Origin of the sequence: Ensifer sp. LC163, assembly GCF_001695855.1 — a bacterium.
Taxonomy (GTDB): Bacteria; Pseudomonadota; Alphaproteobacteria; order Rhizobiales; family Rhizobiaceae; genus Ensifer.
The window spans coordinates 1-230,686 of record NZ_MBSS01000023.1 but is presented as its reverse complement, the minus strand read 5'-3'; the positions used below and the strand labels follow the sequence as shown (position 1 = coordinate 230,686).

The 230,686-nt window shown below is 62.3% G+C and carries 191 protein-coding genes, 8 pseudogenes and 1 riboswitch (1 of these 200 cut by a window edge); of the genes and pseudogenes, 91 read left to right on the top strand and 108 right to left on the bottom strand.

What is annotated here, in order from left to right:
- Together BC360_RS19240 and tauA are read right to left on the bottom strand one after the other, a co-directional pair.
- Positions 1–470, bottom strand: partial view of a taurine ABC transporter ATP-binding protein gene (locus tag BC360_RS19240; RefSeq protein WP_065796527.1) — the 5' portion only. The gene continues 343 nt to the left of window position 1, outside the view; the window shows 470 of its 813 coding nt (coding positions 1–470); it begins with the start codon at positions 468–470; its stop codon lies beyond the left edge, outside the window.
- Positions 471–550: 80 nt separating this feature from the next.
- Complete coding sequence (gene tauA / locus BC360_RS19235) at positions 551–1,570, bottom strand: taurine ABC transporter substrate-binding protein (protein ID WP_065786187.1); 1,020 nt, start codon at positions 1,568–1,570, stop codon at positions 551–553.
- A 153-nt stretch (positions 1,571–1,723) separates the two neighbouring features.
- On the opposite strand from tauA, the gene BC360_RS19230 reads away from it, so the two are divergent.
- The gene (locus BC360_RS19230; protein WP_065796526.1) at positions 1,724–3,196 is read left to right on the top strand and encodes a PLP-dependent aminotransferase family protein; all 1,473 of its coding nucleotides are present in this window, start codon (positions 1,724–1,726) and stop codon (positions 3,194–3,196) included.
- Between the two features lie 67 nt (positions 3,197–3,263).
- On the opposite strand, the gene BC360_RS19225 is transcribed toward BC360_RS19230, so the two are convergent.
- Positions 3,264–3,455, bottom strand: a complete 192-nt coding sequence (locus tag BC360_RS19225) for a hypothetical protein (RefSeq protein WP_065796525.1) — start codon at positions 3,453–3,455, stop codon at positions 3,264–3,266.
- Positions 3,456–3,662: 207 nt separating this feature from the next.
- Complete coding sequence (locus BC360_RS19220) at positions 3,663–4,340, bottom strand: GntR family transcriptional regulator (protein ID WP_065796742.1); 678 nt, start codon at positions 4,338–4,340, stop codon at positions 3,663–3,665.
- A gap of 180 nt (positions 4,341–4,520) precedes the next feature.
- On the opposite strand from BC360_RS19220, the gene BC360_RS19215 reads away from it, so the two are divergent.
- From BC360_RS19215 to BC360_RS19190, 6 genes are all read left to right on the top strand, one after another.
- On the top strand, positions 4,521–5,972 hold the full coding sequence (locus BC360_RS19215; RefSeq protein ID WP_065796524.1) for a M20 family metallopeptidase: 1,452 nt from the start codon (positions 4,521–4,523) through the stop codon (positions 5,970–5,972).
- A complete protein-coding gene (locus BC360_RS19210; RefSeq protein WP_065796523.1) occupies positions 5,969–6,688 on the top strand; it encodes an ABC transporter permease in 720 nt (239 codons plus the stop codon). Before BC360_RS19215 ends, BC360_RS19210 begins: the two co-directional genes overlap by 4 nt.
- Positions 6,688–7,413 carry an ABC transporter permease gene (locus BC360_RS19205; RefSeq protein ID WP_065796522.1) on the top strand — a complete coding sequence of 242 codons (726 nt, stop codon included), beginning with the start codon at positions 6,688–6,690 and terminating at the stop codon, positions 7,411–7,413. The genes BC360_RS19210 and BC360_RS19205 overlap by 1 nt, the downstream gene beginning before the upstream one ends.
- Complete coding sequence (locus BC360_RS19200; RefSeq protein WP_065786182.1) at positions 7,410–8,192, top strand: ABC transporter ATP-binding protein; 783 nt, start codon at positions 7,410–7,412, stop codon at positions 8,190–8,192. The genes BC360_RS19205 and BC360_RS19200 overlap by 4 nt, the downstream gene beginning before the upstream one ends.
- A 38-nt stretch (positions 8,193–8,230) precedes the next feature.
- A complete protein-coding gene (locus tag BC360_RS19195) occupies positions 8,231–9,088 on the top strand; it encodes a transporter substrate-binding domain-containing protein (RefSeq protein WP_065786181.1) in 858 nt (285 codons plus the stop codon).
- 762 nt (positions 9,089–9,850) lie between these two features.
- Positions 9,851–10,216 carry a hypothetical protein gene (locus BC360_RS19190; RefSeq protein WP_065796521.1) on the top strand — a complete coding sequence of 122 codons (366 nt, stop codon included), beginning with the start codon at positions 9,851–9,853 and terminating at the stop codon, positions 10,214–10,216.
- A 112-nt stretch (positions 10,217–10,328) separates the two neighbouring features.
- Here the strand turns inward: BC360_RS19190 and BC360_RS19185 are convergent, their stop codons facing one another.
- The 8 genes from BC360_RS19185 to BC360_RS19150 form a co-directional block, all read right to left on the bottom strand.
- Positions 10,329–12,038, bottom strand: a complete 1,710-nt coding sequence (locus BC360_RS19185; protein WP_065796520.1) for an aconitase X — start codon at positions 12,036–12,038, stop codon at positions 10,329–10,331.
- Positions 12,035–13,036 carry a 4-hydroxyproline epimerase gene (locus tag BC360_RS19180; protein ID WP_065786178.1) on the bottom strand — a complete coding sequence of 334 codons (1,002 nt, stop codon included), beginning with the start codon at positions 13,034–13,036 and terminating at the stop codon, positions 12,035–12,037. Before BC360_RS19180 ends, BC360_RS19185 begins: the two co-directional genes overlap by 4 nt.
- A gap of 14 nt (positions 13,037–13,050) precedes the next feature.
- Positions 13,051–14,301: an NAD(P)/FAD-dependent oxidoreductase gene (locus tag BC360_RS19175; RefSeq protein WP_065786177.1), complete on the bottom strand. Its 1,251-nt coding sequence runs from the start codon at positions 14,299–14,301 to the stop codon at positions 13,051–13,053.
- A 7-nt stretch (positions 14,302–14,308) separates the two neighbouring features.
- On the bottom strand, positions 14,309–15,031 hold the full coding sequence (locus tag BC360_RS19170) for an amino acid ABC transporter ATP-binding protein (RefSeq protein ID WP_065786176.1): 723 nt from the start codon (positions 15,029–15,031) through the stop codon (positions 14,309–14,311).
- Positions 15,024–15,677, bottom strand: coding sequence for an amino acid ABC transporter permease (locus BC360_RS19165; RefSeq protein ID WP_065796519.1), 654 nt, complete (start codon positions 15,675–15,677; stop codon positions 15,024–15,026). The genes BC360_RS19170 and BC360_RS19165 overlap by 8 nt, the downstream gene beginning before the upstream one ends.
- A gap of 12 nt (positions 15,678–15,689) precedes the next feature.
- A complete protein-coding gene (locus tag BC360_RS19160) occupies positions 15,690–16,355 on the bottom strand; it encodes an amino acid ABC transporter permease (RefSeq protein ID WP_065786174.1) in 666 nt (221 codons plus the stop codon).
- A gap of 72 nt (positions 16,356–16,427) precedes the next feature.
- A complete protein-coding gene (locus BC360_RS19155; protein ID WP_065786173.1) occupies positions 16,428–17,234 on the bottom strand; it encodes a transporter substrate-binding domain-containing protein in 807 nt (268 codons plus the stop codon).
- A 181-nt stretch (positions 17,235–17,415) separates the two neighbouring features.
- A complete protein-coding gene (locus tag BC360_RS19150; RefSeq protein WP_065786172.1) occupies positions 17,416–18,933 on the bottom strand; it encodes an aldehyde dehydrogenase (NADP(+)) in 1,518 nt (505 codons plus the stop codon).
- A 156-nt stretch (positions 18,934–19,089) separates the two neighbouring features.
- On the opposite strand from BC360_RS19150, the gene BC360_RS19145 reads away from it, so the two are divergent.
- Positions 19,090–20,127, top strand: coding sequence for an Ldh family oxidoreductase (locus tag BC360_RS19145; RefSeq protein WP_065786171.1), 1,038 nt, complete (start codon positions 19,090–19,092; stop codon positions 20,125–20,127).
- A 224-nt stretch (positions 20,128–20,351) separates the two neighbouring features.
- Here the strand turns inward: BC360_RS19145 and BC360_RS19140 are convergent, their stop codons facing one another.
- Positions 20,352–21,125 (bottom strand): NIPSNAP family protein, encoded by a 774-nt coding sequence (locus BC360_RS19140; protein ID WP_244512780.1) that lies wholly within the window; start codon positions 21,123–21,125, stop codon positions 20,352–20,354.
- Positions 21,126–21,225: 100 nt separating this feature from the next.
- Between BC360_RS19140 and BC360_RS19135 the strand changes: the two genes are divergently transcribed.
- A complete protein-coding gene (locus tag BC360_RS19135) occupies positions 21,226–21,864 on the top strand; it encodes a TetR/AcrR family transcriptional regulator (RefSeq protein WP_065796517.1) in 639 nt (212 codons plus the stop codon).
- 168 nt (positions 21,865–22,032) lie between these two features.
- On the opposite strand, the gene BC360_RS19130 is transcribed toward BC360_RS19135, so the two are convergent.
- The 3 genes from BC360_RS19130 to BC360_RS19120 form a co-directional block, all read right to left on the bottom strand.
- Entirely contained in the window at positions 22,033–22,995 is a 963-nt protein-coding gene (locus BC360_RS19130; protein ID WP_065796516.1) for a dihydrodipicolinate synthase family protein, read from the bottom strand.
- A 130-nt stretch (positions 22,996–23,125) separates the two neighbouring features.
- Positions 23,126–23,830 carry a GntR family transcriptional regulator gene (locus tag BC360_RS19125; RefSeq protein WP_065796741.1) on the bottom strand — a complete coding sequence of 235 codons (705 nt, stop codon included), beginning with the start codon at positions 23,828–23,830 and terminating at the stop codon, positions 23,126–23,128.
- 393 nt (positions 23,831–24,223) lie between these two features.
- Complete coding sequence (locus BC360_RS19120; RefSeq protein WP_065796515.1) at positions 24,224–25,375, bottom strand: hypothetical protein; 1,152 nt, start codon at positions 25,373–25,375, stop codon at positions 24,224–24,226.
- A 448-nt stretch (positions 25,376–25,823) separates the two neighbouring features.
- Between BC360_RS19120 and BC360_RS19115 the strand changes: the two genes are divergently transcribed.
- Positions 25,824–26,474, top strand: a complete 651-nt coding sequence (locus BC360_RS19115) for a YceH family protein (protein ID WP_065786165.1) — start codon at positions 25,824–25,826, stop codon at positions 26,472–26,474.
- Positions 26,475–26,606: 132 nt separating this feature from the next.
- On the opposite strand, the gene BC360_RS32400 is transcribed toward BC360_RS19115, so the two are convergent.
- The 7 genes from BC360_RS32400 to BC360_RS19085 form a co-directional block, all read right to left on the bottom strand.
- Positions 26,607–26,768 carry a hypothetical protein gene (locus BC360_RS32400; protein ID WP_167590844.1) on the bottom strand — a complete coding sequence of 54 codons (162 nt, stop codon included), beginning with the start codon at positions 26,766–26,768 and terminating at the stop codon, positions 26,607–26,609.
- Positions 26,769–26,844: 76 nt separating this feature from the next.
- On the bottom strand, positions 26,845–27,945 hold the full coding sequence (locus BC360_RS19110; protein ID WP_083222634.1) for a PQQ-binding-like beta-propeller repeat protein: 1,101 nt from the start codon (positions 27,943–27,945) through the stop codon (positions 26,845–26,847).
- A gap of 379 nt (positions 27,946–28,324) precedes the next feature.
- Positions 28,325–29,170: a sugar phosphate isomerase/epimerase family protein gene (locus BC360_RS19105; RefSeq protein WP_065786162.1), complete on the bottom strand. Its 846-nt coding sequence runs from the start codon at positions 29,168–29,170 to the stop codon at positions 28,325–28,327.
- Positions 29,167–30,489, bottom strand: coding sequence for a DUF6005 family protein (locus BC360_RS19100; RefSeq protein WP_065796513.1), 1,323 nt, complete (start codon positions 30,487–30,489; stop codon positions 29,167–29,169). The genes BC360_RS19105 and BC360_RS19100 overlap by 4 nt, the downstream gene beginning before the upstream one ends.
- Positions 30,486–31,766 carry an AMP-binding protein gene (locus BC360_RS19095; RefSeq protein ID WP_065796512.1) on the bottom strand — a complete coding sequence of 427 codons (1,281 nt, stop codon included), beginning with the start codon at positions 31,764–31,766 and terminating at the stop codon, positions 30,486–30,488. The genes BC360_RS19100 and BC360_RS19095 overlap by 4 nt, the downstream gene beginning before the upstream one ends.
- Positions 31,763–33,499, bottom strand: a complete 1,737-nt coding sequence (locus BC360_RS19090) for an IucA/IucC family protein (protein WP_065796511.1) — start codon at positions 33,497–33,499, stop codon at positions 31,763–31,765. The genes BC360_RS19095 and BC360_RS19090 overlap by 4 nt, the downstream gene beginning before the upstream one ends.
- Positions 33,483–35,177, bottom strand: a complete 1,695-nt coding sequence (locus BC360_RS19085) for an IucA/IucC family protein (RefSeq protein WP_320416830.1) — start codon at positions 35,175–35,177, stop codon at positions 33,483–33,485. The genes BC360_RS19090 and BC360_RS19085 overlap by 17 nt, the downstream gene beginning before the upstream one ends.
- A gap of 516 nt (positions 35,178–35,693) precedes the next feature.
- Here BC360_RS19085 and BC360_RS31715 point away from each other — a divergent pair.
- Entirely contained in the window at positions 35,694–35,882 is a 189-nt protein-coding gene (locus BC360_RS31715; RefSeq protein ID WP_065786157.1) for a hypothetical protein, read from the top strand.
- On the opposite strand, the gene BC360_RS19080 is transcribed toward BC360_RS31715, so the two are convergent.
- A complete protein-coding gene (locus BC360_RS19080) occupies positions 35,879–36,709 on the bottom strand; it encodes a helix-turn-helix transcriptional regulator (RefSeq protein WP_065786156.1) in 831 nt (276 codons plus the stop codon). The genes BC360_RS31715 and BC360_RS19080 overlap by 4 nt on opposite strands.
- Positions 36,710–36,716: 7 nt before the next feature.
- A complete protein-coding gene (locus BC360_RS19075; protein WP_065786155.1) occupies positions 36,717–36,971 on the bottom strand; it encodes a DUF1127 domain-containing protein in 255 nt (84 codons plus the stop codon).
- Positions 36,972–37,246: 275 nt separating this feature from the next.
- Here BC360_RS19075 and BC360_RS19070 point away from each other — a divergent pair, with 275 nt between their 5' ends.
- On the top strand, positions 37,247–37,492 hold the full coding sequence (locus BC360_RS19070) for a hypothetical protein (RefSeq protein WP_065786154.1): 246 nt from the start codon (positions 37,247–37,249) through the stop codon (positions 37,490–37,492).
- Between the two features lie 122 nt (positions 37,493–37,614).
- On the opposite strand, the gene BC360_RS19065 is transcribed toward BC360_RS19070, so the two are convergent.
- Positions 37,615–38,058: a hypothetical protein gene (locus tag BC360_RS19065; RefSeq protein ID WP_065786153.1), complete on the bottom strand. Its 444-nt coding sequence runs from the start codon at positions 38,056–38,058 to the stop codon at positions 37,615–37,617.
- A 570-nt stretch (positions 38,059–38,628) separates the two neighbouring features.
- Between BC360_RS19065 and BC360_RS30940 the strand changes: the two genes are divergently transcribed.
- Positions 38,629–39,471 (top strand): hypothetical protein, encoded by an 843-nt coding sequence (locus BC360_RS30940; protein WP_139110108.1) that lies wholly within the window; start codon positions 38,629–38,631, stop codon positions 39,469–39,471.
- Between the two features lie 27 nt (positions 39,472–39,498).
- Positions 39,499–40,281 (top strand): hypothetical protein, encoded by a 783-nt coding sequence (locus BC360_RS30935; RefSeq protein ID WP_083222631.1) that lies wholly within the window; start codon positions 39,499–39,501, stop codon positions 40,279–40,281.
- A gap of 21 nt (positions 40,282–40,302) precedes the next feature.
- On the opposite strand, the gene BC360_RS19055 is transcribed toward BC360_RS30935, so the two are convergent.
- The gene (locus BC360_RS19055) at positions 40,303–41,760 is read right to left on the bottom strand and encodes an MFS transporter (protein ID WP_065796509.1); all 1,458 of its coding nucleotides are present in this window, start codon (positions 41,758–41,760) and stop codon (positions 40,303–40,305) included.
- A gap of 141 nt (positions 41,761–41,901) precedes the next feature.
- Between BC360_RS19055 and BC360_RS19050 the strand changes: the two genes are divergently transcribed.
- The gene (locus BC360_RS19050) at positions 41,902–42,849 is read left to right on the top strand and encodes a LysR family transcriptional regulator (protein ID WP_065796740.1); all 948 of its coding nucleotides are present in this window, start codon (positions 41,902–41,904) and stop codon (positions 42,847–42,849) included.
- A 153-nt stretch (positions 42,850–43,002) separates the two neighbouring features.
- Positions 43,003–45,072, top strand: a complete 2,070-nt coding sequence (locus BC360_RS19045; RefSeq protein WP_065796508.1) for a prolyl oligopeptidase family serine peptidase — start codon at positions 43,003–43,005, stop codon at positions 45,070–45,072.
- Between the two features lie 127 nt (positions 45,073–45,199).
- On the opposite strand, the gene BC360_RS19040 is transcribed toward BC360_RS19045, so the two are convergent.
- Positions 45,200–45,877: a hypothetical protein gene (locus BC360_RS19040; protein WP_065796507.1), complete on the bottom strand. Its 678-nt coding sequence runs from the start codon at positions 45,875–45,877 to the stop codon at positions 45,200–45,202.
- A 152-nt stretch (positions 45,878–46,029) separates the two neighbouring features.
- Positions 46,030–46,935 (bottom strand): LysR family transcriptional regulator, encoded by a 906-nt coding sequence (locus BC360_RS19035; RefSeq protein WP_065786149.1) that lies wholly within the window; start codon positions 46,933–46,935, stop codon positions 46,030–46,032.
- A 118-nt stretch (positions 46,936–47,053) separates the two neighbouring features.
- On the opposite strand from BC360_RS19035, the gene BC360_RS19030 reads away from it, so the two are divergent.
- Together BC360_RS19030 and BC360_RS19025 are read left to right on the top strand one after the other, a co-directional pair.
- Positions 47,054–47,905, top strand: a complete 852-nt coding sequence (locus BC360_RS19030) for a type 1 glutamine amidotransferase domain-containing protein (RefSeq protein WP_065796506.1) — start codon at positions 47,054–47,056, stop codon at positions 47,903–47,905.
- Positions 47,906–48,137: 232 nt separating this feature from the next.
- A complete protein-coding gene (locus BC360_RS19025) occupies positions 48,138–49,001 on the top strand; it encodes an alpha/beta fold hydrolase (RefSeq protein WP_065796505.1) in 864 nt (287 codons plus the stop codon).
- 89 nt (positions 49,002–49,090) lie between these two features.
- Here BC360_RS19025 and BC360_RS19020 read toward each other — a convergent pair whose 3' ends face one another.
- Positions 49,091–50,773, bottom strand: coding sequence for a GMC family oxidoreductase (locus BC360_RS19020; RefSeq protein WP_065796739.1), 1,683 nt, complete (start codon positions 50,771–50,773; stop codon positions 49,091–49,093).
- A 190-nt stretch (positions 50,774–50,963) separates the two neighbouring features.
- Between BC360_RS19020 and BC360_RS19015 the strand changes: the two genes are divergently transcribed.
- On the top strand, positions 50,964–51,911 hold the full coding sequence (locus BC360_RS19015) for a LysR family transcriptional regulator (RefSeq protein ID WP_065786146.1): 948 nt from the start codon (positions 50,964–50,966) through the stop codon (positions 51,909–51,911).
- 152 nt (positions 51,912–52,063) lie between these two features.
- Here the strand turns inward: BC360_RS19015 and BC360_RS19010 are convergent, their stop codons facing one another.
- The 4 genes from BC360_RS19010 to BC360_RS18995 all read right to left on the bottom strand — a co-directional run bounded on the left by BC360_RS19010 (position 52,064) and on the right by BC360_RS18995 (position 55,805).
- Positions 52,064–52,426, bottom strand: a complete 363-nt coding sequence (locus BC360_RS19010) for a hypothetical protein (protein WP_065786145.1) — start codon at positions 52,424–52,426, stop codon at positions 52,064–52,066.
- Positions 52,427–52,592: 166 nt separating this feature from the next.
- Positions 52,593–53,621, bottom strand: a complete 1,029-nt coding sequence (locus BC360_RS19005; protein ID WP_065786144.1) for a Gfo/Idh/MocA family protein — start codon at positions 53,619–53,621, stop codon at positions 52,593–52,595.
- Between the two features lie 12 nt (positions 53,622–53,633).
- Positions 53,634–54,797 carry an adenosylhomocysteinase gene (locus BC360_RS19000; RefSeq protein WP_065796504.1) on the bottom strand — a complete coding sequence of 388 codons (1,164 nt, stop codon included), beginning with the start codon at positions 54,795–54,797 and terminating at the stop codon, positions 53,634–53,636.
- A 72-nt stretch (positions 54,798–54,869) separates the two neighbouring features.
- Entirely contained in the window at positions 54,870–55,805 is a 936-nt protein-coding gene (locus tag BC360_RS18995) for a LysR substrate-binding domain-containing protein (RefSeq protein WP_139110107.1), read from the bottom strand.
- A 59-nt stretch (positions 55,806–55,864) separates the two neighbouring features.
- Here BC360_RS18995 and BC360_RS18990 point away from each other — a divergent pair, with 59 nt between their 5' ends.
- From BC360_RS18990 to BC360_RS18970, 5 genes are all read left to right on the top strand, one after another.
- Positions 55,865–56,917 carry a GGDEF domain-containing protein gene (locus tag BC360_RS18990; protein ID WP_208858198.1) on the top strand — a complete coding sequence of 351 codons (1,053 nt, stop codon included), beginning with the start codon at positions 55,865–55,867 and terminating at the stop codon, positions 56,915–56,917.
- Between the two features lie 358 nt (positions 56,918–57,275).
- The gene (locus tag BC360_RS18985; RefSeq protein ID WP_139110106.1) at positions 57,276–57,593 is read left to right on the top strand and encodes a hypothetical protein; all 318 of its coding nucleotides are present in this window, start codon (positions 57,276–57,278) and stop codon (positions 57,591–57,593) included.
- 565 nt (positions 57,594–58,158) lie between these two features.
- Positions 58,159–58,680, top strand: a complete 522-nt coding sequence (locus BC360_RS18980; RefSeq protein WP_065796502.1) for an RNA polymerase sigma factor — start codon at positions 58,159–58,161, stop codon at positions 58,678–58,680.
- Positions 58,681–58,831: 151 nt separating this feature from the next.
- Positions 58,832–59,770, top strand: a complete 939-nt coding sequence (locus BC360_RS18975) for a FecR family protein (protein WP_065796501.1) — start codon at positions 58,832–58,834, stop codon at positions 59,768–59,770.
- 184 nt (positions 59,771–59,954) lie between these two features.
- On the top strand, positions 59,955–62,198 hold the full coding sequence (locus tag BC360_RS18970; protein WP_083222630.1) for a TonB-dependent receptor: 2,244 nt from the start codon (positions 59,955–59,957) through the stop codon (positions 62,196–62,198).
- Between the two features lie 203 nt (positions 62,199–62,401).
- On the opposite strand, the gene BC360_RS18965 is transcribed toward BC360_RS18970, so the two are convergent.
- Positions 62,402–62,686 carry a DUF6894 family protein gene (locus BC360_RS18965; RefSeq protein ID WP_065796499.1) on the bottom strand — a complete coding sequence of 95 codons (285 nt, stop codon included), beginning with the start codon at positions 62,684–62,686 and terminating at the stop codon, positions 62,402–62,404.
- 337 nt (positions 62,687–63,023) lie between these two features.
- Positions 63,024–64,037: a zinc-binding alcohol dehydrogenase family protein gene (locus tag BC360_RS18960; RefSeq protein WP_065796498.1), complete on the bottom strand. Its 1,014-nt coding sequence runs from the start codon at positions 64,035–64,037 to the stop codon at positions 63,024–63,026.
- Positions 64,038–64,137: 100 nt separating this feature from the next.
- On the opposite strand from BC360_RS18960, the gene BC360_RS18955 reads away from it, so the two are divergent.
- Positions 64,138–64,491, top strand: a complete 354-nt coding sequence (locus tag BC360_RS18955) for a winged helix-turn-helix transcriptional regulator (protein WP_065796497.1) — start codon at positions 64,138–64,140, stop codon at positions 64,489–64,491.
- Positions 64,492–64,526: 35 nt separating this feature from the next.
- On the opposite strand, the gene chrA is transcribed toward BC360_RS18955, so the two are convergent.
- From chrA to BC360_RS18930, 5 genes are all read right to left on the bottom strand, one after another.
- Positions 64,527–65,933 (bottom strand): chromate efflux transporter, encoded by a 1,407-nt coding sequence (gene chrA / locus BC360_RS18950; RefSeq protein ID WP_065796496.1) that lies wholly within the window; start codon positions 65,931–65,933, stop codon positions 64,527–64,529.
- Position 65,934: 1 nt separating this feature from the next.
- Complete coding sequence (locus BC360_RS18945; RefSeq protein WP_065796495.1) at positions 65,935–66,756, bottom strand: chromate resistance protein ChrB domain-containing protein; 822 nt, start codon at positions 66,754–66,756, stop codon at positions 65,935–65,937.
- A 202-nt stretch (positions 66,757–66,958) separates the two neighbouring features.
- Entirely contained in the window at positions 66,959–70,174 is a 3,216-nt protein-coding gene (locus BC360_RS18940) for an efflux RND transporter permease subunit (protein ID WP_065796494.1), read from the bottom strand.
- Between the two features lie 2 nt (positions 70,175–70,176).
- On the bottom strand, positions 70,177–71,283 hold the full coding sequence (locus BC360_RS18935; RefSeq protein ID WP_065796493.1) for an efflux RND transporter periplasmic adaptor subunit: 1,107 nt from the start codon (positions 71,281–71,283) through the stop codon (positions 70,177–70,179).
- A gap of 220 nt (positions 71,284–71,503) precedes the next feature.
- The gene (locus BC360_RS18930; protein WP_065786130.1) at positions 71,504–72,436 is read right to left on the bottom strand and encodes a LysR family transcriptional regulator; all 933 of its coding nucleotides are present in this window, start codon (positions 72,434–72,436) and stop codon (positions 71,504–71,506) included.
- 91 nt (positions 72,437–72,527) lie between these two features.
- Here BC360_RS18930 and BC360_RS18925 point away from each other — a divergent pair, with 91 nt between their 5' ends.
- A complete protein-coding gene (locus BC360_RS18925; protein ID WP_065796738.1) occupies positions 72,528–73,331 on the top strand; it encodes an isocitrate lyase/PEP mutase family protein in 804 nt (267 codons plus the stop codon).
- Positions 73,332–73,363: 32 nt separating this feature from the next.
- On the opposite strand, the gene BC360_RS18920 is transcribed toward BC360_RS18925, so the two are convergent.
- The 5 genes from BC360_RS18920 to BC360_RS18900 form a co-directional block, all read right to left on the bottom strand.
- On the bottom strand, positions 73,364–75,247 hold the full coding sequence (locus BC360_RS18920; RefSeq protein ID WP_065796492.1) for a bifunctional sugar phosphate isomerase/epimerase/4-hydroxyphenylpyruvate dioxygenase family protein: 1,884 nt from the start codon (positions 75,245–75,247) through the stop codon (positions 73,364–73,366).
- Positions 75,248–75,264: 17 nt separating this feature from the next.
- A complete protein-coding gene (locus BC360_RS18915; protein ID WP_065796491.1) occupies positions 75,265–76,125 on the bottom strand; it encodes a shikimate dehydrogenase in 861 nt (286 codons plus the stop codon).
- Positions 76,126–76,185: 60 nt separating this feature from the next.
- Positions 76,186–77,202: a TRAP transporter substrate-binding protein gene (locus tag BC360_RS18910; RefSeq protein WP_065796490.1), complete on the bottom strand. Its 1,017-nt coding sequence runs from the start codon at positions 77,200–77,202 to the stop codon at positions 76,186–76,188.
- 66 nt (positions 77,203–77,268) lie between these two features.
- Positions 77,269–78,549 carry a TRAP transporter large permease subunit gene (locus BC360_RS18905; protein WP_065786127.1) on the bottom strand — a complete coding sequence of 427 codons (1,281 nt, stop codon included), beginning with the start codon at positions 78,547–78,549 and terminating at the stop codon, positions 77,269–77,271.
- A gap of 10 nt (positions 78,550–78,559) precedes the next feature.
- Positions 78,560–79,123: a TRAP transporter small permease gene (locus BC360_RS18900; protein ID WP_065796489.1), complete on the bottom strand. Its 564-nt coding sequence runs from the start codon at positions 79,121–79,123 to the stop codon at positions 78,560–78,562.
- A 279-nt stretch (positions 79,124–79,402) separates the two neighbouring features.
- Between BC360_RS18900 and BC360_RS18895 the strand changes: the two genes are divergently transcribed.
- Complete coding sequence (locus BC360_RS18895; protein WP_065796488.1) at positions 79,403–80,041, top strand: TetR/AcrR family transcriptional regulator; 639 nt, start codon at positions 79,403–79,405, stop codon at positions 80,039–80,041.
- A 22-nt stretch (positions 80,042–80,063) separates the two neighbouring features.
- On the opposite strand, the gene BC360_RS18890 is transcribed toward BC360_RS18895, so the two are convergent.
- The gene (locus BC360_RS18890; RefSeq protein ID WP_065786124.1) at positions 80,064–80,555 is read right to left on the bottom strand and encodes an Lrp/AsnC family transcriptional regulator; all 492 of its coding nucleotides are present in this window, start codon (positions 80,553–80,555) and stop codon (positions 80,064–80,066) included.
- A gap of 123 nt (positions 80,556–80,678) precedes the next feature.
- On the opposite strand from BC360_RS18890, the gene BC360_RS18885 reads away from it, so the two are divergent.
- Positions 80,679–83,078 carry a transketolase-like TK C-terminal-containing protein gene (locus BC360_RS18885; protein ID WP_065786123.1) on the top strand — a complete coding sequence of 800 codons (2,400 nt, stop codon included), beginning with the start codon at positions 80,679–80,681 and terminating at the stop codon, positions 83,076–83,078.
- Positions 83,079–83,260: 182 nt separating this feature from the next.
- Here the strand turns inward: BC360_RS18885 and BC360_RS18880 are convergent, their stop codons facing one another.
- Genes BC360_RS18880 through BC360_RS18865 form a run of 4 tightly spaced genes read right to left on the bottom strand, consistent with a single transcriptional unit; the run spans position 83,261 to position 87,219 of the window.
- Positions 83,261–84,385: a P1 family peptidase gene (locus BC360_RS18880; protein WP_065786122.1), complete on the bottom strand. Its 1,125-nt coding sequence runs from the start codon at positions 84,383–84,385 to the stop codon at positions 83,261–83,263.
- A gap of 2 nt (positions 84,386–84,387) precedes the next feature.
- Entirely contained in the window at positions 84,388–85,218 is an 831-nt protein-coding gene (locus BC360_RS18875) for an ABC transporter permease (protein ID WP_065796487.1), read from the bottom strand.
- A gap of 8 nt (positions 85,219–85,226) precedes the next feature.
- Positions 85,227–86,126 carry an ABC transporter permease gene (locus BC360_RS18870; RefSeq protein WP_065796486.1) on the bottom strand — a complete coding sequence of 300 codons (900 nt, stop codon included), beginning with the start codon at positions 86,124–86,126 and terminating at the stop codon, positions 85,227–85,229.
- Position 86,127: 1 nt separating this feature from the next.
- The gene (locus tag BC360_RS18865; protein ID WP_065796485.1) at positions 86,128–87,219 is read right to left on the bottom strand and encodes an ABC transporter ATP-binding protein; all 1,092 of its coding nucleotides are present in this window, start codon (positions 87,217–87,219) and stop codon (positions 86,128–86,130) included.
- 166 nt (positions 87,220–87,385) lie between these two features.
- On the opposite strand from BC360_RS18865, the gene BC360_RS18860 reads away from it, so the two are divergent.
- The gene (locus BC360_RS18860; protein WP_083222629.1) at positions 87,386–88,465 is read left to right on the top strand and encodes a spermidine/putrescine ABC transporter substrate-binding protein; all 1,080 of its coding nucleotides are present in this window, start codon (positions 87,386–87,388) and stop codon (positions 88,463–88,465) included.
- A gap of 166 nt (positions 88,466–88,631) precedes the next feature.
- Entirely contained in the window at positions 88,632–89,486 is an 855-nt protein-coding gene (locus BC360_RS18855; RefSeq protein WP_065796484.1) for a MurR/RpiR family transcriptional regulator, read from the top strand.
- A gap of 128 nt (positions 89,487–89,614) precedes the next feature.
- Here BC360_RS18855 and BC360_RS18850 read toward each other — a convergent pair whose 3' ends face one another.
- The 3 genes from BC360_RS18850 to BC360_RS18840 form a co-directional block, all read right to left on the bottom strand.
- A complete protein-coding gene (locus BC360_RS18850; protein ID WP_065796483.1) occupies positions 89,615–91,138 on the bottom strand; it encodes a tripartite tricarboxylate transporter permease in 1,524 nt (507 codons plus the stop codon).
- Positions 91,139–91,162: 24 nt separating this feature from the next.
- On the bottom strand, positions 91,163–91,621 hold the full coding sequence (locus BC360_RS18845; protein ID WP_065796482.1) for a tripartite tricarboxylate transporter TctB family protein: 459 nt from the start codon (positions 91,619–91,621) through the stop codon (positions 91,163–91,165).
- A 134-nt stretch (positions 91,622–91,755) separates the two neighbouring features.
- Positions 91,756–92,727: a Bug family tripartite tricarboxylate transporter substrate binding protein gene (locus tag BC360_RS18840; protein WP_065796481.1), complete on the bottom strand. Its 972-nt coding sequence runs from the start codon at positions 92,725–92,727 to the stop codon at positions 91,756–91,758.
- A gap of 255 nt (positions 92,728–92,982) precedes the next feature.
- Between BC360_RS18840 and BC360_RS18835 the strand changes: the two genes are divergently transcribed.
- The 9 genes from BC360_RS18835 to BC360_RS18795 all read left to right on the top strand — a co-directional run bounded on the left by BC360_RS18835 (position 92,983) and on the right by BC360_RS18795 (position 103,635).
- On the top strand, positions 92,983–93,657 hold the full coding sequence (locus tag BC360_RS18835) for a response regulator transcription factor (RefSeq protein WP_065786114.1): 675 nt from the start codon (positions 92,983–92,985) through the stop codon (positions 93,655–93,657).
- Entirely contained in the window at positions 93,647–95,032 is a 1,386-nt protein-coding gene (locus BC360_RS18830; protein ID WP_065796480.1) for a sensor histidine kinase, read from the top strand. The genes BC360_RS18835 and BC360_RS18830 overlap by 11 nt, the downstream gene beginning before the upstream one ends.
- Positions 95,029–96,129 (top strand): ABC transporter substrate-binding protein, encoded by a 1,101-nt coding sequence (locus BC360_RS18825; RefSeq protein WP_065796479.1) that lies wholly within the window; start codon positions 95,029–95,031, stop codon positions 96,127–96,129. Before BC360_RS18830 ends, BC360_RS18825 begins: the two co-directional genes overlap by 4 nt.
- A 306-nt stretch (positions 96,130–96,435) precedes the next feature.
- Positions 96,436–97,272: a MurR/RpiR family transcriptional regulator gene (locus BC360_RS18820; RefSeq protein WP_083222628.1), complete on the top strand. Its 837-nt coding sequence runs from the start codon at positions 96,436–96,438 to the stop codon at positions 97,270–97,272.
- 27 nt (positions 97,273–97,299) lie between these two features.
- On the top strand, positions 97,300–98,418 hold the full coding sequence (locus BC360_RS18815; RefSeq protein WP_065796735.1) for an ABC transporter substrate-binding protein: 1,119 nt from the start codon (positions 97,300–97,302) through the stop codon (positions 98,416–98,418).
- 54 nt (positions 98,419–98,472) lie between these two features.
- The gene (locus BC360_RS18810; RefSeq protein ID WP_065796478.1) at positions 98,473–100,221 is read left to right on the top strand and encodes an ABC transporter permease; all 1,749 of its coding nucleotides are present in this window, start codon (positions 98,473–98,475) and stop codon (positions 100,219–100,221) included.
- Positions 100,218–101,318 (top strand): ABC transporter ATP-binding protein, encoded by a 1,101-nt coding sequence (locus BC360_RS18805; RefSeq protein WP_065796477.1) that lies wholly within the window; start codon positions 100,218–100,220, stop codon positions 101,316–101,318. Before BC360_RS18810 ends, BC360_RS18805 begins: the two co-directional genes overlap by 4 nt.
- Positions 101,315–101,920 carry a histidine phosphatase family protein gene (locus BC360_RS18800; protein WP_065786109.1) on the top strand — a complete coding sequence of 202 codons (606 nt, stop codon included), beginning with the start codon at positions 101,315–101,317 and terminating at the stop codon, positions 101,918–101,920. The genes BC360_RS18805 and BC360_RS18800 overlap by 4 nt, the downstream gene beginning before the upstream one ends.
- A 29-nt stretch (positions 101,921–101,949) precedes the next feature.
- The gene (locus BC360_RS18795) at positions 101,950–103,635 is read left to right on the top strand and encodes a Na/Pi cotransporter family protein (protein WP_065796476.1); all 1,686 of its coding nucleotides are present in this window, start codon (positions 101,950–101,952) and stop codon (positions 103,633–103,635) included.
- A 55-nt stretch (positions 103,636–103,690) separates the two neighbouring features.
- Here BC360_RS18795 and BC360_RS18790 read toward each other — a convergent pair whose 3' ends face one another.
- A complete protein-coding gene (locus tag BC360_RS18790; RefSeq protein ID WP_065796475.1) occupies positions 103,691–103,942 on the bottom strand; it encodes a hypothetical protein in 252 nt (83 codons plus the stop codon).
- A 310-nt stretch (positions 103,943–104,252) separates the two neighbouring features.
- Between BC360_RS18790 and BC360_RS18785 the strand changes: the two genes are divergently transcribed.
- Positions 104,253–104,675: a RidA family protein gene (locus BC360_RS18785; RefSeq protein ID WP_065786225.1), complete on the top strand. Its 423-nt coding sequence runs from the start codon at positions 104,253–104,255 to the stop codon at positions 104,673–104,675.
- Between the two features lie 439 nt (positions 104,676–105,114).
- A complete protein-coding gene (locus tag BC360_RS18780; protein ID WP_413813755.1) occupies positions 105,115–106,089 on the top strand; it encodes a 3'-5' exonuclease in 975 nt (324 codons plus the stop codon).
- Positions 106,090–106,347: 258 nt separating this feature from the next.
- Here the strand turns inward: BC360_RS18780 and dinB are convergent.
- Positions 106,348–107,387 (bottom strand): annotated as a pseudogene (gene dinB / locus BC360_RS18775) (DNA polymerase IV).
- Positions 107,388–107,588: 201 nt separating this feature from the next.
- Positions 107,589–109,655 (bottom strand): ATP-dependent helicase, encoded by a 2,067-nt coding sequence (locus tag BC360_RS18770; protein WP_065796473.1) that lies wholly within the window; start codon positions 109,653–109,655, stop codon positions 107,589–107,591.
- 336 nt (positions 109,656–109,991) lie between these two features.
- On the opposite strand from BC360_RS18770, the gene recX reads away from it, so the two are divergent.
- Together recX and BC360_RS18760 are read left to right on the top strand one after the other, a co-directional pair.
- Positions 109,992–110,591 carry a recombination regulator RecX gene (gene recX / locus BC360_RS18765; RefSeq protein WP_274533934.1) on the top strand — a complete coding sequence of 200 codons (600 nt, stop codon included), beginning with the start codon at positions 109,992–109,994 and terminating at the stop codon, positions 110,589–110,591.
- 323 nt (positions 110,592–110,914) lie between these two features.
- Positions 110,915–111,649 carry a L,D-transpeptidase gene (locus BC360_RS18760; RefSeq protein ID WP_065786105.1) on the top strand — a complete coding sequence of 245 codons (735 nt, stop codon included), beginning with the start codon at positions 110,915–110,917 and terminating at the stop codon, positions 111,647–111,649.
- A gap of 54 nt (positions 111,650–111,703) precedes the next feature.
- Here BC360_RS18760 and BC360_RS18755 read toward each other — a convergent pair whose 3' ends face one another.
- The 10 genes from BC360_RS18755 to BC360_RS18710 all read right to left on the bottom strand — a co-directional run bounded on the left by BC360_RS18755 (position 111,704) and on the right by BC360_RS18710 (position 123,150).
- The gene (locus tag BC360_RS18755; protein WP_065796472.1) at positions 111,704–112,486 is read right to left on the bottom strand and encodes a L,D-transpeptidase; all 783 of its coding nucleotides are present in this window, start codon (positions 112,484–112,486) and stop codon (positions 111,704–111,706) included.
- A gap of 78 nt (positions 112,487–112,564) precedes the next feature.
- Positions 112,565–113,626, bottom strand: coding sequence for a L,D-transpeptidase family protein (locus BC360_RS18750; protein WP_244512779.1), 1,062 nt, complete (start codon positions 113,624–113,626; stop codon positions 112,565–112,567).
- A gap of 222 nt (positions 113,627–113,848) precedes the next feature.
- Positions 113,849–114,496: a dihydroxyacetone kinase subunit DhaL gene (dhaL, locus tag BC360_RS18745; protein WP_065786103.1), complete on the bottom strand. Its 648-nt coding sequence runs from the start codon at positions 114,494–114,496 to the stop codon at positions 113,849–113,851.
- A gap of 55 nt (positions 114,497–114,551) precedes the next feature.
- Positions 114,552–116,639 (bottom strand): bifunctional sugar-binding transcriptional regulator/dihydroxyacetone kinase subunit DhaK, encoded by a 2,088-nt coding sequence (locus BC360_RS30930; protein ID WP_083222625.1) that lies wholly within the window; start codon positions 116,637–116,639, stop codon positions 114,552–114,554.
- Between the two features lie 385 nt (positions 116,640–117,024).
- On the bottom strand, positions 117,025–117,666 hold the full coding sequence (gene dhaL, locus BC360_RS18735; protein ID WP_065786102.1) for a dihydroxyacetone kinase subunit DhaL: 642 nt from the start codon (positions 117,664–117,666) through the stop codon (positions 117,025–117,027).
- Positions 117,667–117,681: 15 nt separating this feature from the next.
- Positions 117,682–118,674, bottom strand: a complete 993-nt coding sequence (locus BC360_RS18730; RefSeq protein ID WP_065786101.1) for a dihydroxyacetone kinase subunit DhaK — start codon at positions 118,672–118,674, stop codon at positions 117,682–117,684.
- A gap of 29 nt (positions 118,675–118,703) precedes the next feature.
- Entirely contained in the window at positions 118,704–119,477 is a 774-nt protein-coding gene (locus BC360_RS18725) for an SDR family oxidoreductase (RefSeq protein ID WP_065786100.1), read from the bottom strand.
- Positions 119,478–119,537: 60 nt separating this feature from the next.
- Complete coding sequence (locus BC360_RS18720; RefSeq protein ID WP_065796471.1) at positions 119,538–120,524, bottom strand: substrate-binding domain-containing protein; 987 nt, start codon at positions 120,522–120,524, stop codon at positions 119,538–119,540.
- 84 nt (positions 120,525–120,608) lie between these two features.
- Positions 120,609–121,613, bottom strand: coding sequence for an ABC transporter permease (locus BC360_RS18715; RefSeq protein ID WP_065796470.1), 1,005 nt, complete (start codon positions 121,611–121,613; stop codon positions 120,609–120,611).
- Positions 121,614–121,671: 58 nt separating this feature from the next.
- On the bottom strand, positions 121,672–123,150 hold the full coding sequence (locus tag BC360_RS18710) for a sugar ABC transporter ATP-binding protein (protein WP_065796469.1): 1,479 nt from the start codon (positions 123,148–123,150) through the stop codon (positions 121,672–121,674).
- A 301-nt stretch (positions 123,151–123,451) separates the two neighbouring features.
- On the opposite strand from BC360_RS18710, the gene BC360_RS18705 reads away from it, so the two are divergent.
- The 6 genes from BC360_RS18705 to BC360_RS18685 all read left to right on the top strand — a co-directional run bounded on the left by BC360_RS18705 (position 123,452) and on the right by BC360_RS18685 (position 131,834).
- The gene (locus BC360_RS18705; RefSeq protein ID WP_065796468.1) at positions 123,452–124,516 is read left to right on the top strand and encodes an HlyD family secretion protein; all 1,065 of its coding nucleotides are present in this window, start codon (positions 123,452–123,454) and stop codon (positions 124,514–124,516) included.
- Positions 124,516–127,302 (top strand): ribosome-associated ATPase/putative transporter RbbA, encoded by a 2,787-nt coding sequence (gene rbbA, locus BC360_RS18700; RefSeq protein ID WP_065796467.1) that lies wholly within the window; start codon positions 124,516–124,518, stop codon positions 127,300–127,302. Before BC360_RS18705 ends, rbbA begins: the two co-directional genes overlap by 1 nt.
- A gap of 2 nt (positions 127,303–127,304) precedes the next feature.
- The gene (locus tag BC360_RS18695; protein ID WP_065796466.1) at positions 127,305–128,417 is read left to right on the top strand and encodes an ABC transporter permease; all 1,113 of its coding nucleotides are present in this window, start codon (positions 127,305–127,307) and stop codon (positions 128,415–128,417) included.
- A 28-nt stretch (positions 128,418–128,445) separates the two neighbouring features.
- Complete coding sequence (locus BC360_RS31705; RefSeq protein WP_139110104.1) at positions 128,446–128,601, top strand: hypothetical protein; 156 nt, start codon at positions 128,446–128,448, stop codon at positions 128,599–128,601.
- Positions 128,602–128,670: 69 nt separating this feature from the next.
- Positions 128,671–131,070 (top strand): phosphoketolase, encoded by a 2,400-nt coding sequence (locus BC360_RS18690; protein ID WP_065796465.1) that lies wholly within the window; start codon positions 128,671–128,673, stop codon positions 131,068–131,070.
- Between the two features lie 143 nt (positions 131,071–131,213).
- On the top strand, positions 131,214–131,834 hold the full coding sequence (locus BC360_RS18685; RefSeq protein WP_065796464.1) for a pentapeptide repeat-containing protein: 621 nt from the start codon (positions 131,214–131,216) through the stop codon (positions 131,832–131,834).
- A 145-nt stretch (positions 131,835–131,979) separates the two neighbouring features.
- Here the strand turns inward: BC360_RS18685 and BC360_RS32790 are convergent, their stop codons facing one another.
- Together BC360_RS32790 and BC360_RS18675 are read right to left on the bottom strand one after the other, a co-directional pair.
- Positions 131,980–132,234: a hypothetical protein gene (locus BC360_RS32790; RefSeq protein ID WP_053251358.1), complete on the bottom strand. Its 255-nt coding sequence runs from the start codon at positions 132,232–132,234 to the stop codon at positions 131,980–131,982.
- A gap of 115 nt (positions 132,235–132,349) precedes the next feature.
- Positions 132,350–136,378 (bottom strand): AAA and adenylate/guanylate cyclase domain-containing protein, encoded by a 4,029-nt coding sequence (locus tag BC360_RS18675; RefSeq protein WP_065796463.1) that lies wholly within the window; start codon positions 136,376–136,378, stop codon positions 132,350–132,352.
- A 473-nt stretch (positions 136,379–136,851) separates the two neighbouring features.
- On the opposite strand from BC360_RS18675, the gene BC360_RS18670 reads away from it, so the two are divergent.
- Positions 136,852–142,668, top strand: a complete 5,817-nt coding sequence (locus tag BC360_RS18670) for an alkaline phosphatase D family protein (RefSeq protein ID WP_065796462.1) — start codon at positions 136,852–136,854, stop codon at positions 142,666–142,668.
- A 35-nt stretch (positions 142,669–142,703) separates the two neighbouring features.
- On the opposite strand, the gene BC360_RS18665 is transcribed toward BC360_RS18670, so the two are convergent.
- Entirely contained in the window at positions 142,704–143,612 is a 909-nt protein-coding gene (locus BC360_RS18665; RefSeq protein WP_065786089.1) for an SDR family oxidoreductase, read from the bottom strand.
- An 89-nt stretch (positions 143,613–143,701) separates the two neighbouring features.
- On the opposite strand from BC360_RS18665, the gene BC360_RS18660 reads away from it, so the two are divergent.
- From BC360_RS18660 to BC360_RS18645, 4 genes are all read left to right on the top strand, one after another.
- Positions 143,702–144,283: a TetR/AcrR family transcriptional regulator gene (locus BC360_RS18660; RefSeq protein WP_065786088.1), complete on the top strand. Its 582-nt coding sequence runs from the start codon at positions 143,702–143,704 to the stop codon at positions 144,281–144,283.
- Positions 144,284–144,395: 112 nt separating this feature from the next.
- Positions 144,396–145,418 carry a serine hydrolase domain-containing protein gene (locus BC360_RS18655; protein WP_065796461.1) on the top strand — a complete coding sequence of 341 codons (1,023 nt, stop codon included), beginning with the start codon at positions 144,396–144,398 and terminating at the stop codon, positions 145,416–145,418.
- Positions 145,419–145,454: 36 nt separating this feature from the next.
- Positions 145,455–146,096 (top strand): TonB-dependent receptor domain-containing protein, encoded by a 642-nt coding sequence (locus BC360_RS18650; RefSeq protein ID WP_065796460.1) that lies wholly within the window; start codon positions 145,455–145,457, stop codon positions 146,094–146,096.
- Positions 146,096–147,337, top strand: a complete 1,242-nt coding sequence (locus tag BC360_RS18645) for an MFS transporter (RefSeq protein WP_065796459.1) — start codon at positions 146,096–146,098, stop codon at positions 147,335–147,337. Before BC360_RS18650 ends, BC360_RS18645 begins: the two co-directional genes overlap by 1 nt.
- A 37-nt stretch (positions 147,338–147,374) precedes the next feature.
- Here the strand turns inward: BC360_RS18645 and BC360_RS18640 are convergent, their stop codons facing one another.
- From BC360_RS18640 to BC360_RS18615, 6 genes are all read right to left on the bottom strand, one after another.
- On the bottom strand, positions 147,375–148,391 hold the full coding sequence (locus BC360_RS18640) for a LacI family DNA-binding transcriptional regulator (RefSeq protein ID WP_065796458.1): 1,017 nt from the start codon (positions 148,389–148,391) through the stop codon (positions 147,375–147,377).
- A gap of 123 nt (positions 148,392–148,514) precedes the next feature.
- Positions 148,515–149,795 carry a D-tagatose-bisphosphate aldolase, class II, non-catalytic subunit gene (locus BC360_RS18635; RefSeq protein ID WP_065796457.1) on the bottom strand — a complete coding sequence of 427 codons (1,281 nt, stop codon included), beginning with the start codon at positions 149,793–149,795 and terminating at the stop codon, positions 148,515–148,517.
- Between the two features lie 5 nt (positions 149,796–149,800).
- Entirely contained in the window at positions 149,801–150,742 is a 942-nt protein-coding gene (locus tag BC360_RS18630) for a sugar kinase (RefSeq protein ID WP_065796456.1), read from the bottom strand.
- A 21-nt stretch (positions 150,743–150,763) separates the two neighbouring features.
- Complete coding sequence (locus tag BC360_RS18625; RefSeq protein WP_065786081.1) at positions 150,764–151,726, bottom strand: ABC transporter permease; 963 nt, start codon at positions 151,724–151,726, stop codon at positions 150,764–150,766.
- Positions 151,723–153,246, bottom strand: a complete 1,524-nt coding sequence (locus BC360_RS18620) for a sugar ABC transporter ATP-binding protein (protein WP_065796455.1) — start codon at positions 153,244–153,246, stop codon at positions 151,723–151,725. Before BC360_RS18620 ends, BC360_RS18625 begins: the two co-directional genes overlap by 4 nt.
- Positions 153,247–153,421: 175 nt before the next feature.
- Positions 153,422–154,312: a substrate-binding domain-containing protein gene (locus tag BC360_RS18615; protein ID WP_065796454.1), complete on the bottom strand. Its 891-nt coding sequence runs from the start codon at positions 154,310–154,312 to the stop codon at positions 153,422–153,424.
- Between the two features lie 348 nt (positions 154,313–154,660).
- Between BC360_RS18615 and BC360_RS18610 the strand changes: the two genes are divergently transcribed.
- The 5 genes and pseudogenes from BC360_RS18610 to BC360_RS18590 form a co-directional block, all read left to right on the top strand.
- Positions 154,661–155,356 (top strand): RNA polymerase sigma factor, encoded by a 696-nt coding sequence (locus tag BC360_RS18610; RefSeq protein WP_065796453.1) that lies wholly within the window; start codon positions 154,661–154,663, stop codon positions 155,354–155,356.
- Between the two features lie 91 nt (positions 155,357–155,447).
- Positions 155,448–155,972 (top strand): DUF4142 domain-containing protein, encoded by a 525-nt coding sequence (locus BC360_RS18605; RefSeq protein ID WP_065786077.1) that lies wholly within the window; start codon positions 155,448–155,450, stop codon positions 155,970–155,972.
- A 9-nt stretch (positions 155,973–155,981) separates the two neighbouring features.
- Complete coding sequence (locus BC360_RS18600; protein WP_065786076.1) at positions 155,982–156,302, top strand: cupredoxin family copper-binding protein; 321 nt, start codon at positions 155,982–155,984, stop codon at positions 156,300–156,302.
- A 188-nt stretch (positions 156,303–156,490) separates the two neighbouring features.
- Positions 156,491–156,775 carry an acylphosphatase gene (locus tag BC360_RS18595; RefSeq protein ID WP_065786075.1) on the top strand — a complete coding sequence of 95 codons (285 nt, stop codon included), beginning with the start codon at positions 156,491–156,493 and terminating at the stop codon, positions 156,773–156,775.
- A 110-nt stretch (positions 156,776–156,885) separates the two neighbouring features.
- A pseudogene (locus tag BC360_RS18590) lies at positions 156,886–157,233 on the top strand (Bcr/CflA family drug resistance efflux transporter); the annotation flags it as partial.
- A gap of 81 nt (positions 157,234–157,314) precedes the next feature.
- On the opposite strand, the gene BC360_RS18585 reads toward BC360_RS18590, so the two are convergent.
- The 6 genes from BC360_RS18585 to BC360_RS18560 form a co-directional block, all read right to left on the bottom strand.
- Positions 157,315–158,757 (bottom strand): RtcB family protein, encoded by a 1,443-nt coding sequence (locus BC360_RS18585; protein WP_065786073.1) that lies wholly within the window; start codon positions 158,755–158,757, stop codon positions 157,315–157,317.
- 144 nt (positions 158,758–158,901) lie between these two features.
- Positions 158,902–159,891, bottom strand: a complete 990-nt coding sequence (gene nrdF, locus BC360_RS18580) for a class 1b ribonucleoside-diphosphate reductase subunit beta (protein WP_065786072.1) — start codon at positions 159,889–159,891, stop codon at positions 158,902–158,904.
- Positions 159,892–159,908: 17 nt separating this feature from the next.
- Positions 159,909–162,062 (bottom strand): class 1b ribonucleoside-diphosphate reductase subunit alpha, encoded by a 2,154-nt coding sequence (nrdE, locus tag BC360_RS18575; protein ID WP_065796451.1) that lies wholly within the window; start codon positions 162,060–162,062, stop codon positions 159,909–159,911.
- Entirely contained in the window at positions 162,032–162,448 is a 417-nt protein-coding gene (nrdI, locus tag BC360_RS18570; RefSeq protein ID WP_065796450.1) for a class Ib ribonucleoside-diphosphate reductase assembly flavoprotein NrdI, read from the bottom strand. The genes nrdE and nrdI overlap by 31 nt, the downstream gene beginning before the upstream one ends.
- A 16-nt stretch (positions 162,449–162,464) precedes the next feature.
- Positions 162,465–162,686: a glutaredoxin-like protein NrdH gene (gene nrdH, locus BC360_RS18565; protein WP_065786069.1), complete on the bottom strand. Its 222-nt coding sequence runs from the start codon at positions 162,684–162,686 to the stop codon at positions 162,465–162,467.
- Between the two features lie 299 nt (positions 162,687–162,985).
- Positions 162,986–163,211: riboswitch (cobalamin riboswitch) on the bottom strand.
- 222 nt (positions 163,212–163,433) lie between these two features.
- Entirely contained in the window at positions 163,434–163,748 is a 315-nt protein-coding gene (locus BC360_RS18560; RefSeq protein WP_065796449.1) for a hypothetical protein, read from the bottom strand.
- 112 nt (positions 163,749–163,860) lie between these two features.
- Between BC360_RS18560 and BC360_RS18555 the strand changes: the two genes are divergently transcribed.
- Positions 163,861–164,823: a LysR substrate-binding domain-containing protein gene (locus BC360_RS18555; RefSeq protein ID WP_083222622.1), complete on the top strand. Its 963-nt coding sequence runs from the start codon at positions 163,861–163,863 to the stop codon at positions 164,821–164,823.
- Here BC360_RS18555 and BC360_RS18550 read toward each other — a convergent pair.
- The 5 genes and pseudogenes from BC360_RS18550 to BC360_RS18530 all read right to left on the bottom strand — a co-directional run bounded on the left by BC360_RS18550 (position 164,781) and on the right by BC360_RS18530 (position 169,770).
- The gene (locus tag BC360_RS18550) at positions 164,781–165,518 is read right to left on the bottom strand and encodes an aspartate/glutamate racemase family protein (protein WP_065796447.1); all 738 of its coding nucleotides are present in this window, start codon (positions 165,516–165,518) and stop codon (positions 164,781–164,783) included. The genes BC360_RS18555 and BC360_RS18550 overlap by 43 nt on opposite strands.
- A gap of 6 nt (positions 165,519–165,524) precedes the next feature.
- On the bottom strand, positions 165,525–166,346 hold the full coding sequence (locus BC360_RS18545) for an ABC transporter permease (protein WP_065796446.1): 822 nt from the start codon (positions 166,344–166,346) through the stop codon (positions 165,525–165,527).
- A gap of 1 nt (position 166,347) precedes the next feature.
- Positions 166,348–167,181: pseudogene (locus tag BC360_RS18540) on the bottom strand (ABC transporter permease); the annotation flags it as partial.
- Positions 167,182–167,351: 170 nt separating this feature from the next.
- Positions 167,352–168,650, bottom strand: coding sequence for an ABC transporter substrate-binding protein (locus BC360_RS18535; protein WP_065786063.1), 1,299 nt, complete (start codon positions 168,648–168,650; stop codon positions 167,352–167,354).
- A 31-nt stretch (positions 168,651–168,681) separates the two neighbouring features.
- The gene (locus BC360_RS18530) at positions 168,682–169,770 is read right to left on the bottom strand and encodes an ABC transporter ATP-binding protein (RefSeq protein ID WP_065796444.1); all 1,089 of its coding nucleotides are present in this window, start codon (positions 169,768–169,770) and stop codon (positions 168,682–168,684) included.
- Positions 169,771–170,203: 433 nt separating this feature from the next.
- Here BC360_RS18530 and BC360_RS18525 point away from each other — a divergent pair, with 433 nt between their 5' ends.
- The 5 genes from BC360_RS18525 to BC360_RS18505 are packed head-to-tail and all read left to right on the top strand — an operon-like array spanning position 170,204 to position 175,231.
- Entirely contained in the window at positions 170,204–171,040 is an 837-nt protein-coding gene (locus BC360_RS18525; RefSeq protein ID WP_065796733.1) for a metallophosphoesterase family protein, read from the top strand.
- Positions 171,037–172,203: an ABC transporter ATP-binding protein gene (locus BC360_RS18520; protein WP_065796443.1), complete on the top strand. Its 1,167-nt coding sequence runs from the start codon at positions 171,037–171,039 to the stop codon at positions 172,201–172,203. Before BC360_RS18525 ends, BC360_RS18520 begins: the two co-directional genes overlap by 4 nt.
- On the top strand, positions 172,196–173,110 hold the full coding sequence (locus BC360_RS18515; RefSeq protein ID WP_065796442.1) for a carbohydrate ABC transporter permease: 915 nt from the start codon (positions 172,196–172,198) through the stop codon (positions 173,108–173,110). Before BC360_RS18520 ends, BC360_RS18515 begins: the two co-directional genes overlap by 8 nt.
- The gene (locus BC360_RS18510) at positions 173,107–173,943 is read left to right on the top strand and encodes a carbohydrate ABC transporter permease (protein ID WP_065796441.1); all 837 of its coding nucleotides are present in this window, start codon (positions 173,107–173,109) and stop codon (positions 173,941–173,943) included. Before BC360_RS18515 ends, BC360_RS18510 begins: the two co-directional genes overlap by 4 nt.
- 22 nt (positions 173,944–173,965) lie before the next feature.
- Positions 173,966–175,231 (top strand): ABC transporter substrate-binding protein, encoded by a 1,266-nt coding sequence (locus BC360_RS18505; RefSeq protein ID WP_065796440.1) that lies wholly within the window; start codon positions 173,966–173,968, stop codon positions 175,229–175,231.
- A gap of 162 nt (positions 175,232–175,393) precedes the next feature.
- Here the strand turns inward: BC360_RS18505 and BC360_RS18500 are convergent, their stop codons facing one another.
- A complete protein-coding gene (locus tag BC360_RS18500) occupies positions 175,394–176,401 on the bottom strand; it encodes a substrate-binding domain-containing protein (protein ID WP_065796439.1) in 1,008 nt (335 codons plus the stop codon).
- Positions 176,402–176,633: 232 nt separating this feature from the next.
- Between BC360_RS18500 and BC360_RS18495 the strand changes: the two genes are divergently transcribed.
- The 8 genes from BC360_RS18495 (at position 176,634) to BC360_RS18460 (ending at position 186,476) form a co-directional block, all read left to right on the top strand.
- Complete coding sequence (locus BC360_RS18495) at positions 176,634–177,662, top strand: substrate-binding domain-containing protein (protein ID WP_065796438.1); 1,029 nt, start codon at positions 176,634–176,636, stop codon at positions 177,660–177,662.
- Positions 177,663–177,726: 64 nt separating this feature from the next.
- Positions 177,727–179,274, top strand: a complete 1,548-nt coding sequence (locus BC360_RS18490; protein WP_065796437.1) for a sugar ABC transporter ATP-binding protein — start codon at positions 177,727–177,729, stop codon at positions 179,272–179,274.
- Positions 179,275–179,302: 28 nt separating this feature from the next.
- The gene (locus tag BC360_RS18485) at positions 179,303–180,292 is read left to right on the top strand and encodes an ABC transporter permease (protein WP_065796436.1); all 990 of its coding nucleotides are present in this window, start codon (positions 179,303–179,305) and stop codon (positions 180,290–180,292) included.
- Positions 180,293–180,294: 2 nt separating this feature from the next.
- Positions 180,295–181,305, top strand: a complete 1,011-nt coding sequence (locus tag BC360_RS18480; RefSeq protein WP_065796435.1) for a sugar-binding transcriptional regulator — start codon at positions 180,295–180,297, stop codon at positions 181,303–181,305.
- Entirely contained in the window at positions 181,302–182,297 is a 996-nt protein-coding gene (locus BC360_RS18475) for an aldo/keto reductase (RefSeq protein ID WP_065796434.1), read from the top strand. Before BC360_RS18480 ends, BC360_RS18475 begins: the two co-directional genes overlap by 4 nt.
- A gap of 12 nt (positions 182,298–182,309) precedes the next feature.
- Positions 182,310–184,073, top strand: a complete 1,764-nt coding sequence (locus tag BC360_RS18470; protein WP_065796433.1) for a glycerol-3-phosphate dehydrogenase/oxidase — start codon at positions 182,310–182,312, stop codon at positions 184,071–184,073.
- Complete coding sequence (locus BC360_RS18465) at positions 184,070–184,888, top strand: class I fructose-bisphosphate aldolase (protein ID WP_244512777.1); 819 nt, start codon at positions 184,070–184,072, stop codon at positions 184,886–184,888. Before BC360_RS18470 ends, BC360_RS18465 begins: the two co-directional genes overlap by 4 nt.
- Positions 184,889–184,943: 55 nt before the next feature.
- Positions 184,944–186,476, top strand: coding sequence for an FGGY-family carbohydrate kinase (locus BC360_RS18460; protein ID WP_065796431.1), 1,533 nt, complete (start codon positions 184,944–184,946; stop codon positions 186,474–186,476).
- A gap of 254 nt (positions 186,477–186,730) precedes the next feature.
- On the opposite strand, the gene BC360_RS18455 is transcribed toward BC360_RS18460, so the two are convergent.
- The 8 genes and pseudogenes from BC360_RS18455 to BC360_RS18420 form a co-directional block, all read right to left on the bottom strand.
- On the bottom strand, positions 186,731–188,068 hold the full coding sequence (locus BC360_RS18455) for a sensor histidine kinase (RefSeq protein ID WP_065796430.1): 1,338 nt from the start codon (positions 188,066–188,068) through the stop codon (positions 186,731–186,733).
- Positions 188,069–188,120: 52 nt separating this feature from the next.
- Positions 188,121–188,453: pseudogene (locus tag BC360_RS18450) on the bottom strand (response regulator transcription factor); the annotation flags it as partial.
- A 623-nt stretch (positions 188,454–189,076) separates the two neighbouring features.
- The gene (locus BC360_RS18445; RefSeq protein ID WP_065796429.1) at positions 189,077–190,816 is read right to left on the bottom strand and encodes a peptidase M14; all 1,740 of its coding nucleotides are present in this window, start codon (positions 190,814–190,816) and stop codon (positions 189,077–189,079) included.
- Positions 190,813–191,667, bottom strand: coding sequence for an ABC transporter permease (locus tag BC360_RS18440; protein WP_065796428.1), 855 nt, complete (start codon positions 191,665–191,667; stop codon positions 190,813–190,815). The genes BC360_RS18445 and BC360_RS18440 overlap by 4 nt, the downstream gene beginning before the upstream one ends.
- Positions 191,668–191,671: 4 nt before the next feature.
- Positions 191,672–192,595 carry an ABC transporter permease gene (locus BC360_RS18435; RefSeq protein WP_065796427.1) on the bottom strand — a complete coding sequence of 308 codons (924 nt, stop codon included), beginning with the start codon at positions 192,593–192,595 and terminating at the stop codon, positions 191,672–191,674.
- 60 nt (positions 192,596–192,655) lie between these two features.
- Entirely contained in the window at positions 192,656–194,188 is a 1,533-nt protein-coding gene (locus tag BC360_RS18430) for an ABC transporter substrate-binding protein (RefSeq protein ID WP_065796426.1), read from the bottom strand.
- A gap of 51 nt (positions 194,189–194,239) precedes the next feature.
- Positions 194,240–196,072 (bottom strand): ABC transporter ATP-binding protein, encoded by a 1,833-nt coding sequence (locus BC360_RS18425; protein ID WP_065796425.1) that lies wholly within the window; start codon positions 196,070–196,072, stop codon positions 194,240–194,242.
- A gap of 13 nt (positions 196,073–196,085) precedes the next feature.
- Positions 196,086–196,670 carry a winged helix DNA-binding protein gene (locus tag BC360_RS18420; protein ID WP_065786042.1) on the bottom strand — a complete coding sequence of 195 codons (585 nt, stop codon included), beginning with the start codon at positions 196,668–196,670 and terminating at the stop codon, positions 196,086–196,088.
- Between the two features lie 120 nt (positions 196,671–196,790).
- Between BC360_RS18420 and BC360_RS18415 the strand changes: the two genes are divergently transcribed.
- Together BC360_RS18415 and BC360_RS18410 are read left to right on the top strand one after the other, a co-directional pair.
- Positions 196,791–200,411, top strand: a complete 3,621-nt coding sequence (locus BC360_RS18415) for a hydantoinase B/oxoprolinase family protein (protein ID WP_065796424.1) — start codon at positions 196,791–196,793, stop codon at positions 200,409–200,411.
- 282 nt (positions 200,412–200,693) lie between these two features.
- Positions 200,694–202,595 carry a methyl-accepting chemotaxis protein gene (locus BC360_RS18410; RefSeq protein WP_065796423.1) on the top strand — a complete coding sequence of 634 codons (1,902 nt, stop codon included), beginning with the start codon at positions 200,694–200,696 and terminating at the stop codon, positions 202,593–202,595.
- A gap of 239 nt (positions 202,596–202,834) precedes the next feature.
- Here the strand turns inward: BC360_RS18410 and BC360_RS32785 are convergent.
- Positions 202,835–202,990 (bottom strand): annotated as a pseudogene (locus BC360_RS32785) (DUF4172 domain-containing protein); the annotation flags it as partial.
- A gap of 61 nt (positions 202,991–203,051) precedes the next feature.
- Here BC360_RS32785 and BC360_RS30915 point away from each other — a divergent pair.
- The 3 genes from BC360_RS30915 (at position 203,052) to BC360_RS18390 (ending at position 205,128) form a co-directional block, all read left to right on the top strand.
- Positions 203,052–203,806, top strand: a protein-coding gene (locus BC360_RS30915; protein WP_139110102.1) for an IS5 family transposase whose coding sequence is annotated in 2 segments (ribosomal slippage) — positions 203,052–203,385 and positions 203,385–203,806 — 756 coding nt in all. Because the reading frame shifts where the segments join, the coding sequence is not laid out codon by codon here.
- 478 nt (positions 203,807–204,284) lie between these two features.
- On the top strand, positions 204,285–204,641 hold the full coding sequence (locus BC360_RS18395) for an ArsR/SmtB family transcription factor (RefSeq protein ID WP_065796420.1): 357 nt from the start codon (positions 204,285–204,287) through the stop codon (positions 204,639–204,641).
- Positions 204,625–205,128 (top strand): SRPBCC family protein, encoded by a 504-nt coding sequence (locus BC360_RS18390; RefSeq protein WP_065796419.1) that lies wholly within the window; start codon positions 204,625–204,627, stop codon positions 205,126–205,128. Before BC360_RS18395 ends, BC360_RS18390 begins: the two co-directional genes overlap by 17 nt.
- A 504-nt stretch (positions 205,129–205,632) precedes the next feature.
- On the opposite strand, the gene BC360_RS18385 is transcribed toward BC360_RS18390, so the two are convergent.
- Positions 205,633–206,742, bottom strand: coding sequence for a mandelate racemase/muconate lactonizing enzyme family protein (locus tag BC360_RS18385; RefSeq protein ID WP_065796418.1), 1,110 nt, complete (start codon positions 206,740–206,742; stop codon positions 205,633–205,635).
- 167 nt (positions 206,743–206,909) lie between these two features.
- On the opposite strand from BC360_RS18385, the gene BC360_RS18380 reads away from it, so the two are divergent.
- Positions 206,910–207,605 (top strand): GntR family transcriptional regulator, encoded by a 696-nt coding sequence (locus tag BC360_RS18380; protein WP_065796417.1) that lies wholly within the window; start codon positions 206,910–206,912, stop codon positions 207,603–207,605.
- A 403-nt stretch (positions 207,606–208,008) separates the two neighbouring features.
- On the opposite strand, the pseudogene BC360_RS18370 reads toward BC360_RS18380, so the two are convergent.
- Positions 208,009–208,668, bottom strand: a pseudogene (locus BC360_RS18370) (L,D-transpeptidase); the annotation flags it as partial.
- Between the two features lie 546 nt (positions 208,669–209,214).
- Between BC360_RS18370 and BC360_RS18365 the strand changes: the two are divergent.
- Complete coding sequence (locus BC360_RS18365) at positions 209,215–210,915, top strand: peptide ABC transporter substrate-binding protein (RefSeq protein WP_065793330.1); 1,701 nt, start codon at positions 209,215–209,217, stop codon at positions 210,913–210,915.
- A 22-nt stretch (positions 210,916–210,937) separates the two neighbouring features.
- Positions 210,938–213,634, top strand: a complete 2,697-nt coding sequence (locus tag BC360_RS18360) for an adenylate/guanylate cyclase domain-containing protein (RefSeq protein WP_065796732.1) — start codon at positions 210,938–210,940, stop codon at positions 213,632–213,634.
- Positions 213,635–214,073: 439 nt separating this feature from the next.
- Here BC360_RS18360 and BC360_RS18355 read toward each other — a convergent pair whose 3' ends face one another.
- From BC360_RS18355 to BC360_RS18325, 8 genes and pseudogenes are all read right to left on the bottom strand, one after another.
- Positions 214,074–214,553 carry a hypothetical protein gene (locus BC360_RS18355; protein ID WP_083222618.1) on the bottom strand — a complete coding sequence of 160 codons (480 nt, stop codon included), beginning with the start codon at positions 214,551–214,553 and terminating at the stop codon, positions 214,074–214,076.
- A 212-nt stretch (positions 214,554–214,765) separates the two neighbouring features.
- Complete coding sequence (locus BC360_RS18350) at positions 214,766–215,557, bottom strand: hypothetical protein (protein ID WP_065796414.1); 792 nt, start codon at positions 215,555–215,557, stop codon at positions 214,766–214,768.
- An 11-nt stretch (positions 215,558–215,568) separates the two neighbouring features.
- Positions 215,569–216,834, bottom strand: coding sequence for an alpha/beta hydrolase (locus BC360_RS18345; protein ID WP_139110125.1), 1,266 nt, complete (start codon positions 216,832–216,834; stop codon positions 215,569–215,571).
- Between the two features lie 90 nt (positions 216,835–216,924).
- Positions 216,925–217,137, bottom strand: coding sequence for a hypothetical protein (locus BC360_RS18340; RefSeq protein WP_065796412.1), 213 nt, complete (start codon positions 217,135–217,137; stop codon positions 216,925–216,927).
- Complete coding sequence (locus BC360_RS18335) at positions 217,134–217,925, bottom strand: DUF2092 domain-containing protein (RefSeq protein ID WP_065796411.1); 792 nt, start codon at positions 217,923–217,925, stop codon at positions 217,134–217,136. The genes BC360_RS18340 and BC360_RS18335 overlap by 4 nt, the downstream gene beginning before the upstream one ends.
- A gap of 136 nt (positions 217,926–218,061) precedes the next feature.
- Positions 218,062–219,888 (bottom strand): adenylate cyclase, encoded by a 1,827-nt coding sequence (locus BC360_RS18330; protein ID WP_065796410.1) that lies wholly within the window; start codon positions 219,886–219,888, stop codon positions 218,062–218,064.
- Positions 219,889–220,408: 520 nt separating this feature from the next.
- Positions 220,409–220,599: pseudogene (locus tag BC360_RS32780) on the bottom strand (hypothetical protein); the annotation flags it as partial.
- A gap of 171 nt (positions 220,600–220,770) precedes the next feature.
- A complete protein-coding gene (locus tag BC360_RS18325) occupies positions 220,771–221,109 on the bottom strand; it encodes a DUF2147 domain-containing protein (RefSeq protein WP_065796409.1) in 339 nt (112 codons plus the stop codon).
- A 254-nt stretch (positions 221,110–221,363) separates the two neighbouring features.
- Here BC360_RS18325 and BC360_RS18320 point away from each other — a divergent pair, with 254 nt between their 5' ends.
- From BC360_RS18320 to BC360_RS18305, 4 genes are all read left to right on the top strand, one after another.
- A complete protein-coding gene (locus BC360_RS18320; protein ID WP_065785353.1) occupies positions 221,364–221,633 on the top strand; it encodes a hypothetical protein in 270 nt (89 codons plus the stop codon).
- A 142-nt stretch (positions 221,634–221,775) separates the two neighbouring features.
- Positions 221,776–222,201 (top strand): cysteine rich repeat-containing protein, encoded by a 426-nt coding sequence (locus tag BC360_RS18315; RefSeq protein WP_065796408.1) that lies wholly within the window; start codon positions 221,776–221,778, stop codon positions 222,199–222,201.
- Between the two features lie 27 nt (positions 222,202–222,228).
- On the top strand, positions 222,229–222,798 hold the full coding sequence (locus BC360_RS18310; protein WP_065785351.1) for an OmpA family protein: 570 nt from the start codon (positions 222,229–222,231) through the stop codon (positions 222,796–222,798).
- 197 nt (positions 222,799–222,995) lie between these two features.
- A complete protein-coding gene (locus BC360_RS18305) occupies positions 222,996–224,438 on the top strand; it encodes a DUF1254 domain-containing protein (protein WP_065785350.1) in 1,443 nt (480 codons plus the stop codon).
- Between the two features lie 91 nt (positions 224,439–224,529).
- On the opposite strand, the gene BC360_RS18300 is transcribed toward BC360_RS18305, so the two are convergent.
- Positions 224,530–225,138, bottom strand: coding sequence for a TetR/AcrR family transcriptional regulator (locus tag BC360_RS18300; protein ID WP_065796407.1), 609 nt, complete (start codon positions 225,136–225,138; stop codon positions 224,530–224,532).
- A 304-nt stretch (positions 225,139–225,442) separates the two neighbouring features.
- Between BC360_RS18300 and BC360_RS18295 the strand changes: the two genes are divergently transcribed.
- The 6 genes and pseudogenes from BC360_RS18295 to BC360_RS31685 form a co-directional block, all read left to right on the top strand.
- Positions 225,443–226,306, top strand: coding sequence for an alpha/beta fold hydrolase (locus tag BC360_RS18295; RefSeq protein WP_065785348.1), 864 nt, complete (start codon positions 225,443–225,445; stop codon positions 226,304–226,306).
- 34 nt (positions 226,307–226,340) lie between these two features.
- Positions 226,341–227,345 (top strand): NADP-dependent oxidoreductase, encoded by a 1,005-nt coding sequence (locus BC360_RS18290; protein WP_065796406.1) that lies wholly within the window; start codon positions 226,341–226,343, stop codon positions 227,343–227,345.
- 392 nt (positions 227,346–227,737) lie between these two features.
- Positions 227,738–228,109 carry a cupin domain-containing protein gene (locus tag BC360_RS18285; RefSeq protein WP_065785346.1) on the top strand — a complete coding sequence of 124 codons (372 nt, stop codon included), beginning with the start codon at positions 227,738–227,740 and terminating at the stop codon, positions 228,107–228,109.
- Positions 228,110–229,534, top strand: coding sequence for an aspartate ammonia-lyase (locus tag BC360_RS18280; RefSeq protein ID WP_208858202.1), 1,425 nt, complete (start codon positions 228,110–228,112; stop codon positions 229,532–229,534).
- Positions 229,535–229,677: 143 nt separating this feature from the next.
- Positions 229,678–230,427: an electron transfer flavoprotein subunit beta/FixA family protein gene (locus BC360_RS18275; protein ID WP_065796404.1), complete on the top strand. Its 750-nt coding sequence runs from the start codon at positions 229,678–229,680 to the stop codon at positions 230,425–230,427.
- Between the two features lie 148 nt (positions 230,428–230,575).
- Positions 230,576–230,686, top strand: a pseudogene (locus BC360_RS31685) (electron transfer flavoprotein subunit alpha/FixB family protein); the annotation flags it as partial.

Genomic DNA, 230,686 nt, shown 5'->3' with positions numbered 1-230,686 from the left:
ATCGACGGATCGCAGCTCAGGGCCCGGGCGATGCCGACACGTTGCTGCATGCCACCGGACAGGTGGTAGATCATGTGCCGGTGAAAATCCTGCAGGCCGACGAGGGCGAGGTTCCTGGCGGCGACCTCGTGGCGTTTCGCCTTGTCGACACCACGCAGTTTCAGTCCGAACTCGGTGTTGTCGATGACATTGAGCCAGGGCAGCAGGGCATGCTTCTGGAACACGACCCCACGATCGGCGCCGGGGCCTGAGACACGACGGCTTCCCAGCGTGATTTCACCGGCGCTCGGGGCCATGAAGCCCGCCATCAGATTGAGCAGCGTGGTCTTGCCACAGCCCGAGGCGCCGAGCGCGACGACGAAATCGCCGCTCTTGATCTCGAGATTGACGCCCTTGAGCGCGATGACCGCCTCGTCCGAATAGAGACCAGGATAGGTCAGGCTCACATTGCTGACATTCAGAGTTTCCATTGTGCAGGCCTTTCGAAAAATGGCTGTTGAGTTGCGTTGGCGGCGCTCCTGACCGACCGGCGGTCAGGAGCGGGCGTCGGCTACTTCGAAGCCTCTTTCGCGTAGGCGCTGTTGACGTAAGGCGCGTAGTCGTCGAGCGCCTTGTCGATCTGCTTCTGGTCGGCAAGGAATTTTGCGCTTTCCGACAGCGCGCGCACTGCGCCGCCGCCGAGCCAGGTTTCGGAGGCCTGCTCCTCAGCCGTCGGGAAGGACAAGAGGTTCAGGGCCTCGACGGTGCCGGCACCATCGCCGCCGATGAGCTTGACGATGTTCTGGACCGGTGCGGAGTCCGCCGTCCAGCTCGCGCCGTTTGCCTTGTAGTCGGCGTAGGCTTCGGCCAGCACCTTGGTGAAGGCGGCCATGAACTTCGGATTTTCGACCGCCCATTTCTTGTCGACGACCAGTCCGTCGAAGGTCGGGACGCTCGCCGCGCCGATCGCCTCGGAATCGGAGATCACCTTGCCGGTCTTTAAGAGTTCCGACAGGGCCGGTGGCCAGACATAGGCGGCATCGATATCGCCGCGCTGCCAGGCTGCGACGATCTGCGGCGGCTTCATGTTCAGAATGTTGACTTCGCGCGGATCGACCTTCCAGACCTGCTCAAGACCGACGAGCAGATGGAAATGCGAGGTCGACACGAAGGGGACGCCGACGGAGCGGCCGACCAGATCTTCCGGCTTCTCGATGCCCGAGCCTTCGCGGGCGACAAGCGCTTCCGACTTGCCGATGTTGTCGAGGATCCAGAACAATTCGAGGTCGACGCCGCGCGTCGCCGCCGCCGTTGTGCCGGTCGAGCCGATGACGCCGATCGGGACGTTGCCCGATGCAAGTGCCGTCGAGATGTCGCCGCCGGAGCTGAACTGCCGCCAGTCGACGAGGTAGCCCGCCTCTTTTGCGGCCGCGTCGAAACGGCCGTCGGCGATGGCGGCAATGAACGGACCGACGATCTGCTGATAGCCGATGATCACATTGGTCTCGGCGCGGGCGAGGCTGGAGGTCAGGAGGCCGGCCGCAATCGTGGCTGCCCCCGCCATGGTTTTCAAGGCGTTGGAATAGAACATTTGTTTCCCTCTGGTTCCGACCCCGTTTTTCGGGGTCTGTCGACTGTTATGCCGATCTCATTTTCGACCATTAGGGATAAAGCAGCTTTCCCGTTTGCTTTATAGCCAGATTGAAAGTTAGATAAGTCCAGTTTTGATCGTGGGGGATCGGATTTGGCACGCATCTCTGTTCCGGAAACCGTGTTCTTCGTCGACCGGTCGAGCCGCACGAGCCTGCAGGCGCAGATCCGGGAGACGGTCGTCTCCGCCGTGCTGTCAGGGCGGTTGCCGCCCGGCGCCCAGCTTCCGTCGACCCGCAAGCTTGCAGTCTATCTCAACATCTCGCGCCTCACCGTCACGCTGGCCTATCAGGAGCTGGCGACCCAGGGCTATCTCGACGCGGCCGACCGCAGCAGCTACCGCGTCGCCGACAAGCCGCCGTTCAACGTGCTCGACACGGATGTGGCGTTGCCGGATGCTGAAGCCGTGGACTGGTCGGCGAAGCTGCGCTCGACCTTTCGCGTCGCCAAGCAGATGCACAAACCGCTTGATTGGCGGCGTTATCCCTATCCTTTCCTCTATGGCCAGATGGATCCGTCGCTCTTCGATCTCACCGCCTGGCGAGACTGCGCCCGGCGGGCGCTGGCGCGCGAAGATTTTGAGCTGATGGCCGGCGATTTCGCTGCGTCGGATGACGTGCAGCTGGTGAACTACATCTGTTCACGCACGCTGCCGGGGCGCGGTATCCGCGCCAATCCCGACGAGATCCTGGTGACAGTGGGGGCGCAAAATGCGCTCTGGATCGTCATTCAATTGTTGCTGCGGCGTGGCTCCCATGCCGTCTGCGAAAATCCCTGCCATCCGGATATGAGCGCCTCGCTGCGGCTGAGCGGCGCAAAGGTCACGGTGCTCGATGTCGACGACGGCGGGCTGCCGCCGGCCAGCCTGCCCGAGCAGGTCGATGCCGTGTTCGTGACGCCGAGCCATCATTCCCCTACGGGCGCGACGATGCCCATGGATCGCCGCGTCGCGCTGCTCGAAGCCGCGTCAAGCAGGGACTTCGTCATCATCGAGGACGATTACGAGTTCGAAATGAGCTTCCTCGCGCCGCCGTCACCGGCGCTGAAGGCCTTCGACAGAAACGGGCGGGTGTTTTACATCGGCAGCTTTTCGAAGTCGCTTTTCCCCGGTCTGCGGCTCGGCTATCTCGTCGCGCCGGCGCCGGTCATCCGGGAGGCGCGGGCACTGCGCGCCCTGATGCTGCGCCACCCACCCGGGCACCTGCAGCGGACGGCAGCTTATTTCCTGGCGCTCGGCCACTACGACGCCGTGCTTCACCGGATGCGCGAAGAGTACCATTTGCGCCATCGGGTGATGGCAGACGCGCTCAACGCCAATGGATTGAAGATTGCCGGATCGGCGGCGTTCGGCGGAACCTCGTTCTGGATCGAGGGCCCCGACGGTCTCGATGCCGACAAGCTGATGACCGATCTGCGGGAAGACGGAGTTCTGATCGAGTCCGGATCGCCGTTCTTCCCGACCGATGAGGAAAGCTGCCGCTTCTTCCGCATGGGATACTCGTCGATCGGCAGAGACCGCATAGCCGAAGGCGTCAAGCTGACGGCAAGCAGGATGGCGCAGTCCTGAAAGGCTCTCGCTTATGTGGACGATCGGCGGCTGCGGCTGGGCAGGAAGGCGACGGTTTGAACGCGTGCTAGCCGTTCGACAGGAGGGCCAGGATCTCGGCGCGATTGAGCTTCTTCCCGCTCGCGACGTCGAAAATCCGAAGCGCGATCCTGTTGGCGGGGGGATCCGATTGGGTGCAGTTGTTCTGGGTGCACCACTCCGTCAGTGCCTCACGCATCTCTACGATATCGGTTACAGGCGGATTGCGTGTGTCTGTCATGGCCGAACCTCAGTTTCGGCTCAAGCTTAGGTCCTGCAAGACTCCGTCACAACTCTGAGAAATCAGGGGAATTCGGCAGTTTTTCCCCTGCTGCATAATTCCTTAAATCAGAATCGATTTAAGGACAGAATTATGCAGCAACTCAAAGTGTTACAGCGACCTTTGCGCGTCTAAATAGGCGCGCGGCGCTGTAGAAGGAACTGGGTGTCATGCCTGGCGGGCAGCACTTTCAGCGGGCGCGACATCGCCGGTCTGACGGATGTGCGCCTCGATCAGGCGTTTGAGGCGGGCGATATCGCGGGCTTCGAGCGCATCGACCATCATATGGTGTTCGCGTGCGGACCGCTCGACGCGGGCTCTTGTGCGCCATTGCGAGACCGGTGCCGATGAGGTGCGTTGGCGGATTTCGGAAACGAGGTCCACAAGCTCGTTGTTACCGGACAGGAGCAGCAACTCGCGATGGAAGGCGAGGTTCGCCTCGTAATGCTCCAGCACGGTGCCGACCATGGTCATCTCATCGAAATGGTTGGCGAGTGCGCGCAGCCTGGCGATGCTTTCGGGCGTGGCGCGTTCCACCATCAGGTCGGCCACCGCGGTTTCGAGGATGACGCGGATATCGCTGACTTCCTGCGCGCGCCGGCCGTCCGGCAGATAGACGTGATAGCCGCGGTTGGGCACGTGTTCGACCAGCCGCTTTTGCGACAGCCGGTCGAGAGCCCGGCGAACCTCCGGGCGGGTGCAATCGTACCGCTTTTCGAGATCGATTTGCTTGAGCCAGGTACCGGCCGGCAGCACCCCGGTCAGGATATCCTCGAGAACGAGATCAGTAACATCCCGCTCCTTGGCCGCAGTCTCGGTCACGCTTTGCATTTCGGTCATGGACATTCCTGTTTGCTCGATTTCCGGCAGGTCTTGCGGGCCTGCTTCGTTCGCATCCGCGATCGTCTGTTTTTCAGCCTGTGACGGATACCGAAAATATCCATCGCCGCCCATTGCGCAATTTATTTTTGTATCCTAAATTGGCGCCAATTTTGGTAACTATCGCACATGGGACGCTAAACGCCAATGAAGAATACGGAACGCGTATGGTCGATCGTCGAGGAAAAGAGCCCGGCATTCTTCGAACTCAGCGACCGCGTTTGGGACAGTCCCGAGACCAATTACGAGGAGTTTCGATCCTCCAGCGAACATGCCCGCCTGCTCGAGGCGGAGGGATTTCGCATCGAGCGCAATGTTGCCGGCTTGCCGACGGCCCTGATGGGTGAGGCAGGCGAAGGCGGCCCGGTGATCGCCATCCTCGGCGAATTCGATGCGCTGCCGGGCTTGAGCCAGGTCGCCGGCCTTGCCGAAGAGCGGCCGGTCGTTCCCGGCGGCAACGGCCACGGTTGCGGCCACAATCTGCTCGGCTCCGGCTCGATGCTCGCCGCTGCCGCCGTCAAGGATTACCTCAAGGCGAACGGCCTGAAAGGGCGGGTGCGCTACTATGGCTGCCCGGCCGAAGAGGGCGGCTCCTCGAAGGGCTTCATGGTGCGGGCCGGCGCCTTCGACGATGTCGACATCGCCATTTCCTGGCATCCGGCCGCCTTTTCCGGCGTCAACAATCCGATCTCGCTTGCCTGCAACGAGATCAACTTCCACTTCTCCGGTCGCGCCTCTCACGCCTCGGCGACGCCGCATCTCGGCCGCAGCGCGCTCGATGCCGTCGAGCTGATGAACGTCGGCGTCAACTACATGCGCGAACACATGCCATCGAGCGCCCGCGTCCACTATGCGATCACCGATGCCGGTGGCGATGCGCCGAATGTCGTGCAGGCCCGTGCAACGGTGCGCTATCTCATCCGTGCCCGCACATTGCCGGAGTTGCTCGACCTGATCGGGCGCGTCAGGAAGATCGCCGAGGGTGCGGCACTGATGACGGAGACCAGCGTGCGCCATGAGGTGATCAGCGGCGATGCCAATCTCGTCGGCAATGGCCCGCTGGAGGCACGGCTCCACACCTGCCTCGAACATCTTGGGCCGGCCGCCTTCGATGCCGCCGACCTGGAGAAGGCGCGAAAATTTCAGGCAACCTACTCGCCCGACGATATCGCCGCGTCCTATGCGCGTTTCGGTCTCTCTCAGCGCAAGGGACAGCCGCTGTGCGACATGATCTACCCGCTCTATGGCGGTGACGGCAGCATCGTCGGCTCCACCGATGTCGGGACGGTGAGCTGGGTCGTTCCGACGGTGCAGATGCGTGGTGCGACCTATGCGATCGGCACGCCGGGCCATTCCTGGCAACTGGTCGCGCAAGGGAAACTGCCGGCCGCACACAAGGGCATGGCGCATGCGGCCAAGGCCATGGCGAGCCTTGCCATCGATCTGATGTCGGATCCGGAGCTGGTGGCGGCCGCCAAGGCGGATCATCGCAGTCGCCTCGACGGAACGCCCTTCGTCAACCCCATTCCTGATGGTGTGAACCCGCCTCTTCCTTCGCGCGCGGCCGGGTCCGCCGAACAGGGAGTTCAGGCGTTGTGACCCAACCCGGTATCTTCGAACTCTTAAGTTTCGGCCCCGGCGGCTGGGGAAATATCCTCCTTGCCGGCGCCACGATGACGATCCTGATCGCGCTGTCGGGCTACGCGACCGGTGCCGTCATCGGCGTGCTCGGCGTCTGGGCCAAGGTCCGGGGCGGGGCAGGAACGCGCCTCGTTGCCGACGTCTACACGACGGTGCTGCGCGGCATTCCCGATCTGCTGGTGATCTATCTGCTCTATTTCGGCGGCTCCGCCGCAATCACGGCCATCGGGCACCTGTTCGGCGCCGAAGGCTTCATCGGCTTTCCCGGCTTCCTTGCCGGTACGCTGGCGGTCGGGATCACCTCCGGCGCGCAGCATACCGAGGTCTTCCGTGGCGCGTTCAGGGCAGTGCATCCCGGAGAGATAGAGGCCGCGATCGCCTGCGGCATGCCGCGGTGGCTCCGCTTCAGGCGCATCGTCGCGCCCTTGACCCTTCGGCACGCATTGCCGGGCCTCGGCAACGTCTGGCAGGTCGTGCTCAAGGAGAGTGCGCTTGTCTCGATCACCGGTGTGGCCGAATTGCTGCGCCAGGCGCAGATTGCTGCCGGCTCCACCGGCCTGCCCTTCGATTTCTACCTGATTGCCGGCGGCATCTATCTCGCGATCTCGACGGTTTCGAGCGCTGTCCTGCATCGGGCCGAGCGTCATTTCAGCCGCGGCGTGAGGAGAAGCTGATGGACTGGACCTTCCTTCAGGAGACCTTCGTCAGTCTCGTTTCGGCTGTTCCCCTGACGCTGTTGCTGGCGGCAAACTCGATCGCCCTTGGCGCGATCCTGGCGGTTGGCATCGCCGTCGCCCGATTTTCGGCCATCGCTCCGCTGCGCTGGCTGGCGCAGGCCTATGTCTTCGTCTTCCGCGGCACGCCACTGCTCGTCCAGATCTTCATCATCTATTATGGCCTCAGCCAGTTTCCGGCCATCCGCCACAGCCTGCTCTGGCCCGTGCTCCGGGAGCCATATTGGTGTGCGGTGCTGGCGCTTGCGCTGAACACGGCCGCCTATGCCAGCGAGATCATCCGCGGCGGCCTGCTTTCGGTGCCCTTCGGCCAGGTCGAAGCGGCAAGGGCATGCGGCATGTCGCGCTTCATGATCTTCCGGCGCATCACGTTGCCGCTCGGCGTCAGGCAGGCACTGCCCGGTTACGGCAACGAGATGATCTCGATGGTCAAGGCAACGTCATTGGCGTCGATCATCACCCTGATGGAAGTGACCGGCGTTGCGGCGCGCATCATCTCCGAGAGCTATCGCGCGATCGAAGTGTTCGTCGTCGCCGGTGCCATCTACCTCACCATCAACTTTCTGCTCACCCGCCTGGTGCAGTTCGTCGAGTTCCGGCTGAGCCCGCATCTCAGGCAGCCGGTCGCGGTGTTGCCCGCCATCATCCAAGGAGAAGCGCATTGAGTTCGCCCGCGTCGTCCATTGCGCCCGTCGCCATCAGCGTTCGGGACATCCACAAGAGCTTCGGCCCGATCGAGGTCCTGAAGGGCATCTCGCTCGATGCGCGCGAAGGCGAGGTCGTTTCCATTCTCGGCTCGTCCGGCTCGGGCAAGTCGACGCTGCTTCGCTGCATCAACATGCTCGAAACGCCGGATCGCGGCGAAGTTACGGTTGCCGGCGAAACCATCGAGATGCTTGCGGCCGCAAACGGCAAGAGCCGTCCCAGAGATCGCGCCCAGGTGGATCGCATCCGCTCGCGCCTCGGCATGGTGTTCCAGAGCTTCAACCTCTGGTCTCACAAGACGGTGCTGGAAAACGTCATCGAGGCGCCGATCCACGTGCAGAAGCGCCCTCGCACCGAGTGCATCGAGGAAGCCGAAGCGCTTCTTGCCAAGGTCGGGATCGCGGCCAAGCGCAATCATTATCCGGCGCACCTCTCCGGCGGCCAGCAACAGCGCGCGGCAATCGCCCGGGCGCTGGCGATGCGTCCGGCCGTGATGCTGTTTGACGAGCCGACTTCCGCGCTTGATCCGGAACTCGTCGGCGAGGTGCTGCGCGTCATGCGCGCGCTCGCCGAAGAGGGGCGCACGATGCTGGTCGTGACCCATGAGATGGGTTTCGCCCGCGATGTCTCGAACCGGGTCATTTTTCTTCACCAGGGTCAGATCGAGGAAGACGGTCGACCGGACGAAGTCTTCGGCAACGCCAAATCCGAACGCTTCCGGCGGTTCATCAAAGCGTGAACCGCCGGCTCTAACCACTCAAAAAAGGGGAACTACGCATGAACTATACGAAATCGGCAATGAAGGCTTTGTGCCTGGCGACGGTGCTGTTCGCCGCCAGCGGCGCGCAGGCGGAAAACAAGGCATGGACGCATGTGACGATTGCCACCGAAGGCGGCTTCAAGCCTTACAATTTCACCAAGCCCGACGGCACGCTTGACGGCTATGAGATCGAGCTCAGCAAATATCTCTGCGCCCACATGAAGGTCGAATGCGAGATCAACGTCCAGAATTTTGATGGCATGATCCCGGCGCTGAACGCCGGCAAGTTCGATGCGATCATTTCCGGCATGTCGGCAACGGCCAAGCGCGAACAGGTCATCGACTTCAGCGACTCCTACGGCTCGACAGGCCAGGCCTTCGCAACCTCGAAGTCGGGTCCGCTCGCAGCACTGCCTGAAAAGGGCGTGGTGTTTTCGCTCGCTTCGAACGAGGCAGGCGCTATCGCCGAGATCGAGAAGCTGAAGCCGCTGCTCGAAGGCAAGACGATCGGCGTCCAGATCGCCTCGACTGGTGCCGCCTTCGTCGACAAATATCTGAAGGGCGTGGTCGAAGTGCGCGAATACAAGACCACCGAGGAACACGATCTCGATCTTGCCGCCGGCCGCGTCGACCTGGTGATGGCCTCGATGGCCTATCTGACGACGGCTGCCGAAAAGCCGGGCAATGAGGACATGACCACCACCGGACCGCGGTTCCAGGGCGGCTTTCTCGGTCGCGGCAGTTCCGTCGGCCTGCGCAAGACCGATCCGGAGCTGAAGGCCCTGTTCAACGAAGCGATCGCCGCCGCCAAGGCGGACGGCACGATCAAGACGCTTTCGGAAAAGTGGTTCGGCTTCGACGTCACGCCGCGATAGACCATCCGGCTTCTCGCCTTCTCACTGGACGTCGCCGCGCAAAAACGCGGCGGCGTCCAGCTTGCGTTACAGGGGGAAAGCCCGCACCCCCGACCCCGATCGACCCGACGGAAAACGCTCGGCTGGGACTTGCGCCAATCAAGCCTGCAGTTTCGCAGCGGTATTTGTCGCCAGTCCGATCAGCGACGCGGGGCCGCCAAAGGGCCAGCTTGGCAGACCGATGGGAACGACGCCGCCTGACGCGACCACAGGAAGCATCGGCCACAACGCGCCATCATCAGTTGCGGAATATGCCCTTGTAATAGGCTCCGTTCCTCGGAGGAGGGTGGTTGACGACAGCGGTGGAGCGCTTGTTTCTTGCGGGTGCAACTGCGGTTTTCCCCGACGTATCGGCATTGCGCGTTGACCGTTCTTGGGCCGTGTTTCCCGCTGCGGCGGGATCCATGGCGCCGATGCCGATCGTAAATCCCAAGAATGCAATGACTGAAAGTCCGCTGAGCAATCTGCGCATTGTTCCAACCTCATGTTGCTGGGGCACGGTAAACAATCGCATAGGCCCGCATCGGCCTTGTGACGCTTGTCGCATACTCTACTGCCCGCAGCAGCCGGAGCAGGGTCGGCACTATCCCGATCCTGACTCTGAACTGGTACGCCTTGCAACCCAGCATGTCGCAGTGTCCGGCCTCATTCTATTTTGGGTCGGCTGAACTCGCACTGATCAAGTGTTAAGCTTGCGACCCCGAGGGAACGAAGGCGAGTGAGATGCTGAGCGCAGATCAAGGCGACCAGGGGCCGTTCTGGACACGGCCTATTCCGGTGGGGCAGGAGGAACTCTGCCCGTCCGTTCTCGATGAGATCGACTTCAACGGTGGCAGAGCCGGATTCCGCGGGTACGTCCTGCAGATTTTCGATGCGCCGGGTGCGCGGCCTTCGGGCATTCTCGAAATCGCGCTCAATCGCAAGCAGCGCCGTGCCTGCGGCGTCTACGAGTGCGAGGCATCCGGAACCGCCTCCAGAAGGGAGCATGCCATCCTGATGACCGATCCGGTCTGGTTTGCGGCTTCGACGCCCCAAGAGGCTGCAAACGTGTTGTTCCAAACCCTTGTTGATCGCGCCGCTGATCTGTAGGCGCGTGTTCGCGGCTGCCGCTACAGCGCTGCGCGTCTGTTTAGACGCGCAGCGCTGTAACACTTTGAGTTGCTGCATAATTTTGCCCTGAAATCGATTCCGATTTAAGGAATTATGTGGGGCGCCCTGCCGGGGAGAGCCAGTCCGGCAGCCGCGCAGGTACGCGACCGGCCAGCGCCGCCGTCACGCAATCCGCAAGGTTTCCAAAGCGCACCACACGCCCGGAGAGGCCGGGGCCGTAATGGGCATATTTGCCGGAATTGGTCATCAGCGCGCGGGTTCGCGTCGGGAAAACCGGTTCCGAGATCGAGCACCAACAGAGGTCGGGCAAGACCTGAATGCCACTTGCCTCCAGCTCGGCAAGTACGCCTTCGGTGCGGGCAGCGGCAATCACCTCACGGCCCGCCGTGACGATGACAGCGACGTCCTTGTGCCGTGTGCGACCCGCAAACGCGGCGGCCAAGGCTCGACACTCGTTGAGCGACGCATGGGGGCTGCCGATGGCAACCAGGTCCACGCCCTCCGGTCCCTCGTTCAAGACCGTCCAGGCGGCGGCCATCTCCGCGCGGGTGATTGATACGGTGTCAGTCTCGGTTGTCGCCGCACCTTCGGCCTCCGAGGTCACGCCTTCGATATGCAGCATAGGCGCCGCCGATGTGGTGCCGAAGGCGGCGCAGAGCGCCTTCAGGTCATCGGACGTGGGCTTTGCAGCGGCAAGGCCACGCAACAGAGGAATGCGATCGGGCGCGGCACGTCCGGCGAGATAGCCGATCAGCGGCCAGAAAGCGTCGTCCACCCCATCAGGCAGATCCACGTCGATGATGCGGCGGGCCTTGCGGTGTTCGTCGAGATAGACACCGGATAAAGGGGCGCGACCGGTCAGCGCGATGCAGAGGTCAAGGAAATCCGGGTGCTTCGCGGTGCGGGCGCCGAGCACCGTATTGGCATAGATGACGGCGTTGGATTCCGCCCATGCGACCGCCTCACCGGCCTGCGGCGCGCTGTCGAGCAGATAGGGCGAACAGGTGAAGGTCGGGCGGCAGCCCATGCGGACATAGGCGTCGGCGAGCCGCGCCGCCGGGTCGCCGAAAGCAGCCGGCACACGCTGCGCCTGCCAGTTGGCGCGGTCGACGGAAATGGCATTCATCGTCGTCGGCAGCCGGACCCGCGCACCCATGTCAGCCATTTTCTCGGCGAAGGTCAGGTTGGCGGGGCTTGCGTAGATGCAGCCGTCGATGTGGCCCTGGGTCACGCTGATGAGGCGCGTCGCGCCCTGCTGCGCTGCCATGGCGCAGATGATGCGCATGGCGACCTCGACCGCAACGCCGTCGCGGCCATTCAGCATGGCGAGGTCCGCTTCATCAAGATCGAGCGCCGCGGTGGCGAACGGCGCGATCGGGATCGTCAGGCCATCGGCCTCGATCGCCGTATCGGTTATGCGCGCAGTCTTCGCCTTGGCGAGTGCTGCGAAGGCATCCGGCGAGAGGCGCAGGATGGGCAGCGGTCTGCCGAACATCTCGGCTGCAATCAGCGCGCCGAGGGTCAGCACGTCCTCGGCCTCGGAAAAGACAAGCGCCGCCGGTGCGCGGCCGGTCAGCGCCAGATCGAGCAGCACGCCCGAGCCGGTGCAGGAGCCCCGGCTCGACGGTATCATCAGGATGCTGCCTGTCAGGCAGGTCCCGTGTAGCGGGTGATGGACATCAATCACCGCTCCGGTAGCCGGATCGACGCCACCCCAGAAGCTCAGCGCTTCCGGTGCTGCAACGATCGGCCCCTCGGCCGTGCCGCCAAGGATGCTGCGAGCGGAGATCGGATTTTTCATTTTACGACGAAGCCATGGGCAAAGGGATCGCGATCGTCGATGAAGATCGTGTTGATGCCGGTCATCCGCGCCCATCCGGCGATGGAGGGGATGATGGCATCGCGGTCGGCGACCTTGGTCGCGGCCTCGACCCGGCCCTTGAACAGCGAGCCGATGATCGATTCATGGACGAATTCGTCGCCGACCTTCAGCTTGCCCTTGGCGGCGAGCTGCGCCATGCGCGCCGAAGTGCCGGTGCCGCAGGGCGAGCGGTCGATCGCCTTTTCGCCGTAGAATACGGCGTTGCGGGCATGCGCCTCTGCCTGCGTCGGCTTGCCGGTCCACTGGATGTGGCTCAGCCCCTTGATCTCCGGATGCTCGGGATGGACGAACTCGTACTTCGCATTCAGGGCGGCGCGCAGTTTCGGGCTCCAGCCGATCAGCTCGCCGGCCGTGTGGTCGGCCATGTCGCGGAAGTTCTTCTGCGGCTCGACGATGGCGTAGAAGTTGCCGCCATAGGCGACGTCGACGACGATCTCGCCGAGGCCCTCGACTTCGGCGCTCAGGCCTTCGGCATAGAGGAAGCCGGGAACGTTGGTCAGGCGCACTTCCTCGACGAAGCGGCCCTCCTGGCGATAGCTGATGTCGACCTTGCCGGCCGGCGCGTCGATCGACAGCTTGCCGGGCTCGCGCGGCGTGATCAGGCCGTTCTCGATCGCCATGGTGATCGTGCCGATCGTACCGTGGCCGCACATCGGCAGGCAGCCGGAGGTCTCGATGAACAGCACGGCGACATCGCAGTCGGGCCGCGTCGGGGGATAGAGGATCGAGCCGGACATCATGTCATGCCCGCGCGGCTCGAACATCAGGCCAGTGCGGATCCAATCGAATTCCCTGAGGAAATGGGCGCGTTTTTCCAGCATGTTGGCGCCCTCCAGACGAGGACCGCCGCCGGAAACGAGGCGGACGGGATTGCCGCAGGTGTGCCCGTCAATGCAGGAGAAGGTGTAGGTGGCCATGGTCGAAACCTCTGTCAGAACCGTTGAGGCGAGAAGGGGGCGATGTCAATCGTTGGCGCCTGGCTGGTCAGCAGATCCGCGACAAGCCTGGCGGTGCCCGCCGATTGGGTCAGGCCGAGATGGCCGTGACCGAATGCGTAGATCACCCGCGGTGTGGCGCGGGCCTGGCCGATTGCCGGAAGGCTGTCGGGCAGCGACGGGCGGAAGCCCATCCACTGCACTCCGCCCTCGGGCTTGAGCCCCGGCAGGAAGGCGCGCGCCTTCTGCAGCATGGCCTCGGACCGGCGGTAGTTCGGCGGCAGCGTCAACCCGCCGAGCTCCACCGCGCCGCCGACACGGATGCCGGTCGACAGGCGCGTGACGACGAAGCCATGGCCGCCGAAGGTAACCTGCGTGCGCAGGTCGAAGGCGTCTGCCGGCAGGGTGGTATTGTAGCCGCGCTCGGTTTCGAGCGGGATGCTTTCGCCGAGAGACTTGGCAATCCGGTGGGAGAAGGCACCGGCCGCGAGCACGACCTGGGCCGCCCGCCGGGTGTTGCCGCTTGTCGTTCGGATCTCGACGCCGCCATCGACGGGCGCAAGAGCAGTTACCTCGGCGCGCTCGATCACGCCGCCTCTGGCGCGGAAATGCTCGGCGAGTGCGAGGGTGTATAACTTTGGGTCGGCGATCGAGTACCAACCCGGCGTAAACGTGCCATGGGTGAAGCGCGGCGCGAGACCCGGCTGGATTTCGGCCATCGCGGCGGCATCGAGATGCTGGAAGGCGATGCCGTGTTCCGCGCGTGCCTTCCATCCGGGCAGCGAAGCCTTGAGCTCGGCGTTGCTTTCATAAACCTGAAGATTGCCCTCCTTGCGCAGCATCGGCAGGGTGCCTGTTGCGGCAAGGAACGGCTCCAGCTCGACCTTGGAGAGGTCCATCATCGCAGTCTGAGCGGCCGTCGAATGCGCCACCCGCTTCGGCGAGCAGGCGCGCCAGAAGCGGAACATCCACGGCGCGATCTGCAGCGCGTAGGCGGGCGGGACGCTCAGCGGCCCGAGCGGATCGAGCAACCATTTCGGCGCCTTCTTCAGGATGCCGGGCGAAGCGAGCGGCAGGATGTCGGTGAAGGCGAAGGCCCCGGCATTTCCCGCCGAGGCTCCGGCCGCCGGGCCTTCGCGGTCGAGCACGGTGACCGAAAACCCCCGTGCCTGAGCCGCAATCGCGGCGGAAAGGCCGACAACGCCGGCGCCGATGACGATGACATCAGGCTGAGCTGCTTCCTTCATGGTCGGCTCAATGCGTCGCTGCCAGGAACTTCTGCAGTTCCGGATCCTTCGGTGCACCGAATAGCGCCTCCGGCGGGGCGATCTCGGCCATCACGCCCTTGTGGAAGAAGGCCACACGGTCGGATACCTCGCGGGCGAACTTCATCTCGTGCGTGACGCAGATCATCGTCATGCCTTCGGAGGCGAGCATGCGCAGCGTGTCGAGCACTTCGCCGACGAGCTGCGGGTCGAGCGCCGAGGTCACTTCGTCGAACAGCATGTATTCCGGCGACATGGCGAGTGCGCGGGCAATCGCCATGCGCTGCTGCTGGCCGCCCGACATCCGGTTGGGATAGACCGACAGCTTTTCGCCGAGACCCACATGGGTCAACTGCTTGACGGCGACCTCCTCGGCAGCCTGCTTGGACAGGCCAAGCACCTTGCGCGGAGCGAGCATGACGTTTTCAAGCACGGTCAGGTGCGGGAAGGCGTTCCACTGCTGGAACACGATACCGACCTTGCTACGCAGCTTGTTGAGGTCCGTGCTCTTGGCATGGACTTCTGTGCCGTCGATCTTGATCCGACCGGAATCGATCGGCTCAAGTCCGTTGATGCAGGTGAGCAGGGTCGATTTTCCGGAACCGGAACCGCCGATGACGGTGACGACTTCACCCTTCTTCACGGTGAGGTCGATGCCTTTCAGAACTTCCAGCGTACCGAAGGATTTGCGGACGTTTTCAATCTCAATCATTGGGGGACCACCGTTTTTCGAGATACCCACCAAGCCGGGCGATGGGGAAGCTGATGAGGAAATAGATTGCACCGCAGATCAGAAGAATGAAAAGCGGTTCCTGCAGGCGGGTGACGAGGATCTGCGAGGCGCGCAGAAGCTCGATCAGGCCGAGCCAGAGCACGAGCGCGGAATCCTTCATGACGCCGAGCGTGAGGCCGATCCAGGACGGAAGCGAAACGCGGGTGGCGAGCGGCGCCACGATGTAACGCATGTCCTGCCACCAGGTCATGCCGAGCGACCGCGACGCGCGGCGTGTGGTTGCCGGCACGGACGAGATGCCGCCGCGCACGATCTCGGTGCAATAGGCGGCCGTGTAGAGCGACAGCACCACGCAGGAGGTCGTAAACGGACCCCAGCCCAGTTTGGCGATGGACTGGAAGGCATTGGCCAGCACGAGCTGGATCAGGAGCGGAACGGAGCGAAACACGTCGAGCACGAAGGTCAGCGGCACGGACCAATAGGTGCTGGCCTGAACGCGGATCACCCCAAAGAGGATGCCGAGCAACGTACCGGCGGTAACGGAGACGGCGGTGACGGCGAGCGTCATCGCCGCACCCTGTGCCAGGAAGGCGAGATCACTCCAGGTGAGGGCGGTATTGAACATCTCTCACCTCTCTCAGTAGCGGAACATGCGCGAGGCGATTGCTCGGGCAGCTAGGGTCACGGCCTTGGCGATCACGTAGTAGATCACGGCGGCCAGGGCGAAGAATTCGAAGGTGCGGAACGACCGGGCGTTCAGTTCCTGGGTGACGCCGGCAAGGTCGGTGTTCATGCCCACGGTGACGCCGAGCGAGGTCATTAGGATTGCCCAGACCATCTGGTTGGTCGTCGGCAGGAAGGCGACACGCAGCATCTGCGGCAGAACGATGAACCGGAAGGCCTGCAGCGCCGTCATGCCGAGCGAACGGCCGGCACGGGTCTGCGTATCCGGTATCGCTTTCAGGGCGCCGCGGAAGTTTTCGGCCAGATAACCCGCATTGTTGAAGGCAATGCCGACGAGCAGCGCCGTGTAGGGGCTCAGATGGATGCCGAAATTGCCGAGGCCGAAATGGGCCATGTAGATCTGGAACAGCGCGGGCGTGTTACGCGCGATCTCGATCCAGGTGGTGGCAAAGCCGCTGAGGACGCGGTTGCCGGACAGGCGAAACCCCGTCAGGGCGAGCGCGCAAGCCACGCCGATGAGCATCGACAGCAGCGCGATCTGCAGCGTGATCAGCGCGCCGTCAAGCATTTGCGGCAATGCTTTCAGCGCCTGGTTCCAGTGGAAGGTGTAATTGAACATTGCCGTCTCACCTTTACGAAAATGAGTAACGGCGCGAGGCGTTTGCCTCGCGCCGTCAGAGAAACGGACAGTTTAGCGGTAGACGCCGTTCACCGCCAGCGAAGGCAGCTCGCCGCCGACCCACTTTTCGTAGAGTTCGGCATAGCGGCCGGTGCGGACCTGCTGGTTGATGAAGAGGTTGAGATAGTTGATGAGGCCGTACTCTTCGCGGTTGGTGAAGAGAGCCACGTAGTCGGTGTCGAACGGCGCCTTGCCAACGACCGAGATGCCGGCGAACTTGCCGGTCTTGACATTGGCCTGCGCCACGGTCGAGGTCGATACGGTTGCGTCGATCTGGCCCTGGCTGAGGGCGAGGAACACGTCAGCCTGCGTCTGGTAAGGACGGAATTCGCCCGCACCCCATTCCTTGACCTGCTTTTCCAGAGCGATGGCTTCAAAGGTGCCGGCGGTGGCGCCGACAACCTTGCCCTTCATGTCCTCGAAGGACTTGATGCCGGTCTTGTCATTGGCGGTAACGGCCATTTCGAAGGCGAAGTAAGGAACGGTCATGCCGACGGTCTTGGCGCGCTCCAGCGTGTCGGAGGTCGAAGCGACGCCGACGTCGACGCGTCCGGACATCAGCGCGGGAATGCGCTCGGGGAAGGGGGTCTCGACGATCTCGGCCGTGACGCCAAGCGCCTTTGCCAGGTCGTTGCAGTAGTCGACGTCGAAGCCGACCGGATTGTTGTTCTCGTCGCGAGAACCCATCGGCGGGAAGTCGAGAACCACTGCGCAACGCAGCGTACCCGAGCCGATGATATCATCCAGCTTGTCGGCATGGGCCGGGCTGGTCAGAGCGGTGGCGGCAACGAGGCCGAGCGCGAGCATCGAGGTTTTCATTATCTCTCTCCCTGAAGTGATGTGCCGTTTGACGGCTGACACACTATTCCGCGTTGGAGAGCGTAAATCAACAGAAAAATACAATTAGTATACAAAAAGTATATCATCCGAACGCGAAACGCCCGCAGGGTTCCCATTTGTTTCGCCAAACGGGTCCCCTGCGAAGCGATCTGTCGCGTCCTTAGCCCTGGAAATCCTCGGGCAGCAGGGCTTCCGGCATGTTCTGGTAGGCGACCGGACGCAGGAAGCGCCGGATGGACAGGGTCCCGACGCTGGTTGCGCCAAAGTTGGTCGAGGCCGGATAGGGTCCGCCATGAACCATCGAATCCACCACTTCGACGCCAGTCGGGAAGCCGTTGACGAGCACGCGGCCGGCCTTGCGCTCGAGGATCGGGCGCAGACCGCGGGCCGTTTCGAGATCGCCCTCATCCATGTGGATGGTGGTGGTCAGCTGGCCTTCGAAGCCGCGGGCAAGCTGCTCCATTTCGCTCGTCGAGCCGACGCGGACGACAAGGCCGAGCGGTCCGAAGACCTCTTCGCCAAGCGCGTGATCGGCGAGGAACTGCTCACCCGTTGTCTCGAACAGGTTCGGGGAGACGGCGCGGCCGGAGGATTGGGTGGTGAGCAGCGGCTTGACGGCGTTGCGGCTTTCGAAGCGCGCCTGTCCGTCGTGATAGGCCTTGGCGATGCCGTCGGTCAGCATCGTCTGCGGCGCGACTTTACCCAAAGCTTCGACGGCAGCCGCCGTGAAGCGGTCGGCGGCAGCGCCATCGATGACAACGGCGATGCCGGGATTGGTGCAGAACTGGCCGGCGCCCATGGTCAGCGATCCGGCCCAGCCCTGGCCCAGTGTTTCAGCGCGGGCGCCGAGCGCTTCAGGCAGCAGAAACATCGGGTTGACCGAACCGAGTTCGCCGAAGAACGGGATCGGTTCGGGACGGGCGGCGCACAGATCGAAGAGCGCCCGTCCGCCGGCCAGCGAGCCGGTGAAGCCGACGGCCTTGATCAGCGGGTGCTTGACCAGTGCGTGGCCGACGTCACGGCTGCCGCCCTGGATCAGCGAAAAGACGCCCGGGTGAACGCCGGTCTTGCGAATGGCGGCTTCGATCGCCTCAGCGACGATCTCACCGGTGCCGGGATGCGCCGAATGGCCCTTGACCACTACCGGGCAGCCGGCGGCGAGCGCCGCTGCCGTGTCGCCGCCGGCCGTCGAGAAGGCGAGCGGGAAGTTCGAAGCGCCGAAGACGGCGACCGGGCCGATCGGCCGCTGGATCAGCCTGATCTCCGGACGGGGCGCCGGCTGGCGCTCGGGCAGGGCTGCATCGAAACGACGATCGAGATACTCGCCCTTCTCGATATGGTCGGCGAAAAGCCGCAGCTGGCCGGTGGTGCGACCGCGTTCACCCTGCAGCCGCGCCTCGGGCAGGCCGGTTTCCTGGCTGCCGATCTCGGTGATCGCCTCAGCGCGCGCCTCGATCTCGTCGGCGATGGCACGCAGGAATGCGGCGCGCTCGGCCCGCGTCGAATAGCCGTAGCTCAGGAAAGCCTCTTCGGCGGCTTCGGCAGCGCGATTGACCAGTTCTACCGTCCCGGCGGCAAACTGATGGACCGGACCGTGGGCAGGCGTCGATGCGAAGGTGCCGACACCGTCGAGCCATTCGCCTGCAACCAAGTGTTTTCCTTTGGGGGTGAAGGTCATCTGCCGATCCTTTCTCTCGATCCCGCATTGCCTTTTGTGGCAGAGGGGGTCATGGCTGAATTGCACTTGTCGGTTCTTTGTATACTATATGTATGCAGAACATCAATCGCCTGACTGGCCTATCGGGATCAGGCGCGGATTTTGAGAGGGAGAGAGATGAGCGAGACCAACACCTTGACGATCGGAGCGCTTTATGAGCGCGTCGAGGCGATCTTCCGCAAGGCGGGGCTCAATGGCGTTCAGGCTGGAGCGCTCGCGCGCGTGATCGTCGCCGGCGAGCGCGATGCCTGCAAATCGCACGGCGTCTACCGCATCGAAGGGGCGCTGCGGACAGTGAAGGCCGGTAAGGTGAAGCCGGACGCGGTGCCTGAAGTGGATCGGCAGGAAGGTTCGGCCATCGTCAAGGTGAACGCCAAGGGTGGTTTCGCCAACCCGGCTTTCGAGCTTGGCCTGCCGGTGCTCGCCGAACGGGCGCGTTCCCTCGGCATTGCCGCCCTTGTCATCAACGACTGCACCCACTTCTCGGCGCTTTGGCCCGAAGTTGAAGGGCTGACCGGAGAGGGGCTTGCCGGCCTGGTGATGTGCCCGAGCTATGCAACCGTGGCGCCGACGGGCGGCAACAAGCCGCTGCTCGGCACCAACCCCTTCGCCTTCGGCTGGCCGCGCGAAGGCAAGCCACCCTATGTCTTCGATTTCGCCACTTCTGTTGCGGCGCGCGGCGAGATCGAGCTGCACCGCCGCGCAGGCAAGCCGCTGCCGGAGGGCTGGGCGATCGATGCTGAGGGTAATCCGACGACCGATCCGGAAGCGGCGCTTGCCGGCGCCATGCTGCCGTTCGGCGGACACAAGGGCTCGGCGATCGGTACGATGGTCGAACTTCTCGCAGGCATCATGATCGGCGACCTGACGAGCCCTGAAGTGCTCGATTATCTCGGCACCACGACCCTGGCGCCGTTCCATGGCGAGTTGATAATCGCGTTTTCGCCGGCGAAATTCGCCGCCGGACGGCCGGGCGACCCGTTCGCACGTGCCGAGATGCTGTTCGAAGCGATCGTCGGCCAGGGCGCCCGTCTTCCCTCGCAGCGGCGCTTCGTGGCGCGCGCCAAGTCGGAAGCCGAGGGCGTCGTCCTTAACAAGGCGGAGATGGAGCAGCTCGACCGGCTCTACGCGCTTGGGCTGGATGCCGTGGCGTAAGAATCCAGCCCGGGGCATCCAGTCCCTTCTGGCATTCGGCGAAACGAAAGGCCCTCGCGGAGGGCCTGGCGTCGACCAAAATGTGGAACCAGGTTGCTCTGGTTCCACATTTTCAGATTCTGCTGATGTTCGGGTTTATCGAACGGGCATCCGGTAGCAGCCGCCAGGAGATCTCTACGACCCTCGCAAGAAGACCAGCCAATGCGCTGTCCGGCACAATGCGATCACGGCAGCAGTGATCGCGCCGTTGGCGTTAGGCGCAGCACTTCGTTCTGCCTCCACGTCCGCTGCTCCATCTCCGAAACGACCTCCGTCGTCCAGGTCTCGGACTGCGCAAGTTCGGCCAGGTGGGTCTCATACGCAGCCAAACTGGGAAAAGCGCAGAACCAGACGAAGACTGTCTCGCCTTCGCGGACAGGCAGCCTGGGGAAAGTGTTCGGGCTCTGCTCGGTGACCAGAGCGGCCAGCACAGTGGCCGAGGCTTGCTGCAGATGTGGCTTGACAACGGCTTCAAAGAATCCGGCAAACTCGTCGTCCGTGCGTGGCGCGAGATAGCAGATCGTCGCAACCACAAGACCGTGCCGTACATCCGCCGCGCCAAACGCGGGGCGCATCGTGCGCAACGGCGCAAAGCCGACATCGGGCGATGCGGGCCGCAGGAGCAGAACGTTGTCCGAATTGATCATCGTACCGTTCGCCTGGTCGCGGTGAGCGGCCCACACCGGACCGGTATAGAACGAGTTCAGCGCCGCTGCGCGAGACGGCATGTCGCGAAAGCCTCTGAGCCATACGAAGCTGTTGGGATCATCAAGGTCGCGGAATTGTCCCATTACGCTCATTCCCTGTGCTTCCTGGGGTTCGACGAACTCCCGGTCGAACAGGTCGATCAAAGTCTCCCTGGCTTCCGGTCGAAGCCGATACCGCCGCAGCTCAATGATCGAGTTGGTTCTATCGTGCGCAGCCTGCGGCATTGATTTGTCCATTGTGATTGACGTCATGTGCATCCCCTCTACAAAACAGGACAACCGTCCCGTTTTGACTACAGGACAGTTGTCCTGTTTTGTCAACCTGCTATAACGCGGAGGAAAGGAAGGACCCATGTCGGAACGACCTACCTCGTCGCATAGGCGCATGAACGATCCCGAAGGACTAAGGCAGCGGCTTGTGGATGCGGCCTACGCGGCATTCTCGACCCGCGGCTACCATTCCAGTGGCCTGCATGACCTGAAACGCGATGCGGGCGTCACCGGTGGAGCGCTCGCGCATCACTTCCCCACCAAGAAGGCCCTCGGTCTTGCTGTTATTCAGGATCGTGTTGCGGAAGCCGTCGAGCTGACGTGGATCACGCCAGTCAATCTTGCCACTACAACGGCCGATGGAATCCAGGCGGTGTTCGCAGCCATCATTTCCGAACTGGAGCGGAAGGGGGCCGTCTCGGGCTGCCCGCTGAACAATCTCGCACTTGAACTGTCGCGCGAGGACGAGGATTTCCAAGCCGCGATCGAGGCGATCTTCATACGCTGGAGGACCGCCATCGCCGAAAAGCTGCGGGCCGACCTTCGTGCGGCTCCCGTTCGCGACTTCGATTCTGAGGCTATGGCAACCCTGGTCGTGGCAACCTATTCCGGTGCGATGGCGATGGCGAAGGCATCCCAGTCCGTGACACCCTTGAAGATCTGTGCCAAGCAGCTAACGTCGATCATTCGAACTCAGACGTCGCTGGGACACGAACTTTAGGGCCGAACAGACGCTGGTTCTCGCTTCCTTCAAAATTTTAAGCAAAAAGAACCCCCTAAGTCCTTGCGGCGTAGGGGGTTCGGCAGGAGCTTCACCTAAAATTCCACACTTTAGCTAAGGACCTCCCGGACGGGAGGGCCTACTTTCTAGCGCGCGGTCAACCGATGGTTAGGCCTTGTATGCCTGCACTGCGCCCGGAAGCTTGCTCCACTCGGCGTACCAGGTGTTGAACAGCTTGAACTGGGCTTCGACATAGCCGCGCTGGCTATCCGAGAGCACGTCGGTCTCGTTGAAGTGCAACGTGTATTCCTTGTCGCCCTTCAGTACCATCATGTGCTTGAAGTAGAGGACCAGGTCCGGGCCTTCGTCGAAGGAGGAGAGCACGGCGAGTGCCTGTTCCAGTTCCAGCGCGCGCAGGCGTGCATCGACATCACCTTCGGCGGCTGCCCGCGACAGGTTGCACATGTGGATGACTTCCTTCGGCAGCACGCAGCCGATGCCGGTGATGGCGCCGGTCGCGCCGCAGTTGACGAAGCCGTGGAACACGGCCGTGTCGACGCCGATCATCAGCGAGACGCCATCGTCACGGCTGGTGATGTTCTCGGCCGCATAGCGCATGTCGGCGGCTCCGCCGAATTCCTTGAAGCCGACGAGGTTCGGATGTTCGGCGCGCAGGGCGAAGAACAGGTCGGCGCGGGTGGCAAAGCCGTAGTAGGGGCTGTTGTAGATGACAGCCGGCAGGTCCGGAGCGGCCGAGAGGATGGCCTTGAAGTGGTTCTTCTGGGCGGCGACGACCGAGCCACGCGAAAGCACGCGGGGGATGACCATGAGACCCTGGGCGCCGACCTTCTGAGCGTGAGCCGCATGGGCGACGGCGGAAGCGGTGTTGACGGCGCCGGTACCGACGATGACCGGGATGCCGGCCTTGACCAGGCGCTCGACGCCTTCCATGCGCTGCGCATCGGTCAGGAGCGGCCAGTCACCCATCGAGCCGCAGTAAACGACGGCGGACATGCCCTGGGCAATCAGCTCCTGGCCCTTGCGCACCAGCGCGTCGAAATCGGGGCTGCGGTCGTCCTTGCAGGGGGTCATCAGCGCAGGGATGACGCCGGAGAAAATCTTCGCCTTCATTTGAAACTCCTCTTGGCTTGTCACGAGGACATGAGGCCTGCGCGCTGTCGCCAGCGCACGTCTCCCATGCCTTTGATCAGGACAATAGCTGTTTGTATTTTATTTGTCGACAAGAAAAATACAAGTGACGCTACAGGGCGATGTCGAGCTTGCTATTGCGGGCAAAAAGCATCTGCACCTGCTCGACGATCTGCTCGGCATGTGCCTTGCCAAGACGGTCGGCGGTCTCGACGTCGCGGGCCTCGATCGCGGCGATGATTTGGGCGTGTTCATCAACGAAGCGCTGCGGGAATTGTTCCTCGTAGGACTGATAATAGAGGCGGAGAATTCGGCGCCCTTCGTCCAGCAATCGGCGGAACAGGCTGGTGAAATAGGGGTTGCGACCGGCTTCGGCGATGGCCGCGTGAAAGGCGGCATTGGTGGCGATCATCGCCAGCGCGTCGCGCGTCACGACGGCCGCCGCATAGTCCTCATGGAAGCCGCGGATGACAGAAAGATCTTCCGGCCTGTGGTTCTGTGCTGCCAACCGGGTGGTGACACGGTACATCAGCACCAGCGCGTCGAAGAAGGGGTTCAGGTTGAGGAAGTCGATGTTCGCCACCATCGTCGAGCGGTTCGGCAGCGTGTCGATCAGCCCTTCGCCAGCGAGACGCACCAGCGCCTCGCGGATCGGCGTGCGCGACATCTTCAAGCGCTCGGCCAGCTGTACTTCATCGATCGGGCTGCCGGGCGGCAGCACCAGGTCGAGGATCTCGTCGCGCAGGAGGTCGTAGACCATCTTCACGCCGGAACCGCGCTTGCGTTCGAGTGTCGGGCTGGAATCGGTATCGGTCATTTTCAAGAATCCTTTTGTCGACACCATGAATACTTCTCGCCGCGCGTCGGATCAACTCCGCATAGACACTGGTTTGGATCGCGTCGTTTCCCGGAAATTGGCGTCGTTTGGCAATGACCGGCACGGGCGGCACTTTACAGCGCCGCGCGTCTATTTAGACGCGCAAAGGTCGCTGTAACACTTTGAGTTGCTGCATAATTTCGTCCTTAAATCGATTCCGATTTAAGGAATTATGCAGTAAGCGCGATCAGACTTCCGCAAGGACGATCGACACGATCGGCGATATTCTTGCCAGCCACCGCAATGCGCCTCCGATCGTGGTCGCCTTCGAACTCTTCCGGCGTTCCCATCCGGTCTGCAGGCGCCCGGCCGCAGACCTTCACCGGCCTCGGATCAAAGCGTCGGCATGTTTGTTCGCGAAAAATCCGCGAATGCCGCGGCCGGCAGCGGGCCTGCGGTCATCAGGGTAAAATCGAAGGATGCACGAACGTCCGGGCCGAGCACATATTGCCGATGAACGCGCAGGAAGTTGCGCCTGATCCTGCGGTAGCGGTCAGGCGAAAGCAGATATTTCACCTTGATATAGGCGATGGGCGGCTGTTTTTCCCTCGAATGCCCGGACAGGGTTACGACACGCGTCTTGTAGAAGTTGACGACATCCGTCAGGCAATGGACCTCGAACCAGAAGATCTCCCTAGCGCGTGCGATTGCCCCGACGCGGGCGCGAAGAGCCTGCGCCGGCCTCATCAGCGCACACTGCAGGATCGCGCCGCCAAGTGTTGCGAACACCACCCGTTTGCCCGCCAGAATATCCGGCTGCCGCTCCAGCAGCATGCCGATGACATGCGCGGCGACGCTGGAGCCCATGCTGTGCGAGCTGATCAGATACTCGTCCGCCTCTTCGTTGAACGCCTCGCGGGCAGCATTCACACAGCTGTCGAGCCAGCGGTTGAATTCGGGCCGATCCAGCCGCGCCAACGCGACGGCCATTTCCCAGTCGGCAAACAGATGCAGCGTATGGAACTTGCTGGCCAGTGGCAGCAGGAACCGTTGCATCAGAAGACCCGCAAGCGGCAGGCTCCACAGCAGGTTCCAGCTGGATAGGTTCAGCCAGTTTGGCAAGAACGCGACCACGAGGGTGGCTGCCGTCATCAGGCTCGCCATCAGGAAGGGGAATAGGGAAAACAGCGCGAAGCGCCAAGCGTGGCGAAAGTAACCCCAGAGCCCGCCGTTGAACGCCACATGCAGCGCGCTCGCAAAACCCCCGGCCAGCCGTCGAACGAATGACCGGCGGCTCAGGGTGTCGACGAGCACGTCGTGATCGAAGAGATGGATGCGGCTTGACGTCTGCCAATCCGACCCGGCGCAATCGACATCGAAATGCGCCGCAGCGCCCGTGCTCACCAAGGGCCCGATATCGGACTTAAAGTCCCATACCTCGGCGCTCTGTTGGGCAGAACGTGCGTAACGCAAGCGGTGTGCCTCGGCGTCAAAGGGCTCAAAGCCGGGAAAATGCAGTACGACCCTCTTTTTGATACGGGACATGGGCGGCTTCTGTGATGATGGTTTTCGAGAGCTGTCGGCCATCGACGCGGCGGTGATCCGGATGGAGTGACAGCTGCGCAAGTGACGACGTGAGGCAAGGGAGGGCAGTGGGTGGAATCAGCTTGAAATTGACCGGCACCGTATCGACGCGAACTGCGGCGCAATCGTGATCGACCGGGCGCCCCCGACCGTGGTCGATGAAATAAAACGAGGCGACGTATGGGCCTCGGCCTGTCGCCTGGCGGCGGTCACAGCAGACCACATATCGACCTCAGCAAGCGCAAAGCAACTTGGCCTTGGTCGCGCAACGGTTTATCGAGGGACGCGGTTCGGCTGGCTGGAGATTTCGGAACGTTCGCCCCAAGACGGTTGGACGATCTGGGCAAGATCAATCCGGTCGTGGAACCCCGGATTGCCGTTGGACGCGTTGCCGAGAAGAGTGAGCCTTATGAACACCAATCCAGACACCGATTTCCCCGAACTCAATGCGATCGAAGCCCGCGTTCTTGGCTGCTTGATCGAGAAGAAGGAAACCACGCCTGACGTCTATCCGCTGACGCTCAACTCCCTCCACTCAGCCGCCAACCAAAAGACGGCGCGCGATCCGGTCATGGCGTTGGAACAGATGGAGGTGCACCGTGCGCTCAATTCGCTCACCCAGAAGGGATTGGTCCGGCAGGCCTTCGCGTCGCGTGTCGAGCGTTATGAACATCTGGCCGCCAACCGCTTTTCGCTGACGTCGCCGCAGATCGCCGTGCTGGGTCTGCTTTTGCTGCGCGGCCCGCAGACCGCCTACGAGCTCTGGTCGCGCAGCGAGCGCATGGCGCGGTTCCAATCGGTGGAGGATCTCAAGGACAACCTCGATCTGATGATCGGGCGCCGGCCTCCGCTCATCGTCCAGCTGAGCCGTGGCGCCGGCCAGCGCGAGGACCGGTTTGCGCATCTGCTGTGTGGCGAGGTCGATCAGACGGTTGCCGCCGCACCGGGCACGTCCTCCTTTGTCGGGACCGGATTGTCCGAGCTGGAGCAGCGCGTGCAGACATTGGAAGAGATTGTCGCGGCGCTTCAGGCCGAAATTGCCGCGCTCAAGGGGCACTGAGCGCTACTGCATAATTCCTTAAATCGGAATCGATTCAAGGGAAAAATTATGCAGAAATTCAAAGTGTTACGGCGACCTTCAGGGCGCCGACTTATGGTCGGAGACCGGTCGCCGTGACGGCCGGTCTCCCGTTTACTTTCCGGCTGAAGTGGCAGCCGTCCTTGCGGCTTCCGCTTCGCCGATGGCGGCGGCGCATTCCTCGCAGCAGACTTCCACCGTCTTGCCGCCCAACTTGACCTTGATGCTGTTCTGATCGAGCTCACAGTCGCAGGCCGCACAGGTTTTCTGGCTCATCGTCTTCGTCTCCTCTTGGTCGTGGTTTCGACCATCAGAGAAGACCATCTGCACGCTGGCGTCGCTGTCAGATTCTTTAGCGATCGACGTGAACAACGGAGGGTGGCGAGCCGATACCTCCGTATCGGTAGGCGCACACGGTGCGGCCATGGGCAATAGCGAGGAATTCACCGGACCGCGCGGCACCACCGGACTGGTGATGGCCGGTGCGCAGATCCAGTGCGCCGGTCCTGTGACCCTGTCGCGCATCGAACATCTCCAACTGCCCGCTCTCCGTCAGAATGGAAACTGAGGCGCCGAGTTCGACCGGCCCGCCGACAGCCGGGTTGGAAAGGGGGCTTGCCCAGCGCTCCATCAGCTTCGTATTGCTGCGAAAGAAACGCCTTTGGCGCTGTAGCTCCAGATACCTGAGCGTCGTCGCATCGTCGGCAGCGGCCATGCTGTTTTCCGGGAGTGCCAACAGATGCATGGCGGCTGTTCCCTCGGGCAAGGCGAGGCGCGCGCGCTCCTTGCCGCTCGCCAGATCGTAGCCCAACACCGCGCCGCGGGCGCCGACGACGACCGTGTCGTCGATAATGACGGGCACGAACATGTATTCGGTATGGGTCACCGACCAACGCACAGAGCCGTCCCATGCCGAAAGGGCAAACAGGCGAACGGTGCTTTCGCCGAAGTTCGCGCCGCTGACGACGGTCGCGTGAACGACCACGTCTTGCGTTGCCGCCAGCGTGTAGCTGTGGCCGCCGTTGTCGAACGTCCATAGAACGGCCCCGGTGCGGGCGTCGAGGCACCAGGTTCGCCGGGCTCTGCCATGGATTTCCGCCAGAACGAGGTGGTCGCTGCCTGCCAGCGTGGGCGGACCGATATTGCTCTCGATTGCGTCGCACCGCCAGATCTGGTTGCCGTTCGGATCATAGGCTGCCACGGCTCCATCGAAGCTGCTCAGGAAGACGGTGCCGTCCGCGCCGATTGCCGGGCGATTGGCGACATGATCGACGGTCGTATTCCAGAGCTCTTCGCCCGTGGCCAATGCCAGCGCCATCAACCTGCTTTCGAAGAAGTCGCGCTTGTCATAATGGAACAGTTGGTAGACGGCACCGCCGGCAAGCACCGGCCCCCTTGATTTGACGTTGCGCTCGTTGGCGAGCCTGACCGACCACACTGCTGTTAAACTCATCGTCCGCCTTGATCCTTGCCGCTGGCCGCCGTGGCGGCAGATGCTTATTCAGTCATTCGCCGAGGGGGAAGGGGGCTCGCAAACACCGCGATGACCTCCCATGCTCCAGCACGATGCGGAGCCAAAAATAGACCCATAAAAGTTGATTGATTTTCGGTTGCAAGATCGCCAAAGTGGTGGGGTAGAGCACAGCTCGTCCGCTTCAAGTCAAAAATGAGCTAAGCCGCGAACGAGGCAGTATTTCGGTGCTCCGACACTATATCGATAGGCATTTGCAAGACGAAAACAAAAACAAAAAATGGGCCCCGGCATGTACAGCTAGGGCCATTTTTTTATGGGGCGCACCGGCACGGGCCGATGACGCCGCCAAAGGCGATCACTAAAAGTTGACTGTTCTGCGAACGGGCGCACGCCCCTCGATCACGCGGCGAACCTGCCTGCGATCGCGGCGCAGGATATCGAGGCAATCATTGCCGAACCATTCCAGCGATGCATCGGACTGGCCGTCGCCCGCGATCTCCAGGAGAAAACCGACATAATCGAGCGTGCCTTCGAACAACGGCGTCATGCCGTCGCGGCGGCCGGCGGCGGCATAGACGTTTGCCGGCTCGAAAACCGCGAGGTCCGACCGGTCATGAATGTTCTTCAGGTGGTAGTGGCGGACGTGCGGCTTCATCTGGCGATGCACGATGATGGGGTCGTCGCCGCCCTCCCAGACGTGGAGCGTATCGAAGTTGATCGCAAAGGCGGGATGGTCGACCTCGTCGATGAGACGCAGCGTCGAAGCCGCGGTATCCGCCAGCGTCTTCGGATGCGTCTCCGCCAGCAGTTGAATGCCATAGCCGGCGGTGATTGCGCATATCTCCTTCAGCCGCTCCACTATCAGCTGCCGCTCTTCGTCGGAGACGGAGAGACTACCGCAATTGCCGGCGAAGGTGCGGATCTTGCGGGTTCGCCAACGGCGCGCGAGCCTGCAGAGTTCGACAGTCTTGTGCCTAAGCGTCTCCGGATCGCCGTCGAGCGGCAGGTAGTCGCTGATCATCGGCACCTTCAGCCCAAAGGTGTCGAGCCAATCGGCATTGCGGTCGGGCTGTTGCACCAGGTTGCGCGCATGCGCGCCCCAAAGCTCGATGCCCTGGAAATCGTTCGACTGCGCCCAGGCGGCGATTTCGCCGAGCGAAATCAGATGATGTCGGAACGTGATCGTGCACAGCGATATGTTCATCGCGCAACCCTTTTCAGCATGGGCCTCTTCAGCATGGGAATGTCAGCGGCTATGTTCCGGTCGCACCAGAGATCGAAGATCTCTGCCAGCTTGCCTTTCAGCTTCGTCTCGAGCCGGTCGGCTTCCGCCAGCCGCTCGAAAACCGGGGCGGCCAACGCGCGGTCGCCGGTCTGGCTCAGCTTCATGCAATCGTAGTGCAGCGTTTTCAGCGCCTGGACGAGGGCCTCGATCTCTTCGCACCAGCCTTCGAACTCGGCCGCCGGCAGTTTCAACGCCCGCCAGAAGAAGGCAAAGCCATGCTCGTAGGCGTATTTGCGGATGGTGATGACGGGCAGCTCGCGCACGGCTTTGGTCAGATCGGCGAGATCGATGCCGCTGCGTCCCTCCAGATGAGCCGTTACGATTGTACGAACGGTGTCGGCTAGAGGGTTATTGTCCCCGATGAAGCAAGCCTCGAAATAGGCCTTGAGGTCTTCGGCGGCAGGCGGCCGGGCTTCGGCGTTGTCGAAGACATAACCGCCCCCAACGGTCGGCTGCATGACCGCATAGATCACTTTGTCCCGCGCGATCTCACCCTCCCACCGATAATCCGGATCGTGCACGAACCATGTGTCGGGATCGGCGGTCTCCCGCAGCATGAGGTAATGCGGGAAGGGGTTCTGGTTGAACTTGTTTTCGCGCTCCGGCAGATGGAACATGTCGAGCATGACCATCACGGAACCGGTATCTGCGCGCCGGCTAACGAGATCGAGCAGCACGGCGAGATTTTCGTTCTTGCTCAAATCCGGGTCGTACCATTCGCGAACGGTGACGCCGTATAGCCGCTGAAACCAGCCGCGGAAGAATTCCTGGCTGATCTCGGGTGCGTGGTAGAGAAGCTGGAAACGATCGCTGAGGGCAAATTTCGCATCCCAGACACCGAAATAGAACGGCCGGTGATCCAGGCCCTGGCGTTTCAGCCCGTCGCAGACGCAGCTGACGAAGCAATGGACCTTGATGTCGTAATAGGCCTCACCGTGGACGCCTTCGTCGGCTGTGCCGCCGGTCAGCGGAAACGACGGCACGACCGCGGCCACTTTCGGTTCATAGAGCGCGGCGAGGTCGGCGACGGTCTGGACATCCTGCCGGGCGATCGCTTCTTCGGGAACGCTCAGCCCATATTCCAGCTCGAGATTGAGAAAGATCTGCAGGATCAGGACGGAATCCAGATAGAGGTCCTCGTTGAGGCGAGCTTGCGGACCGAAGCCGTCGAGATGCGGGTGCATCATATGTTCGCTGAGGACCTTGTGGATCGCCTGCAGGGTTTCGTCGTTCGTCATGACGCTGCTCCGGCGATCGGTTTGGCAAACTCGCCGGTTGCGTGCCGGGCGGCAACCTCGCGGCGGCTGATCTTGCCGTTGGCTTGGCGCGGGATGGTATCGACCTGGCGGATGTCCATCGGCAGCTGGTGGCTGGCGAGGTTCAGGCTGCACCATGCGCGGATCGCCTGCGGCGCGATGGTTTCGCTGGCGCTGAACAGCAGCGCGACACGCTCTCCGGCAAAGCGGTCGCCCATGCGGAAGGCAACGGCGTCGCTCACGCCCGCCATCGCCATCACCGCATCCTCGACATCCCTGGGATAGACGTTGAGACCGGAGACATTGATCATGTCGTCCATGCGCGACACGAACACCAACATCCCGTCATCGCGGCGATAGCCGAGATCGCGGGTGTGGATGGCGATGCCATCGTCCTTCGTCACGACGATCTCGCCCGTATCCTCGACACTACTTCCGGTTTGCGGGAGAAGATGCGGCAGCACGAACCCCATGTGTCCGGCGGCAGTGACATCCGGATTGATGGCGATGCATCCGGCTTCGGAGCAGCCATATTGCTGGAACATGTGCCGGCTCTTGGCCCTGATCTGGACGAACCAGGGATCCGGCAGCAGCGTACCCGACGTCATCGTCGCATGGATCTGTTTGCCTTCCGGCAGGAGCCGGGCAAGCGTGTGCAGGATCGCCGGCGACGAATAGAGCAGCGGCCGCCCGACCTCGCGCAGAACCTTCATGAGATATTTCGGATTGGCCGTGTTGACGACCACCGGCGTCTGGCCACGCCTGAGCGCCACGAGGATGCCGCAGATCAGGCCATAGGAGTGGGTCGTCGGGCAGGCGATGACCGGGGTCATGTCCGCCGGCTCGCGGAAGGTGCCGATATAGCTTTCGATCTCGGCGTCGATATCCCCCCAGCTTCGCGCCACGCATTTCGGCGCCCCTGTCGTGCCCGAGCTCATCTGGAGAAGCGTTCCGGCCGGCAAGGCGTTCGAGGGTCGTTCCAACACCTCGGCCGTTAAGCTGTTGTAGAACAGCCGGTCGCAGCCGGCCCCGACCGCAAGCTTTCGCGCGGCCGAATAGGGCGTGCCCGGGTGGATCGGCAATACGCTGGCGCCGGCCCTGCGGATGGCAAAGAACAGCGCCAGCCAATCGACGGTTTCGGCAAAGCAGACCGCGTAGCGTCCGTCGTCGCGGTCTTTCAGGCCGATCTGCCCGGCCAGGCGTGCGGATGTTTCGTCGAAATAGGCGCGATCATAGTGCCTGTCATCGATACGGATCATGGCTTTCTCCTTCGTTGAAGCCGGTCCGCGGCCAAGGCGTTGGGCACCACGTGGTGGTACTCCGGCTTGCGCGCGAAGAGCTTCCTCGTCATCAGGGATTCGGTGAGAATTTCGGGCCGGCCGTGGCGCAATTGTGCCTGCCGAGCCGCCGTTGCGCGGCTGTGCGGATAGGACGACAGCAGGCGCTCGACCCGCTGCCAGAACAGCGGCTCGCGCAGATCGTAGCAATGGTCGAGAAGATGGCTGATCTCGCTCAGGTTGTAGACGAACAGGGTGTCCATCACCAGTTCGCGCAACGAATCCAGATTGTCCGTCCAGTAGAACTGGTCCGGCTCGGCGTCCCGGTAGAGCGGGTGCAGCGATGGAAAATCGGGCGCCTTTTCCGGTTCGCGCAGAAAGCCCGGCGAGAATTCGATGCTCTCGTGGAAGTCCCGCAGGATCAGCCGTACCGGCCATCCGCCACGGTGCACGAGCAGCATGTTCTGGCCATGTGCCTCGACGGCGATGCCGTGATGGACGAGCAGATGCCAGACGGGTAGCACGGCGACCTCGAGCAGCCGGTTGATCCATGGCATAAGGCCGAAGCGCCTGATCCAGTCGTCGGCAAAGGGCCGCCCGTCTATCTCCATCATCATAAGCGCCGTGAAGGGAACGACGGCTTCTCCGGCTTCGAGCGTCGCCTGCGCGCTCTGGCGCCAGATCGCCCCGACCTGCCCGGCCAGCGGCTCGTCCGCATCGGCGATGATCCCGGCATATTCCTGCAGGATGGTCAGCGGATACTGTTCGCGGAACAGTGGGTCCGAAGCGACGATCTCGCCGATCCAGCGGGAGATGACCGGAGCGGTTGAGACCGAATGTGGCTCCAGGATGCGCCGAGAGGACGTGTTGACGATGTTGAGCGGCAGCTTGACGCTTGCCGCGAGCGGCCGGTCCTGGTTGATGAGGGAACGCACCGACTGGGTCGCCGTGTAGCGATCGCCCACTGGGCCGAGGCAATGGACTTCCCCGGCCGAGATCCAGCCGGCAAGGAGCGTCTCGCTGAGATTGCGCCATTGCCACGGATGCAGGGGTACGAGCCCGAAATCATCGGCGGAGAGACCGAGCTGCTGCCGCATGCCTTGAAGGTGCGCCCAGGTTTCCTCGCCAAGTTCGGCCTGCCAGAACGTCTCTTCGCTGTCGGGCAACGCCTGGCGCAGGTGCTGGCGCGCGACGAGCAGCCAGACGAGCTGGAACGACTGACCGGCTTCCGGACCGAAGAAAGCATGGTCGGCATGAGAGAAGCCGGTGCGGGCCTTGTAGCAGGGGTGGTAGGGGTGCCCCTCGTCAATGGCGCCTTCGAGTTCGGCAAAGGACATCTCCCGCCGGGGACGGGCGATAAGATGGCGGTCGTTCCACTCGGAAAAAGCAATCGTCTGCTTCATCTCGTTCAAGAGCTTGCCGCGGGTGATGCCGCTGCCGGGCAGCGCTGAAACCACAAGCGAGACCGACGCCTCGCTCCAGCAGTCGTCGCCCGTCCGCATGTGCACCGATCCCGGCAATGGGCGAATTCGTCCGAATGCTCCGACCACGGCGTCGCACCGAAAATCGCGGCCGCCGAGCGTCCAGTGAAAATGCGTCGCGCCATCGCCGTCGCTCTGATGCGCCTCGATGATGCCTTCGAACAGAAGAGCGGCGACAAGCTGGCGAAGCACCCGGTCGTCGGGGCGTCCCTGGAGATCAAGAGGCAATGGCATGGCTTGTCCTCGAGACAGTCAGGGCTGCCTGTGCGCGCAAAGGGTTTGGCACGGGGCGATAAAGGATCGGCGCGTGGTCGGATTGCAGTTCGTCGACATTGAACAGCCGGGTGGTCAGGTTGGCCTTCGACGCGATCGTCGGCAGGTCCAGGACGTGACGGGCAAAATCCCGTCCAGCGCCAGCCATCCCGAGCGCGCATTGCTCCAGGTGGTTCCTCAGCACCCGCAGAAGCGTGCCTTCGTCGCACAACCCGTCATGCCCCATGCGGCTGATGACCGAAAAGACCTGGTTGACGATGAGGTAATAGGCGAAGCGGTCGCGGATCTCGCTTTCGGGAAAATAGAGCGACGGGATCGTCTCGGTTTCCGGGACGTGGCTCACCAGCAGGCTGCGATAACGTTCGGAGAGGTAGAAACCCTGGTTGTCGCGGTAGTAGCTCACCGAGGGGTAGCCGGCGCTGATATCGAGCAGGCTGTTTTGCTGATGCGCTTCGAGTGCGACGCCGTAGTCGTCGTAGAGCCGGATCAGCGGTTCGACGGCGCAGGCGAGGTAGCGTTGGAACCAGGCGATGCCGACGTCGGCGAGAGGCTCTCGATCCCTGGTGGCGAGTGTGCGCAGGCGCTTTTCGAGCCGCGACGGCGTTTGCGGAAGTGGCTCGGCGGTCAGGGCCGCTACGGTGATGACGCCTTGTCCCTTGCCATGGGCGAAGGGGTTTTCGCGCAGGATGACTTCAAAGCCGCTCTCGCTGTGGCCCGGCCGATCGAGCGTGATATAGGCCGGGTCCTGGATGATCCGGAAGTTTGCCGAGCGCTTGGCCAAGCCGATCCGGTCGATCAGCTTGGCCATCGCGACGCCGGCCTCCAGTTCCTGCTTTCGGTTCAGACGGACGGAATTGGTGATGCGCACCGGCAGCGAAAACTTGAGCATCCAGTCTTCCGCAGCGCCATAGACCGTGCGGACTGACGATGTTGCGCTGAAGAGTGAACCGGCCGGGCCCAGGTGACGCAGGATGCCCGCCCGTTGCATCGCCTGGATGCCGGGGTCGAGGAGCAGGGCTTCCGCCTGCAGCGGGTGCATCGGCAGCAGGCACTCGTCACCGGCGAGGCCCAAGTCTTCCGCATCGAGCCCCGACAACGAGCGGACGATGTCCGGCGCCTGTGCCGAGCGGGCGGAAGCGTGCCTGACGTGCTCCGCCTTCGCTGCGAAATAATGCAGCTTGAACTGGCCGCGCAGTTCGGGCGCATAGCTCTCCTGCTGCCAATAGGTCATGCCCTGCCGGCTCTTGGGCGTCGGGTGCAGCCAGTGCCCGAAGACAAGCGACTGTTCGGCCTCGAGAAATTCGCCGGCGTCCTCCGGATCCGGCGGCGCCTTGTCAATGTAGAGGGCGGTCTGCTGATAGCTTTCGAGCACCCGGATCAGAAGCTCAAGTTCGAAGCTACGCAACGCATCTGGCTGCCCCGCATCGTCCTGGCGATAGGCGGCCTGGACCAACATATGAAGCACGGACATCAGCTCGATCGGACGCCAGGACGGATCGGAGACATGGCGCGCCCAGGCCCTGCCGAAGTGAAGCGGCCCGCAAACGGACGATGAGGTGACCTCCACGCGCAGCATCATTTGCTGGCGGGCAAGCGACCATTCGATGCTGTCGCAGGATCCGCCAGCAGTTCGGTGCATCACTGGTACCCCGGGATTGACCTCCCTGAGATAGCAGTTGGCGAAGCTCTGAAATGTCGCAGTTTCTGCGATTTGCCTAGACGATTTCATGTCTGTCGATCCTCGGCACGCGACATGCAAAGTCGCGCAATCGCGTCGCGTGGGAGGCGCAACGCATCGAATTTTCCTAGTGAACGGGCTTAGGTCGGCGCGACATCTGTCACGCACGGTCTGTCAGCCGCCAGTGGAGGCGGATGGGATTGGCGCGGGATGCGCCCGGCTGGCGGCCAGGCAACAAACGGGGGCGGTCCAGACGGGCGCGATTGACGATGTCCGTTTAAGCGGTGGATACGGATGGAAGTGATGTGTGTCTTTGCCACAACTTGCGCGGCTATGAACGCAAATGCGCGGGCTGCCACCATTCCAGAGGGAAACGAGCCTGTGTGGCCACGTTCCCCTGCCAACGGCGGACGTCCGCTACGGCATTCCGGTGAGTTCATCTTCCACCCGTCTCGGCTTTCGGCGCGATGCTTCAGCATGCGCTTTCAAACAAAGACGACCGGCTCCGGATTTTTTTTCACCGATCCCGGATTTTTTATGATTATTTTTGTCCAGTTAAATTCAGGCCGCATGAGCCGCCCAGATGGAACAGGGCCGGATCGCGCGCGCGGCGCCGCCGAGGCACGCAGCGATAACGCCTTCGGCCGGGCGCTTGTGAAAGGCTAGCGAAGATGGAGGGCGCGCTGGAATTCGGCAGGCGTGCGGCCGTAGGCCTGTTTGAAGGACGCGCTGAAATGGCTGTGGCTGGAAAAGCCAAGGTCGAGGCCGAGTGCCGTCAGGTCATGGTAGGAGCCGAGCAGGTCCAGCGCTCGCGCAAGCCGCAGCCGCAACTGGTAGCGATAGAGCGGCATGGCTTCGACCTGCTGGAAAACCTGGGTGAGGTAGACCGGCGACACGCCGACCTCCGCCGCCACCTCGGCCAAGGTCCAGCGGCGGGCAAGATCGGTCGAAAGAACCAGCTTCGCCCGATCGACGAGTTTTTCGCGGCCATAGGTCGTAGCCACGCTGTGCGACGTCCTCTCGCCGAGCGAGCGCCTGATCAATGTCAGCGCCAGGGTCTCTGCCTCCAGCGTTTCGGCAATCCTGCGGTGAAGGCTGTAGCGCAACAGGGCGACAAGCGCCTGCGCCCTTGGATCGATGCGCCGGCGCGGTCTTTTGAACGAAACGAGCGCGCCGGAGCGCAGTTGCTCCTTCGGCGCAAGTTCGCAGAGGATGGCTTCGTCCACCTGCACGTCAAGGCAGGCGTCGCCGCCTTCGATCGGGTGGCTGACGCGATAGTCTTCGCCACGATTGAAGAAGATCACCTGATTGGATTCAGCCACGGTGTCGGCCTTGCCCACATGCCGCATGAAGACGCCGCGATAGGGATAGACGAGGCTTGTGCAGTGGCTGCATTCCTCGCCGCTTTTGCCACGGCACGCGCCGTCGCAGACCACATCCCGAAGCGAGGCGGTGGCGGTGTCGAGAAGCGTCTGGCACGAAAATTGGGACATCGCGGTCCTATTCGTCGCGTTTGTAGAAATCGTTATAGGCGGCCCCGCGCGACAGGCCAATATCCTTCAGTTGATGATCCGAAAGCGCAAGCAGATCCAGACGCCCGCGCCGCGTGTCCATCCAGCGGGAAAGCCGCGCAAACAGCCGCCAGGGAAAACCGCGTGTTTCGAGCGCGGCCGAAGCCGCAAATCTCTCCCGCGGGGCGATCAGCCGTGCGGAGACATAGATCAGGTTGCCATGGGATGAAGCTGTATCCGGCATCGGATCATCTCCCGTCATTCGCTTTCGATGATGGCAGGATGACGCATCGCCGCGGCTGCCGCTGTCAGATTATTTAGCGATCGGTGAGGGATCGCCGGCGTTTATGAACGCAAACAACGCCGCCTTCATGGTCTGGCTTAAGGCAGGGGACGTTGTTTGAGGGGGCGGGGGCGGAGAACGAGCCTCGCCGAGTACCAAAGTCGCCGCAAAAGTACGACTTTAGTCGCTTTGCATGTCATTGACGCGGCACTATTCTGACACTGGGAGGATCGCTCATGACCAAAATAGCCGTACCGCTGGTCAGTCACGGACATCCGGATCGGGAGCCTGATTGCGAATGCGCGGTTGAAGGTGCCTTCCTGGAACTGGTCGACCGCGCCGAGGCCGCGGGCTGGACGTCGGACGAAGTGGCGGACTGTCTCGTCAGCCTGTCGCACAGGCATCGCACGGCGCTCAGCGAGGACATTCACATGCTCGAGGAGATCACGTCTTCGCTGATACTTTCGCGAAAGCTTCACTAGGGCCTGTCATTGTCTTGAACCGACCTGCGCTTCGCGCGCACGGGGCTAGCCCGTAGCCGCAGACATGATCCATGTGCTTGCGCCGGGCAGGCCTTCCCCATCGCCTCGTCAGGGATCCGCCTTCAGGCGGCGATGAACTTTCCGTCGTAACGCACGCGAAAATTCCGGCGTTGGGCGTCCTCCTGGAAGCAAAGGAACACCAGTTCGAGATCGTTTGCGCTGCTGCGCCGGCCGAGCAGGCTCAGCGTGATCACGATCACGCCGCCATAGGCGCGCGTCAGGTCGATTGCGGCTCTTCGAATTTCGTTGGTGCCGGCGTCGTCCTTGTCTTCGCGCCGTTCGTAAACCTGCCAGAAACGCGCTGTCTCCCAGGCCGAACGCAGTGCTTCGGTGATCTGATCCTTGAACTCGTCTGCCGACCTGCCCTTGCTCCACGAAACGGTCTGCTCGGTGTGATCGCCAAAGATATCGAGATAACCGTCATAGTCGTCCGGATCGGAAAAACACCGCTCGATCATCCCGAATGCCACGTCCTCGGAAATCGCTGCCTTGAAGAATATCGTCATCGAATCGCCAACCCTGCCTTGAGCGCCTATGTTGTCAAAGCGTTGGCGACGTATCTAGTCCCCCCGAGCGCTGATCGATGCCGGACGACCGATTATCATTCCGCTGCAGTGACTTGAGCCCTTTTGACGTGGCGCCTCCTGGCAGCCTTGCCTTCCAAGAAGCCAGAATCTTCGGGAAGCTGGGTGTTGGCCGAGCCGACGACCATGTCGGTTGATCGCATCGCGCATGCCGAGCGATTTCAGTTATATGAGTATTGCCTGATATTTATCAGTCGTGCTATCTTTGATTTCATTCTTGACTGGTGCAACCGGCATTCTCATTTCGTCTTCTGCGCACGATCTCAGCGATCGCGGCGCAAGAGCCATTTGTTTCGACACTCATATTTGCAGCATAGAAATTTGTTCAGTCCGGCGCAGCACGGGGGCGCAAGACAGGGTCGGGAGATCGCTCCGCTCTGAAGCTCCGGCGCAGATACAGGCGGGAGGAGGTGCGCTCAATTGCTCGGCACGGCATTTCCACGCGAAGTGTTCTGGCGTTCAGTGGTCTTTGTCTGTTTGTTGGTTGGGTCCATGTTATCGGCCGCGACGGTTCGGGCATCGCAGACGGACGGCGGCGACATGCGGTTCTTCGTCGTTCGCAGCGGCCAGCCGGGCTGCGAGCCGACCTGTCCCGAGTGGATATCGGCAGAGGGCACGATCGTCGACGAAAGTCCGGCGCGTTTCAAGAAGCTGCTCAAGTCCATCGGCAACCGACGCCTGCCGATCGTGGTGACGTCGCCAGGCGGAGACGTCGATGCTGCGCTTGCGATCGGGCGCATGATCAGAGCGCGAAAGCTTGAAGTTGCGGTCGGCAGGACCCGCTTCATCGGTTGTCAGCCCGAGCAGCAGGATTGCAGCGACAACGACCGCAAAGGCGCCCGCCACATCGGCATCGCCTATTCCGGCGAAGCCTTTTGCAACTCGGCCTGTCCGTTGCTGCTTGCCGGCGGCACCCGGCGCGTGGTCGGCGAGTGGGCGTTTCTTGGCGTGCACCAGATCACCACGACCTACATTCAGACGGAGACGCAATATCGCACGAAATATCATGTCGTGAACGGCAAGAAGAAGATGACCAGCAAGAAGGTCGTCAGTCGCAGGAATGTCGGCGGCTACAAGACCTATGAGATGAACAGGGCGACCGAGCGTAAGCTGGCAGCCTATCTCGTGGAAATGGGCGTCGGCCGTGCCGTGATCGATCTGATGAAGATCACGCCCGCTGCCGACATTCGCAAGATCGAGCCCGTCGCGATGTTGGAGATGAAGCTGACGACCAGGCTGGGTGGGGTCGAACTGCTGACCTCGGTCGAGGCTTGCAGGGCGGTGCCGGCAGCCGCCAATTGCCGCGTCTTCGTGATGTCGGACCTGGAGCGCTAGACCCGCGGACTTTGGCTGGAGATAGGGATGCCTGGATGGAATGCCTTCGCCGACAAGACTTCGCCCCGCCTGCGACGGGCGGCGCTGCTGATTTGTCTGGCTGCTTCAAGCATTTTGATCCAGCAGCCGGCAATGGCGGAAGAACAGCAGATGCGGTTCGTTGTCGTGCGCTCGAACCAGGCCGGTTGCGAGCCGACATGTACGGAATGGATTTCCGCCGAGGGGATGATCGGTCCCAGAACGCCGACTTTGCTGAAGACGACGTTAAGGACGCTCGGTGACCGCAAGCTGCCGCTGGTCCTTGCATCACCGGGTGGGGACATTGCTGCTGCCATGGCGGTCGGCCGCCTCGTTCGCAGGAATGGGCTGAGCGTGGCCGTCGGCACGACCGTTTTTGTCGGATGCCAGCGGGACCAGGAAAGCTGTACGGCAAACGACAACCGAGGGGCTGACCATATCGGCGAGGCGGTTTCGCAAGGACGATGCGTGCATGCATGCACCCTGGTTCTGGCGGCCGGCGTTCGACGGCTCGCCGGCGAAGGAACGGCCGTCGAGGATATTCCGATCGTAGCTGCAAGCGAGGCCGGCACCAAGACGCTGGCAGCATATTACGGCGAGATGGGCGTGCGACATCAGGTCCTGGTCGAGGGCCCACGCAACGAAGACGGTAATCTCGGTCATTGGCAATTGTTCAAGGCGCTTCTGGTGACGAGCACGCTCGCGGTCGACCAACTGGTCGATGCGCGGATTTGCCGAGGCACGCCCGCGCCCAACAATTGCCGGGTCTTCACCACGATGGATCTGGAATAGCCGACTTCCACCGCGCCAACGCTATCGTCCATCGTCAGGCAACGCCGAGGACGCCGTGCGTGCCTGGCCCGCAAGAGCAACGACGATGGCCAGAAGAATGAGACCCGCCGCGACTGCAAACGTGACGCGCATGCCCGACGCCACGGCCTCGGGCGGGGCCGTGGCGATGTCGGACGCGGCCGATGCCAAGGCGAAGACGGCGCCCATGACGGACGCGCCGGTGACGAGCCCCAAGTTGCGCGACAGGTTGAGCATGCCGGAAACGACACCGCGGCGATCGGCGCCGATGCCCGCCATGACGGCGGTGTTGTTGGCCGCCTGGAAGAGGGCATAGCCGGCGGTGACAACGGCGATCGGCGCGAGGTAGCCGGGAATGGCGAGTGTTGCCGGCAACATGGAGAGCGCGGCGGCGCCGACTGCTGTTGCCGCAAGTCCGACCATCATCACCGGCCGTGCGCCGAACCGGTCGACGAAGCGGCCAGCCGGTATGCCGCTCATTGCTGCCACCACCGGGCCGACCGACATAACCAGCCCGATGATGGCCGCATCGAGCCCCAGGGTGCGCGCGAGATAAAAAGGGCCGACAACCAGCGTCGTCATCATCACCGTGCAGACCAGCCCATTGGTGATCAGGCTCGCGCTCAAAGCCGGATCGCGAATCATGGCCAGGCGCACCAAGGGAGATGCGGCCTTTGCTTCGACGAGCACAAACAGCCCGCTTCCCAGGGCCGTCGCCAGTAGCAGAACGATGTTGAGCGGGCCGAAATGGCCGCGGCCGATGGTCATGGCAAGCGCGTAGGCCGCGAGCGTCAATGCCAGCACGATGGTCCCGGGAACGTCGAAACGGGCAGGGGCTCGCGCGGTTCCCTGACTGTCGGCAGGCAGATGACGATGCGCGAGGACGTAGGTGAGGATGCCGAGCGGCACGTTGACGAAGAAAAGTGCGGGCCAGCCGAAGCCGGCAATCAACGCACCGCCGAGAGACGGGCCGAGCGCCGTGCCGATCGCGGACATGGTTGCCAGCAGCCCCATGGCGCTGCCGGTCCGTGCCTTCGGCACCGTCTCGGCGACGAGGGCCATGGTCAACGCCATCATGATCGCCGCGCCCAGGCCCTGTGCCGCGCGGGCGACGATCAGCAGCCAGAGTGTCGGGGCAAGGCCGCTGAGGCCCGAGGCCAGCGTGAAGGTTGCGATCCCAGCAAGGAGCAGCCGTCGCCGCCCGACGATGTCGCTGAGTCGGCCGACGCCGACGATCAGCGCGGTGATGGCGAGAAGGTAGGCCAGCACCACCCATTGCACGTCCTGGAATGACGCCTCGAAAGCGTGGGCCAGGGTCGGCAGGCCGACATTGGCGATGCTGGTGCCGAGCGCCGATAACAGTATGGAGAGCGACAGGCCGGCGAGCCCCAGTCGGACGGAACGCGTCCGCTCGCTACCTTCAACGGTCGGCTCCGTGGGCGCTGCAATGTCTCGCTTCAAAACGAACTCCGTCTGCTGGCAACTCCGAAATGGAGCCGTCAGAAGCCTAGCTCCTTGCCTGGCATGGCGGAACGCGCATGCTTTGCACTTTATTCATGCATGGCACGCCTCATCCCGATGAAACTGCGCTATACCAAGCAGATGTCGAAACCCGATCTCAATCTGCTGGTCACCCTTGATGTCCTGCTTGCGGAAGGCAGCGTCGCGCGAGCCGCCGAACGGCTGCGGCTCAGCCCTTCGGCCATGAGCCGGGCACTGGCGCGGCTCAGGGAGGTGACGGGTGACCCGCTTCTGGTGCGGGCCGGGCGCGGTCTCGTTCCGACGCCGCGGGCGCTGGACCTGCGCGAGCGCGTCGGCCAACTCGTCGACGATGCCGAGGCGGTCCTGCGCCCGGCTGAGATGCTTGACCTCAGCCGGCTCACCCGCACCTTCACGCTGCGGACGAGCGAGGGGTTTGTGGAGAATTTCGGTCCCGACCTCCTTCGTCGCATCGGTGCTGAAGCTCCGGGTGTTCATCTGCGTTTCCTGCCAAAGCCGAACAAGGAGAGCAGCGCGCTGCGCGACGGCAGCGTCGATCTGGAAACTGGCGTGATCGGGCTGGCAACCGGCCCCGAAGTGCGCACGCAGGCATTGTTCCGGGATTGCTTCATCGGCGTGGTGCGCAAGGAGCACCCCTTGAGCCAGGGCCCGGTGACTTCAGCTGGCTATGTCCGCGGCCGGCATGTGCTCGTCTCCCGGCGGGGTCTCGACAGGGGACCGATCGACGAGGCCCTGGAGAAGCTCGGCCTGGAGCGGCAGATCGTCACCACGGTCGGGGGCTTCTCGGCGGCGCTGGCTCTCGCCCGCGGATCGGACTTGATCGCCAGCGTGCCCGAGCGGCATACCGGAAACCTGCGCGCCGGCATGCACAGTTTCCCTCTGCCGGTCTCGGTGCCTGAGGTTACGGTTTCGATGCTCTGGCACCCGCGGCTCGATGCCGATCCGGCGCATCGCTGGCTGCGCGCCTGCGTCCGTGAGGTTTGCCTGGCGCAGCTCGCCGATCGGCGAACGGACGAGCCGCCCGAGGACGACGCGACGCCGTTGGGGTGACGGAGGTTTGCGGGCGGCCTATCGGCAGACCGTGCCGGCCCAACCTGAGCACGCCGTTAATCGACCTTTGGCATTGCAAAGCCAGGTGACGAGACAACATATACCGCTGCCATACCTCCCGATGCCCACGATGATTTTGCCGCTGGAGATTTCATGACCAAGTCCGTTTCGCCAAATCTTTCGACGATTGCCGAAGATCCGTTCCTCTGGCTGGAGGACAGGACGTCGCAGCCCGCGCTCGACTGGGTGCATCGCCAGAACGCGCTGACGAAGGAGAGGCTGCAGGGTGATCCTTCCTATCGGTCGCTGTTCGAAACGGCGCTGGAACTGATGACCGCGGAGGACAACATCGCCGTCGGGTATGAACTGCGCGGTCATGTCTACAACTTCTGGCAGGACAAGACCAACGCGCTCGGCCTCTGGCGTCGCACCACTGTTGCCTCCTACAAGAGCGACAAGCCGGACTGGCAGACGATCATCGACTTCGACGCGCTTTCGCATGAGGAAGGCGTCAAATGGGTGTTCAGTGGCGCGCGCCGTCTTTATCCGGAGTTCGACCGCTGCCTCATGAGCCTGTCGCCCGATGGCGGCGACGCCAGCGAGATGCGCGAGTTCGACATCGAAACCGGGGCCTTTGTCGAAGACGGATTTCGGGCGCCCGTTTCGAAATCGAACTTCAGCTGGCTCGACATCGATACGGTCATCGTTGCCGCTGCCTTCGAGGAGCAAGAACGGACGCAGTCCGGCTATCCTCGCGTCGTGAAGCTGTGGAAGCGGGGCACGAGCCTGAGCGAGGCGACACCGATCTTCGAAGCGCAGGTCGAGGATCTGGCCGCCAGCGGTTCGCTCGAGTTCGACGGCGACGTGCAATATCTGCTGCTGACGAGAACGATCGATTTTTATTCCGGCCATCATTTCGTAAGGCTGGCTTCAGGCGAAAACCGGCGGCTGCCGCTGCCGGACGATGTCGTCGACATTGCCATTCAGAACGGCCAGATCGTCTTCGGCGTGCGCGGCGCCTGGTCCGCGCCGGGTGGCGTGACATGCCTGCCGGACGGGCTCTACGCCTTCGATTTCAAGCGCTGGCTCGAAACGGGTGACATCGGCTCCATCGAAACGGTGCTGCCACCCGCGGAGCGCGTTTCGATCGCGCATGTCGCCAACACGCGCGACCGTCTGTTCATCAGCCTTATGGACAATGTCCGTGGCCGTGTGGTCTTTGCAGAGCGTGGCGAACGCGGATGGTCGCTCACTCCCGTGGCCCTGCCCGAAAACGGTAATGTCGGCATCAGCCACATCAATCAGTTCGGCTCCAGCGTCTCGTTCTCCTTCACCGATTTCCTGACGCCGAGTTCGATCATCTGGTCTGACGATGACGGCGAGACGCTGGCGACGGTCAAGGCGCAGCCCGCGCGGTTCGATGCGGCTGAACTGATATCGGAACAGTTCGAGGCACGCTCGAGGGATGGCACCCTCATTCCCTATTTTGTCGTGAGGCGTCGCGACCAGCAAGAGCCGATGCCGGCATTGCTCTATGGCTACGGCGGCTTCGAAGTCCCGCTTCTGCCTGCCTATGCCGGCGTGCGCGGCAAGCTCTGGCTCGAAAAGGGCTACGCCTATGTCCAGGCCAACATCCGCGGCGGTGGCGAGTTCGGCCCGCGATGGCACCAGGCGGCGCTCAGGGACAAGCGGCAGAACGCGTTCGATGACTTTGCCGCCGTTGCCGAAGACCTGGTGCGGCGCGGGATATCGACCCCTGCCATGCTCGGCATTCAAGGTGGGTCGAACGGCGGCCTGCTCACCGGTGTCTCCCTGACCCAGCGGCCCGAGCTTTTCGGCGCGGTGATCATCGAAGTGCCGTTGCTTGACATGCTTCGTTATACCGAATTACCGCCGGGTGCGTCCTGGATGGCGGAATATGGCGATCCGTCGAAGCCCGAGGAAGCGGGCTGGCTGGCGGCCTATTCGCCCTACCAACACGTCGCTGATGACGCCGGTTATCCGCCGGTACTGTTGACGACGTCGACCGCCGACGACCGGGTCCATCCCGGCCATGCGCGCAAGATGGCCGCACGGCTGCAGGCCGCCGGCCATTCGAACGCGCTGTTCTTCGAGGAAACGGAAGGCGGTCATGGCGGGCGCGGCGACCGCCGGATACAGGCAGCCCAGACGGCGATGAAATATGTCTTTCTGGAGCAGGCGTTGAGCGGCGGGACGAAATGAACGCAGCTTACTGCACAATCCCTTAAATCGGGATCGATTGAAGGACGAAATTATGCCGCAACTCAAAGTGTTACAGCGACCTTTGCCCGTCTAAATAGACGCGCGGCGCTGTAGCCCATGCTGGCACCTATCCGATGGCAGGGCGTCGCGACGCCCCGCCTTGTCGCAGCGCCTTGTGGCTGATGGCGACGAGATAGGCGGTCAGGAACAGAATGCCGACGAGCTTGAAGGCCTCTTCGACAAAGGTCGCCCCGCCGACATGGATCGGGGCGATGTCGGCGGCGAAGGACAGTCCCATCGACAGGACCGAGCCGACGAGCAGCAATCGCGGCGTTGCTGCCCGAACGGCATAGGCGCAGTAGCACAGGGTAAAAAGCACCAGCATGTGCGGCACGAGGACGATTTCCTCCGGGATGCCCGTGGTCGCGACCGCCTCATGCAGCATGAGGAAATCGTCGATACCCATCAGGGCCGCAAAGAGCCCGCCGGCAAGGAGTGTCCGCCGCAGAGGTGTGGCTCCTTCGGCGCCTGTCGCCGCAAAAGCCTGAAGTGCTGCAGCCGCGCCGAAGATCCACAGGATTATCCCGATATTCGAGACCAGGCCAAAGTAGCCAGGGTTGTGCGCAATGGCGTTCGGGTCGCGAACGAGATCATAGTAGTCAATGCCGAAGACCCTGTCGGCAACCACGAGCGACGCGAGAATGCCGACGGAAACGAGCATGACGGCGATGATCGAGCTGGCCTCCGATCGATGCCACCTTCCGGCTCGGACCGGCGGCGAATGCGTCTGTGCCTTGGCATTCATGGCGTCTCGTCCTCGCATGTTCTGGCAAATCGGAACTGAACGCGGGCGATCCGGCCTTTTGTTTGTGACAGTTTTGTGACTTTGCGTGTGTTTAGGGGATGCAGTCGGATAGATTGCGTCGGGCCGCGCCACGCGGCCGAACATTCTCCCGATCAACCCCGCCGTTCACTCAAGACGTCGATCAGCGCGCGGGACGCGGCGGAAAGCCGGCGGTTGGGGGCATAGACAATCGAGATCGACCTCGTTCGCCCGTTCATCTGGGGCAGGAGTTCGACCAGCCTCCCCTGCTGGACAGCACGCTCGACGACAAAATCGTAGGTCTGGCAGATGCCCGCACCGTGCTCGGCCATCGACATGACGCCGAGAACGTCGTCGCTCACCCGCAGCCCGCCGGAAGTGGGTACCCAGTCGAGATCCTGACCATTGTCGCGGAACATCCAGGGCGCGAACCTGCCGGTGCTCGGCATGACGAAGGGCACGCAGTCGTGACGATCGAGATCGGCGATGCTCTGTGGGGTCCCGCGACGGGCGATATAGTCGGGCGCGGCGACAAGGCACATCGCCCCGTCCTCGATCTTGCGGGCAATAAGGCCGCTGTCCGGCAACGAACCCATGCGGATGGCGAGATCGAAGCCTTCGGCAACCAGATCGACGTTGCGGTTGGTGATATTGAGCTCGACTTCGACCTTGGGATGAAGGGCTCGGAACCGGCAGAGTTGAGGCGGCAGCCGGAAGTGCCCGTATGTCGTCGGTACGCTGAGGCGGACGCGGCCGGCGACCTGGCCGCTACCGCCTTGGATCGCGCGCTCGGCGTCGTCGATGGTCGAGAAGGCGGAGCGTGCCTGATCCAGAAAATGCTGTCCGTCGTGGGTCAGCCCGATCCGCCTTGTGGTGCGGCGCAGGAGCTGGCTGCCGAGCCGCGCTTCGAGCCTCGATATGGCGCGGCTGACGACGGAGGGTGTCGTTCCAAGGGCGATGGCGCCGGCCGTCAACGATCCGTGCTCGGCCACCGCCACGAATACTTCGACATCGGCAAGATAATCGAAACGACGAGCCATCCTTGTCTCCTGAGAACAAATGAATTGAAGTTGAGAGCGTTTATCGCCTCTGAGGGGGGTAATAAAGTCCTGCGAGACCAGCGAACTGACGCTTCTGCAATCTTTGAAAGTGAAAATCATGGCCAACTTGACGAAATGGCTGCGCGGCCTTGCCGCCGCGCTAGCGCTCACCCTTGCCGCCGCCGATGCGAATGCCGCCAAGGTGCTAGTCGTGCTTTCCGGTTCCGATCATCTCGACCTCAGGGACGGCAAGGTGTTCGAGACCGGTTTCTATCTCAATGAGTTGATGCAGCCGGTGAAGCTCCTGCTCGAGGCCGGCCACGAGATCACCTTCGCTACGCCTGGAGGGCAAGTGCCGACGGTCGACAGGACATCCGTGGACCCGGCCTATTTCGGCGGCAGTGCCGATCAGATGAAAGTCTACCAGGATCTGCTCGACGAACTCGCCATCACCTCGCCGGAAAAGTCGCCGGTGATCGGCCTCGCCCGGGTTGCGCAGATCGGCTATGCGGCCTTCAATGCCGTTTACATCCCTGGCGGCCATGCGCCGATGCAGGATCTGCTGCACGACAGGCAGCTTGGGCAGTTGCTCGCCCACTTCCACGGCAACGGCAAGGTCACCGCTCTGGTTTGCCACGGCCCGATCGCACTGCTTTCGACACTGGCGGAGGCAAAGACGTTCACCGACCAGCTCGAAGCCTCGCAGCACCCCGATCGTCCGAAATGGATTTATTCGGGCTACCGCATGACCGTCATCAGCAACCAGGAAGAGGAACTCGCCAAGGGCCTGCTCGATGGCGGCGCGATGAAGTTCTATCCGCAGACGGCGCTTGAGGCGGCGGGTGGAAAATATGAGAGCAATGCGGCGCCCTGGCAGGCAAATGTGGTGGTCGACCGGGAGTTGATCACCGGGCAGAATCCCGCCTCTGCCTTGCAGGTCGGCGAAATGCTCGTCGAGCGGCTGAAGTAGCGCCGATCAGCTTCACGACCGGAAAGGTGGCCTCGCTGTCCCAGGGACGGCGAGGTCTTTTCCATGCCGTCGAACTATGCTTCCTTAACCCAATCCGCTCCCGCCAAAGGACCGTTTGTGGCTCCCGTGCGATCGCGATCAAAATATTTGCAGGGCCATGTCGGCTCGCGAGGAGTTCGCTCGTCTTATTGTCAGCGTTGGCAAAAACGCATGAAACCGCGAGGAAAGAGATATGTTCCGCACTGCCCTTATCGCCGCAGCCCTGCTCATTGCCGGGCCGGCTTTTGCCGACAGCCAGCCGGTTGGCGAGCGGGTCGAGGTCAATGGCATGAAGATGTACTACGAAGTGTCCGGCGAGGGCGAGCCGCTGATCGTCCTGCACGGCGCCTACATGAACATTCCGTCCATGGGCGCGATCATTCCCAAGCTCGCCGAGACCAACAAGGTCTATGCGATCGAGTTCCAGGGGCATGGACGCACGACCGACATCGATCGGCCGATTACCTACCCAAACCTGGCAGACGACGTGGCGGCGTTCATGGATGCCGTCGGCGTCAAGAAGGCTGATGTGTTCGGCTACTCCATGGGCGCGGCCGCCGGGCTGCAACTCGCTATCCGCCATCCGGACAAGGTCAACAAGCTGGCGGCGGCCTCGGTCGGCTACGATGCAGAAGGCTGGCAACCGGAGTTCAAGGCATTCATCCCGCAGATGACGGTGGAGATGTTCGTCGGCATGCCGTTTGCCGAGGACTACCGCAAGCTTGCCGCCAATCCGGACGGCTTCCCGGCGCTTGTCGCCAAGCTGATTGTGCTCGAGAAGGAACCGATGGCCTGGGAAAAGGACGTGAAGGCATTGAAGACCCCGGTGCTGATCATCGCCGGCGATGCCGATGTCGCGACACTGGAACATTCCGTGGCGATGTTCCGGCTGCTCGGCGGCGGCGGCATGGGGGACATGGGCAAGCCGTTGCCGGCCTCGCGGCTCGCCATCCTGCCGGCAACATCGCACACGGCCGTCATCAACCAGCCGGATCTGCTCGAAGCCTTGGTCGTGCCCTTCTTCAAGGGCGAGACGCCGAAGGGCATGTTCCAATAGAAACTGCGGCGCATCTTGCCCGATCGGGAGAGGTGCGCCGTTCGATCCGTGCAGGCGTCGTTGCAACGGCGCTCTGACTACGCCCGCTTCTACGCGTCGCCGATGATCCAGCGTGCGGCCTTCTCCGCAATCATCATCGTCGGCGCACTGGTGTTGCCGCTGGTAATGGTCGGCATCACGCTGGCATCGACCACGCGCAGTCCCTCGATCCCCCGAACCCGAAGGCGGCTGTCGACAACGGCCATGTCGTCGTCCTTGTCGCCCATCCGGGCGGTGCCGACGGGGTGAAAGATGGTGTTGGCGATATCGCCGGCAAGTTTCGCCAGCTCGCCATCGCTCTGGAACTCGATGCCGGGCTTCCATTCGACCGGCTCGTGTCGTGCCAGCGCCGGCTGGCTGACGATCGACCGGATCTGCCGGATGCTGTCGGCGGCGATCTTGCGGTCCTCGTCCGTGCTCAGATAGTTCGGAGCGATTGCCGGCGCGTCGCCGCGATGGCGCGACCGGATCCGCACGTGGCCGCGGCTCGTCGGGTTGAGATTGCAGACGCTGGCGGTGAAAGCCGGAAAGCTGTGCAGGGGCTCGCCGAAGGCGTCGAGGCTGAGCGGTTGCACGTGATATTCCAGGTTGGCATGGGCGCGCTCGGGGTCGGAGCGGGTGAAGGCGCCAAGCTGCGACGGCGACATGCTCATCGGTCCGCTGCGCTTCAGCACGTATTCGAGCCCGATCCGGGCCTTGCCGGCGAGATTGCTCGCCAGTGTGTTCAGCGTTCTGGCATTCCTCACCTTGAAGACGGCGCGGATCTGCAAGTGGTCCTGCAGGTTTTCGCCGACCCCGGGGGCATCGTGTTCGACGGAAATGCCCATGGCCCGCGACAGCGCGGCCGGTCCGATGCCTGAGAGCTGCAGGATCTGCGGCGAGCCAATGGCTCCGGCGGAAAGAACAACCTCGGCCGTCGCCCGCACGGTCGCCTTGTCGCGACCGCGATAAAGCGAGACGCCGGTACAGCGCTTGCGCCCATCGGCTGTGGTTTCGATCAGCAGCTTGTCAACCTCTGCTTCCGTCCAGACGACCAGATTGCGGCGATGGCGCACCGGCCGCAGAAAGGCCTTGGAGGTGTTCAATCGCCAGCCTGACTTCTGATTGACCTCGAAATAGCCGACGCCCTCATTGTCGCCGCTGTTGAAGTCGGCCGATCGCGGGATGCCTGCCTGCACGGCGGCCTCGGCGAAGGATTCCAGGATATCCCATTTCAGCCGCTGTTTTTCGATGCGCCACTCGCCGCCGCGGCCATGCATATCGGAAAACCGGCTGTTGTCGCCGGTTATGGGATCGGCGCCAGCGTCGAGCCGGTAGTGATCCTCATGCGCCTTGAAATCCTGAAGCGAATTCTCCCAAGACCATTCGCGGTCGTTGGTCTGGGCTGCCCAGCTCTCATAGTCGCGCGATTGTCCGCGCATGTAGATCATGCCGTTGATCGAGGAGCAGCCGCCAAGCGTCTTGCCGCGCGGATAGCGCAGCGATCGTCCGTTCAATCCCGCTTCCGGCTCGGTCTGGTAGAGCCAGTCGGTGCGCGGATTGCCGATGCAATAGAGATAGCCGACGGGGATATGGATCCAGGGATAGTTGTCGCGCCGCCCCGCTTCGATCAAGAGGACCCGTTTGCCGGGGTCGTGGCTGAGCCGGTTGGCAAGCAGGCAGCCCGCCGAGCCGGCGCCGACGACCACATAGTCGAAAACGGCAGCGTCAGCAGTCGAGGTGTCGGACTTCATCGCAAGCATTTCCCAATACGGCGCAAGCGGACGAGTGAGCCGCAGCGTATGCTGCTCGATGGCCGAAATCATCCGCCTTTATAATTTCCATCGATGATCGCGGCATTGCGATCCTCCGAGGATCAGTAAACGGCTACCGGAAGGTGAAATCCAATGATAAATAGCACCGAGCATTATAAGGAAGCTTTATATGGCCGATCATCTGGATCTGCGATTGCTGCGGGCCTTCGTCACGGTGGCGCGGGAAGGTAACGTCACGCGGGCGTCCGAACTCTTGCATCTGACCCAGCCTGCCGTCAGCCTGCAGGTGAAGCGCCTGTCCCAGGAACTCGGCCTCAGGCTGTTTCATCGAACCGCCAGCGGGCTCGAACTGACCCGCGACGGCGCGCTGCTGGCGGCCAAGGGCGAGCAGGTGCTGGCGTCCGTGACCGAGTTCCGGCAGACGGCGATGCATCTGACGGCGCAGCTTCGCGGCAAGCTGCGGATCGGCACGATCATCGACCCGGAGTTCACCCGGCTCGGCGCCTTTCTCCAGGCCCTGGTCGAAAGCGGGCCGGGTATTGAAACCACCCTACGCCAGGGAATGAGTGGTGAAGTCGCGATCGGTCTGAAGCGCAACGAACTCGATGTCGGGTTCTTTCTCGGCGACCTCGATGATTTCGGCACAAGCACGGATATCCAGGTTCAGGAGTCCGAGGCGCAGTTCTTCGTCAAGCCGCTGTCGAGGTTGACCTATCGCGTCGTCGCACCGCCGGCCTTTGCCGGCATCGTCGCCGGGCGGGACTGGAGCGAGCTTGCGGCACTGCCCTGGATCGGAACGCCGCCGGCGTCCGTTCATCATCGGCTGCTTGCCAGGAAGCTCGGTGATCTGAACCTCAGGCAGAACGTCGTTGCCCTCGTCGATCAAGAAACGTCGATGCTGGCCATGGTTCGCACCGGCCTTGGTCTCAGTCTCTGCCGGGAATCGATTGCGCTTAGCGAACAACAGGCAAACGGCCTCGTCATTGCCGACCGGGTCAAACTCGAAACCACGCTCGGCTTCGTCTGTCTTCGGCCCCGACGCACCGATCCCAACGTCGCGCTCGCTTTCGAAGTCATCGATAGGATATGGCGGACGGACCGCCGAGAGCCCGCCTGACGATCGCGCCGCAAGCGTTGGCCGACTTACATTCGCCGGCAGCACTGTTCGTCAAAACGAATGCGGCGCGCTCCAGCCTGCCGCATTCGTTTTGCTTGATCATCGATGGTTTCGACCTTGCCCGCCTGTTGCGGGGCACGCCGTGGCGAAGGTTACTTCGCTTCGGCCAGCGTTTCGGTGCCGCTTCCGTCCTTGCCGGTGATCGTCCAGGTGCCGTCCAGCGAACCGTCGCCGTTGACCTTATAGACGATGAGCCCGAGGACATCTCCCAGGACGTAGGCGGCGGCGAAGGCGTTGCCATTGAGCATGCAGACGCCGGTTGATTTTACGCCTGCCGTGTCCCATTCGATGACGCAGGTGGTCTCGCTGGCAAGCGTGATTTCCGCCGTACCGGAATAGCTGGAGCCATCCAGGTTCGTGCCTTCGACGGTGTACTTGCCGGCGTTTACGGTCTGGGCGTTTCCGGCCGCGGCTGCGGCCAGAAACAGCGCCGCAGCGAGCAACAATCTTCTCACAAGTCCCCCAAAAGAAGCCGCGCGCCCCTCGCGCGGTTCGGAATTGTTACGCGCAAACCATAACGTTTGAAGCGGTGCGCAAGGTCCGCTCGCATTCATTTTTGGTGGCGTCGCCTGCTTTTGTGCCCAGGCGGCCGAAATTAGGTTGCGACGGGGCGGGAGCGGCTCAGCTTTTTGGGGAGAGGAGGGCAACGCTGCTCCTGACGGACGACATTCTCGCCTGCTCGTCCCAGTCGGACAGCAGCGACATGATCTCAAGCGAATCGGCCAGCCGCGGCGCGGGGCGCCGGGCTTCCTTCAACCCTGCCTTCAGGCCGTTCTCCACCAGTCGCACCTGATGCCCGAACGCGTCATGGTCGGACGACACGACAATTTCCTCGGGGGCGTGGCCGTATTCGCAGAGTTCCAAGCGATTTTCGCCCGCCACCGGCAGCCACGGATTGCTAAGGAACCGTAAGGTGCCGCGCTCCCCGTGGATTGAAAACGCGAAGGACATGCCGAAGCTGTCGGTCGACTGCAGCGTGGCGAGAACGCCATTGTCGAAACGAACCGACAGGCTCGCGTCGCAGATATTGCCGTCATGCGGCGAGACGTTTCCGAAGGCGGTGATTGCTCGTCTGGAAAAGACATCCTGTCCGCAGGCCGTCTGGATCACGTAATGCAGCAGCGAAGCGGGATAGCAACCGAGATTGAAGATCGTGCCCTTGCCCATCGGGTTGACGAATTTCCAGATATCGGCGGCGTAGAGACCGGATACCGACCGGATCGCCCCAAGCCGGTCGGACTGGAGGATTTCGCCAGCCTTGGCCATCACCGGATGGCAGAGATACATCAGGCCCTCGAGAAAGAAGGTGCCGTTGGCGCGCACGGCCTGCGCCAGGGTGTCCGCTTCGGCCATCGTCGTGGTCAGCGATTTCTCCGACAGAACGGCCTTGCCCTTGTTCGCGGCACGCAGCACCGCCTCGTGATGCATGTTGTTGGGCAGACCGACATAGACGACATCGATGGCCGGATCGTCGAGCAACGCGTCGTAACCGGAATAGTGCTTTGCAATACCGTGCCGGGCGGAAAAATCGGAAAGCCGTTGGAGGTCGCGCCCGGCCACGGCCTCGATGCGGGAACCGTCGCTCGCAGAGATGGCCTCGGCCATCGTGTCGGAGATGAAGCTCGTTCCAAGAATTCCCCAGCGCAGCATATATCAGTTCCCTCAGCGGTGCAGTTCGAGATAGGCGGATGCCACAAGGGCGTTGATATCCTTCGGCACCGGCACGACGCACATCGAGGCGTCGAGCGTGCGGCTCGCCACCCGCTCCAGGCAGCGGGCCTGAAGCGCAAAGCCGAGATCCATGGATTCGACCGAATTGCCAAGTGCCCTTGGCCCGGCAAGATTGGCCATGTGGCCGGCACCGAGAATATGGATGCGGCGTCCATCGGCAAGGACGAGCGTCTCGATGCCCTCGTCGACGTAGGTTTCTGCTGCCACCACCACGTTGTCGGCACGCATGCCGGCAACGTCGATCTCGCGCGGGAAGTGCCCGCCGTTGAGAAGGACCACGCCGTCCTTGAAAGCGGGGAGATCGGACGTCCTCAGAATATTGGCGGAGCCCGTGACCGTGATGATCACGTCGGCCGAGTGTATGGCGTCATCGCGTCTGGGCGTCGAGAAGCCGTCGAGATGGGCCTCGAGTGCGGCGACCGGATCGACGTCGACAACGCTGACGGCGCTGTAGGCATTGCGGAAGCAGGCGGCGGTGCCCTTGCCGCAGGCGCCATAGCCGAAAACGGTTACGCGCTTGCCATTGGTCGAGCGATTGGTGAAGCGCATGTAGCTTTCGAACAGGCTCTGGCCGACCGCATGACGGTTTTCTGCAAACTGCTTGATGGGGCTGTCGTTGATCACCAGCACCGGTAGGCCGATGGCACCGCGCATCGGCTCCAGCCGTGTCCGGCCGGAAGTGGTTTCCTCCGTGCCGCCGAGCAGTTTCCGATAGGGCCGTTCGGCGACACGGGCGAAAAGGTCGCCGCCATTGTCGAGCAGCAGGTCGGGTTGGTGATCGAGCAGCGCATCGATGAAGCCCGAATGCGCCTTCGCATCAGTCGTCTGTCCACCGATCACAGCGATGCCCTGGCTTTTCAGATAGTCGACAGTCGCCGGCTGGGTGCTGTTCAGATTGCCGGTCACCACGAGTTCGGCTCCACCGGCTCTGAGCGTCATCAACAGGGCAACCGTCTTCGGCTCCAGATGGATCGCCGTGCCGATCGTCAAGCCCTTGAACGGGCGGGTTGTCTGAAACTCGGCGGCGGTGGCGCGCAGAAGCGCGCAGCTTTGCCCGACCCACTCGATGCGGGACGGGTGGCTGGAGGTGTTCATGGTGATGGTCCTGGCTGTCTGTCGATGGTGCCGGCAAGGATAGTCCGGGCAACATGCGCCGTGACAGAGACATTAAACTGCGGCGGAGGGCAGTTTTCCTTCCAGGCGTCGCCCCTCTGCGAGCAGCCAGGCGCGAAGGGCGGCGATCGGCTTGCGATCCCTGTCTGCAATGCGGCAGCAGAGCCGATAGCCGGTCGGCCGGCTGACAAAACCAAAGGGCGCTTCGAGCGCACCGGCGCGAAGTTCCGCCTCGATCGATGCCGCAGGAGCGATGGTGACACCGAGCCCGCTGCGGGCGGCACTAAGCGCGAGCGTGAGGTCGTCCACCTCGATCCGCTTGCGGAAGCGGACCGGGGCACTGCCGCTTTCGCGAAACCAGTCGTCCCACAGGTAGGGCACGTTGCGGGCGACCAGCGCGGTCATTTCCGCGAGATCGGGCGTATTGCCGGGGCACGGTTGCCCGGCCGCAAGCACCGGGCCGAACCGATCGTCCATGAAAGCGGCTGCAGCGATGTCGGGCAGCGGTCGGTATTCGCCGCCGACGATCAGGGCATCGATCTCGGGCATATCGGTCAGCGACTGGTTGACGGCAACCGGAACGATGTCGACCTCAAGCCCAGCGACGCCGCGCTGCAACGCCAGCAAGCGCGGCATGAGCCAGGTCGACGCCATCGGCATCGGCGCGCCAAGTCGCAGCCGGACCGTGCTGCCGCTCGACGATATCTCATCCGCCGCGCGCGACACGATGGCGAAGGCGACACCGACGGCATCGGCCAACCGCCGACCTGCCGGATTGAGCGTCACGCGTCCACCTTGGCGATCGAGCAGGGGAAAGCCGAAATGCTCCTCAAGGCTTGCAAGCTGCTGGCGCACGGCACCGGGCACGACGCCGAGCTCGATCGCGGCCGCACGCAGGCTGCCGCACCTGGCCAGCGCGTCGAAGGCGCGTAACGCATTGAGCGGCGGCAACGGGCGCACGGGTTTCAGTTGCAGTTCGTCTGTTTGCATCATGCGCCTCCGGCGTCATCGGAGCCTGGTGCATAGACCATGAGGCTACCGGCTGTCGAATGCGGCATTATCGCTTATGGCTTGCGTTCCTCGCCACCTCCGGATGCGCCCTTGAGGATCCCCACGCACGCGGATGGATGTGGCTTAGGAAAATTGAATATTTCGAAGGTTTTTTGCGACAGCATCGCTCCGAGCCAAGTCTGCGCCGCCTGCTCTTCCGTTTCTGGCAGAGGAGACAAGGGAAGGAGATAATGCTGGATGCCATCGTCATGAGCGTATCGACCAGTCACGCCGCTGAGGATGCACCTGTGAAGAACGAGGTGCGGTTCTCCCGCGATCAGCTCACTCTCATTCTTGCCGCCTTGCCCGACCCGGCGTTTATACTGACACGCAGCGGCCGCTATGCGGCCCTGTTTGGAGGGGCCGACCACCGCTACTATCATGACGGCAGCAGTCTTGTCGGACAAAGCGTTTTTGATGTTCTTGCCTATGACAAGGCGCTGTGGTTTGCCCTGGAAATCGAAAAGGCGCTTGCGTCCCAGGCGTTGCACATCGTCGAATACAGTCTTGCAGGATGCGATGTTAAGGGCCTGGAAGCTGCCGGCCCCGATCATCCGATCTGGTTTGAAGGACGGGTGCAGGCACTCGATTTCCCCGTCGACGGCGAGGACGCCGTGGTCTGGGTTGCCAGCAACATCACCGAAAAGAATGCAGTGGAGCATCAGCTGCGCCTGCAAAGCGAAACCGATCCCCTGACCGGAGTTTACAATCGCCGAAAGCTGCTTGACGTGCTTGCGATCGAGTTTGATCTGGCCTCGCGTACTTGCCGGCCGACATGCCTGCTGATGTTCGATGTCGACAACTTCAAGGCAGTCAATGACGAACTTGGGCACTCCGTTGGCGACGATCTGCTGGCGACGATTTCAGCCGTCTGCCGGCGGGCGCTGCGGCCGGACGACGTCCTTGCACGCCTCGGCGGCGACGAGTTCGTTGTGCTGATGCCGGCGACGACATGCGGCGAGGGCGAGCTGATCGCAGACAGGCTGCGTCAGCAGGTCTCGTTGGAACTGCAGAACAAGCTGGAGCTTCTCTCCACGATCAGGGTGGCCTGACGGAAATTTCCCGGTCGGACGCGGCGATCGGCGATATTTTGCGGCGGGCCGACGAGGGCCTTTATCAATCCAAACGCAACGGTCGCAATCAGATCACCGTCGTTTGAGCCATGGCAATCGGCGTGGCGCCATGTTCAAAGACCCGTCGGCGGAGTGTGTGCCGCTTTCGTCGCCTGGACCTGTACCCGATCTTTCGCAGCGCGCAACCTGTCCAGAGGGACTAAGGTTCCACCGTATGACGGATGTATTGCCGCTTTCATGCCCGTTTGGGTGAGTTGACCCCTATCGGGCCTGCGCCGATCCTGTCGTTCGGAGTGTGAGTATGGGGGCGCGTATGTGTGAGGCGTGGCAGCGATCGTTGATCGAAGAAGACGAGCTCGTCAAAAAGGCGGCTGCAACCATACCAAGGCTGCTGGGTCATCCCGGTATCACGCTCGACCAGGTATCCCGGCTGCACGTGAACATCGACGAGTGTGTCGAGCGGATGGATGTACTGATCGTGGCGCTTGAGGAGAACGGCGTCGACCGATCCTGGATCCAGATGGCAACAACCATCAGAAACAGCTGGGAGGCGCTCGCGGAAGACGCGGCGAAGAAGGTTCTCGCGTTCAGTGGCGCTTCCGATACTGCCGTCCCCGACGGGACCATGCGGAAGGTTATGGGGGCTGGCAGCTAATACCGACCACGTCGGTGTAGTCCCGGCCTGGACCAATCGTCACATCTCGTGCTGCGATCATGCCGGGATCGCGGCCTGCTGTTTCCGGCCGAAAGCGCGTTTCGCAAGGCGTGGCGACCGCGCGTCCCTCAATGCCAAGCTGCTGGGGACGAGATTCTGACCCTTCAGGATTGCCACAAACGCCACCGGCGCAGGACCTTGATTGTGGCCATCGGCGATCGTGACCGCCGCTTTGCATTTGGTAATCTGGTCGGTTTCACACCGTTCGCGCTGTCTCGCGCGCCTGCTGCATAATCTTATCCTTAAATCGGATCCGATTTAAGGATAAGATTATGCAGCAAGTTTAAAGCGTTACAGCGTCCTTTGCGCGTCATACTTGACGCGCGGCGCTGTAAGCGCGGCAGCGTCCACCGTGGCGGCGATTGCGACACACTCTCCTTCTTCCGCGGGAAAAGTTGGCGCCAGGCGGAATTTTAAACTTGACTATTACACACATGTTTTCAATTTTACGCCCCGTTCGCGCAAAGCGATAACCGCGGACGAACCCGCTCCCGGCCAGGATCCCATGACGACCGAGACCCAATCCGAAACGCGTGTCGATATCTTTCTTGCCCACCGTCCGGCGCTCATCGCCTACGCGGTCCGCCTGCTCGGTTCCCGCGATGCTGCCGAAGATATCGTCCAGGATGCGTTTGTTCGGTTCCTGCCCTCCAGCGCCCGATCCGTTTCGAAGGGCCAGCTCCTCGCCTATCTCTACCGCACGGTCAGGAACCTCTCGCTCGACGTGCTGCGGCGTCGGAAGGTCTCGGCGATCGATCACCAGGATGATGCCCCGTTCTGGTCCGTCCCGGCCGATGTGCCGACACCGGAACAATCGACATTGCTGTGCGACGATGTTCGTAGGATTTCTCAGATACTCTCCGAATTGCCTGTCGAGGCGCGGGTTGCCGTCGAGATGCATCGCTTCGGCGGCTACACGCTTGAAGAAGTGGCAGCGCATCTGGGCATATCGACTGCCAGTGCTCATCGCTATGTCAGCTCAGCAATGATGAAGATTGCCACTGCGCTTCTGGTCAACGCGACTTAAAGTGGTCACCCCTTGAGAAAAAAATTCGCGTCATTCGTCTTTGTCAAAAGAGGGATTGTTCGGATAAGAGTGTCTCAGAAGGGGCCGAGACCGGCGTAGGAAGTAATTGACCCAAGATCAGGAAATCGCGGCCGCTACCCTGGAAGAAGCCATGAACTGGTTTCTGCGGCTGAAGGCTGAGCCCAATTGTCCCGACCTGACCGCCGATTTCCAGCGGTGGTTGCATCAGTCAGGCGATCACCAACGGGCTTGGCAGTATGCGCTGCGGACGTGGCAGCTGATGGGCGAAGCGGCTCCGGCCTATGAACATCTGTGGGCAGGCGCGCCGCGCGCCAATGTCATTCCGATCACCAGGGGCCGCTGGCGTCGCCCGGCGATGGGCGCCGTCGCGGCCATTGCTGCGACCCTGTTTCTCGTCCTTGCCGGCCCGTCCCTGCTGATCCGCCTTCAGGCGGATCACATCACTGCCACCGGCCAGAATGCCAGAGTGGCGCTGGAAGACGGGACCGTCATCGAACTTGGCGGCGACAGTGCCATCAAGACCGAAATGTCCGCCGCCGGACGCCATGTCACCCTGCTTTCCGGCGAAGCGTTTTTCGATGTCGCGCACAATCCGGCGCGTCCGTTTACGGTGGAGGCGGGAGGCGTCAAGGTCCTGGTCGTCGGTACCGCTTTCGACGTTCGGCTTGCGGGAGAAGAGACGACCGTCGAGCTGGAAAGAGGCGTCGTTCAGCTCTCGCTCGACGAGGCCAGGCAAAAGCAAGACTTCAGGCTGCTTCCGGGCGAGATGGCTGTCGTGAACAGGAGCGACGGCGCGATTACGCGCGACACCATCCAGCCAGATCAGATCGCTGCCTGGCGCAGCGGGCGGATATTCGTCAAGGACGCCTCCGTCAGCGCGGTTGCCGAGCAGCTTCAACGTTACCACTCGGCGTGGATCGCCGTGCCGGACCGAAAGCTCGCCGGTCTCAAGGTGACGGGCCTCTACGATCTTCACGATCCGGACAGTGCCTTGAAGGCACTGGTCGAGCCCTTTGGCGGCCGCGTCCGCACCTTTTCGACCTATGGTCGCATCCTGACGCAATACTGAAAATCCTGACACGAAAATTCAAATTATTTGAGAAAAAGACCTGAGGTCCTCGTCTTTGTTGGAAAGCGCTCGGCAACGGAGCGCAGTTCAAGGAGATGAGAATACGATGTACATATCGCAAGGCCGCAAGGGATCCCGTCGTTTGACGTGGGGCGACGACGGCGGGCGTCCCATGGGGCGGCTAATGGCAACGACGGCAATGGCAATTTGCCTGGCCTCGTTGCTGAACTGGCCCAGCCCGGCACTTGCGCAGGATGCACCGTCTCACGCGAGTGCGACGCGCAGCTTCAACCTGCCCGCCCAACCGCTTGCCGATGCGCTCAATGCCTTCGGCCGGCAATCGGGCCTGCAGGTGACGCTTGCCGCTTCGGTTTCGCGTGGGGTCATGTCCAAGGCCGTCGTCGGTTCCTATGCGCCGGAGGAGGCTTTGGCGCGGCTGCTTTCGGGCACAGGCATCGAGTATCGTATCTCCGGTGGAAGGACGGCGGTGATCGGCACCGGGGCGGCCGGTGGTGGCGCGGCCGTGATGCCGGCGGATGGGTCCACGGCGCTTGATCCGATCTCGGTGTTCGGGGACGCCACCGGGGTCGGCGAAATCGTTATCAGCCAGAAAGATCTCGAGCAGCGCAATCCGGCCAACATTGCCGACGTCTTCCGCGGCGAGCCGGGTATCGAGGTTGGCAGTTCGCTGCCGATGTCGCAGAAAGTCTATGTCCACGGCATCGAGGAAAACAATCTCGCCGTCACCATGGACGGCGGCCGCCAGAACAACAAGGTCTTCCATCACAACGCGACCAACCTCATCGATCCAAGTCTCTTGAAGGCTGTGCGCGTCGATGCAGGCATCGCGCCGGCGGATGCGGGGCCGGGCGCGCTCGGCGGCGCCATTGCCTACGAGACGAAGGATGCGCGCGATCTGCTCGACGGCGACGGATATGGCGGCTTCATCAGTTCCAACTACAATTTCAACGGCAAGACCTTCCAGACCGGGATCTCCGCCTACGGCATGCAGGAAGGGCTCGAATTCCTCGGCTATTTCAATTTCGCCAAGGGCGACGAGTTCAAGTCCGGAAACGGCAGCATCGTCGAAGGGACGCGCACGGATCTCTTGAGCGGGCTCGGCAAGGCCGCTTACGAATTCGAGAGCGGCGATCGTTTCGAGATCAGCCACGAGCGCGTCTATGACGACGCCCCGCGCCCGTTCCGCGCCAATACCGGCTTTATCAGCGGCCGCCCGCCGTGGGAACCGCGCGTGCGCGACTACACGCTCGACCGGCAGAACACGGTCTTCTCCTATACCGACAGCACGCCTGAGGGCTGGTGGGATCCAACCGTCGTGCTGGCCTATAGCTCGACGCGGCTTGAGATCCCGATCTTCCCCCGACCAGTGCCGCCAAGCACGGTATCCGTCCCCTATCCCGGTGCCGGCGAAACCGGCAGCTTCAACGGCAAGTTCGAAAACAAGTTCAGCTTCGATCTCGGCAGCATCACCGCCGGTGTCGATTTCTACAACGACAAGGCCGAGCTCGAAGATCCTTTCGACGCTTCGACCGAGCGCGCCCGCAATGTCGGCATCTATGCGCAGGCGCGGCTGGAGCCGTGGGAACGAACCCGACTTTCCCTCGGTGTGCGCGGCGACCAGCAATGGTTCACCGGCACCAGAAATGAGAAGTGGGACAACGCCGGCTTCAGCGGCAACGTCTCGGGCGAATATGATCTCATCGAGGACCTGCTGACGGCCAAGGCAGGTTATTCCCATGTCTGGGCCGGCGTTCCGCTTGCCGAAAACTTCATCATGAACCCGCGGTGGAATTACGGGGACGGGCCGGAACCGAGCACGGCCGACAACTACGCCTTCGGCCTTGTCGCCAAGCATGACGGTTTCACCCTGGAAGGCAGCCTCTTCCGCACCGATATCGACGACGCGCGCACCGCCAAATACGCGGTCGCAAAGGCGATCGAGAACCATGACGTGCGCTCGAAGGGCTTCGAGGTCGGCGCTGGCTATGACTGGGGCGACGGATACTTCAAGGTCAAGTATGCCAATATCGATGTGTCGATCGACGGCAAGCCGGCCGATTCCGACACCGGGATCTATCTCGCGGCCCCCGCCGGCCAGTTCATCACGCTTTTGGCGGCGCACAGCTTCATCGATTGGGGCGTCACCGTCGGCGGCGATGTCGAGATTGCGCTCGACAATGATGATGTCCCAGTCGGAAGCCCAACCCTGGAAGACTACAAGGTGTTCAACACCTTCGTCGAGTATCAACCGCCGAGCCACAGCAATCTGACGTTGCGCGCGGAGATCAGGAACGTGTTCGACGAGACCTATTCCGCGCGTGCCACCTATGGCCAGGAATTCGGCACCGTTACGCCGCTCTACGAGCCCGGCCGCTCCTTCATCCTGAGCGCCAAGGCGACATTCTGAGATGATATTGACGGAAGAGGCATTACAGCGCCGCGCGTCAAACATGACGCGCTAAGGACGCTGTAACACTTTAAACTTGCTGCATAATTTATCCTTAGATCGATTCCGATTTAAGGAATTATGCAGTAGCGATGCCTCTTCCACCTTGCCGGCAAGTTTGTCTGGCATCGGAAGCCCAGTGCGGCCCGGAAAAATTCTTCGGACTATAGTTTGCTGAAGTCGATGCTCAGTCCCGCCCAGGCATGCTCGAACTTTGATCTCGCGATCAACCAGGGAGGCATGGCTCTAGAGGCCGTCAAACGTGCCAGCAGGCGGCCCTCGGCATTCTCGACTGCGACGATGACGCCCCGGTATTCATCCTCTTCGGCGATCTCGTCCGCAACCTGGCGTCCGTGTTCGACCGCCTGGCTATCGTCGGCAAGCAGCGTGCCGACTTTGTCGCGGCTGGTATCGCCTGCCAGGTGGATGTGAAAAAGATAGCGTTGCATGATCTCTCTCAAACCATGCGGCGATTGACGACAAACACCCGCGCCGCTTCGGGTATGGTTGTATTAACACGTCGCAGCTCCCTTGGCGCGTGACTGATGCGTGACAGGCAGCAGCGCGCAATCCGGTCTCTTGCCGGCGGGCAATTGCGCTGGGTCGGTTGCCGGTGGTGCTCAGGATCAATCGGCTCGCTGCCGAATGCAGAAACGCCTTGCCACGGGCTTGGCAAGGCGCTTCTGGAAGGCTGAGGCTTCGATTTCGATCAGCGTGAAATCTGGTTGAGGAACACCAGTTGCAGAGGGCGGGCAAGCAGCCCGTCACGCAATGCGTCCCGTTTGCCTAGAAGCCGGCGAGCACGATCTTGCCCTTGGCCTTGCCGGACTCGATCAGTGCGTGCGCGCGCCTGAGATTGGCCGCATTGATCGTTCCGAAATTCTCGTTGAGCGTGGACTGGATCCTGCCGGCATCGACCAACTCCGACACGCTGTTCAACAGCGCGTTCTGTTTCTCGATGTCTGCGGTTGCAAACAGCGAGCGCGTGAACATCAGCTCCCAATGCAGCGAGATGCTTTTTCGCTTGAGCGGAAGCGCATCAAGCTGCTTCGGGTCATCGATCAGCCCGAAGCGTCCCTGGGGTGCGATCAGTTCGACGATCTGGTCGAGATGGTCGTCCGTGTTGGTTGTCGAGAACACGAAACCGGGCTGACCTGTCCCGAGGGCTTCGATCTGCGCTGCAAGCGGCTGCAGATGGTCGACGACGTGGTGGGCGCCGAGCGACTTCACCCATTCGACCGTTTCAGGGCGCGACGCGGTGGCGATGACGGTGAGATCGGTGAGCGCCCGCGCGATCTGGATGGCGATCGAGCCGACGCCGCCGGCGCCGCCGATGATGACGATCGCATTGGCAGCACCTGCGACCGGACGGGTGACTTCGAGGCGGTCGAACAGCATTTCCCAAGCGGTGATCGATGTCAGCGGCAGGGCGGCAGCGGCGGCAAAGTCCACCGATCTGGGCTTTCTGCCGACGATACGTTCGTCGACCAGATGAAATTCGGCATTGGTGCCGGAGCGGTTGATGGCGCCGGCATAGAAGACCTCGTCGCCTGGCTTGAAGAAGGACGCGTCCGGTCCGACGGCGCTGACGACGCCGGCGGCATCCCAGCCGAGCACCTTCCACTGCCCGGCTTCGGGCTTTGCACCGCGACGGATCTTCGTGTCGACCGGATTGACCGAGACCGCTTTGACTTCGACGAGGATGTCCCGGCCCTTGGGCTCCGGGCGCGGCAGGTCGATATCGACCAGCGACGTTTCGGCTTCGATCGGCTGGGGGACTTGGTAGGCTACGGCTCGCATTGATAGCTCCATCGGTTGAACACAACCAAGATGCGCACTATGCTGCTACATCGCAAGAACGCACATATAAAGCCCATAGTGTCGAAAAGGATACCATTGGATGGGACGTACGCGCCACGATCGTTTCGACTGCAGCCCGGGATGTGCCGTCGAGGCGACACTCAGCCTGATCGACGGCAAGTGGAAGGGCGTCGTTCTCTACCACTTGATGGCCGGCACCATGCGCTTCAATGAAATCCGCCGGAAGCTGCCGAACGTTACCCAGCGCATGCTGACGAACCAGTTGCGCGAGCTCGAGGCCGACGGCCTGATCACGCGCACGGTTTTTGCCCAGGTCCCGCCCCGGGTCGATTATGATTTCTCGGAACGCGGCCGTACGCTGGAGCCGGTCATCCTTGCTCTCAAGACCTGGGGGGACGCCAACATGCCGTCGACGGAGAGCGCTGCAGCCTAAAGACTGCGTCACGGCCCCCGCACGACGCTACTTCCTCATGCGCCGATCAGCGTCCACGCCATGCCGACCAAGGCTGACGCGAGCAGCGTTGCAATCACCGAGGCGTTGAAGCGGAAGATCGCCAGCGCCGCCGCAAGCGTCAGCAACAGTGACGGCAATACCAGCGAACTCAAGACCGGCACATCGAGCGTAAGGCCGCCGATGCTCCACGGGACGACCTGCGCAAACAGCGTATGAAGGCCGAACCAGACCGCAAGGTTGAGGATGACGCCGACGACGGCGGCAGTGATGGCCGACATCGCGCCGGTCAGGGCGATATTGCCCCTCAGTTTCTCGATGAAGGGCGCGCCGAGGAAGATCCAGAGAAAACAGGGCACGAAGGTCACCCACGTCGTCAACAGCGCGCCCAGCGTTGCAGCCGTCATCGGGGCAAGCGTTCCGGGATCGCGATAAGCGCCCATGAAGCCGACAAACTGGACGACCATGATCAGCGGGCCGGGGGTCGTTTCCGCCATGCCGAGACCGTCGAGCATTTCGCCCGGTTTGAGCCAGCCGTAATGTTGCACGGCTTCCTGCGCGACATAGGCGAGCACGGCATAGGCACCCCCGAAGGTGACGACCGCCATCTTGCTGAAGAACGATCCGATCTCGGTGAACACGTCGTTCGGCCCGAGGAGCGTAAACAGAAGCGCCAGCGGCACGAGCCACAGGGCGAGAAACACCGCGGACACCCTGAGCGACCAGGAGAGATTGGGGCGGGCATGCGCCGGCGTCTGTTCGCCGAGCGCCGAATCCTCGTCCTTGAGCACCGGTCCGGTTGCCTTGCCATGGCCGCCGCCGATCCGAAAGAGCGGCGAGCCCAGGCGTCCGCCGATGTAGCCGACGATCCCGGCCGTCAGGATGATCAGCGGAAAGGGCACGCGGAAGAAGAAGATTGCGACAAAGGCTGCGGCCGCGATGCCGATCATCAGCCTGTTTTTCAGCGCCCGGCTGCCAATGCGGAATACCGCCTGGACGACGACCGCAAGCACGGCCGCCTTCAACCCGAAGAATAGCCCCTCGATCAGGCTGACATTGCCAAAGGCGGCGTAGACGTAGCTCAACCCCAGGATGGCGAGGAAACCCGGAAGCACGAACAAAATGCCGGCGACGAGGCCGCCGGCAGTGCGATGCAGCAGCCAGCCGATGTAGATTGCGAGCTGCTGTGCCTCGGGACCGGGCAACAACATGCAGTAATTGAGCGCGTGCAGGAAACGGTGTTCGCCGATCCAGCGTTTCTCGTCGACGAGGATGCGATGCATCACCGCGATCTGGCCCGCGGGGCCGCCGAAGCTCAAGGCAGCGATCCGCACCCAGACCCAGAAAGCTTCCGCAAACGAGATGCCATGGCCATGGGGCGCCGACGCCGTGCCGGCGTCGGCGGTGTGAACAACATCGGTCATTTCATGCGCCCTTCTTCGGCGAGGGCCAGTTGTGCGTTTCGCTGGTGGCGTCGCGGCACCAGCGGTAGAAGGCGTCATAGAGCAGCATACCTGCCTCCAGTTGCTCATGATCGTCTGCATACATGCGCGAGAGCCCGAGCGAAACCGCAAGCAGGCCGGCAGCCTCGGGGGCAAGGTCGAGGCGCGCTGTGTCTGCGCCTCGTACGATGGTTGCCAGCCGCAGCATCGGTTCCGTTTCCAGCCCGAACGCCTCCACCATCACGTCGAAGGTGCAGCGGTCGCCCCGATGGCTCCAACGGATCGGGGCGTCGATGTCAAAAGGCGTGGCGTCGAAACGCTCTGCCACCGCTTCGACTTCGGCCGGTGCGACAAACAGGAAAACGGCATTTGGATCGACGAAGCGCCGAATGAGCCAAGGACAGGCAATACGGTCGATTTTCGGGCGAGCGCGCGTGACCCAGAGCGTGTGTCCGCTCGTCTGGCGGTTTGGCACCGTGGACGCGGGCACAGCCGGATAACCGGCTTCCGCCCATGCCTCAAATCCGCCTTCCAGGACGTCGGCCGGAATTCCGGCGTGTCGAAGCCAGGCGGCGACGCCATGGCTCAGCTTCTTGCCGCGCTGGCAGATGATGACTGCGGACCGCTCAGCGAAGTCTTTGCCCCAGTCCTGCACGAAACGGTAGTCACGCTGCAGTGATCCGGGGATCAGGCGCGGATCGGCATCGAAATCCTCGTCGATCCTGACATCGATAAGCGCAGGGCATTTGGGAGTGCCGATAAGGCGGGCAAGTTTTTCCGGTGAAATTTCCAGAAGTGACGGCATAACGCGTCCTCCGTCTGAGCGGTTGCATGGACGCGATGCTTCGGCTGTCGCCTCGTGGGGTGATCGCGACCCCATGCCCGATTTTGTCCCTGTTTCGCGAGGTCTGTCAAGCCGTTGGACGGTGTCTATCGGATCGAAGGCCGCCGTTTCATCGGCGGCCCCGTGCATGCAATGCTTTATCTCAGCGTGTTGGTGAATGACCCTAGGGGACGCTTTGCTCGACTGCGGCCGGGCGCACCTCTTCGCTGTTCTCGGTATCGCCTGTTGTCGCTGGCGCGTGCACTCCGCCCGCAGATGAAAGGCCGGCAAGCTTATGGCCACGTTCGCGCAACCATTGAAACACGACATAGAGGGCCGGGATGATGAAGATCCCGATCAGCGAGGCTGCAAGCATGCCGCCCGCGACCCCCGTACCGACGGCGCGCCGGCTCAGCATGCCGGCCCCTTGCGCTGTCACCAGGGGGACGAGGCCGACGATGAAGGCGAAGCTCGTCATCATCACCGCGCGGAAGCGGGCGCGCGCGCCTTCGACCGCCGCTTCGACGATACCTGCACCCTTCTCACGATGGAACTTGGCGAATTCGACGATCAGGATCGCATTCTTGGACGCGAGCGCGATGAGGACGACGAGGCCGATCTGGGCGTAAATGTCGAACGACAGGCCCGCCACGAGAACCGAGACAAGGGCGCCGGCGACGCCGACCGCCACCGACAGCAATACGGGGACCGGGATCGTCCAACTTTCGTAGAGCGCGACCAGGAACAGATAGGCAAACAGCACCGCCAGCGCGAGAATGGCCGTCGTCTGTCCTGCCGCTTGAAGTTCCTGCAACGCAGTTCCCGTCCACTCGTAGCTATAGCCGGGCGGCAGGGTGGTTGCCGACAGCGCCTCCATCGCGGCAAGCGCCTCGCCGGACGACACGCCGGTCGCGGGTTGGCCATTGAGGGTGATGGAACGGTAATTGTTGTACCGCACGATCGATTGCGGCCCGATCACATACTCGACGCGGGCGACGGAAGCGACAGGCACCATGCCGCCCGACGCGTTGCGCACGTGCAGGCGTGAGATGTCGTCGACCGAGCTGCGGTCGGCTTCGGCCGCCTGCAGATTGACCTTCCAGCTGCGTCCGAAGAGGTTGAAGTCGTTGACGTAGTAGGATCCGAGGGTGCCCTGGAGGGTGGTAAAGAGGTCGCTCACCGACACGCCGAGCGCCTGCAGGCGATCTCGATCGAGATCGAGGTAGAGCTGCGGTGCGCTTGCCGAATAGGTGGTGAAAGTGGGGCCGAGCAGCGGGTTCTGATTGGCAGCCACGATCAGGCCGCCGGCGGTTGCCGCCAGATCCGCTGGCGATCGGCCTTGCAGGTCGAGCAGCTGGTATTCGAAGCCCGAACCCGTGCCGAGGCCCATGATCGGCGGCAGGTTGAAGGCGAAGATCTGCGCACCGCGGATGGCTGCACCCTTGGCCATGGTCGTGGCGATCGCCGCATCGACGGAGCTGGCCGTGCTGGTGCGCTCGGCGAACGGCTTCATCGTGACGATGGCAAAGGCGCTGTTCGATTTGGACAGGCCATCGAGGAAGCTGTAACCGGTGACCGTAATGACATTGGCAACGCCGTCGATCCCGCCGAGCATCGTTTCAACTTCGCGCACGACCGCGTCCGTCCGGTTGTAGGACGCGCCTTCAGGCAGTCGTACTTCGGTGAAGTAAGCACCCTGGTCTTCGCTCGGCAGGAAGCCGGTCGGCACGATGCGGAAGAGCCAGCCGCTGGCGCCGATCGCGACGGCCAGAAGCAGGATGCCGAGGATCGCCCGCCGGGCGATATGCCCGGCGACATGCACATAGCCATCGCGCCCGTTGTCGATCCGCCGCGAGATCCAGCCGAGGATGCCGCGTTTCGGTCCGTGATGCGGTTTCAGCAGGATGGAGCAGAGTGCCGGGCTCAAGGTCAGCGCATTGATCGCGGAGATCACCATCGACACGGATACCGCCACGGCGAATTGCTGGAACAGTTGGCCGCTCAATCCCGGAATGAACGCGACGGGAACGAACACCGACAGCAGGACCAGCGTGATGGCGACGATCGCCCCGGTGATCTCGCCCATGGCAAGCCGCGCCGCCTCTGGCGCCTGCATGCCGGGGTTTTCCTCCATCACCCGTTCGATGTTCTCGACCACGACGATCGCATCGTCGACGACGATGCCGATCGCCAGAACCATCGCCAGCAGCGATATCGTGTTCAGCGAAAAACCCATGGCGAGGATGATCGCGAAGGTGCCGATCAGTGCGACGGGCACGGCGATCAGAGGGATCAAAGTTGCCCTGACATTGCCGAGGAACAGGAAGACGACGATGATGACGAGCACAAAGGCTTCGAGCAGCGTGTGCTCGACATTCTCGACGCTCGCCTCGACGAACTGGGTCGTGTCGTAGGAGACGGAGTAGGTCAGGCCCTCGGGAAACGACCGGGAAAGCCGTTCCAGCGCCTGATTGACGCCCTCGGCGGCGGCAAGCGCATTGGCCCCCGGCGCCTGATAGGTGCCGATCATCGCAACCGGCTTGCCGTTGAAGCGGGCGCTGGAGTCGGAGCTCGACGCGCCCAGCTCGACCTTCGCGATGTCGCGAATGCGCACGAAGGAGCCGTCCGGCTCGGCCCTCAAGACCACATTCTCGAACTGCGAGGGATCGGTGAGGCGTCCCTGGGTCTGGAGATTGAGCTGGAACAGCGGGTCGTCTGTCATCGGCTGCGCGCCGATCCGGCCGATGGCCGCCTGGACGTTCTGCGCCTTGAGCGCGTTGATCACATCGGTCGGCGTCAGGCCGAGATTGGTCAGGCGGTCGATGTCGAGCACGACGCGCATGGCGTAGTCTTGTGCGCCGAACAGCGAGGCGTCGCCGACGCCCGGCACGCGCTTGACCGTGTCCAGCAGGTTGATCGTCGCGTAGTTCGAAAGAAACAGCGAATCGAAACTGGCGTCTTCCTTGCCGTAGATGGTGATCACCTGCATCAGGGCCGACGATTTCTTGCGCACGCTGACGCCGGTCTGCTTCACCTCGGACGGTAGGCCGGCCTCGGCAAGCGACACGCGGTTCTGCACATTCACGGTGGCGATATCGGGGTCGGTGCCGACAGCGAACGTGACGGTCAGCGTATAGGAGCCGTCGGCGCCGCTCGTCGATTTCATGTAGAGCATGTCGTCGACGCCGACGATCTTGCTTTCGATCGGTTGGGCGACGGTCGTTTCGACCACCTCGGCGCCGGCGCCGGGGTAGCTTGCGGTGACGCTCACCTGTGGCGGCACGATGTCGGGGAACTGCGCGATCGGCAGCCGGGTGAGCGCGATCAGGCCGGCCAGCGTGAGAACGATCGAGATGACTGCGGCAAAGCGCGGGCGATCGATGAAGATTTCGGAGATCATGCTCAGCCACCCGTCGCCGGTGCTGCGTCCACGGTGATGCCGGGCCTGACCTTGCCGACACCTTCGGTGATGACGTTTTCGCCCTCCTTAAGCCCCTCGGTAACCACCGAGAGGCCGCGAGCGGAGCGGGCAACGTCGATGCGGCGCAGCTCGACCTTCGAGGCGGCATCGACCACCATAACGAAGGCACCCTGCTGGTCGCGCTGGACCGCCTGCTGCGGTACAGCCAGAACGTCCTGCTTTTCGGATTGTTCGAGGATGACGCGCACGAGCGTGCCGTCGAGCAGCAGCGCGTTCGGGTTGTCGAACTGCGCGCGCACCGTCACGGTGTCGGTTCCCTGCGCGACGTTGCTGGCGATGAAATCGATGGTGCCTTTCAGGGGGTACTCCGTGCCGTTGGGCAAGGTCAGCCCGACATTGGCGCCGCCGGGCGTCATCCCCTTCTGCACGCGCTCCCGATAGGTCAGAAGCAGCGAGGTGGAGACCGGAAATTCGACATAGATCGGATCGAGCCTCGTCAAGGTAACGAGCGGGCCGGTGTCCGGGCCGACCAGCGCGCCGACATCTGCCGTGGTCAGGCCGAGCACGCCGTCGAAAGGCGCGGTAATTTTCGTGTAGGAGAGGTTGAGGTCGGCGCTCTGCTTGCTACCCTTGAGCCGTACGAGCTCAGCCTCCGCCTTCTTGACTTCGGCGTTTGCGGTATCGACCTTGGCTTGCGAGATCGTGTTGGTTGCGATCAGCTGCTTGGCGCGGTCTCTTTCGAGCACTGCGAGGTCCCGTTGCGCCTCGGCCGCCTGGATCGAACCTTCTATTTCCTGTACGGCCGCCCGATAGGCGCCATCCTCGACCTGATAGAGCACGGTCCCGGACGTTACCTTCTGCCCTTCCTTAAAATTGACCGCCTCCAGGAAGCCGGCGACGCGTGCACGGATATCGACTTTCTGGGTTGCGACGACCCGACCCGTCAGGTCGACGCTCTCGCGCAGGTCCACGACCCTGGCAGGCGCCACGACCACCGCCGGTACCTGCTGTGCGTAAGCAGCCGAGACGCTGAGCGCGACGGCAAGAAGGAAGGAAAAGGCAGAGAAGGCGACTTTCGGCACGGTCATGCAACATCCTTTCAGCAGCAAGGCCAGGTTCAGTCCCGCGTCGTCTGCTCAACCGCACATTAGTCACGAACTCTCTGTCTTTAAAGACCAAATCTCTGTTCTGTCTTGCGAAACCGTCAAGCGGCGTCTGCAGGCGAGTATGCCATGACCGGCTGTCCTCAGTGCGCGTGGATCGAACATGCCCGCATGATCTCAGGTTGGTACGGGTGGCGCCTGCAAGCTAGCGCGCCTCTGCGGCCAAATGGCCGACCAGGGTCGCCCTTGTTTCCCCGCTCCACCGCGTCACCAGGAAATCGACGAATGCCTTGGCCGCGGGACCGATGTGGCGCGAAGGGAAAACACAATAGACGCCCGTTTCTCGCCCGGTCCACTGCGGCAGGATCTGGACGAGTTTGCCCAGGCGCATGGACTCGGCCATCGTCACGGCGGAGTGAAACGCTATGCCCTGACCGTCGATCGCCAGTTGATGGACGGCGTCCCCGTTGTCCGCGCGCATCCTGCCCTGGGGACGGAACGTGTGCTCGCCTTCCGGTCCAAACAACCGCCAAAGCTCGCCGTCATGGTTGGCCGTCGATACGACGCACTCATGTTGTTTAAGCGCCTCGATACCGGCCGGCACACCACGCTTCTCCAGATAACGTGGCGCCGCCACCAGGATTCTTCGGTTGCTCAGGAGCTTGCGCGCAATCAACGTCGAGTCCGGGAGGGTTCCGATGCGGATCGCCACCGCCACACCCTCGGCGACGATATCGACATATCGATCCGTCATCAGCAGGTCGAGTTGAAGGCGAGGATATGCGGCCAGGAAGGCGGCCAGATGCGGCACGACGTGATCGCGGCCGAACGACACCGATACGCTGAGCTTGAGGGTGCCGCTCGGCAGGTCCTGTTCATCGCGCGCCCGCCGGTGTGCTTGACGCAATTGCTCCAGCGCCGCCGCGCTATCGCTGAAGTAGCGTTGTCCCGCATCCGTCAGTGACATTGCCCTCGTCGTCCGGTTGATCAACAGGACACCAACCTGTCTTTCCAGTGTCTTGACCAGCCGGCTCACGGACGAGGGTGTCATTTGGAGTTCCTGCGCCGCCTTGGCGAAGCTGTGGTGTTTGACCACGGCAACGAAGGCCTGCACCAGGTGAAGAGCGGGCTCCTCCATTGCGTCTCTCCAGGAATGATTTCTGGAAATTTTTAGCTATTATCTTCAGCGATCGCAATTGCGAGAGATAGGCTTTCCAATGGAGGCCATCTTGTCCAGCAACAGCAAAGCCGAAGTTTTCAATGCTCTTCATCGTCAGCCGGAACCGTTGCGGTTGCCAAACGCCTGGGATGCCGGCAGCGCCCTACTGATCGAGCGGCTCGGCGCGCGCGCGATTGCAACGACAAGCGCCGGTGTCGCATGGTCGCTCGGCTACCGCGATGGTGATGCTCTTCCGCTGGATCGCCATCTCGCAACGATCGCTGCGATCGCCCGGGTCGTCACGGTGCCGTTGAGCGTCGATATCGAAGGCGGTTACATCGAAGAATGCGACAGCATTGCCGAAACGGCGGCGCGGTTTGTCGAGGCCGGCGCGGTCGGGTTCAATATTCAGGATGGCGCCGCCTCGCCGCACGTCCTCTGCCGGAAGATCGAGCAGATCCGGCAAACCGCGGAGCGGCTCGGTGTCGGGCTCTATGTCAACGCGCGCACTGACGTTTATGCGCGGAACCTTGTCCCTGAAAACTTACGCGTGAACGAGGTCCTGACACGCGCAAGACAATATCAGGAGGCAGGAGCCAACGGCTTGTTCGTGCTCGGCGTGACCAACCGAGACGACATTGCGCAGATTGCAGCAGGCACCGAGCTGTTGCTGAATGTCATAGCCTGGCCCGGCCTGCCGCCAGCGAGCGACCTCGCCACGCTCGGCGTCCGTCGGGTTAGCGTCGGCTCATGGATCTCTCAAACGCTTTGGGAGCATGCATCGGCATTGGCAGCCAACTTCCTCGCCGATGGTCGATCCGAACCGCTCTTTGAATTCGCCGCGCCCTATTCCGAGGTCAATGCCTGCTTTTGATCGTGGCTGTCCGACAGGCGTGCCGCTGATGCTCACGCGCGGGGCATGCCGGCCGGTTCCAGAGACTTGCGAAGCGCGGCGATCCGGAAGATCGCGTTCGCCGCGCCATAGCCGCGATATCCGCGGCGCTCGACGATCTCGAAAAAGAATCCACCAGAGAAGGTCGGACTGTAGAGCTGAAAATACTCGCCGTGTTCGTCCTTGTCGTAAAGGATGTTGTGCGCCTTCAGCCGTTCGGTGAAATGCGGATCGAGGCCGAAGCGAGCTTCCAGATCGTCGTAATAATTGGGTGAGATCGCCAGCGAGACAAAGCCGCCCGCCGCAAGTGCGTCTGCAGTCCTGAAGATGTCGTCCGTCTTGAAGGCCAGATGCTGGATGCCGGAGCCGAAGGTCTCGGCGATGAAGCGTCCGGCAAGCGTGTTGCGGTTCTCGGCGCCGTTCATCGTGATGCGCAGGGATCCGGCGGTGTTTTCCACCACCTGGCTGCGTACGATGCCGGAGGGGTCGATGATGTCGACCAGCGGGGTCTTATGGGCCTCCAGCAGCGAGGTGTAGAACAGCAGCCAGGTCAGGAGTTCGTCGTATTGCATCGTCTGGGCGATGTGGTCGATCGATGACAGTCCGGCGGACGTCGCCGGGTCGTCCACAGGGTCGAACTCGACATTCCATATGGTCCCGAGGTCGCTGTTGCGATCGAGGAAATAGACGATGCCGCCGCCGACGCCGTGAACGGCCGGCATCTCGATCTCGCCCTCGTCTACTGGCTGGGCGAACGTCTCGGCGCCAAGTGCAAGCGCCCGCCGGTGCGCGGCCCGTGCATCGTCGACCAGAAGGCCCATCGCATAGGCCGAGGTGCCGTGCACGAGGTAGGATGAGTTGGCAAAGCCGCGGTTTTCCGTGTTGATCACCAGCCTGATATCACCCTGTTGGAACACGACGACGCTTTTCGTCTTGTGGCGCGCGGCCCTGCGGAAGCCGAGCGTCTGGATCAGCGCCTCGAGTTGAGGTGCCTCGCTTTCGTCGATGGTGAATTCGATGAAGGCAATGCCTTCGACGCCGGCCCGAGCGGGCATTTCGGGAACGGGCAGGGCAATGTCCGGCTCGGCCCGCCGCACCTGGTCGCCCAGATAGAGCAGCGAGCGCTGGCCGTCGATGGAGATCGCCGTCGCTGAGCCGCCGCGAAACTGGTCGTTGAAGATTTCGAGCGACAGATAGTCGTCATAGCCGGTGGCCGCCACGGCCCGCATGAACTCGAGGACGGGCAGGTCGCCTTCGCCAGGCATGTTGCGGAAATGCCGACTCCAATAGAGCAGATCCATGTCGATCAGCGGCGCGTCCGCCAGTTGGATGATGAAGATCTTCTCCTTCGGTATGGAGCGGATGGAGTTGACGTCGATCTTGCGCGCGAGCGTGTGAAAGCTATCGAGAATGAGGCCGACATTGGGATGGTCGGCCCGGCGCACCACTTCCCAGGCGTCGCGGTGATCGTTGATGTGACGTCCCCAGGCGAGCGCTTCGTATCCGACGCGCAAGGCCCGTCTGGCCGCCCGTTCGCCAAGCTCGCGAAAATCAGCGGCTGCCCGGTCGAGACCGCCGATTGCGGCGGGAGAGACGTTCGAACACACGAGCACCAGGTCGGTTCCCATCTCCTGCATCAGGTCGAACTTACGCTCCGCCCGATCGAAGGTCCGGCTTCTGAGTGGTTCGGGCATGCCCTCGAAATCGCGAAACGGCTGGAAGAGAGAAATCTCCAGACCGTGGTCGCGCACCATCTGCCCGACCTGGCGCGGGCTTTCGTCGAAAACGAGAAAATCGTTCTCAAAGATTTCCACGCCATCAAAACCGGCCTTCGCTATGGCCTCCAGCTTGCTGCGCAGGTCGCCGCTCAAGGAGACGGTCGCGATCGAGGTCTTCATCCGGGTTTCCTCCGTTGTCAGGCGGTCAGGGCCTTGAAGTGGCGGAGCATGCGCGCCGCATCTGGCTCTCGGCCGGTAAACAGGCGAAATGCGCCGACGGCCTGAAACACCGCCATCCCGCCGCCGTCGAGCGTGCTGCAGCCGCGCCGTCTGGCTTCGGCCAGCAGTTCGGTTTCCAGCGGGAAATAGACGACTTCGGCCACCCAGTGGCGTGGTTCGAGCAACGCTGCAGGAAGCGGCATTCCGGGATATTTCGCCATGCCGGTCGGCGTTGCGTGGATGAGGCCGTCCGCTGTTCTCATCGATGATGCAAGGTCGGTGCCGCCAGCAATGTTCGCCTGTGGAAACAGCGCCGACATACTGGACGCCAGTGCCTCAGAGCGCTCCACTTCCCGGTCGAAAACCGTGAGCGATGCCAGTCCTAAGGATAGGGCCGCATAGGCCGTGGCAACGCCGGCGCCGCCGGCGCCGAGCTGCACCGCGTTCGACAGCGCCACATCGGGCAGGCCGCGGCGAAAGCTTTCGGCAAATCCCCACCAGTCGGTGTTGTGGCCGATGCGGCGACCAGCCTTAAGCACCACCGTGTTCACGGCGCCGAGATCTCGGGCTTCGTCCGACAGCTCGTCGAGGAACGGGATGACCAGTTGCTTGCATGGATGCGTGATGTTCAACCCGCAAAGGCCCCGTAATTCGGCCTCCCGCAGCAACCGCGGCAGGTCGTCGGGGCTGGCGCCGCGCTGGCTCAGGTCGATCAACTCGTAGTCATAGGTCAGGCCCTGTGCCGCACCTTCGCGCATGTGCATGGCCGGTGTGAGCGAGGCTTGAATGCCGGCGCCGATCAATCCGGCTTTCAGCGGTTTGAGAAGGGTCTCGGTCATCTCGACGCTTTCATCAGTCGGGTGGTTGCCGACCCGCTTGAGCGCGGGCCGGCGGCAGGCTTACTGGCCACGAAGCATCTGAAGCTCTTTGAACAGCGCTGCGACGGTATCGGCACCAATTTCGGCGCTGAACTTCTCGATCATCGGCTTGACGGCATCGCGCAGCTTCTGGGTTTCCTCCGGCGACAGTTCGTTGACTTCCATGCCGGTTGCCTTGATGTCGGCGATCGCCTTGGCGTCGAACTCGCGCGAGGCCTGGCGCTGATAGTCGCGGGCCTCGGTGGCAGATGCCTGCAGCACCGCCTTCTCTTCGTCGTTGAGGCCGTCCCAGAATTTCTTGCTGATGAGCACGATCTGCGGATTGTACTGGTGACGGGTCACCGTCATGTACTTCTGCACTTCATAGAATTTGGCGTTGAGAATGTTGGCGGCCGGGTTTTCCTGGCCGTCGACCGTGCCGGTTTCAAGCGCGGTATAAAGTTCGGTGTAGGGCAGCGGCACGGCATTGGCGCCGAGATTGTTGAAAAGCTCGATCGGGATCGGCGACTGGATCGTGCGGATCTTCAGGCCCTTGATGTCCTCGAGCTTTGTGACCGGGTGGCGATTGTTGGTGAGATTGCGGAAACCCAGCTCCCAATAGCCGAGCCCAACGAGCCCGGTGTCGGGCAACAGGTTGGCAAGGCTGGTGCCGAACGGGCCGTCCATTACCTTGTCGGCCTCTTCGCCGTTGTTGAAAAGGAAGGGCAGGTCGACGGCGCCGAACTGCTTGACGTTGCTTGCCAGGATTCCGGCGTTCAAGACCGTCATTTCGATCACCCCGCCCTGCAGCGCCGATACGGTCTGCACGTCGCCACCGAGTACGCCGCCCGGAAACAGCTTGACCTCGATCTTCCCGCCGCTCTTTTCCTTCACGAGTTCGGCGAACTTCTCCATGCCCATCACCTGCGGATGGCCCTTGTTGTTGGCGGCGGCGAACTTGAGCTGCTGTTCGCGGATCTCGGCGAGCGCCGGGCTTGCCGCCATCAGCGCCACCGGCACGGCAAGTCCGAGCGCCATTTTCATCAGTTTGTTGAACATATTTCCCTCCCAGGTTTGGCCGGGTTCTCCCTCCGGCCGGTTGAACGTTACAGATGTTGCCGGCGCCTATCGCCCGAACCAGGAGACCGGCACGGTCACCAGCTGCGGGAACAGCACGAGCAGGAACAGGACGATCAGTTCGGCAATCAGGAACGGCATGACGCCCTTCATGAGGTCTTCCATCGTCAGCTTCGAAACGCCGCAGATGACGTTGAGCACCGTGCCGACCGGCGGCGTGATCAGGCCGATCGAGTTGTTGATGATGAACAGAACGCCGAAATAGACCGGGTCGATGCCCGCCTGCTTGATGATCGGCATCAGCACAGGGGTCATGATCAGAATGGTCGGCGTCATATCCATGGCGGTGCCGACGACGACGACGAGGGCCATGATCGCCAGCAGCAACAGCGTCTGGTTGTCCATCAGCGGCTCGACGAGGGCGGCGAGGTCGCCGGGCACATCGGCCACCGTGATCAGCCAGGCCGACACGGCGGCGCAGGCGACAAGGAACATCACGATGGACGTTATCTTCGCCGCGGCCACGAAGACGTGGAACAGCTTGGCCGGCGGCAGCTCGCGATAGATCACCATCGACACGAACAGCGAGTAGACGGCTGCAACGACGCCGGCTTCCGTCGGCGTGAACACGCCGAACTTCAAGCCGACGATGATGATAACAGGCAGGAAGAGCGCCCAAAGGCTGTCGATGAACGTCTTCATCCTGACGGCACCGCTCTGGCGCGGCGGCAGCTGGTGTTGTTCCTTCCGCGACACGATCATCCAGGTCACGCAGAGGGCAGCGGCAATCATCAGGCCGGGGAAAATGCCGGCAAGAAAAAGCTTGGTGATCGAGACGCCACCGACGACACCGTAAAGGATGAAGCCGATCGACGGCGGAATGATCGGACCGATGATCGAGGCGGAGGCGAGCAGCCCGCCTGCGCGGGCCGGGTCGTGGCCGGATTTCAGCATCATCGGCAGCAGAAGGGCACCGAGCGCCGCCGCATCGGCAACGGCCGAGCCGGAAAGGCTCGCCATGATGCAGGCGGCAAAGATGGCCACAAAACCGAGCCCGCCGCGGATATGGCCGACCATCGCCATCGCCAGGTCGACGATGCGCCGCGACAGGCCGCCGGTGTTCATCACTTCGCCGGCGAGCATGAAGAAGGGGACAGCCATCAGCGGGAAGCTGTCGGCGCCGTTCAGCACGTTCTGGGCGACGATCTGGGCGTCGTAGAGGCCGAGATACATCATCAGCGCGACGCCGCTGATGATCAGGGCAAAGGCGATCGGCACGCCAAGGGCCATCGGACCAAGCAGGGCGCCGAGGAAAATCGTAACGGTCATCGTCGTCTCCTCAGGGCTTTGCGATTGGGTGGGCGAGCGAAGGCGCCGGGTGGTCATCAAGGACGGCTTGATCCTCGCTGTCGCGCACGAATTCGGCCGTCGCCACATCGATGCGGCCGGTCAGCACGCAAAACGCGTCCCAGAGGATGATCAGGAAGGCGGGAATGCCGAAGGCGAGGCCGGCGCCGTAGAAGAACCCCATGGAAATGCCGGTCGCCGGCGCTGCCACATGCAAATTGATCAGCGTCTGCGTCCAGCTGCCACTTATCATCAGCCATGTTGCGCCCAGCATCAGCGCCTGTCCGCAGAGAATGGCGACCTTCGCGCCGAGCGGCGGCAAGCGGCGCAGCAGCGAGTCGACGCCGAGATGGGAGTGTTCCCGCATCGCGATGACGGCGCCGAGGAAGGTCAGCCAGATGAAGAAGATGCGCGACAGCTCTTCGGAATAGGTGATGCCGGTATTGAAGGCATAGCGCAGCACGACATTGCCGAAGACGAGCAGGACCATGCCCGCAAGCAGAAGCGCGATGGCAACCTTCAGCATCAGGAAGCAGAATTCGATTATCCGGACCATTTCGCTCCTCCCAGGCGATCAACCGCGTCTTGCGGCCTGTGATGTCCGTCATCGATCAGGACACCCAATTGCGCAAGGCTGGCATGCCGACCTCTCCTCCAAGCGACCGGGATGCCGTTTCAAAATGTACTAACTAGTTCGAATGTCAAGCGGCATCTCTTGAAAGAAGTGGGCAACCTCAATAAGACTTTGGACAGCATGCGGAGTGGAGCCGCGGCCAAAGCGGGACGGTCGCGGCCGTTTCGCTTTGAGAATCAAGGGTGGAGGAAGCGACGGGGCATGGCGGCGCGAGCAGAGAACGGACGCAAGAACGATCCACAGCGCACGAAGGAGGACATCCTCATCGTCGCGACGGACGAGTTCGCGACCCATGGTCTCGCCGGCGCCCGCGTCGACGCGATCGCCGAAAAGACCCGAACCTCCAAGCGGATGATCTACTATTATTTCGAGAGCAAGGAGGGGCTCTATCTCTCGGTGCTCGAACGGTCCTACCGCAAGATCCGCACGCTGGAGGCCGATCTGCAATTGTCGAGCCTTGCGCCCGAGGCTGCGCTGCGCACCCTGATCTCAACCACCTTCGACCACGATCAGGCCAACCCGGAATTCGTGCGCCTGGTCAGCATCGAAAACATCCATCACGCCGCCCACATGATGCGCTCGGAGGCGATCCGCGATCTCAACGTCTCGATCATCGAAACCATCGCCGGCATTCTGGAACGCGGCGTCGCCGAGGGCGTGTTCCACCGCACGGCCGATCCGATCGACGTGCATATGCTGATCAGCGCGTTCTGCTTCTTCCGCGTCTCCAACCGCTACACCTTCGGCACCATCTTCCGTCGCGACCTTTGCGAGCCGGAGACGATGCAGCGGCACAAGGGGCTGATCGCCGATGCCGTGTTGAGCTACCTCAAGAGCTAAGAAGTAGCTCGGCTCATCGCGTTCAGCCGTTGCGCAGATGCTCGGTCGGCAGCGCGGTCGTATATTTGATCTGGCTGAGCGCGAAGCTCGAGCGGATGCTGGAGACGCCGGGGATCGTCGTCAGGAAGTCGACGACGAGCGCCTGGTATTTCATCAGATCCTCGACGACGACGCGCAGCATGTAGTCCGACTCGCCCGTCATCAGGTAACATTCGACGATTTCGGGCTTGGTCTTGATGGCGGCGCTGAAAACATCGAGCGAGGCGCGGTCCTGCTGCTTGAGCGACACGTGCACGAACACGTTGACCGCGAGGCCAAGGGCGAATGCGTCGACGAGTGCGACCGAGCCCTTGATGACGCCGCTCTCCTTGAGTTCGTTGACCCGCCGCCAGCAGGGAGAGGCCGAAAGCCCGGTTGCATCGGCAAGCTCGGCCGTGCTGATCTCGGCGTTCTGCTGCAGAAGATCGAGAATGCGGATGGTCGCGGCGTCAAAGCTCGGCGTTTTCTTCGGCATGAAATTTCCCAAAATGGCGTTTCATCGGTCAGTATTGCCGGTATCGGCAAAATTTCCAACAAAGATAGATCGGATATTTCGCGCGGTCGGGTGTAGCGTTTCCGGGTTCTGGGAGGAGCCGACATGGAAAATCCGATTTTGCCGACCGCCACGCTGAAATGCCTGAAGGATCTGGAGCGGCAGGTTCTCTGGCATGCATGCTGGATGATCCACAACGCCAACCACGTCAGGGAAAAAGGCGAGGTGAAAGTCGGCGGACATCAGGCGTCCTGCGCATCGATCGTTTCGATCATGACGGCGCTGTACTTCCACATCCTTCGGCCGGAGGATCGCGTGGCGGTCAAGCCACATGCGGCACCAGTCTTCCATGCCATCCAGTACCTGATGGGCAACCAGACGCGCGAGAAGCTTGAGAATTTCCGCGGTTTCGGCGGCGCGCAATCCTACCCGAGCCGCACCAAGGATATCGACGACGTGGATTTTTCGACCGGCTCCGTTGGTCTGGGTGTCGGCATCACCGCCTTCGCCTCGATCATTCAGGACTACATCGCGTCGAAGCCTTGGGCACGAAAGCGCAGCGACGGCCGCATGATCGCGCTCGTCGGCGATGCGGAGCTCGACGAGGGCAATATCTATGAGTGCCTGCAGGAGGGTTGGAAGCATGACCTGCGCAATACCTGGTGGGTGATCGACTACAACCGCCAGAGCCTCGACGGTGTCGTTCGCGAAGGCCTGTGGCAACGGATCGAAGCGATCTTCACGGCTTTCGGCTGGGACGTGAAGGTCGTCAAATATGGCGCCTTGCAGGAAGCTGCATTCAAGGAACCCGGCGGCGAAACCCTGCGGGCCTGGATCGATCGCTGCCCCAACCAGCTCTATTCGGCCTTGACCTTCCAGGGCGGCAGTGCCTGGCGCAAGCGGCTGCAGGACGAGATCGGCGACCAGGGCAATGTCAGCAAGCTGCTCGCTTCGCGCAGCGACGACGAGCTGTCCGAGCTGATGAGCAATCTCGGCGGCCATTGCATCCAGACGCTTGCCGAGACCTTTGCAAGCATCGACCATGACCGCCCGACGGTCTTTCTCGCCTATACGATCAAGGGCTGGGGAACGCCGCTGGCCGGCCACAAGGATAACCATGCCGGCCTGATGACGAAGGCACAGATGCAGGATTTCCAGCAGAAGATTGGGGTCAGCGCCGGCGAGGAATGGGAGGAGTTTGCGGCGGTTGCCGACGCCGAGGCAGCGAAGACCTTTCTGAAAAGCGTGCCGTTCTTTGCCAAGGGCACCCGGCGGTTCAAGTCGGAACCGGTAGCATCTGCCGGGCCGGTTCTCCTTGATGATCGCGAGCTTTCCACCCAGGCGGGTTTCGGCAAGATCCTTGATGCCCTGGCACAGCGCGACGACGCGCTTGCCGCGCGCATCGTGACGATGGCGCCAGACGTGACCGTCTCAACGAATCTCGGGCCCTGGGTCAACAGGCGCGGCCTTTTCGCCCGAGAAATGCAGGCCGACACGTTCCGCGACGAGAAGGTTCCCTCGGCGCAGAAATGGGCCTTCGGTCCCGGTGGACAGCATATCGAGCTCGGCATTGCCGAGATGAACCTCTTCCTGCTCTTAGGTGCGGCCGGTCTTTCCCATTCGGTGTTCGGCGAGCGCCTGCTACCGATCGGCACGGTCTACGATCCGTTCGTGGCGCGCGGACTCGATGCCCTGAATTATGCCTGCTACCAGGATGCGCGGTTCATGATTGTCGGCACCCCGTCGGGCGTCACGTTGGCGCCTGAGGGCGGCGCCCACCAGTCGATCGGATCGCAACTGATCGGCATGAGCCAGGACGGGCTTGCCAGCTTCGAGCCCGCCTATCTCGACGAGCTCTCGGTGATCATGGACTGGTCCTTCGACTATATGCAGCGTAACGGCGACGCCGTGCATGACGAACGGACATGGCTGCGCGATACGACGGGCGGTTCCGTCTATCTCCGGTTGACGACCCGTCCGCTGGAACAGATGCAGCGCCGCGAGGATGCGGCCTTCCGCCAGGGGGTGATCGACGGCGCCTATTGGCTGCGCGAGCCGCGACCGAACACTCAGCTGGTGCTGGCCTATCAAGGTTGCGTCGCCCCCGAAGTGCTGATGGCGGCCGGGCGGCTTGCGGAACGTCATCGCGATGTCGCGGTGCTGGCGGTGACGTCGGCCGACCGGCTCAACGCCGGCTGGACCGCGGCCCAGCGTGCCCGCCGTAACGGCCATCACGGTGCGGAAAGCCACATCGAGGCGCTGCTGGCGCCGCTGTCCGATACGTGCGAGATCATTACGGTGACGGATGGTCATCCCGCCGCGCTCGGCTGGTTCGGATCGGTGCATGGCCACCGGACCGTATCGCTCGGCGTCGAGCATTTCGGGCAGACGGGTACGATCGCCGACCTCTACGCGCATTTCGGTATCGATACCGACTCCATCCTCGATGCGGCCGAGTCGATCGCGTTGAGCCGCAGCCGCCGGACGTTCAGGCAGGTGGGATAGGACGCCCAATCTGCCCTTGCGTTGCTCAGCTGCCCAGGAAGACAAGCCACGTTCCAAATCGGCAGATCACATCGCTACGGACCGCAAGGACGCTGTAACGCTTTAAACTTGCTACATAATTCCTTAAATCGGATCCGATTTAAGGAATTATGCGGTAGCGAGTGGGAAAAGCCGGAATAGCGTCAACGCCCGTACTTCCGCATGACCTCGAGAAGCGGCCCGTGCTTGATGGCGTCGATCCTGAACCGGTCATGGGCGGTGCCGCCGGAATCTTCGGCCGCAAGCATGGCATTGACCACCGCCTCTTCGACGCTGTCGACCGCTGCCAGATAGACCGGGTCGAGCATTTCGTCATTGACGACCTCAAGCGCGAGGCGAGGCGGGGCGCGATGTGCCATCGGCTGCGGGTTGGCAGTCGAAAACGCCAGGAAGATGTCGCCGGAATTGTTGCCGCCGGGCGTGCCGTTGCGGCCGATGCCGATCGCCGCCCGGCGGGCGAGGCGCTTGAGTTGATGCGGGGCCATCGGCAGATCGGTGGCGATCACGACGATGATCGAGCCACGCTCCTGCATCTGGCTCTGCGGCGTGCCATCGCGCATGTGTTCGCCGACCGGCACACCGCAAATCGTCAGCCAGTCGCGCTGGCCGTGGTTTGCCTGAACGAGCGTGCCGATCGTATAGTCCCTCCCGCCGAACGCGACGACCCGCGAGGCGGTGCCCGTGCCGCCCTTGAAGCCATAGGCGATCATGCCGGTGCCGCCGCCGCAATTGCCCTCCTGGACAGGCCCGCCGACAGCGGTGTCGAGCGCTGCCCGGACCTCCGCCTCGCCGATCGGCTGGCCGTTGATGTCGTTCAACACACCATCATAGGTTTCGGCGACCACCGGCATGATCCAGAGAAAATCGTCGCTGTCATAGGTGGAGGCGTAGCGCTCCAGCATCCACTTGATCGTGGCGTGGTGGGTCATCCCGACCGCATGGGTATTGGTGATCATCACCGGCCCGAGGAAGGAACCGCCATCCTCGATCCAGTGGGTGCCGGTCATCTCGCCGTTGCCGTTGAAACGGTGCACGCCCGCATAGACCGGAACGGGCACGGGCGAGCCCGCATGCGGCAGGATGGCCGTGACCCCCGTTCTGACCGGGCGTTTGCGGCCCGGGCGCGGCGTGTCCTCCGAGACCGTATGGAAGCCAACGGCTATCCCCGCGACGTCGGTGATGGCGTTGAAGGGGCCGGTGCGGCCCGTAAATGGCAGGCCGAGGTCTCGGGCGCGGGTTTGAGGGGCGGGTATGCGTTTGTTGTCCATGATCATTTCTGCCGGGAGCGGAGGTAGAGGCCAAGGGAGGCGACGACGAAGGAGAAGGTCAGCATCATCACGGCGATCGCATTGATCTCCGGTTTGATGCCGCGCCGAAGCATGGCGAAGATGAACATCGGCAGCGTCGTCACGTCGACGCCGGCGATGAAGTAGGTGATCACCAGATCATCCATCGAGATGATGAAGGCGAGCAGGGCGCCGCCGACGATGCCGGGCAGAAGCTGCGGCAGCACCACGCGCCGAAACGTCGTCCATTCGTCGGCGCCAAGGTCGGCCGAGGCGTTCTCGAGTGTCCTGTCCATGCCGGCCAGCCGCGCCGAGACGACGATGAAGACGTAGGAAATCAGGAAGGTGCATTGCCCGATGACGATCGTCGTCAGGCCGAGGTTGATCCCCGAATTGACGAAGAAGATCAGCAGCGCGATGCCGAGCACGATGTCAGGCATCAGCATCGGCATGAACATGATCACCCGGTAGAAGCGCTGGCCGAGAAAATTGAAGCGATGGAGGCCGATCGCGATCGCCGTGCCGAAGAGTGTGGCGATCAGTGTCGTGGAGGTGGCGATGACGAGGCTGTTCCACACCGCCTGAATAAGTTGGCCGGTCGATTCGATGTAGAGCGCGTTTTCGGAAATCGTCGTCTTGAAGCCGAGGACCTGAGCGTACCATTCGGTGGTGAAGCCGGTCCAGGTCATCATGTTGACCGGGTTGGCGTTGAACGAATAGACGGCGATCAGCACCAGCGGAATGTAGATGAAGGCGAAGAAGATGGCGGTGTAGGCCAGGAGGCTGCCGCGGAAGAGGGATTGAGCGATCTTCATGGGTAGCCTCAGCGATTGAGCGCAGCGTCGGTGCCGCGGCGGCCCGATGCAAGCACATGGACGAGCAACAGCACCAGCATCACGCTCATGACCATCATCGCCAGCGCCGAGCCGAACGGCCAGTTGCGGGCAGCCAGGAACTGCTGCTCGATGAGATTGCCGAGCATCATCACCTTGGCGCCGCCGAGAATGGCAGGAACGACGAAGTTGCCGAGCGCCGGGATGAAGACGATGATCGCGCCTCCGACGATGCCGGGCGCCGTTAGTGGCAGGATGACGCGCCAGAATGTGCGGATCGGTCCGGCGCCCAGATCAAGCGAGGCGCGCACCAGAGTCCAGTCCAGCTTCTCGACGCTGGCATAGACCGGCATGAACATGAACGGAATGAAAACATAGACCATGCCGAGAATGATGGCGCCATCCGTATAGATCAGGTCGAGCGGTCGGGCGATCAGTCCGCTCGACAGCAGCATCTCGTTGACGAGCCCGGTCTGGCGCAGGATCAGCACCCAGACGAAGAGGCGAACGATCAGGCTGGTGAAGAAGGGAAGGGTGATGAGGAACAGGCAGAAGTTTTTCCACCGCTCCGACAGGCGGGCGATGCAGAAGGCTGCGGGATAGCAAACCAGCAGCGCGGCAATGACGGTCAGTGCGGCGATTTTTACCGAGCGGATGAAGATGGCGATATAGACGGGATCGAAATCCTCGAACATCGGATCGGCAAAGCCGAGGATGCGGCCGAAGTTGTGGGGGTAGAAGGTCCACTCGACGCCGCCGTAAAGACCCGGCGCCAGAAAGCTCGTGACCATCATGATGGCGAGCGGACCGAGGAAGAAGACGGCAAGGAACAGGGAAACTGGGCCGAGCAGGACGGTGAGCTGGGCACGACGGCGACTGGCGATCGACATGTCACGCCTCCGCGCAGGGCTGGATCAGGTGAACGGCCGCCGGATCGTAGGCGAGCCTGGCGCGGCGCGTCCGCTCGATGTCGCCGATCAGGCTGCGCCGGCCGGCCGGGATCTCGGCGACGATCTTTCTGCCTGCCTGTGTGCGGCCGAACAATTCGAAGGTCGAGCCGACGAAGACGATCGCCTCGAGGTCGACGTCGAGGGTGGGAAACCGTTCATCTCCATCCGCGAGAAAGAATTGCTCGGGCCGGATCAGTGCTGTCGCTGCACCCGATGCCGCTGATGGGGATCGACGATGGCGGATCTGCGTGCCGTCGCTGGTCATCAACCGCTCGCCATCGATCCGGCCGTCGAAGAGATTGCTCGCACCGATGAAGGTTGCGACGAAGCTGTTGACCGGGCGGTCGTAGATCGCCCGTGGCGTGTCGAGCTGCTGGATGCGCCCGCCGGAGAGAACGGCCACACGGTCCGACATGGTCAGCGCCTCCTGCTGGTCGTGCGTCACGAAGATGAAGGAGATGCCGAGTTCGTGCTGCAGCGTCTTCAGCTCGATCTGCATGGCCTGGCGCAGGTTCTTGTCGAGGGCCGAAAGCGGCTCGTCGAGCAAAAGCAGTTTCGGGCGCGCGATGATGGCACGGGCAAGCGCGACGCGTTGCTGCTGGCCGCCGGAGAGCTGGCGTGGACGCCGACCCTCCATGTCCGCAAGGCCGACCATCTTCAGTGCCGCTGCCACCTGTTCGCGCCGTTTTGCCTTGGCGACGCCGGCGACCTCCAGCGCGTAGGCGGTGTTTTCGCCGACGGTCATGTGCGGAAAGAGCGCGTAGTTCTGGAACACGGTGTTGACGGGTCGGCGGTAGGGTGGCCTGTCGGTCATGTCCTCCCCGTCGATCAGGATGCGGCCGCCGTCGAGCTCGACGAAGCCGCTGATCGCCTGCAACAGCGTGGTCTTGCCGCAACCGGATGGCCCGAGAAGCGTCAGGAACTCGTTGCGCCGCACCTGAAGATCGATGGCATCGAGCGCGGTCACGTTCCCGCCCTCCGGAGTGGCGAAGGCCTTGCTCGCCCCCTCCAGCCGGACAATGGAATCCTGCATCTGTCATTCCCCAAAATGTTATTTAAATAACGCTTGTGCGTTTTGGATATATGGATACCATTTGCTCATCGGTGTCAACGGCCGCAGAAGCCGGAGCCGGGCAAGGACCAGGGAACGGTCCGACCCTGGGGTCGCAAGCCCCATGAACCACTAGAGGAGACTATCTATGACAAAAGCAAGCCGCGTCATCCGGGCGACCAGGGCCAAACTCTTCGGCTCCGCACGGGCCGCTGCATTCTCGCTGTCCGCCTTGATCGCCACGACGGGTCTCGGCCATGCGGCCGAGCTCAACATCTACAACTGGGGCGAATACATCAATCCGGCGGTCCTGAAGAAATTCGAGGAAGAGACCCAGATCAAGGTCAATCTTTCAACCTACTCTTCCAACGAGGAGATGCTGGCGAAGATCCAGGGCGGTGCGACCGGCTACGATGTCGTCTTCCCGTCGGTGCACATGCAGGACATCATGTCCAAGCTCGACTTGCTGGAGAAGACCGATATCAATGCCTATGAGGGCTTCAAGAACATCGACCCGGCGTTCCTGCGGGCAAAGAGCGATCCCAAGGGCGAATATTGCCTGCCCTACGCCTTCGGAACCGTTGGCATCGTCTACAACCGCAGGGTCCTGGGCAAGGACGTCGTCGGCTGGAAGGACCTGATCGCGACCGTCAAGGAAAAGGGCCTGAAGTTCACCCTCCTCGACGACATGCGCGAGGTTCTGGCAGTCGGGCTAATCCTCAACGGACACAAGGTCAACTCCACAGACCCGGCAGAGCTGCAGCAGGCGGCCGATACGATCATCGCGATGAAACCTGACGTCGCGGCCTTCACCTACGATACCCGGCCCATGGTGCAGTCCGGCGACGTGGCCGCCGGGCATTTCTTCGTCGGCGCGATGGTCGACGTCTTCGCCAACCAGAAGGACCTCGGCTACGTGATCCCCGAGGAGGGGGCGACCATGTATCAGGAGGATATCTGCGTCTTGAAGACGGCGCCGAACAAGGACAACGCCATCAAGTTTCTGCAGTTTTACACCCGCCCCGAAGTGGCGGCGCTCAACGTCTCCCAGCAGACCAACGGCACCGCCAACGTGCCGGCGCGGCAATTGACCCCCGACCAGATCAAGAATAGCAAGGAGATCAACCCGACGCCCGAAACGATGCAACGGCTCCAGATCTTCGAGGACCTGGGCTCCGGCGTGCGCCAGCTCGATCGCGTCTGGACCAAGGTGAAGACGGCGCAGTAAAGGCGGCAAAGATCGGCAATTCCGCCCGCCCACTGCATAATTCCGGAAATCGGATCCGATTAACGGATAAAATTATGCAGCAAGTTAGAAGCATTACAGCGTCCTTTGCGCGTCATGTTTGACGCGCGGCGCTGTAAGCGGGCGGGAGTACCTCCGGGGAGGGGACGTGGCACAACGAATCCTGAAGCTCGTGCAGAGCGAGGAACTCAGGCGGTCGAAATCCGACAGGCTGATTGCCCATTACATCGAGCGCAATCTGGCCGAGATCCCGTTCGAAACGGCGAAGTCGATCGCGAGCCGTCTCGAGCTGTCGCCGATGACCATCGGGCGTTACCTCAGGCGCATGGGCTTCGATGGGCTCGACCAGCTGAAGCACGAGCTGCGACGCGGCAATTCCAACCCGGCCTGGCAGGTGAAGGGACCCGTCGATAGGCTGCGCGAGGATATTCGCGAGGGCAAGCTGCTCGCCGGGCTGATCCAGGAACAGATCAACAATCTCGGCATGGTCTACGAGCTGACCACCTCGCCGGAATGGCAGCAGGCGATCGATGCGCTGATCGGCGCCAGCGAGGTCTATGTCGCCGCCTATCAGAACGTGCGCGGCATCGCCCAGTATTTTGCCAGCCAGCTGTCCTACACCCGGCCGCGGGTCCAGTTCGTCGACGGCGTGAACGGCACCTATTCGGAGCTGCTCGATGGTTCGGTAGAGGGCCGCGTGCTCTTCCTGCACGACGTGCGGCGCTTCGCGGCCAAGGCGAAGCCGCTCGCGATGGAGGCACGCCGGGCCGGCGTCAAGGTCATCCTCTACACCGACGAATATTGCCCCTGGGCAGCGGAAGTGTCCGATATCTGCCTTGTCGTCCCGGGTTCACATGGGCCCTTGTGGGACGGCGCGGCCACGACGATTGCCGTCATGGACCTGATGCTCAGCAACGTCATCGTCGTTCTCGGCGACGAGGTCAGCGAACGTGTCGGCATGCTGACGCGGCTGCAGGACGTGTTCGGCGATTTCGAGGCTTGAGCGGTGCGAGGGGCGTCGGCGTTGCTCTCGCCCGGCGCCGGCAACGGAACATCCGGGGTCTCGTTTCCAAAAGCCCATTCCTGCTGGCCGCCGTCGCATGTAGAGACGGCCAGCAGGTGACACGCAGTCTAGGCTGATGTTTCTGGGCTAACAGCCTTTGCAAGCGCTCTGGATTTCGAGCGCCGTCCCGCGACAAGCGGCAGCACGGCCATCGCGATCGCGAGAATCCAGAGAATGATCGAGATCTTGCTCTGGAACAGGATGGAAATATCGCCGCCGCTGATGGCGAGCGCGTTGCGCAGGTTTACTTCCATGACATGGCCCAGCACGAAGCCGAGGATGATCGGCGCCATGTCGAAGCCGGCTTTCCGCAACAGCCACCCGGCCATGCCGATCGCCAGCATCAAGAGGATCGAGAAGACCGAGGCGTGGGTGGAATAGACGCCGACGATCGACAGCACCAGAATGCCGGGAACGAGCAGCCAGTTCGGCACCGTCAGCACCCGGGCGAAGATGTTGACGAGCGGCAGGTTCAGGAGCAGCAGCAGGATGTTGCCGATGAACAGCGAGGCGACGAGGCCGCCGACGACCTCCGGTCGCTCGGTGATCAGCATCGGGCCGGGCTGAATGTTGTAGAGCATCAGGGCGCCGAGCATGACAGCGGTGGTGCCCGAGCCCGGCACGCCAAGCGTCAGCATCGGCACGAAGGCGCCGCAAGCGGTTGCGTTGTTGGCCGCTTCCGGCGCTGCAAGGCCGCGCACATCGCCCTTGCCGAAGGTGCCTTCTGTGTCGGAGATGCGCTTTTCCGTGGTGTAGGATACGGCGCTCGATACCGAAGCGCCGGTGCCCGGCAGAACGCCGACGACGAAGCCGATCGCCGAGCCGCGCAGGGTCGCGCCGACGGATTTTCGGATGTCGTCGAGCCGGGCGGTCATGCGGCCAAGCTTGCGTATGACGGTGACGCCGCCTGCCTGGTGCTCCAGCATCAGCAGCGCCTCGGACACCGAGAACAAGCCGATGACCAGCACCACGAAGTCGATGCCGTCTCCAAGCTCGGGCTCGTTGAAGGTAAAGCGGTAGGCGCCGGAGGTGGCGTCGAGGCCGACGGTCGCCAGCATCAGACCGAGCGCGCAGCCGATCAACGTCTTCACCGGCTGGCTGCCGACCATCGAGCCGAGCGTCGCGAAGGCAAACACCATCAGCACGAAGTATTCCGCCGGGCCGAAGCCGATCGCAAGCCCGGCCAGCAACGGTGCGAACAGCGCCAGGCCGAGTGCGCCCAGCATGCCGCCGACGAAGGACGAAAGCCCGGACAGCATCAGCGCTTCGCCGGCGCGGCCCTGTTTTGCCATGGGATAGCCGTCGAGCGCCGTCATGACGGCGCCGGCATCACCGGGCACGTTGAGAAGAATGGATGAAATGCGCCCGCCATACTCGGCGCCGCAATAGACGGCGGCGAGCAGGATCATCGTGCTTTCCGCCGGCAGGCCCATCGTATAGGCGATCGGCATCAAAAGCGCGATGCCGTTGATCGGGCCGATGGCTGGCAGGGCACCGACGAGGGTGCCGATGAAGCAACCGGCGAGACCGATCAGCAGGTTCTGCATGGTGAGGGCGACGGAAAAGCCCTGCCAGAGATAATCGAAATTCATGGGAATGTCTCCTTCGCCGGGGGCTCAGCCGAACAGATGACCGACGGGCAGATAGACGTCGAGAAGATAGGAAAAGACGAACCACCACAGCAGGGCCTGGCCGAAAGCGCCCGCAATCGCCAGGCGGAAAGGCGCGCCGAAGATCCAACCGACGCCCGCTGCCAGAACGAAGATAGAGATGGCAAAACCGGCGGGCTCGAGCAGCAGGACCGATCCGACCAGCAGGGTCGGCACCGCCAGGACACGGGCAAGAAGCCGGCCTCGCGGGAACCGTTCGGAAACGCCGGGGCGGATGAGGTAGACGAGGCACAACACCGCCAGAAGGACCGCCAGCAGTACCGGCATGACCCGCGGACCGAGCGGGTCGGAGGCGAAGGCGTACTCGATCTGGCTGCCGCCGATACCATAGGCAAGGGCGAGCAACAGCAGGCAGACGCCGCCGATTCGGCCCGCCCATGCGGATGAAGACATGCCGTCAGACATGGTGACACTCCAATATTTCTCTGTGGCTTGGATAGGCGCGTGTTCTCGTCGTGCGATCGCAACGCGACCGAACCTGTTGTGCCGATACCGCGCGGGAATATGGGGCGGCGAAGGCACCGCCCCAGGTCCTTCGGTTACATACCGGCTTCCTTCGCGAGGATCTTGAAGCGGGCGACATCGGCCTTGACCTGACCGTCGAAGGCATCGCCGATCAGCGTGTACTCATAGAGCCCGCGCGCGTCGCGCTCTTTGGTGAACTCCGGCGTGGCGGCGAGCTTGGTGAAGGCATCGACCCACCACTTGTAGTCCTCGTCGGAGACATCCTTGCCGACATAGTAGCCGCGCCAGACGGGCCACTCGATGTCGATGCCCTGCTCTTTGGCGGTCGGCACCTCGGCGAGATCGCCGGGGAGCCGCGATGGCGACATGACCGCGAGGACGCGGACCTTGCCGGCAACGTGGTGCTTCGCCATTTCCGCAGCATCGCCAGCGCCGACCTTGACGTGGCCGCCTTCGAGCGCGGTCAGCACCGCGCCGCCGCCTTCCAGCGCGACGTAACGCATCTGCTTCGGCTCCTGGCTGGCGGCCTTGGCGAGCAGAGAACCCTTCATCCAGTCCTGCGAGCCGACGGCACCACCGCCGGCGACTGCGAAGTCGGCGGGATTTGCCTTGTAGGCCGCGATCAGCTCGCCAAGGTTCTTGTAGGGCGAGTCGGCCGCGACGACGAGGACGCCGTAGTCGGCGCCGAGCGCGCCGAGCCAGCGCACGGCGCTTTCATCGTACTGTCCGAATTTGCCTTGCGCGAGCAGCAGCGCCGAGCCCGACGATGCCGCGGTGATCAGGTTACCGTCCTTGCCGCGCTTGCCGATGACATGGTTGTAGGCAACCGCACCGACGCCGCCCTCCATATAGGTAACAGTCATCGGCTTGCCGATGACCTTGGCTTCCAGCAGGGCATTCGCGGCCAGCCGGCAGGTGAGGTCGAAGCCGCCACCCGGCTTGGCGCCGGCAAGGCATTCCGGCTTTGCCGGCTCGGCCCCCACCGGAAACGCGATCGCGGCGAAGCAGCCGGCCGCGGCAATTGTCTTCAACATGCTTTTGGTCATGGTCTCTCTCCCATCCTCCATGAAATCCGCCTGCCTCCCGCAGAAGGGACCGGAAGCGCACCACACGGCGTTGGCGGACAGCACTGCGCGCCCACCGTCACAACCCTCGAAAATGGCAATCCTCCAGGCCCGTTCCGCTCCTCAGTCCAGCGGGCAGGCTCTCTTTCTTCCGCCTCGAACCTGTCACCATGCTGTCACGGCTTCGGCCAGATCCGCCGGGTTGATCGCCGGATTTTTCCGTGTCACTGCTTCGTCATGCGCATCCTTCTGGTGGAAGACACAAGGGATGTCGGGGAGGCGATCAGCCGGCGTCTGGAGAAGGTCGGGCACACGGTCGATTGGCAAACGGACGGGCAGGCCGCCGCCGACATACTCGATTTTACCGACTATGATCTCGTGATCCTCGACGTGATGTTGCCGGGGCTCGACGGGTTCGAGATCCTGCGGCACCTGCGTACCGGCCGAAAGACGACGCCGGTCCTGGTGCTGACGGCGCGCTCCGAAATCGAAGATCGCGTCGGAGCGCTCGATCTCGGCGCCGACGACTACCTCGTCAAGCCGTTCGACTTTCGCGAGCTGGAAGCGCGGGTGCGGGTGTTGCTGCGCCGACGGGCCGGCGATCCGACCAATCTCATCGAATGCGGCGACCTCGTGCTCGACCGCAACAGCCGCTCGGTGCGTGTCGGCAACCGCGAGGTACAGTTGAAGCGGCGGGAGATTACCCTGCTCGAGGTGCTGGCAACGCGGCCCGGGCGCGTGTTCGGCAAGGATGAGTTGCTTGATCATCTCTTTGGTTTCGAGGACGGCGCCAACCAGAACGCCATCGAGCTCTATATCGGCCGCCTTCGCAAGAAGATCGAAGGCTCAAGAGTTCGGATCGTGACAATCCGGGGGCTCGGCTATCAACTGGTGGCTGACGATGCGGCGTGAGACATCGCTGTTTTCGCGGCTGGTCGTTCGGGTCGCCCTGGTCCTCTGTGGCGGTGCGACGCTGCTTGCCGTCGCAGCGTGGTACTACGCGCGTGCGGCGGCGGACGATGCCTATGATCGGCTGCTGCTCGGCGCCGCCATCCAGATCACGGCAAACATGACGGTCGACAACGGCAGCCTGGCCGTTGCCCTTCCCACCTCCGCCTTCGAACTGCTCGGGCTTGCTGAGCGCGACCGCATCTTCTACCGGGTGATCGGACCGGACATGCGGACCTTGACCGGCTACGAAGATCTGCAGACGGATCTGGACCTGACGTCCGCCCGGGCAGCACCCGTCTTCCTCTCGGCGCGCTATCGCGACGTTCCGGTGCGTATCGTCGTGGCGGCGCGGGCGCTTTCCGATCCGTCTTTCTCCGGCTGGTCCTATGTGGTGCTGGCGCAGACGACCGAGGCGCGTCGGGCATTGGCCGGCGAATTGACGTCGCGCGCGATGATCCTGGTCGGCATCATGAGCCTGCTGGCACTCGCCGGCACGGTGCTTGCTATCAGGTATTCGCTCCTGCCCGTCAGCGCGCTCGGTGCTGCCTTGCGCGCCCGCGATCCGCAGGACCTGACCCCGGTGAACGTCGACGTGCCACGCGAGTTGCGCCCCTTCACGGCCTCGATCAACCATTTCATGGGGCGTCTGGACGAGCGCGTGACGCTGTTGCAGCGCTTCATCGCCGATGCCGCGCATCAGATCCGCACGCCGCTGACCGCATTGTCGGCGCAGGTCGACATGCTCGATGAAGACGAGATGGACGAGATCGGCAGGAGGCATCTCGGCCGGGTGCGAAAGCGGGTCGGGCAACTGGCGCGGCTGACCAATCAATTGTTGAGCCATGCCATGGTCATCCACCGCTCTGACTCGGTGCGGTTCAAGCCGGTGGACCTAACCGATGTCGCACGCAAGGCCTTCCGCGCGGCCATCCCCGTTACGGTCGATCCTGATATCGTCATCTCGTTCGAGGCTGCGCCGCAGCCGATCGTCGTGCTCGGCGATGCCGTCAGCCTGCGCGAGGCGATCGCCAACATCATCGACAATTCGCTGCGGCACGGAACCGTCTCGCACCTTGCCGTGCGTGTGCTTGGCAGCAATGGCCGCGCGCGCGTCGAGGTCGAGGACGACGGTCCGGGCATTCCACCGAGCGAATGGAGCAACGTCACCGCACGTTTCGTGACCTCGAAGACAGGGGAGGGCAGCATGGGCCTCGGTTTTGCCATCGCCGCCGAAGTTGCGTCGGCGCATCAAGGCGCGATCGGATTTCAGAAAAGGGGTGAGCGCGGCTTCACGGTCGTTCTCGATCTGCCTGAATATGTCGAGGGCGCGCGATGACCTACAGGAAACTCGCTGCGCTAACCGGCGCGATCGTTCTTTCCGGCGTGACGTCGGCGATGGCCGTTGAGGGTGTCAGGGCCTTCTTTCCGGCGGTGGACCAGGAGCGCGGCCGCCTCGTCATTCATGGCGCGACCGACATCGAGGCGATGGAGCCGCTCGTCAGGGATTTCCAGGTGCTGGCAACGGACGTTGCCGTCGATTACACCGACTATGTGACCAACGACCTTTATCGGGATGCGGATGCCGCCTGCCGCAATGGGCGGGCCTTTGGCGACATCCTGCTGTCGTCCTCGGTCGACCAGCTCGTCAAACTTGCTAATGACGGCTGCGCAGTGGCCCATAGTTCGGCCGAAACGCTTGAAGTGCCCGACTGGGCGAACTGGCGGGAAGAGGTCTACGGCTTCACCTTCGAGCCGTCGGTCATGGTCTATCACAAGGACTTCGTACCGCCGGAAGATGTGCCCCATAGCCACGGCGAGCTGACGGACCTGCTGCGCTTCAAGCCGGATTACTATCGTGGCCGCATCGGCACCTACGATCTGCGCCAGTCCGGCATCGGCTATCTCCTCGCCTTCCTCGATGCGCAGCAGGCCTCTACGACCTATGGCCGGCTGCTCGAAAGCCTCAGCCGCGTCCAGGCGGTGCTGCGCTGCTGCAACAATGCCGTGCTGTCCGAAATTGACAGCGGCAACGTCTATATCGGCTACAATATTCTCGGATCCTATGCCTATGCGGCGGCGCGGCGGAACACGAAGCTGCGCATTGTCCTGCCACGGGACTATACGCTGATCCTCAGCCGCGGCGTCCTGATCCCGAAGGGCGTCAAGCGACCGGACCTGGCGGGTCGCTTTCTCGACTACCTGCTTTCGGAGCGGGGGCAGGAGGTCGCAAGGCGGAAAGCCTTCTTCTTTTCGCGGACGGGACCGCTTCCTGATAATGTCGACGGACCACCGAAGCTGATCGAATCCGGCATCGGCCGGCCGATCCGCATCGGTCCGGCGCTGCTTGCTGCCCAGGATCAGTTGCAGCGGTCCACCTTCATCGACGACTGGATCCGTCTTCTCCGTGGGAGCGCGCCGGGCGACGCGCCGTAGGACCACGCCTATCCGTCAAGAACCTCACCCGGAGCATCTTCACTGAAGGCGTGACAGCGCCAGTGCCTTTGCGGACCTTTGCAAAGATTTTTCCTGGGTTACATCAGGCACTGTCGCAAGCGGCAGTCCGGTACCATTTTGGGCGCACTTTTCGGCGGATAATCGCGCAAAACCTCCGAAATTCGACTGCTTTTCGGGCGTGAGATCGGGCCTTGCAGAACCTTGCAATGAATCTTGCGAAACTTGCCTTGACTGCAAGTTGATTTGCTTGAACGATGTGTCATGCAAAGAAACTTGTAGAGCGCCATGACACTCATCGATCGCATAAAGGCACAATCGAAAAGGCTGACCGAGGCGGATCAGAAGCTGATCGCGACGATGCTCGAGAACCGGGCGGAGGCCGCCTTTCTGTCCGGCCCGCAGCTGTCGCAGCGCGCCAGCGTTCACGAGGCGACGGTCACCCGTCTGGCGCAGAAGCTGGGATACCGGGGCTTTCCCGATCTGCGCGCGCAGTTGCAGCGCGAAGTGCTTGATGATCAGGATGCCGCGACCCGCATGCGTCGCTCGGTCGCCAAGGTCGAACACGGCGACTATCTGACCGACCTGATTGCCGCGGAGATTTCGGCGCTGGAAACGCTCGTCCGCTCGGTACCGCAAAGTGACGTGGACCTGGCTGCCGACATGATCTTCGAGGGGCGCCGGGTGTTCGTGTTCGGCCAGGGACATGCGCAGTCCGTCGCCGGTTTCCTGCAGCGGCGGCTCGATCGGTTCGGCATGACGACGATCTCACTCACCGGGCGCGGCCGGGACATCGCCGAGCGCATGGTCAGCATGGACAAGAGCGACATCGTCATCGCGCTCGCCTTTCGCAAACAGCCGCAAAGCTACGCGCCGCTGGTGCAGCATGCCCGACGCGTCGGCGCGCGGACGATTTTGATTTCGGACCTAGCCGGCCCGCTGATGGAGCCGGTTGCTGACCTGATGCTCGCCGCGCCGCGGGGGCGCTCGGGAAGCGAGTTTCAGACCCCGACCATCCCGTTTGCCATCGTCAACGGCATCGTTCTGACGATCGCCGGGCGGCATGAACGCGAGGTGATCGGCAGGCTGGAGAAACTATCGGAGCTGTTCAACGACTTCGATTGACTGGGGAAAATGGAGGAGGAAACCATGTTGAAGCGACTGATGAAGTCCGCACTCGCGGCCTGCGTCGTGCTGCCCACGGCAGCAATAGCGGCAGATCTGGATAGCATGACGCCCGAACAGCTGCTGCCGCTCGCGCAGAAGGAAGGCAGCGTCACCGTCTTTTCATTGTCGAGCCGCATCGCCAAGATCGAGAAAGCCTTCGAGGAGGCCTATCCGGGCGTCGATCTGATCGGGCTCGACATGAGCTCGACAAAGCAGATCGCGCGCCTGGAGGCCGAGCAGCAGGCGGGCGTGCACGCCGTCGACGTGCTCTACATCGCCGATACGCCGGTGGTCTTCAGCAAGCTTCTCGAAGCCAAGCGCATCGTCAACTACGTGCCGCCGCGCGTCGCCACGCAGATCGAAGATCGCTACAAGGGACCGCTGCTCACCCAGCGCCTGTCGACCAAGGTGCTGATGTACAACGAGAAGGTTTTTCCCGGCGGCTCGCCCGTGACCAACCTGTGGCAGCTGACCCAGCCGGAGTGGCAGGGCAAGGTGCTGATGGTCGATCCGAGCCAGCGCGGCGAATTGCTCGACCTCCTGACCGAGATCGCGCTGCATCCGGATGAGATGGCCGCGGCCTACAAGACACAGTTCGGCAAGGATATTACCATCGATGCCGATCTTCAGGGCGCCGGCGAGCAGTTCATCAAGGACCTCTTTGCCAACGATCTGATCCTCGTCCCCAACAGCGACGTGCTCAACAAGTCGGTCGGTGATGCCAATGCCAAGAACCCGCCTGTCGGCTTCGGCACCTATTCGGACCGTCGCGATAACGAGAAGGAGGGCTGGGCGTTGCAGGTCGCCAACAATGTCGAGCCGGCCAACGGCATTCTGTTTCCCGCGGTCCTGACCATTGCCGACAAGGCGCCGCATCCGGCCGCCGCCCGGTTGCTGATCGACTTCATGTTCGGCGACGACACGCCGACGGGAGGCGCCGGCTTCGAACCCTTCAACGTTCCCGGCGACTATGCCACGCGCACGACCATCGCCCACCATCCGGACTCGGTCAGACTTGATGAGCTGAAGGCCTGGACCATCGATCCGGCCAAGACCGCCGCTGCCCGCGGGCGCATCTCCGATCTCATCATCACGCTTCAGTAACGGGCTGCTTGCCGGCGCAGCTGAGGCCGCGCCGGCAAGCACCGAGGTTCGCAAATGACATCCACATCGACCTTCGCGCCATCGGGTGGCAGCCGGCTGCTCCGATCAGGCTTCATCATGCCGGCAATCCTTGTTGCCATCGTCGCCGTTCTGGTGGTCGCGCCTCTTGTTCGCATCCTTCTATCGACGCTGACCCCATCGGGCGTCGAGGCGTGGCAGGCGGTGCTCGTCAGCCCGCTGTCCTTCAATCTGTGGTGGCGGCCGCTGTTCAACACCATGGTTCTCGGCTTCGGCGTTGCCAGCGGCTGTCTCATCCTCGGCGGTTTTCTGGCCTGGCTGGTGGTGCTCACGGACGTGCCGGGACGTCGCCTGCTCGGGCTGATGGCGACATTGCCCTATATGATCCCGAGCTTCGCCGCGGCGCTTGCCTGGGGGACATTGTTTCGAAACTCCCGGCTCGGCGGCTCTGCCGGTTTCTTCGAAACCAATGGTCTCATCATTCCCGACTGGCTTGCCTGGGGGCTGGCGCCGACCGCGGTCGTGCTGATCGCCCACTACTATTCGTTGGCCTATACGATCATCGCCGCTGCCCTGAGTTCGGTTGGGGCCGACCTCGTCGAAGCGGGCCAGATGGCCGGCGCCAGGCGCCCCCGCATCTTCTTCGGCATCATCCTGCCCGTCGTCACGCCGGCGCTGATCGCCGCAGCCTCGCTCACCTTCGCCGGTGCCGTTGCCAACTTCGCAGCACCTGCGCTTCTCGGGCTGCCGGTGCGCATGCAGACGCTGTCGACCCGCCTCTTCGGCATGATCGAGACCGGCCAGAACGAGCGCGGCTTCGTGCTTGCCCTGTTGCTGATCGCCGTCTCGGCTTTGTTCCTGTGGATGTCCGACCGTATCGTCTCGGGTCGCAAGGCCTTCATCACGGTCACGGGCAAGGGCGGACGAACGAAACGTTTTCCCCTTGGCGTGTGGCGCTGGCCGCTCTTCGCGATTGCCGTTGCCATCGGCCTTCTAACCACGGTGACACCCGTTCTGGTCCTTGCTGCTTCCAGCCTTGCGCCTCAAAGCGGTGCCCTGTTCTCGAACTGGACGCTGCATTTCTGGATCGGTGAGGGCGGCGGCGAGATCGCCCAGGGGCAGGCGGGCATCTTCCGCAATCCGGTGCTTCTCGACGCCATCTGGAACACCATCCGTCTCGGGCTTGTCGTCGCGCTGACGACGATGCTGCTCGGGCTGGCACTCGCCTACACGATCGTCCAGCGGCGCGGCAGCCTGGTTGCCACGATCCTCAGCCAGCTTGCCTTCATTCCGCTTCTGGTGCCGAGCATTGCCTTTGCGGCGGCCTACATCGCCCTCTTCGGTGCGCCGATCGGCCCGCTGCCTTCGCTCTACGGTACCTTCGCGCTGTTGGTCATCGCGGCGTCCGCGCACAATCTCCCCTTTGCCGTGCAGTCCGGCCGATCGGTTCTCGGCCAGATCTCCGCGGACATAGAGGAAAGCGCGCGGCTGACCGGGGCGGGCCTGCTTCGCCGGTTGTTTGCGATCATCTTCCCGCTTGCGATCCGTGGACTGTTCGCCGGAGCAATCCTCGTCTTCGTCAAGATGGTGCGCGATCTCTCGCTGATCGTGCTCCTGTTCACGGCGACGTCGCCCGTGCTCAGCATGGTTGCCTATCGCTACGCCGCCGAGGGCTTCATGCAGTTCGCCAACGCCATCACCCTCGTCATCCTCACCGTCTGCCTTGCGGCCTCGTTTCTGGCCCACGGCCTCCAGAACCGCGTCCAGAAATGGAAAGAGTCATGAACGCACCAGCAACCGGCGCTGCGGACGCCATCGAGATCCGCAACCTCGTCAAACGATTTGGCGCCTTCACGGCGGTCAAGGATGTCAACATTTCGGTTCCGGCCGGTTCGTTCCTGGTGCTCGTCGGTCCCTCCGGCTGCGGCAAGTCGACCTTGCTGCGCATGCTGGCGGGGCTGGAGGGTCCGAGCGAAGGCGAGATCGCCTTTGTCGGCCAGACGGTGTCGAGTGGCGCCGGCGGCGTCATCGCCGATGCCGGCCGCCGCAACGCCGGCCTCGTCTTCCAGAGCTACGCGCTTTGGCCGCATATGACGGTCGCCGGCAATATCGCCTGGCCCTTGAAGGTTGCGCGCTGGCCGCGTGAAAGGCGCGATCGTCGCGTCAAGGAGGTCCTTGCCCTGCTCGGGATCGGCGCCCTTGCCGAACGTTATCCGGCGGAAATCTCCGGGGGGCAGCAACAGCGCGTGGCCATCGCCCGCACGATCGCTCCGGAGCCGAGCATTCTCCTGTTCGACGAACCCCTGTCGAACCTCGATGCCAAGCTGCGCATCGAGATGCGCAGCGAACTGATGCGCATCCACAGAGCCACGGGCGCCACATCTGTCTATGTCACCCACGACCAGGTGGAGGCGATGACCATGGCGACGCATGTCGCGGTGCTCAACAATGGTCGTGTCGAGCAGTTCGGCAAGCCGATCGATCTGCTGCGCAACCCGGCAACGACCTTTGTCGCCACGTTTCTCGGCACACCGCCGGCGAACCTTTTGCCGACGCACCGGGTTGCCGACATGTTCGTCTTCAACGATACGCCACTGGTCAAGGGCGAGATCGCGCCCGGCCATGCGGAGGTGCAGCTTCTCTATCGCGCCGAGGATGTCTGTGTCGGCGCGGTGCCGGGCAAGCCGTCGGTAATCGCGCGTTTTGCCGAAGCCGCACCGATCGCCGGACGCACGATGGTCACTGCCATGCTCGGCGACCTCCGCGTCACCGGCATGGCGGAGGGTTACTTCAGCGCAATGCCTGGGGATGCCGTCACACTGTCATTCATACGGACACCTGACGCGGTCTTTGCCGTCAGCGGAGAAAGGATAAATCAATGAGGCTGATCCTCATGCGCCATGGCGAAACCGAGTGGAACGCCGAGCAACGCCTCCAGGGTCAGGACAACTCGCTGCTGTCCGAACGCGGCGTGGCCCAGGTCCGGCGTTTTCGCCCCTATGCCAAGGCGCTGCAGCCCGCCCGCATCATCGCCTCCGACCTCGGCCGGACGCGCCAGACCGTCGCCCTCATCGGGCATCCGGACGCGCCGTCCGATGAGCGCTTTCGCGAGCTCGACATGGGCGAGTGGACGGGGCGGCGCAAGCCGGAACTGATCGCCGAGCGCCCGGAGGACTACACCGCTTGGCGCGCCGGTACCTTTACGCCTGCCAATGCCGAAACCTGGACCGCCTTTCGCAACCGCGTCGCCGATGGGGTTCGCGACTGGATGTCGCGGACGGACGGCGACCTGCTGGTGGTGGCCCATGGTGGGGTGATCCGCGCGGCCTGCCACGAGTTTCTCGACCTGCCGCCGTCGCGTGTCGTCCCGGTTACGCCCGGAACGGCAACCATCCTGAACTTTCCCGTGCCGGACCGATCTGCAGCACAGCTCGAAGGCTACAATATCGGATCTGTCGCTCCCGACATTTCCGTCGCCGATTGATCGCTCCGAGTGGAAGGGCCGCGCTGGACATGAATTCCGGAACGTTTGTCATTGTTGAACTGCTCGGCGGCGTGGCGCTCCTGCTCTGGGGCGTGCGGATGGTTCGAACCGGCGTCATGCGCGGATGGGGCGATCGGCTGCAGCGGTTCGTCGAGCAGCACCTGTCCAACCGGCTGACCGCATTCGGTGGCGGCATCGCCGCCACCGCCGTTCTCGGCAGCGCCACGGCCATGGCCCTGATCATCGCGGGTCTTGCCGGCGCCGGCGCGATCGGGGCGGCGACGGGCCTTGCGGTTCTGCTCGGCGCCGATATCGGCTCGGCGCTCGTCTCCGGCCTCTTTGCATCGGGCTCGTCGCTGGCAACGACAATGGCGCCGCTCTTTCTGTTTGCGGGCTATCTCACCTTCGGTGCGTCGAGCGAGTTTCGCCCGCGAAACGCCGGCCGCATCATGATGGGACTCGGCCTCATGCTGCTGGCGTTGAAGGTCATCGTTTCGGCCACCGCTCCCCTGCGCGAGGCAACGCTGTTTCACGATGTTCTCGCCGCGATCGCCAATGAGCCGGTTCTCGGTTTTCTCGTCGGGGCGACCCTCGCCTGGTTCTGCCATTCGACGCTCGCGGTCATCCTGTTGATCGCTTCGCTTTTGACCAATGGCAGTCTTGAGGTGGCCGGTGCCGTGCCCCTGATCCTCGGCGTCAATTTCGGCGGCGGCCTGCCTGCCGTCAGCACGACCCTCGATCAACCGTCCATCGCCCGCAAGCTTCCGGTCGCCAACCTGTTCTGCCGCGGCCTGTTAGCGATTGCACTGTTGCCATTGGCGCGACAGATCGTCGATCTCGCCGCGCGCCTGCCGATGGATCCCTTGCATGTCGCGGTCGGGCTGCACGCCGCATTCAACCTGGCGGTCGCAGCCGTGTTCCTGCCGATCTCCCCAGTCGTCGTGCGCCTCGTCGACCGGCTGATCCCGAATGCCCAAGTCGCCGATGATCCCTTGGCGTCGCCGCGCTATCTCGACAGCGTTTCGTTGGCGACGCCCGCCATCGCGCTTTCCAATGCGACGATGGAGACAGTCCGGATGAGTGAGCTCCTGGAGCGCATGTTCCTGACGTCGCTGACGGCACTGTCTTCCAACCGACTGGAGGCATTGAAGGAGATCAACGCCATTGATCTCAAGCTCGGTACCTACCTGGGCTCGGTCCATGCCTATCTCGGCCGGCTGACCCAGGGTGAGCTGTCGGGCGGCGATACCCGCCGCGCCTTCGAGATCATGCTTTTCGCCAGCAATCTCGAGCATGCCGGCGATGTGATCAAGCTCAATCTGGCCGACCGCATCCGGGCAAAGATCAAGCAGGACATCCAGCTCGCACCGAGCCAGCGCGAGGCCCTTGATGTCCTTTGCGGGGAGGTTGCAATCTCGTTGCGGCTGGTGCCGGCGGCCCTATCGTCACGCGACATCGGTGCGGCGGCGCGTCTGGCATCCCAGAAGGATCGCTTCCGCGTCCTCGAGGAGCGCGCGATCAACGAGCATCTCGGCCGCGAGGGCATGGAAAAGGGCATCAATCTGCGAAGCAATGCCCTGTTCATCGATGTCATCGGCGACCTGCACCGGATCAATTCGCACATAGCGGCCGCCGCTTACCCGCTGATCCAGGCGGCCGGCCTGTTGAACACGACCCGCCTTCGCACGTCTGCCTTGAGCGAGCGGCTGGCGTGAGTGCAAGATTAAACGTGGTGCTGTTCGGCCCGGTGCTGGAGAATTCGCAAGCCTGTCAGTGCAGCGCCGAGGGCATCACGAACACGGACATGCCGTCCTCTTCGACCGCGCTGAGAAATTCGGCGAGAGCGGCGGCATCCGTCGGGAACAGGTCCTCCCAGCGCGTCGACATGCCCTGGGTATCGATGACTTCGAGCGCCCATTCGCTACCGTCCTCGATCCGGGAGATTTCGACAGTGACAGTGATGCCGTCGCGGGAGAATTCCTGCGAGAGCGGGGACAGGACGATTTTCGCTTCTTCGTTCATGGGGCACCTTTTGCCGTGATGCGGAGACGGTTGGACCGATATGTCGAACCGCCTGCCTCTAGCTACGTCATTGCCGCCATGGCAATCAAGGTCGCCGTCAGGCTATCCAAGAGGCTATCTGCCCTGTGCCGCCTTGGCGTTTCCGGCAGGCGGCCCGCTTGCGCTCGAAACAATTTCACTGACCACGTCACGAAGCCCGCTGCCGGATCGTCAAAGCGGTATGGAGCCCGAACACGCCACCACGTCGACCCGCGGCGTCAAACGCGGCGCTTTCGATGGTTTCTTCGCATCACAAAAGGAAAACCTAACAATGTCGTCCATTCCTTCGAAATCGTCTATTCGCCTCTTCAATCCTGCCGGGCTCTATGATGCATCGGCCAATGGCTACTCCCATGTTGGCCTGGTTTCGGCCGGCACGCGGCTGGTCTTCATCGCCGGCCAGGGAGGAGAGAACGAGCACGGGATCCTCGATCCGAATTTCCGGCTACAAGTCAGACAGGCGCTTGGCAATCTGCGTACTGCCCTTGCCGCGGCCGGCGCTGATGCGAGCGACATCGTCAAGCTGACGGTGTTGATCGTCGATCACTCCGAAGAACGGTTGCATGTCTTCGGCGCAGAGTTGGAAGCGGCGCTGGGTCAAGGTGCGAAGCCCACATGCACGCTGATCCCGGTGCCGCGGCTGGCGCTCGATGGCATGCTGTTTGAGATCGAGGCTGTTGCGGCGCTCGGCTAATTGAGACCCTACCGGGCGCCAAGGATGGCGCCCGTCCGACGCTTCGAGAACGAGAGTCTGTCGTGCCTGCTTGCGCTGTCGGCGGAGGCGGGAGGGGGTGCGCGGCGGCGTCCTTGTCGTCGAGCAGGCCGGCTTCCGTAGCAGCGAGCCGCTGCAGGTAGAGCAGACCGTCGCGCCGCACTGCAGTTGCGCCCGCACCCGGGCAATCGGGCGCGCCCAGCGCCCTGTAGGAACGTCGGTCGGCCCGGTTCCAGATCGCAGATGAGGATCACGTCCGCACCGTCTCCCACGTCGATCATCGGCTGCGGCGTGATCGCCCGATGACAGGTTTTCCCAGGCTAAATCCGGCCCTCTCGCCATAGGTCTGTTGACAGAGCGGGAAAGTGATGGCGCGATGGGCGCTCGGTCTTCCCTTTCACCAAAAGTTCCGGGAGAAGGGCTGATGGCATTGCAATACGACATGTTTGTTTTGTCCGATCCGGACGAGAAGGGGACACGCTCCAAGCGCGCGTCCCAACGCGCGGCTGTCGGCATGAGCGCCGGGGCCATGGTCGATCATCTGGAGGCGACGGGTCGCTACCGCGTTCTGCAGAAGCTCGAGGCGCGTCCCGTCGTGGCCGAGCCGCGAGCGGAGTTTCCGCTCGTCGGCGTCATCCTCGACACCGAGACCACGGGCCTCAACCATCGCAAGGACGAGATCATCGAGATCGGCGTCATTGCGTTCACCTTCGACGCTCATGGGGCCATCGGCGACGTGATCGACGTCTATGGTGGTCTGCGGCAGCCGAGCGGACCCATTCCTGCCGAAATCACGCGCATTACTGGAATCACAGACGAAATGGTCGCCGGCGAGACGATCGACCTTGTCCGGCTTCAGGCCATTGTCGAACGCGCCGATCTGATCATCGCCCACAATGCCGGGTTCGACCGGCCGTTTTGCGAGGCCTTCTCGCCGATCTTCGAGAAGAAGGCCTGGGCCTGCTCGGTCTCGGAGATCGGCTGGAGCGACCGCGGTTTCGAGGGCACGAAGCTCGGCTATCTCATCGGACAGGCGGGATATTTCCATGACGGCCATCGCGCCGTCGACGATTGCTTTGCCCTGCTTGAGGTGATCGCCGGCCCCGCTGATCAGCCGCAGCAGACACCGTTTGCCGAACTCTATGCGGCAAGCCAGCGATCGCGCGTCCGCCTCTATGCGGAAAACAGCCCCTTCGAAATGAAGGATCATCTGAAGGGCCGCGGTTACCGCTGGTCCGACGGCAGCGACGGGCGCCCCAAATCCTGGTGGATCGAGATCGCTGAAGAGGGGCTGAACGAGGAGCTTCGCTACCTCAGAACCGAAATCTACCGCTGGAGCGAGGCCGATCCGCCAATGGTGCGGCTGACGGCTTTCGAGCGCTTCAAGGCCCGATGAGCCCGTCCGACCGGCGCGGAGCGCATGGCTGGTCTGCGAACTTCGACCTACGAAATCGGGCGGTTTCTTGTATGGTCAACTCATCGAAGCGATGCATCTCCTCCCGCAGGACTTCGAGTGTGCAGGCGCTTTCTCCTCCTCCCAACGAGCGCTTGTCGGAATGGCGATACTCCTCCTCCCGGTTGCCATTCAGTCTGTTCAAGAGCCTGCCGCACCTCCTCCCGCGGCAGGCTTTTTCGTTGCAAGACAGACCAATCTTCAGAAAGAAAGTTCTAGTTGTGAGCGGGCTTCCTCATCATTGCCGTTGAGCGATGACAGGGTGACGCCAAGCAGGCGCACGCCGCGCTTGAATGGGTGGACCGATCTGAGCAGCGCAACTGCCACCTCCAATATTTCAGGCATCCCGCCGACCGGTGCGCCGAGCGTTCTGCTTCGCGTCGCCTGGGTGAAGTCCGAGTATTTCACTTTGACCGTCACTGTCTTGCCGCTCATCCCGTGCGCCTCGCAGTAGCGCCAGACCTTGTCGACCAATGGCAGCAATTCGGCGCTAGCCGGTTCGAACTCGAAAATATCCTCGACAAAGGTGTCCTCCGCACCAACCGATTTGCGCACCCGGTCGGGCTGCACCCGGCGTTCGTCGATGCCGCGGGCGATGCCGTAGAAGTACGGACCGGATTTGCCGAAATGTTCCTGCAGGAACGCCAGGGACTGCTGCCGCAGGTCAAGGCCGGTTTCGATGCCCAGGCGCTTCATCCGCTCGGCCGTCGCCGGTCCGACGCCATGAAATTTCTTCACCGGAAGCACTTCCACGAAGGCCGGCCCGTTCTTGGGCGTGATGACGAACAGGCCGTCCGGTTTTCGCTGGTCGCTCGCCATCTTGGCGAGGAACTTGTTGTAGCTGATCCCGGCCGAGGCAGTCAGGTTCGTCGCCGCCTTGATCTTTGCCCTGATCTCCTCGGCGATCTCGGTCGCGATTTCCATGCCCTTCAGATTGTCGGTCACGTCGAGATAGGCCTCGTCGAGTGACAGCGGTTCGATGACAGGCGTATATTCGGCAAAGATCTCGCGGATCTGGTGCGACACCGCCCGGTAGACGTCGAAGCGCGGCTTGACGAAGATGAGGTCGGGGCATTTTCGCTTTGCCGTGACGGACGGCAGGCGGAATGGACCCCGTATTTGCGCGCCTCGTAGCTTGCCGCGGCGACGACGCCACGCGCTGCCGCACCGCCCACGGCCACCGGTTTGCCGCGCAGTTCCGGATTGTCGCGCTGCTCGACCGATGCATAGAAGGCATCCATGTCGATGTGGATGATCTTGCGCTGTCGCTCTGTTCCTGCCGCATGGGCTGCAGGCTGCCTTTCGGCCACGGGGGCGCTATGCCCGGCCGCGTTCATGACGGCATGCCAGAGCATGGCCTTGGTTGCTCGCCTTGGAATGGGGACTCTGGCTGAGCAAACAGGTCGGCGTGCGATTTGCGGGCGTCCGGCACATGTCGCTCCTTACTTCCACATGGTGCGCATGCGGGCGCCGACATCGATGCGGATCTGCCTGGCGCTGCGCTCGGAAGCGGCGGCGCTGACCACCGGCCAGGATGCCGTTTCGAAGAACTGCAGCAGCGTCGCCGGAATGAAACGCGTGCGCGAGGCGTAGACGTGGCGATCACCCTGCGCGTGCTGCCCACTTGTGAAGAACCGTTGCGGGGTGATCAGCGTCAGGCTGTCCTTTGCCCGCGTCATGCCGACGTAAAGCAGCCGGCGTTCCTCTTCGATCTCGTGCGTGGTGCCGACGCCAAGGTCGGAGGGGATGCAGCCGTCGACGACATTGAGCATGAAAACCGAGCGCCATTCCTGCCCCTTGGCCGAATGGATGGTCGAAAGGATCAGGTAGTCCTCGTCAAGCAGCGGCACACCAGCCTGGTCGCTGGTCGCGTCCGGTGGGTCGAGCGTCAGTTCGGTGAGGAACCGTTCCCGACTGGAATAGCCGCCGGCGATCTGCTCCAACTGCAGGAGGTCGGCCTTTCTGGTGTCCGCATCCTCGTGGATCCGGTCGAGATGCGGCTCGTACCATTCGCGCGCCTGGGCTATTTCGCCCGGCCAGCCGCCCGCCTGTTTGCGCAAGCCCTCGATCAGGGTCACGAAAGCGCTCCAGTTGTCGCCGGAGCGCGGCGGTGCGGGTATTTCCGCGAGTGCTGCCAGCGGTTCCGGATCCGCGGCGATTGCGTCGAGGATCTTGCCGGCGGTCTGCGGGCCGACACCCGGTATCATGTGCAGCAGGCGAAAGCCGGCGACCCGATCCCGCGGGTTTTGGGCAAACCGCAGCACCGCCAGCATGTCCTTGACATGGGCGCTGTCGAGGAATTTCAGCCCGCCGAACTTTACGAAAGGGATATTGCGCCGGGTCAGTTCCACCTCGAGCGGTCCACTGTGGTTCGATGAGCGAAACAGCACCGCCTGCTGCTTCAGCGTCATGCCTGTCTCCCGGTTCTCCAAGACCTTCTCGACGATATAGCGTGCCTGGTCGGCTTCATCGACGACCGCCAGCAATTTTGGCCTTTCCGCCGACTGCCGCTCGGTCCAGAGGTTCTTGGTAAAGCGTTCGCGGGCGAGATCGATGACGCCATTGGCGGCGGCGAGGATCGTCTGGGTGGAACGGTAGTTTCGATCGAGGGTGATGACGTCCGCCGGCGGGGTGAACTCGCCTGGAAAATCCAGGATGTTGCGCACCGTCGCCGCCCGGAACGAATAGATCGACTGGGCATCGTCGCCGACGACCGTCAGCCCCCTGCCGCCCGGCTTCAAGGCCAGCAGCACCGATGATTGCAGGCGGTTGGTATCCTGATATTCGTCGACCAGCACATGGTCGAAACGGTTGCCGATGTCCTCGGCGAGTTCCGGGACGCTGACAGTCTGCGCCCAGTAGAGCAGCAGGTCGTCGTAATCGAGCACGTTCTGCGCCTGCTTTGCCTCGACATAACGGGAAAACAGCTGCTTCAGCTGCTCCTCCCAACCGGAGACCCAGGGATAGTGCGCGCGCAAGACCTCACTCAGCGGCGTCTCGGAGTTGACCGCCCGCGAGTAGATCGAGAGACAGGTGCCCTTGGTCGGAAACCGGCTCTCGGTCTTGGAGAGGCCAAGCTCATGCCGGACGAGGTTCATAAGGTCGGCACTGTCTTCCCGGTCGTGGATCGTGAAGTCGACATTCAGCCCGATCTGCTCGGCGTAGATCCGCAGCAGTCTCGCGCCGATGCCGTGGAACGTCCCAGCCCAGGTGAGCGCGTCGGTGGCGACAGTGGCGTTTGTTCCAAGCACCTGGGCGCAGATGCGCTCGACCCGTCGCGCCATTTCGGATGCAGCGCGGCGCGAAAATGTCATCAGCAGAATGCGGCGAGGATCGGCGCCATTGACGATGAGGTGGGCAACACGATGGGCGAGCGTGTTCGTCTTGCCCGATCCGGCGCCGGCGATGATCAGCAGCGGCCCCGCAATGGTTTCGCCCGGTGCGGTTACGCCAAACTCGACGGCATCGCGCTGTCGCTCATTCAATTTTTCCAGATAGGCCGCCGCCACGCCGAAGTCCCCGGTAAGTCTCTGCCGATTCTACCCCTTGCGCCGAGTGCCGAGACCGATTGCCCGGACCTGCGGGCGATGCCGAGGCATCCCCGCACTCGAGATGAGCGATTCACGACGGGGAACGAATAAGGAACATATCAGCCGGGGATCATATTGCAAAGGCCCCTTTGGCAATGACTAAAGTGCTCCAGCGGTCTCCGTTCGCGAAACACGGTGGGCTGGCGGTATGGCAATCAATCCGCTTTGCAACGACTACCGAAGCCGCGTGATTGCGGCTATCTCTGTGGGCGAAATCTCGCCCATCAACCACACCTCAACGAGCCCGCCCAACCTGTGACATCAAACGATCCGCAAGCCGATAATCCGCTTTCCGACCCGCCGCCCTCCGACACGCCGACCGCGCGCATGCTGTCCTGGGCGCGCAACTCGGCGGTCTATCGCCTCGAGCGTCAGATGATGACGGAGAAGCAATTGTTCGACGCCATCACCAGAAAAGCGCGACAGAAGTTCGAGGATATAAGCCAGGAGCAGTTGAAGGCCGTTGCCGAGTTTGCGGTCAAGTTTGCCTACGACCTGAATGCGCTCAATGACGCCGATTATGCGCAGCTCAGCACGCAATCTGCGGTGCGCAGCGGAAAATCGAAACGGGCGATTGCCCAGAAGCTTTCGGCGAAGGGCATTGACAGGGAAACTGCCGCAGTGGCGCTGGAGGCGACCGACGATCTGTTCGCCGCGGTCGTCTTTGCCCGAAAGCGCGGTTTCGGCCCCTTCCGCCGCGGTGAGCTCGACGACAAGCGCAAGGCCAAGGAACTGTCCGCATTCGCCCGCAACGGCTTCGGCTTCGATATCGGCAGAAAAGTGTTCGACATGAGCTTGGGGCGGGCCGAAAGCGTGCTGCGGAAGGATCCAGTTACTGACTGCATGTTTCCTTAAATCCTATCCGATCTAAGGATAAAAACATGCAGCAATTCAAAGTGTTACAGCGCCGCGCGTCTGATAAGACGCGCGGCGCTGTAGACGGACGGCGAGATGTGGCTGCCGGGCTGAGCGCGACTTCCCGTCTCGGCATCCGGCCTCCGGAACCCAAATGGTCTCCCGCCAGCATCTGACCGAGTGAATTATGCAACACCGCGGCGGTGGCAAACGGCTGGCGAGGATCATCCACCAAAGAGATCGGCTTTCACCACATTTCGGTCACGAATTGGACCAACAGCCACAACTCTCTCCTCGCATGTCCCCAACCCGGAATAGAAAAAGTGTCTTTTCAATTGTCCCGCCGATCACTGCTTGCGGTGGTCGCCAGCTCCATTTTGAGCGCCTGCACCCAGGTCCCGAAGCCCGGTCTCGAGGCGAACGCCGCCGACAAGGCCAACAAGGGCACCATCTCCCCACCGGAGAAGGCGCCGATCGAGCTTGATCGCAAGGACGAGCCCGCGCCGAAGCTCGATTACGCCCAGATCTACGGCCCGGTAAAGGACGAGGGCTATGATGTTCCGGCGGTGCAATTCGACGCGATAAAGCCGGAATTCCTCCGTCAGGAGGTTGACTACGCGACCAACGAACCGGCCTATTCGATCGTCGTCGATACGCAGAAGATGTTCCTCTATTGGGTGCTGCCCGGTGGCAAGGCGATCCGATACGGCGTCGGCCTCGGCGCGCAGGGGCGCGCCTGGAAGGGCAGGGCCGTCGTACACTGGAAACGCAAATGGCCACGTTGGACGGTGCCGGACGACATGGTCGCGCGCCAGCCGCACCTGAAGAAGTATGGCATCGAGGCCGGTGGCATGGATCCGGGCCTCGGCAATCCGCTTGGCGCCCGCGCGATGTATATCTTCCAGGATGGCAAGGATACGCTCTATCGCATCCATGGATCGCCGCAGTGGCGCTCGATCGGCAAGAACGCCTCGGCCGGGTGCGTGCGGATGCTGCAGCAGGACGCGATTGATCTCTACAATCGCGTCCGGGGAAAGACGCCGCTGCTCGTCATCTGAGGCCGGCTCTCAAGCGTGGGAGCGATCGCTGCTCCCACGCCGGCGCGGCCCGTCTTAATAAACCGGCGGCGCTGCGCCGGGGATGCCGCCTTCGCCGGGCAAGAGACTGTCCGGTGCCTGTGCCGCCATTCCGCCGCCCGACAGGTCCGTCACCACGATCGGCGTGCCGTTCGGCACGCGATCATAGAGATCGACGACGTCCTGGTTGATCATGCGGACGCAACCGGATGACACGGACTGGCCGATGGTCCACCATTCCGGCGAACCGTGGATGCGGTAGAGCGTGTCTTCGCCGTTCTGGAAGATGTACATGGCGCGGGCGCCGAGCGGGTTTTTCAGCCCCGGCTCCATGCCGCCGGCCTCGATGCTGTATTGCTGCAGTTCCGGCTGGCGGGCGACCATTTCGTTCGGTGGTTTCCAACGCGGCCACTGCCGCTTGTACTGGATGACGCCGCGGCCGGCCCAGGCGAAGCCCGCCCGGCCGAGACCGACGCCGTAGCGCATCGCCTGGCCGTTTTCATAGACCCGATAGAGGAAATGGTTGCCGACATCGACGACCAGCGTGCCTGGCTGCTCGCCGGTCGGATCAGCAACCATCTGCCGGTAGTAGCGAGGGTCGATCTTCTCGTAGGGGATTGCAGGCAGGGGATAGAGTTCCGCCGGCCGTTCGCCGTACATCTCGGAAAGAAAGGTATTGGCGGCCGGCACCGGTTCCGGCGCCGGGGCGTATTGCTGCGAAACCCGTTCGCGTGTCGAGCCGCACCCAGCCAATCCGAGCGCCGCCATGCCGGCGGAAAGCTTGAGGAAGGATCGGCGACAGACGTCACGTTGCGGCATGGGGAACCTCAATTGGCTGTGTTCGATGACCACCGGGGAATGACGCATTGATTGCCGCTCATCTCCCGCCGCCAACGATCACAGGCCGGCATAGGGATCTGCCAGCGCCGCATCCGGTCGGCTAATGGGGTATTTAGTTGCCGAGATCTTTGCGGCCAGCTTCTCCGCGCCGTTTTTCTCGAGCAGCGCCCGGAAGCTTGGATGCATGCCGCCGTCGACATAGGCATTCATCGGGGCGGGTGTCTGATTGGCGACCAGCCCGGTGATCTTGGCATCCTCCGTCTGCAGCCTGGCCATCAGCCCGGCGTCCGGCGTTGCGGTGGTCGCGGGGCAGGCGGCCAGCGGATCGGTCGGTTCGCCGTCGGCGAATTCGGTGTTGAAGACGTATCGACCGCCACAGACGGAAACCTTCGGCTGGCGCTTCGTCGCCTCGAAGATGTCGTAGCCCTGTTTGATGTTCTTCCAGAAATTGAAGTTCGGGTCGCTGCTGTGCTTCGCCATGTTCGCAGCCGTCATGCGGAACGGGTAGGCCTGCACCTGGAACTGTCCCTGACCGCCGACAAGCGCGCGCTGGACTACCGCATAGATTTCGCCGACGCCCTGGTCCGTCAAGGCGTAGCAGCCGGATGACGAGCAGGCGCCGTGCACCATCAGCGCCTCGCCGGTATAGCCGAGCGCCGATTCGAGCCGGTTGGGATAGCCGAGATTGAACGACAGATAATATTGCGACTTCGGGTTAAGCATGCGTGCAGACACATGATAGAAGCCTTCCGGCGCCTGGCGGTCGCCCGCCTTTGTCTTCGGCCCGAGCTTTCCCGACCAGCGGCACATCGGGTAGGTCTTGAGCAGCGCATACTGACCCGATTTGTTCTGTTTCCAGATCTCGAGTTCGCTTTCCTGCTTGAAGATGCGAACGAGCACCGGGCTTTCCGGTTTGGAGCCGTTCTTGGCCATGGCGCCGATCAGCTTTGCCGGGATCGGTGGCGGCGCACGAACGTCGTCGAAGGCCGACATGCAGCCGGAAAGGGCGATGGCGGCCGTCAGGGCAATCGCGGCGCGTCGGGCCTGTTTCGTCCTGCCCAGGAAATCGCCGGCGTTTGCGGGCGACAGGGAAAGAAGACGTCTCGTTATGCGCCGCATGCGGGCTCCTTGAAATGGCGACCGGACCATAAAACCTCTCGCGGCTTTAGCTGCAAGCGCTCGCCGCTGGCTTTCGTCTGTCGGCAATTCAATAAAACTTGAACGCCGGACATCCCCACTGCTCACCAGCCTTGGCATGTGATGGTAAATTTTGTCCAAACGGCGGCATCACGTGGGCGTTACTCGCCGGGCAGCGGTTGCGGAAATTGGCCGGCGCGCTAGCTAGGCAGCCCTGTTGAGCGAAGACGCCATGGCGCGCAGGATCACCACGGACGAAGCCGCTCCCGGATCGACATGTCCAAGCGAGCGTTCGCGCACCCGCGCGGCGCGTCCCTTGGTGGCGATCATCGAGCGCGTCGCGTTGGCGCCGGCCTCGGCCGAGGCGACGACGTCGCGCCAGAAACCATCTGCTTCCTTGTTTTCGGCAAGGGCTGCCGCGGCGGCATCGGCTGCCGGAAGCCAGGCGTCGAGCATCGTCTTGTCGCCGCGTTGTCCCTTGCCGCGCTCGCGCATTCCTGAACCCATGGCGTCGATGATGGCGGCGCAGGTGGCGAGATCGAGTTCCGCCTTGCCGGCAACGGCCTGCGCGGCGCGGCGGAAGGCCGTCGCATAGAGTGGCCCGGTCGAGGCGCCCACGGCATTGAGAAAGGCGCCCGCCGCCGTCGCCATGACGTCTGAGATCTGCGCCTGGTCGAGGTCGAGCTTTGCCAGTTCGGCTTTGACCGCCAGGAAACCGAGCGACATCGTGGTGCCGTGGTCGGCATCGCCGATGGCGCCGTCAAGCTCCGACAGATGATCCTTCTCGGCTTCGACGGCCTCGGAAATCGCCTGAAACATGCTGACCAAGCGGCGTGCCGCATTTTCCGACATCATTGTCCTCCCAGAACGCCCGGTGCCCATCTGCCGACGGGTTCCTGACGGAATGCTAATTGATACGCAGGAATGCCGTTTCGCAAGGGTGATGCAGCAGGTCGGTCAGTTCCTGGTCGAGATGGAGGATCGAGATCGACGCACCGACCATGTCGAGAGAGGTGCAATAGTGACCGATCCAGTTGGCTTCAATCTCGATGTTCTTGGCGGCAAGGCGCTGAGCGACGCGCCGGTAAAGGATGTAGAGTTCCATCAGCGGCGTCGCGCCGAACGAATTGATGAGAACGGCGACGCGATCGCCGGCCGACGCTTTCATCTCCTTGAAGATGTTGTCCATGATGGCATCGGTGATCTCGTCGGCCGGCTTGATGCGCTCACGTGTGACGCCGGGTTCGCCGTGGATGCCCATGCCGATTTCCATGTCGTCGGGGCCGATCTCGAAATTGTGGCGCCGCGTCTGCGGCATCGAGCAGGGTTCGAGCGCAACGCCGACCGTATAGGTTCGAAGGTTCGCCTTTCTCGTGACGGCCTCGCAGGCGTCGAGCGAAAGGCCCCGATCGCAGGCGGCGCCTGCGATCTTGAAGATGAAGAAATTGCCGGCGACGCCGCGCCGGCCCTCGCGGTCCTCGACCGGCGAGGAGGCGATATCGTCCGTGGTCAGCACGGTGCGGACCTTGATGCCCTTTTCCTCGGCGATCTCGGCCGCCATTTCGAAGTTCATCACGTCGCCGGCATAGTTTCCGTAGACGAAAAGTACGCCTTCACCACCCGATGCGGCGACGGCACATTGAACGATCGGGTCCGGCGGCGGCGACGAGAAGATGTTGCCGACAGCCACGGCGTCGGCCAGCCCCTTGCCGACATAGCCGAGGAAACAGGGTTCGTGGCCGGTGCCGCCGCCGATGACGAGGCCGACCTTGCCCGGACGGGGCCCGGATTTGGCCACAAGCGCGCGATGCGAACCGTTGATGGGCTCGATGTAGTCGCGATGTGCCCTGACGACGCCGTCGAGCATCTCCTCGACAACCTCGTTGGGGTTGTTGAGGAACTTCTTGACGTGGGTGCGGTAAGAGCTGGGCGTCTGGGCAAGCTTCGGCCGCTGCGAGATCCGGGTATCGAGGCCGGTGACGCCATCGGCCCTGAGAATGCCGTGCCCGGTCGCCGCGTCGGTGATCAACACGTTGACGTATCCGCCGCGCAGTGCCGCAAGCAGGGCCGGCACCTTGTCGAAGCCGCCGGCAACTGCAATGCGCGTGCCGATCCGGCGCAGCATATCGAGCGAAATACCGACGGTCCTGTCGTCGAGCGGACCCGCGACGGGCCGGCCGCGCTCGTCGATGAAGCGCCCGGCGACGACGCCGACCGCGCCGGCGGCGAGATAATGTTGCAGCGAGACGGATTCGAAGAAGCCGCTGGTATGGATAGTCGAGTTGGGGCGCAGCGACGAAATGCCGAAGAGGATGCGATTGGCTTGCGCCAGCGTGACGAATTGTTCCTGCAGCAGGGGCTCGTCGAGCAGCATCTGGCGCAGTTCCGGCGATTTGACGATCGCCGGCGCGGTGATGCCGACACAGCGCGCGGAAATCGCGCGGGCGATCGAAGCGGCGCAGAGTTCCGGCGTGTAGGAGAATGCCGCCGTGGTGCCGCCGGTCGCCTGCACCACGGTGGTATCCTGAAGCGCATGCACATCCGCATGCTCGCCGACGGACATCACGGTTCGCCCCCATGAGACCGCCAGCGTGTCGCCGGATTTCACCAGCTTCTGCAGCGCCATTGCGCCGGCCACGCCGAGCCGGTCGATCAGCGGCCGGGCGTTGTCGTCGCTCGGAACGACGAGACAGTCGGCCAGGCCAAAATGGCGCTTGAGTTCCTGGGCGATGGTCAGCGACGCAAGCCGCGCCGGTTCGAGCGAGATGTTGACGATGCCCTTTTCCCGCGCTTCGGCGAGGTAGCTGTTAACAGTCGCACGCGAGACGCCCATGGCATCGGCGATCTCGCCCTGGGTCATGCCATCTTCGTAGTAGAGCCAGCAGGCCCAGACATAGGGATCGTCACCATAGCGCAGGGGGATGGCATCCGACATATCGGTCGCGCTGCTCCTGCTCGCGCCGCCCTTGCGTGGTGAGGATGTCTTCGATGTCATCTGGTTGCGTTCGTTCCCTGTTTTGGATGGTGAACATGGAAGCAACGTCGTGCTTTTGCAACCTTAGTGCGCCGCCACTTCGGCCAGGCCCCGTTGAAGCGACAGTTTATACAGCAGATTTGGAATGCCGCGCATTCCCCTGCGCAGGCAGACTGGCCTTACGCGCTGAAATACCTGTCGTCGCGGGCCGCGACCCCGCTGTTTCCAGCGGGATCGCACCGGCCCTGGGAGGCGACGATGCCTAATGCATAATTTCTTAAATCGGAAACGATTTAAGGATAAAATTATGCAGCAATTCAAAGTGTTACAGCGACCTTGGCGCGTCTTAAAAGACGCGCGGCGCTGTAGCGAAGGCACGGCCCCGTGCCGTCGCTTTCGTATCCGCTTACGCCAGACGCGCGCGCGCGCCGAGCGAAAGCTCTTTCAGGATGATCGCGCAGGAGGTCGCGCCTGCGTCGAGCACGCCGAGCGAACGCTCGCCGAGGCGGCTGGCGCGGCCGATCTTGGCGACGAGATCGCGCGTCGAGTCGCGTCCGGCTTCGGCTGCCGCGACCAGCGCGTCGAGCGCCTCGCCGAATGGCTTGCCACTGGCGGTCGCGCCATCAAAGGCTTCCACGGCCGGAACGAGGCTGTCGATCAGCGTCTTGTCGCCGACTTTGGCCGAGCCGATCGATTGGATACCCTCGAGCCCGGCATGCAGCATACGGCTATAGGCTGCTGCATCGATGGCGGGGACGCCGTCGAGCTTTTCGGCAAACTCGGTGAACATCACCCCGTAGAGCGGGCCCATGGATCCGCCGATTTCGGTCATCAGCACGGTGCCGAGCGTGTCCAGCGCCTCAGAAAGGGTGGTTTCCTTGCCCTTCAGCCGGTCGGCCGCCAGGCCAAAGCCCTTGGCCATGTTGACGCCGTGGTCGCCGTCGCCGATCTTGCCGTCGATTTCGCTTAAGTAGGCGCGGTTCTCGATGATGCGCTCTGCGAGCGACAGCACGATCGCGCCGGCATTGGCATTGCTAAACGTCTGCATGATGCGCCTCTTTCATCACAGGATGGTGGTGCAGCGAACCTCGACGTCGAGGAGCGCCTTGAGTTCGTCGTCGAGCGCCAGCACGGTCAGCGTCGCGCCGACCATCTCCAGCGAGGTGAAGTAGTTGCCGATATAGGTCCGGTAGATACGGAGACCGCGAGCGGTGATTTCCTTCCCGATCGTGTCGTTCAGTATATAGAGCTCGTTGAGCGGCGTGGCGCCGAGGCCCGATACCAGCACGGCGACCTCGGTTCCCGAAGCGAGGTTGTGATCGTCGAGTACGATCTGGCACATGTCCTTGGCGACCTCGTCGGCGGTCTTCAGCGCCTCGACGCGCACGCCCGGTTCACCGTGGTGACCGATGCCGACTTCCATCGTGCCGGGCTCGATCTGGAAGTTCGGATGGCCGACCGCCGGAAGCGTGCAGGGCCCAAGGCCGACGCCGATCGAACGGCAATTGTCGATCGCTTTCTGCGCGGTTGCGCGGACGTCCTCGAGGCTGGCGCCTTGGGCGGCCTTGGCGCCACCGATCTTCCACATGAAGATCTCGCCGGCCACGCCCCGGCGCTTCTCGCGCTCCTCCGGCGGTGCCGAGCAGACGTCGTCATTGGCAACGACGGTCAAAACGTCGATGCCGTCCTTGGCGGCGAGCTTCATCGCCATCTTCACGTTCATGTTGTCGCCGGCATAGTTGCCGTAGAGGCAGACGACACCCTTGCCGCCATCGGCTTCGCGGATGGCATCATGGAAGCTCTTGGCGGTCGGCGACGAGAACAGCTCGCCGACTGCGACAGCGTCCAGCATGTTGCGGCCGGCGTAGCCAATGAAGGCCGGCTCGTGACCGGAACCGCCGCCGGTGACGACGCCGACCTTGCCGGCGACCGGCGCCGCCCTGGCAACGACCACGCGCGGATTTTCAGCCAGGCGCACGATGTCGGAGTGAGCCTTGACGAAGCCCTTGACGGTGTCCTCGACCACCTCGTCGGGATTGTTGATGAACCTTTGCATGGTGTCTCCTGTAGATGGGTCGTGCTTCGTCAGAGAATGGTGTAGCCGCCGTCGATCAAAAGATCGGCGCCGTTGATCATGTCGGCTCCCGCCGACGACAGGAACACGGCGGCGGCCGCGATCTCCTCGGGATAGGCGAAACGGCCGGCCGGGATGCGCTTCCTCGCGGCTTCGCCCTTTTCGCCGCTCCAGGCCTTCTTGCCGAGTTCGGTCAGAACGATGGTCGGCGAGATGGTGTTGACGGAGATGCCGTGTTTGCCCCATTCGGCCGCAAACGTTTTCGACATGCCGATGACGCCGAACTTCGAGGCGCAATAGGCGACATGGTCCTCTATCGCGACGGTGCCGGCCTGCGAGGCGAGGTTGATGATCTTGCCGCCCTTGCCGGCGGCGATCATCGCCCGGCCGACGGCCTGGGTGACGAGGAAGCTGCCCTTCAGATTGATGGCGATGGTCTTGTCCCAATAGTCGAGCGACAGCTCTTCCGCAGGCGCCAGGAACACGACGCCGGCGCTGTTGACGGCGATGTCGATGCCGCCGAAGGCGGCGACGACGCCCGACACGGCCGCATTGACCGAGGCTGCATCCGAAACGTCGCAGACGAAGGGTTTTGCGTCACCCCCGAGAGCTTCGGCCTTCGCTCGTGCGACGTCCTCGTTGATGTCGAGCACGGCCACTTTCGCGCCCTTGGCTGCAAAAGCGCTGGCAATCGCTGCTCCGATACCGGAAGCGCCGCCGGTGACGAGGGCAACCTTGCCCGTCAGTGGGAAATTGAGGTCGATCTGGGGTGTGGTCTCGGTCATGTCGTGTTTCCCTCGGCGGTTTGAAAGCGGGGCGGGCAAGCCGCCCCGCCTATGTTGGCGTTACTTTCGCGCTTCGAGCAGCTTGTCGACGTTTTCGGTCGTGACCGGGGTCCACGGGACGTTGTATTCCTTGTCCTTGCCGTCGTTGAACGGCATGTCAGGATACTGGGCCCAGATGTCGGACTGCGGCTTGTAGTCACCCTTCTTGGCCTGGAGGATCGCGATGTCCAGCGCGCCCTGCGCCTGCGCGCGGGCATCCTGCAGGATCGAGGTCATCGTGCCTTCCTTGACGGCCGTCAGAGCATCGGTCACGCCGTCGATACCGGCAATGGCGAAGTCGTCGACCTTGAGGCCGGCCGACTTGATCGCTTCGATCGCGCCGAGCGCCATCTCGTCGTTCTGGCCGATGACGCCGTTGATCTGGCCGGCATGGGCCGTCAGCCAGTTTTCCATCAGGGTCTGGGCTTCGGCACGTGACCAGTTGGCGGTCTGCTGCTCAAGGACCTTGACGTCAGGGCATTCGGCAAGCGCCTTCTTGTTGCCCTCGAGGCGGGAAATCTGCGCCGACTGGCCGATCGGGCCCTCGATGATGACGACATTGCCCTTGCAGCCGATCTTGTCGAGCACGGTCTTGGCTTCCATGTAGCCGGACACGGTATCGTCGGAGCCGACATAGGCAGTCAGCAGGTCGGAGTTGACGCGGGTGTTGGAACCGACGACCGGGATCCCGGCATCATGTGCGGCCTGAACGGCGGTTGCACCGGCTTCGATGTCGATCGGCACGAAGATGATCGCGTTGAACTTCTGCGTGATCATCGTGTTGAACTGTTCCTGCTGGACCAGCGCATCGTAGCGGCCGTCAAAGACGGTCAGTTCGACTTCGCCGCTCTTGACGGCGGGATGCTCCTCAAGGGCCGCCGACCAGATCTGCATGAATTCGGCATTGAGGCCGTAGGGCGCGGCACCGATCTTGAGCTTTTCCTGCGCGACGGCGGACGACGCGAAGAGGGCCGTGGCGGAAGCCAGGGCGATCACGAGTTTCTTCATGCTACTCCTCCATTTTGTGGTTTCCGCCGCCTTCATGGCGCACGGATTGGTTGACGGCCGCCGCCAAGCGGCCATTTCTCGGGGTCAGAGACCCTGATTGCGTTTCTGGTCGAGCATCACGGCGCCGACGATCAGCGCGCCTTTGAGGACCTGCTGGTAGTAGGATTGGATGCCCATCAGATCGAGGCCGTTGTTCATTACGCCGATGATCAGTGCGCCGATCAGCGTTCCCGTCACCCGGCCGACGCCGCCCGAAAGGCTGGTGCCGCCGATCACGACCGCGGCGATCGCGTCGAGTTCATAGGCGATGCCGGCCTGCGGCAGGGCAGATCCCGTCCTGGCCGAAAGCATCATGCCTGCAAGGCCCGAGAGACCGCCGGAGATGACGTAGACGAGGAAGCGAATGCGGGTGACGTTGATGCCGGAGGTCTTGGCCGCATGCGGGTTGCCGCCGACGGCGTAGATGTAGCGGCCGAAGCGCGTGCGGGTCAGCACCCACCAGGACGCCAGAAAGACGATCGCAAGCAGGATGACGGGCATCGGGATGCCGAGGATGCTGCCGGTTCCGATCCAGCGGAACTCAGGCGTCAGCGCCGGCACCGGTTTGCCGCCGCCATAGATCAGCGTCATGCCGCGGGCGGCAGACAGCATGCCGAGCGTGGCGACGAAGGCCGGAACCGAGAAGCGCGAGACGATGAAACCGACGATGATGCCGCAGGCGACCCCGACGAGAATGCCGATCGCAAGTGCCACGAAGAAGGGGTAGGGCGCGCCGGCGATGCCGGCCGTTGCCGAGGTCGTCGCGAAGCTGGCGCTGACCATGCCGGCAAGGGCGACGACCGAACCGACGGAAAGATCGATGCCGCGCGTCAGGATGACGAAAGTCATGCCGATCGCGAGCACGCCGTTGATCGACGTCTGCAGAAGCACGTTCGAGACGTTGCCGGGCGTCAGGAAATACTCGTTTGAGAGCGAGAGGATGAACGCCAGCAGCAGGAAGGCGAGAAAGATGCCGTATTCCTGGATCAGCGCGCCACGGTTTTCCGCGGTGAACCAGGTTCTGGGTAATTTGTTTTCGATGTTGGACACGGTTCTCAAGCCCCTTTGATGTCGGACAATCGCCTTTGGCGTCGATCTCGCGGGTGGTTCAGGTCGACAGATGGACGAGCGACTGGGCGTCCGTCGCTCGGCGGTCGTAGATGCCGGCGGACTTTCCCTGACGCATGACGAGGATGCGATCGGACATTCCAAGCACCTCGTCGATCTCCGAGGAGATCATGACGACGGTGCCGCCGGACGCGGTGAAGTCACAGATGATGCGGTAGATCTCACGCTTGGCGCCGACGTCGACGCCGCGGGTCGGCTCGTCGAGCAGCAGCAATCTTGGCTCGCGCAGGAACCATTTGCCGAGCACGACCTTTTGCTGGTTGCCGCCCGAGAGACCCGAGACCGGCATGGTGTCGCGCGCGGCCTTGATGCCGAAGCGGGCAATCATTTCGGCGCTGGCTGCGGCCTCGTCCCGGCGCTTCATGACGAAGCTCGGGCTCATCTCGGGAAGGCTCGCAAGGCAGATGTTGCCGCGAACGCTGTCGGCGAGGTTGAGGCCGGTGACTTTCCTGTCTTCGGTGACGAAGGCGATGCCGCTTGCCATCGCGTCGGCCGGCTTGGTCACAGTGATCTGCTCGCCGTCGAGCCTGATGTCGCCTTGCGTCGGGCGGTCCAGGCCGAACAGGCAGTTGAAGATTTCCGTGCGGCCAGAGCCCATCAGCCCGTAAATGCCGAAGATCTCGCCCTTGCGCACCGAAAACGAGATGTCCTCGATCTTGCCCGGCAGCGTCAACCCTGTGACCTCCAGGCCGATCTCGTCGGTCGGGTCGTTGGTCTTGATATACTCTTCGCCGAGTTCGCGTCCGACGATCATCTTGATCAGGCCCGGACGGTCGGTGTCGGCGAGCAAGCCGCTGCCGACATAGCCGCCGTCGCGAAAGACGGTGTAGCTGTCGGCGATCTGGAAGATTTCCGACAGCCGGTGCGAGACGTAGACAACGCCCTTGCCTTCGGCCTTGAGGCGCGCGACGGCGGCAAACAGATGCTGTGCTTCCTTCTCGCCGATGGCCGATGTCGGCTCGTCCATGAAGATGACCTCGGCTTCGTGGCTGAAGGCCTTGGCGATTTCGACCAACTGCATCTGCGCGACCGAAAGGTTCATCATCGTCTGGGTGGCGCGGATACCGAATTCGAGCCGATCCAAGAGCTGCTGGGCATCCTGGTTCATCTTCTTGAAGTCGATGCCGCCGAAGCGCCCGGACGGCTCGCGGCCGAGATAGATGTTTTCTGCCACCGTCATATGCGGGACGGGGCTCAGTTCCTGTTCGATGATGGCGATGCCGGAAGCGAGCGCTTCGGCGGGGTTGCCGTAGTGCACTTGCCTGCCGCGGCGCCAGATCGTGCCGCCGTCGCGCTGCTGGATGCCCATCAGGATCGACAGAAACGTCGACTTTCCGGCGCCATTGCCGCCGCAAAGCGCGTGAACGGAGCCGGCGTGAAGTTCCAGGCGGCCGTCGCGCAATGCGGCGACGCCCCCGAATGATTTCTTCAGTCCTTCAACCTTCAAAAGCGGTTGCATGGTGTCCTCCCACGCTGCGACGGCGATTTTTGTCGCTGTCGATTTCGACAAAAATCACAGAATGATCGACATATGTCAATATTGAGATTTTACTTTTGATTTTTTGTTTCGGCTTTTGTCAAGTTCCGATGCGGGTTTGAGGGGAATTGACATGAGTCAATGCAATGGCCTGGTCCTTCGGGCCTCTCTTAGCGATCCGTTTACACCGCGGTGACGGGTCATGGCGCACGGCCTATTCCCGGTTGTGTTTTGATGGCTGCGGGCTATTGTCGTGGTGTGCATTTGAAGGTGGGACGCTGAAATGGAAAAAGCCCGGAAGAATTGGCTCGTGATCGGTCTGGTCGTTCTGGCGCTCGCGGGCGGCTACTACGCCTGGCAGAACATGGATCGCAACGCGCTGCCCGCCGGGATCGCCAGCGGCAACGGACGCATCGAGGCCGTCGAGATCGATATCTCGACCAAAACGCCGGGCAGAATCAAAGAGATCCGGGTGGACGAGGGTGACTTCGTCACCGCCGGTCAGGTGCTTGCGCAGATGGATACCGTGCAACTGGAGGCCCATAGGCGCCAGGCCGAAGCACAGCGGCAGCGCGCCATCATCGGCGTCGAGGCGGCAAGGAATCTCGTGACGCAACGCGAGGCGGAAAAGGCGGCAGCCGATGCCGTGCTGGCGCAACGGCGCGCACAACTGGACGCTGCCGAACGACGGCTCGCCCGATCGGAGCAGCTCGTCAAGACAAGCACCGTTTCGCAGCAGGTGCTTGACGACGACCGCGCGACCGCCGAGGGTGCAAGAGCTGCTGCCAGTGCCGCGGAAGCCTCGCTGGCCGCTTCGAATGCGGCGATCAACTCGGCCAAATCCCAGGTCGTCGATGCCGAAGCCTCGGTCGAGGCGGCCAAGGCGTCGGTCGAAAGCATCGTCGCCGACATCAACGACAGCACCCTGGTCTCGCCGCGCGATGGCCGCATCCAGTATCGCGTCGTCCAGCCCGGCGAAGTGCTGGAGGCCGGCGGCCGCGTTCTCAATCTCGTCGATCTCGGCGATGTCTACATGACGTTCTTCCTGCCGACGGATCAGGCCGGCCGCCTGTCGATCGACAGCGAGGTCCGGCTCGTGCTCGATGCCGCGCCGCAATACATCATTCCCGCCAAGGTGTCCTATGTCGCCGATGTCGCGCAGTTCACGCCGAAAACGGTCGAGACGGCCGAAGAGCGGCAGAAGCTGACGTTCCGCATCAAGGCGCAGAAGGAACTGCTGAAGAAATATATCCGCATGGTGAAAACAGGGCTTCCGGGCGTTGCCTATGTGAAGGTCGATCCCAATGCGGAGTGGCCGGCAAGCCAGACCGGCACGCTGGTGCAGTGATGACCGGTCCCGACCGGGCCGGCTTGCCGCCGGCAGAGCCCGTGGTTCGTCTGAATGCCGTCACCCTTTCCTATGGGAAGACGAAGGGGCTGGACGACGTGACGCTCGACATCCCGTCCGGCTGCATGGCCGGCCTGATCGGGCCGGACGGCGTCGGAAAGTCGAGCCTGCTCTCTCTTGTCGCCGGCGCACGCGCCGTGCAGGCAGGACGGGTCGAGGTGCTCGCCGGCGACATCGCCGATGCCGGCCATCGGCGCCGAACCTGCCCGCGCATTGCCTATATGCCGCAGGGCCTCGGCAAGAACCTATATCCGACGCTCTCGGTGTTCGAGAATGTCGACTTCTTCGGCCGCCTGTTCGGCCATGATCGTGAAGAGCGCGAAAGGCGGATCGCCAGCCTGCTCGAAAGCACGGGCCTTGCCCCCTTTGCCGAACGTCCCGCGGGCAAGCTTTCCGGCGGCATGAAGCAGAAGCTCGGACTTTGCTGCGCGCTGATCCATGATCCCGATCTCCTGATCCTCGACGAACCGACCACGGGCGTGGACCCTTTGTCGCGCCGACAGTTCTGGGAGCTGATCGACGAGATCCGCACTGAGCGGCCGGGCATGAGCGTCATCGTCGCGACTGCTTACATGGAAGAGGCGGCACGTTTCGACTGGTTGGTCGCAATGGACGCGGGCCGGGTGCTGGCAACGGGCACGCCCGACGAACTGCTTGAAAAGACCGGCGTCGACACGCTCGATGCCGCCTTCATCGCCTTGCTCCCCGAAGAGTTGCGGCGCGAACACCACGACGTCGTCATCCCGCCGCGTCCGGAAGGTGCAAGCGGCGATATCGCCATCGAGGCGAACAATCTCACCATGCGCTTCGGCGATTTCGTCGCGGTCGACAATGTCAGCTTCCGCATCGGTCGCGGCGAGATCTTTGGCTTCCTCGGTTCCAACGGCTGCGGCAAGACGACGACGATGAAGATGCTGACGGGCCTGCTTGCCGCCAGCGAAGGCACGGCAAAACTCTTCGGGCGCGAGGTCGACCCGCGCGATATGGAGGTGCGCCATCGCGTCGGTTACATGTCGCAGGCCTTCTCGCTCTATACGGAGCTGACGGTTCTGCAGAACCTCGAGCTGCATGCCAAGCTCTTCGGCATGGCGGCGGATACGATCCCTGATCGAATCGAGGAACTGGCGGAGCGCTTCGACCTGTCCGGCGTGATGGAGGCCTTGCCGGATGCGTTGCCGCTCGGTGTGCGCCAGCGGCTGTCGCTCGCGGTCGCCCTGATCCACTCGCCCGACATCCTCATTCTCGATGAACCGACATCGGGCGTCGATCCCGTGGCGCGCGACAGTTTCTGGCAGATCCTCGTCGAACTCTCCCGCAACGAGCAGGTGACGATCTTCATCTCCACCCACTTCATGAACGAGGCGATGCGCTGCGATCGCATGTCGCTGATGCATGCCGGCAAGGTGCTCATCAGCGATACGCCCGCCGGCATTATGAAGAGCCGTTCCGCATCGACACTGGAAGAAGCCTTCATCGCCTATCTGGAAGAGGCGATTGCCGGAGCGAAGCAGGCGGCGCCTGCCGTGGTGCGAGCCAAAGCCCCGTTGGAGCCGGTAGCCGAGCGACAGGCCGGGACGAGGCAGTCCTCGAAGTCAGGATTTTTCGATATCGGTCGCATGTTCAGCTACACTCGCCGCGAGGCGCTGGAGCTGGTCCGGGATCCTATCCGCGCGACGCTTGCCACCATCGGCACCGTGATCCTGATGTTCGTCATCGGCTACGGCATCAACATGGATGTCGAGGACCTGACCTTCGCGGTGCTCGATCATGATCAGACGACGACCAGCCGCGAATACATTCTCGAGATCGCCGGCTCGCGCTACTTCATCGAGAAACACCCGATCACCGATTATGCCGACCTCGACCGACGCATGCGCAACGGCGAACTCAGCCTGGCGATCGAGATCCCGCCGGGTTTTGCCCGGGATGCGGCCCGTGGCGACACGGTCGAAATCGCCGCCTGGATCGATGGCGCGATGGCGAGCCGGGCCGAAACGGTCAAGGGCTACGTGCAGGGGCTGCACGCCCATTGGCTGACCGGCAAGATCCGCGAACGCTACGGGGCCGCCGCAACCACCGGCAGCTTCAAGATCGAGACGCGCTTCCGCTACAACCCTGATGTCAAGAGCATCGTCGCCATGGTTCCTGCGGTCATCCCGCTCTTGCTGATGCTGATCCCGGCCATGCTGTCGGCGCTCAGCGTCGTGCGCGAGAAGGAACTGGGGTCGATCGTCAATCTCTATGTTTCGCCAGTGACGCGGCTGGAATTCCTGGTCGGCAAGCAGATCCCCTACATCGCCTTGGCGATGCTCAATTTCGTGTTGCTGACGGCGTTCGCGATCTTCATCTTCCGCGTGCCGTTTACCGGCAGCCTCCTGACCTGGACGATCGCTGGACTGATCTATGTCTCGGCGGCAACGGCGATGGGGCTGGTGATCTCCACCTTCATGTCGAGCCAGATAGCCGCGATCTTCGGCACGGCGATCCTGACGCTCATCCCGGCCATCCAATATTCCGGCATGATCGACCCAGTCTCCTCGCTGGAAGGGGCGGGTGCCTTCATCGGTCAGATCTACCCGACGACGCATTTCATGACGATCGCTCGCGGCACCTTCTCCAAGGCGCTCGGCTTCGGCGATCTTGCCGGCGCCTTCGTGCCGATGCTGATCGCGGTGCCGGTGCTGCTTGCCATCGGCACCCTGTCCCTCAAGAAGCAGGCGAGGTGACGATGCGCCTGTCCCATATCTACCGTCTTGGCATCAAGGAACTATGGGGGCTCTGGCGCGATCCGATCCTGTTGATCCTGATCGTCTATTCCTTCACGCTGTCGGTCTATACCGGCTCAACGGCGATGCCGGAAACGCTCAACCGCGCCGCGGTCGCCATCGTCGACGAGGATCGCTCGCCGGTTTCGACGCGGATTTCCACGGCTTTCTATCCGCCTTACTTCGTGCCCCCGCAGATGATCACGCCGGCGGAAATGGACCGGCGGATGGATCAGGGTCTCGACACCTTCGCGCTCGACATTCCGCCGAATTTCCAGACGGATCTGCTGGCCGGACGCTCGCCGACGATCCAGCTCAATGTCGATGCGACGCGCATGAGCCAGGCCTTCTCCGGCAATGGCTACATCCAGCAGATCGTCATCGGCGAGGTCTCGGACTTCCTCGACCGCCATCGCAGCGAACAGAAGTTGCCGGTCGACCTCGTCCTGCGGGCAAGGTTCAATGCCGAACTGAACAAGGGCTGGTTCGGCGCGGTGATGAACGTCATCACCAATATCACCATCCTGTCGATCGTCCTGACCGGGGCGGCCCTCATCCGCGAGCGCGAGCATGGAACGGTGGAGCACCTGCTGGTCATGCCCGTGACCCCGTTCGAAATCATGGTCAGCAAGGTCTGGTCGATGGGGCTGGTGGTGCTGCTCGCCTCGGCGGTTTCGCTCGTCTTCGTCGTCAAGGGGGTGCTGGCGGTGCCGGTGCAGGGCTCGTTTGCGCTGTTCCTGCTGGCGACGGCCTTGCAACTGTTCGCAACGACGTCGATGGGCATCCTGCTTGCGACGATCGCCGGCTCGATGCCGCAGTTCGGCCTGCTGCTGATGCTCGTGCTTCTGCCGTTGCAGGCTTTGTCCGGCGGCATGACGCCGCGCGAAAGCATACCCGAAATCATCCAGAACATCATGCTGGCGGCGCCAAACACCCATTTTGTCATTCTGGCGCAGGCGGTTCTTTTCCGCGATGCGGGGTTGGACGTGGTCTGGCCGCAGCTTCTTGCCTTGCTGGTGATCGGCGCCATTCTCTTTGCCTTCGCCATGCGCCGTTTCCGGGCGTTCCTGAAATAGCCCATGCGCCACGGCGCGGTCGCCGTGGCTGACATGGCTGGGGCTCGAAATCGACGGGCAGGAAAATGGCGTGAACGCCAGCGTTATCAGCGCCGAGCGAAGCCGTATCAGGGCGTACGTCATTCCCACGGACGAGGAACAGATCATCGCCAAGGAGGCGCTTGCCATTCTTTCAAGCAATTGATCCAGCGCATGGCCGGCACATCCGGTCGCACTAGTTTGAACGCCATCCGGTCGAAACGGGAGCAGACTTATGGAAAAGACGATCCAGAAATCCGGTGCACAGGCGCTCGACGCCGGCGAACTCGCCCTCATCGACCGCTATTGGCGGGCCGCCAACTATCTGTCGGTCGGGCAGATCTACCTGCTCGACAATCCGCTCTTGCGCGAGCCGCTCAAGGCCGAGCACATCAAGCCGCGGCTGCTTGGGCATTGGGGCACGACGCCGGGCCTCAACTTCATCTACGCCCATCTCAACCGCATGATCCGCAAGGCCGATCTCGACATGATCTATGTCTGCGGACCGGGCCATGGCGGTCCGGGCATGGTCGCCAATACCTATCTCGAAGGCATCTATAGCGAGGTCTACCCTGATATCGCCGAGAGTGCGGAGGGCATGCGCAAGCTTTTCCGGCAGTTTTCCTTCCCCGGCGGCATTCCGAGCCACGTGGCGCCGGAAACGCCGGGTTCGATCCATGAGGGCGGCGAGCTCGGTTATGCCCTGGTGCATGCCTATGGCGCTGCCTTCGACAATCCGGACCTCGTCGTCGCCTGCGTGGTCGGCGACGGCGAGGCCGAAACCGGCCCGATCGCCGCCAGCTGGCATTCGAACAAATTCCTCAACCCGGCGCGCGACGGCGCGGTGCTGCCGATCCTTCACCTCAACGGCTACAAGATCGCCAACCCGACGATCATGGGCCGCGCCAGCGACGAGGACCTGCGGCAGCTGTTCAGCGGCTACGGCTACGAGCCGTTTTTCGTCGTCGGCCACGATCCGGCCGACATGCATCAGCAGATGGCGGCCACCTTCGATGCCGTCTTCGCCCGCATCCGCACGATTCAGGATGACGCTCGCCAGGGCCGGGCCGATCCCGGCCGATGCCCACGCTGGCCGATGATCGTGCTTCGAAGCCCCAAGGGTTGGACAGGTCCAAAGGAAGTCGACGGCAAGAAGGTCGAGGGTTTCTGGCGTTCGCATCAGGTGCCGGTGTCGAATTGCCGGGGTGACGAGGGCCACCGCAAGATCCTCGAAGACTGGATGCGCAGCTACGATCCCGAAGACCTGTTCGACCGGGACGGGCGCCTGAAAGAGGAACTGCGGGCTCTGGCGCCAACGGCCAGGCGCCGGATGGGCGCAAACCCGCATGCCAATGGCGGTCTCTTGCGCCGCAAGCTCGCCGTGCCTGAGATCGCCGACCATGCGGTGGCTGTCGACCCCGCCGCCCGCGGCCAGTTGATGGTGCAATCGACCGAGATGCTCGGACGCTACCTCAGGGACGTGCTGACGCTCAATGCCGAGAACCGCAACTTCCGCATCTTCGGTCCGGACGAAACCGAATCGAACCGGCTCGGCAGTGTGTTCGAAGTGACCGACCGGGTGTGGATGGAGGAGATCGAGCCCTACGACGTGCACCTGTCGCGCGACGGACGGGTGATGGAGGTTCTCAGCGAACATCTGTGCCAGGGCTGGCTCGAAGGTTATCTTCTTACCGGCCGCCACGGCTTCTTCTCCTGCTACGAGGCCTTTATCCACATCGTCGACTCGATGTTCAACCAGCATGCAAAATGGCTGAAGGTGTCGCGCGAACTCGAATGGCGAAAGCCGATTGCGTCGCTCAACTACCTTCTGACGTCGCACGTCTGGCGCCAGGACCACAACGGCTTCAGCCACCAGGATCCGGGCTTCGTCGACCTCGTCGCCAACAAGAAGGCCGATGTGGTGCGCATCTATCTGCCGCCGGACGCCAACACATTGCTGTGGACCGGCGACCATTGCCTCAAGACCTACAACCGCATCAACGTCATCGTCGCGGGCAAGCAGCCCGAGCCGCAATGGCTGACGATGGACGAGGCGATCAGGCACTGCGAGGCCGGCATCGGCATCTGGGAATGGGCCGGAAACGAAGACGGCGCGGTGGCGCCTGACGTGGTGATGGCCTGTGCCGGCGATGTGCCGACCATGGAAACGCTCGCGGCCGTCGATTCTCTCCGCCGGAAGATCCCGGCGCTGAAGGTCCGCGTTGTCAATGTCGTCGATCTGATGGCGCTGCAATCCAGAGACCAGCATCCGCATGGCCTGTCGGACGAGGCGTTCGACCGGATCTTCACAACCGATCGGCCGGTGATCTTCGCCTATCACGGCTATCCGTACCTGATCCACCGGCTCACCTATAGGCGCACCAACCACGAGAACTTCCACGTGCGCGGCTTCATCGAGGAGGGCACGACCACCACGCCTTTCGACATGACGGTGCTTAACGAACTCGATCGTTTTCATCTGGCGCTGGAAGCGATCGCCCGGGTTCCGGGGCTTGCGGAAAAGGCGGCGGGCGTTGTCGCCGAGCTTCACGCCAAGCTCGACGAACACCATCGTTATGTCCGCGAATATGGCGAGGACATGCCTGAAATCCAGGATTGGCGCTGGCCGGGCTAATCTTCGCGGCGTGGTTGGTGCAGGCCGTTGAAGGCGCTGACGGAGTGCTCTACAGCAATAGACCGGCAACGGCAGTCAAGGTCGATGCAGTGGCCGCAATCGTGCGCGGTGACAACGCTTGAATTTGGGAAGGGCGGGGGAAGATGGCCGAACGCAAACACGGAGAAGCAGCCCCCGCAACGGAGACCACTGTTGCGGGTGCAGACTGGTACGGCTTGGATATCTCCGACCGCAACCACAGCCGTACGCTTTTCTCGGATCTTGATATGACCGAGGCAACGAGCGCCGGGGCCGTCTTCAAGGAATGCACCTTCCGCCGCGCCAAGTTCAATTGCTCGCGCCATGAGGGCAGCGCCTTCATCAACTGCACCTTTGTCGGCTGCAATTTCTACGACGTCATCTTCAACGACTGCAAATTCGTCGGCAGCATGTTTGACGGCTGCAAGTTCGACGCGACGAGGGTCAAGGGTGGGAACTGGTCCTTCGTCGGATTGCCGGGCGCGGACCTTCGCAGCGCCGTTTTTGCCGACACGATCATGCGCGAGGCCGACCTCACCGGCGCGCGGTGCGAGGGCGGAACCATGAATGGCCTCGACCTGTCGGGTGCCTGGCTTCACAGTGCCAATTTCAGCGGATGTGATCTGCGGGGCAGCGATATAAGTTCAATCGAGCCTGAAACGGTGACGCTGAAGCGCGCCGTCATCACGATCGAGCAGTCGGTGATGATCTGCGAGGCCATGGGCCTGGTGGTCCGGGCGTCTTAGAGCATTTCCAGGAATAGCGCGAAGCGGGGTTCCGTCAGGAAACGCTTGGAAACAAGGAGATAGAGCGTTTCAGCGACTCCGTTTGGGCCGGAAACGCTGTAGATTGCTTTTCTGCGATACCTGCGGGTGCAGGCAGCGAACGCGTTTAATTTCGCGGTTCGCCGCTCGGCGCATAGACCGTCTTCTGCTTGAAGGCGAAGATATTGCCGCAGCGGCACCGCATCATGTGTTTGGAAGGGTCGCTCGACGGGCGCTCCGTTGAAAAGCCGGTTGGCATATGATCGATGAGGAAACCACGGGTCCTGCTTTTCGGATCGTCGTTTTCCGAGGCCTCGGCAAAGCCGGATGCCCCACATTTCGAGCATTCCAGTTTTCTCGAATAACGATCTCTCGACACGATTGTCCCAATCCAAAATCAACTCGGGACCCGAACTATAGGAGGCGAGGGGTGCGTTCAAGGCCGTCCACCGAAACAGCGCCAGGCCGAGGCCGTCTTGAGGGCCGCCTGTTGCCGATCAGACATTGTCCTGCCGACGCCGTATCTCCGCTGCGATGGTCGCCTCGTCCTGCCTGAGCGACAGGCGCTTGGCTGCGGCCAGCCCCTGCTTCCACGTCGACAGCGCGCGGTCCTTGCTGTCGTCCAGCCAGTGCGCCAGGCCGCACCACAGTCCGTATTGCGCCGTGCCGACCGGGAATACCCGGCAATAGCGCGAAAGCTCATGCAGCACCTGGCGCTCCCAATGACCCCATTGTTCATACTCGCGCGACAGGCCGGCCTCCCGTCCACGAAACAGTACCTCGGCCACGCCGGAAATGCCGATCAGCGTGCTGTGTGAGGAGGGGCGGCGCATGGCGCGCAGGAGGCGCAGCGTATCGACGGCCGCCTCGACGCTTTCGCCGTGTCTGCCGATGCGGGCGAGCGCCAGCGCCAGCGCCCCGCGCGCCGATATCTGCGCGGCAAGATCGACGGAGCCGAGCATGGCCGACGTGATCAGCCTGAGCACCTCCACCGCTTCGCGCGGTCGATCCATGTGCAGCACGCAAAGGGCCTTGCAGCGCAGGGCCCAGATTTCCTGCTGGATGTTTCCCGCATTCTGGGCCCGAGATAAAAGCGTCAGCGCCGTCGGCTCCAGCGCGCTCCAGTCCCCGCGATAGTAAAGCGACCAGAAGCGCATGCCCTGTGCATTGCACCAGCGCAGCTGGTCTCCGGCCCTGAGGCAAAGATCCTGCGACTGATCGAGGCGGCGATCGACCATCTCCCAGTCGCACTGGCCGATGCGCCAGAGCGCGTCGAGATTGCAGACATGCGAATGGATTGCGGGATCGGCGATCTCGATCGCGACCTTTTCGGCCCTCGACATGAAGTGGTGGCATACGCGCCGCCAGCCCATCATGCCGAAGCCGCAGGCCAGTTGTGCCGACGCAACCGCGGTTTCGACGGAAGAGCCAGTGCGCTCCGCATGGGTGACGGCGCCGACGAGATTGCACATTCCGCGCGAGAAGCGCAGCTCGAAATAGTCGACCATCGCCGCCTGGTTGAGGCAACGGGCCATTTCGCGCTCCCACCGCAAGCGGTTCGGTTTTCCAGCCCAGTCCGGTGACGGCGGGAACGCCTGTTGGTAGGCAAGCCGGGCACCCCGCAGGATCAGGCCGACCAGCGTCCCGCTCGCCGAGGTCGGCACGGGGGCGCCGGCCGCCTTCAGCGCCCGCCGGACGGCAACGCCCTGAGCGTGGATATCGCCCCGGCTATAGTGGGCTTCGGCGAGCTGCCGGCGCCAACGGACGGCCTGCAGCCGTTGATCGTCACTCCACGGTTGCTTCCGGGGTTCGTGACCGAGGCAGATGCCGACAAACGCCTCGACCTCGCGGAAGGCGCCGATCTGCAGTGCGTTGGTCGCGGCGAGATCGGCATATTTCACTGCCTTCTCGTTGTTGCCCGCCGCTTCGAAATGTTGAACGAGGACGGCGACGTCGGCGCCTACCGCAACCTTCCGACCGGCCTCGATCCAGGTTGCGAGCGCGCCGTGAAGCCGGTTGCGCAGGTCCCCCGGAATGGATCCATAGACGACGTCGCGCGTCTGGTCGTGGCGAAACGCATAGTTTCCCGGTTGCTCTTCTGCGCGCACCAGATGGGCGGCCACAAGCGTCTCGAGCGCAGCATAGACGCTCTCGCCGTCCAACTCCGGCTCCAGCAGGGACTTGAGCTCCGTGGCGGTGAACGAGCGTCCGACCACGGCCGCAGCCTTGATGACGTCCTGGGCCGAGCCGGTCAGGCGATCGAGACGCTCGCGAATGACCCGCTCGACACCTTCGAAATATCTGAGGTCGTCGAGCGGTCGGATGGAGCGCCAGAAACCATCGCGAATGGCGATCAGACCCTCGCTCTTCAGCGTCAAAGCGATTTCCTCGGCAAAGAACGGATTGCCGCCGGCAAGCTGTGAAATCCGATGCGCCAGTTCGTCATGCGGCGGCGCCTTGCCCAACGTCCGCTCAACCAGCTTCCAGATCGAGGCATCGTTCAGCTCGTCAAGCTCCAGGAGCTGACAAAAGCGCGCCGGATCGTCGGTCTCCGATGTCCCGGCGCCGAGGCGGGCGGACTCGGCCCTGCGCCTGAGGCTTTTCACCTCTTCCGGAATCTCCTCGGATCGAACGCACAGGATCACCAGCAGCGACGATTGCGAACCGAGCACCCATTCCACGAGCCGCCACGAGGCTGAATCGAGCCATTGGCTGTCTTCCAGCACCAGGGTCAGCGGATGCGGAGCAGCAGTAGCGATGATGTCGCCCATCAGGCGCATGGTTGCGTCCGCCCGGTGTGCGCCGTCGAGGTGTTTCGTACTTTCGTTCTGGGGGATGTCGACGGCCAGGACGTCGGCAAGCAGGGGAAGCCGCGCGACAATGGCTGCGTCATTCTTGACGCGGTCATGAATGCGTTCAAACAGGCGGGTACCATCGCTGTCGGCGGGCAGGCCAAGCAGGGTCTCGATGACCCGCCGCCATGCCCAAAGGGAGGTGCGCCGGTCATCGCGCTCGGCGGGTGCAACGGCGACGACCGCACCCTTTGCCCGCAATTCGTTCGTGAAGGTTGTGACGAGCCTGGTCTTGCCGATGCCCGGTTCGCCGAGAACGACCACCAGGCTATTGGTGCCGCTACTGACGCTGGTAAATGTGGCTCTCAGGAACCGCAGCTCACGTTCACGGCCGATGAGGCCCGTCGACATCGGCGCTGCCGGGCGCCGTGTCTGGGGCCGGAACGCCGGCGCCATGTCGCCGAGGCCTTCCAGTTGCAGCGCGCCACGCCGTTCGAAGGAGAACGCTGCCCGGCTTGCCCGCTCGGTCGGCGCATCGCAGAGAATGTCATCCGCAGCGACCGCCATCAGACGGGCGGCACGATTGACCGGCGGCCCGAGAACCATCAGTTGGCGCCTGCGGGCGCTGCCGACGACGCGAAAGAGTGCGTCGCCCGTCGCCACACCCACCGATACGGCGAGGCCGAAGCGTTGGGCAGTTCGACAGATGGCCCGTGCCGCATCGACGGCGCGCTGCGGGTCGTCGCGGTGAAAGGTGCCGCGGGCACCGAAAGCCGCGATGAAGACGAGGCCCTTGTCATCGAAGAGCAGTTCGCCGGGTGGCCCGCCTGAATTCTGCAGGTCGGCTTGCAGCGCGGTGCAGAGGTCATGGTGGCGGGCGAGTGCCATCGGGTCGCTGTGATCGAGCCCGGCGATCCGCGCGAACAGGGCCGAAATTGGCCGGATCTCGGCAAGCCGGTCCAGCCGCACGTCCGCTCTCGGACCATTGCCTTCGGCATGCGGGAAACCGTAATGGGCCACGACAGCGGCATTCTCCGTGGCCTGCACGATGTCTTGCAACTGCGGTGGCAGGAAGCCTGCCAACCATTCGGTTCGCAGCGTCGGCGGCGCCGAAGGCGCGCCGTCAGGCGCATCTTCACCGCTTGCGGTCTCCGCAAGCGAAATCGCCTTTGTCGCGCCGTCCGACAGCACATACTCCCAGCGACGGGCCCGGCTCTGCGCACTTGCTGCCTGCATGACGGCGTCGCCGCCGGCAATCAGGTTCCAAACCGGCTGACCACCGAGTGCTGCGGCCCATAGTTGTCCCGCTCCGACGCCGACATGAAGTCCAGGCCCGACTTCGCCCGTGGCCGCCTCCGGTCGAGCGCCTTGGTCGCGGCAGATTGCTTCTGCGCAGTCGGTTGCGGATCGCACGGCATGGCCAAGGCCGGCATTGCCTGCGGCCCAGTACGCAAGGAGGGAATCGCCGGAGAAATAGAGGACTTCGCCACCACGGCTGCAGATCTGCTCGGCACAGCGGGCATAGGAAAGCGTCAGCAGTTTCGGGATCTGCTCCAGGCCTTCCTGTCCGCGCCGAGCCAACTGTTCGACGAGGGCCGTGTAACGCGACACATCCACGAACAACACCGCGGCCGGAAACTCGACGGCCGCGGGGCGGTCGCCGTTGGCGCCATGGATCCTGCCGAGCAATTCCAGTGGCAGGAAGCCCTCCAGGAGCGGATCGTTTTTTCCCATGACTTCTTTCTCACGGCTGCAGAAAGACGAAGGAAGCGCCGGCGCCCAGTTTGCTCATACGATGGGGCGAGGAGCCTACTACTTCTGGATTAGTGTGCCCCCTCTCACGTATCTGCAGACTTTCGCATATAATTCGCCTGGCGCTAAGAGGGGTCTCTCAACCTCAGTCGGAATCAGGGCACGGGTCGGAAGGGCCGATGCGGTGCTTTGTGCTTGCATGCAACCCAAGGTTAAGTCGGTATCTCTTGGCTTCGAGGCATGGAACGGATGCGACCATATTTTGCAGGCGTCGAAAGACCGGAAGAAAAGCGGCCGCGACCGAGGGTGGCGGCATATCTGGTGGAGAACACTATGCAGAGAAACGACATCGGCAAAGACAGATGGCAGGTCGGCAACCGATTGGGGGCCGCCGCCGATCAGACGTTGCGATATCCGGTCCGCGCGCGCCGCGGCAGCTCGCCGCGGAGGTCGGCATGAGCGACCTCGACACGGAATCGAAAACGGCCTGGATATCGCAGGGCTTCGAACGGCTGGTTGATCGCGTTCGCAAGGCGCCTGCCGATGTGCACTTCGATGTCCTGATCATCGGCAGCGGTTATGGCGGCTCCATCGCCGCGTCGACCTTCGCCGGCCGCACGCATGGGGGCCGACCGATCTCCGTCGGCGTGCTCGAGCGCGGGCGTGAATATCTGCCGGGCTCGTTTCCGACAGGGCTCGGTGAATTGCCGCGCCATATTCGCGGCGACAACAACAAGGAGGGGCTGATCGACATCAGAATTGGCGAGGAGGTCATTGCCGTCGTCGCCAATGGTGTGGGCGGCGGTTCGCTGATCAATGCCGGTGTCATGGAAACGCCGCTGCCAGAAGTATTTCACAAGGGATGGCCGACTGCCCTGAAGGATCTCTCGGCCTGGAAGTCCTGTTTCGATCGTGCCCGCGATCTGCTCGGCGGCACCATCATGGGCGCCCCCAACACCATCGCCGATCATGTCGACGGCGTGCCACAAAAGTTTCGTTCGGTGCGCGCCATCGCGCCTGACGGCAATTTCCGGCCGGCTTCGATCACGGTCGCAATGAGTGACACCACCAGCTCGGGCAATGTGCGCCTGAACAAATGCGTGCGCTGCGGTGATTGCGCGACCGGCTGCAATGGTGGCGCGAAGAACTCGCTCGACGTCAATTTGCTTGTACGGGCGCATGAATACGGCGCCGAAATCTTCAGCGGCGCGACGGTGCTCAGCATAGCCAGGGAAGGAGATGCCGGGTGGATCATCAGAACCGTTCACACCAACGCGAAGCTCCGCAAGCGCGACGCCGATCCGGTGCCGATAAGGGCACGCAAGGTCGTGCTCGCCGCCGGTACGCTCGGCTCGAGCGAAATTCTCATGCGGTCGCGAGGCGCAGGCCTGCAGTTGGCGGACAGGAACCTCGGCACGCGGTGCTCGACCAATGGCGACATGCTGGTCGCCGACTATGCCACCGGCGCCGACGTCAACACCGTCGCCGACGAAACGGTCAAGCCATCGACCCGGGCCATCGGGCCGACGATCACTGGCGTGATCGACCTGCGTGCCTCCGCCGGTGTGATGATCGAGGAAATGTCGGTGCCGGCAGCTTTGCGCATCGCCTTCGCCGAGGTTTTTGCCACGCTCAATACGCTGCACGGTCTTGCAAGATATGACGGTACCAGGCACCGGCAAGGGTTTCCGGATGACGATATCTATGCGGTGCCGGCGGAACGTATCGGGCGCTCGGCGCTTTATGCCGTCATGGCCGATGATGGCGCGGCGGGCCGGATCGAGCTCGACGGTGATCCAGTCGCTGCCGGTCGCGATGGCATTGCCCGGATCCGCTGGGACAAACTGCAAAGCCTGCCCGTCTTCGACAAGGAGGTCGAGGCGCTCGCGGCGTTGACGAAAGACTCTGGCGGTCGCCTCATTCCCAATCCGGTCTGGAAGCTGTTGCCGGCCGACCTGGCCTGGTTGCTTAGGGATCAACGTGGACCGCTGGCGACGGTTCATCCGCTTGGCGGCTGCGCGATGGCTGATACCGGCGCGGACGGTGTGGTCGATCATCTTGGCCGCGTGTTCACGTCGACGGATTCCGATGCGGTGCATGATGGTCTGGTCGTCCTTGACGGGTCGATTGTTCCGACAGCGCTTGCGACGAACCCCGCGTTGACGATTGCGGCGATTGCGCTGCGCGCGGCAGAGGCGCTGGCGGCCGAATGGGACTATGCGGCGGCCGAAATCCGGCCCGTCGGCGCACCGCTGGTCCGGCCCGTCTTTCGCAGCACCGACGTTGCCGCGCGAGCTCAGTCGAGCGAGGTGGAGATCATCGAACGGCTTGTCGGCCCCGTTCGGCTGACGCCGAAGGGTGGGGTCGAGGAAACCCGGATCGTCGAGCTGACCATGCGGTTCACACCCACGACGCTTGGACAGTTGACGCCGAACAATGGCAGCCACCCGATCATTCGTGTCGCGACCGAAGTGCCGGCTCGTGCCATCCGGAGCCAGATCCGGATTTTCCCAAGGGATACCTGGGAAGCGTTGGAAAAGACCTGGCTGCCTTTGCATCTGAAGGAGCAGAAACTCGATGCCGCCGTCGAATTCAGCGCGCCGATCTCCGGCAGCCTGCGGATATTCGAGCGACAGCGGAGCACGGTGCTTGGGCGCGTATGGCGCGCCGGCAAGGCGTGGGTGCTGAACCGGGGCCTGCGCGACAGCTACCAGGCACGTGTTGACGGCGATGGTGGACCCGGGACCTGGGCGCGGGCCAAATCGGCATTCGCGATCGCCAGTCGCTCCGGAGAGATCAGGACACTCCGTTATGATCTGACCATCGGACCACCGGACGTGGGCGGCAAGATTACGCTCGGCGACAACCGCATCGTCGGTACCAAGACCTTCACCTACGAGCGGCGCTGTAATCCCTGGCGCCAGCTCATGGAAGTGACGCTCGACAGGTTTCCCGGGCTGAACGGTGACAGCCGCGAGCGCGTCCTGAAGCTCGACGCCGGTTATCTCGCGCGGATCAGCGTGCCGCTGTTTCGGATCGTCAATCAACGCGATGGCGCCAACACCATCGGCGAACTCCTGACGTTCTTCGGCTTCGTGACGCGGCTTCTGCTTGGCATGCACATCTGGAGCTTCCGTGCGCCAGACCAAGACAAGCGGCCACCGGATGCGGTTGTCAACCGCCTGCCACCGACCACTTTGAGCCTGCCGGGCGGCGCATCGATCACCGCCGAACTGCATCGCATCGCGATAGCGCGGGAACGGCCGGACGGCGGAGGCGACGATGTTCCCGGAGAAGTGCGCCTGACGCGCTATCGCCATCCCAACACCAAAAAGCGCCCGCTGGTGATGTTCCACGGCTATAGTGCCAGCGGCACGACCTTTGCCCATCATGCGGTCAATCCCAATTTCGCCAGCCATTTCTGGTGCACGGGCCGTGACATATGGATCGCCGATCTGCGAACCAGTGCCGGCCAGCCAACGGCGACAGAGGCGTGGAGCTTCGACCAGATCGGCAATGTCGACGTACCGGCAGCGCTGAAGGCGGTGGCGGCGACGTCGCCGGACGGGACGGTCGACGTTATCGCCCATTGCATGGGAACCGTCGTCTTCAGCATCGCGGTGCTGAACGGTCATGCGACCGGGCTCGTCAATCGCGCAGCGTTCACGCAGGTTGGCCCGCTCATCGTCTTCGCGCCGGCCAACATCTTTCGTGCCTATGTCGTACGGTACCTCATGGATTTCCTGCCGGACAGTTACAGTTTCTGCCCGAAGGAACCGACGCTCGCCGACGATCTTCTCGATCGTTTGCTGTCGACGCTGCCCTATCCCGTCGAGGAGTTCGATGTCGAAAACCCGCTATGGCCAACGAAGCGAACGCCATGGACGCGCACGCGGCATCGCATGGACGCGCTCTACGGTCGCGACTTCAACGTGCGCAACATGGAGCCCGAGATGCTGCGCCATATTGACGAGCATTTCGGTCCGCTAAGCCTGTCGACGGTATCGTCCACCCTGCATTTCGTGCGCTGTTCGACGATGACCGATTTTCACGGACGGAACCGCCTGGTGTCGCGTCAGAACCTGGAGAGGCACTGGTCGTTCCCGACCTTCAGCGTCCATGGCGCAGAAAACGGTCTATCGCACGTCTCGACTGTTGATCGCATGCGACAGATCCTGGGCGATGCCGGTCGGATCTATACCCCGCCGTTCGTCAATCCGGGTGCCGGCCATCAGGATGCGCTGGTCGGAACGGCGCGCCACGCGACGATGCAGCGGATCCAGCAGTTCCTCGACGCAGACATCCCCGGACGGGCCCACAGCGCCGACAGCGAAAAAGCCGTCTATCCGCCATGGATCGGGCCGATCCTCACAGAAGAGCGCCCGAAGACCCCGGCGCTCGTCATCCGGCTTGGTTCGGCGCCGTCCCACCGGGCGGCCGAAGCCGCGCTGCTCCTGCGCATCCAGCTCGTCGACGATCGTATCTGTCGGCCGGACGACGCGGCGCTGCCTTGGGATACGGGCTATCTCATGGAGCATCTGGTGGTCTATGCCTCGAAAGAACTCGAGGAGGACGGTTGGGACGCGTTCGAAGTCCCGCTGTTGGCCCGCATGCCGGGCAACGGGGCAAATCGCGGCAACGCCTTTTTGGTCCTGCTGGTCTACGACGAAGATGCCCTTCTGGCGGTACCTGACCTCGACCACGAGGAGCCAGCGCCACCCCCTGAACCCGTCGCCGCGCCGACGCCGGTGATCGTGTTGCGCGAGGCCGTCGCTCGGACCGACCCGACCGGTGATGTTGGGCCGACCGGTAATGTTGGAGCAGGTCCGTCCTTGCCGACCTTCGACTTTGACCGGGGCCTGACGCAGCCCGGTCGCGCCGGGCAAGGACCTGCCTACGGCTATTTCGTTGCCGATATCGCGCAGAGGCGGATGCGGCGGCTGGATCCGACAGGGGCGGGCAATGTTTCAAACGGGCAGGCAGTTGCATTCGCCTTCGGCCGGTTTGAGAAAATGGCGGCCGCGGTAGAGCGTGCAATCGCCTTTCCTTCTGCGAACGCAAAGCGTCAGGGTGGCAGGCAGACGGCACGTTTGCCCGCTGTCGAACAGGACTTCGACCTCAGAGATGGCATCATCCCCTACGATCCACCTTTACTGCCGGCCTTGGAGCCGACGCCGAGCGGCACGAGTTTTACGCTCTCTTCGTGCCAGTATCCGGCTGGTTTTCTCGACGAGGCCGCAGCCTATCAATCTTATGGCCGCATCGGCGAGCGGCTGGAGGCGAAAGCCGGCATAAAGCCGCGGTTCGCGCTCTTTGTCGGCGACCAGGTCTACGTCGACCCGACGGCGGGGCTTTATGACCCGACCGGGCGGGATGATCGCTACCGCCTGCCCTATGAAACCTGGCTCAGCCAGCGCAGCGTGCGCAACGTCCTCAGGCAGATCCCGTCCTTCATGCTGCTCGACGACCATGAGATCGACGACAATTGGGAACCGATCGCCGAGCCCGACAATCGGGAACCGAGCGCCGAGCCCGACGATTGTGACAATGCCGGCAAGGCGACGCGCGGTATCGACGCCTATTGGAAATATCAGTGCGGCATACATGCCAAGCTTGAGATGTTCGATTTCGACGGCTTCCATTTCTTCATGCTCGACACGCGGACGCAACGCACGTACCGCAAGGTCGGCGACGGCCTGAAGGCGGCTGCGATGGTCGCGCCGGCAACGATGGAGAGTTTGAAGCAATGGCTGTTGTTGGCGCCGGCGCCGAAATTCGTCGTGTCGCCGGCGATGTTGCTGCCGCGGCACCGTCGCGCCATACAGCGCGACGGCAGCCTCTCCTGGAGAAACCTGAGCGCGCTGCATTCCGACGGTTGGGACGGTTATCCCAACACGCTTCGCGAGGTGCTGGCCTATATCGCCGAGAACCGGATCGAGCATGTGGTGTTTCTCTCGGGCGACGAACACCGGGCCTGCGTCGCGACGGTCGACCTCTGCAATGAGGATGGCTCTCTCATCACCCGTCTCCACTCGATCCACACGGCGGCGATGTTTGCGCCCTATCCCTTCGCAAACGGCATCGACGAGGAGATCGTCGACAGCGAGACGATCGCGATTCCTGATGGTGCCAGGACATATCGTTGCGTCGTGAATGCCACGCGGCCTGCGCCGGGAGATGGGGCGACGTTCTTGCGTGTCCGCTCAGTCGGCACCGGGTGGGAACTCGATTGCGAGTTCGGCGATGGCGCGGTCCAGACGCTGACGATCTGACGGAGAAGGTCTTGAGCGCTTTCGGGCGAGATGTCTCAGCGATACCCCGTCGCGTCCGCGGGCTTGTCCTGCTCCATCACCTCGCGCATGTAGCGCCAGCAATCGGGACGCGAGCCGTCGATATCGGTAAAGCCGTATTCCTTGGCAAGACCGCCGCTCGACAGCGACTGTCCGTTCCAGCGGGCTTTCTGCGGATCCGCGGCAAGCGCCGCGATGGCGCGACCGACGAAGCGCGGGCTTTCGGAAATGACGAAATGCGGCTGGATCTTCGTTGCCTCATGCCAAGTCTCTTCCTTGGCCTGAAAATGCTCCAGCATCATCTCCGATCGCATCCAGCCCGGGGTAATCGAGACGGCCGTGGCGCCGTGGGGTTCCAGATCCTTGGCGTGCGCCCAGGCCATGCGATTGGCCGCGACCTTGGCGAGGTCATAGAACGGCGAGAGCCGATAGTGCTCGGCATTATACTCGGCGGTACCGTCCGTCACCTCGACAAGCAGCCCGCCGCGATTTTCGATCATCAGGGGCAGGGCGTGATGGGCGGTGATGAGGTGCGTGTCGATTGCCAGGCGAAGCAGCTTCAAGCCGTTGTCGAGATCATGGTCCCATACCGGCTTGTTCCATTCGAACAGGTTTTCACCGCCCCAGACGTCGTTGACGAGAATGTCGAGCCGGCCCTGCTCCCGGCGGATGCGTTCGACGAGCGCCTTCACCTCTTCGGACTGCAGATGATCGACCTGCACAGCGATGCCTTCGCCGCCGAGTTCGCTGACGAGTTCCGCCGTTTCCTCGATCGTTTCCGGGCGCTTGTATTCCGATTGCTGATTTCTTGTGGTGCGGCCGGTGACGTAGACGGTCGCACCCGCGGCACCGAGCTCGGCGGCGATGCCGCGTCCGCCGCCGCGGGTGGCGCCTGCGACCAAAGCAATTCTTCGCCTAAGCGTCATGTTTTCCTCCACCGGTGACCCGCGGCATCTGGTTGTGGCTGCGAGAATGAGATATATAAACGATTATTCGGTTATTAACGAGAGTCAAGATGCCACGCCCCAAAACGATGCCTGATGAAGACGTGTTGGCAGCCGCACTGGCAATCATGCATGCGAGCGGACCGGAGGGCCTGACCTTTGCCGCCCTTGCCACAGGCACGGGGCTTTCCGCCTCCACCCTGGTCCAGCGGTTCGAGAACAAGCAGAAGCTCATTCAGTGTGCACTTCTGCAGGCCTGGGACGGGCTCGACCGCTTGACTGCCGAGCTTTCCGCGACCCTGCCGAAGACGCCGGACGGCGCCGTCGATCTGCTCGTCGGACTGTCCGGCGACTATGGCGGTATCGAAACCTATGCCGACGGCCTTCGGATCCTGCGCGAGGATTTGCGCGACCCCGCGCTCCGCGCCCGCGGTGCGCAGTGGCGCGATGTGCTTTCCCAGGCGTTGGACGAGTGCTTTGCTGGCCCGTCGGCGCCGGTGCCCGGCATCGGTCTCCTGATGGCGTCCCACTGGCAGGGGGCCTTGCTTTGGTGGAGTTTCGACCCGCAGACCCCGGTTGCCGATTTCGTTAGCCAGAGCCTACGCCGTTTCGTGTCCTTCCTGGGCGCAGACGCTTCCGCGCCGCGCGGGTGATGAAGCTGCCTGTCGATTGCGCCACGATGAGGCCGGTCACCCGGCTTCAAATCCCCGTGACATTGTTCGCGGGGCCATGACGTGGCCGCGCATTCACCCTAGATCGGAATGCATGATCAGGTTTGCTGCTGCATTTTTTTCTTTGCTGGTGATGTGCTCCTCGGCCGTCGCGCTGGATTGGCCATCGCTTCCGGCGTTGTTGGACGGACTTGCGGCGCGCGACGACCTGAAGCCATTGAAAACGGTGATTGTCGCCAGGGCCGGCTCCGTCGTTGCCGAACGCGGCTACCAGGGGAACCGCCCGACGGACACCACCAACATCAAGTCGGCCTCCAAATCGATCGTATCGGCCCTGGTCGGCATCGCGATCGACAAGGGCCTATTGGAGGGGCCGGACCAGAAGATCGCTCCGATCCTCAAGGCGGAGCTGCCGGCTCCGCCGGATCCGCGGCTTGAGGACATCACCATCGGCCATCTGCTGTCGATGCAGGCGGGTCTCGGGCGGATGTCCGGCCCCAATTACGGACGTTGGGTGTCCAGTCGGAACTGGGTTCGTTCCGCTCTGGCACAGCCGTTTGACGATGATCCGGGTGGGCCGATGCTCTATTCGACCGCGTCCACCCATCTGCTCTCGGCAATCCTGACCAAGGTCAGCGGCAAGCCGACGCTTGCTCTCGCCCGGGAATGGCTCGGTCCGATCAAGGGCTTTCGCATCGATGCCTGGGACCGCGATCCCCAGGGCATCTATCTCGGCGGCAACCAGATGGCGATGAGCGCGCGATCGTTGCTTGCCTTCGGCGAGACATACCGCAACGGCGGCAAAACCGCCGATAGTCGACAGGTGGTGCCGGCGCAGTGGATCGCGCTTTCCTGGCAACCGCGCACCAATTCGCGGTTCTCCGGCGACATCTACGGCTACGGCTGGTTTCAGCGCCAGATCGCCGGTGAGACCGTGCATTTCGCCTGGGGCTATGGCGGTCAGATGCTCTATATCGTCCCGGCGCTTGACCTCACCGTGGTGATGACCTCGCAGGAGAGCGGCCCGTCGGCACGCACCGGCTATCGCGATGCGCTGCATCTGCTGCTCGGCAACATCATCGACACTGTCAAGGCGGCGCCACGCCTCGGCGAATAATGGTGCGGCCAGGATCTGCCAGTTGTTGAATGCCGTTTGGGCTCGATCTTGCGGCCGCTGTCGGGCCGTTGCTGCTGTGCAACATCCATTGTCAAAACACACGGTCCGTGTGCATCGACAGGGCGCCTGTCGCGGCCCTGGGTCTTCGACATCGACCAGGAAAACGCCACCGTCTACGAGACGTCTTCGGGCCTGAACCTTTTGCGCCAGCTCGACCTCAAATCCCGCGGCTTCGAACTCGAAGGCAACGCGTCGCTCGACAACGGCTGGAGCTTCATCGCCTCCTACTCCTACAACGACGTCGAGATCACCAAGCTGACGTCAGAGACGCTCGGCAACACGCTGAACTCCTCGCCCTATCACATGTTCTCGCTCTGGGCTGATTACGAAGTACAATCCGGCGTGCTCGAAGGGCTCGGCGTCGGCGCCGGCGTCCGCTATGTCGGATCGAGCTTCGGCGACAATGTCCACACGCCTGTTCTCAACAACCAGGCGCGCACCTTCGTCGATGCGTCGGTCCGCTATGATCTCGGCGCAGTCAATCCGTCCTTTGAGGGTGTGCGCCTGCAGCTCAACGCGACCAACCTGCTGAACGAGGTCGAGCAGCTCTGCATCACGGGCTTCTGCTACTTCGACGAGGGCCGCAAGGTTGTCGCCAGCATGCGTTACCGCTTCTGATGGCGCATCGAGAGCGGGCATCCGCGACACCGTCTCCGGCCGCGGTCTTCCTGACGGTCGGCGGCCTTTATGTCGCCCAGAGCGTGATCGGCGGACTGACGATGCTGGGCCTGCCCGCAGTCCTGCGGGAGCAAGGGCTGCCGCTCGACCGGATCGGCCTGGTGTACCTGGCCGTGCTGCCCTGGGCGCTCAAATTTCTTTGGTCGCCCTACGTCGAACGGTTCCGCCTGCCGGCCGCCGGCCGTAACCGATCGTCGATCATCGTTGTCCTCGGCGGCGTGCTTTGCGCACTCGCCCTGGCGGCGCTCGGCATTCTCGGACCCGACAGACTGAGCCTAATGCTTGTTTGCCTCGTCTTCATTGCCCTTGTCACGTCCACCGTCGACATCGCTTGCGATGGATATGCGGTGGAAACGCTCGCCAAGGAGCACCACGGCTGGGGCAACGCCGCCCAGGTGGGCGGCGCCTATGTCGGATCGGCGATCGGCGCGGGATTGTTTCTCGTGTTCGTCGAACGGCTCGGCTGGGCGCCTGCCGTCTGGATCATGGCCGCGATCGTGCTCGCCCTTGGACTTCCCTTCCTGCTCGGCCCCGGTCGGCGTGTTTCGAATGAAGTGCGCAATCATACCCCGTCGCTTGCGGCAGCCCTCAGGCGACCCGACGTCCGCAAGGGGCTGCTGATGGCCGCGGTCTACGTCTCGGCCCAGAAATGGGGGATCGCCATGCTCGGGCCGTTCCTGATCGACTATGGTTTCAGTCTGGCCGATGTCGGCATCTTGAACGGTCTCGGCAGCATGCTGGTCGGTTTCGGCGGAGCGCTGCTGGGCGGTTTGCTGGTGCGTCTGCGGGGCGCCGGCACGGTACTGGTCGGCGCGCTGCTGCTGCAGGTCGTCATGCTGGGCGGTTTCGCCTTCATCGCCTCTCATGGAGATCTGCCAAGATCGCTGGTGATCACGACCGCTGCTGCCAGTTCGTCCGGCGTCATGGCCGTTGGCTTCGTCGCACTTTACGCCCAGTTCATGGGCTGGGCGGATCCGCGGCAGGCGGGCGTCGACTTCACCCTGTTCCAGTGCATGGACAGTCTCATCAGCATGGCCGGCGGCCTTGGGGCCGGCTGGATCGCCGAGCACTTCGGCTATACGGCCTTTTTCCTCAGTGCCGCGATCGTCTCGACGCTGGCAGCGCCACTGCTTGTGCTTCTCGTGCGCCAGCATCGCTTGCCAAGCCAAGCCGTTGCCTGACGCCAATCTCCTCGGTCGATAGGCGCTGGGGTTTGGCTTAGGCAGAGCCGCGCAGCATGATCTCGGCGCTCAGCAGAATGCGCTCGTCGGCGGGAAAGGCCTGGTCGGCATTTTCCGTTTCGCCAAGCTTGAACAACAGAAGCTCGATCGCCAGCCGGCCGATCTCGTTGTAGTTCTGGGCCACGGTCGTCAGCGGTGGGCAGGTGTAGCGCGACAGCGGATGGTCGTCGTGGCCTGCCACGCGCAGGTCGCTGTCCAGTTCGCGGCCGACCTTGATGCCGGACTGGAAGGCCGCGGCAATCACGCCGAAGGCGACGCGGTCGTTGGCGCAGAGCACCGTCTTCGTCGGAAAACCACCTTCACCCAGAATGCGCAGCGTTTCGTCGTAGCCGAATTTTTCGAAGTCCCACGAAGCATTCGGCGCCGTCGGCACGATGACGGGATCCATCTTCAACTGTTGCATCGCCTCCTCATAGGCGTGCTGGCGGGCCAACGCGTTGTTGTTAACCGGCGGCATGCCGAAATAGCAGGGCGGCTCGCCGGACCGGCAGAGATAATCGACCATCAGCTTGAAGCTTTGCCGGTTGTCCGTGCCGACGAAGGAGGAGCTGCCGTCGAGCGGCGAGTCGACATAGATCAGCGGAATGCTCTGGCCGAGAGAGGTGAGCTTCTGGTGATGCGACTGGACGCCGAGCGGGGCGATGATGGCGCCGGCGACGTTCATCGACTTGAAGGTCTCGATGGCGCGCTCTTCCATCTCCGGCTTGCCGTCGGAGGAAAGCACGAAAGCGAGGAAACCCGCCTGGTTGGCGATATGCTCGATCCGTCGTGTCAGCGCCATGTAGAACGGGTCGGTCGAATTGGGAACGATGACGCCAAGAATATTGGTTCGCCGCCGGTTGAGATTGACGGCGAAGATGTTGGGCCTGAAGCCCGATTGCTTGATGGCGGCCTCGATGGCGTCGCGGGTCTTCTTGCGAACCGAAGTCGGATCGTTGAAATATTTGGAGACTGTGGGGCGCGACAAACCGACGAACTCCGAAAAATCCTCCATCGTCTTGATTTGTCTGTTCACGGTCGAAGCGCCCCCATTTTTCTTTTGGGTTTCGTTTATAGATTTATTTCCGAGGGATAGGCAGTGTCGACTGCGAAATATTCACGGAATGAACGGCCGGCTCTATCCTTTGCAGGCGGTGAAATAATCCTCCAGAACCGCGTCGACGGCGGCGATCGCCAGCGCCTTTGCTTGCGGCGGCACCTGGCCGTCTCGCACGCGCTCGTAACTGCCCGAGAGATACTGGCTGATCAGCGTCTCGGGGATGGTGACGCCATCGAGCAGGCGAAGAAGCTCTTCCACGGCGCTGGCGACCTTCGGGTGCGGCCAGTAATAACGGATGCGGTCGCTATAGGAGAAATGGCGCTGAAGGCGCAGTGCGTCGGGTGAGCCATGATAATATTTGCCCCAATTCGCGGGCTCCTCGCGCATCACCTCTTCAGTGACTTCGGCCAGGGTCTTGGCCCGTGCATCGGGAAACAGGAAGGCGGCGATCTGGTCGAGGCCGTAAAGGGCTTCCCGTAAGGCAAAGGTCAGACCGGGGCCGACCTTGAGGATGGCAAAACCATCGGCCACCAGGTCGCGAAGCGCCTCTTGCGTCTGGTAGTCGGTGGAGTGTGCCTCGAAGACGAGACCGTCGAGCTTCGTCAGGCTAGCGCTGAGCTTAGCGGCCTTCGGCCGGTCATAGGCAATGACGTTCTCGTTGCCGAACTCGACGCCCGGTTGGACGACGGCGCCGACAACCCGGGAGAAGGCCGCGCCGGCACCGGCATCGCTGAATGCCTGCCGGTGAATGTCGACGGTCTCGACGGCTGCTTCCGGTGCCGTGACTTCCAGCGTGTCCAATTCCTCGAGCGCGCCGCCGGGGACCGGTACTTCGGTGCCGATGATATAGACCGGGGCGATGCCATCGCGTCCACGGATGGAATCTTCGGCGGCAGCGGCAAGCCGCGCGGCGCGTGACGCCGTCGTTGCGTCGGGAAGCGCTATCGGCTCGCCGGCGCAGCCCATGCTGGTGTCGAGGTGCAGCTTGGTGAAGCCGGCCTGGGCATAGGCGCGGATCATCGCTTCGGCCTTCGCCATCGCTTCATCGGCCGGCAGATGCTTCCAAGGATTGGGACCCAGGTGATCACCGCCGAGGATGATCTTTTTCATGGCGAAACCGGCCTTTGCGGCAATCTGCCCGACGAAGCCGGTGAAGTCGGCCGGCGTCATGCCGGTATAACCGCCGTCCTGGTTGACCTGGTTGCAGGTCGCCTCGATCAAGAGATGCGTGCCCTCCTTCAGGGCACGCAGCATCGCGGCCTCGATGACCAGCGGATGCGCCGAGCAGATCGAGGGAATGCCGCGCAGGCCCGGACGGTCGCGCCACTGGGCGATATCGATCAGATAGTTCGGTTTCATGACGCTCAATCCTTTCGCGCGCTGATGAAGGCTTCGAGTTCTGCTCTGGTCGAGGCGCCTTCCATCGGGCCTGAGATCATCACGGCGCGGGCGCCGGAGGCATTGGCGAGTTCGAGCGCTTCGCGCGGTGCAGCACCATTCAGCCAGCAGGTGACGAAGGTGGCGCCGAAGCAGTCGCCCGCCCCGGTCGGATCGACCTCTTCGACCGCAAAGCCGGGGAGGGTGAATGCCGTTTCCGCATCGAAATAGCTGGCACCATCGGCGCCGCGCTTGACGACGACGACCTTGATGCCGGAGGCGAGGAGTTCGGCGATGGCCTCCGCCTCGCTCTTTGCCTCGGTGAAAAGGAAGAGTTCGGCCCCGCTCGGCAGGAACACGTCGGTCTTGGCAAGGACCGATCTCAGCGCTTCGCGCATGCCGGGGCTTTCGAGGATTTCTGCCCGAAGGTTAGGGTCGAAGGAGACCGTGCCGCCTGCCGCCTTGATGATGTCGATCGCCGCCAGAATGCTTTCGACCACGCTCGGCGCGTAAAGCGACGACCCCATGACATGCATGTGGCTGCAACTGCGAACGAGGGCGATCGTCTTATCATCCAGGCGAATGGTGCCGCAGGCGCTGTCGCGGATGTTGAAGACGAAGGCGCGGCTGCCGTCATCGCGATAGCGAACGAAGGCGCTGCCGGTTGTGGCGAGTGCATCGACCGCGATGCCGGAAATATCGACGCCGTCCGCTTCCAGGCGCGCCAGATTGGCGTGACCGAAATCGTCGCCGCCGACGCGGGAAATGATCGCGCTCGCCTGGCCGAGCTTGCCGACCTGGTCGATGAAGATGGCAGGCGCCCCGGAGGGGAAAGGACCGATCAGTGGTGTTGGCTGCCGGAAGCCGTCGCCCTTTTCGGTGGCGATGATCTCGACGAGAATCTCGCCGATCGTCAGTATCTTGTGCATGGGTCTGTCACTCGTGTCGGGTCAGCGCTTTGCCTGCTTGGCGCGAACGTCGAGCCAAACGGCGACAAGGATCACGAGGCCCTTGACGATGAGCTGGTAGAAATAGGGGACGGAAAGCATGTTCATGCCGTTGTTCATCACGCCGATGATCAGCGCGCCGATGAGCGTGCCGACCATGGTGCCGACACCGCCGGCAAGCGAGGTTCCGCCGAGAACGGCCGCGGCAATGGCATCAAGTTCATAGCTCATGCCGGCATTGGTCTGGGCGGAGAAGAGCCGCGAGGAGAGCAGCACGCCGCTGATCGCCGCCATGACGCCCGAGATCATGAAGATGATGATCTTGAGGCGGTCGACCTTGATGCCCGAATAGATCGCCGCTTCGCGGTTGCCGCCGGTAAGATAGGCACGGCGCCCGAAGCTCGTCTTGCTGAGCAGGATCTGGTTGATGACGAAGAGGACGGCGACGACCCAGATGATGATGGGCAGGCCGAGGAAGCTTTCGGTGCCGATGGCGGTCCAGGTGGCGTTGTCGATCATCGCCGGCGCGCCGTTCGTCGGTAGGCTGACGAGGCCGCGATAGATGCCCATGGTGGCGACGGTGACGATGAACGATGGCAGCAGCAGCTTCGCCGTCAACACGCCGTTCAGCATCCCCATCAGCGCGCCCGCGACCAGCGTCACGGCGAGTGCCGGGCCGAAGCCGAGCCCGAAGGCGAAACATTGCGCCCCGACCATGCCGGCCACCGCGATGATCGAGCCGACCGACAGGTCGATCTCGCCGAGCAGGATCACCCAGGTCATGCCGAAGGCGGCGATCGCGATCACAGCCACCTGCTGCAGGATGTTCATGAAGTTGACGACCGACATGAACCGCGGATTGAGGAAGGAAAAGATGATGCAGAGCATCACCAGCGAGAGGAAGATGCCGCCATATTGCTTCAATGCCCTGACGAGGGCGGCCTGGGCTGCAGTTTGCTGGGTCATGATTGGAAACCTGTCGCGTGCGCCATGATCGTTTCGGGAGTGAGGTCGGTGCCGGCAAGGGTCGCGCCGAGCACGCCCTCATGCATGACGACCACACGGTCGCTCATTCCGAGCACCTCCGGCAGCTCGGAGGAGATCAGCAGGATTGCCGTTCCTTCGGCCGCCAACTGGCGGATGATCTTGTAGATTTCGAATTTCGCACCGACGTCGACACCGCGGGTCGGCTCGTCAAGGATCAGCACCTTCGGCCGGGTCAGCAGCCATTTGGCGAGCACGATTTTCTGCTGGTTGCCGCCGCTGAGCGCGCCGGACGGGGTGTCGAGCGAGCGCGTCTTGATGGCAAGCCGGCCGACTTCGGTTGCCGCCGCCTTCCGCTCGGCGCCGCTGCGGGTAAAGCCGAACGGGCCTGTGAAATCGGGCAGTGCCGCCATGGAGATGTTCCACTCGACGCTGTGCCCGAGCACCAGGCCCTCTTCCTTGCGGTTCTCGGTGACGAAGCCGATGCCGCGGGCGATGGCTTCGGCCGGCGAGCGGAAGCGCACGTCCTGGTCGTTGAGACGCACGGTGCCATCGGCGTTCTTCATGCCGAACAGCGCGTTCATCACCTCCGAGCGTCCGGAGCCGACCAAACCGAAGAAGCCGAGGATCTCGCCGGCGCCGACCTTAAAGGAAATATCCTCGAACTCGCCGTCGCGTGTCAGGCGTTCGACCGCAAGCACCGGGGGCTGATCGGCAGCGCTTGCCGTCGACCGGTCATGGATCGCCGGGGGATAGATCTCCTCCATCCGGCGCCCGACCATCAGCGCGATCAGCGCCTCGATGGTGACGTCGTCGCGATCATGGGTGGAGACATACTCGCCATCGCGGATGACGGTGATGTCGTCGCTGAGCCGCATGATCTCTTCCATGCGGTGGGAAATGTAGATGACGGCGACGCCGCGGCTTTTCAGCCGGCCGATGATGTCGAACAGGATCTCGGCTTCGCTGTCGCTGAGCGACGAGGTCGGCTCGTCGAGAATGACGACCTTGGCGTCGTGGCTGAGGCCCTTGGCGATCTCGACCAACTGACGTTGGGCGATCGAGAGATTGCCGACCTTTTCGGTGACGTCGATCGGCAGGCCGAGCTCAGTGACGATGGCCTTCGCCTTGGCGATGAGCGCCGTGTCGTTGATGAAGCCGAACTTGCGCGGCTCGCGCGTCGCAAGAATGTTCTCCGCCACCGTCAGGTTGTTGCAGAGGCTCAATTCCTGGAAGACGATCGCGAGCCCCAGGGCTGATGCCTGCTGCGGGTTGGCCGGTCGATAGGGTTGATCGTTAAGGCTAATGTCGCCCGACGTCGCCGAGTGAACGCCGGCGAGGATTTTCATCAGTGTCGATTTGCCGGCACCGTTTTCGCCGAGCAGCGTATGCACGCGGCCGCGGCGGACATCGAGCCGCATATTCTTCAGCGCGGCGACCTGCCCGAAGGATTTTGTGACATTGCTGATCTTGAGAACGGTGTCCGTGGTCGAACCATGCATGGCGGCCTCCTTGGATCGCGCCGAGAAGCGGCTCCGGAGCGACAGCGCCGCGGGTCTCATCAGACGCGCAAAGGTCGCTGCAGCACTTTGAATTGCTGCATCTTTTATGCAGCAGGCCGGAGACGTTCATCGTATGGGTGCCGCCGCCCTCGGGCGGCGGCTGTCCTGGGAGGACTTACTTCGCGGTATAGACGCCGGGCACGATCGGCTGTTCGGCCTGAACCTGTTCGCCGGCGGCAACCTTGACGGCGGTGTCGACCGCCTGCTTGCCCATCTGGTCCGGGAACTGCTGGATGACGCCGACCATTACCGGGTTGGTGTCGACCGCGTCGCGGGCTTCCTTCATGCCGTCGAAGCCGATGACCTTGACCTGGGCTTCGAGGCCTGCCGCCTTGACGGCGACGGCAGCGGCAAGTGCTGCGTCGTCGCCGAAGCCGAAGATGCCTGATATGTCAGGGTTGGCCTGGAGCATGTTCTGGGCGGCGGCAAGCGCTTCGGCGCGGGTGATGCCGGTCTGGATCGCGACGATTTCCATCTCCGGATGCTTGGCGATTGCGTCCTTGAAGCCGTTGACGCGGTTCACCACCGACTGGACCGTCGGGTAATCGATGACGGCAACCTTGCCCTTGTTGCCGAGAACCTTCGCCATCAGCTCGCCAGCCTTGACGCCCCCGGTGAAGTTGTCGGTGCCGATATGCGAGGTGACGGTCGCGCCGTTGGCGGGCACGTCGACGGTGATCACCTTGATGCCGGCCTTCTCGGCCTTTTCGATCGCGGCGCGCACGCCCTGGCTATCGACCGGCGAAATGACGATGACGTCGACGCCCTTGACGATGAAATCCTCGACGTCGGCGAGCTGTTTGTTGAGATCCTGGTTGGCGATCGCAACTTCGAGCGTGACGTTCTTCTCCTTCGCCTCGGCTTTCATCGCGTCGGCAAGCTCGATGTAGAACGGGTGCTGCTGGGTCAGGAGCGAGGCGCCGATGCCTTCAGCCGATGCGGCCGATGCAATCAGCGCCAGTGCCGTGCCGGCGACAAGCGCCTTGAGAATACGGGGCATGTTCATGGGTTTCCTCCCTTGGAAACGACGTGGGCCTTTGGTCTTGGCTGCCAAGCAGGAGGGCCCTCCCATCACCGTCTTGGCGATGCTGTAAAAACCACAAAACTTTTCGCGCGTCAACTTTTAAAAATACGCGATGAAAATCGTAACATGGTAGCGAGAGAAATTTGTGGCCTCTCGCCTGGGTGGTCGGCTATGAATTCGGCGGTCGGGCCGCGAAGCGAAAGCCTGCTACAATGGCGCAACCGCCTTCCCGGAAAACGTTTCCAAGGAGAGGGCACGTGCTTGTAATTGGACAGAAATGACGGGAACCTTTGGCGCAACCGTGCATCTAATGCTGCGGGAGGCCCGGTCATGGCACATATTCGACCAAGCACGATTGCGATAACGGACGCGACTGCGGACATGGAACTGGCGCAAAGGGCGATCGCACGTGACGGGCAAGCCTTCATGACGATCATGCAGGTCCACAACCAACGCCTCTATCGGATTGCCAGAGGTATCATTCGAAACGACAGCGAAGCGGAAGACATCGTGCAGGAAGCCTATGTGCTTGCCTTCGCGCATCTCGCGAACTTTCGTGGCGAATCGTCGCTCGGAACCTGGTTGTCGCGCATCGTCATTAACGAGGCGCTCGGCCGGCTGCGCCAGGGGCGCCGCAAGGCCGACGTGCTTCGCCCGATCGGTAACAGCCACGACGCGACGGTCATTCAGTTTCCTCTGCCGGCAAGCGCCGATGATCCCGAACGTATGATGGCGCAGCGACAGATCCTCAACCTGGTGGAACGGGCGACCGACAACCTGCCTGATATCTACAGAACCGTGTTTGTTGCGCGGGTGATCGAGGGCCTGAGCGTCGAGGAGACGGCCGACCTGCTTGGCCTGCGCCCGGAGACCGTCAAGACGCGGCTGCATCGGGCCCGGCATCTTGTGCGCAAGCAGTTGCATGAACAGATCGGCCCGGTACTGCTGGACGCTTTTCCTTTTGCCGGGCGACGCTGCGCGCGATTGGCGGCATCCGTCATGGGGCGACTTGGTCTTTCCAATTGATTTGCGGGAACCTTTCCGGGCAGGCGGCATCCAATGGCTGTCAACTGCAAACAGATCCCGCGCCACGCGCGCCGGATGAGGGAGGAAACCCATGAACATGCGACCAATGACTGCGCTTGCCACGCTTTGCCTGCTCGGTCTTGCGTCCCTGGCACAGGCGGCAGACAAGCCGGCCGATCCGCAGATCGCTCATATCGCCTATACGGCCGGAGTGATCGACGTGGAAAACGCCAAGCTCGCGATTTCGAAATCCAGCAACGAGGCTGTCGTTTCGTTCGCTGAGGATATGGTGCGCGACCACGAGGCGGTGAACACGCAAGCACTCGATCTTGTCAAAAAACTCAAGGTGACGCCGGAGGACAATGATACCAGCAAGGCGCTCGCGAAAGCGGCCGAGGATGAACGCGCCAAGCTTGCCAAGCTCGACGGCGCAAGCTTCGACAAGGCCTATGTCGACAATGAAGTCGCCTACCACAAGCAGGTGAATGGAGCGCTGGAAACTCTGCTCATTCCGTCGGCCAGCAATCCCGAGCTCAAGGCACTGCTTGAGACCGGCTTGAAGATTTTTCAGGGTCACCAGCAGCATGCCGAGCATGTTGCCGCATCGCTGAAGTAGGGCGCGGCCATGCGATCCAGATTTTATCTCATTGCCATTGCCGGGCTCCTGCTCGGCAATGGCGCCGTCGATGTGCGGGCAGAAACAATCCGCGTGACGATCGAAAAAATGGCGTTTGTTCCGGCAGAGATCGAGGCACGGGTGGGCGACACGATCGAGTGGGTCAACAGGGATATCCTCGTCCATACCGCGACCTCGAACGGCGGCGGGGAAGTGTTGATCCCAGCCAAGAAGACCGCAAGCTTTGTCGTGGGAGAGTCGGGGCAGGTGGATTATTACTGCCGCTTCCATCCCAACATGAAGGGCCGCATTTCGGTGACGAAACCCTAAAGCGCCGCGCGTCCTATCAGACGCGCAAAGGTCGCTGCAGCACTTTGAATTGCTGCATGTTTTTATCCTTACATCGGATAGGATTTAAGGAAGCATGCAGTAGTGCCGAATGCATCCGCTTTGCTGGGCGACTTGCTTTTGTCGACCCACGCGCCAGTTTCTCTTCTGTATCGGCAACAGGTGCCATCATGATCAGAGAGCGCAAAGCGATGCTGGTTCGTGTCAGCGGAAGGGTGCAGGGCGTCAGCTTTCGCATCTGGACCCGCCGGGAGGCGGAGCGTCTCGGCGTCACCGGCTGGGTGCGCAACGAGCGCGACGGATCGGTGGCGGCGATGATCGTCGGCTCCGATGCCGCGCTTGCAAATATGGTCGAGCGGCTCTGGATTGGGCCGGCGGAAGCCGCCGTCGTCAATGTCGAAACCGAACCGGTCGCCTTGCCCGATCCGGTGCAGGGGTTCCAGATTACCGGCTAGAAGACAGGCAAGACCGGCGCTACGCGGTTGCGGGCAGGCGCTTGCCGTTGAGCTCGCGGTGACAAGAATTACCGCGGTGACCCGATGGCTTGGGCCGGTTGGCCAAGAGCTCCGGCTTCGCCTTGACCATGGCCAGCATGTTCATCGTCATGAGCCTCGGCTTCAACCAGTTGCCGGTCATGGCTGCATTCCTCTTCGTCGGCTACGGCGCTCTCGGTCTGGTCATTCCCACCTTCGCGGTGCTGGCGCTCGAGGATCACGGCGAGATTGCCGGTACGGCATCGGCGCTGATGGGAACGTTGCATTTCGTCACAGCGGCCGTCGCCATGATCCTCGCCGCCGTCTTCTTCGACGGAACCGCCCTTCCGATGGCCGCGGGGATTGCGATCTGCGCGGTCAGCGCGTTCCTGCTGACGCAGGCAACCATCGGCCGCAGCCGCGTGGTCGCGGCGGAGTAACGCGGCAAATCCAGGGAATGCGTGCATGAAACGCCGGGGAAGCCCGTTCTGCTTCCCCGGCGTTTCAGTTCTCGGGCAGGCCTATCCCTTGACGGTCAGGACCGGCCTGATGCGGGCGACCCGGGCAACCAGGCCGGTTGCCACCATCGGATCGACGACCTGGTCGATCGGCCGATAAGCGGCGGGTGCTTCCTCTTTCAGACGGCCCTGGAGCTCGGCGAGGATGTCCGGTCGACCACGGACTGCCGGGCTCGCGGTGTCGACCGGGCCGATGACGCGCAGACCCGCAAGTGTCGTCTTCGCCGTGCGTGCCTCCTGGCGCGAGAGCTTGCGCCCGGCGCCATGGGCCGACGACTCCATGCCTTCCGCCGCGCCCAGCCCGCGCAGCAACCAGGTGCCATCACCCATGGAACCGGGGAGGATAACCGGTTCGCCTGTCCATTCGTAGGGCGATCCCTTAAGCGCGCCCGGGCCGCGCGCCGGACAGGCGCCCTTGCGGTGCCGAATGGTTTTGCCGGTGTCCCACACGGTGTTGTGCGGCGCGTCGTAAACGAGCCGGTGTCCGACCTGCCGGTCGAGGGTCCGCGACAGGGCTTCCACGGCCACCAGGCCAATCAGGAAGCGATTGACGAAGGCGGCGTTCGCAGCATTGGCATGGCCGTTCAGATACCGTCGGTAGAGGTCGGCGTGGCGGGTCCTGGAGATGATGCCGTCGTCACGCGCAGTCGTGCGGCACTGCCGCGCCCGCTCCCTCGCGGCCGTCCCAATCCGCTGGCCGAAGTCGAGCGAGCCGGAATGCACGACGATAACCACACTCCTGGCCTTCAGCCCGGCGGCGCGGGCAAAACCGCCATCGACGATGCGCTCGACTACGCCGAATTCGACAAAGTGATTGCCGCCGCCGATGGTGCCGAGGATGGCGTCATGCCGGTGCCGGTCATCTGATGCGGCATAGTCGGCAAAGTCCGGGTCGATGGCGTCCGAGCGGAAGCAGCCATCATCCGATGTGCGCACGACATCGGCCCAGGCGGCTGCCAGGTCAAGGCGAGCGAGCAGGCCTTGCCGCTTGCCCGCCAGGTTTTCGAGCAGGCCCGGCACGCCGTCCCTGAGCGCCGCGTGACGATCTCTGCCGGTGAGGGCAATATCGCGCCCACCCTGGAAGAACACATGCCGCAGGTGCTTTTCCAGATCCGGTCGGAGGTCGTCCTCGGTGATGTCGTCGAGCACGATCATGCGCATGCCGCAGCCGATATCGTTGCCGATCAGATGCGGAATGACGGCATTCTCGATGTCGGCGACAAGTCCGACCGGCACCGGTTTTCCCGGGTGGAAGTCTGGGGTCGTGACGATGCGTCCCGCCACGGCATCATGGATCGCCAGAGCCTCCGGTGATGGAAGTGCCGAGGCGAGATCGCCGAGTGCGCGCGCGCGTTGGTGTTCAGGTTCGTCGATCGCGACGACGGACCTGATCGCATGCCCGGAAACGACGTCGTTCCGGACGATAGGGTTATGTCGGGTGGACATTGCTTATTTCTCCGTTGCCTTGGGTTCAGCAGCCGCGGCAATACGGATTGGCGCGCTCTCTAGTCGAAGGCGGGCCGGCAGTCAATGGTGCGGCCGGCATGGCGCCGGCGGCACATCCTCAGGGCAGCAAAGTGATCGGCCGATCTAGAAGTCCCAGTCTTCGTCCTCGGTCGCGACCGCCTTGCCGATGACATAGGAGGAGCCGGAGCCGGAGAAGAAGTCGTGGTTCTCGTCGGCGTTCGGCGACAGCGCCGACAGGATCGCCGGATTGACCTTGCAGGCGTCCGCCGGGAACAGTGCCTCGTAGCCGAGGTTCATCAGCGCCTTGTTGGCGTTGTAGTGCAGAAACTTCTTCACGTCCTCGGTCAGGCCGACGCTGTCGTAGAGTGCCTCGGTATAGCGGGTCTCGTTGTCGTAAAGCTCCAGCAGCAGTTCGAAGGCGAAATCCTTGATCTCCTGCTTCTGAGCGTCACTCAGTTTCTCAAGACCCCGTTGGAACTTGTAGCCGATGTAGTAGCCATGCACCGCTTCGTCGCGGATGATGAGGCGGATCATGTCAGCGGTGTTGGTCAGCTTGGCGCGGCTCGACCAGTACATCGGCAGATAGAAACCGGAATAGAACAGGAAGCTCTCCAGGAAGACGCTTGCGACTTTCTTCTTGAGCGGATCCGCCGAGGCGTACTGGTCCAGGATCAATGCCGATTTGCGCTGCAGGAATTCGTTTTCTTCCGACCAGCGATAGGCGTCGTCGACATCCGGCGTCAGGCACAATGTCGAGAAGATCGAGGAATAGGAGCGCGCGTGCACGGCCTCCATGAAGGAAATGTTGGAAAGCACCGCTTCCTCATGCGGCGTTGACGCATCGTCCATCAGCTTCACCGCGCCAACGGCGTTCTGGATGGTGTCGAGCAGCGTCAAACCGGTGAACACACGGATCGTCAGCTTCTGCTCTTCCGCCTTGAGGGTCTCCCAGGACGGAATGTCGTTGGAGAGCGGCACTTTCTCCGGCAGCCAGAAATTGCCGGTGAGGCGGTTCCAGACCTCGAGATCCTTGTCGTCTTCGATCCGGTTCCAGTTGATGGCACGGACCAGGCCCGGGCGTTTGGCGGCTTTCGCCTTGAGTTGAACGTTCATTATCGTTTTCCCGGATGTCAGAGCGTGCACGAGACGCAGCCCTGCACCTCGGTGCCGGAGAGCGCCATCTGGCGGAGGCGGACGTAGTAGATGGTCTTGATGCCCTTTTTCCACGCGTTGATCTGCGCGCGGTTGATGTCGCGGGTCGTGGCCGTATCGCGGAAGAACAGGGTCAACGACAGGCCCTGGTCGACGTGCTGGGTCGCGGCGGCATAGGTGTCGATGATCTTGTCCGGGCCTATCTCGTAGGCATCCTGGTAGTATTCGAGGTTGTCGTTGGTGAGATAAGGGGCCGGGTAATAGACGCGGCCGATCTTGCCTTCCTTGCGGATCTCGATCTTCGAGACGATCGGATGGATCGAGGATGTCGAGTGGTTGATGTAGGAGATCGAGCCGGTCGGCGGCACGGCCTGAAGGTTCTGATTATAGAGGCCCGAGGTCATCACGGCCTGCTTGAGTTCCAGCCAGTCCTCCTGCGTCGGAATATGGACACCGGCGGTTTCAAACAGTTCGCGCACCCGCTCGGTTGCCGGCTTCCATTCCTGTTCGGTGTACTTGTCGAAATATTCGCCAGAAGCATATTTCGAGTTTTCAAAGCCCTTGAAGCTCTCGCCGCGTTCGATCGCGATGCGGTTCGAAGCGCGCAGCGCGTGGTAGGTCACAGTGTAGAAGTAGATATTGGTGAAATCGATGCCTTCTTGCGAGCCGTAGAAGATACGTTCCCGGGCGAGATAGCCATGCAGGTTCATCTGGCCGAGGCCGATCGCGTGGCTGTCGTCATTGCCCTTCTCGATAGAGGGGACCGCGGCGATGTGGCTCATGTCGGACACCGCCGTCAGCGCGCGGATCGAGGTCTCGATCGTCTTGCCGAAATCGGCGCTGTCCATCGCCGCGGCGATGTTCAGCGAGCCGAGGTTGCAGGAAATGTCCTTGCCCATGTGCTTGTAGGACAGGTCGTCGTTGTAGGTGCTGGCTTCGCTGACCTGCAGGATTTCCGAGCACAGGTTGCTCATGGTGATGCGGCCGGCGATCGGGTTGGCGCGGTTCACCGTGTCTTCGAACATGATGTAGGGATAGCCCGACTCGAACTGGATCTCGGCCAGCACCTGGAAGAACTCGCGTGCCCTGATCTTCTTCTTGCGGATGCGGCTGTCGGCGACCATTTCCCGGTATTTTTCGGTGACCGAGATGTCGGTGAAGGCAACGCCGTAGACGCGCTCCACGTCATAGGGCGAGAACAGGTACATATCCTCGTTGTTCCTGGCGAGTTCGAAGGTGATATCCGGGATGACGACGCCGAGCGACAGCGTCTTGATGCGGATCTTTTCGTCGGCATTCTCCCGCTTGGTGTCGAGGAAGTGCATGATGTCGGGGTGGTGGGCGTTGAGGTAGACGGCACCCGCGCCCTGGCGGGCGCCGAGCTGGTTGGCATAGGAAAACGCGTCCTCCAGCAGCTTCATCACCGGAATGATGCCCGACGACTGGTTCTCGATCTGCTTGATCGGCGCACCCGCCTCGCGGATGTTGGTGAGCGATAGCGCCACGCCGCCGCCGCGCTTCGACAGCTGCAGCGCCGAATTGATGCCGCGCGCGATCGACTCCATGTTGTCCTCGACCCTCAGCAGAAAGCAGGAGACGAGCTCGCCGCGCTGCTTCTTGCCGGCATTGAGGAAAGTCGGCGTCGCCGGCTGGAAGCGGCCGGAAATGATCTCGTCGACCATGTCGCGCGCTAAGGCCTCGTCGCCACGCGCCAGCGTCAGCGCCACCATGCAGATGCGGTCCTCGTAGCGCTCGAGATAACGCTTTCCGTCAAACGTCTTCAGCGTGTAGCTGGTGTAATATTTGAAGGCGCCGAGGAAGGTCGGGAAACGGAACTTCCTGGCATAGGCGTGATCGAACAGGTCGCGCACGAAGTTGAACGAATATTGATCGAGAACCTCCTGCTCGTAGTAGCCTTCGACCACGAGGTAGTCGAGTTTTTCGCGCAGGTTATGGAAGAACACGGTGTTCTGGTTGACGTGCTGCAGGAAGTACTGCTTTGCCGCCAGCCGGTCCTTGTCGAGCTGTATCCTGCCGTCCTCGTCATAGAGGTTCAGCATCGCGTTCAGCGCGTGGTAATCGAGCGCCGCTTCCGTCGCCTTCAAGGAGCGTTCGAGTGTTGAGACGTCCAAAATCGTTCCATCCCGTTTTTGACATTGGCGACGTCCTCATCGGTGCCCAAGAGTTCGAACCGGTAGAGATAGGGCACCTGGCACTTGGCCGCGATCACGTCGCCGGCGGTCCCATAGGTCGCGCCGAAATTGCTGTTGCCTGCGGCAATCACGCCGCGGATGTGGGAGCGGTTGTCCGCATCGTTCAGAAAGCGAATCACCTGTTTGGGCACGGCACCCTTGCCGTCGTCGCCGCAATAGGTCGGCACGACGAGCACATAGGGTTCTTGCACGTCGAGCGGCGCATCAGCCGCGCTGACGGGAATGCGTCTGGCGCGCAGGCCGAGCTTGCCGACGAAGCGATGGGTGTTTTCCGAACGGCTGGAAAAATAGACGATCAGCCCCATCGCGACGCGCCTCGCTTTAGGAAAGCGTGCTGATCTTGTCGGGGCGGAAGCCGGCCCAATGGTCCGGACCGGCGACGACGACGGGAAGCTGCATGTAGCCAAGGCCCTTGACCGTCTCGAGCGCGTCCTCATCGATCGAGATGTCGATCACCTCGTAGTTGACGCCCTGACGGTCAAGCGCGCGATAGGTTGCGGTGCACTGGACGCAGGCGGGCTTGCTGTAGACGGTGACGTTCATTTCTTCCTCGTTTGGTCGGCTGGAGCTGGGCATGAAAAGGCATGCGGATACGCAGAAGCGATCCGGCGAAATGCAGGGCTGGCATGATTGCGGCCTGCTCGGATCGAAACGAGCAGCGCAGTTCTTTGTCAGATGCGCGGGTTCCCGCGCCTCTTCATTGGCGAATGACAGGAATTCGATGACGCGGACATGACGTCACCCCGAAGTTGAAGACGGCGCTTCCGGGGAGACGTCGAGACAATCAGGCAGGGTTCATCCTGCCTCAATTACACCTCAGACCCCTCCGGACACCCCGCCCGTGGACGTTTATCGATCGAGGCAGGTCTCCTGGCTCACGGGTCGGTGCTTCTGTCCTGACCTTCCCGAAGCTTCATGCTTCAGTGGCCGAATGCTGGACAGTCGCTCGCCGTTTACAGTTGCGGGGGCAGCCACGGCTTAGCCAAGCGAGATCGCTACGACGCACCGTATTCCCATCTTCGCTCCCAATCCTTGCGAATCGGAAGAACCTCGAACACTAGATATAGTATATGTTGTGAAAATCGCGTCAATAGGTTCGATGCCGCAGCAGTCCGTCAGCGTGGACAATATTTTCTCGGGTGTGGATAACGGCGAGTAAACGACGGCGCCCGCACCAGATCGACATGCAGCCAGGCGACCGGCCGCGCCGTCGGTATGTTGTCGCCGATTGGGCCGAAATAGGTTGCAGGCACGATCGTCTTCGACAATGCCGCCGCAAAAGCGGCAAGATCAATCGCACAAGGAAGTGCTTATGTCTGTATTTTGCTTCTCCCGTAAGCCTGCGAGGCTTGAGGCGGCGGGATGCGGCGCGACGTCGTGATCTGGTCCGCGAGACGAGGGCGCGTTGCCCGGATCAGAAGCCGGTGCGCGCTGCCAGGGAACGGCAATGTCGCCGGCACGTACCCGGATACCTTCATTGTCGCGCGTGAGACCGATATCTCTCAGCTGGAACTCGCTGAATGTATCGATGGTTGTGGTGGCGTCGGCAGCTCTCCTGGCCGCGCTCAAGACATGGCGGATGGTCGATCGCAGCGCGCTGAGCATTGCTAACCCCTTCATTTCTACGGTGATTTGTTCGCGAGAAAATTGAGGATTTTGATGGTTTCGCGCAAAGCGATTTCTCGCATGCTGCCATAAAGAATGCTTATCTCAGGGCATGAGCAAGATTCCCCCCATGAGTGCGGTGCGCGCCTTTGAGGCCGCAGCCAGGCACCTGAGTTTCACCCGCGCGGCGCAGGAGCTCGGCATGACGCAAGCCGCCGTCAGCTACCAGATCCGCCTGCTGGAGGATCGCACCGGCACGCCGCTCTTTGTCCGTCTGCCGCGGGAAGTGCGGTTGACGGCTGCCGGGCGGCAACTTGCGCCGAAGGTGACCGAGGCGCTCGACCTGCTGGGTACGGCCTTCTCAGAGATTGCCGACAAGACCGAACATCACCTGCACATCTCGGTGCTTCCGACCGTCGTCTCAAGTTGGCTTGGTTCCAGGCTCGCCTCGTTTCAGACAGCCCATCCAAACATCAGCATTCGCGTGCACATGTCCACGGAGCTGATCGACTTCAAGCGCGATGCGATCGACCTCGTGGTGCGCAGCGGCAACGGTGACTGGCCGGGCAATGACGTGTTTCCTCTTTTCCCGATCGAATACATGCCCGTCTGCACGCCGACGTTCCTGGAAAAACATCAGCTGAAGGATCCGGCCGACGTTCTCAGGGTGAGGCGCTTCGGCAACGCCAACTGGTGGCGGCGCTGGATGACCGAAACCGGCGTGGAGCCGCCGGCAAGCAACGGCACCGAACTGATCTTCGACGTCCAGGCGATGGATGTGGCGACGACATTGCTCAACCACGGCATTGCCATGGCAGTCTCGACCTTTCTGATCGAGGAGCTTCGCAGCGGAAAACTCGTCCGGCCGTTCAACCATGTGGTCAGGGACGGCCGTGCCTATTGGCTGGTCTATCCGCAAAGCCATCGGCGACAGAAGAAGATCCAGGCGTTTCGCGACTGGATCATTGCCGAGGCGGCTGCGTCGAATGCGCTGCTGGCCGCCGTGGCCGGAGCGCTCCCCTCGGTACGGCCTCAAGCCGACATCGGTGCGAGCGCGCTCATAAGACCTGAATAGGATTTGCTGAGCGGCGGAGCATAGGAGCCGCGCTTGCTGGTCGTCAGTCCTAGCGACACCAACGCCTCGGCCTGCTTGACGGCTGCCGATACGCCATCGATGACCGGAACGCCGTATTCGGCTTGAAGTGCGCGCGCAAGATCGGCCATCCCGGCGCAGCCAAGCACGATCGCCTCGGCGCCGTCCTCAACGAGCGCCAGCTCGATTTCGCACCGCAGCTTCGCCAGCGCGGGCGAAGCCTGGTCCTCAAGCTGCAGCACCGGGATGTCCGCAGCGCGAACCTTTGTCCGGGCACCCATCCCATAGCGTATGACCAGGTTCTCGATAAGCACCCGCGACCGCTCGAGTGTGGTCACGACGGTGAAACGCTGGGCAAGCATGGCGGCCGTCGCCACAGCGGATTCGCAGAGCCCGACCACGGGGATGCGGGCGAGCGCGCGGGCTGCTTCCAGACCAGTATCGTCGAAGCATGCGATGACGGCGGCGTTGGCGCCTGCCGCTTCGCCGTCCCGGATTTCGGTGAGCAGGCCCGGAAGCGCGATCGCGCCGTCATAGTGGCCTTCGATCGAAGCCGGTCCGGATTTGGACGTCCTCGCGATGATCTCCGTGCTCTGCTCCGCGACGGCGCGGGCTGCGGCCGCCGCCTTGTCGGTCATGGAGGCGGTGGTGTTCGGATTGACGATCAGAATGCGCATCGGGGCCTAGCTCATTTTTGCGTGTCGCCGCCGAAGCGTGAGAATGACGGCGAGGGCGATGAGGATGATGGTGAAGGAAAAGAGTGTCGTGACCGTGCCAAGCGCATAAAGCACCGGTGTCGTCACGTTGGTGGTCATCCCGTAGATCTCAAGCGGCAGGGTGTTGTAACTGCCCGACGTCATCAGCGTGCGCGCGAACTCGTCATAGGAGAGCGTGAAGCCGAAGAGGCCGACGCCGATGAGGCTCGGGGCAATCATCGGAAGCACCACGTGCCGGAACGTCTGCCACGGTGTGGCGCCGAGGTCGCGTGCCGCCTCTTCATAAGCCGGCGAAAAGCGATTGAAGACGGCGAACATGATGAGCACGCCGAAGGGCAGCGTCCAAGTGAGATGTGCCCCGAAGCCGGATGAATACCAGGCCGGTTTTAGGCCGAATTGCTGGAAGACGACACCAATGCCAAGCGAGATGATAATCGATGGCACGACCAGGCTGGCGACGGTCAGATAGAAGAGCGCGGTCGCACCTCTGAAGCGATGACGGAAGGCAAGGCCTGCGAGCAGTGCCACAACGACGTTGACGACCATCACCATCAGACCAAGTGTCAAAGACCGACGGAACGAGGCGCCGAAATCACCGACCGCCTGCTGCTCAAACAGGTTGTAAAACCAGTGCAGGGAGAAACCGTTCAGCGGAAATGTGAGGCCGCCGTTTGGCCCTTGAAAGGACAGGATGAGGACCGCCGAAAGCGGCCCATAGAGAAACAGCACGAACAATCCGAAGAAAGCCGCAAGAACGTAGAACCCCATCGTGCGCCGTTCGCGGTCCATGTCAGAGCTCCTTCCGGATGTCGACGACCCGCAGGATCAAAGCGACCATCAAGAGCACGACGATCAGCAGCACGACGGCATTCGCCGCCGCCGCCGGGTATTGCAGCAGCGACATCTGGTTCTTCATCATCAACGCGACCGATGCGCTCTGCCCACCCGACATCACCTGCACCGTCGAAAAATCGGCCATCACCAGCGTCACGACGAAGATCGAACCGATCGCGATACCGGGCTTGGCGAGTGGCAGGATGACGTTCCAGAGCACTTGCCGGCCGCTGGCGCCGCAGTCGCGCGCCGCTTCAATCAGCGAACGGTCGATGCGCATCAGCGTGTTGAAGATCGGCGTCACCATGAAGAGCGTATTGAGGTGAACCATGGCAAGCACGACGGCAAAATCGGAATAGAGCAGCCATTCGATCGGTTGCGGAATGATGCCGAGGTCGATCAGCGTCGAATTGACGAGGCCATTGCGTCCAAGCACCGGGATCCAGGAGATCATGCGGATGATGTTGGAGGTTAGAAACGGCACGGTGCAGATTAGGAAGAGCACCATCTGCATGGTCGTCGTGCGCACGTGGAATGCGAGGAAATAGGCGACCCAGAAGCCGATCAAGAGTGTGAGGCACCAGACGAGGGCGGTGAATTTCAACGTGTTGAGATAGGTCTTCCACGTCACCCACGAACCGAGCGTGTCGACATAGTTCATGGTCAGGAAGTCCGGGTAAAGCCCGGCAAAGTCGTAGTCCCAGAAGCTGACGACCAGAATGGTCAGGATCGGCAGCACGAAGAAGAACCCGAGAATGAGGATGAGTGGTAGCGCCTGCAGATAGGCGCCGAGGCTTTGCATCCAGGCACGGACACTGCTGGGTCTACCGGCCTCGGCCTCCGATGGTTGCGAAATCGTCACTACCGCCATGGTTCATCCTCACGCGTTGCTGGCCGGGTTCCGCTCGCTGCGGGCGGCCCCATTCGAGGGTGCGCCGCAGCGAGGGCATTCCGTCTGTCTCAAGCCGCGATGAATTCGTTCCAGCGCTTGATCATGTAGCGGTCCTCATCCATGACCGAGTTCCAGCAGGCGACCTTGCCCATTCGATCTTCGAAGGAGCCGCCATCGCGCACGGCACCGGCCTTCTCCATGACCTTGCCCTCCGGCGAGAGGATATCGCCCATTGCCGGCTTGCCCTCGACCCAGTAGCCCCACTCGTCCTCGGACATGAAGCCCTTGGCCGTGTCCATGGCGGCCGAATAGTAGCCCTGACGGTTGAGATAGGCGCCGACCCAGCCCGACAGGTACCAGTTGATGTATTCATAGGCCGCGTCGAGCTGGGCGCCCTGGAGATGGGCGGCAAGACCGAGGCCGCCACCCCAGGCGCGATAGCCTTCCTTGAGCGGCTGGTATTTGCACGCGATGCCCTTCGAGCGGACGGCGGCGACGGCCGGTGACCACATGGACTGGATCACCACTTCACCGGAGGCCATCAGGTTGACGCTCTCGTCGAAGGATTTCCAGAAAGCGCGGAACTGACCGTCCTGCTTGGCTTTGATGAGGAAGTCGATCGTCTGGTCGATCTCATCCGTCGTCATGTTGCCCTTGTCGGCATATTTGACGTTGCCCAAGGCTTCCATGATCATGGCAGCATCCATGATGCCGATTGACGGGATGTTGAGGATGGCGGCCTTGCCCTTGAAGGCCGGATCCATGATGTCGGCCCAGCTCGTGATGTCGCGGCCGACGAGATCCGGGCGAATGCCGAGGGTATCGGCATTGTAGATCGTCGGAATGAGCGTCATCCACTGGGTCGGCAACTTCGCGAAGGTCCTGGAATCCTGCGCTTCGACAAAGCCGACCGTGTGGGGGGCGGTGCCTTGGGCGATGACGCTTTCGGGCTTCAGCTTGCCGTCGATGAACAGCGGGACGATCTTGTCGTAGTACTTGATTTTCGAGACATCCATCGGCTGCATCACGCCGGCTGGGAAGACCTTCTTGGCGATCCAGTATTCGATGTCGGCGATGTCGTAGGAATCGGGCTGCGTCACTGCCCGCTGGGCTGCGGCGTCCGAATCCGTCGCAGTCATTTCCAGTGTGATGCCGAGATCCTGTTTGCACTTCTCGGCAATAGCATTGATGTTGGAAACGCCGGTGCCGAACTGGCGCAGCGTGATCGGGTTTTGCGCCCAGATCGTCGGAAAGCCGGTGATCGCCCCGGACCCGGCAATCGCGCCGATGGCCGCGGCGCCGGTCTTGAGCAGCGTGCGACGGGACAGGCCCTCCTTCGAGGTCTTCGGTGTAATTTCATTCGTCATGCGCAGTTCCCCTTTTTTGATGGTTGGTCACTCATGCTGAAAGGCGACCGAGGGGGACGACATCCCCCAGGGTCCAGCTCAGGGACACCGCGTCGCCGACCGACACGGTTCTGTTGAAATAGTCGGCATCGCTGACGATCACTGTGAAGTCGTCGCTGCCGGCGCCATTAACGGTCAGCTTCACTGAAGCGCCGCGATATTCGATGTTGGAGACCACCGCCTGAAAACCGAGGGTCTTTTCCGAGGCAGGTTCGAGGCGAACGCGGTCGGTGCGGATGCCGATGTCGATTGGCGCACCGATTTCCTGAGCGATGTCGCGAACGGCAAAACTCTGGCCACCGGCCACCTCCATCTCGACGATCCCGTCACGGATGGCGCTCACTCGGCCCGAAAGCACATTGTGGTCGCCCATGAAACGGGCGACGAAGGCCGTTGCCGGCTTCTCGAAGACGATGCGCGGCGCTGCCGCCTGCTCGATGCGGCCATCGTTCATCACCACGATCAGGTCGGCCAAAGCCATCGCCTCTTCCTGGCTGTGCGTGACGTGGACGAAGGTGATGCCGAGCGTTTTCTGCAGCTTCTTCAGTTCTGCCCGCATGCGGATCTTGAGGAAGGGATCGAGTGCCGACAAAGGCTCATCGAGCAGCAGAGCTTCCGGTTCGGTGATCAAGGCACGTGCGAGTGCCACCCGCTGCTGCTGTCCGCCCGAAAGCTGCGCCGGCCGACGGCCGGCGTAGGCCTCCATCTGCATCAGCCTCAACATGGCCAGCGCCTTGGCCCGGCGCGTTTCCTTGTCGACGCCCTTCATCTTCAAGCTGAAGGCAACATTGTCGACGAGGTCGAGATGAGGAAACAGGGCGTAGGACTGGAACATCATCGCGGTATTGCGGCGGGCCGGCGGGAAATCGGTCACGACGACATGGCCGAGACGGAGGTCGCCGGAGGAAATGCTCTCGTGGCCGGCAATCATGCGCAATGTGGATGTCTTCCCGCACCCCGACGGCCCCAGAAAACAGCAATAGCTGCCTGCGGGGATCTTGAGGCTGATGGCATGCACGGCGGTTGTCGCGCCGTAGATCTTGGAAACAGATACGATATCGATCTCGGCGGCTTTCGACATGATGGCTTTCTCCTGATCACAGGGAAGATGCATCAAACGTGCCAATCTCGTGCGACGACGATAACTCTATATTTTCGTTTAGGAATCTGGTGTTTTGCCGAATCCGCTATATCCGGCGCAACAACCTTCTGCTCACGAAATGAGCTTTTGTCGTCAATAGGCGCAAATTATTGTATACAATAATGTGAATTTTTGAGCACAGGCACCGCCCGCCTTTTGGCGAGAGGCCAGTCCGGTTTTCCTCCACCTGCCATCGTGGTCGCGCATGGACGTCGGAACGTGACGCTTTCATGGAGAAACTGAAAAACAGCTGAGAACGTCTGTTACCAAACTGACAAGACAGCTCCCTAAACAGTGCGGCCTAAGCACCGAACGGGAGCGACACGGCTTCCGGACGACATGCGCAATGACCATGGTCGGAGGCCCGAATTCCGTGAAGATCATCCAGATCAGCGATACACATCTCAGCCCGTCGAAGCCGCATTTCAACGACAACTGGAATCCTCTGCTCCAATGGATCGAGGCGATGACGCCGGATCTGGTGATCCATACCGGCGACCTGACCATCGACGGCGCCGATCGCCTCGAGGACATCACCTTTGCAATGGAACTGATGGCGCAGCTTTCCGCGCCGGTGCTGATGGTACCCGGCAATCATGATGTCGGGCATCTGCCGGGCTCGGTGCAGCCGGTCGACCCCATCCGTCTTGCCCGCTGGAGAGCACATGCGGGGCAGGACTACTGGTGCTGCGACCGTGGCGATTGGCGTTTCATCGGTCTGAACAGTCAGCTCTTCGGCTTCGACGACGAGGAGGACGAACGGCAGTTCGCCTGGCTAGCCGAGCAATTGCAGACCGCCGGGGACCGTCCAGTCGCGATCTTCGCGCACAAACCGCTTTTCGTCGATGATCCGGGTGAGGGCGATACCGGTTACTGGAGCGTGAGGCCCCGTCAACGCCAACGGCTCTTCGACCTGATGGCCGGCCGCAACGTCGCCCTTCATGCCAGCGGCCATCTTCATTGGGCCTGGACCGGCGAGCAGGAAGGAACATCCCTCGTTTGGGCTCCGCCGACATCCTTCATCGTCGACACCCTCGAGCGCGAGATGCCAGGCGAGCGGCTGGTCGGTGCCGTCGTGCATCGTTTCGAGGGGCGCCAGGTTTCGAGCGAGGTCGTTGCCGTACCGGGGCTGACGACACACATCCTTGATCCGGTGGTTGAGGAGGTCTATCCGCGCGCTGCAAAGACGCCCGTGGAGGTGGTGCAATGACCGTGCTTTCGCTTCGCGGCATCGCCAAGTCCTATGGCGGGAACACGATCCTGAAGAGTATCAGCTTCGAGGCGGAAGCGGGCGAGTTCATCGCGCTTGTCGGGCCGTCAGGATGCGGCAAGAGCACGCTTCTGCGGATCGTGGCGGGACTGGATCACGCCGATCATGGCGATATCGCCATCGCCGGCCGCGATGTGTCGCGGGTGCCGGCCGCGGACCGCAACATCGCCATGGTCTTTCAATCCTACGCACTCTATCCGCATTTGACCGCCGGCCAGAATATTGCGGTCCCGCTCGCCATGCGGCGGCTGACGGCGATGCAGCGCCTGCCGCTTCTCGGCAGCCTGTTGCCGGGCCAGCGGCAGATCTGCGCCGACATCCAGCGCCAGGTCGACGAGATGGCATCGTCCCTGAAAATCGATCACCTGCTTGGGCGCAAGCCCGGACAGATGTCGGGCGGTCAGCGGCAGCGCGTGGCGCTGGCGCGCGCCATGGTCAGGCGACCGAGCGTGTTTTTGATGGACGAGCCGCTGTCCAATCTCGACGCGAACCTGCGCGTTCACGCGCGCGGCGAAATCGTCGACTTGCATCGTCGTGCAGGCGTGCCGACGCTTTACGTCACACACGACCAATCGGAAGCCCTATCCATGGCCGATCGGGTCGCTGTGATGATCGGGGGAAGTCTGCTGCAACTGGCCGATCCCAGGGAGATCTACGATAACCCGTCTCACATCGAAGTCGCGCGCTTTCTCGGCCAGCCGAAAATCAATGTGCTTGAAACACGCATGGACGTATCCGGTGTCGTGCGCTTCGGTGGCCTGGTGCTCGCCGGGGAAAATCGCAGCGCAGCAGAGACACCCGTCATGGTCGGCGTACGGCCAGAGTTTGTGCGGGTCCGGGCCGACAATGGCGGGATGCTGCGCGCGCGTGTCGAACGGATGGAGTTTCTGGGCTCAGAGGTCATCGTTCATACACGCCTCGATGCGATCGGCGGCGCCGTCACGATCAAGTCGACACCGTCCGAGGCTGCCTCTCTGTCGACAGGAATGCCGGTCGGCATCGATGTTACACCGGAGCGCGTTATGCTCTTCGGTCGGGACGGAGAGCGGTTGGCGGCAAAGCCGATCGGCATGATGACGGCGCTGGAGACGGCCAATGGCTAGCGTTGCGACCGTGGATCATTTTGCCGTCGAGCCGGCGGCACGCGAGGCACGCGTCGCCTGGCTGCTGGCGCTGCCGGCGATCGTCCTGCTGTTCCTTTTCATCCTTCTGCCGACGCTGGCAGTCATCGTCCTTGGCTTCACCGATTTCGAACTCGGCTATGCCGGGTTCCGGTTTGTCGGTTTCGAGAACTATGCCGAGCTTGTCGGTGATCGTACCTTCCTCCGGTCGCTCTGGAATACCGCCGTTTATACGATCATCGTCGCTCCGGCATCGATCATTCTCGCGCTGGCGATCGCCATGCTGATCGAGGCCGAAACACGGGGCAGGGCGTTCTTCCGCACTGTCTACTTCCTGCCGGTGGCCTCCCTGCTCGTCGCCATGGCTACCGTCTGGCAATTCCTGTTTCACCCGACGATCGGCCCGGTAAACGCCTTCCTCGCTTTCTTCGGCATCGCCGGTCCGAACTGGCTGGGCGCCTCGGGCACGGTTCTCTATGGGCTCGCCATCATCGGCGTCTGGCAATCGGTCGGCTTCAACATGGTGTTGTTCCTGGCCGGTCTTACGGCGATCCCGCGGGAGCTTTATGCGGCAGCGCAGATCGATGGCGCCAAGTCATGGTTCGATCGCTTTCGGCTCGTGACCTGGCCGATGCTTGGGCCGACGACGCTCTTTGTCACCACGATCAGCGTCATCAATTCGGTCAAGGTGTTCGAGACGGTGAAAACCCTGACTGAAGGCGGTCCGAACAAGGCGTCGGAAGTGCTGCTCTTCACCATCTACCAGGAAGGCTTCGTCTACCTCCGTGTCGGCTATGCCTCGGCGATGACAGTGGTGTTCCTTGCCATACTCGTTGCCCTCATGTTCCTGCAATACCGCGTCCTCGACCGGAAGGTGCACTACGCATGACCACGACCTCCCTTTCCATAGGTCGCGTCGCGCGGCTCACCGTCCTGTCGTTCGGGGCGCTCATCTTTCTCGCTCCCTATATCTTCATGATTTCGACCGCCGGCAAGGCGCAGAGCGAGATCTTCTCGTCGTCGCTCTGGCTGATCCCGCAGCAATGGTCCTACATCGAGAATTTTTCGAAGGCCCTGTCGCGGGTCTCCATGTCGACGTTGCTCATCAACGGGGTCATCGTCTGCGCCCTCATCTTCGTCGTGCAAGTGGTGGTCGCCATCCCCTGCGCCTATGCCATGGCCAAGCTGAGGTTTCAGGCGGCGCGCACCATGATGGTGCTCGTCATGATCGGGCTGCTGGTGCCGATCCATGCGACGGCGTTGCCGCTCTATGTCGCCTTCGACCGGTTGTCGGTACTCAACAGCTATCTGGCGCTGGTTGCTCCGTTCTCGATATCGGTGTTCGCGATCTTCCTGTTCCTCCAGTTCTTCCGCGCCATCCCTGACGATCTCATCCAGGCCGCCCGGCTCGACGGCATGTCGGAAGCGGGCATCGTTGTGCGGGTGGTCGTGCCCAATGCCTGGCCGGCGATCACCGCCTTCGCGATCTTCTCGGTCGTCGCCCACTGGAACGATCTGTTCTGGCCGTTGATCGTCGTGACCAACCAGGATTACGCCACACCGCCGCTCGGCCTTCTCTACTTCCGTGCGGCGGAAGCCGGCGACGACTACGGCGCGCTGATGGCTGCCACGCTGATCATTACCCTTCCTCTCGTCACCGCCTTCCTGCTTGCGCAGAAACGCTTCGTCGAGGGCATCACCATGACCGGGCTCAAAGGCTGACCGGTCCAACCAGGAGTACGTCATGCAACAGTTCAAACAGCTTCTCGCGGCGGCTGCGATCTCGATGACCTTCACCGTCCCGGCCCATGCCGAAACGGTGCTGACGGTGCACTACCCGATGCCGGGCTTCTTCAAGGACGTGATGGACACGATCTCCAAGAAGTTCATGGAGGAAAACCCCGACATCAAGGTCACCTTTGCCAATCCTTCGGCGACCTATGAGGAAGGCATTCAGACGATCATGCGTCAGGCCGGTACCGCCGAGATGCCTGATCTGACGTTCATCGGCCTCAATCGCCTGCGCATGGTCAATGAGCGCGACATTCCCGTCGACCTCGGCCCGTTCATTGCCAAGGACGGCAACATGGCCGAGCAGGGCTTTTCGGACAACATCCTGAAGCTCGCCCAGGTCGGCGGCAAACAGGTCGGTCTCGCTTTCGCGACATCCAATCCGATCATGTATTACAACGCCGATCTCGTTCGCAAAGCCGGCGGAAACCCGGACAGCCCGCCCAAGACCTGGGACGATGTCATTGCGCTCGGCGGCAAGATCAAGGCGCTCGGCGACGGCAATGAAGGCATCGACTTCCGTTGGCAGGGCGATGACTGGATGTTCTCTGCGCTGCTTTTCGGTGCGGGCGGACACATGCTCAACGAACACGAGAGCAAGGTTGCGTTCAACGGCCCGGAAGGCGAGAAGGCGATCGCTGTGCTTGACCGCATGGTCAAGGAGGGTGGGCTTCCGGTTTTGACCAAGCAGGCCGGTGAGCAGGCTTTCGTTGCCGGCAAGGTGGGCTTCGCGTTCCAGACTACAGGCGCCCTTCGCAACACCATCAAGAACGTCGGCAGCAAGTTCGACCTGCGCACCGCGCATATTCCGCTGATCGATCCGGAAAACGGCAAGCTGCCGACAGGTGGGAACGCGGTGGTCATCCTCACCCGCGACGCCGAAAAGCAGGACGCAGCGTGGAAGTTTGCGAAGTTCGCAGCCGGCCCCTACGGCGCATCGGTCGTGGTGCCCGGCACCGGTTACGTGCCGAACAACGAACTGGCCGCGACGTCGCCGGACTATCTCGCCAACTTCTACAAAGAGAACCCGCTGTTTCGCGCTGGCCTCGAGCAGATGCCGCGCATGATGCCATGGTATGCCTTTCCCGGTACCAACGGGGTGAAGGTGACGCAATCGATCGTCGAAAACCTCTCGCGTGTCGTCGAGCAGACGGCCACGCCGCAAGAGGCGCTCGAGGACGCCGCTGCCGAAGTGGAGGGCCTGCTGCCGCGCAGCTAAATCGCACCAAGCGACCAGCACCGTTGCTGAAACCGACACCACCCGGCGAAATCTCGCAGGGTGGTGTTCTTCCTTCTGCCTGCTGCATAATTCCTTAAGTCGGAATCGATTTAAGGAAAAAATTATGCAGCAAGTTTAGGGTGTTACAGCGTCCTTAGCGCGTCATATTTGACGCGCGGTGCTGTAGCGCAATTGCTGCACCGTCTCGCCGACATAGAGCCGATGGCCCAGGCGCAGATGGCGGGATTGCGAGGCGTTTTCGGCGATATCGAGCAACATGGCTGCGGCCGCCACCCCCATGTCGCCATCCGGCATGGTCATCGTCGTCAGCGACGGGTTCATCAGGCGGCCGATAGCGATGCCGTCGAAGCCGGCGACGGAAACATCGCCCGGCACCGACAATCCCTCGCGCCTGAGGGCGCTGATGACGCCGAGCGCCAGCAGATCGTTGGAAGCGATGATCGCCGTTGGCCGATGCCGCTCGATCGCGGCGGTGAGTTCGAGGTGCTCATAGCCGTCGACAAAGGGGATCTGAACGGAGGCGAGCGGATCGAGCCCACTGTCCTTCATCGCCGCCTGATACCCTTCATATCGCAGTCGCGCCCGGTCGGAGGAGACGAAATGGCCGGAGACATAGAGGATGCGACTGTGTCCGTGCTGGAGGATATGCTGGGTGATGTCACGGCCCGCGCGATGATTTTCGACCGTCACCGCGGCCTGAAATCGCGCGATCGGCAGGTTGTTGAGCAACACCGTCGGCGGAAGGGCCGCCGATAACGCCTCGCTCCTATGTGCATTGCACAGGGTGACAATCAATCCCGTTGGCCTTTGCTCGAGCAATGCGCTTACCGCTTTTGCCTCGGACGACGGATCATAGTTGGACTGGGCAATCAGCACGCCGTGGCCGGCCGCCTGCATGCGGTGCTGGATACCGGCCAGCGACGCTGCAAAGACCGGATTCGTCACGCTCGGCACGAGCACGCCGACGACCGGACTATTGCGTCCGGCGCCGCGTCCGTTCGATGCAACTGATCGGTAACCGAGTTCGGCCGCCGCTCGCCGCACGCGGCGGACCATCTCGTCGCTCGCGGGGCCGTCTCCCTTGAGGACGCGCGACACCGTTGCCAATGAGCAGCCGGCCTGAAAGGCGATTTGCTGAAGGGTTGCCATCGCCGGTATCTAGCGAACGTCCGTGACAGGAAATTGAACCGATTGTGCACCGACTGGATTGCCATGCCGTGAATTATTATTCATGGTATGAATTATATTGACAGGCCGATCGTTCGCCGTTTTAATCACCATAGTCGGAAGTCGAGGAGGAGTTCCGGCAAACTCACACATCAGCGGTCATTTCTGACGGCACCATTGGTTTTGGGAGGGGCTTCGGCCTCGAGGAGGACGCTTGCGCACTTTTTTGAGCTCGACCGCACTGGCGGTCATTGCAACGACGTTTCTGGCTGGCCCCGCCAGCGCGGAGACGGCCAATCCATTTCGCTGCGAACCCGGCGAAAAATACGTCATGAACGTCATGGTTTCAGGCGTCGAATACTGGTTCCCGGTTTATGAGATGTTCAAGCAGGCCGGCCAGCAGTTCGGCTGCGAGACCGAATATACCGGCACGCCGGAATATGACGTCAACAAGCAGATCGCCACCTTCGATCAGGCGCTGGCGCAGAACCCGGCCGGCATCCTCGTTCATCCGATGAACTCGGATCCGTTCATCGAGCCGATCAATCGGGCGATCGACCAGGGCACGGCTGTCGTCACGTTTGCGGCCGACTCGCCGCTCTCCAAGCGCATCTCGTTCATCACCTCGGACAATACCCGCGAAGGCGTTTACGCCGCCGATGCGATCGCCGAGAAGATGGGCGGCAAGGGCGAATATGCCGTTCTGGAAAACCCCGGCCAGGACAACCACGACAAGCGCATCGCCGCATTCGTCGGCCGCATGGCTGAAAAGTGGCCCGACATGAAACTCGTCGGCCGCGCCGCATCCAACCAGGATCCGAACAAGGCCTATCAGGGCCTGATGAGCCTGATCCAGGCCAACCCGAACCTCGGCGCGGTCTTCATGCCGGAAGCCAACTCGGCGATCGGTGCCGCACAGGCCAGCAAGGAAAGCGGCGGTAAGGTTCTCGTCATGTGCGCGGACGTCAACGCCAACATCCTCGACATGATCAAGGCCGGCGAAGTGTTCGGCTCGATCAACCCGAACCAGGGCATGCAGGGCTATATGGGCTTCATGCTGCTGTGGCTCGCCAAGCATCCCGAGCTCATAGACCCGATGAACGACGCCAAACGTTCCGGCTTCAACCCGATGAGCATTCCCTTCGTCGACAATGGTCTCTCCATCGTCACTGCCGCCAATGCGGACGACTTCTACTGGGACAAGTACCTGAAGCGCCGCGGCACCAAGGGCATTGACGAGTAAGGGTTTTGATACGGCTATCCGGATACCCGGATAGCCGGTCGAACGATCGATAGTGGAGAAGGCGATGATATCGCAGCCGGTCCTTCAGGTCCGCAACGTCACCAAGCACTTCGGGGCTGTGAAGGCACTGACCAATGTGGATTTCAACCTCGAAAAGGGCGAAATCCATGCGCTTTGCGGCGAGAACGGCGCCGGCAAATCCACCCTCATGAACATCATCGCCGGCGTGCTGCAGCCGAACGAGGGAGAAATTCTCGTCGACGGCACGCCGACGAAGATCTCCTCGCCGGCCGCAGCCCAGTCGCTCGGCATCGGTCTCGTCCACCAGGAGATCGCGCTCTGCCCGGACGCGACGGTGGCGGAAAACATGTTCATGGCCGCGACCAACCGGCGGCGCTCGCCGCTGATGAACTACGCGTCGCTTGCCCGCGATGCGCAGGCGGTGATGAACCGGCTGGCGCCGATCGACGCGCGCCGGAAGGTCGCCGACCTTACCATTTCCAGCCAGCAGCTGGTCGAGATCGCCAAGGCGCTGACGCTCGATTGCCGGGTGCTGATCCTCGATGAGCCGACGGCAGCGCTGACGGAGGCCGAGGCGCAGGCGCTTTTCGGCATCATCCGCGACCTGAAGGCTGCGGGTATTTCCATCATCTATATCAGCCATCGCATGGCCGAGATCTTCAGCCTGTGCGATCGCGTTACCGTCTTTCGCGACGGTCGCCACGTCTCGACGGAGCGCGTTGCGGATGTGACGCCGGATGATGTCGTTCGCCGCATGGTCGGGCGCGAGATCACGCAACTTTATCCGCCGAAGCAGGCACCGGGCGAGCAATCCGGCGACGTCATCCTGTCGGTGCGCGGTCTTGGCGACGGCGAACGCATCGATGACGTCGGCTTCGAACTGCGCAAGGGCGAAATTCTCGGGATAGGCGGGCTGATCGGCTCGGGCCGCACCGAGATCGCGGAAGCCATCTGCGGTCTGCGCAGGAAGGTGCGCGGTGACGTGCTGCTGCACGGCAAGAAGCAGGCGATCGGTAGCTACAGGAACGCTGTCGATGCCGGCATCGTCTATCTCTCGGAGGATCGCAAGGGCTCCGGCGTGTTCGTCGACATGTCGATCGCCCAGAACATTTCAGTGCTGGATCTGAAGACGCTGACCGGGCCGCTCGGCTTGATGAACGCGAAGGCGGAAGCGGACCTCGCCCGCGATTTCACCCGGCGGCTCGGCGTGCGCATGGGCGGCATCGCCATGCCGGTATCATCGCTTTCGGGCGGCAACCAGCAGAAGGTGGCGATCGCCAAGCAACTCGCGGTGCGGCCGAAGGTCATTCTCATGGACGAACCGACACGCGGTATCGACGTCGGTGCCAAATCGGAAATTCACCGCCTGTTGCGCGATCTCGCGCGCTCGGGCATCGGCATCGTCGTCATCTCGTCGGAACTGCCCGAACTTTTGGGGCTGTGCGATCGGGTACTCGTGGTTCGCGAAGGCGGTATCGCCGGCGAGCTCGGCGAAGCCGAGATGACGGAAGAAGCGGTGATCCGCCTCGCATCCGGGGTCGGGCAGCGCAGCGATACACAAAATATCAGGGCGGCCGAGCATGTTGCCTGAGACAAGCAGAGTGAATGGGGAGGCGGAAATGGCAGTCGACACGGTGGTTGCAACGCAGGTGCGGGTTCCGGCCTGGCGACGGATCGGTACGATGCGCGAGGCAGGGCTGATCGCCATCATTCTCGCGCTCGGCATCGTCATGAGCTTCGCCTCGCCGCACTTCCTCACCTTCGGCAACATGCGCGCGATGCTGATGAGCTTTTCGGTCGAAGGCATCGTCGTCGTCGGCATGACGATCCTCTTGATCGTCGGCGGCATCGACCTGGCAGTCGGATCCGTCGTCTGCTTTGCCATGGTGCTGGCAGGGTCGCTGTTCCTCGCCGGGCTTGACCCCTGGACGGCCTCGCTCCTCGGGATCCTCGCAAGCAGCCTCATCGGCGCGATCATGGGCTTCTTCGTCACCGTGGTCGGGCTCAACCATTTCATCACGTCGCTGGCGGCGATGGTGATCGTGCGCGGGCTTTGCCTGGTCATCACCAAGGGCACGCCGCTGTCGCTGTTCACCCTGCCGGCATCGTTCAAGGCCGTCGGGCAGGGTACGTTCCAGGGCATTCCCTATGTCATCCTGATCTTCGTCGCCGTCGTGATCCTTTTCGACTTCCTGCTGCGCCGGGCAACCGCCTTTCGCAAGGTGTTCTACACCGGCAGCAACGAGAAGGCGGCGCTCTATTCCGGCATCAAGACCAAGCAGGTGAAGTTCTGGGTGACGGTGCTCTGCTCGACGCTCGCCGGTGTCGCCGGCGTCATCTACATGTCGCGCTTCGGCGCCGCCACGCCCACTTTCGGCGTCGGCATGGAACTCAACATCATTGCGGCTGCCGTTATCGGCGGGGCGTCGCTCAACGGCGGCTCGGGCACGATCCTCGGCGCCATCCTCGGCATCGCGCTATTGTCGGTCGTCACCAGTTCGCTGATCCTGCTCGACGTTTCGGTCTATTGGCAGGATATGATCAAGGGCTGCATTCTGCTTGCAGCCGTCTCCATCGATCATTTTCTGCATAAGCGGAAGGCCATCTGAACATGCCGATCGCCAATCCCAATCAGAACATCATCTCCAGCGCGCGCGAAGAACTCGTCGTTGCCCGGCAGATGCACCAGGCACTGGTGCTGCACTTCCTCGAAGGCCTGACGCAGTCGCAGATTGCCGACCGGCTCGGCATCTCGCAGCCGACGGTCAACCGTCTGATCAAGCGCGGACGCCAGCTCGGCCTCGTCGAAATCAAGATCAAGTCGCCGATCGAACCGCTCGTTGACATGGAGGAACAATTGCTGGCTCTCGGCGGCATCAGCCGCGCCGTCGTCGTTCCCACGGTGTCCGATAACCAGCAGACGGCGCTGCAGGCGGTAGGGGAAGCTGCGGCCCGGTTGCTGATGGAAGAGATCGGCGACGGCGACACCATCTGCATCACCGGCGGCAAGGGCGTCAGCGCCGTTGTTGCCGGCCTGCAGCCATCACGGCGCCTCAACGTCGAGGTGGTCCCGGCGACGGGCTGCGTGCAGGGCAAGCACTATACCGACGTCAACCACGTCTCGACCCTGATGGCGGATCGGCTCGGCGGACGGTCCTATCAGATCCATGCGCCGCTCTTTGCCGATAGCGCCGCGGAGCGCGCCATGCTGATCAACATGCGCTCGGTGGCCGACGTGTTCAAACGCGCCAGGGAAGCCAAGGTGGCGATCGTCGGCATCGGTTCGATCCTTTCCGACGATTCGAGCTACTACGACCTGCACCCGTCCTCCAGTACCGATCGCGCTGCGATCGAGCGCTCGGGCGCAAGCTGCGAACTGCTCGCGCACCTGCTCGACGACCAGGGCCGGCTCTGCGACTACAGCCTCAACCGCTCGCTCGTCTCGCTGACGCTCGACGAGTTCGCATCGATCCCGACCAAGATCGGGGTCGCGAGCGGGCCGAATAAGGCCGGGCCCATTCTCAGCGTCCTGCGTGGCAGGCATCTCGATACACTCGTGACCGACGAGGCGACCGGCGAGCGCATCCTTGCCATGGCAAGCAAAAAGGGACTTTCGGCATGAGCAGTGAACAGTTGACGCGCGAGATGGGCCGCTCCGGTGTCAAGGCATCCGCCGTCGGTCTCGGCACCTGGGCGATCGGTGGCTGGATGTGGGGCGGTACGGACGAAGGCTCGTCGATCGCCGCGATCCAGGCCTCGCTCGATGCCGGCGTAACCCTGATCGACACGGCACCCGCCTATGGCCTCGGGCGCTCCGAGGAAATCGTCGGCAAGGCGCTGGCCGGTCGTCGCGACAAGGCGGTGATTGCGACCAAATGCGGCCTCGTCTGGCACACGACGAAGGGACGCCATTTCTTCGACCAGGACGGAAAGCCGGTCCATCGTTACCTCGGCCGTGACGCCATCGTTCACGAGGTCGAAGAGAGCCTGAGGCGGCTGGCGACGGACCATATCGATCTCTACATCACCCATTGGCAGGATCCGACGACGCCGATCGAGGAAACGGTGCGGGCGTTGGAAGACCTGAAAAGTGCCGGAAAAATCCGGGCGATCGGCGCCAGCAATGTCGACCGCTCCGAGCTCGAGGCCTATATCGCGACCGGCCGCCTCGATGCGATCCAGGAACGCTTCAGCATGATCGATCGCGAGATCGAGGCGGAGCTCCTGCCGCTGACCACGAAAAACGGCGTGGCGACACTGAGCTATTCCTCATTGGCCCTGGGTCTGCTCTCCGGCACCGTCGGTCCGGACCGGATGTTTTCGGGCGACGATCAGCGCCGCGACAACCCGCGTTTCTCCGTCGGTAATCGCGAAAAGGCGACGGCCTTTGCCGAGGCGATACGGCCCATCGCAGAGAAGCATTTAGCCAGCATCGCGCAGACGGTCATTGCCTGGACGCTCGCCCAACCCGGCGTGACCTTTGCCCTTTGCGGTGCACGCAATCCGGCGCAGGCGCTCGACAACGCCCGGGCGGGCACAATCCGGCTCGACGACCAGGATCTCGCGACGATCGACGAAGCGATAGCGGCGAAGCTCGCTGACATGGATAGGTAACGGACCGCCATCATGAACCGAGAAGAGATTTTTGACGGGCTTCGCCAGAGCCCGAAGGTGGACGTGTGCGTCCTCGGCGGCGGCATCAACGGCCTCAGCGTCTTTCGCGAGCTGGCGCTGCAGGGCGTCAATGTCGTGCTCGTGGAAAAACACGACTTCTGTTCCGGTGCCAGCGCCGCGCTGTCGCGCATGGTTCATGGCGGGCTGCGGTACCTCGAAAACGGCGAGTTCAGCCTGGTGCGGGAATCGCTTGTCGAGCGCGATCGGTTGCTGCGCAACGCGCCGCACTATGTCGGTCCGCTGCCGACGACGGTTCCCGTCTTCGATGTGTTTTCCGGTATCGCCAACGGCGCCGTTCGGTTCCTCGGCTTGAGCCGGCGCCCGAGCCGCCGCGGCGCTGTCGTCATCAAGGCCGGTCTCGCGATCTACGACTTCCTGACGCGCAAGCGCGCTTTGATGCCGCGCCACGAGTTTCGCGGGCGGCGCTCGACGCTCGGCCGATGGCCGGCGCTTAATCCGGCGATCAAGAATTCCGCGACCTATTATGACGCCTGGGTCAGTCAACCCGAGCGCCTTGGCATCGAACTGCTTCAGGACGGTCTGTCGGCCGGCGCACATGCGCGCGCCGTCAACTATGCCGAGCTGAAGCTGACCGCTCCGGGACGCTACGCCGTGAGGGACACTATCGGCGGCATGGAGGTTTCGATCGAGCCGACATTGATCGTCAACGCCACCGGCGGCTGGATCGATATCGCCAATCAGAGCCTGTTTTCAGGGCCGGCTCGGCCAGCGCCGCTAATGGGCGGCACCAAGGGGTCGCATCTCATCATCGACAACGACGATCTGACGCGCGCCCTCGATGGGCATATGATCTATTACGAGAACGAGGACGGACGCATCTGTATCCTGTTTCCCTATCTCGGCAAGGTTCTGGTCGGCTCCACCGACATTCGCGTCGATGATCCCGAGACCGTGCGCTGCGAGACGGAGGAACGAGACTACATCCTGCAGTCGCTCGCCTTCGTCCTGCCGACGATCAAGGTGCGCCACGAAGAAATCGTCTTCCAGTTTTCCGGTGTGCGGCCGTTGCCGGCGAGCAAGGACAGTTTTACCGGCCGCATTCCGCGCGATCACTATTGCACCTTCGTCGAGACTGCCGATGCAGATACCGCCGATGGGGGGCCGCCGGTCCTGTGCATGATCGGCGGGAAATGGACGACATTCCGCTCCTTCGGCGAGCTGGCGGCCGATTTTGTGCTGGAACGGCTGGCGCGGCCTCGTCGCGTGGCCACGGCCGATCGGGCGATCGGCGGGGGCCGGGATTTTCCCGCCGACCGCGAAGCCTGGATTACGCGGGTGACCGCGGCGACAGCCATTTCGCCGACGCGCGTCGCCACGCTTTTCCAGCGCTATGGAACGGACGCCGAGCGCATCGCCGCGTTCATCGCCCTCGCGCCCGACATGCCGCTTCCGCATCCGGGCTACTCGACACGCGAGATCCAGTTGCTGATCCGCAGCGAGAAGGTGGAGCACCTTGACGACCTTCTGCTTCGCCGCACGACGCTGGCGATCACCGGCGAGCTTTCGCTCGAAATGACCGACGCGGTTCTCGCGCTGCTGGCGGCTGAAAAGCATTGGTCCGCCGCCCGTCAGGCGCAAGAACGCGCCCGTTTTCTCACCCTTCTCCTCGAACGCCACGGCGTCGACGAAGACATGCTTTCCGCACGGAATGAACAAAGGAGTGCATTATGCGAAACAACCGCAAGGTCCGGATGAACCGTCTTTTTGGCGCAGGGCGCTGCCTGGACGTGGCCATCGACCATGGCGTCTGCAACGAGCCGTCCTTCCTCGACGGCCTTGAGAACATGGAATCCGTGGTCAAGGCCCTGGTCGACGCCAGGCCTGATGCGATCCAGATGAATTATGGCCAAGCCGATCTGCTCCAGGATCTTCCCGGCAAGGACAAGCCTGCTCTGGTCATGCGCATCGACATGGGCAATCCCTACAATCGCATTCGCCACCGCGACATGTGGGCGGTGTTGCAGAACGAGGCCGAGCCGCTGATCGGGGCACTGGAGATGGATGCCGCCTGCGTCGTCGTCAACCTGTTCATGTTGCCTGACGAGCCGGATCTCTTTCGCCAGTGCGTCACGAACATTTCGCGCGTGCGCGCCGATTGCGAAAAGTACGGAATGCCGCTGATGATCGAGCCGCTGGTCATGCAGCCGGTCACCGAGCGCGGCGGCTACATGGTCGATGGCGATGCGGAAAAGATCGTCACGCTCACAAGGCTGGCTCGCGAAATGGGTGCCGACATCGTCAAGGCCGACCCGACGACGAATGCCGAAGATTTCCACCGCGTGGTGGAGGCGGCGCGCTGCCCGGTTCTGGTGCGCGGCGGCGGCAAGGAGGACCTGCGCGCCGTGTTTGACAAGTCCGCAGCCTTGATGCGGCAGGGCGCGATGGGCATGGTCTATGGGCGCAATATCTACCAACATGCAAACCCGAGCGCCGTCGTCCGCGGACTGATGGCCATCGTGCATGACGACGCCGATGGCGAAGCCGCCTTCGCATTGTATCAGCAGGGCTAATATCAGCCCAGGCTGGTATGAGGACGACGATCCGAACCTTGGGAGGGGTTCTTTTATGGCAGACTATCTTTTGGGACTCGACGCCGGAAACACCGTGATCAAGGCAGTGATTTTCGACCTAGAGGGCAATGAGATCGCGGCGGCTGCGCAGGAGGGGCACAGCCGGGTTCCGCGGCCCGGACATGTCGAACGCGGGCTCGAAGAGCTGTGGACCCATGCCCGGGCAGTCATCCGCCAATGCGTCGAGCGTGCGGGCATCCGCGCCGAAGAGATCGTCGCGATCGGTTGCGCCGGCCACGGCAACGGCCTTTATGCCCTCGATCAGGGTGGCGAGCCGCTTCTCGGCATCCAGTCGCTCGACACGCGCGCCGCAGGGCTGGTTGAGGAATGGAAGGCGCAGGGTGTCGGCGACCGCACCTATGCCATTGGCCGGCAACGCCCCTGGCCGTCGCAGACACCGACCTTGCTCGCCTGGCTCAAGCGCTTCCAGCCGGAAACCTTTGCCAGGATCGGCACCGTGTTTCTGTGCAAGGATTTTATCGTCAACCGCTTGACCGGCAAGCGGGTCAGCGACGTCTCGGATATGACCGGCTGCGGTCTGCTGAACGTCGTCAACCGGCGCTACGACCGCGATCTGATGGCGGCCTTCGATCTCGGCGAGGCAACCGGCCTCTTGCCTGACCTCGCCGAAAGTGCCGATGTCGTCGGCACGGTCACGCCGGAGGCGGCGGCACAGACAGGGCTTGCCGCGGGCACGCCGGTGGTCGGCGGCCTTTTCGACGTCGTCGCCTCGGCAATCGGCTCGGGCGTCACGCGCACGGGTGCTGCCTCGATCATCGCCGGGACCTGGAGCATCAATCAGGTGATCATCGATGGTCCCGACCTTTCCGGTCCGGTCTTCATGTCGTCCACCTTCGATCGTGGACGCTATATGGCAATCGAATCGAGCGCGACGTCGGCGGCCAATCTGGAATGGCTGGTGCGCGAGTTCTTTGCCGAGAGCGGTGTTGAAGACGGGCGATCGCCGTTTGATGTCTGCTGCTCGCTTGCATCCGATATCGAACCTGCCGCGAACGACCCGATCTACCATCCGTTCCTTTATGGGGCGCAGCAGGATGGCAACGCCCGTGCCGGGTTCTACGGCGTGGCCGGCTGGCACACGAAGGCCCACCTGGTTCGCGCGGTTCTCGAGGGGGTAGCCTTCGGCCACCGGCAGCATATCGCGACGATGCGCGCGGCGGGCGCAGCCTTCGACGAGGCGGTGCTTTCGGGCGGCGGATCCCGCAGCCTGATCTGGCCGCAGATCTTTGCCGACGTGCTCGGGGTTCCGGTGTCGGTTGCCCGTTCGCGAGAAACCGGTGCGCTGGGCGCAGCGATCGCCGCGGGTACCGGAGCAGGTCTGTTCGCCGATTTCTCGGAAGGTGCGGCGGCGATGGTGCAGACGGAGCGTCACTACCGCCCGAACGCGGCCCTGGCGCGCCATTACACCCGACGCTACGAGCTTTATCGGGATATCGCCGAGGCGATGGCGCCGATCTGGCGGCGGCTTTCGAATGCCGAGGTCGAGGTTTCCGAGGCGGCGGCTTAGCGGCGGAAGGACGGGCCGACAACCTCGCCGCCGACCGCCCGGACAGCCGAAACAGTGAAGCCGAGGGCCAGGACCGGCCATCGGCTTGTTTGCTTCACGCCGATCTGAGCGCCGCCGCCCCAGGGAGGATTGGGCAACGGCGCTGTGATCGTGTGGAAAACATCAGAACCGCATGTTCACGCGATTAAACTGCTGATTTTATTATTAATTACTTGTTAGTCTGCGCGGCAAAGAAGGGGCCGCCGTCGACCGTCTCACGCCGCCGGCAGTGTGATGCGGAAGCAGGCGCCGCCGGTCGGCGCGCAGACCACCGATATGTGCCCCTTGTGGCGGCTGACAATCTCGCTGACAAGATGCAGCCCAAGGCCTGCGCCGTGGTCGCGCGGCTGCAACCGGTGAAACGGCTCGAAGATCCGTTCCCTTTCGCTTTCGGGAATGCCGGGGCCTTCGTCGCTGACCTCGATGATGCCGCCATGCTCGACGTGAATGGAGATCATCCCGCCCGCATGCTCGATCGCGTTGCGCACCAGATTGGTGACGGCACGCTCCAAGGCGCCTGCGTCCCCGCGTGCGCCGACCCGCTCGGGGCCATGGCTAAAGGTGATATCGCAGCCGGCCGAAAGTGCCAGGGGGGCGAGGTCAGCGGCGACGTCGCGGCAGAGCGAGACCAGGTCGAGTGGGACGAAATTGGCACCATCGCGGTCGATGCGCTCGAGATCGAGCAATTGTTCGGCAAGGCCAGCGATGCGGGCGGCATCGACCAGAAGACGGGTGCGCAGCGGGCCGAGGTCCATGCCTTCAAGCCGCGTCTGCAGGATCGCGACCGGCGTCCTCAGCTCGTGGGCGGCATCCATGATGAAGCGCTGCCGGCGCTCGTAGCCTTCGTCCAATCGCTGCAGTGCGCCGTTGACCGCTTCGACCAGCGGGCGGACCTCGCCGGGGACGCGGCCGTCAGGCAGGCGGGCGCCCCGGCGGTCGACGTCGATGCTTTTGGCGTGGTCGGCGACTTCGGCAAGGCTGGAAAAGGCGCGGCGCACGATGATCGGAATGGCGAAGGCGGGGATGAGAACGACGATCAGCACGATCGGCAGCAGCAGCAGGTTCGTGAGGAAGAATACGGCGAACGAGGCGCTCCACAGGCGTCCGCCACCGGTCAGAACGGTGTAGGTGCCGCTCTCGGTCTCGATCACGCGGGCGAGGGCCGAAAGCATGTAGGGCTCCATGCCGTCCCGGATGTCGGCAAAGGTCACGCGGTCGAGATGCTCGCCGATGCTGCGATAAGCATCGGGCACCGGCCCGCTTTGGATCGTTTCGCCGCGTTCGTTGCGCACGATGAACCAGAAGCCGGGCGTCTCGGCGAGCACGGCCCGCAGCTCGGGCGTGTCTTTCAGTTTCAGTTTCCGGTCGGGGGCGACCTCGACGGCGCCGGCGGCGATCGAAGCCGAACTGGCATCGAGGATCATGCCGCCAAGATCGGCCCGGATCAAAAGGGCCATGAAGCCGGCAATGACGGCGATGAGCAACAGCACCTGGAAGGTGAGGATGTGCCAGATGAGCCGCTTCTTCAGGGAGTGGTTGGCGCTGGGGCTCATTCCATCGGCCTCAGGAGGTACCCGACCCCGCGAATGCCGTGGATCTCCACGGCCTTGCCAGCAACTCCTCAATCGCGAAGGGCTTGGCGAGGTAGTCGTCGGCACCCATGTCCAGCCCCTTGACCCGCTCGTAGACAGCGCCACGCGCTGTCAGCACGATCACCGGAATGCCCGACTTCAATGCGCGAACGCGAGGAATGAGCGTCAGCCCGTCCCCATCAGGCAATTGCCGGTCGAGAATGATCGCGTCGTGAACCTGATTGGCCATGGCGGCAATGGCGTGATCGAGCGACGGTGCATGGTCAAGGATCATGTCATAACGGCCAAGGGCAACGCTCAGCGCGGCAGCCATCTCCGGTTCGTCCTCTACAAGGAGTAGGCGCATGTCTCGATTCTCCAACGTGTCAGCGCGGTAGCGGCACATTTGATTGAGGAGCATTGCCGCAAAGTTGCGGCTGGTTCGCGCACTGAGTGCATCATTTGCCTGCTAACACGCAATGCAGCCGCAGCCTGCATCGGCAGCCTTTACGGTATCTGACGGCTCCGAGTGATATGGGAGACAGAGCTCTGTGTGTGTTTGAATTCTCTGATTGATCGCCGTTCTCAGTGTGATGATCCCCGGCGCTTCGCCTGCTTTGGCGGATGATTTCGAGAACGACTGGCGTTGGTGCCGGGATTATCATCGGCGCTGCGAGGAGGCGCACGGAGACCGCTGGCGCGAGCGTCGCGACAAACAGGACAAGAGGGATCTCAAGGGAGGACTTGCCGCCGGCGCGATCAGTCTCGCACTCGGTGCAATCATCATCGGCGTGGCCAGGAGGCCGAAAGAAAGCGCCAAAGCGATCAGTATCGGCGCAATGACCGGGACGCACACTGCCTGGCTCGCTGCCGCCCGCGCGACCCGCGCAGCGGGACCGTCGTCGGACGCGACGGCCGCCGACACGAGCAGGGGCGGCGGCCTTGAAAGGCCGTCGTGTCCTTGGGGAATGTCCTGCCGAGCAAAAAAGCCTAGGCGATCGCCATCATCGACTGGAACGCCTCGTAGGCGGCAAGGACCGTCTCGCGTTGCGCCTCGTGCCCTGCAACGAAGGCGTCGCCATAGATGGTTTCGTCGGGATATTCCGTGATCAGGGTCAGCGGCGCCTTGTGGCGATCGTCGACGGAGATCATGCAGGGGAAACCGTTGATGATGCGGAAGCCGGTTTCGCCGGCATGGGTTTCGTAAAGCGCGATCTGCTGGTCGTTGTAGGCGAGCAGGCCGGGGACCGCGGCCAAGCGGGCCGTCACCGCTTCGATCAGTTGCTCGGCCCGCACCTCCCAATCGGCGTGGTGGCGCATGATCAGGAAGAAACCCTTCGGCAGGGTCCACATGGCAAAGCCGCGCGGCACATAACCGGACAGCGGCCGTGTCCACTCGTGCGAGGGGTAGCCGTGCAGGTTGACATGAAGCTCGGCGCCCGAGAGCGCTTCGGCTTCGTTGCGGATTGCCCGCTCGTTGAGCGCGGCGCCGGCGCGGTATTCGAGATCGTCGCCGAGTGCGGTGTAGCGGGCGGCGTGATGCATGTGCAGCGGGTTGTCGGCGCGCAGCCGCTGGTGAACGGCATAACCATCAGGGTTTTCGAGCGGCGATACCGTGAAGTGGGCGCCGGGACGAGCGGCTAGCGTCCGGGCCGCGCGCAATGCGCCGACGATGCCGGTGGTCTCGTTGGGGTGCTGGCCGCCGCTGATCATCACCGCCGCGTCGGTGCCCTTGTGGTAGCGCGCCTTGACGGGGCGGCTGGCGCGCGAATGCGCCTCAAAGGGCTGGCCATCGATCTTCTCCAGTTCGGCATGGATCTGCGCAACTGCGAGAGGTGCCTGCGCCGTATCGAGCGGCTGGACCTCGCCGTCGGCATCTGCTGTCGCCAGCGGTCGCGTTTCGACCCGGACCGTGGGTTTGCCATCGGCAAAGACGATCTCGGGCACGATCTGGCCGGGTTTCAGGCCGCGGTCGCCAAGCGGGCGGCCCGACTTCTTCTGAAAAACTTCGAGCAGCGAGAAGTAGAAATCTTCGTGCAGCGCCTCGCGGAGGCTGACGACCTCTTCGCCGACCGGCAGCCGAAGATCGTTGATCGGCAATGTCGCGCGGATGTTGAGTTCGTCGAAATAGGGTTCGCTGTCGCCCCAGCCGTGCTCGGCGATCGCACGCATGGCCCCGGTGAACAGCCGCTCATAGTCGGTTTCGAGATGGCATTCGCGCCGGTTGCCGCTGTTGTCGTCGAGACGGACCCAGCCGGTCGGAGACAGAAGTGTTTCGCCGATGAAGTCGGTGTGCTGGCGGTTGGGCGCAAACACCGAGTGGCTTTCCGTGCGTCCGTCGGCAAAGGTCAGCGCGACGTCGTAGGTCAGTGCCGCATCGCTGCCGCCGACAAAGGCGATCTCGGCATCGCCGACGAGCGCTGCCAGCGGATAAGCCTCGAGCAGGAAGCGGTTTGCCAGGCAGTTTTCGGGCTGCGGATAGCGGATGTCGACGCGCTTCAGCGCCTTGAGGTCGATCTCCTCGAGGAAGAAGTGCAACAGCGGCTTGTAGGCGCTTCTGAGCCTTGCCTCGACGCCGAAACCCGCGAGCTTCTCCTCGGCCGCCTCGCGGCTTTCGCGATCATCGAAGAGCCATGCCTCCAGCCGGGTGCCGCGTGCAGCCTCCTTGCCATAGGTTGCGAGCATGGTGTCGAGCGAGCGCTCGAACGTCCCTTCGAAAATCGTGGTCATCGTGAGGTTCTGCCTGTTGGGTCGAGACTGTCGCGCAGCCAGTCGCCGAGAAGGTTGAGGCCAAGGACGGTGAGAAGGATCGCAAGGCCCGGGAAGACGCTGACCCACCAGGCGTTCTGCAGGTAGGTGCGGCCGTCGGCAAGCATGCCACCCCAGCTCGGGATCAGCGGATCGACGCCGAGGCCGAGGAAGGTCAGGCTGCTCTCGAGCAGGATGTTGTTGGCAACGTTGAGCGTCATCAGCACGATGACCGGACCGATCAGGTTCGGCAAGAGATGCTGGAACAGGATCTTCACGTCGCGAACGCCGATCGCGCGGGCCGACTGGATGAACTCCCGTTCGCGCAGCGACAGCACCGAGCCGCGCACGAGGCGGGCATACTGCACCCATTGCGAGATGATGAGCAGCACGATCGTGTTGGTGAGCCCGCCGCCGACGATGGCGATGAAGGTGATGGCGAGCAGGATGAAGGGCAGCGCCAGCTGCACGTCGGCAAAGCGCATGACCAGCATGTCCCAGAAGCCGCGGTAGTAGCCGGAGACGAGGCCCATCACCACGCCGACAACGACGGCGCCGGCAACCGAGGTGAAGCCGACGAGCAGTGAAATCTTGCCGCCGGCAACGACGCGCGCAAGCACGTCACGGCCGAGCGGGTCGGTGCCGAGGGGATGCGCCCAGTTGACGAAGGGCGCAGTCAGCCGCGCCATCAGATCGATCTTGTCGGCGCCACCGGGGAAAAGCACGCCGGACAGGAGAACGGCGAGGCACATGCCGCCGGCAAGTAGCACGCCGAGGATGAATTCGAGGTTGCGGAAACGGGCAAAACGGGTGTTTGCGGCCTTGGCGGTCATCGGCTCACTCCGTCCGGATGCGCGGGTCGACGAGGCCATAGGCGATGTCGACGATGAGGTTGACGCCGACGATCATCAGCGAGAGCACGGTGATGACGGCCTGCAGCACGGGATAGTCGCGGGCGCCGACGGCGTCGAAGGCAAGGGTGCCCATGCCCGGCCAGTTGAACACGCGCTCCACGACGACGATGCCGCCGAGAAGACCGCCGAACTGAAGGCCGAAATAGGTGATGAGCGGAATGGCGCAGTTACGAAGCGCATGCTTGTAGAGCACCTTGCGTTCGCTGAGGCCCTTGGCGCGGGCGACCATGATGTATTGCGACTGCAGCGTTTCGAGCATCGCCGTGCGCACCAGGCGGACATTGGTCGCCGTCAGGATGATACCCATGGTGACGGCCGGCATGATGAAGCTCGCAAACCCGTCCATGCCGCTCGGCGGCAGCCATTTGAGGGTGATCGAAAACAACAGCACCAGCATGATCGCCAACCAGAAGTTCGGGAAGGACAGGCCGACGAGCGAGAGAATGCGGATCGCCTGGTCGGCCCATTTGCCGCGGGCGACGGCGGCCCTGATGCCGAGCGGGATCGAAATGATGATCGAAACGATGAGCGAGGCGAAGGCCAGCATCATCGTGGCGGGCAGGGCGGCGGCAATCAACTGCGAGACCGGGGTTCCGCCCATGAACGAGCGGCCGAAATCGAAGGTGAAGAGGCCTTTGATGAAGGCAACATACTGCGTCAGGAACGGCTGGTTGAGGCCGAGCGCCTCGCGGATGCGCGCAAGGTCCTCTTCCGTGACGCTGCCGGCACCTTGGGCGAGCATCAGTGCCGGGTCGCCCGTCAGGCGGATGGCAAAGGAGACGGTGAGCGTCACGACGAAAACGACGAACACCGCCTGCAGAACACGTTTGATCAAAAATCCGGCCAACTTACCCGCCCTTCATGAAGACGATCCGCCGCTCGCTGCAAGGAGCGGCGGATCTGATTGTTACTCGACCGTGACGTCCGTCAGCCGGAGGCGGCTGTCGGGAACGGGCGTGAAGTTCTTGACGCGCTTGCTCACGCCGTAGATGGCGTTGAGGTTGTAGAGCGGCATTTCCAGCGCACGGTCGGCGGCGTAGTTGGCGATCTGCTTGAGGATTTCCTCGCGCTTGGGCTGATCGGTGATCGAGCGCTGGGATTCCAGCAGCTTGTCGAGATCGGCGTCGGTGTCGTAGGGGTTCCACTTTTCGCCCGAGTGATACATCGAGTAGGCCGTGTTGTCGTAGTCGAGCGTCCAGCCGCCCCAGGACTGCTGGAACATCGCGCCGGTCTTGCCGGCCGGAATGATGTCGTTCAGGAGAACGTTGGTTTCATACGGCTTGATCGTCGCGTTGATGCCGACGAGCTGAAGGTAGCTGGCGACAGCCTGAACGACTTCGTTGAAGGTCGCGTCGTTGCCGCGCACGTCGATCTGGACGGAAGCGCCCGGAGCGACGCCCGCTTCCTTCAGGAGGGCCTTTGCCTGCTCGGGATCGTAGGGCAGCGGCTTCATGGTCGGGTCGAAGCCGAACGACAGCTCGCCCTGGAAGCTGGCGATCGGAGCGGCCTGTCCGCCGAGGATCGACTGGATGATCGTATCGCGGTCGACGCCGAGGACCAGCGCCTTGCGAACCTTCGGATCCTTGGTGATGCCGTCGCGGGTGTTGAAGCGCAGCGCATAGACGGTCGGGCCGGGGGTCGAGACGATTTCGAGCTTGTCGTCGCCCTGAATGGTCGGGATCATACCGATCGGGATGGTCGGCGGGATGACGAGATCGACGCGGCCGGCCTGCAGTTCGGCAACGGCGGTCGCCGGCTCGGCGATGAAGCGGAAGTCGAGGTTGGAAAGCTTCGGTGCGCCGCCCCAATGATCGGCAAAGGCTTCGAGCTTGATCGCCACCTTCGGCTCGTAGGAAACGAACTTGAACGGGCCGGTACCGACCGGATGGGTGTTGAAATAGTCCTCACCCTTTTCCTGGATGTATTTCGGCGGCACGATCATCGCGCCGTAGCCGGCGAGCTTGGTCAAAAGGACCGGATCCGGCGCCTTCAGGTGGAGGTCGACGGTCTTCTCGTCGATGATCTCGACACGCTCGATCACGGCATAGTTGGACTTCTGCGGCCCCTTGGAGCCTTCTTCGCCGAGCAGGCGATCGAAGGTGTACTTCACGGCTTCGGCGTTGAAGGGCTCGCCATTGTGGAACTTGACGCCTTCGCGCAGCGTGAAGCGCAGGCGCTTGCCGCCGTCGAGCTCTTCCCAGGCGGTCGCAAGGCCCGGAACCAGCTTGCGGTCGGGCCCGCGATAGGTCAGGCCGTCGAAAATGTTGGTGGAGACGGACGCCCAGTTGACAAGGAAGGTGTCGACCGGGTCCCAGCTGCCCGGATCCTGCGGCGACGAGACCGTCAAGGTGCCGGCGGCAAAGGCCGGCGCGGTCGTCAGAAGGCTGCCTGTCAGCGCAAGCGCGATGAAGGCGGCGTGGATCCCCTTTTTGTTGATCATTCTTTACTCACTCCTGTTTCGACTGCCTTCCCCTGAAAGGAGAAAGCGGCTTTACGCGTCCATGGCCACGAAATGGCCCGGCGCGATCTCCTTGCGCGGCAGTACCGCAGGTTCTTCTCCGACACGCCGGATCGGGCTCGGGATCTCGCCTTCGATCATCCCGCGGTCGCGCCCCTTGCCCGGATCGGCGACCGGAACAGCCGAAAGAAGTCGGCGCGTATAGGGATGGGTGGGGGTTTCGAACACCTGACGGCGGTTGCCGAACTCCATCACCTGCCCGAGATAGAGCACGGCGACACGGTGGCTCATGCGCTCGACCACCGCCATGTCATGGCTGATGAAGAGATAGGCGAGGCCTTCCTGCTCCTGCAGTTCCATGAACAGATTGATGATCTGGGCCTGAATCGACACGTCGAGCGCCGACAACGCTTCATCGGCGATGATCAGCTTGGGGCGGGATGCGAGCGCCCGGGCGATACAAACCCGCTGGCGCTGGCCGCCGGAGAACTCATGCGGATAGCGCCGGGCGTGAGCGGCGGTCAGCCCAACACGCTCGAGCAATTCGTCAACGCGTTTTTCGATCGCCTTTTCGCCAAGGATCAGCCCATGCGTGCGGATCGGTTCGGCAATCGAGAAGCCGACGGTCTTGCGCGGGTCGAGCGAGGCGAAGGGATCCTGGAAGATGTACTGGATTTCCTGCTTCAGCCGCTGGCGCTCGGCAAAGCTCATGGCAGAAACCGGACGTCCACCGAAGAGGATCTCGCCGGATGTGGCCTTCTGGAGCTGCTGGATCGTGCGGCCGATCGTCGACTTGCCGGAGCCGGATTCGCCGACGAGCGCCAGTGTCTCCCCCGGGAAGATGTCGAAGCTGACATTTTCGATCGCGTGCACCCGGTGCGTCGCCTTGCCGAAAAGGTTCTTCTTGACGTCGAAACGGGTGACGAGGTCGCGTACCGACAGGATCGGCGCGGTTTCGTAGCGGGCGGTGCGCTGGACAAACTCTTCGCCCACCAGCTTCGGTGCGCCGTCGACCATCATCGTCAGCGGCATGCGCTTGGGGAAGTCTTCGCTGGTCATGCTGCCGAGCTTCGGCACCGCTGAAAGCAGGGTCTGCGTATAGGGATGCCTTGGATTGGAGAAGATCTCGGCGACCGGACCTTCCTCGACCTTGCGGCCCTTCCACATGACGACAACGTCGTCGGCCATCTCGGCGACCACGCCCATGTCGTGGGTGATGAAGATCACCGCCATGCCGAGCTCCTTCTGGAGGTCGCGGATGATGGTGAGGATCTGGGCCTGGATGGTCACGTCGAGCGCCGTCGTCGGCTCGTCGGCGATCAGGAGCTTCGGACGACAGGCCAGCGCCATGGCGATCATCACGCGTTGGCGCATGCCGCCGGAAAGCTGGTGCGGGTAACGACCGACGAGTTCGGCGGAATCGGGCAGCCGCACCATGTCGAGCAACCGGCGCGTCTCGGCGAGCGCTTCCGCTTTCGTCATTTTCTCGTGCAGCATCAGCACTTCGGCGATCTGGTCGCCGATCGTGAACACCGGATTGAGAGAGGTCATCGGCTCCTGGAAGATCATGGCGATCTCCTTGCCGCGAATGCTGCGCATCGCCTTCTGTGGTTCCGACGTCAGATCCACGGCGCCGTTCTTACCCTGGAACAGGATGCGACCGGTCGGGAACTGGCCACCCATCATGTCGGCAAGCCGCATGATCGAAAGCGACGTCACCGATTTGCCGGAGCCCGATTCGCCGACGATCGCCAGCGTGCGTCCCGCCGTGACCGAAAAGCTCAGGTCTTCGACGACGGCATTGCCATTGAAAGCGACGGATAGGTTTTCGACCGCCAGCAGCGGGGGTGTCGTATCAGCAGTCACGCGATCTTCCTTGTCACAATGTGGTCGCGGCGCGCGCGGACTGGTCATAGGCACCCGACATGAAGCGCAGCACGGCGGCGATTTCCGACAGCGTTTCTTCGGAAGGGCGGGCATTGGCCGTCGACGTCACGAGCAGGCGCTCGCGGATCTGTGCATAACGGGTGCAGGCCTCTGCTCCCTTGTCGGTGATCTGGATGGTCTTTTCCTTGCCTTCCTTGCCCGTGGTGACAAGGCCGGCCGCCTCAAGCTTGCGGATGGCATAGGTCGCGACATGGGTGTCTTCGATGTCGAGCACGAGGCAGATATCGGCAAGCTTCTTGCCGCGATCGCGGTGGCGGATCGTATGCAGGATCAGGATTTCGATGGAGGAAAGGCCGGGCACGCCGGCAGCCGCCATGCACCGCACCATCCAGCGATGGAAGGCGTGCGAGGCGAGGATCAGGCCGTACTCGACTTCCGAAAGGCCAGGGGACCCGCCTTCGGCGAGATGTGCGGAGGAGACGATCGGCCCGATCGCGGATACGGGCTTCAGATGGCCGGGCAGAGCGTCCTCCGCCCATTCCCTGCCTTCAAAGCTCTCCTCAGACTTCTTCGTCATTCAGCACTTCCTCATCTTGACGATTTTATGTCATCATTTTATCGACATTTTGTCAACGAACTGCTTTGATGATTTTCGGAGCCGACCCGAGATGGCGGCATACGAGTGAGAGGATGGACGATGAGCGCACGCGAAACCGGCAGCTGGGACTTCTGGATCGACCGTGGCGGCACCTTCACCGACGTGATCGGCAGGGATCCGCAAGGCCTTCTGCATGCGCGCAAGGTGCTGTCGGAGAACCCGGAAGCCTATCGCGATGCGGCGGTGCAGGGCATCCGCCTGCATCTGGGCCTGCCGACCAGCGCGCCGATCCCGTCCGGGCTCATCAGCGAAGTGCGCATGGGCACGACGGTCGCGACCAATGCGCTGCTCGAGCGCAAGGGCGAACCGCTGGCGCTGGTGACGACGCGCGGCTTCCGCGACGCGCTCAGGATCGGCTATCAGGAACGCAAGAACATCTTCGCCACCGAAATCATCAAGCCGGAAGCGCTCTATCAGGACATCGTCGAGCTCGGCGAACGGGTGCTGGCCGACGGCACGGTCGAGCAGGCGCTCGACGAAGCCGAAGCACGCGAGGCGCTGGCAGCACTTCGCGACCAGGGCTACAACACCGTCGCGATCGTCTTCATGCACGCCTACAAGTATCCGGAGCATGAGGCGCTGGTTGCCCGGCTTGCCCGCCAAATGGGCTTCGAACAGGTGTCGGTGAGCCACGAAGTCTCGCCGTTGATCAAGTATGTCGGTCGCGGCGACACCACCGTCATCGACGCCTATCTCTCGCCGGTGCTGCGCCGCTATGTGGCACAGGTGTCGAACGAGCTCGATATCGAGCGCTCGGGCGCCCGCGTTATGTTCATGATGTCATCGGGCGGTCTGACGGCTGCCGACATGTTCCAGGGCAAGGATGCGATCCTCTCCGGCCCGGCCGGCGGTGTCGTCGGCCTCGCCAAAACCGGTGAAGCAGCCGGCTTCGACCGCGTCATCGGCTTCGACATGGGGGGCACGTCGACCGACGTTGCCCATTTCGACGGTGAGTACGAGCGTGCCTTCGAAACCGAAGTCGCCGGCGTGCGCGTGCGCGCGCCGATGATGCTGATCCACACGGTTGCCGCCGGCGGCGGCTCGATCCTGCATTTTGACGGCGAGCGCTTCCGCGTCGGACCGGATTCCGCCGGCGCCAATCCCGGTCCCGCCTGCTATCGAAACGGCGGCCCGCTGGCTGTCACCGATGCCAATGTGATGCTCGGCAAGCTGATGCCCGAGTTTTTCCCGGCGCTGTTCGGGCCGGAGCAGAACGAGCGGCTCGACGTCGAGACGGTGCGTGAGCGGTTCGCGGCGATGGCCGCGGAAATCGGCGATGGCCGCAGCCCCGAGGACGTTGCTGACGGCTTCATCCGCATTGCCGTGGCCAACATGGTCGAGGCGATCAAGAAGATCTCGGTCCAGCGCGGCTACGACGTGACGCGCTATGCGCTCAGCTGTTTCGGCGGTGCCGGCGGCCAGCACGCCTGCCTTGTCGCCGATCAGCTGGGCATGAAGAGCATTCTGGTTCACCCGATGTCGGGCCTGCTGTCGGCCTATGGCATGGGCCTTGCCGATATTCGCGCGACGCGCCAGAAGGCGCTCGGCGTTGCGCTCGACGACAAGGCGCCGGCGGCCCTCGCTGAGCTTGGGTCCGACCTGCAGGTCGAATGCCTCGGCGAACTCGAGGCGCAAGGCATTGCTCGCGACGAGATCCGCACGCATCTGCGCGCCCATATCCGCTATGCCGGCACCGATACGGTTCTGGCGGTTGATGCGACCTTCCCCGAGCATGACGATATCGCGCGCCTGCGCGCCGAGTTCGAGACGTTGCACAAGCGCCGCTTCGGCTTTGTTGCCGAGAACAAGGCACTGGTCATCGACGCGGTCGAAGTCGAAACCGTCGGCGGCGGCGCTGCCCAGATGGAAGGCGAAGGCCAGGCCACGACCGAAGGCGCGCCCGCGCTCAGCCGCAGCACCCGCTTCTACTCGCAGGGCCAGGTTCATGATGCGCCAGTGGCGCTTCGCTCCGAGATCAAGCCCGGCCAGCGCCTCGATGGTCCGGCGATCATCATCGAGCCGAACCAGACTGTTATCGTCGAGGACGGCTGGCAGGCGGAACTGACGGCCAAGGACCATATCGTGCTTCGCCGCGTCAAGGCGCTGCCGGCGCGCAGCGCGATCGGCACCAAGGCCGATCCGGTCATGCTCGAGATCTTCAACAACCTCTTCATGTCGATCGCCGAGCAGATGGGCGTGACGCTGCAGAACACTGCCTATTCCGTGAATATCAAGGAGCGTCTCGACTTCTCCTGTGCGGTGTTCGACAACAGGGGCAATCTCGTCGCCAACGCGCCGCACATGCCGGTGCATCTCGGCTCCATGGATGCCTCGGTCGCGACCGCGATCCGCGAGAACCCGGTCATTCATCCCGGCGACGTCTTCCTCATCAATGCGCCTTACAATGGCGGCACGCATCTGCCCGACCTGACGGTCTGCACGCCGGTGTTCGACGACCGGGGCAGGGAGATCCGCTTCTGGGTCGCAAGCCGCGGCCATCATGCCGATATCGGTGGAATTTCGCCCGGCTCGATGTCGCCGCTGGCGACCAACATCGAGGAAGAAGGCGTCTATATCGACAACTTCAAGCTCATCGATGCCGGCCGGTTCTGCGAGGCCGAGCTTGAGGCGCTGCTGAACGGTGCACGTTATCCCGTGCGCAACATCGTCCAGAACGTCAACGATCTGAAGGCGCAGGTTGCCGCCAACGAGAAGGGTGTGGCCGAACTCAAGAAGATGATCGCGCAGTTCGGCGAGGATGTCGTCGAGGCCTATATGGGCCACGTCCAGGACAATGCCGCCGAAAGCGTGCGACGGGTGCTCGACCAACTGCCCAACGGCGAGTTTTCCTACGAGATGGACCAGGGCTGCAAGATCGTGGTGAAGATCACCGTCGATCGCGACAAGCGCGAAGCTACTGTCGATTTCACCGGTACGTCGGTGCAGCGTTCGGACAACTTCAACGCGCCGGCGCCGGTCACCCGGGCGGCGGTCCTCTATGTCTTCCGCGTGCTCGTCGAAGCCGACATCCCGATGAACGCCGGCTGCCTGAGGCCGATCCGCATCGTCATCCCGGAAGGCACGATGCTCACCCCGCGCTATCCGGCGGCGGTCGTCGCCGGCAATGTCGAGGTCAGCCAGGCCGTTACCAACTGCCTCTTCGGTGCGGTCCAAAGCCAGGCCGGCGCTCAAGGGACGATGAACAATCTGACCTTCGGCAACGCGCATTACCAGTATTACGAGACGATCTGCTCGGGTGCGCCGGCGGGGCCCGGCTATAATGGCGCCGATGCGGTCCACACGCATATGACCAATTCGCGTCTGACCGATCCTGAGATCCTCGAGACCCGTTTCCCGGTGGTGCTGGAGGACTTCCACATCCGCCGCGGCTCCGGCGGCAAGGGCAAGTGGTCGGCCGGCGACGGCACGAAGCGCACCATTCGCGCCCGGGAGAAGCTCGACTTCGCGATCCTCTCCGGTCATCGCCGCGTTGCCCCCTTCGGCATCAAGGGCGGTGAGCCCGGCAATCTCGGCCAGAACATCGTCCGGCGCAACGACGGCCGAAACGAAGAGCTGTCGGGCTGCGCCCATACGGTTCTGGAAGCCGGCGAGGCCTTTACGGTCGTCACGCCAACCGGCGGCGGCTACGGCAAGAATTGATCTCCCAAGACTGCTGCGGTGGTCTGCGGGCGGGCGAGCAATCGTCCGCCCGCTTTGCGTTTGAAGGCTGCCGAAACAGGCGCCGTCTTGACCGGGCCGATCCTGGTGTTGCTGTTTTAACGTTAATTTAAATTCGCAATTACTAAGTATCTCTCGGTCGGTGCGCCAGAAATCTCCGCCTCCTCCCACGGAGCGCGCGCAACATTCCGGGTCTCCTCCCACCGGTTTGGCCGACCATGTCCAGCAAACCAGCGCGATCGCGACATCACAGGAGTCACGGCAGTGGCCTTCAAGAATTTATCGATATTGACCAAGGTCGGCCTCGTGGTCGTGGTCATGGGCATTTCCTCAACCCTCATTGCGCTTGCCGGCGCGCGCGGGCTCTCCTCGCTCGGAACGACGATCGTCGAAGTTGGCGCCCGCGAAGAAGCGGCGCGCGAAGCGATGGACCTCCGGGTCGATATCATCGCCATCAGCCGCATGACCTATCAGCTGGCTGCAACGCCCGGTAAGGCTTCGGAGTTCGGTGCGGAAACGGAAACGCGTGCCGCGGAAATGCTCGGTCGCCTGACCAAGATCGAGGCGGTCGCCGACGATGCCGAGGACAAACTTCTCAACGATATCCGCACGACGCTGAACAGCTATTTCGACGAGATCCGGGCGATGGTTGCCGTCGCCGGGTCGAATGGCGCTGACGGTGCCGCCGTCAAGGCTGCTCTCGACAAGGCGCTCGACGCCCAGAAGACGGTGACCACCACCGTCAAGGCCTACAGCACCTATTCCGGCGATGCTCTCGCTGCCGCCCGCGCCGAAGCGCTGGAGTCGTCCTCCGTCGCCATGACGATCCTGCTTGCTGCCGCCGGCGCCTGTATCGTTTTCGGCGTTGCCGTCAGCCTGCTCGTCGCCCGCCTTGGCATCGTGCTCCCGGTCCAGTCGCTGACGTCGATCATGAGCGAGCTTGCCGACGGCAAGCTGGATGGCGATGGTGCCGACGTTTCGCGCCGCGATGAGATCGGCGAGATGGCCCGTGCCGTCGAAGTCTTCCGCAAGAACGCCATCAGCATGCGCGACATGAAGGCCCAGGAGGCGGTGCTGCATGCCCGCAGCAGCGATCTCCAGTCCAACATCAGCATCGTGGTTGCCGCGGCCGTTGCCGGTGATTTCACGGGCCGCATCACCAAGGACTACAGTAACGAGGACCTGAACCGCTTTGCCGCCAGCGTCAACGAGCTGGTGTCGAGCGTCGACCTGACGGTCAACGAAGTCCGCCGCGTTGTGGCTGCACTCGCAGAGGCCGACCTGACCCAGACGATGCGCGGTGAATTCCATGGCGCGTTCGCCGAGCTTCAGACCAATGTCAACGCCACAATGGTGACCCTGCGCTCGACGATGCAGAACGTCCGCACCGCGGCCGGTACGATCAACGACAATTCCGCCGAGCTGAGTTCGGCGGCAAACGACCTGTCCAAGCGCACCGAGCAGCAGGCGGCAGCCCTTGAGGAGACGGCCGCGGCGCTTGACGAAATTACGTCGACCGTCCGGACTGCCTCCGAGCGGGCGAATGAAGCGCATGAAATGGTGCGTGCCACCAAGGACAGCGCCGGACGCTCAGGCGCGATCGTGCGCAGCGCCATCGACGCCATGGGCCGCATCGAAGACTCGTCGAACCGGATCAACCAGATCATTTCCGTCATCGACGAGATCGCCTTCCAGACCAATCTGCTCGCACTCAACGCCGGCGTCGAAGCGGCACGGGCGGGCGAGGCGGGACGCGGCTTTGCTGTCGTCGCCCAGGAAGTGCGCGAACTGGCCCAGCGATCGGCGAATGCTGCCAAGGAGATCAAGACGCTGATCCACAGCTCGGCAAGCGAAGTCGAAAACGGTGTGTCGCTGGTGCGCTCGACGGGTGATGCGCTGCTCGAGATCGAGACCCTGGTCAACAATGTCAGCGGCCATGTCAATACGATCGCCACCGCCGCGCGCGAACAGGCAACCGCGCTGCAGGAGATCAACACCTCCGTCAACCATATGGACCAGATGACCCAGCAGAACGCGGCTATGGTCGAAGAGACGACGGCCGCCAGCGGAACGCTCGCCGAAGAAAGCCGGCAGCTGAGGACGATGCTGGCGAAGTTCAAGCTCGAAGGCGCGGCAGCGCGCGAAAGCTGGAGCCGTGCCGCCTAGGTCCTGCCTGGAGCGCAAGCGCGTAACAAATCTGTGAGCGGGACGGCGCCTGACCGCCCCGCTAACTCTTGTTTGCCTGGGCAGGCTTGCGGAGTTCAGTCGAGGGCGGCAGCCTGCTGCGGCAGGAGCCGTGCGCAAATGTCAAAGGTTACAGCGACCCCGGCACGTCGTATTTGCCGCTCGCCACTGCAGCCACGATTCGCGCCTTCCGGCTGTCGGCGGCGAAAGCATGTCCGCGTTGACGGTGGAGCTTCAAAATGGATGGTAGGCTTGTCGTGGCGGCCGGACACGATCTGCATGGCATTCTCGTGTGTCCGGTGTCCGCCAATCGTGCCAATATGACGATTTCCGGTCCTCAACATTGCACGCCAGCGAGACAGCGTTTCATGGTCTAGGGTCAGGACCTATTAATTTCGTTTGAGATGTGATTCAGAGTCTCCATTGAAGGGGGTTCTGATGGGTGATTTGTTCCTGCTAAGCGAGCGCCAAATGGCTCGCATATCTGCGCATTTTCCGCTTTCTCATGGGGGTGCGCGTGTCGATGACCAGCGTGTCGTCAGTGGTATCATCTATGTGATCCGCAATGGTCTGCAGTGGAAGGATGCACCTTCGCAGTATGGGCCACATAAGACGCTCTACAACCGCTTCATTCGCTGGAGCCGGCTCGGCGTGTTCGACAGGATTTTCGCCGCTTTGGCCGGCGAGGGCCCCCAACCTGAGCGCATCATGATCGACGCGACACATCTGAAGGCCCACCGCACCGCGGCAAGCCTTCTAAAAAAGGGGATGTTCCCCGTTGTATCGGGCGAACCAAGGGCGGACTGAACTCGAAGCTCCATGCCGTCTGCGATGATGACGGCCGGCCAATCATCATGCTGCTCTCTGAAGGCCAGATGAGCGACCATAAGGGCGCCCGGATCGTGCTCAACGCGTTGCCCAAAGCCAATTACCTCATCGCCGATAAGGGCTACGACAGCACCTGGGTCCGCGAAGAGCTCCTCGCAAGGGGCATCGAGCCCTGCATCCCGTCCTCTAAAAGCCGGAAGAAACCATACGTCTACGACAAAGCCCTCTATCGTCGCAGACACAAGGTCGAGAACCTATTCGCCAAACTCAAGGATTGGAGGCGCATCGCAACACGCTATGACCTATGTGCCCACACCTTCTTCTCAGCAATCTGCATCGCAGCCTCGGTTATCTTCTGGCTGTGATTAACGAGTCCTGACCCTAGAGGTCGTTGGTTCGATCCCGCTCAAGGCGAGGCATGCGCAGTCGACGGTCAGATGGGCGATAGATCGACCGCCTCCGCGGCTTCCCCCTTCCAAGGTTTTCCAACGCGGCCCGAAACACAGTCAGTGGCAACGGTCACCTCTCGGCGCGCATCCAAAAAACCTTCAGGCAGGCAGTCGCTCACTGCGGCCAGCGTCGGCCGAGATGCGCCAAAAGCGGTCATCTCGAACATGGTTGGCGATGACTAAAATGGGGCCGTTAGCCGGCGGACTGCTTTCGGAGAGCAGGCGTTGAAAGCAGACATTCGTTCATCAGCGGCTTCGAAGGTCCGCTCTTGACCCGCAGCAGACGATTTTTTGCTGCCGCCGCCGCGGTACATGGCCTCGGATGACTGGTTTACGGCATGGAAAGTTCGGGACGCTTGCGCTTCCTGCGCGAGCAGGCTATACACTGAACTAGATGGTTCAGTATTTAAATCCTCCCCTCGATCTCTCGTTTGCAGCGCTGTCCGATGCGACCCGCCGCGGGATCATCGATCAGCTTGGGCGAGGGGACGCGTCGATCACCAGTCTCGCGGATAAGTTCCAGATGACGCTGACCGGCATGAAGAAGCACGTCCAGGTTCTCGAGCGGGCGGGGCTCGTCGTCACGCAGAAGGTAGGACGGGTGAGAACCTGCAAGCTTGGGAAACGCGGCCTCGAGGCGGAGGCTGAGTGGATCGAGGCGCATCGCAAGCTCTTCGAGGCCCGCTTCGAAGCATTGGACGAAATCATCAGCGAAATGAAACAGGAGGGAAGCGATGACTCAGCAGGTTAACAGTGCAGGTGGTGCGCAGAACCGCACGTCAGTCGAGCGCAGAGGGGATCGCGAACTCGTCGTAACACGGACATTCAATGCGTCGCCGAGCACGGTTTACAGGGCGTGGAGCCAGCCCGAGCTGTTCCAGCGCTGGTGGGTGCCAAAATCGGTGTCCGGCGTTTCGCTCGTATCGTGCGATATGGACGTCCGTACCGGCGGCAAATATCGGCTGGAATTCGGCGCCGGCGGTTCTGACACCATGGCCTTCTATGGCAAGTATCTCGAGGTGGTGCCGAACGAGCGCATCGTCTGGACCAACGACGAGGGCGAAGAGGGCGCGATCACGACCGTGACCTTCGAGGACCAAGGCGGGAGGACATTACTGAATTTCCACGAAGTCTATCCGTCCAAGGAGGCGCTTGAGGAAGCACTACAGGGCTCGGCGGCCGCATTGCCGGAGCAGTTGGAGCAGCTCGACGAATTGCTTTCCAGCATAGGCGAGTAGCGCGGGTCGGGAAACTCGCCTCGAGGGAACGTATGCTCTTGGGAAGTGACTCCACCGGCCTTTCTGGCCGGAGCGAAGCGCAAACCTGTCGCCCCCGCGTAACGAACTGATGGTCCACTTCGGGCTCCTAGATCGCGTCCGGAGCCCAAGTCAACAGTAATGGAAGGGAGCCGTTCTTCACGAGCGCCGTCCACGGCTATTGCTAGGATGTTCACGTTCTGGGCCAAAAAGGTCGCATAATGTATCGTCGGGAACGCGACCCAATTGCCAAATTCCGCCAGCGGGTTAAGCATGGCGGGCTGACCAATATGCGACAAGCCATCATCGGCAGCATAAGCAGAGCGCCGGCCGCCACGGTGCCCGGCTGCGAGCTCTCCGGCTGTTGCCCGGATGGCGCAAGTGCGTTTCGACTTGCGCTTGAGGCCCTAAGGATTTCCATTCTCGACGTTTGCGGAGCCGTCAAGTCGACGGCTTCCGCGTCGCTCACGCAAAAATCGGCTTGGCCTATTTTGCGCCAACAGTAAATATGGGCTCGCCCAACCGCGACACGTCGACCACAATGCCGAGGCCGGGCGCCGTCGGCGCGGACCCGAAGCCTGTGGAGGAGCGAGGTGTGTGGTTCGCCAGATGGCCGTCCGTCCAGTCGTTGAAAAATGGCGTCATGAGCAGGGACTCGGGGCGAGTGGTGGCAGCGACGTGCGACGTCGCGGCCGTGATGATGTCGCCGCCCCACATGTCCTCGATTGATACTGCCATGTTCAGTTCCTGGAGGAGGTCACGCGCCTTCACCACATTCGTCAGGCCGCCGAGCTTTCCGAACTTAAGATTGATGGATACCGCATTGGCCTCGTACTTGGCCCGGTAGATCTCGTCGTGGTTGACGATGGACTCGTCGAGCACCAGCGGGATCGACGATCCGCGGTGGGCAAGAATGCAGTCGGCCGTGCTGCGGCATGGTTGCTCGACATAGACGGGAAGACCGCCCAGCCCTTGGAGCGCCAGCTTGGCAGACGCAAGCGACCACCCACCGTTTGAATCGGCGACGATCACCGTCTCAGTATCGCCCGCTTCCACGCTGGCTCGCGTGCGGGCGATGTCGTCGAATGGATTGTTGCCGACCTTCAGCTGGAAGCGATTGATCCCGGCTCGCCGGCGTTCCTGAATGAACTCCGCCATGGCTTCCGGGCGATCAAGCGGTACCGCCTCGTAGATCGGGAAGCGCTCGTTCAGAGTGCCGCCAATCAGCGCGGAAATCGGCCGGTTCAGCGATTTGCCGAAGATATCCCAGCAAGCGATGTCGAGGGGGCTCTTCGCGAATTCCTGTCCCATCAGCGTGCCGTTCATGATGCGCGCGATCTTGCCGATATTGGTCGGGTCCGCGCCGATCAGTGCCTCCCCGAGGTCTTTTAAGGCGGTGCGAATGCCCTCCGGGAAGGTCGGAAGGTAGACCTTGCCGAGTGTCGTGATCTCGCCCCAGCCGACAAGCCCTTCATCGGTCCGGATGCGCACGACCGTGCCATCCTCGGCACTGGCAACGCGGTCCCCCGACATCACATACGTGCCATGGGCGTATCCGACTTGGTATTTGTATACGTCGATGCCAAGAATTCTCATTGGGTTCTCCTTAATTTTGTATATTGTATAAAATATAAATGACGTGCCTTCAAGCCGGCAGTCGTTATAGGAGATGACGAAATCGGGATGGGTGAGGGATCGGGACAATCATTGTATAAAATCCTGAACCCGGTTACGCAGGAGCAAAGTTTATCTGGATCGGTGCCATGACCGCAGTCGCAAAAGGCCTCAAGCATAAGACGATGGCGTCTGCCGCGGCCGAGGAAATCCGCAATCGCATCGTATCGGGCGACTATCCTCCCGGCTCTCAGCTGCGACAGGATGGGCTGGCCGAAGACCTCGGCATGAGCCGTATCCCGATCCGTGAGGCCTTGGTTCAGCTTGAAAGCGAGGGGCTCTTGAAGATCCTCCCTCACCGGGGGGCGATCGTTGTCCAGCTCACTGCGGATGAAATCGAAGAGTTGTTCAACATGCGGCTCCTTCTCGAACCGTTCCTTTTCAAGCGGTCCGCTCCGCTGCTGACGAGAGACGATTTAAACGCGCTGCACCAGATACAGACGCGCTACGCCAATTCGATCGACAAGCTCGATATGGATGCCTGGAACGAACTGAATACCGAATTCCACCTGTGCCTTTACCGTCATGCGCGTAGCCCCCGCATTGTCCTGACAGTGCAGACCTTGCTCGCGGAGTGCGACCGCCACACCCGGATCCAGCTCTCGACTATTCACGGCGACCGGGAAAAGGCGGTGAGAGAACATGCGGAACTTCTTCGTTTATGCGAGCAGGGCGCTTTCGAAGAGGGCGCTCGCCTCATGTACGAGCATATCGACCACATACGCGGCGGGCTGGTCGCGCTGCTCGGTTGCAATGTGGTATCGGAGTTGAATACCGACATCTAGTCTATCATAACGCGAGAGGATGGGGGCGGCGTGCCTCAACTCATCTTGCCGCATTCCGGAGAGATCCGGTGATGGTAAAGTTGGCCCCTTGAGCTTGGATCCGCTTACGGGATCCCTCTTAGAAAGAGAGGACCAGATGGAGACCGAATAGGGCGGAGTAACCATGATCAAGCTCGACAAACTGCGCGACCTCGACATTGACGCGATCTCTCATTCGCGTCGTTCGTACTTGAGCGCCGCGAGTTGGCTCGTCTGTCTCGATGCCGGGCCGTGCGTGCTCGCCGATGACGACCTTCACCTTGGCATGTTTTCCGTTGACAACTCGGGCCCCGGTCACTTGGCGATGTTGTTTGAGGGCGTCCTGCCTGCCTCCGGCGCAGATAGAAAAAGCAAGAAGCCGGACTTACCTATCGTGGTTGCACTCGGGCGAAGCGCCAATCACGATTACCACAATCGGGACTTTGGTCGGCGCCGCCTTGACCCGGTTGTAGAGGTCGATGACGTCCTGGTTGATCATGCGCACGCAACCGGAAGATGCCTGAGTGCCGATGGTCCACCATTCGGGTGAGCCGTGCACGCGATAGCCAGTGTCGCGGCCGTCCTTGTAGATGTAGTGCGCGCGGGCGCCGAGCGGGTTGTCGAGCCCGCCCGGCTGACCACCCGTCCATTTCACCAGTTCCGGCTTGCGCGCGATCATCTCTTTCGGCGGCGTCCAGGTCGGCCACTCTTTTGTGTACTGGATCTCCGCGCGGCCGTTCCATTCGAAGCCGGCTTTGCCGATGCCGACACCGTAACGGATCGCTTCGCCACCTTCCTGCACCCAATAAAGATGCCGCTCGTTGAGCCGCACCACGATCGTGCCCGGCGCCTCGCCGGTCGGATCCATAACAATCTGACGTCGGAATTCCGGCTTGACCTTCTGGAATGGGATTGCAGGAATTACGAAGCCATTGTCGATCAGCGAGGCATACATCGTGCTGTTGGCGGTGATGTTGCTGTCGATGCTGACCGGTGGAATTGAACCGGTCGGCATGCGATCAACGCCCACAGGCGGCATACTACCGGATGGCTCGATTGTTTCCAGGCATTCCGTGGTTAGGGCTCAGCCGCGATCGGCTTGTAACTCTGACGACGCACCGCTGGTACGCGACAGATGTTATATCGGAAGCCGACGAGAACGAATTCGCGCGGCCCACAAGGCTTGTATCCTTCGACTTCCCCGAACACTGTATAAATAGCGCGACATCTCCGGGAGCAGCGGTCGCCTATTCGGCGCTGACCAACGGATCCGATCGACACTGCTCATATCCTGGAGCACGCCGTAAGTTCCATCTGACGCCGTACTTCTTTCGAATTAGGCAATGGGTTGAGCCTCAATAGATGTTGCTAAGAGTTCGCATTGAGTTCAATTTGCGAGGGTCATGGGCGGATACAAGTTGCTTTAGAGAGCGCCGGAATTGATCTACCACTCAGTTTGGATATTCTAGAGGAGAGAACTCGTGGGGACAGTATAATGATGTTGGTCCAACCGTTGCGAGAAGCTGCGCGATGGCGGTTGGCGTTGCAGGATAAGTTGAGTTCGATAAGTACGGTCTTCTCGGCGGTAGTCGTGACACTGCTTGTCAATTTTTCGCAACCTGCCCAGTCGGCCGAGTTGGACCGCGATACGCTGAGATTGTTGTTGTGGCAAGCGCCGAGCACCCTCAACCCCCATCTGGCGCCCGGCATCAAGGATCAGACTGCCAGCCGCATAGTCTATGAGCCGCTGGCGAGTTTTGACAGCGAGGGTAACTTGGTGCCATTTTTGGCGGCCGAGATTCCGTCCCTGGAGAATGGCCAGGTCGCTGCCGACGGACGATCGGTGACGTGGAAGCTGCGGCCGAACGTGAAGTGGTCCGACGGCGTTCCCTTCACGGCTAAAGACGTTCTGTTCACGTACGCCTACATCACCAACGAGGACGTAGGTTCGTCGAGCACCGGGTCGTATAGATCTGTCGAGAAGGTCGTGGCGCTCGACGACCTGACCGTGAAGGTCACCTTCAGGACCGTCAATCCCGCCTGGTCGCTGCCCTTCGTTGGCGTCCAAGGCATGATTATTCCGGAACACGTATTCGCCGCCTACAACAATAAGGACGCCGTAAATGCTGCGGCCAATTTGGCACCGATCGGGACGGGCGCATACCGCCTTAGGGAATTCCGAACTGAAGATGTGCTACTTATTGGCGAAGATGTCGTCAACACGGTCAAGATCATTTTCGAGCCAAATCCTGAATATCGCGATCGCGCTAGCTTGAAGTTCAAGGAGGTCACCCTCCAAGGCGGCGGTGACGCCAACACGGCGGCAAACGCGGTGTTGAGCGAAGGGGTCGTCGACTATGCCTGGAACCTCCAGGTGGGCGAGGCTGAGCTCCGCAGGCTCGAAACCAAGGGAACAGGCAAGGTCGCCCTGTACTGGGGCTCCTATGTCGAACGCGTCATGCTCAACTTCAGCGATCCCGGACGCGAAACAGCCGACGGTGAACGCTCAAGCACCCAGTTTCCCCATCCGATCTTGACCGACAAGCGCGTTCGACAGGCGCTCGCCGTCGCGGTCGACCGCGAGAAGATCGCCGAGCTTTACGGCAGGAGCGGCCGTGCCACGGCCAACCTCCTGGTTGCACCGGCACCCTTTGTTTCGCAAAATACAAGATGGGAATTCAATCGCGACAAGGCGCGCGCGCTGCTCGATGAGGCTGGCTGGCGCGACAGCGACGGCGACTCCGTTCGGGACAAGAACGGTGTTCCGCTTAGCTTGGTTTTTCAGACCTCGTTCAACTCGGTGCGGGAGGCAACGCAGGACATCATCAAGGCAGACTTCGCCTCGATCGGCGTCAAGGTAGAAAAGAAGTTGATCGATTCCAGTATATTTCTGGGATCAACTCCAGATAGCACAAACTCAAGGCGGCACTTTTATTCGGACCTGGAGGAATTTGCTTACGGAAACAAGGGTCCCGATCCCGGTAGCTATATGATTGGGTGGACCTGCGCCGAGGCCGCCCAGAAGGTCAACAATTGGTCGGGATCGAATTGGGCCCGATACTGCAATGCTGATTACGACGCGCTATTCCAAGCCTCGGCAACCGAGATGGACCCGGAGAAACGGCGCAGACTTTTCGTGGCCATGAACGATCTTCTGATCAGCGTCGCCGCTGTCATTCCGCTCGTCGAGTGGTCCTACGTTTCGGGCCTCCGCAACGACATCGCCGGCTATGATCCCACCCCTTGGGACTCCGAGACCTGGAACATCGCGACGTGGCACCGCAAGAAGTAAATTGCTGAGGGGGGATGGCGGCATGGCATCCGAAGAGCCGGGTTTCGCGAAAAGCCGCCCCGCATACCTCGTTCCCTGGCGGATCCTCACGCAAGCTGCAGCGTCGATTTTGCGAAGACTCAACATCGGTGGCAAGCTGACGCTCGGTTTTGGCATTCTGGTTGCCATTTTGCTGCTGGTCGTTGGATTGAACTATCTCGGCAGCATAGAAGCCGTCCGCAATATCAACAGAACCACAAATCTCAGCGCGCCGAGCGCAGTTGCGTCCGCGCGCGCGCAAGCAAATCTCTTACGTATGCTGGGCGAAGTCAGAGGCTACTTGGCTTTGGGCGACGAATCCTATCGAGATGGCTATCGGCTGGCGGAAGGTGCATTCCTGGCCGATATGCGTGCGCTCGAGGCGCTCTTGCGCGCGAAAGGCGAGCCGCAGGCGAGCACTGGTGCCGGCGATGTCGAGCAGGGCATGCAGGAATTCGGCGAAAAGCTGGCAAAGTGGCAGTCGCTGCCGGATCAACTCTTCGAATTGCGCAATGATCAGTTGCGTAGGGAACCCGCGCTCAAAATCCTCATCAGTGACGCGAACCCGCTCATCGGAACGATCGTGGCATCGGCAAAGGCAATGATGCTGGCCCAGCAGAATCATGAGGCCACGCCCGCCAACACCGCGCTTCTCGTTAATCTCGCGTCGTTTCAGAGCTCGTTTTACGCAATGGTTGCAGGACTGCGCGGCTATGTGACAACAGGAAGGAAAAGTTTCAGATACGAATACGAGACGAACCTGACCATCAACGAAGCAGCCTGGTCTCATCTCGCCAACAGCAATATTCTGCCGCCCAACCAGATCGCTTTGGTCGAAAAGATCTCCAAACACCGTGCGGCTTTCCTGGAGCTGCCGTCCAGAATGTTCGATGCGGTGGAAGGCGAACACGCGCGTGAGGATCTTTATCTTTTTCGCACGCAAGCAGTGCCGTTGGCCGAGCAAATGCTTGAGCTTTTGGACAATATTGCCACCCAGGAGCAGCGACGTTTACAGGTCGATCTTGGTAGCAGCAGGGATCAGCTCGTAGACGCACAACGTATAATAGTTGCCGTAGGGGCCGCGGCTGTTTTGCTGGGCTTGCTCCTCGGAATGATATTTCGAGAGCACATTGCCGGTCCCGTCCAGCGACTTACCAATGTCGCGGATCGGGTGCGCAGAGGTGATCTAGCAGCTCGCGCCCGAATCGAGTCCGAAGACGAGATTGGCAAACTGGCTGTGACCTTCAACAGTATGACCGGCCAATTGGCGGCGAATCTAGGCGACTTAGAAAACCGTCGCAACGAGCAAGAGAACCTGGCAAGGCGATTCCGCCGACAAAGCGAGTATCTCGGTGCACTGCACGATACCTCGCTCGGCCTGATCGCCCGGCTCGATCTCGCCGAGCTCCTGTCGGATCTCACGGCTCGGGCCGCGCAATTGCTCGGCACCCAGCATGGCTATGTCTATCTCGTGGACGAGGCCGGCGAGTTTCTCGAGCGGATGGTCGGAGTTGGCGTATACACTACGCACATAGGCCAGAAGCTCAGCAAGAACGAGGGCGTAGCCGGCACCGTCTGGCAGACAGGCGAAGCGATCGTGATCAATGATTATCCAAATTGGCCGGGGCGGGCTGCCGCCGCGGCCCAGTTGGATGTCACCATCCGGACTATCATGGGCGTGCCGCTCAAATCCGGCGAAACCGTCGTGGGCGTTCTCGGCATTGCGTATGATGATGCCTCCGCGCTCGAATTCGGCGAAGAAGAGGTCGAGCTATTGAGGCGCTTTGGCCAACTCGCCTCAATAGCTTTGGAAAACGCGCGGCTGCACACGGCCACGGACGCCGCCAAGCGTCAAGCCGAAGACGCGAGCAAGCGCGTGGGCGAGCAGAATCGCACGCTCGAATCCCTGTCGAGCAAGCTGTCGAAGTACCTTTCCCCACAGGTCTATGCCTCGATCTTCTCCGGTAAGCAGAGTGTTGAGATTTCTTCGAAAAGAAAGAAGCTCACAATATTTTTCTCAGACATTGCTGACTTCACGGCCACGACGGACAAACTCGAATCCGAGGAATTGACTGAGTTGCTCAATCATTACCTCACGGAGATGGCCAAGATCGCGCTGGAGCACGGCGCAACAATCGACAAATACATTGGAGACGCCGTTCTGGCTTTTTTCGGCGACCCGGAGTCGAAGGGTACCAAGCAGGATGCGCTCGCCTGTGTCAGGATGGCAATCGCGATGCAGAGGCGGATGCATGAGCTGCAAGCGGATTGGGCGGACGCCGGTTACAAGCTACCGTTTCATCTCCGCATCGGCATCAACACCGGCTACTGTACAGTTGGTAATTTCGGCAGCGAGGACCGAATGGACTACACAATCATTGGCGGCGAAGTGAATCTTGCCTCGCGCCTTCAGGCCCATGCCGAGCTCGGGGGCATTCTTCTGGCGCAGGAGACCTACGCGCTCGTCAAGGATGAGATTGCGGTTGAAGAACTGCCCCCGCAGACCATTAAGGGATTTTCGCAGCTGATTCAGTCGTATCGTGTGCTCGGCGTTCGAGACGACCACTCAAGGCCGGGGGAAATGGTTCGTCACGTTCAGCAGGGATTCCAGCTCGAAATAGACCTGGCGGCATTAAGCGGCGTCGGCCGAACTGAGGCTATCAAGGTGCTCGAGAAATACATAGCCGCGCTCCGCGGTTAAGTCCATTGAACGCGGGCCTTTGCTGGTTGATCGGATGCCCGGAGCGACAGTCCCGCCGAGGCATGACGCCGGTGGAAGCTGGTGGATGAGCAGCGTGCCTGCATTTGAAAAGGCGACCTGTCTGGATTCAAGGCCAGACCTTTCCGGTTTGGCCGAGTCACACGGTAATTTTTGTACCCCATTCGCCGTTGAGCAGGCGCTTCAGGTGAAAGGTGATAGAATGTACCCTTTGCGTTGCTAGGATCGCATAATGTATCGACCGGAACGGGCGACGGATCGTGAGTGCAGATGGATCTGTCGGCGTCGGGTGACCCGATAATCAATCCAAGGCCGAGGAGTGCGCTGTTTCCCTGGCTAAGGCCGACGAAGCCACGAAGAGGGAAATGGACAAAACCTGCCTGACGGGAGCGGCTCGGGACGCGACGATCCACTGCCCAACCTAATGGGCGGGAGGTTGATCATCTATGGCCTGCTGTTGCGACGGCCAAACCGCCTGGAACATCGCAAACATGAAGGCTGTGGTGAGGCCGAACAGCAGCAGACCGGCCAGCGACTGCAGCACGCCCATCATCTGCCAGTGTGGCGGCAACGAGACGTTTCCGGTCCCAAAACCCGTCATGGCGCCCAGAGAATAGAGCATGGCAGCTTTTGGATCCGGGATTGCGCCGAGCACGAGATAGGCGAGAGCCCAGCTGATCGCTTCAATCCCGTGCAACGCGACGATCAGAAAGACGGCGGCGTTCATGGCTACCGCGAAGCGGAACATGAATTTGCGCCGGCGGCCTATCTCCCGAAGAAGAACGGTGAAGCCGTCGTAGATGAACGCCAAGCCAAAGACGTGGATGATAACATTCAAGAGAATGAGAGGCAGGCTCCAAGCCCAGTCGGTGCCCCACGGCGTCCCGTCGAGAACATTCATGTGGTGTTGTCCCATCAAATCGGATCCCAGAACGTCAATGACGAGGCGCGCAAACAGCGTCCCGTCCCGAACCTTAGGGCATAGCAAGTAAGGGCGATAGGAAATTACCCGTCCGCGCCAATCAGGCGAAGCCATGAAGCTCGAGCAAATGGATAAACTGGCATCCACTGCCTGAGTCGAGTATCCCCGTATTGAAAACCGCAAACACGGGTCTAGAATTTCAGGGCTAGCCCGAGAATTGGACCCTGCTGGACAGCGTCAAACAGGAAGCCATCGTCGCTATAGTCGACACCCAATGCTCGGTAGCCGGCAATCGCCGAAATCCGATCGTTGAACTCGTAGCCAACACCCAGCGCGACGTCCCAATCGATGTCAGCTCCACCACCGCCAACAAGTCCCCATCCAGTCAGGTAGACTTCCGGGGTAAGGGAATACTTGCCTCGCAACCCGACTATGCCGTCAACCCAGGTCGCGCCATCGCTCCTTTCAATGCCGCCAAGGATGCCGCCGTTGAAGCGAATCGTTGTGTCCACTGACCAAATTCTCACGCCACCAACGACGTCCAAATGTCCCTGCGGTGTATCAACGATTGCGTATCCAGCGCCCAATAGACCCGAGAACGTCTCAGAGGTCACATCGACGCTGGTCGCCAAGATGCCGCCTGGCGTGTCGCCATCGGCTCCGAGCTTCGTGTAGATGATGTCGCCGATGACGCTGAAGCGACCGTTTCGCGCCTCTCCTGCGGCCATGAAGGCGAAGTCGAGATTGCCGAGGATGTCATTGAAGTCCGCATCCATATCAACGGTCGGTAGACCGAATTGCGATGTTTCACCCGACAGCCCTGCCATCCAAAAATATGGCGCAACCGAGAACGACCAACCATCCGGACCTTCGATCGTCTGTTGATCCCGTGTGAGCAGAGGAGAAACGTCGGCAGCAACGGCACTGCCCCCTATCAGCGCCGCGATTGCTGCCGCCAGGCCGAATTTGGTGTAGCTGTTCATTGGCTGTCCCTTCAGTTTTGGTGCGCGCGACACGCCGGATCACGTTCCAGGCTTTGTTCTGAACCACAGTCCTTGGCCGCGATCTTCTGCGCGCTGCCCGACTGGCCCGCTAGCCCGGTGACGTGGTGAGCGTAGTTTTCGCGCGTCGCTTGGTCGACTAAAGCGACTGGCGCGGCGAGGATCAGGCCTGCCGCGCTCCCGGCCGCTGTCGCCGCGCCTGCCGTTCCTGCGATGAGGTGATCTCCAAGGCCCATCTTGCTGTCCGTCAATGTCTGGCCTTCGGAAATCCGCGCACCGATCAGTTGGACAACTTGGGGCGATTCAGCGAACTTGCCGTGGTGCATGCTGTCTCCGGCCTTCACCTTGGTCAGATCGATGACGGTAATGTCGCTGTCCGCCAGCTCCTGCTTGTAAGGAGCCTGCTCCGGATCGATCGATCCCAGGCGAGGAATGTCACCCCAGACCCTGCGCGAAAAGGCCAGTGCCCGGTCATCCTGCGACACGAAGAGGGTGAACTGCGGGTGCTGGTCTCCCATGTCCTCGATCTGCGAGCGGAACACATCGACGTCGACGTCGGGGGCTGCGAGCATCACATTCTTGAACTTTGCCGGCAGGCGATCGTTGCGGATTGCCATCTGGCGAAGTGCTTCTAGCGTCAGCCAGTTTCCCATGGAGTGCGCGAGGATCGACACCTCCTTCACTTCCTTGTCCGCGGCCAGATACTGGAACAGCGACTCCAGCGCGTTGCGGGTGTAGTTCGTGCTTTCGCGGTCGTAGCCATAGGCCAGCAGGCTGCCCCGCGACGGCCAGGTCACCAGAACGGGCGCACTCCTCACGCCGGAATCATGGACGATCTGGGCAAAACGGTAGACCGAGTCTTCGAACCGATTGTTGAACCCGTGGATGAACACGAGCACGCTGCGGTCGGGGCTCTTCCTGACCGAGGCATTGAGCCAGGTCTTGGCTTCATCCCTCGTCAGCTCGTCCGCTTTCAGGGTCGCGAAGTCCGTGGCCGGATTGGGAGGCAGCTTCTTCGGCCAAGCGACATCGCCGACCTTGCGGACAGGAGGGATGGATACGGTGATGTCCGCAAACGTCGGGGCACGTGCCCGCTCGCCCGTGAACATCTCTCCCGGCATTTCCGAGCGGCCACGCGTGGTCGCGATCAGCATCTCCACCCGCCTTGCATCGGGGGACGTGTCGGCGACGGGCGTCAGCACGCCCTTCGGGTGGCCGCCGCATCCGGAAACGGTGACGAGCGTCAGGCACAGGATCATCCGCCGCAGGCGGCATGAGTATGAAGCGACGCGTGCATCGCCGGTGTATGAATTGCTCAAAACGCTTCCAACTTTCCCTGATATCGGGCCCTAGCAGTAGTAGACGCCGACGGCGCAGCGCCGCACGGTTCGCCGTGCCACGCCCGCGACGCTGACAGGTGTCAACGGACGGCCGACACGCGCCTCGGCGGGCCTCGGAAGACTGTAAAGCCCGCGGGTCGACACCTGCTCTGCGGCATCAATCGCGGGGAGCAGCAACGCGGCAATAAACAGAACGGCCTTCAGTTTTCCCTGCGCGGTCATTTGTTGTCTCCCATGTTCAGGTGATCGGGTAGTTCGTCGATGTCGGCGAGATCCTTCAGGTCGACCTTTTTGGCGTCGGTCCCGTTGACGAAGCTGTAGTCCTGCGCAACGACATCGACGCCGGTCTTCCAGTCGGAAATCTGGATGCTGTATTGCGGTGCCCGATCAACTTGACTGGCGGTGATCACGTAGCGGCAGGGACGGGGGTTTTCGCCCTGCGCAATCCAGATCTGCCAGTCGACGTCTTTCGCCCGGAAGGCGAGGTGGTCGCATTCGACGCCGCCGATCACGCCACTGCCGAGGTCCTTCACGTCGGTTACGCCCTCCATCAGCTTGTCATAGGCGTCGGGCAGGAGCAGGTCCGCGCCGGGGACCGGCTTGCCGAGCTTGTCGCGCATCGCGTCGACCAGATGCTCGACCGTGCCGGGAACTTCGACCTGGGTATAAAGGTTGGCGTCCTTGCCGAAGAGCGTCACGGTGTTGCCGTCGAAGACCATTTCGACATTGGCAAAGCCGCCAAACCGTGTGGCGCGCAGCTTGTCCGGCCGCCCCAGCTCGATCTTGCCGGAACTCGCCAGCAGCAGTTTCTGATGGTCTCCCGTGACGACTTCCAGGTTTGAGTCGTAGGCGAAGGAAATCGCCTTTTGCGAAGCGAGATAGTCTGACATCGCCTTGAGGAGGCTTTTTGCCTCGGCTTCTGCCGCCATGGCTTCTGCTTGCGCCATCAGCCCCGACATGAGAGCGAACGCCGCGACTGAAAGAGTAAATCTAGTGTTCTTGCGGATCATCGACCGGAGCCTCCGTGCGTGCGTGGTAGGCATCAGCCGCCGGCTGGCAGCCATCACCGGCAAACTGTAAGTGCCACGGAGACCGAACACCCGTAACCTCTTGTAGGCTCTGTGCGATCCGAACAGTAGAATCTGCTTACCGCGCAGGCCCCAGGGGCGATGATGTTGCGGAGGCCAATGCTTTCGCCTCTACTTCTGCTGCGCTCGGCACCGGGAGGCCCGCCTTGCGGAGCGAGGCCATCATCCGGAGGTTGTCCTTCGGCTGGATATTGCGCTTCCTGTGTTCTTCGATGATGTTCGGGATGTAATCCGGACGCATCTTCATGAAGATCTCTCCCTCGCGCCGCGCATCATCCAGCAATCCGGCGTCGGCGTAGATGGCGGCTGCTACCAGGTGATACATCGGGAACTTCTGCAGATCCGTCTTCCGGATGAGGCTCACGGCTTTATCACGGTCGTTCAGCATGTAGGCCGCGAGCGCTCGCACGCCGTGATAGAAGCTTGCGCCGCCGGGATTGAGCGCAAGCGCTCGGTCAAGAAGATCCGCGCCGCGCTGCCACTGACCACAGATTGCGAGCCGCGTTCCGAACTCACCCAACAGCTCGGTGTCGTTCGGGTTCGTTGCCAGTGCCTCTTCGCCGACTTGAAGCGCCTCCGTGAGTTGTTGGTTGAAGAACAATGCAATCATCTGAGATTGAAGCGCGCGGGTGTTTCCCGGTTCCAGTTCAATCGCCCGTCGTGCCGAGCGCAGCGCCCTGTCAAGCGGCGTCGGCTGACCGGGCCTGAGGTTGAAGCGGAAGCGGTCTTCATCGAGGTACACGATGGACGACATCGCCCATGCGGTCGCATAGGCCGGGTATCGTGCAACGGCGCTTTCAAGACAGTCTCGGGCGATCAGATGAGTCTCCCGGCTCAGTTCTGCGCGATATGCATAGAAACGAAGCGTGCAGTCGTAGATCCCGAGGTCGTTCGGGGGAGGGCTGGCTGTGGCAGCCTGTGCGATGATGCCGTAAGGCTGGGCAACAGCCGTCGCAACTTTGCTCGCGACATCGGATTGGATGGCGAAGAGTTCGCGGCTGGTCAGGTCGTCGTCGTAGTTCTGCGACCAGAGGATTGCTCCGTCGGATGTGTCCAACAGGCGAGCCGTCACCCGGACCTTGGAACCGGACACCCTGACGCCGCCTGCCAGCAGATAACGAGCGCCCAGCCCCCCACGAACTTCAGAAGCTTCGACCCCTGGGGAAAGCGACTTCGATGTCTCGCGGCCGAAGACTTTGAGCTCCTTAAAGCGCGGCAGGGCGGTGAGCAGCTCTTCGGTCAGCCCGACCGTGTAGAGCTCCGCCTGCGGCCCGTCACCCAGATTGGCAAAAGGTGCGACCACCAGCGTCGGCTCATCTGGACCCTCGGTGGTGCTAGCCTGCTTCGAAACCGCGACTACCAGGTCGGCTGCCCAGTGTGTCAGCGCCACCACGCCGATTATGCCGACAAGACCAGCGAGGATCGGCCATCGGGTAGACAGCCGGAGCCGGCCGAGACGCGGGCCGTCCTCGACAGCGTCGCTCTTGAGGTTCGTCGATGCAACGTCGCTCCAGACAAACGAAGGCGCGTAACGCCCTTTCGGAATGTCTATCCTGATGGGATCGTGCTGCCCGGCGACAAGATAGTAGCGCTCGAGGGTGCGCCTCAGCCGCCCAGCCTCGATGCGGACGACAGGATCGTCCTGGGTGAAGTCTTCGCTGCGCTTGAACACTTCGATCGCGATCGTGTAGCCCTTCAGGCGCTGTGCGCGCCCCGCCAGGGCCTCCTCGACGACGAAAGTGAGAAAAGCCGCGCTGCGGCCAGCTCGCGGAAATTCCGAACTGGAAATGATGCGCGCGAGCTGCTCACGAATCTCTGCTGCACTTGGCGAAAATCCTTGCGATCCTTCCCTGTCATCCGAGCCGTGTGCCACAGATATGTCCATCGATTGCTCCCCAATACGCACACAGTCGTGACAATCACAGATTTAGTTAGCGTCCGTTGGTGTAACCTACGCTGACGGGACCGGCTCGTCCAGAAACATACCGGTCTAATGTAACGTTATTGTTGGCTTGATCCGGGGCGCCCGCCCAAAGCGCTGACCGAGATTGGGCCTCCAGCGGGCGACGTGCCCCTGGCGCCGCTGATTTTCAATGTCGGCGTGGAGATCGGGCAGCTCATTTCGTTGCGATGACCCGACAGGGTCGTGCATTCGAGGCTTCCGGCGGCGGAGTGCGGGGTCGCGGCATCCTGCGCGATCGGCGGTCTGCCCGCATTATGGATGGTCAAGCGTATCGCCCGGTTAGGGCGTGACGGCAGGTATGCGCATGCCGCTGCCAAGCGTGGGTCGGTGTATCTGTGGAGCACCATGGAGCCCGACACAAGATAAGTCGACGGTGACCTGCAGGTGAGGTCGCCGAATGACGACCGGGGAAGAACTTCGAACAGCAGAAGACGCGTGTCCGTCAGTTCGGGCAGACGTTCCAGAACCGCGTCGTGCGGGCGCGGTTCGTATAGTGCCAGCAATGGCCGGATTGTGGCGGCGACCCGGCGACCAATGCCGTGGCAGCGCCCGCAAGAAGCCGACGGCCGCGCCTGCCGAAACTACACCGCCCGGCCGCCAGCGGCGGTTCGGACTGACGATTACGACGCCGCGCAGCCGTGTCGACCGCAGGCTGCGTCAGCGCGGCGGGCCCCAACAGGCGACGCGGAGAAGATCGGGGGGCGGCCAGCGCCAGGGTGACGGCGATGGTTGTAACGTCAAGTGTTCGACACAGAGGTCTCATCCGCTTGTCGTCGTCCCGTGCGAGAGGTGGGGCTTATCCCTTCAGAGGCGTGGCCAGGTCTGAGATTCGCAGACGACCTTCAGGACGCATCCCTTCATCTTCAGTGCGTTGCCCGAGACGGTAAGGGAGCCATCATAGGTCTTGTTGGCATCGGGGTCGGTTATCTTTCCGGAATAGCTGCCGTCGCTGCCGTGGAAGGTGCCGATCTGCTTGCCCGTATGCTTGCCGGATTTCAAGGTGATGCAGTAGCCTCCGCCACATGAAGCAATCGCCGCGGTATCGCCCAATTCGGTCTTCCAGTTGCCAACGATCGGGTCTTCTGCGCGAGCGATACTTGTAGCCAGCGTCAAGGCGGCAGCGATGGTGAAGATGCGCTTCATGGATGCTCCTTTGAATGGAAGTTTCGCCCGGAACCTACGCCTGCTCGCCCTCGCGCGCCCGTAACATCTGGTAGGCTCGCTGTAGGGAGCGGTGTTCGTCGCCTGCGCAGTGTGGGGCACCGGCTTGTATGGCGCGCGCTACATCGTTGCCACTGTAACAAACGGTGCAAGAGTGGAACCTTGCTGCATCATGCGACATTGACGGAAGTTCGTCGACGTCGCTCTGGTGCGGCACAGGCCTTGGGGAGCCACTCATGGGATACGACGTCTCTCTCGCGAAACGATGTTTCCCGTCCCGAACAAGTCTGATCGACGAACTCGCCGCCCGCGATGAGAACTTCCGCGACTTGTGCCATGACTTCGCCACCGCGGATCATCTGCGGCTATCGTTGGAAAAGACTTCCGGCCCCAATGGGGGCGAGCGTCTTGCCGAGTACGTGGAGCTCGTGGACGTCCTCCGGGACGAAATAACGACGGCCCTCGACAACGCTGCCGTCGTGCAGTTTCCACATCCGCGGAAATGACAACACGGCGCCAGTGGGGACGTTAGCTACTGTAAACTACTTTCCTTTCGGCAAATCGCGTGGAGCATGTCGGCGCTGGCCAACACCCTGCCCGGCGGCCAGGGGATGGCCGATTTCAACGCTGTTTTCGATCGGACATGCCATGACGAACAGACTTGCAGTTTTCGCAGGAGCGATAGCCCTCGCGGCTTTTGCCCTCACCAGCGCCAGCCGGGCGGACAGCATCAGTTATGCCGACGCGGTGAGCACACTCGCCAACGACTGCGGTTCGGATATCAAGAAATACTGCAAAGGCCTCAACCTCGGCGGCGGCCGCATTCAGGCCTGCCTCGAGCAGCACGCGGGGAAAGTCTCGCCGACCTGCACCATGACACTGGCGAACGTGATCGCGTCAATCAAGCAACGCGAGGCGGCGCAGTCGTCCTTCGCGACGGTCTGCAAACACGACATCGCTCAGTACTGCAAAAGCGTCAAAGGTGAGGGCAATGTCCTTTCCTGCCTGAACAAGGCGACGCGCGTGAACGAGGGGCAGTGCGGTCAGGCCATCATCGACGCCGGATGGCGTTGATCCGTGTTGGGAACAGGAGACAAGGCAATGAAAAACATTGGATTTAGCGCTTTGCTGACGATCGGCCTCACACTGTCCTCTGGTCAGGCGTTGGCACAGGAGCTCAACGACACGCAACTCGTGCGCACGCTCGGACGGATAGAAAGCGCGGCGCCCGCGATCGACATCGCGCTTCTGGTGGAAGAGGCATCGGCAAATGCGGGCAAAGGTGTCGCCAACCTCCCGAACTGGCAGAAACTCTCCAAGCTGTCGCAACTGATCGTCGAGATCGAATTCGAGAACGATTCCGTCGCCATCGAACCAAAGTCCTACCGCACGGTCGGCCTGATTGCCGACGCGCTGCATCATCCCAACCTGCGGCGCTATAAGTTTCTCGTCGTCGGCCACACGAACGCGACGGGCGACGCCAACCACAATCTCGAACTCAGCGCGCAACGCGCCAATGCCATAACCGAGGCCCTTTCGACCACGTTTGCGATCAAACCAGACCGTTTGTATTCGATTGGTGTGGGCGAGGAGTGGCCGCTCGATCCAGCCAACCCGAAAGCGGCGGAAAACCGACGGGTTCAACTGATCAATCTCGGGCTCGTCAAATAGCAGGCCTGATTGGTTTTTCATCTTGAAGTCAGGGTGGCGCGTTCCCTGCCGGCTTCGTCAGAACCAGCATCACCGCGCCATCGTGTGGCGTTGTGGTGGGGGGTATTACCAAGCTTATGGCGGCCGTTATGTCGTCGGCAACATCGACTGGGCCAGTCGCATTTCATCACAAATTGGATTTTTTTGGAGGAATAGTCATGAATATTACACGACGTGAGTTGACGGTGGCCGGTCTCGGCCTGATGGCAGCGGGCTCAATCGGTTCACCGGCGACCGCCGCTGATGGGCTGATCGCGGACTTGCCCGAGGGTCTCGACGAATTCGCATTGGCGGTCGAGGCCTACATTTATGCCTATCCTCTCGTGACAATGGAGATCACCAGACGCGTGATCACCAACGTCGTCGAGCCGGAAGGAACCCGGGGCCCGATGGGGCATGTCATCAAGCTGCGCCAATACCCGGACGCCAAATTCCGGGACGTGACGGCGCCCAACGCCGATACGCTCTACACGACCGCATTCTTTGATGTGGGTGACGAGCCATGGGTGGTGAGCCTGCCCGATCTGAAAGATCGCTATGCGCTGTTTCCGATGCTGGATGGCTGGACGACAGTGTTCGACGTTCCCGGAAAGCGGACCACCGGCACGGGGGCGCAGACATTCGTGGTTACCGGCCCCGGCTGGGAAGGCACGCTGCCGGAGGGGGTAAAGCAATACAAGTCTTCGACGAGCATCGTCTGGCTGCTCGGGCGCATCTACTGCACCGGTACCCCGGAGGACTACGCCGAAGTCCATAAGCTGCAGGATGAGGTGAAGCTCTATCCCCTGAGCGCATGGGGCAAGGACTGGACGGCACCCAAGGGTAAGGTCGATCCGGCAATCGACATGAAGACTGCCGTTCGCGAGCAAGTCAACAAGATGGACGCGGTCGAATACTTCACCCTGTTCGCCGAGCTCCTGAAAAGTAATCCGCCGACCGATGCGGATGCGCCGATGGTCGCCAAGCTGGCCGAGCTGGGCATTGTTCCTGGCCAGGACTTCGACAAGAGCAAGTTTGATCCCGCTTTTGCGAAGCGCGTCCCGCAGGTCGGCTTTGCCCGCATCATGATGCATTTCAAATTCAGCGACGGCGACATTCAGGACATCGATGGCTGGGGCTTCACGACAAAGGCCGGTATCTATGGCACCAATTATATCCAGCGTGCCTTGATCACAGCGATCGGCCTCGGGGCAAACCGGCCACAGGATGCGATCTACCCAACGTCGATGAAGTCCGACAGCGGGGTGATCAAGCGGGCGTATAACGGCTCCGAAAAATACGTACTGACGTTCAAGAAAGACCTCACTCCGCCGGTTGCCGGTTTCTGGTCATTGACCATGTATGATGCGGGGTACTTCTTTGTCGACAATCCGCTGAACCGCTACTCGATCAGCGCACGGCAACCGCTCAAGGCCAATCCGGATGGCTCGATCGACCTGTTCATCCAGCACGAGTCGCCGGGAGCGGACAAGGAGTCAAACTGGCTGCCGGCGCCCGAAGGAAAATTTATCCTCATGATGCGCCTTTATTGGCCCAACGAGGGCAATCCCTCCATCATTGACGGGTCCTGGACGATACCGTCGGTGAGAAAGGTCAGCTGATACTACACACTGAGCTTTTCATCCAGCCGGATGAAAGATTGCGATCCGCGAACAAGGCGACCCAGCCCCGCCTTATCCGCGGTCCTTCTGCTCACGCCCGCTCCAGTTGCGAAGCAGTATGACTTCCTTCGCTCTCAACCAAATCTGTCACCACCGCAGAGAGCAACGAATCCCGCAGATGGGTATCCGAAATCACCCGTGACAAAATGATCGCCCCAACCATTTCCGAAAGGATGGCGGCGGGATGTCTGTGACGGCTGTTCGCCGGGCTGGCGGACGAAAGTTTTGCGATCTGCTCAACGTAATATTGGATAGCGGACGTGAAGGCGGCGCGGAGAGCGGGGTCGTTGCGCCGTGCAGCGTCTGCGGCCAGTGCTGGCAGAATGCATCCCGAGCCGGTGCCGTCGCGATGTGCCGATGAGACATAGACCTCGATCAACGCGCGAAATGGATCTTGCGGCGTTTGGGCTAGCGCATCCTCCAGCACCGCCTGCGTGTCCGCGATCGCACGTTCGCTGGCCTTGATCACCAGATCATCCTTCGAAGCGAAGTTTCGATAAAAGCCGCCATGGGTCAGTCCGGCGTTTTTCATGATGTCGGCGAGGCCGATCCCGTCGTAACCGCACTCGCGCAGCAGACGCGCCGCCGTCTCTATGACCTGTTGGCGGTTCTCCTCCATCTTGTCTCGCGTCACCTTCATGTCTGCTCACTCCATCTTTGGCAGGAACGACCTGCGATGTAACTTCTGGCCATTAAGACGGTCGCGCGTCCTCGAACCAGCAAAAAATCCGCTTGACATTTTTGATTACGAGCATCATCTAACATTAATGATGATAAACGTCATCAATAATTTTGACAGGTGGGAACCGCATTGCCCTTCACGGGCCGCGCCATCCGCCGGCCCGCAGCGAAGAGGCAAAGACAAAGCCCGTACCGAAGGCGCATCCGGCCGACCGGCCCCCCGGACGTGAGACCGCCGTCCGGCCCATATATTGGAGAAAACCATGACCAGTTCTGTCCGCTATCTCGGATCGGGTGCGCGCTACCTAGATGCGCCGAATTTCTCGATCAGCGTTGGGGGGACTACTTTTGCCTATCGCGACCTCGGCCCCCGGACCGGCGTTCCGCTCATCCTTCTCAACCACTGGGGCGCGGTTCTGGACAATTTCGACCCGCGGATTGTCGATGGCCTCGCCAGCAAGCATCGTGTGATCGCCACCAACTATCGCGGTATCGGTGCGTCAGGTGGAAAAGCGCCTGTCACCATCGACGAAATGGCGCGGGATGCGATCGCCCTGATCCGCGCACTAGGCTTCGAAAAGGTCGATCTGCTCGGCTTTTCGCTGGGGGGATTTGTGGCGCAGGATATCGCGCTGAAAGCACCGGACCTGGTGCGCAAACTCATTCTGACCGGCACAGGCCCAGCGGGCGGCAAAGGTATCGACAAGGTGGGGCAGGTGTCCTGGCCTTTGATGATCAAGGGTTTGCTGACGCTGCGAGACCCAAAATTCTACCTGTTTTTCACGTCAACGGCCAATGGTCGCCGAGCCGCGAAGGCCTTTCTGGAAAGGCTGAAGGAGCGCAAGGCAGATCGCGACAAAGGACCCACGCCCGGTGCCTTCCTGCGGCAGCTCAAGGCGATCAAGGCCTGGGGACAGCAGGCGCCTCAAGATCTCGGCAGCATCCGAATTCCTGTCCTGATCGCGAATGGCGACAATGACATCATGGTGCCGACCGCGCACAGCGCCGATATGGCCCGCCGCATCCCGGGCTCGCAACTGGTGCTCTACGACGATGCTGGGCATGGCGGGATTTTCCAGAATTACGCCGACTTCGTGCCGAAGGCCCTGTCCTTCCTCGATGCCTGAGGCCGCCACAGAAATACAAATTGGAGAAAACGCCGTGAAGGCATTCGTTGTCGATAAATACAAGAAGAAGGGCGCTTTGCGTTTGGCCGATATGCCAGAGCCGGCGTTGCGGGACGGGGATGTCCTGGTTGAGATTCACGCTACCGCCGTGAACCTGCTGGATTCCAAGGTCAGGGACGGGGAATTCAAGCTTATTCTGCCGTATCGCCCACCGTTTGTCCTGGGTCACGATATTGCAGGGACCGTCATTCGGATCGGTCCGAAAGTTCGGTGGTTCAAGGTAGGCGACGAAGTCTATGCGCGGCCGCGCGATCATCGAGTGGGAACATTCGCTGAGTTCATTGCCATCAATGAAGCGGACGTGGCGCTGAAGCCCAAGAACCTCAGCATGGAAGAGGCCGCCTCCATCCCGTTGGTGGGGCTGACTGCTTGGCAGGCGCTGGTGGAAGTCGGCAGGCTGAAACCCGGCCAGAAAGTCTTCATTCAGGCCGGATCCGGCGGTGTCGGGACCTTTGCGATCCAGCTTGCGAAACACCTCGGCGCGACGGTTGCGACGACGACGAGCGCAAGAAATGCCGAGCTGGTAAAAAGCCTCGGCGCCGATGTGGTTATCGACTACAAAACGCAGGATTTCGAGAAGATCCTTTCCGGCTATGATCTCGTCATCAACAGCCAGGACAACAAGACGCTCGAAAAGTCTCTTGGCGTGCTGAAACCAGGCGGCCTGGTCATCTCGATTTCGGGTCCGCCCGACCCCGAATTCGCCAAGGAGCTTGGGTTGAACCTGTTCCTGAGACTGGTGATGAGCCTGCTGAGCCGTGGTGTGCGGAAAAAAGCAAAAAGCCTCGGCATTCGCTATTCATTCCTGTTCATGAAAGCGCAGGGTCAACAGTTGAGCGAGATCGCTTCCCTGATTGAAGCGGGCGTGATCCGCCCGGTCGTCGACAAGGTTTTCCCCTTTGAAAAGACTGGCGATGCCTTGGCCTACGTCGAGACGGGACGCGCAAAAGGCAAGGTCGTCATCACGGTGAAACGATAGCTCCGGCTCTCACCTTCGGCGCTGCCGCCGAGCCCTGCCGCGTCGAGTTGGGCGAATGCAAGTCTTTGTGCAATTGGTCCCACGACCCATTCCAGCCAAACCAGCCGATGCCCTCGGTCTATGCTCAAAGATCGCATGAAGTATTCGAATGGAGCGTCGCGCTGTTTAGGAGTGTCCTAAGCCGGGAAAAAGAAAACTGTTGTTTTCTGACGCCGCGTTCGACCTAAGACTAAGAGGCACGAGATTACGAAAGGGCTGCAAAGCGACCTGTGCCCGGACTTGCCTGGCCGAACACGATGCGCCGTCATCGAATGCCAGGATGGTGGCGTGGGGCGATCGCCGCCGCCCCACTGCTTCGCCTGCCACCAAGGCTTCAAAAATAGGAAAACCGCATGATGAAGTTGTATAGGCCGGTTAACGAGGAGTGCGGGCTCGCCGACTGGGGGAAGCCGGAGGACATTGGTGCGGTGACGATCGAGGGCGACGTTCGCGTCGCAGGCCGTTTCGATCTGGGTTCGCCGCAGAGTGAGGTTTTCGGCGGTGTCTTTGTCGCAACGCGCGGGCAATATCGCGCCGTCTATGCGTTCCACGAACATGCGACGCTGCTGTCGGGACGGCTGGAGCTGACCGACGAGACAACCGGCCACACGATCTCCTACGGCCCCGGTGACAGCTGGATCATCGCCAAGGGCACGCCTGTCCTGTGGACGATCGTGACCGACCGGATCAGCAAGAGCTACGTCGCCGCGACGCGCGACATTTAACTGGAAAGCCTGGAAATCGTGGAACCCTGCAGAACCGAGCGCGACTTTCTCGGCGAGATCGTGCTGCCCGCCGCAAGCCTTTACGGCATCCAGACCGCGCGCGCCGTTGCCAATTTTTCGATCACGGATGTGCCGCTCAGCCACTTCCCGGAACTCGTGGTGGCTCTCGCGCAGGTGAAGAAGGCCTGCGCCCTTGCCAATGCGGAATGTGGTGCCCTCGACGCGGATGTCTCCGCGGCCATTGTCGCCGCCTGCGACGAGATCATCGCCGGACAGCACCATCAGTCTTTCGTCGTTGACATGATCCAGGGCGGAGCAGGGACGTCGACGAACATGAACGCCAACGAGGTGATCGCCAACGTCGCCCTAAAGAACTCCGGCTATGCGCCGGGCGACTACCAGCATCTGCATCCGAACGACCACGTCAATCGCTCGCAGTCGACCAACGATGTCTATCCGACGGCGATGCGCCTTGCCGTCCTCAGCCAATGTGGCGCGCTCACGCGGGCTCAGGAACGCCTGCGTGTCGCCTTTTTGGACAAGGCGCGCGAGTTCGCCACCATCGCCAAAGTCGGGCGTACCCAACTGCAGGACGCGGTGCCGATGACGCTCGGCATGGAATTTGCCGCGTTCGCGGTGACCGTGGAAGAGGATATCGAGCGGATTTACCAGCTCAGTGAGCTGTTGAGAGAGCTGAACCTGGGCGGCACTGCAATCGGAACGGGCATCAACACGCCGGCGGGCTATGGGCCGGTCGCCGTCACTCATCTTTCGCAGATCAGTGGCGAGCGGCTGGTACTTGCCAAGGATTTGATCGAGGCCACCTCGGACCTCGGCGCATTCGTGACGTTCTCGGGCGTGCTGAAGCGCATTGCGGTGAAGCTTTCGAAGATTGCCAACGACCTGCGGCTGCTGAGCAGCGGGCCGCGTGCCGGGTTCGGGGAAATCAAGCTGCCGGCCGTGCAGCCCGGATCTTCGATCATGCCTGGAAAGGTCAATCCGGTCATTCCTGAGGTCGTCAATCAGGTCGCCTATCAGGTGATCGGCAATGATCTGACGGTGACGTTCGCCGCCGAAGCAGGGCAGCTCCAACTCAACGCCATGGAACCTGTGATGCTGTTCAATGTGCTGCAGTCGATCCGCATCCTGGCCAGAGCGATCACCGTGCTGTCGGAGCGTTGCGTCGAAGGGATCGAGGCGGATGTGGAGCGTTGCCACGAGCTGGTGAGCAACAGCCTGATGCTGGCCACTGCCCTGGTGCCGCGCATCGGCTACGAGAGTGCCGCGAGGGTCGCAGCGATAGCCGGGAAAAGTGGCCGCACGATAGCGCAAACGGTCTCCGATCTTGGGCTGATGACACAGGAAGATTTCGACGAGTTGAAGCGGAGCTGCCTCGATGTCTTCACCGCCGTCGCACGCCAATGACAGTCGCGCGGCCACCTAGAGCAAAAGCCCGAAGCGGCTTTCGGTCCGGAAATACGTGAAAACAAGAAGATGGAGCGGGTTCGCGGTTCGATTTATGGACCGCCAGCCTGTGAGAGCTGAGCAACATCAAGGAGTTGCATAGATTGAAAATACTTGTGACGGTCAAGCGGGTGGTTGACTACAACGTCAAGATCCGGGTGAAGGCGGACGGCTCGGGTGTCGAGCTGGCCAATGTGAAGATGTCGATGAACCCGTTCGACGAGATCTCGGTGGAAGAGGCGCTGCGGCTGAAGGAAGCCGGCAAGGCCGACGAGGTCGTCGTCGTGTCGGTCGGTCCTGGTAAGGCCGAAGAGACGCTGAGGACGGCGCTGGCGATGGGTGCCGACCGCGCCATCCTGGTCGAGACCGACGACCCGGTCGAGCCGCTCGCCGTCGCCAAGATCGTCAGGCACGTGGCCGAGGCCGAACGGCCGGGGCTGATCATCGTCGGCAAGCAGGCGATCGATGACGACAGCAACCAGACCGGCCAGATGCTGTCGGCGCTCTTGGGCTGGGCGCAAGGGACGTTTGCCTCCAAGGTCGAGATCGGCGATGGCAAGGCAACCGTGACGCGCGAAGTTGATGGCGGTCTGCAGACGATCGCCATCACGCTGCCGGCGGTGGTGACCACCGACCTGCGGCTGAACGAGCCGCGTTACGCCTCGCTGCCCAACATCATGAAGGCGAAGAAGAAGCCGCTCGACAGACACACGCCGGCCGATTTCGGCGTCGACACGACGGCGCGGCTGAAGGTGCTGAAGACCGAGGAGCCGGAAGGCCGCAAGGCCGGCATCAAGGTCAAGTCGGTGGCCGAACTGGTCGAAAAGCTTAAAGTCGAAGCCGGCGTGCTTTGAGGAATCCGTGAGGCCCGCCAGCAAACGGCGTGTCGCTGCGCTTCCGGTGCTCACGTACGTTCAGTACGCTGCGCGCCGGTTCTCGCGCCTCACCGTTTTCGGCAGGGCCTGACGGATTCAGGAACCAACAATTTTGGAGAACAAAACCATGGCTATTCTGCTTCTGGCTGATCACGACGGCAGCCACCTTTCCGACCAGACGGCAAAGGCGCTGACGGCGGCGAGTAAAATCGGCGGCGACGTGCATGTGCTGGTGGCC

Excerpts from the sequence above, each read along its gene's own strand:
- BC360_RS19130 (WP_065796516.1), bottom strand. The coding sequence starts at position 22,995 with ATGAAGGCGAAGATTTTCTCCGGCGTCATCCCTGCGCTGATGACCCCC.
- nrdH (WP_065786069.1), bottom strand. The coding sequence starts at position 162,686 with ATGAACGTCACCGTCTACAGCAAGCCCGCCTGCGTCCAGTGCACCGCA.
- BC360_RS18900 (WP_065796489.1), bottom strand. The coding sequence starts at position 79,123 with ATGGTCCGGATAATCGAATTCTGCTTCCTGATGCTGAAGGTTGCCATC.
- BC360_RS19225 (WP_065796525.1), bottom strand. The coding sequence starts at position 3,455 with ATGACAGACACACGCAATCCGCCTGTAACCGATATCGTAGAGATGCGT.
- dhaL (WP_065786103.1), bottom strand. The coding sequence starts at position 114,496 with ATGTCGGAAAATGCGGCACGCCGCTTGGTCAGCATGTTTCAGGCGATT.
- BC360_RS18895 (WP_065796488.1), top strand. The coding sequence starts at position 79,403 with ATGGCGGCGCGAGCAGAGAACGGACGCAAGAACGATCCACAGCGCACG.
- BC360_RS19070 (WP_065786154.1), top strand. The coding sequence starts at position 37,247 with ATGACCAAAATAGCCGTACCGCTGGTCAGTCACGGACATCCGGATCGG.
- BC360_RS19065 (WP_065786153.1), bottom strand. The coding sequence starts at position 38,058 with ATGACGATATTCTTCAAGGCAGCGATTTCCGAGGACGTGGCATTCGGG.
- BC360_RS18910 (WP_065796490.1), bottom strand. The coding sequence starts at position 77,202 with ATGTTCAACAAACTGATGAAAATGGCGCTCGGACTTGCCGTGCCGGTG.
- BC360_RS18660 (WP_065786088.1), top strand. The coding sequence starts at position 143,702 with ATGCCACGCCCCAAAACGATGCCTGATGAAGACGTGTTGGCAGCCGCA.
- BC360_RS18340 (WP_065796412.1), bottom strand. The coding sequence starts at position 217,137 with ATGACCGCGCAGGGAAAACTGAAGGCCGTTCTGTTTATTGCCGCGTTG.
- BC360_RS18960 (WP_065796498.1), bottom strand. The coding sequence starts at position 64,037 with ATGCGAGCCGTAGCCTACCAAGTCCCCCAGCCGATCGAAGCCGAAACG.
- BC360_RS18610 (WP_065796453.1), top strand. The coding sequence starts at position 154,661 with ATGGCACATATTCGACCAAGCACGATTGCGATAACGGACGCGACTGCG.
- BC360_RS18810 (WP_065796478.1), top strand. The coding sequence starts at position 98,473 with ATGACATCCACATCGACCTTCGCGCCATCGGGTGGCAGCCGGCTGCTC.
- BC360_RS18695 (WP_065796466.1), top strand. The coding sequence starts at position 127,305 with ATGCGCCTGTCCCATATCTACCGTCTTGGCATCAAGGAACTATGGGGG.
- BC360_RS18685 (WP_065796464.1), top strand. The coding sequence starts at position 131,214 with ATGGCCGAACGCAAACACGGAGAAGCAGCCCCCGCAACGGAGACCACT.
- BC360_RS18945 (WP_065796495.1), bottom strand. The coding sequence starts at position 66,756 with ATGCCGTCACTTCTGGAAATTTCACCGGAAAAACTTGCCCGCCTTATC.
- BC360_RS18930 (WP_065786130.1), bottom strand. The coding sequence starts at position 72,436 with ATGGAGGAGCCCGCTCTTCACCTGGTGCAGGCCTTCGTTGCCGTGGTC.
- BC360_RS18905 (WP_065786127.1), bottom strand. The coding sequence starts at position 78,549 with ATGACCGTTACGATTTTCCTCGGCGCCCTGCTTGGTCCGATGGCCCTT.
- BC360_RS18820 (WP_083222628.1), top strand. The coding sequence starts at position 96,436 with ATGACACTCATCGATCGCATAAAGGCACAATCGAAAAGGCTGACCGAG.
- BC360_RS18630 (WP_065796456.1), bottom strand. The coding sequence starts at position 150,742 with ATGCACAAGATACTGACGATCGGCGAGATTCTCGTCGAGATCATCGCC.
- BC360_RS18475 (WP_065796434.1), top strand. The coding sequence starts at position 181,302 with ATGAGCAGTGAACAGTTGACGCGCGAGATGGGCCGCTCCGGTGTCAAG.
- BC360_RS18600 (WP_065786076.1), top strand. The coding sequence starts at position 155,982 with ATGCGATCCAGATTTTATCTCATTGCCATTGCCGGGCTCCTGCTCGGC.
- BC360_RS19165 (WP_065796519.1), bottom strand. The coding sequence starts at position 15,677 with ATGTTCAATACCGCCCTCACCTGGAGTGATCTCGCCTTCCTGGCACAG.
- BC360_RS19215 (WP_065796524.1), top strand. The coding sequence starts at position 4,521 with ATGAAGAATACGGAACGCGTATGGTCGATCGTCGAGGAAAAGAGCCCG.
- BC360_RS18460 (WP_065796431.1), top strand. The coding sequence starts at position 184,944 with ATGGCAGACTATCTTTTGGGACTCGACGCCGGAAACACCGTGATCAAG.
- BC360_RS19145 (WP_065786171.1), top strand. The coding sequence starts at position 19,090 with ATGAGCGAGACCAACACCTTGACGATCGGAGCGCTTTATGAGCGCGTC.
- BC360_RS18615 (WP_065796454.1), bottom strand. The coding sequence starts at position 154,312 with ATGAACATGCCCCGTATTCTCAAGGCGCTTGTCGCCGGCACGGCACTG.
- BC360_RS30935 (WP_083222631.1), top strand. The coding sequence starts at position 39,499 with ATGCCTGGATGGAATGCCTTCGCCGACAAGACTTCGCCCCGCCTGCGA.
- BC360_RS18515 (WP_065796442.1), top strand. The coding sequence starts at position 172,196 with ATGGCTAGCGTTGCGACCGTGGATCATTTTGCCGTCGAGCCGGCGGCA.
- BC360_RS18750 (WP_244512779.1), bottom strand. The coding sequence starts at position 113,626 with ATGCGGCGCATAACGAGACGTCTTCTTTCCCTGTCGCCCGCAAACGCC.
- BC360_RS19045 (WP_065796508.1), top strand. The coding sequence starts at position 43,003 with ATGACCAAGTCCGTTTCGCCAAATCTTTCGACGATTGCCGAAGATCCG.
- BC360_RS18730 (WP_065786101.1), bottom strand. The coding sequence starts at position 118,674 with ATGCAAAGGTTCATCAACAATCCCGACGAGGTGGTCGAGGACACCGTC.
- BC360_RS18850 (WP_065796483.1), bottom strand. The coding sequence starts at position 91,138 with ATGAATTTCGATTATCTCTGGCAGGGCTTTTCCGTCGCCCTCACCATG.
- BC360_RS18285 (WP_065785346.1), top strand. The coding sequence starts at position 227,738 with ATGATGAAGTTGTATAGGCCGGTTAACGAGGAGTGCGGGCTCGCCGAC.
- BC360_RS18485 (WP_065796436.1), top strand. The coding sequence starts at position 179,303 with ATGGCAGTCGACACGGTGGTTGCAACGCAGGTGCGGGTTCCGGCCTGG.
- BC360_RS18620 (WP_065796455.1), bottom strand. The coding sequence starts at position 153,246 with ATGCATGGTTCGACCACGGACACCGTTCTCAAGATCAGCAATGTCACA.
- BC360_RS18980 (WP_065796502.1), top strand. The coding sequence starts at position 58,159 with ATGACGACCGAGACCCAATCCGAAACGCGTGTCGATATCTTTCTTGCC.
- BC360_RS19180 (WP_065786178.1), bottom strand. The coding sequence starts at position 13,036 with ATGGCCACCTACACCTTCTCCTGCATTGACGGGCACACCTGCGGCAAT.
- BC360_RS18430 (WP_065796426.1), bottom strand. The coding sequence starts at position 194,188 with ATGATCAACAAAAAGGGGATCCACGCCGCCTTCATCGCGCTTGCGCTG.
- BC360_RS31715 (WP_065786157.1), top strand. The coding sequence starts at position 35,694 with ATGCGCTTTCAAACAAAGACGACCGGCTCCGGATTTTTTTTCACCGAT.
- BC360_RS19090 (WP_065796511.1), bottom strand. The coding sequence starts at position 33,499 with ATGCCATTGCCTCTTGATCTCCAGGGACGCCCCGACGACCGGGTGCTT.
- BC360_RS18535 (WP_065786063.1), bottom strand. The coding sequence starts at position 168,650 with ATGACGAATGAAATTACACCGAAGACCTCGAAGGAGGGCCTGTCCCGT.
- BC360_RS18885 (WP_065786123.1), top strand. The coding sequence starts at position 80,679 with ATGGAAAATCCGATTTTGCCGACCGCCACGCTGAAATGCCTGAAGGAT.
- BC360_RS18870 (WP_065796486.1), bottom strand. The coding sequence starts at position 86,126 with ATGTCGATCGCCAGTCGCCGTCGTGCCCAGCTCACCGTCCTGCTCGGC.
- BC360_RS18360 (WP_065796732.1), top strand. The coding sequence starts at position 210,938 with ATGGCATCCGAAGAGCCGGGTTTCGCGAAAAGCCGCCCCGCATACCTC.
- BC360_RS18835 (WP_065786114.1), top strand. The coding sequence starts at position 92,983 with ATGCGCATCCTTCTGGTGGAAGACACAAGGGATGTCGGGGAGGCGATC.
- BC360_RS18470 (WP_065796433.1), top strand. The coding sequence starts at position 182,310 with ATGAACCGAGAAGAGATTTTTGACGGGCTTCGCCAGAGCCCGAAGGTG.
- BC360_RS30940 (WP_139110108.1), top strand. The coding sequence starts at position 38,629 with ATGTTATCGGCCGCGACGGTTCGGGCATCGCAGACGGACGGCGGCGAC.
- BC360_RS18665 (WP_065786089.1), bottom strand. The coding sequence starts at position 143,612 with ATGACGCTTAGGCGAAGAATTGCTTTGGTCGCAGGCGCCACCCGCGGC.
- BC360_RS18965 (WP_065796499.1), bottom strand. The coding sequence starts at position 62,686 with ATGCAACGCTATCTTTTTCACATCCACCTGGCAGGCGATACCAGCCGC.
- BC360_RS19050 (WP_065796740.1), top strand. The coding sequence starts at position 41,902 with ATGTCGAAACCCGATCTCAATCTGCTGGTCACCCTTGATGTCCTGCTT.
- BC360_RS18840 (WP_065796481.1), bottom strand. The coding sequence starts at position 92,727 with ATGACCAAAAGCATGTTGAAGACAATTGCCGCGGCCGGCTGCTTCGCC.
- BC360_RS19220 (WP_065796742.1), bottom strand. The coding sequence starts at position 4,340 with ATGTCCATGACCGAAATGCAAAGCGTGACCGAGACTGCGGCCAAGGAG.
- BC360_RS18465 (WP_244512777.1), top strand. The coding sequence starts at position 184,070 with ATGAACCGTCTTTTTGGCGCAGGGCGCTGCCTGGACGTGGCCATCGAC.
- BC360_RS18530 (WP_065796444.1), bottom strand. The coding sequence starts at position 169,770 with ATGTCGAAAGCCGCCGAGATCGATATCGTATCTGTTTCCAAGATCTAC.
- BC360_RS18310 (WP_065785351.1), top strand. The coding sequence starts at position 222,229 with ATGAAAAACATTGGATTTAGCGCTTTGCTGACGATCGGCCTCACACTG.
- BC360_RS18490 (WP_065796437.1), top strand. The coding sequence starts at position 177,727 with ATGATATCGCAGCCGGTCCTTCAGGTCCGCAACGTCACCAAGCACTTC.
- BC360_RS19150 (WP_065786172.1), bottom strand. The coding sequence starts at position 18,933 with ATGACCTTCACCCCCAAAGGAAAACACTTGGTTGCAGGCGAATGGCTC.
- chrA (WP_065796496.1), bottom strand. The coding sequence starts at position 65,933 with ATGACCGATGTTGTTCACACCGCCGACGCCGGCACGGCGTCGGCGCCC.
- BC360_RS18625 (WP_065786081.1), bottom strand. The coding sequence starts at position 151,726 with ATGACCCAGCAAACTGCAGCCCAGGCCGCCCTCGTCAGGGCATTGAAG.
- BC360_RS19005 (WP_065786144.1), bottom strand. The coding sequence starts at position 53,621 with ATGCTGCGCTGGGGAATTCTTGGAACGAGCTTCATCTCCGACACGATG.
- BC360_RS18305 (WP_065785350.1), top strand. The coding sequence starts at position 222,996 with ATGAATATTACACGACGTGAGTTGACGGTGGCCGGTCTCGGCCTGATG.
- BC360_RS18970 (WP_083222630.1), top strand. The coding sequence starts at position 59,955 with ATGGCAACGACGGCAATGGCAATTTGCCTGGCCTCGTTGCTGAACTGG.
- BC360_RS18380 (WP_065796417.1), top strand. The coding sequence starts at position 206,910 with ATGACCGCAGTCGCAAAAGGCCTCAAGCATAAGACGATGGCGTCTGCC.
- BC360_RS18545 (WP_065796446.1), bottom strand. The coding sequence starts at position 166,346 with ATGGACCGCGAACGGCGCACGATGGGGTTCTACGTTCTTGCGGCTTTC.
- BC360_RS18690 (WP_065796465.1), top strand. The coding sequence starts at position 128,671 with ATGGAAAAGACGATCCAGAAATCCGGTGCACAGGCGCTCGACGCCGGC.
- BC360_RS18550 (WP_065796447.1), bottom strand. The coding sequence starts at position 165,518 with ATGCGCATTCTGATCGTCAATCCGAACACCACCGCCTCCATGACCGAC.
- BC360_RS18520 (WP_065796443.1), top strand. The coding sequence starts at position 171,037 with ATGACCGTGCTTTCGCTTCGCGGCATCGCCAAGTCCTATGGCGGGAAC.
- BC360_RS18875 (WP_065796487.1), bottom strand. The coding sequence starts at position 85,218 with ATGAAGATCGCTCAATCCCTCTTCCGCGGCAGCCTCCTGGCCTACACC.
- BC360_RS18325 (WP_065796409.1), bottom strand. The coding sequence starts at position 221,109 with ATGAAGCGCATCTTCACCATCGCTGCCGCCTTGACGCTGGCTACAAGT.
- BC360_RS18725 (WP_065786100.1), bottom strand. The coding sequence starts at position 119,477 with ATGACCGAGACCACACCCCAGATCGACCTCAATTTCCCACTGACGGGC.
- BC360_RS18920 (WP_065796492.1), bottom strand. The coding sequence starts at position 75,247 with ATGAAGACCTCGATCGCGACCGTCTCCTTGAGCGGCGACCTGCGCAGC.
- BC360_RS18315 (WP_065796408.1), top strand. The coding sequence starts at position 221,776 with ATGACGAACAGACTTGCAGTTTTCGCAGGAGCGATAGCCCTCGCGGCT.
- BC360_RS18395 (WP_065796420.1), top strand. The coding sequence starts at position 204,285 with ATGGTTCAGTATTTAAATCCTCCCCTCGATCTCTCGTTTGCAGCGCTG.
- BC360_RS18355 (WP_083222618.1), bottom strand. The coding sequence starts at position 214,553 with ATGAATGTTCTCGACGGGACGCCGTGGGGCACCGACTGGGCTTGGAGC.
- BC360_RS18955 (WP_065796497.1), top strand. The coding sequence starts at position 64,138 with ATGGGACGTACGCGCCACGATCGTTTCGACTGCAGCCCGGGATGTGCC.
- BC360_RS19040 (WP_065796507.1), bottom strand. The coding sequence starts at position 45,877 with ATGAATGCCAAGGCACAGACGCATTCGCCGCCGGTCCGAGCCGGAAGG.
- BC360_RS19025 (WP_065796505.1), top strand. The coding sequence starts at position 48,138 with ATGTTCCGCACTGCCCTTATCGCCGCAGCCCTGCTCATTGCCGGGCCG.
- rbbA (WP_065796467.1), top strand. The coding sequence starts at position 124,516 with ATGACCGGTCCCGACCGGGCCGGCTTGCCGCCGGCAGAGCCCGTGGTT.
- BC360_RS30930 (WP_083222625.1), bottom strand. The coding sequence starts at position 116,639 with ATGACATCGAAGACATCCTCACCACGCAAGGGCGGCGCGAGCAGGAGC.
- BC360_RS19205 (WP_065796522.1), top strand. The coding sequence starts at position 6,688 with ATGGACTGGACCTTCCTTCAGGAGACCTTCGTCAGTCTCGTTTCGGCT.
- BC360_RS18865 (WP_065796485.1), bottom strand. The coding sequence starts at position 87,219 with ATGCAGGATTCCATTGTCCGGCTGGAGGGGGCGAGCAAGGCCTTCGCC.
- BC360_RS18440 (WP_065796428.1), bottom strand. The coding sequence starts at position 191,667 with ATGACCGCCAAGGCCGCAAACACCCGTTTTGCCCGTTTCCGCAACCTC.
- BC360_RS19000 (WP_065796504.1), bottom strand. The coding sequence starts at position 54,797 with ATGAACACCTCCAGCCACCCGTCCCGCATCGAGTGGGTCGGGCAAAGC.
- BC360_RS19125 (WP_065796741.1), bottom strand. The coding sequence starts at position 23,830 with ATGACCGATACCGATTCCAGCCCGACACTCGAACGCAAGCGCGGTTCC.
- BC360_RS19100 (WP_065796513.1), bottom strand. The coding sequence starts at position 30,489 with ATGACGAACGACGAAACCCTGCAGGCGATCCACAAGGTCCTCAGCGAA.
- BC360_RS19120 (WP_065796515.1), bottom strand. The coding sequence starts at position 25,375 with ATGTCCCGTATCAAAAAGAGGGTCGTACTGCATTTTCCCGGCTTTGAG.
- BC360_RS19195 (WP_065786181.1), top strand. The coding sequence starts at position 8,231 with ATGAACTATACGAAATCGGCAATGAAGGCTTTGTGCCTGGCGACGGTG.
- BC360_RS18420 (WP_065786042.1), bottom strand. The coding sequence starts at position 196,670 with ATGACGAAGAAGTCTGAGGAGAGCTTTGAAGGCAGGGAATGGGCGGAG.
- BC360_RS18415 (WP_065796424.1), top strand. The coding sequence starts at position 196,791 with ATGAGCGCACGCGAAACCGGCAGCTGGGACTTCTGGATCGACCGTGGC.
- BC360_RS18975 (WP_065796501.1), top strand. The coding sequence starts at position 58,832 with ATGAACTGGTTTCTGCGGCTGAAGGCTGAGCCCAATTGTCCCGACCTG.
- dhaL (WP_065786102.1), bottom strand. The coding sequence starts at position 117,666 with ATGCAGACGTTTAGCAATGCCAATGCCGGCGCGATCGTGCTGTCGCTC.
- BC360_RS18350 (WP_065796414.1), bottom strand. The coding sequence starts at position 215,557 with ATGAACAGCTACACCAAATTCGGCCTGGCGGCAGCAATCGCGGCGCTG.
- BC360_RS19190 (WP_065796521.1), top strand. The coding sequence starts at position 9,851 with ATGCTGAGCGCAGATCAAGGCGACCAGGGGCCGTTCTGGACACGGCCT.
- BC360_RS18455 (WP_065796430.1), bottom strand. The coding sequence starts at position 188,068 with ATGAGCCCCAGCGCCAACCACTCCCTGAAGAAGCGGCTCATCTGGCAC.
- BC360_RS18640 (WP_065796458.1), bottom strand. The coding sequence starts at position 148,391 with ATGGAGGATTTTTCGGAGTTCGTCGGTTTGTCGCGCCCCACAGTCTCC.
- BC360_RS18940 (WP_065796494.1), bottom strand. The coding sequence starts at position 70,174 with ATGATCTCCGAAATCTTCATCGATCGCCCGCGCTTTGCCGCAGTCATC.
- BC360_RS19170 (WP_065786176.1), bottom strand. The coding sequence starts at position 15,031 with ATGATTGAGATTGAAAACGTCCGCAAATCCTTCGGTACGCTGGAAGTT.
- BC360_RS19185 (WP_065796520.1), bottom strand. The coding sequence starts at position 12,038 with ATGAAAAATCCGATCTCCGCTCGCAGCATCCTTGGCGGCACGGCCGAG.
- BC360_RS18935 (WP_065796493.1), bottom strand. The coding sequence starts at position 71,283 with ATGACCGTGCCGAAAGTCGCCTTCTCTGCCTTTTCCTTCCTTCTTGCC.
- BC360_RS18345 (WP_139110125.1), bottom strand. The coding sequence starts at position 216,834 with ATGATCCTGTGCCTGACGCTCGTCACCGTTTCCGGATGCGGCGGCCAC.
- BC360_RS18635 (WP_065796457.1), bottom strand. The coding sequence starts at position 149,795 with ATGAAACCGAACTATCTGATCGATATCGCCCAGTGGCGCGACCGTCCG.
- BC360_RS19135 (WP_065796517.1), top strand. The coding sequence starts at position 21,226 with ATGTCGGAACGACCTACCTCGTCGCATAGGCGCATGAACGATCCCGAA.
- BC360_RS18785 (WP_065786225.1), top strand. The coding sequence starts at position 104,253 with ATGTCGTCCATTCCTTCGAAATCGTCTATTCGCCTCTTCAATCCTGCC.
- BC360_RS32400 (WP_167590844.1), bottom strand. The coding sequence starts at position 26,768 with ATGAGCCAGAAAACCTGTGCGGCCTGCGACTGTGAGCTCGATCAGAAC.
- BC360_RS19030 (WP_065796506.1), top strand. The coding sequence starts at position 47,054 with ATGGCCAACTTGACGAAATGGCTGCGCGGCCTTGCCGCCGCGCTAGCG.
- BC360_RS19105 (WP_065786162.1), bottom strand. The coding sequence starts at position 29,170 with ATGAACATATCGCTGTGCACGATCACGTTCCGACATCATCTGATTTCG.
- BC360_RS18830 (WP_065796480.1), top strand. The coding sequence starts at position 93,647 with ATGCGGCGTGAGACATCGCTGTTTTCGCGGCTGGTCGTTCGGGTCGCC.
- tauA (WP_065786187.1), bottom strand. The coding sequence starts at position 1,570 with ATGTTCTATTCCAACGCCTTGAAAACCATGGCGGGGGCAGCCACGATT.
- BC360_RS19035 (WP_065786149.1), bottom strand. The coding sequence starts at position 46,935 with ATGGCTCGTCGTTTCGATTATCTTGCCGATGTCGAAGTATTCGTGGCG.
- BC360_RS18295 (WP_065785348.1), top strand. The coding sequence starts at position 225,443 with ATGACCAGTTCTGTCCGCTATCTCGGATCGGGTGCGCGCTACCTAGAT.
- BC360_RS18990 (WP_208858198.1), top strand. The coding sequence starts at position 55,865 with ATGCGGCATTATCGCTTATGGCTTGCGTTCCTCGCCACCTCCGGATGC.
- BC360_RS19075 (WP_065786155.1), bottom strand. The coding sequence starts at position 36,971 with ATGCCGGATACAGCTTCATCCCATGGCAACCTGATCTATGTCTCCGCA.
- BC360_RS18720 (WP_065796471.1), bottom strand. The coding sequence starts at position 120,524 with ATGAAGAAACTCGTGATCGCCCTGGCTTCCGCCACGGCCCTCTTCGCG.
- BC360_RS19115 (WP_065786165.1), top strand. The coding sequence starts at position 25,824 with ATGAACACCAATCCAGACACCGATTTCCCCGAACTCAATGCGATCGAA.
- BC360_RS19110 (WP_083222634.1), bottom strand. The coding sequence starts at position 27,945 with ATGAGTTTAACAGCAGTGTGGTCGGTCAGGCTCGCCAACGAGCGCAAC.
- BC360_RS18390 (WP_065796419.1), top strand. The coding sequence starts at position 204,625 with ATGACTCAGCAGGTTAACAGTGCAGGTGGTGCGCAGAACCGCACGTCA.
- BC360_RS18670 (WP_065796462.1), top strand. The coding sequence starts at position 136,852 with ATGAGCGACCTCGACACGGAATCGAAAACGGCCTGGATATCGCAGGGC.
- BC360_RS18330 (WP_065796410.1), bottom strand. The coding sequence starts at position 219,888 with ATGGACATATCTGTGGCACACGGCTCGGATGACAGGGAAGGATCGCAA.
- BC360_RS18585 (WP_065786073.1), bottom strand. The coding sequence starts at position 158,757 with ATGTCCACCCGACATAACCCTATCGTCCGGAACGACGTCGTTTCCGGG.
- BC360_RS18675 (WP_065796463.1), bottom strand. The coding sequence starts at position 136,378 with ATGGGAAAAAACGATCCGCTCCTGGAGGGCTTCCTGCCACTGGAATTG.
- BC360_RS19080 (WP_065786156.1), bottom strand. The coding sequence starts at position 36,709 with ATGTCCCAATTTTCGTGCCAGACGCTTCTCGACACCGCCACCGCCTCG.
- BC360_RS19095 (WP_065796512.1), bottom strand. The coding sequence starts at position 31,766 with ATGATCCGTATCGATGACAGGCACTATGATCGCGCCTATTTCGACGAA.
- BC360_RS18845 (WP_065796482.1), bottom strand. The coding sequence starts at position 91,621 with ATGTCTGACGGCATGTCTTCATCCGCATGGGCGGGCCGAATCGGCGGC.
- BC360_RS19015 (WP_065786146.1), top strand. The coding sequence starts at position 50,964 with ATGGCCGATCATCTGGATCTGCGATTGCTGCGGGCCTTCGTCACGGTG.
- BC360_RS18605 (WP_065786077.1), top strand. The coding sequence starts at position 155,448 with ATGAACATGCGACCAATGACTGCGCTTGCCACGCTTTGCCTGCTCGGT.
- BC360_RS18335 (WP_065796411.1), bottom strand. The coding sequence starts at position 217,925 with ATGATCCGCAAGAACACTAGATTTACTCTTTCAGTCGCGGCGTTCGCT.
- BC360_RS18320 (WP_065785353.1), top strand. The coding sequence starts at position 221,364 with ATGGGATACGACGTCTCTCTCGCGAAACGATGTTTCCCGTCCCGAACA.
- BC360_RS18505 (WP_065796440.1), top strand. The coding sequence starts at position 173,966 with ATGCAACAGTTCAAACAGCTTCTCGCGGCGGCTGCGATCTCGATGACC.
- BC360_RS18705 (WP_065796468.1), top strand. The coding sequence starts at position 123,452 with ATGGAAAAAGCCCGGAAGAATTGGCTCGTGATCGGTCTGGTCGTTCTG.
- BC360_RS18300 (WP_065796407.1), bottom strand. The coding sequence starts at position 225,138 with ATGAAGGTGACGCGAGACAAGATGGAGGAGAACCGCCAACAGGTCATA.
- BC360_RS18555 (WP_083222622.1), top strand. The coding sequence starts at position 163,861 with ATGAGCAAGATTCCCCCCATGAGTGCGGTGCGCGCCTTTGAGGCCGCA.
- BC360_RS18915 (WP_065796491.1), bottom strand. The coding sequence starts at position 76,125 with ATGACCGAGACCCTTCTCAAACCGCTGAAAGCCGGATTGATCGGCGCC.
- BC360_RS18890 (WP_065786124.1), bottom strand. The coding sequence starts at position 80,555 with ATGCCGAAGAAAACGCCGAGCTTTGACGCCGCGACCATCCGCATTCTC.
- BC360_RS19140 (WP_244512780.1), bottom strand. The coding sequence starts at position 21,125 with ATGACGTCAATCACAATGGACAAATCAATGCCGCAGGCTGCGCACGAT.
- BC360_RS18480 (WP_065796435.1), top strand. The coding sequence starts at position 180,295 with ATGCCGATCGCCAATCCCAATCAGAACATCATCTCCAGCGCGCGCGAA.
- BC360_RS18795 (WP_065796476.1), top strand. The coding sequence starts at position 101,950 with ATGAATTCCGGAACGTTTGTCATTGTTGAACTGCTCGGCGGCGTGGCG.
- BC360_RS18645 (WP_065796459.1), top strand. The coding sequence starts at position 146,096 with ATGGCGCATCGAGAGCGGGCATCCGCGACACCGTCTCCGGCCGCGGTC.
- BC360_RS19175 (WP_065786177.1), bottom strand. The coding sequence starts at position 14,301 with ATGAAGGAAGCAGCTCAGCCTGATGTCATCGTCATCGGCGCCGGCGTT.
- BC360_RS18510 (WP_065796441.1), top strand. The coding sequence starts at position 173,107 with ATGACCACGACCTCCCTTTCCATAGGTCGCGTCGCGCGGCTCACCGTC.
- BC360_RS18790 (WP_065796475.1), bottom strand. The coding sequence starts at position 103,942 with ATGAACGAAGAAGCGAAAATCGTCCTGTCCCCGCTCTCGCAGGAATTC.
- BC360_RS18385 (WP_065796418.1), bottom strand. The coding sequence starts at position 206,742 with ATGAGAATTCTTGGCATCGACGTATACAAATACCAAGTCGGATACGCC.
- BC360_RS18500 (WP_065796439.1), bottom strand. The coding sequence starts at position 176,401 with ATGGCAACCCTTCAGCAAATCGCCTTTCAGGCCGGCTGCTCATTGGCA.
- BC360_RS19155 (WP_065786173.1), bottom strand. The coding sequence starts at position 17,234 with ATGAAAACCTCGATGCTCGCGCTCGGCCTCGTTGCCGCCACCGCTCTG.
- BC360_RS18860 (WP_083222629.1), top strand. The coding sequence starts at position 87,386 with ATGACAAAAGCAAGCCGCGTCATCCGGGCGACCAGGGCCAAACTCTTC.
- BC360_RS18560 (WP_065796449.1), bottom strand. The coding sequence starts at position 163,748 with ATGCTCAGCGCGCTGCGATCGACCATCCGCCATGTCTTGAGCGCGGCC.
- nrdI (WP_065796450.1), bottom strand. The coding sequence starts at position 162,448 with ATGGGGCTGATCGTCTATTTTTCCAGCCGTTCGGAAAACACCCATCGC.
- BC360_RS18710 (WP_065796469.1), bottom strand. The coding sequence starts at position 123,150 with ATGCAACCGCTTTTGAAGGTTGAAGGACTGAAGAAATCATTCGGGGGC.
- BC360_RS18655 (WP_065796461.1), top strand. The coding sequence starts at position 144,396 with ATGATCAGGTTTGCTGCTGCATTTTTTTCTTTGCTGGTGATGTGCTCC.
- BC360_RS18805 (WP_065796477.1), top strand. The coding sequence starts at position 100,218 with ATGAACGCACCAGCAACCGGCGCTGCGGACGCCATCGAGATCCGCAAC.
- BC360_RS18800 (WP_065786109.1), top strand. The coding sequence starts at position 101,315 with ATGAGGCTGATCCTCATGCGCCATGGCGAAACCGAGTGGAACGCCGAG.
- BC360_RS18445 (WP_065796429.1), bottom strand. The coding sequence starts at position 190,816 with ATGACCACGATTTTCGAAGGGACGTTCGAGCGCTCGCTCGACACCATG.
- nrdF (WP_065786072.1), bottom strand. The coding sequence starts at position 159,891 with ATGAACGTTCAACTCAAGGCGAAAGCCGCCAAACGCCCGGGCCTGGTC.
- BC360_RS19160 (WP_065786174.1), bottom strand. The coding sequence starts at position 16,355 with ATGTTCAATTACACCTTCCACTGGAACCAGGCGCTGAAAGCATTGCCG.
- BC360_RS18825 (WP_065796479.1), top strand. The coding sequence starts at position 95,029 with ATGACCTACAGGAAACTCGCTGCGCTAACCGGCGCGATCGTTCTTTCC.
- BC360_RS18755 (WP_065796472.1), bottom strand. The coding sequence starts at position 112,486 with ATGCCGCAACGTGACGTCTGTCGCCGATCCTTCCTCAAGCTTTCCGCC.
- BC360_RS18880 (WP_065786122.1), bottom strand. The coding sequence starts at position 84,385 with ATGGACAACAAACGCATACCCGCCCCTCAAACCCGCGCCCGAGACCTC.
- BC360_RS18995 (WP_139110107.1), bottom strand. The coding sequence starts at position 55,805 with ATGCAAACAGACGAACTGCAACTGAAACCCGTGCGCCCGTTGCCGCCG.
- BC360_RS19085 (WP_320416830.1), bottom strand. The coding sequence starts at position 35,177 with ATGCACCGAACTGCTGGCGGATCCTGCGACAGCATCGAATGGTCGCTT.
- BC360_RS19020 (WP_065796739.1), bottom strand. The coding sequence starts at position 50,773 with ATGAAGTCCGACACCTCGACTGCTGACGCTGCCGTTTTCGACTATGTG.
- BC360_RS18595 (WP_065786075.1), top strand. The coding sequence starts at position 156,491 with ATGATCAGAGAGCGCAAAGCGATGCTGGTTCGTGTCAGCGGAAGGGTG.